Source organism: Streptomyces sp. ITFR-21 (genome assembly GCF_031844685.1).
Classification (GTDB): Bacteria; Actinomycetota; Actinomycetes; order Streptomycetales; family Streptomycetaceae; genus Actinacidiphila.
The window spans coordinates 4,589,734-4,809,660 of the sequence record NZ_CP134605.1; the positions used below are offsets into that span (position 1 = coordinate 4,589,734).

260 protein-coding genes and 1 pseudogene (2 of these 261 cut by a window edge) are annotated in these 219,927 nt (G+C 68.4%); 121 read left to right on the plus strand and 140 right to left on the minus strand.

Annotation, left to right across the window (positions count from 1 at the left end; all coding sequences use genetic code 11):
* A protein-coding gene (locus RLT57_RS20375) for an ATP-binding protein (RefSeq protein WP_311298840.1) crosses the window boundary here: on the minus strand, window positions 1–252 show its 5' portion. 147 nt of this gene lie to the left of the window's left edge; the window shows 252 of its 399 coding nt (coding positions 1–252); its start codon is at window positions 250–252; the stop codon falls past the left edge of the window.
* A gap of 205 nt (window positions 253–457) precedes the next feature.
* On the opposite strand from RLT57_RS20375, the gene RLT57_RS20380 reads away from it, so the two are divergent.
* Together RLT57_RS20380 and RLT57_RS20385 are read left to right on the plus strand one after the other, a co-directional pair.
* Window positions 458–1,354, plus strand: coding sequence for a DUF5753 domain-containing protein (locus tag RLT57_RS20380; protein WP_311298841.1), 897 nt, complete (start codon window positions 458–460; stop codon window positions 1,352–1,354).
* Entirely contained in the window at window positions 1,344–1,574 is a 231-nt protein-coding gene (locus tag RLT57_RS20385) for a DUF397 domain-containing protein (RefSeq protein WP_311298842.1), read from the plus strand. Before RLT57_RS20380 ends, RLT57_RS20385 begins: the two co-directional genes overlap by 11 nt.
* Window positions 1,575–1,636: 62 nt before the next feature.
* Here RLT57_RS20385 and RLT57_RS20390 read toward each other — a convergent pair whose 3' ends face one another.
* The 6 genes from RLT57_RS20390 to RLT57_RS20415 form a co-directional block, all read right to left on the minus strand.
* Window positions 1,637–1,939 carry a hypothetical protein gene (locus RLT57_RS20390; protein WP_311298843.1) on the minus strand — a complete coding sequence of 101 codons (303 nt, stop codon included), beginning with the start codon at window positions 1,937–1,939 and terminating at the stop codon, window positions 1,637–1,639.
* Window positions 1,940–2,068: 129 nt separating this feature from the next.
* Window positions 2,069–2,398, minus strand: coding sequence for a hypothetical protein (locus tag RLT57_RS20395; RefSeq protein WP_311298844.1), 330 nt, complete (start codon window positions 2,396–2,398; stop codon window positions 2,069–2,071).
* A complete protein-coding gene (locus RLT57_RS20400) occupies window positions 2,388–2,558 on the minus strand; it encodes a hypothetical protein (RefSeq protein ID WP_311298845.1) in 171 nt (56 codons plus the stop codon). Before RLT57_RS20400 ends, RLT57_RS20395 begins: the two co-directional genes overlap by 11 nt.
* A 147-nt stretch (window positions 2,559–2,705) precedes the next feature.
* Window positions 2,706–3,119 carry a hypothetical protein gene (locus RLT57_RS20405; RefSeq protein ID WP_311298846.1) on the minus strand — a complete coding sequence of 138 codons (414 nt, stop codon included), beginning with the start codon at window positions 3,117–3,119 and terminating at the stop codon, window positions 2,706–2,708.
* Window positions 3,112–3,360 carry a hypothetical protein gene (locus RLT57_RS20410; protein WP_311298847.1) on the minus strand — a complete coding sequence of 83 codons (249 nt, stop codon included), beginning with the start codon at window positions 3,358–3,360 and terminating at the stop codon, window positions 3,112–3,114. Before RLT57_RS20410 ends, RLT57_RS20405 begins: the two co-directional genes overlap by 8 nt.
* A gap of 180 nt (window positions 3,361–3,540) precedes the next feature.
* Entirely contained in the window at window positions 3,541–4,023 is a 483-nt protein-coding gene (locus RLT57_RS20415; protein WP_311298848.1) for a hypothetical protein, read from the minus strand.
* 30 nt (window positions 4,024–4,053) lie between these two features.
* Between RLT57_RS20415 and RLT57_RS20420 the strand changes: the two genes are divergently transcribed.
* Window positions 4,054–4,404 carry a hypothetical protein gene (locus RLT57_RS20420; RefSeq protein WP_311298849.1) on the plus strand — a complete coding sequence of 117 codons (351 nt, stop codon included), beginning with the start codon at window positions 4,054–4,056 and terminating at the stop codon, window positions 4,402–4,404.
* Window positions 4,405–4,685: 281 nt separating this feature from the next.
* Here the strand turns inward: RLT57_RS20420 and RLT57_RS20425 are convergent, their stop codons facing one another.
* From RLT57_RS20425 to RLT57_RS20435, 3 genes are read right to left on the minus strand one after another with little or no spacing between them, the layout of a single operon-like run.
* A complete protein-coding gene (locus tag RLT57_RS20425) occupies window positions 4,686–5,030 on the minus strand; it encodes a hypothetical protein (RefSeq protein WP_311298850.1) in 345 nt (114 codons plus the stop codon).
* 7 nt (window positions 5,031–5,037) lie between these two features.
* Complete coding sequence (locus RLT57_RS20430; RefSeq protein WP_311298851.1) at window positions 5,038–5,307, minus strand: hypothetical protein; 270 nt, start codon at window positions 5,305–5,307, stop codon at window positions 5,038–5,040.
* On the minus strand, window positions 5,304–5,744 hold the full coding sequence (locus RLT57_RS20435) for a hypothetical protein (RefSeq protein WP_311298852.1): 441 nt from the start codon (window positions 5,742–5,744) through the stop codon (window positions 5,304–5,306). The genes RLT57_RS20430 and RLT57_RS20435 overlap by 4 nt, the downstream gene beginning before the upstream one ends.
* 625 nt (window positions 5,745–6,369) lie before the next feature.
* Here RLT57_RS20435 and RLT57_RS20440 point away from each other — a divergent pair.
* Window positions 6,370–7,107, plus strand: coding sequence for a hypothetical protein (locus RLT57_RS20440; protein ID WP_311298853.1), 738 nt, complete (start codon window positions 6,370–6,372; stop codon window positions 7,105–7,107).
* Between the two features lie 649 nt (window positions 7,108–7,756).
* On the opposite strand, the gene RLT57_RS20445 is transcribed toward RLT57_RS20440, so the two are convergent.
* On the minus strand, window positions 7,757–8,794 hold the full coding sequence (locus RLT57_RS20445; RefSeq protein WP_311298854.1) for an endonuclease/exonuclease/phosphatase family protein: 1,038 nt from the start codon (window positions 8,792–8,794) through the stop codon (window positions 7,757–7,759).
* 106 nt (window positions 8,795–8,900) lie between these two features.
* Complete coding sequence (locus RLT57_RS20450) at window positions 8,901–9,338, minus strand: hypothetical protein (RefSeq protein ID WP_311298855.1); 438 nt, start codon at window positions 9,336–9,338, stop codon at window positions 8,901–8,903.
* 200 nt (window positions 9,339–9,538) lie between these two features.
* On the opposite strand from RLT57_RS20450, the gene RLT57_RS20455 reads away from it, so the two are divergent.
* A complete protein-coding gene (locus RLT57_RS20455; RefSeq protein ID WP_311298856.1) occupies window positions 9,539–9,922 on the plus strand; it encodes a hypothetical protein in 384 nt (127 codons plus the stop codon).
* A 178-nt stretch (window positions 9,923–10,100) separates the two neighbouring features.
* Here the strand turns inward: RLT57_RS20455 and RLT57_RS20460 are convergent, their stop codons facing one another.
* Window positions 10,101–10,316, minus strand: a complete 216-nt coding sequence (locus RLT57_RS20460) for a hypothetical protein (RefSeq protein WP_311298857.1) — start codon at window positions 10,314–10,316, stop codon at window positions 10,101–10,103.
* 2,398 nt (window positions 10,317–12,714) lie between these two features.
* Here RLT57_RS20460 and RLT57_RS20465 point away from each other — a divergent pair.
* The 28 genes from RLT57_RS20465 to RLT57_RS20600 all read left to right on the plus strand — a co-directional run bounded on the left by RLT57_RS20465 (window position 12,715) and on the right by RLT57_RS20600 (window position 31,452).
* Window positions 12,715–13,266, plus strand: coding sequence for a hypothetical protein (locus tag RLT57_RS20465; protein ID WP_311298859.1), 552 nt, complete (start codon window positions 12,715–12,717; stop codon window positions 13,264–13,266).
* Window positions 13,267–13,278: 12 nt separating this feature from the next.
* Window positions 13,279–13,689: a hypothetical protein gene (locus RLT57_RS20470; protein ID WP_311298860.1), complete on the plus strand. Its 411-nt coding sequence runs from the start codon at window positions 13,279–13,281 to the stop codon at window positions 13,687–13,689.
* A 53-nt stretch (window positions 13,690–13,742) separates the two neighbouring features.
* Complete coding sequence (locus tag RLT57_RS20475; protein WP_311298861.1) at window positions 13,743–14,336, plus strand: hypothetical protein; 594 nt, start codon at window positions 13,743–13,745, stop codon at window positions 14,334–14,336.
* A gap of 239 nt (window positions 14,337–14,575) precedes the next feature.
* The gene (locus RLT57_RS20480; RefSeq protein ID WP_311298862.1) at window positions 14,576–14,782 is read left to right on the plus strand and encodes a hypothetical protein; all 207 of its coding nucleotides are present in this window, start codon (window positions 14,576–14,578) and stop codon (window positions 14,780–14,782) included.
* 89 nt (window positions 14,783–14,871) lie between these two features.
* Window positions 14,872–15,162, plus strand: coding sequence for a hypothetical protein (locus RLT57_RS20485; RefSeq protein ID WP_311298863.1), 291 nt, complete (start codon window positions 14,872–14,874; stop codon window positions 15,160–15,162).
* A gap of 235 nt (window positions 15,163–15,397) precedes the next feature.
* Window positions 15,398–16,330, plus strand: coding sequence for a hypothetical protein (locus RLT57_RS20490; protein WP_311298864.1), 933 nt, complete (start codon window positions 15,398–15,400; stop codon window positions 16,328–16,330).
* 250 nt (window positions 16,331–16,580) lie between these two features.
* Window positions 16,581–16,904 carry a hypothetical protein gene (locus RLT57_RS20495; RefSeq protein ID WP_311298865.1) on the plus strand — a complete coding sequence of 108 codons (324 nt, stop codon included), beginning with the start codon at window positions 16,581–16,583 and terminating at the stop codon, window positions 16,902–16,904.
* A gap of 149 nt (window positions 16,905–17,053) precedes the next feature.
* Complete coding sequence (locus RLT57_RS20500; protein WP_311298866.1) at window positions 17,054–17,257, plus strand: hypothetical protein; 204 nt, start codon at window positions 17,054–17,056, stop codon at window positions 17,255–17,257.
* 1 nt (window position 17,258) lies between these two features.
* Complete coding sequence (locus RLT57_RS20505; RefSeq protein ID WP_311298867.1) at window positions 17,259–17,840, plus strand: hypothetical protein; 582 nt, start codon at window positions 17,259–17,261, stop codon at window positions 17,838–17,840.
* Window positions 17,840–18,580 carry a hypothetical protein gene (locus RLT57_RS20510; RefSeq protein ID WP_311298868.1) on the plus strand — a complete coding sequence of 247 codons (741 nt, stop codon included), beginning with the start codon at window positions 17,840–17,842 and terminating at the stop codon, window positions 18,578–18,580. The genes RLT57_RS20505 and RLT57_RS20510 overlap by 1 nt, the downstream gene beginning before the upstream one ends.
* Window positions 18,581–18,582: 2 nt before the next feature.
* Entirely contained in the window at window positions 18,583–19,308 is a 726-nt protein-coding gene (locus RLT57_RS20515; protein WP_311298869.1) for a hypothetical protein, read from the plus strand.
* A gap of 75 nt (window positions 19,309–19,383) precedes the next feature.
* Window positions 19,384–20,142, plus strand: coding sequence for a hypothetical protein (locus RLT57_RS20520; RefSeq protein ID WP_311298870.1), 759 nt, complete (start codon window positions 19,384–19,386; stop codon window positions 20,140–20,142).
* A 42-nt stretch (window positions 20,143–20,184) separates the two neighbouring features.
* On the plus strand, window positions 20,185–20,802 hold the full coding sequence (locus tag RLT57_RS20525; protein ID WP_311298871.1) for a hypothetical protein: 618 nt from the start codon (window positions 20,185–20,187) through the stop codon (window positions 20,800–20,802).
* 256 nt (window positions 20,803–21,058) lie between these two features.
* Window positions 21,059–21,943: a hypothetical protein gene (locus tag RLT57_RS20530; protein ID WP_311298872.1), complete on the plus strand. Its 885-nt coding sequence runs from the start codon at window positions 21,059–21,061 to the stop codon at window positions 21,941–21,943.
* An 11-nt stretch (window positions 21,944–21,954) separates the two neighbouring features.
* Entirely contained in the window at window positions 21,955–22,548 is a 594-nt protein-coding gene (locus tag RLT57_RS20535) for a hypothetical protein (protein ID WP_311298873.1), read from the plus strand.
* Complete coding sequence (locus tag RLT57_RS20540) at window positions 22,548–22,817, plus strand: hypothetical protein (RefSeq protein ID WP_311298874.1); 270 nt, start codon at window positions 22,548–22,550, stop codon at window positions 22,815–22,817. Before RLT57_RS20535 ends, RLT57_RS20540 begins: the two co-directional genes overlap by 1 nt.
* 2 nt (window positions 22,818–22,819) lie before the next feature.
* Window positions 22,820–23,506: a hypothetical protein gene (locus tag RLT57_RS20545; RefSeq protein WP_311298875.1), complete on the plus strand. Its 687-nt coding sequence runs from the start codon at window positions 22,820–22,822 to the stop codon at window positions 23,504–23,506.
* A gap of 61 nt (window positions 23,507–23,567) precedes the next feature.
* The gene (locus RLT57_RS20550) at window positions 23,568–24,299 is read left to right on the plus strand and encodes a hypothetical protein (RefSeq protein WP_311298876.1); all 732 of its coding nucleotides are present in this window, start codon (window positions 23,568–23,570) and stop codon (window positions 24,297–24,299) included.
* On the plus strand, window positions 24,296–24,529 hold the full coding sequence (locus RLT57_RS20555; protein WP_311298877.1) for a hypothetical protein: 234 nt from the start codon (window positions 24,296–24,298) through the stop codon (window positions 24,527–24,529). Before RLT57_RS20550 ends, RLT57_RS20555 begins: the two co-directional genes overlap by 4 nt.
* Before the next feature lie 268 nt (window positions 24,530–24,797).
* On the plus strand, window positions 24,798–25,244 hold the full coding sequence (locus tag RLT57_RS20560) for a hypothetical protein (protein ID WP_311298878.1): 447 nt from the start codon (window positions 24,798–24,800) through the stop codon (window positions 25,242–25,244).
* An 87-nt stretch (window positions 25,245–25,331) separates the two neighbouring features.
* On the plus strand, window positions 25,332–25,775 hold the full coding sequence (locus RLT57_RS20565; RefSeq protein WP_311298879.1) for a hypothetical protein: 444 nt from the start codon (window positions 25,332–25,334) through the stop codon (window positions 25,773–25,775).
* Window positions 25,776–25,777: 2 nt separating this feature from the next.
* Window positions 25,778–26,419 (plus strand): hypothetical protein, encoded by a 642-nt coding sequence (locus tag RLT57_RS20570; protein ID WP_311298880.1) that lies wholly within the window; start codon window positions 25,778–25,780, stop codon window positions 26,417–26,419.
* A gap of 91 nt (window positions 26,420–26,510) precedes the next feature.
* Window positions 26,511–27,314, plus strand: a complete 804-nt coding sequence (locus RLT57_RS20575; protein WP_311298881.1) for a DUF6881 domain-containing protein — start codon at window positions 26,511–26,513, stop codon at window positions 27,312–27,314.
* A 249-nt stretch (window positions 27,315–27,563) separates the two neighbouring features.
* A complete protein-coding gene (locus RLT57_RS20580) occupies window positions 27,564–27,860 on the plus strand; it encodes a hypothetical protein (RefSeq protein ID WP_311298882.1) in 297 nt (98 codons plus the stop codon).
* Window positions 27,861–28,382: 522 nt separating this feature from the next.
* Complete coding sequence (locus RLT57_RS20585; protein ID WP_311298883.1) at window positions 28,383–29,075, plus strand: histone-like nucleoid-structuring protein Lsr2; 693 nt, start codon at window positions 28,383–28,385, stop codon at window positions 29,073–29,075.
* Between the two features lie 156 nt (window positions 29,076–29,231).
* Window positions 29,232–30,131 (plus strand): histone-like nucleoid-structuring protein Lsr2, encoded by a 900-nt coding sequence (locus RLT57_RS20590; RefSeq protein WP_311298884.1) that lies wholly within the window; start codon window positions 29,232–29,234, stop codon window positions 30,129–30,131.
* A gap of 191 nt (window positions 30,132–30,322) precedes the next feature.
* The gene (locus RLT57_RS20595; RefSeq protein ID WP_311298885.1) at window positions 30,323–30,754 is read left to right on the plus strand and encodes a hypothetical protein; all 432 of its coding nucleotides are present in this window, start codon (window positions 30,323–30,325) and stop codon (window positions 30,752–30,754) included.
* Window positions 30,754–31,452, plus strand: coding sequence for a hypothetical protein (locus RLT57_RS20600; RefSeq protein WP_311298886.1), 699 nt, complete (start codon window positions 30,754–30,756; stop codon window positions 31,450–31,452). The genes RLT57_RS20595 and RLT57_RS20600 overlap by 1 nt, the downstream gene beginning before the upstream one ends.
* Before the next feature lie 70 nt (window positions 31,453–31,522).
* On the opposite strand, the gene RLT57_RS20605 is transcribed toward RLT57_RS20600, so the two are convergent.
* Window positions 31,523–32,095, minus strand: a complete 573-nt coding sequence (locus RLT57_RS20605) for a YkgJ family cysteine cluster protein (protein WP_311298887.1) — start codon at window positions 32,093–32,095, stop codon at window positions 31,523–31,525.
* Between the two features lie 108 nt (window positions 32,096–32,203).
* On the opposite strand from RLT57_RS20605, the gene RLT57_RS20610 reads away from it, so the two are divergent.
* The 7 genes from RLT57_RS20610 (at window position 32,204) to RLT57_RS20640 (ending at window position 36,997) form a co-directional block, all read left to right on the plus strand.
* A complete protein-coding gene (locus RLT57_RS20610) occupies window positions 32,204–32,464 on the plus strand; it encodes a hypothetical protein (RefSeq protein ID WP_311298888.1) in 261 nt (86 codons plus the stop codon).
* 123 nt (window positions 32,465–32,587) lie between these two features.
* Window positions 32,588–34,315, plus strand: a complete 1,728-nt coding sequence (locus RLT57_RS20615; protein WP_311298748.1) for a recombinase family protein — start codon at window positions 32,588–32,590, stop codon at window positions 34,313–34,315.
* 592 nt (window positions 34,316–34,907) lie between these two features.
* Window positions 34,908–35,195, plus strand: coding sequence for a hypothetical protein (locus RLT57_RS20620; RefSeq protein WP_311298749.1), 288 nt, complete (start codon window positions 34,908–34,910; stop codon window positions 35,193–35,195).
* 57 nt (window positions 35,196–35,252) lie between these two features.
* Complete coding sequence (locus tag RLT57_RS20625; RefSeq protein ID WP_311298750.1) at window positions 35,253–35,504, plus strand: hypothetical protein; 252 nt, start codon at window positions 35,253–35,255, stop codon at window positions 35,502–35,504.
* Between the two features lie 85 nt (window positions 35,505–35,589).
* A complete protein-coding gene (locus tag RLT57_RS20630; RefSeq protein WP_311298751.1) occupies window positions 35,590–35,952 on the plus strand; it encodes a hypothetical protein in 363 nt (120 codons plus the stop codon).
* A gap of 69 nt (window positions 35,953–36,021) precedes the next feature.
* Complete coding sequence (locus RLT57_RS20635) at window positions 36,022–36,228, plus strand: hypothetical protein (RefSeq protein WP_311298752.1); 207 nt, start codon at window positions 36,022–36,024, stop codon at window positions 36,226–36,228.
* A 55-nt stretch (window positions 36,229–36,283) separates the two neighbouring features.
* A complete protein-coding gene (locus tag RLT57_RS20640) occupies window positions 36,284–36,997 on the plus strand; it encodes a hypothetical protein (protein WP_311298753.1) in 714 nt (237 codons plus the stop codon).
* A 52-nt stretch (window positions 36,998–37,049) separates the two neighbouring features.
* Here RLT57_RS20640 and RLT57_RS20645 read toward each other — a convergent pair whose 3' ends face one another.
* The 4 genes from RLT57_RS20645 to RLT57_RS20660 are packed head-to-tail and all read right to left on the minus strand — an operon-like array spanning window position 37,050 to window position 39,446.
* Complete coding sequence (locus RLT57_RS20645) at window positions 37,050–38,531, minus strand: hypothetical protein (protein WP_311298754.1); 1,482 nt, start codon at window positions 38,529–38,531, stop codon at window positions 37,050–37,052.
* Window positions 38,528–38,713 (minus strand): hypothetical protein, encoded by a 186-nt coding sequence (locus tag RLT57_RS20650; protein ID WP_311298755.1) that lies wholly within the window; start codon window positions 38,711–38,713, stop codon window positions 38,528–38,530. Before RLT57_RS20650 ends, RLT57_RS20645 begins: the two co-directional genes overlap by 4 nt.
* On the minus strand, window positions 38,710–38,982 hold the full coding sequence (locus tag RLT57_RS20655; protein WP_311298756.1) for a hypothetical protein: 273 nt from the start codon (window positions 38,980–38,982) through the stop codon (window positions 38,710–38,712). The genes RLT57_RS20650 and RLT57_RS20655 overlap by 4 nt, the downstream gene beginning before the upstream one ends.
* Window positions 38,979–39,446: a hypothetical protein gene (locus tag RLT57_RS20660; protein WP_311298757.1), complete on the minus strand. Its 468-nt coding sequence runs from the start codon at window positions 39,444–39,446 to the stop codon at window positions 38,979–38,981. Before RLT57_RS20660 ends, RLT57_RS20655 begins: the two co-directional genes overlap by 4 nt.
* A gap of 119 nt (window positions 39,447–39,565) precedes the next feature.
* On the opposite strand from RLT57_RS20660, the gene RLT57_RS20665 reads away from it, so the two are divergent.
* Together RLT57_RS20665 and RLT57_RS20670 are read left to right on the plus strand one after the other, a co-directional pair.
* Window positions 39,566–40,066, plus strand: coding sequence for a hypothetical protein (locus RLT57_RS20665; RefSeq protein ID WP_311298758.1), 501 nt, complete (start codon window positions 39,566–39,568; stop codon window positions 40,064–40,066).
* Between the two features lie 106 nt (window positions 40,067–40,172).
* On the plus strand, window positions 40,173–40,922 hold the full coding sequence (locus tag RLT57_RS20670) for a TIGR00730 family Rossman fold protein (protein ID WP_311300787.1): 750 nt from the start codon (window positions 40,173–40,175) through the stop codon (window positions 40,920–40,922).
* Here the strand turns inward: RLT57_RS20670 and RLT57_RS20675 are convergent.
* The 74 genes from RLT57_RS20675 to RLT57_RS21040 all read right to left on the minus strand — a co-directional run bounded on the left by RLT57_RS20675 (window position 40,912) and on the right by RLT57_RS21040 (window position 100,714).
* Window positions 40,912–41,208 carry a hypothetical protein gene (locus tag RLT57_RS20675; RefSeq protein ID WP_311298759.1) on the minus strand — a complete coding sequence of 99 codons (297 nt, stop codon included), beginning with the start codon at window positions 41,206–41,208 and terminating at the stop codon, window positions 40,912–40,914. The genes RLT57_RS20670 and RLT57_RS20675 overlap by 11 nt on opposite strands.
* A gap of 12 nt (window positions 41,209–41,220) precedes the next feature.
* Window positions 41,221–41,709, minus strand: a complete 489-nt coding sequence (locus tag RLT57_RS20680; protein WP_311298760.1) for an HNH endonuclease signature motif containing protein — start codon at window positions 41,707–41,709, stop codon at window positions 41,221–41,223.
* The gene (locus tag RLT57_RS20685; protein ID WP_311298761.1) at window positions 41,706–42,221 is read right to left on the minus strand and encodes a hypothetical protein; all 516 of its coding nucleotides are present in this window, start codon (window positions 42,219–42,221) and stop codon (window positions 41,706–41,708) included. Before RLT57_RS20685 ends, RLT57_RS20680 begins: the two co-directional genes overlap by 4 nt.
* Window positions 42,222–42,230: 9 nt before the next feature.
* The gene (locus RLT57_RS20690; RefSeq protein WP_311298762.1) at window positions 42,231–42,980 is read right to left on the minus strand and encodes a transglycosylase SLT domain-containing protein; all 750 of its coding nucleotides are present in this window, start codon (window positions 42,978–42,980) and stop codon (window positions 42,231–42,233) included.
* Between the two features lie 94 nt (window positions 42,981–43,074).
* Complete coding sequence (locus RLT57_RS20695; RefSeq protein WP_311298763.1) at window positions 43,075–43,380, minus strand: hypothetical protein; 306 nt, start codon at window positions 43,378–43,380, stop codon at window positions 43,075–43,077.
* 2 nt (window positions 43,381–43,382) lie between these two features.
* On the minus strand, window positions 43,383–44,132 hold the full coding sequence (locus RLT57_RS20700) for a peptidoglycan recognition protein family protein (protein ID WP_399129045.1): 750 nt from the start codon (window positions 44,130–44,132) through the stop codon (window positions 43,383–43,385).
* A complete protein-coding gene (locus RLT57_RS20705) occupies window positions 44,133–44,438 on the minus strand; it encodes a hypothetical protein (RefSeq protein WP_311298764.1) in 306 nt (101 codons plus the stop codon).
* 13 nt (window positions 44,439–44,451) lie between these two features.
* On the minus strand, window positions 44,452–46,257 hold the full coding sequence (locus RLT57_RS20710) for a fibronectin type III domain-containing protein (protein ID WP_311298765.1): 1,806 nt from the start codon (window positions 46,255–46,257) through the stop codon (window positions 44,452–44,454).
* Complete coding sequence (locus RLT57_RS20715; protein ID WP_311298766.1) at window positions 46,247–46,426, minus strand: hypothetical protein; 180 nt, start codon at window positions 46,424–46,426, stop codon at window positions 46,247–46,249. Before RLT57_RS20715 ends, RLT57_RS20710 begins: the two co-directional genes overlap by 11 nt.
* Window positions 46,423–46,788, minus strand: a complete 366-nt coding sequence (locus RLT57_RS20720; protein WP_311298767.1) for a hypothetical protein — start codon at window positions 46,786–46,788, stop codon at window positions 46,423–46,425. Before RLT57_RS20720 ends, RLT57_RS20715 begins: the two co-directional genes overlap by 4 nt.
* Before the next feature lie 40 nt (window positions 46,789–46,828).
* Window positions 46,829–47,065, minus strand: a complete 237-nt coding sequence (locus RLT57_RS20725) for a hypothetical protein (protein WP_311298768.1) — start codon at window positions 47,063–47,065, stop codon at window positions 46,829–46,831.
* Between the two features lie 109 nt (window positions 47,066–47,174).
* Window positions 47,175–47,423, minus strand: a complete 249-nt coding sequence (locus RLT57_RS20730; RefSeq protein ID WP_311298769.1) for a hypothetical protein — start codon at window positions 47,421–47,423, stop codon at window positions 47,175–47,177.
* A 1-nt stretch (window position 47,424) separates the two neighbouring features.
* Window positions 47,425–47,718, minus strand: coding sequence for a hypothetical protein (locus RLT57_RS20735; protein ID WP_311298770.1), 294 nt, complete (start codon window positions 47,716–47,718; stop codon window positions 47,425–47,427).
* A 5-nt stretch (window positions 47,719–47,723) separates the two neighbouring features.
* Window positions 47,724–48,293, minus strand: a complete 570-nt coding sequence (locus RLT57_RS20740) for a hypothetical protein (protein WP_311298771.1) — start codon at window positions 48,291–48,293, stop codon at window positions 47,724–47,726.
* Window positions 48,290–48,886, minus strand: a complete 597-nt coding sequence (locus tag RLT57_RS20745; protein WP_311298772.1) for a hypothetical protein — start codon at window positions 48,884–48,886, stop codon at window positions 48,290–48,292. Before RLT57_RS20745 ends, RLT57_RS20740 begins: the two co-directional genes overlap by 4 nt.
* Window positions 48,887–48,890: 4 nt before the next feature.
* A complete protein-coding gene (locus tag RLT57_RS20750) occupies window positions 48,891–49,097 on the minus strand; it encodes a hypothetical protein (RefSeq protein WP_311298773.1) in 207 nt (68 codons plus the stop codon).
* On the minus strand, window positions 49,094–49,354 hold the full coding sequence (locus RLT57_RS20755) for a hypothetical protein (protein WP_311298774.1): 261 nt from the start codon (window positions 49,352–49,354) through the stop codon (window positions 49,094–49,096). The genes RLT57_RS20750 and RLT57_RS20755 overlap by 4 nt, the downstream gene beginning before the upstream one ends.
* Before the next feature lie 3 nt (window positions 49,355–49,357).
* Complete coding sequence (locus RLT57_RS20760; protein ID WP_311298775.1) at window positions 49,358–49,732, minus strand: hypothetical protein; 375 nt, start codon at window positions 49,730–49,732, stop codon at window positions 49,358–49,360.
* A 117-nt stretch (window positions 49,733–49,849) separates the two neighbouring features.
* On the minus strand, window positions 49,850–50,137 hold the full coding sequence (locus tag RLT57_RS20765; RefSeq protein WP_311298776.1) for a stage V sporulation protein S: 288 nt from the start codon (window positions 50,135–50,137) through the stop codon (window positions 49,850–49,852).
* A gap of 62 nt (window positions 50,138–50,199) precedes the next feature.
* Complete coding sequence (locus tag RLT57_RS20770; RefSeq protein WP_311298777.1) at window positions 50,200–50,763, minus strand: crossover junction endodeoxyribonuclease RuvC; 564 nt, start codon at window positions 50,761–50,763, stop codon at window positions 50,200–50,202.
* A complete protein-coding gene (locus tag RLT57_RS20775; protein WP_311298778.1) occupies window positions 50,763–51,236 on the minus strand; it encodes a hypothetical protein in 474 nt (157 codons plus the stop codon). The genes RLT57_RS20770 and RLT57_RS20775 overlap by 1 nt, the downstream gene beginning before the upstream one ends.
* On the minus strand, window positions 51,233–52,141 hold the full coding sequence (locus RLT57_RS20780; protein ID WP_311298779.1) for a hypothetical protein: 909 nt from the start codon (window positions 52,139–52,141) through the stop codon (window positions 51,233–51,235). Before RLT57_RS20780 ends, RLT57_RS20775 begins: the two co-directional genes overlap by 4 nt.
* The gene (locus tag RLT57_RS20785; protein ID WP_311300788.1) at window positions 52,123–52,488 is read right to left on the minus strand and encodes a WhiB family transcriptional regulator; all 366 of its coding nucleotides are present in this window, start codon (window positions 52,486–52,488) and stop codon (window positions 52,123–52,125) included. The genes RLT57_RS20780 and RLT57_RS20785 overlap by 19 nt, the downstream gene beginning before the upstream one ends.
* Window positions 52,488–52,802 carry a hypothetical protein gene (locus RLT57_RS20790; protein WP_311298780.1) on the minus strand — a complete coding sequence of 105 codons (315 nt, stop codon included), beginning with the start codon at window positions 52,800–52,802 and terminating at the stop codon, window positions 52,488–52,490. The genes RLT57_RS20785 and RLT57_RS20790 overlap by 1 nt, the downstream gene beginning before the upstream one ends.
* Window positions 52,802–53,845 (minus strand): hypothetical protein, encoded by a 1,044-nt coding sequence (locus RLT57_RS20795; protein WP_311298781.1) that lies wholly within the window; start codon window positions 53,843–53,845, stop codon window positions 52,802–52,804. Before RLT57_RS20795 ends, RLT57_RS20790 begins: the two co-directional genes overlap by 1 nt.
* Before the next feature lie 66 nt (window positions 53,846–53,911).
* Complete coding sequence (locus RLT57_RS20800; protein ID WP_311298782.1) at window positions 53,912–54,112, minus strand: hypothetical protein; 201 nt, start codon at window positions 54,110–54,112, stop codon at window positions 53,912–53,914.
* A gap of 44 nt (window positions 54,113–54,156) precedes the next feature.
* Window positions 54,157–54,570, minus strand: coding sequence for a hypothetical protein (locus tag RLT57_RS20805; protein WP_311298783.1), 414 nt, complete (start codon window positions 54,568–54,570; stop codon window positions 54,157–54,159).
* On the minus strand, window positions 54,567–54,935 hold the full coding sequence (locus RLT57_RS20810) for a hypothetical protein (protein ID WP_311298784.1): 369 nt from the start codon (window positions 54,933–54,935) through the stop codon (window positions 54,567–54,569). The genes RLT57_RS20805 and RLT57_RS20810 overlap by 4 nt, the downstream gene beginning before the upstream one ends.
* 22 nt (window positions 54,936–54,957) lie before the next feature.
* Window positions 54,958–56,679, minus strand: coding sequence for a DNA polymerase (locus tag RLT57_RS20815; RefSeq protein WP_311298785.1), 1,722 nt, complete (start codon window positions 56,677–56,679; stop codon window positions 54,958–54,960).
* Window positions 56,680–56,921: 242 nt separating this feature from the next.
* On the minus strand, window positions 56,922–57,650 hold the full coding sequence (locus tag RLT57_RS20820) for a hypothetical protein (RefSeq protein ID WP_311298786.1): 729 nt from the start codon (window positions 57,648–57,650) through the stop codon (window positions 56,922–56,924).
* Window positions 57,651–57,652: 2 nt separating this feature from the next.
* Window positions 57,653–58,111 (minus strand): hypothetical protein, encoded by a 459-nt coding sequence (locus tag RLT57_RS20825; RefSeq protein WP_311298787.1) that lies wholly within the window; start codon window positions 58,109–58,111, stop codon window positions 57,653–57,655.
* Entirely contained in the window at window positions 58,108–58,578 is a 471-nt protein-coding gene (locus RLT57_RS20830) for a hypothetical protein (protein WP_311298788.1), read from the minus strand. Before RLT57_RS20830 ends, RLT57_RS20825 begins: the two co-directional genes overlap by 4 nt.
* Window positions 58,579–58,683: 105 nt before the next feature.
* Window positions 58,684–60,270 (minus strand): DEAD/DEAH box helicase, encoded by a 1,587-nt coding sequence (locus RLT57_RS20835; RefSeq protein WP_311298789.1) that lies wholly within the window; start codon window positions 60,268–60,270, stop codon window positions 58,684–58,686.
* Window positions 60,270–61,310: a toprim domain-containing protein gene (locus RLT57_RS20840; RefSeq protein WP_311298790.1), complete on the minus strand. Its 1,041-nt coding sequence runs from the start codon at window positions 61,308–61,310 to the stop codon at window positions 60,270–60,272. Before RLT57_RS20840 ends, RLT57_RS20835 begins: the two co-directional genes overlap by 1 nt.
* Window positions 61,222–62,457, minus strand: a complete 1,236-nt coding sequence (locus RLT57_RS20845) for a DnaB-like helicase C-terminal domain-containing protein (protein ID WP_311298791.1) — start codon at window positions 62,455–62,457, stop codon at window positions 61,222–61,224. The genes RLT57_RS20840 and RLT57_RS20845 overlap by 89 nt, the downstream gene beginning before the upstream one ends.
* Before the next feature lie 151 nt (window positions 62,458–62,608).
* Window positions 62,609–62,887, minus strand: a complete 279-nt coding sequence (locus tag RLT57_RS20850; RefSeq protein WP_311298792.1) for a hypothetical protein — start codon at window positions 62,885–62,887, stop codon at window positions 62,609–62,611.
* The gene (locus RLT57_RS20855) at window positions 62,884–63,717 is read right to left on the minus strand and encodes a phage antirepressor (protein ID WP_311298793.1); all 834 of its coding nucleotides are present in this window, start codon (window positions 63,715–63,717) and stop codon (window positions 62,884–62,886) included. Before RLT57_RS20855 ends, RLT57_RS20850 begins: the two co-directional genes overlap by 4 nt.
* Window positions 63,718–64,170, minus strand: a complete 453-nt coding sequence (locus RLT57_RS20860) for a hypothetical protein (RefSeq protein WP_311298794.1) — start codon at window positions 64,168–64,170, stop codon at window positions 63,718–63,720.
* Window positions 64,167–64,826, minus strand: a complete 660-nt coding sequence (locus RLT57_RS20865) for an ATP-binding protein (RefSeq protein ID WP_311298795.1) — start codon at window positions 64,824–64,826, stop codon at window positions 64,167–64,169. The genes RLT57_RS20860 and RLT57_RS20865 overlap by 4 nt, the downstream gene beginning before the upstream one ends.
* Entirely contained in the window at window positions 64,823–65,359 is a 537-nt protein-coding gene (locus RLT57_RS20870; protein ID WP_311298796.1) for a hypothetical protein, read from the minus strand. The genes RLT57_RS20865 and RLT57_RS20870 overlap by 4 nt, the downstream gene beginning before the upstream one ends.
* 172 nt (window positions 65,360–65,531) lie before the next feature.
* Window positions 65,532–65,975 (minus strand): hypothetical protein, encoded by a 444-nt coding sequence (locus RLT57_RS20875; protein ID WP_311298797.1) that lies wholly within the window; start codon window positions 65,973–65,975, stop codon window positions 65,532–65,534.
* Window positions 65,976–66,066: 91 nt separating this feature from the next.
* Complete coding sequence (locus RLT57_RS20880; RefSeq protein WP_311298798.1) at window positions 66,067–66,942, minus strand: hypothetical protein; 876 nt, start codon at window positions 66,940–66,942, stop codon at window positions 66,067–66,069.
* A 467-nt stretch (window positions 66,943–67,409) separates the two neighbouring features.
* Complete coding sequence (locus RLT57_RS20885; RefSeq protein ID WP_311298799.1) at window positions 67,410–69,488, minus strand: hypothetical protein; 2,079 nt, start codon at window positions 69,486–69,488, stop codon at window positions 67,410–67,412.
* On the minus strand, window positions 69,485–72,397 hold the full coding sequence (locus tag RLT57_RS20890) for a hypothetical protein (protein WP_311298800.1): 2,913 nt from the start codon (window positions 72,395–72,397) through the stop codon (window positions 69,485–69,487). The genes RLT57_RS20885 and RLT57_RS20890 overlap by 4 nt, the downstream gene beginning before the upstream one ends.
* 12 nt (window positions 72,398–72,409) lie before the next feature.
* Window positions 72,410–73,195: a hypothetical protein gene (locus RLT57_RS20895; protein ID WP_311298801.1), complete on the minus strand. Its 786-nt coding sequence runs from the start codon at window positions 73,193–73,195 to the stop codon at window positions 72,410–72,412.
* A 10-nt stretch (window positions 73,196–73,205) separates the two neighbouring features.
* Window positions 73,206–74,729, minus strand: coding sequence for a baseplate J/gp47 family protein (locus RLT57_RS20900; RefSeq protein ID WP_311298802.1), 1,524 nt, complete (start codon window positions 74,727–74,729; stop codon window positions 73,206–73,208).
* 99 nt (window positions 74,730–74,828) lie between these two features.
* Window positions 74,829–75,923: a poly-gamma-glutamate hydrolase family protein gene (locus tag RLT57_RS20905; RefSeq protein WP_311298803.1), complete on the minus strand. Its 1,095-nt coding sequence runs from the start codon at window positions 75,921–75,923 to the stop codon at window positions 74,829–74,831.
* Between the two features lie 10 nt (window positions 75,924–75,933).
* Complete coding sequence (locus RLT57_RS20910; RefSeq protein ID WP_311298804.1) at window positions 75,934–76,908, minus strand: phage baseplate assembly protein V; 975 nt, start codon at window positions 76,906–76,908, stop codon at window positions 75,934–75,936.
* On the minus strand, window positions 76,905–78,104 hold the full coding sequence (locus RLT57_RS20915) for a contractile injection system protein, VgrG/Pvc8 family (protein WP_311298805.1): 1,200 nt from the start codon (window positions 78,102–78,104) through the stop codon (window positions 76,905–76,907). Before RLT57_RS20915 ends, RLT57_RS20910 begins: the two co-directional genes overlap by 4 nt.
* A 280-nt stretch (window positions 78,105–78,384) precedes the next feature.
* Window positions 78,385–79,101 carry a hypothetical protein gene (locus tag RLT57_RS20920; RefSeq protein ID WP_311298806.1) on the minus strand — a complete coding sequence of 239 codons (717 nt, stop codon included), beginning with the start codon at window positions 79,099–79,101 and terminating at the stop codon, window positions 78,385–78,387.
* Window positions 79,101–82,061, minus strand: a complete 2,961-nt coding sequence (locus RLT57_RS20925) for a C40 family peptidase (protein ID WP_311298807.1) — start codon at window positions 82,059–82,061, stop codon at window positions 79,101–79,103. The genes RLT57_RS20920 and RLT57_RS20925 overlap by 1 nt, the downstream gene beginning before the upstream one ends.
* 142 nt (window positions 82,062–82,203) lie before the next feature.
* A complete protein-coding gene (locus tag RLT57_RS20930; RefSeq protein ID WP_311298808.1) occupies window positions 82,204–83,061 on the minus strand; it encodes a hypothetical protein in 858 nt (285 codons plus the stop codon).
* 29 nt (window positions 83,062–83,090) lie between these two features.
* Window positions 83,091–83,675, minus strand: coding sequence for a phage tail protein (locus RLT57_RS20935; RefSeq protein ID WP_311298809.1), 585 nt, complete (start codon window positions 83,673–83,675; stop codon window positions 83,091–83,093).
* Window positions 83,676–83,752: 77 nt separating this feature from the next.
* A complete protein-coding gene (locus RLT57_RS20940) occupies window positions 83,753–85,747 on the minus strand; it encodes a fibronectin type III domain-containing protein (RefSeq protein ID WP_311298810.1) in 1,995 nt (664 codons plus the stop codon).
* Window positions 85,747–86,703, minus strand: coding sequence for an Ig domain-containing protein (locus RLT57_RS20945; protein ID WP_311298811.1), 957 nt, complete (start codon window positions 86,701–86,703; stop codon window positions 85,747–85,749). Before RLT57_RS20945 ends, RLT57_RS20940 begins: the two co-directional genes overlap by 1 nt.
* 88 nt (window positions 86,704–86,791) lie before the next feature.
* The gene (locus tag RLT57_RS20950) at window positions 86,792–86,926 is read right to left on the minus strand and encodes a hypothetical protein (protein ID WP_311298812.1); all 135 of its coding nucleotides are present in this window, start codon (window positions 86,924–86,926) and stop codon (window positions 86,792–86,794) included.
* Between the two features lie 6 nt (window positions 86,927–86,932).
* Window positions 86,933–87,163 (minus strand): hypothetical protein, encoded by a 231-nt coding sequence (locus tag RLT57_RS20955; RefSeq protein WP_311298813.1) that lies wholly within the window; start codon window positions 87,161–87,163, stop codon window positions 86,933–86,935.
* An 83-nt stretch (window positions 87,164–87,246) separates the two neighbouring features.
* Window positions 87,247–87,954: a hypothetical protein gene (locus RLT57_RS20960; protein WP_311298814.1), complete on the minus strand. Its 708-nt coding sequence runs from the start codon at window positions 87,952–87,954 to the stop codon at window positions 87,247–87,249.
* Between the two features lie 71 nt (window positions 87,955–88,025).
* Window positions 88,026–89,318: a hypothetical protein gene (locus RLT57_RS20965; protein WP_311298815.1), complete on the minus strand. Its 1,293-nt coding sequence runs from the start codon at window positions 89,316–89,318 to the stop codon at window positions 88,026–88,028.
* Window positions 89,319–89,322: 4 nt separating this feature from the next.
* The gene (locus RLT57_RS20970) at window positions 89,323–89,499 is read right to left on the minus strand and encodes a hypothetical protein (protein ID WP_311298816.1); all 177 of its coding nucleotides are present in this window, start codon (window positions 89,497–89,499) and stop codon (window positions 89,323–89,325) included.
* 35 nt (window positions 89,500–89,534) lie between these two features.
* Window positions 89,535–90,647, minus strand: a complete 1,113-nt coding sequence (locus tag RLT57_RS20975; protein ID WP_311298817.1) for a hypothetical protein — start codon at window positions 90,645–90,647, stop codon at window positions 89,535–89,537.
* A gap of 9 nt (window positions 90,648–90,656) precedes the next feature.
* Complete coding sequence (locus RLT57_RS20980) at window positions 90,657–91,340, minus strand: hypothetical protein (protein WP_311298818.1); 684 nt, start codon at window positions 91,338–91,340, stop codon at window positions 90,657–90,659.
* Window positions 91,324–91,902: a hypothetical protein gene (locus RLT57_RS20985; protein WP_311298819.1), complete on the minus strand. Its 579-nt coding sequence runs from the start codon at window positions 91,900–91,902 to the stop codon at window positions 91,324–91,326. Before RLT57_RS20985 ends, RLT57_RS20980 begins: the two co-directional genes overlap by 17 nt.
* Window positions 91,903–91,907: 5 nt before the next feature.
* The gene (locus RLT57_RS20990; RefSeq protein WP_311298820.1) at window positions 91,908–92,750 is read right to left on the minus strand and encodes a hypothetical protein; all 843 of its coding nucleotides are present in this window, start codon (window positions 92,748–92,750) and stop codon (window positions 91,908–91,910) included.
* 2 nt (window positions 92,751–92,752) lie between these two features.
* Window positions 92,753–93,244, minus strand: coding sequence for a phage tail fiber protein (locus tag RLT57_RS20995; protein WP_311298821.1), 492 nt, complete (start codon window positions 93,242–93,244; stop codon window positions 92,753–92,755).
* Complete coding sequence (locus tag RLT57_RS21000) at window positions 93,244–93,528, minus strand: hypothetical protein (RefSeq protein ID WP_311298822.1); 285 nt, start codon at window positions 93,526–93,528, stop codon at window positions 93,244–93,246. The genes RLT57_RS20995 and RLT57_RS21000 overlap by 1 nt, the downstream gene beginning before the upstream one ends.
* 112 nt (window positions 93,529–93,640) lie before the next feature.
* The gene (locus tag RLT57_RS21005) at window positions 93,641–94,033 is read right to left on the minus strand and encodes a hypothetical protein (protein ID WP_311298823.1); all 393 of its coding nucleotides are present in this window, start codon (window positions 94,031–94,033) and stop codon (window positions 93,641–93,643) included.
* 72 nt (window positions 94,034–94,105) lie between these two features.
* Window positions 94,106–95,248, minus strand: a complete 1,143-nt coding sequence (locus RLT57_RS21010) for a N4-gp56 family major capsid protein (protein ID WP_311298824.1) — start codon at window positions 95,246–95,248, stop codon at window positions 94,106–94,108.
* 82 nt (window positions 95,249–95,330) lie between these two features.
* Window positions 95,331–96,158 carry a hypothetical protein gene (locus tag RLT57_RS21015; RefSeq protein ID WP_311298825.1) on the minus strand — a complete coding sequence of 276 codons (828 nt, stop codon included), beginning with the start codon at window positions 96,156–96,158 and terminating at the stop codon, window positions 95,331–95,333.
* Between the two features lie 59 nt (window positions 96,159–96,217).
* A complete protein-coding gene (locus tag RLT57_RS21020) occupies window positions 96,218–97,423 on the minus strand; it encodes a phage portal protein (RefSeq protein ID WP_311298826.1) in 1,206 nt (401 codons plus the stop codon).
* On the minus strand, window positions 97,389–97,811 hold the full coding sequence (locus RLT57_RS21025) for a hypothetical protein (RefSeq protein ID WP_311298827.1): 423 nt from the start codon (window positions 97,809–97,811) through the stop codon (window positions 97,389–97,391). The genes RLT57_RS21020 and RLT57_RS21025 overlap by 35 nt, the downstream gene beginning before the upstream one ends.
* 178 nt (window positions 97,812–97,989) lie before the next feature.
* A complete protein-coding gene (locus tag RLT57_RS21030) occupies window positions 97,990–98,697 on the minus strand; it encodes a hypothetical protein (protein WP_311298828.1) in 708 nt (235 codons plus the stop codon).
* Window positions 98,697–99,092, minus strand: coding sequence for a hypothetical protein (locus tag RLT57_RS21035; RefSeq protein WP_311298829.1), 396 nt, complete (start codon window positions 99,090–99,092; stop codon window positions 98,697–98,699). The genes RLT57_RS21030 and RLT57_RS21035 overlap by 1 nt, the downstream gene beginning before the upstream one ends.
* 68 nt (window positions 99,093–99,160) lie before the next feature.
* Window positions 99,161–100,714, minus strand: a complete 1,554-nt coding sequence (locus RLT57_RS21040; RefSeq protein WP_311298830.1) for a terminase large subunit domain-containing protein — start codon at window positions 100,712–100,714, stop codon at window positions 99,161–99,163.
* Between the two features lie 103 nt (window positions 100,715–100,817).
* Here RLT57_RS21040 and RLT57_RS21045 point away from each other — a divergent pair, with 103 nt between their 5' ends.
* The 4 genes from RLT57_RS21045 (at window position 100,818) to RLT57_RS21060 (ending at window position 102,918) form a co-directional block, all read left to right on the plus strand.
* The gene (locus tag RLT57_RS21045) at window positions 100,818–101,837 is read left to right on the plus strand and encodes a tyrosine-type recombinase/integrase (RefSeq protein ID WP_311298831.1); all 1,020 of its coding nucleotides are present in this window, start codon (window positions 100,818–100,820) and stop codon (window positions 101,835–101,837) included.
* A gap of 63 nt (window positions 101,838–101,900) precedes the next feature.
* Window positions 101,901–102,428: a KTSC domain-containing protein gene (locus RLT57_RS21050; RefSeq protein ID WP_311298832.1), complete on the plus strand. Its 528-nt coding sequence runs from the start codon at window positions 101,901–101,903 to the stop codon at window positions 102,426–102,428.
* Window positions 102,429–102,692: a hypothetical protein gene (locus tag RLT57_RS21055; RefSeq protein WP_311298833.1), complete on the plus strand. Its 264-nt coding sequence runs from the start codon at window positions 102,429–102,431 to the stop codon at window positions 102,690–102,692. It abuts the gene before it with no gap.
* Between the two features lies 1 nt (window position 102,693).
* On the plus strand, window positions 102,694–102,918 hold the full coding sequence (locus tag RLT57_RS21060; RefSeq protein ID WP_311298834.1) for a hypothetical protein: 225 nt from the start codon (window positions 102,694–102,696) through the stop codon (window positions 102,916–102,918).
* Here the strand turns inward: RLT57_RS21060 and fxlM are convergent.
* The 6 genes from fxlM to RLT57_RS21090 form a co-directional block, all read right to left on the minus strand.
* A complete protein-coding gene (gene fxlM / locus RLT57_RS21065; protein ID WP_311298835.1) occupies window positions 102,915–104,111 on the minus strand; it encodes a methyltransferase, FxLD system in 1,197 nt (398 codons plus the stop codon). The genes RLT57_RS21060 and fxlM overlap by 4 nt on opposite strands.
* A gap of 10 nt (window positions 104,112–104,121) precedes the next feature.
* On the minus strand, window positions 104,122–105,261 hold the full coding sequence (locus RLT57_RS21070) for a lanthionine synthetase C family protein (RefSeq protein WP_311298836.1): 1,140 nt from the start codon (window positions 105,259–105,261) through the stop codon (window positions 104,122–104,124).
* A complete protein-coding gene (locus tag RLT57_RS21075) occupies window positions 105,254–108,232 on the minus strand; it encodes a lantibiotic dehydratase (protein ID WP_311298837.1) in 2,979 nt (992 codons plus the stop codon). The genes RLT57_RS21070 and RLT57_RS21075 overlap by 8 nt, the downstream gene beginning before the upstream one ends.
* A 110-nt stretch (window positions 108,233–108,342) precedes the next feature.
* The gene (locus RLT57_RS21080) at window positions 108,343–108,516 is read right to left on the minus strand and encodes an FxLD family lanthipeptide (RefSeq protein ID WP_311298838.1); all 174 of its coding nucleotides are present in this window, start codon (window positions 108,514–108,516) and stop codon (window positions 108,343–108,345) included.
* Window positions 108,517–109,106: 590 nt separating this feature from the next.
* The gene (locus RLT57_RS21085; RefSeq protein WP_311298839.1) at window positions 109,107–109,466 is read right to left on the minus strand and encodes a hypothetical protein; all 360 of its coding nucleotides are present in this window, start codon (window positions 109,464–109,466) and stop codon (window positions 109,107–109,109) included.
* A gap of 58 nt (window positions 109,467–109,524) precedes the next feature.
* Window positions 109,525–109,923, minus strand: a complete 399-nt coding sequence (locus tag RLT57_RS21090; protein ID WP_311298840.1) for an ATP-binding protein — start codon at window positions 109,921–109,923, stop codon at window positions 109,525–109,527.
* Window positions 109,924–110,128: 205 nt separating this feature from the next.
* On the opposite strand from RLT57_RS21090, the gene RLT57_RS21095 reads away from it, so the two are divergent.
* Both RLT57_RS21095 and RLT57_RS21100 read left to right on the plus strand, forming a co-directional pair.
* Window positions 110,129–111,025 (plus strand): DUF5753 domain-containing protein, encoded by an 897-nt coding sequence (locus RLT57_RS21095; RefSeq protein WP_311298841.1) that lies wholly within the window; start codon window positions 110,129–110,131, stop codon window positions 111,023–111,025.
* Entirely contained in the window at window positions 111,015–111,245 is a 231-nt protein-coding gene (locus RLT57_RS21100; RefSeq protein WP_311298842.1) for a DUF397 domain-containing protein, read from the plus strand. The genes RLT57_RS21095 and RLT57_RS21100 overlap by 11 nt, the downstream gene beginning before the upstream one ends.
* 62 nt (window positions 111,246–111,307) lie before the next feature.
* Here RLT57_RS21100 and RLT57_RS21105 read toward each other — a convergent pair whose 3' ends face one another.
* The 6 genes from RLT57_RS21105 to RLT57_RS21130 all read right to left on the minus strand — a co-directional run bounded on the left by RLT57_RS21105 (window position 111,308) and on the right by RLT57_RS21130 (window position 113,694).
* The gene (locus RLT57_RS21105) at window positions 111,308–111,610 is read right to left on the minus strand and encodes a hypothetical protein (protein ID WP_311298843.1); all 303 of its coding nucleotides are present in this window, start codon (window positions 111,608–111,610) and stop codon (window positions 111,308–111,310) included.
* Between the two features lie 129 nt (window positions 111,611–111,739).
* Window positions 111,740–112,069 (minus strand): hypothetical protein, encoded by a 330-nt coding sequence (locus RLT57_RS21110; protein ID WP_311298844.1) that lies wholly within the window; start codon window positions 112,067–112,069, stop codon window positions 111,740–111,742.
* The gene (locus tag RLT57_RS21115; RefSeq protein WP_311298845.1) at window positions 112,059–112,229 is read right to left on the minus strand and encodes a hypothetical protein; all 171 of its coding nucleotides are present in this window, start codon (window positions 112,227–112,229) and stop codon (window positions 112,059–112,061) included. The genes RLT57_RS21110 and RLT57_RS21115 overlap by 11 nt, the downstream gene beginning before the upstream one ends.
* A 147-nt stretch (window positions 112,230–112,376) precedes the next feature.
* Window positions 112,377–112,790 (minus strand): hypothetical protein, encoded by a 414-nt coding sequence (locus tag RLT57_RS21120; protein ID WP_311298846.1) that lies wholly within the window; start codon window positions 112,788–112,790, stop codon window positions 112,377–112,379.
* Window positions 112,783–113,031 (minus strand): hypothetical protein, encoded by a 249-nt coding sequence (locus tag RLT57_RS21125; RefSeq protein WP_311298847.1) that lies wholly within the window; start codon window positions 113,029–113,031, stop codon window positions 112,783–112,785. The genes RLT57_RS21120 and RLT57_RS21125 overlap by 8 nt, the downstream gene beginning before the upstream one ends.
* Before the next feature lie 180 nt (window positions 113,032–113,211).
* Window positions 113,212–113,694, minus strand: a complete 483-nt coding sequence (locus RLT57_RS21130; RefSeq protein WP_311298848.1) for a hypothetical protein — start codon at window positions 113,692–113,694, stop codon at window positions 113,212–113,214.
* Between the two features lie 30 nt (window positions 113,695–113,724).
* Between RLT57_RS21130 and RLT57_RS21135 the strand changes: the two genes are divergently transcribed.
* The gene (locus RLT57_RS21135; protein WP_311298849.1) at window positions 113,725–114,075 is read left to right on the plus strand and encodes a hypothetical protein; all 351 of its coding nucleotides are present in this window, start codon (window positions 113,725–113,727) and stop codon (window positions 114,073–114,075) included.
* A 281-nt stretch (window positions 114,076–114,356) separates the two neighbouring features.
* On the opposite strand, the gene RLT57_RS21140 is transcribed toward RLT57_RS21135, so the two are convergent.
* The 3 genes from RLT57_RS21140 to RLT57_RS21150 are packed head-to-tail and all read right to left on the minus strand — an operon-like array spanning window position 114,357 to window position 115,415.
* A complete protein-coding gene (locus RLT57_RS21140) occupies window positions 114,357–114,701 on the minus strand; it encodes a hypothetical protein (RefSeq protein ID WP_311298850.1) in 345 nt (114 codons plus the stop codon).
* Between the two features lie 7 nt (window positions 114,702–114,708).
* On the minus strand, window positions 114,709–114,978 hold the full coding sequence (locus tag RLT57_RS21145; RefSeq protein WP_311298851.1) for a hypothetical protein: 270 nt from the start codon (window positions 114,976–114,978) through the stop codon (window positions 114,709–114,711).
* Window positions 114,975–115,415, minus strand: a complete 441-nt coding sequence (locus tag RLT57_RS21150) for a hypothetical protein (RefSeq protein WP_311298852.1) — start codon at window positions 115,413–115,415, stop codon at window positions 114,975–114,977. The genes RLT57_RS21145 and RLT57_RS21150 overlap by 4 nt, the downstream gene beginning before the upstream one ends.
* 625 nt (window positions 115,416–116,040) lie before the next feature.
* Here RLT57_RS21150 and RLT57_RS21155 point away from each other — a divergent pair.
* Window positions 116,041–116,778: a hypothetical protein gene (locus RLT57_RS21155; RefSeq protein WP_311298853.1), complete on the plus strand. Its 738-nt coding sequence runs from the start codon at window positions 116,041–116,043 to the stop codon at window positions 116,776–116,778.
* A gap of 649 nt (window positions 116,779–117,427) precedes the next feature.
* On the opposite strand, the gene RLT57_RS21160 is transcribed toward RLT57_RS21155, so the two are convergent.
* Both RLT57_RS21160 and RLT57_RS21165 read right to left on the minus strand, forming a co-directional pair.
* Window positions 117,428–118,465, minus strand: coding sequence for an endonuclease/exonuclease/phosphatase family protein (locus RLT57_RS21160; protein ID WP_311298854.1), 1,038 nt, complete (start codon window positions 118,463–118,465; stop codon window positions 117,428–117,430).
* Between the two features lie 106 nt (window positions 118,466–118,571).
* Window positions 118,572–119,009 carry a hypothetical protein gene (locus tag RLT57_RS21165; RefSeq protein ID WP_311298855.1) on the minus strand — a complete coding sequence of 146 codons (438 nt, stop codon included), beginning with the start codon at window positions 119,007–119,009 and terminating at the stop codon, window positions 118,572–118,574.
* 200 nt (window positions 119,010–119,209) lie between these two features.
* Between RLT57_RS21165 and RLT57_RS21170 the strand changes: the two genes are divergently transcribed.
* The gene (locus tag RLT57_RS21170) at window positions 119,210–119,593 is read left to right on the plus strand and encodes a hypothetical protein (RefSeq protein ID WP_311298856.1); all 384 of its coding nucleotides are present in this window, start codon (window positions 119,210–119,212) and stop codon (window positions 119,591–119,593) included.
* Between the two features lie 178 nt (window positions 119,594–119,771).
* Here the strand turns inward: RLT57_RS21170 and RLT57_RS21175 are convergent, their stop codons facing one another.
* On the minus strand, window positions 119,772–119,987 hold the full coding sequence (locus tag RLT57_RS21175) for a hypothetical protein (protein WP_311298857.1): 216 nt from the start codon (window positions 119,985–119,987) through the stop codon (window positions 119,772–119,774).
* 2,398 nt (window positions 119,988–122,385) lie between these two features.
* On the opposite strand from RLT57_RS21175, the gene RLT57_RS21180 reads away from it, so the two are divergent.
* The 28 genes from RLT57_RS21180 to RLT57_RS21315 all read left to right on the plus strand — a co-directional run bounded on the left by RLT57_RS21180 (window position 122,386) and on the right by RLT57_RS21315 (window position 141,123).
* Entirely contained in the window at window positions 122,386–122,937 is a 552-nt protein-coding gene (locus RLT57_RS21180) for a hypothetical protein (RefSeq protein ID WP_311298859.1), read from the plus strand.
* A 12-nt stretch (window positions 122,938–122,949) separates the two neighbouring features.
* Window positions 122,950–123,360 (plus strand): hypothetical protein, encoded by a 411-nt coding sequence (locus RLT57_RS21185; protein WP_311298860.1) that lies wholly within the window; start codon window positions 122,950–122,952, stop codon window positions 123,358–123,360.
* Window positions 123,361–123,413: 53 nt separating this feature from the next.
* Window positions 123,414–124,007 carry a hypothetical protein gene (locus RLT57_RS21190; protein ID WP_311298861.1) on the plus strand — a complete coding sequence of 198 codons (594 nt, stop codon included), beginning with the start codon at window positions 123,414–123,416 and terminating at the stop codon, window positions 124,005–124,007.
* A 239-nt stretch (window positions 124,008–124,246) separates the two neighbouring features.
* A complete protein-coding gene (locus tag RLT57_RS21195) occupies window positions 124,247–124,453 on the plus strand; it encodes a hypothetical protein (protein WP_311298862.1) in 207 nt (68 codons plus the stop codon).
* 89 nt (window positions 124,454–124,542) lie between these two features.
* Window positions 124,543–124,833, plus strand: coding sequence for a hypothetical protein (locus RLT57_RS21200; protein ID WP_311298863.1), 291 nt, complete (start codon window positions 124,543–124,545; stop codon window positions 124,831–124,833).
* 235 nt (window positions 124,834–125,068) lie between these two features.
* Window positions 125,069–126,001 carry a hypothetical protein gene (locus RLT57_RS21205; RefSeq protein ID WP_311298864.1) on the plus strand — a complete coding sequence of 311 codons (933 nt, stop codon included), beginning with the start codon at window positions 125,069–125,071 and terminating at the stop codon, window positions 125,999–126,001.
* 250 nt (window positions 126,002–126,251) lie between these two features.
* Window positions 126,252–126,575: a hypothetical protein gene (locus RLT57_RS21210; RefSeq protein WP_311298865.1), complete on the plus strand. Its 324-nt coding sequence runs from the start codon at window positions 126,252–126,254 to the stop codon at window positions 126,573–126,575.
* A 149-nt stretch (window positions 126,576–126,724) separates the two neighbouring features.
* On the plus strand, window positions 126,725–126,928 hold the full coding sequence (locus tag RLT57_RS21215; protein WP_311298866.1) for a hypothetical protein: 204 nt from the start codon (window positions 126,725–126,727) through the stop codon (window positions 126,926–126,928).
* A gap of 1 nt (window position 126,929) precedes the next feature.
* Window positions 126,930–127,511: a hypothetical protein gene (locus RLT57_RS21220; RefSeq protein WP_311298867.1), complete on the plus strand. Its 582-nt coding sequence runs from the start codon at window positions 126,930–126,932 to the stop codon at window positions 127,509–127,511.
* Window positions 127,511–128,251, plus strand: a complete 741-nt coding sequence (locus tag RLT57_RS21225) for a hypothetical protein (RefSeq protein WP_311298868.1) — start codon at window positions 127,511–127,513, stop codon at window positions 128,249–128,251. Before RLT57_RS21220 ends, RLT57_RS21225 begins: the two co-directional genes overlap by 1 nt.
* Before the next feature lie 2 nt (window positions 128,252–128,253).
* Complete coding sequence (locus RLT57_RS21230) at window positions 128,254–128,979, plus strand: hypothetical protein (protein ID WP_311298869.1); 726 nt, start codon at window positions 128,254–128,256, stop codon at window positions 128,977–128,979.
* Between the two features lie 75 nt (window positions 128,980–129,054).
* Window positions 129,055–129,813: a hypothetical protein gene (locus RLT57_RS21235; RefSeq protein ID WP_311298870.1), complete on the plus strand. Its 759-nt coding sequence runs from the start codon at window positions 129,055–129,057 to the stop codon at window positions 129,811–129,813.
* Between the two features lie 42 nt (window positions 129,814–129,855).
* Window positions 129,856–130,473: a hypothetical protein gene (locus tag RLT57_RS21240; RefSeq protein WP_311298871.1), complete on the plus strand. Its 618-nt coding sequence runs from the start codon at window positions 129,856–129,858 to the stop codon at window positions 130,471–130,473.
* 256 nt (window positions 130,474–130,729) lie between these two features.
* A complete protein-coding gene (locus tag RLT57_RS21245) occupies window positions 130,730–131,614 on the plus strand; it encodes a hypothetical protein (RefSeq protein WP_311298872.1) in 885 nt (294 codons plus the stop codon).
* 11 nt (window positions 131,615–131,625) lie between these two features.
* Window positions 131,626–132,219 carry a hypothetical protein gene (locus RLT57_RS21250; protein ID WP_311298873.1) on the plus strand — a complete coding sequence of 198 codons (594 nt, stop codon included), beginning with the start codon at window positions 131,626–131,628 and terminating at the stop codon, window positions 132,217–132,219.
* Window positions 132,219–132,488 (plus strand): hypothetical protein, encoded by a 270-nt coding sequence (locus RLT57_RS21255; protein ID WP_311298874.1) that lies wholly within the window; start codon window positions 132,219–132,221, stop codon window positions 132,486–132,488. The genes RLT57_RS21250 and RLT57_RS21255 overlap by 1 nt, the downstream gene beginning before the upstream one ends.
* Window positions 132,489–132,490: 2 nt before the next feature.
* Window positions 132,491–133,177, plus strand: a complete 687-nt coding sequence (locus RLT57_RS21260) for a hypothetical protein (protein WP_311298875.1) — start codon at window positions 132,491–132,493, stop codon at window positions 133,175–133,177.
* 61 nt (window positions 133,178–133,238) lie between these two features.
* A complete protein-coding gene (locus RLT57_RS21265) occupies window positions 133,239–133,970 on the plus strand; it encodes a hypothetical protein (protein ID WP_311298876.1) in 732 nt (243 codons plus the stop codon).
* Entirely contained in the window at window positions 133,967–134,200 is a 234-nt protein-coding gene (locus tag RLT57_RS21270) for a hypothetical protein (protein WP_311298877.1), read from the plus strand. Before RLT57_RS21265 ends, RLT57_RS21270 begins: the two co-directional genes overlap by 4 nt.
* 268 nt (window positions 134,201–134,468) lie before the next feature.
* Window positions 134,469–134,915 carry a hypothetical protein gene (locus RLT57_RS21275; protein WP_311298878.1) on the plus strand — a complete coding sequence of 149 codons (447 nt, stop codon included), beginning with the start codon at window positions 134,469–134,471 and terminating at the stop codon, window positions 134,913–134,915.
* An 87-nt stretch (window positions 134,916–135,002) separates the two neighbouring features.
* Window positions 135,003–135,446, plus strand: a complete 444-nt coding sequence (locus RLT57_RS21280) for a hypothetical protein (RefSeq protein WP_311298879.1) — start codon at window positions 135,003–135,005, stop codon at window positions 135,444–135,446.
* Window positions 135,447–135,448: 2 nt separating this feature from the next.
* Entirely contained in the window at window positions 135,449–136,090 is a 642-nt protein-coding gene (locus RLT57_RS21285) for a hypothetical protein (protein WP_311298880.1), read from the plus strand.
* Between the two features lie 91 nt (window positions 136,091–136,181).
* Entirely contained in the window at window positions 136,182–136,985 is an 804-nt protein-coding gene (locus tag RLT57_RS21290; protein WP_311298881.1) for a DUF6881 domain-containing protein, read from the plus strand.
* 249 nt (window positions 136,986–137,234) lie between these two features.
* Window positions 137,235–137,531 (plus strand): hypothetical protein, encoded by a 297-nt coding sequence (locus RLT57_RS21295; protein ID WP_311298882.1) that lies wholly within the window; start codon window positions 137,235–137,237, stop codon window positions 137,529–137,531.
* Between the two features lie 522 nt (window positions 137,532–138,053).
* On the plus strand, window positions 138,054–138,746 hold the full coding sequence (locus RLT57_RS21300) for a histone-like nucleoid-structuring protein Lsr2 (protein ID WP_311298883.1): 693 nt from the start codon (window positions 138,054–138,056) through the stop codon (window positions 138,744–138,746).
* A gap of 156 nt (window positions 138,747–138,902) precedes the next feature.
* Window positions 138,903–139,802 carry a histone-like nucleoid-structuring protein Lsr2 gene (locus tag RLT57_RS21305; protein WP_311298884.1) on the plus strand — a complete coding sequence of 300 codons (900 nt, stop codon included), beginning with the start codon at window positions 138,903–138,905 and terminating at the stop codon, window positions 139,800–139,802.
* A 191-nt stretch (window positions 139,803–139,993) separates the two neighbouring features.
* Window positions 139,994–140,425 (plus strand): hypothetical protein, encoded by a 432-nt coding sequence (locus tag RLT57_RS21310; protein WP_311298885.1) that lies wholly within the window; start codon window positions 139,994–139,996, stop codon window positions 140,423–140,425.
* Window positions 140,425–141,123: a hypothetical protein gene (locus RLT57_RS21315; protein ID WP_311298886.1), complete on the plus strand. Its 699-nt coding sequence runs from the start codon at window positions 140,425–140,427 to the stop codon at window positions 141,121–141,123. The genes RLT57_RS21310 and RLT57_RS21315 overlap by 1 nt, the downstream gene beginning before the upstream one ends.
* Before the next feature lie 70 nt (window positions 141,124–141,193).
* Here RLT57_RS21315 and RLT57_RS21320 read toward each other — a convergent pair whose 3' ends face one another.
* Window positions 141,194–141,766, minus strand: a complete 573-nt coding sequence (locus RLT57_RS21320) for a YkgJ family cysteine cluster protein (protein ID WP_311298887.1) — start codon at window positions 141,764–141,766, stop codon at window positions 141,194–141,196.
* A gap of 108 nt (window positions 141,767–141,874) precedes the next feature.
* On the opposite strand from RLT57_RS21320, the gene RLT57_RS21325 reads away from it, so the two are divergent.
* Both RLT57_RS21325 and RLT57_RS21330 read left to right on the plus strand, forming a co-directional pair.
* Window positions 141,875–142,135 (plus strand): hypothetical protein, encoded by a 261-nt coding sequence (locus RLT57_RS21325; protein ID WP_311298888.1) that lies wholly within the window; start codon window positions 141,875–141,877, stop codon window positions 142,133–142,135.
* A pseudogene (locus tag RLT57_RS21330) lies at window positions 142,125–142,430 on the plus strand (LOG family protein); the annotation flags it as partial. The gene RLT57_RS21325 and the pseudogene RLT57_RS21330, both read left to right, overlap by 11 nt.
* A 121-nt stretch (window positions 142,431–142,551) precedes the next feature.
* On the opposite strand, the gene folP reads toward RLT57_RS21330, so the two are convergent.
* A complete protein-coding gene (folP, locus tag RLT57_RS21335) occupies window positions 142,552–143,364 on the minus strand; it encodes a dihydropteroate synthase (RefSeq protein WP_311300789.1) in 813 nt (270 codons plus the stop codon).
* Window positions 143,365–143,522: 158 nt separating this feature from the next.
* On the opposite strand from folP, the gene RLT57_RS21340 reads away from it, so the two are divergent.
* Entirely contained in the window at window positions 143,523–143,957 is a 435-nt protein-coding gene (locus tag RLT57_RS21340; protein ID WP_311300790.1) for a DivIVA domain-containing protein, read from the plus strand.
* Window positions 143,950–144,540 carry a DNA-3-methyladenine glycosylase I gene (locus tag RLT57_RS21345; RefSeq protein ID WP_311298889.1) on the plus strand — a complete coding sequence of 197 codons (591 nt, stop codon included), beginning with the start codon at window positions 143,950–143,952 and terminating at the stop codon, window positions 144,538–144,540. The genes RLT57_RS21340 and RLT57_RS21345 overlap by 8 nt, the downstream gene beginning before the upstream one ends.
* A 78-nt stretch (window positions 144,541–144,618) precedes the next feature.
* Here the strand turns inward: RLT57_RS21345 and RLT57_RS21350 are convergent, their stop codons facing one another.
* The 11 genes from RLT57_RS21350 to RLT57_RS21400 all read right to left on the minus strand — a co-directional run bounded on the left by RLT57_RS21350 (window position 144,619) and on the right by RLT57_RS21400 (window position 155,872).
* Window positions 144,619–145,401, minus strand: a complete 783-nt coding sequence (locus RLT57_RS21350; protein ID WP_311298890.1) for an enoyl-CoA hydratase/isomerase family protein — start codon at window positions 145,399–145,401, stop codon at window positions 144,619–144,621.
* Window positions 145,402–145,485: 84 nt separating this feature from the next.
* Window positions 145,486–146,733: an XdhC/CoxI family protein gene (locus tag RLT57_RS21355; protein WP_311298891.1), complete on the minus strand. Its 1,248-nt coding sequence runs from the start codon at window positions 146,731–146,733 to the stop codon at window positions 145,486–145,488.
* 216 nt (window positions 146,734–146,949) lie between these two features.
* Window positions 146,950–149,259, minus strand: a complete 2,310-nt coding sequence (locus RLT57_RS21360) for a xanthine dehydrogenase family protein molybdopterin-binding subunit (protein ID WP_311298892.1) — start codon at window positions 149,257–149,259, stop codon at window positions 146,950–146,952.
* Between the two features lie 124 nt (window positions 149,260–149,383).
* Entirely contained in the window at window positions 149,384–149,956 is a 573-nt protein-coding gene (locus RLT57_RS21365) for a (2Fe-2S)-binding protein (RefSeq protein WP_311298893.1), read from the minus strand.
* Window positions 149,953–150,858 (minus strand): FAD binding domain-containing protein, encoded by a 906-nt coding sequence (locus RLT57_RS21370; protein ID WP_311298894.1) that lies wholly within the window; start codon window positions 150,856–150,858, stop codon window positions 149,953–149,955. The genes RLT57_RS21365 and RLT57_RS21370 overlap by 4 nt, the downstream gene beginning before the upstream one ends.
* Window positions 150,859–150,869: 11 nt before the next feature.
* On the minus strand, window positions 150,870–151,340 hold the full coding sequence (locus tag RLT57_RS21375) for an ester cyclase (protein WP_311298895.1): 471 nt from the start codon (window positions 151,338–151,340) through the stop codon (window positions 150,870–150,872).
* A gap of 79 nt (window positions 151,341–151,419) precedes the next feature.
* Window positions 151,420–152,913, minus strand: coding sequence for an MFS transporter (locus tag RLT57_RS21380; RefSeq protein ID WP_311298896.1), 1,494 nt, complete (start codon window positions 152,911–152,913; stop codon window positions 151,420–151,422).
* Window positions 152,914–153,038: 125 nt separating this feature from the next.
* Window positions 153,039–153,755, minus strand: a complete 717-nt coding sequence (locus RLT57_RS21385) for an AAA family ATPase (RefSeq protein WP_311298897.1) — start codon at window positions 153,753–153,755, stop codon at window positions 153,039–153,041.
* A 26-nt stretch (window positions 153,756–153,781) separates the two neighbouring features.
* Window positions 153,782–154,846, minus strand: coding sequence for an AvrD family protein (locus tag RLT57_RS21390; protein ID WP_311298898.1), 1,065 nt, complete (start codon window positions 154,844–154,846; stop codon window positions 153,782–153,784).
* Window position 154,847: 1 nt separating this feature from the next.
* Window positions 154,848–155,120, minus strand: coding sequence for an acyl carrier protein (locus RLT57_RS21395; protein WP_311298899.1), 273 nt, complete (start codon window positions 155,118–155,120; stop codon window positions 154,848–154,850).
* The gene (locus RLT57_RS21400) at window positions 155,114–155,872 is read right to left on the minus strand and encodes an SDR family NAD(P)-dependent oxidoreductase (RefSeq protein WP_311298900.1); all 759 of its coding nucleotides are present in this window, start codon (window positions 155,870–155,872) and stop codon (window positions 155,114–155,116) included. Before RLT57_RS21400 ends, RLT57_RS21395 begins: the two co-directional genes overlap by 7 nt.
* A 397-nt stretch (window positions 155,873–156,269) precedes the next feature.
* Between RLT57_RS21400 and RLT57_RS21405 the strand changes: the two genes are divergently transcribed.
* From RLT57_RS21405 to RLT57_RS21425, 5 genes are all read left to right on the plus strand, one after another.
* Entirely contained in the window at window positions 156,270–156,608 is a 339-nt protein-coding gene (locus RLT57_RS21405; protein ID WP_311298902.1) for an ArsR/SmtB family transcription factor, read from the plus strand.
* Between the two features lie 283 nt (window positions 156,609–156,891).
* Complete coding sequence (locus RLT57_RS21410; RefSeq protein WP_311298903.1) at window positions 156,892–158,247, plus strand: class I adenylate-forming enzyme family protein; 1,356 nt, start codon at window positions 156,892–156,894, stop codon at window positions 158,245–158,247.
* Window positions 158,244–159,188 carry a thioesterase II family protein gene (locus RLT57_RS21415; RefSeq protein WP_311298904.1) on the plus strand — a complete coding sequence of 315 codons (945 nt, stop codon included), beginning with the start codon at window positions 158,244–158,246 and terminating at the stop codon, window positions 159,186–159,188. Before RLT57_RS21410 ends, RLT57_RS21415 begins: the two co-directional genes overlap by 4 nt.
* Before the next feature lie 1,415 nt (window positions 159,189–160,603).
* Window positions 160,604–161,155, plus strand: coding sequence for a MerR family transcriptional regulator (locus tag RLT57_RS21420; protein WP_311298905.1), 552 nt, complete (start codon window positions 160,604–160,606; stop codon window positions 161,153–161,155).
* A 275-nt stretch (window positions 161,156–161,430) separates the two neighbouring features.
* Entirely contained in the window at window positions 161,431–161,598 is a 168-nt protein-coding gene (locus RLT57_RS21425) for a DUF3117 domain-containing protein (RefSeq protein WP_073493047.1), read from the plus strand.
* A 114-nt stretch (window positions 161,599–161,712) separates the two neighbouring features.
* Here RLT57_RS21425 and RLT57_RS21430 read toward each other — a convergent pair whose 3' ends face one another.
* The gene (locus tag RLT57_RS21430; RefSeq protein WP_311300791.1) at window positions 161,713–162,348 is read right to left on the minus strand and encodes an O-methyltransferase; all 636 of its coding nucleotides are present in this window, start codon (window positions 162,346–162,348) and stop codon (window positions 161,713–161,715) included.
* 209 nt (window positions 162,349–162,557) lie between these two features.
* On the opposite strand from RLT57_RS21430, the gene sigE reads away from it, so the two are divergent.
* The 4 genes from sigE to RLT57_RS21450 all read left to right on the plus strand — a co-directional run bounded on the left by sigE (window position 162,558) and on the right by RLT57_RS21450 (window position 165,753).
* Entirely contained in the window at window positions 162,558–163,340 is a 783-nt protein-coding gene (gene sigE / locus RLT57_RS21435; RefSeq protein WP_311300792.1) for an RNA polymerase sigma factor SigE, read from the plus strand.
* Window positions 163,337–164,251 (plus strand): anti-sigma factor family protein, encoded by a 915-nt coding sequence (locus RLT57_RS21440; protein ID WP_311298906.1) that lies wholly within the window; start codon window positions 163,337–163,339, stop codon window positions 164,249–164,251. The genes sigE and RLT57_RS21440 overlap by 4 nt, the downstream gene beginning before the upstream one ends.
* A gap of 168 nt (window positions 164,252–164,419) precedes the next feature.
* On the plus strand, window positions 164,420–164,911 hold the full coding sequence (locus RLT57_RS21445; RefSeq protein ID WP_311298907.1) for a sec-independent translocase: 492 nt from the start codon (window positions 164,420–164,422) through the stop codon (window positions 164,909–164,911).
* Between the two features lie 227 nt (window positions 164,912–165,138).
* On the plus strand, window positions 165,139–165,753 hold the full coding sequence (locus tag RLT57_RS21450) for a hypothetical protein (protein ID WP_311298908.1): 615 nt from the start codon (window positions 165,139–165,141) through the stop codon (window positions 165,751–165,753).
* Between the two features lie 145 nt (window positions 165,754–165,898).
* Here RLT57_RS21450 and RLT57_RS21455 read toward each other — a convergent pair whose 3' ends face one another.
* Genes RLT57_RS21455 through RLT57_RS21465 form a run of 3 tightly spaced genes read right to left on the minus strand, consistent with a single transcriptional unit; the run spans window position 165,899 to window position 169,073 of the window.
* Window positions 165,899–167,056 carry an Mrp/NBP35 family ATP-binding protein gene (locus RLT57_RS21455; RefSeq protein WP_311298909.1) on the minus strand — a complete coding sequence of 386 codons (1,158 nt, stop codon included), beginning with the start codon at window positions 167,054–167,056 and terminating at the stop codon, window positions 165,899–165,901.
* A 33-nt stretch (window positions 167,057–167,089) separates the two neighbouring features.
* A complete protein-coding gene (locus tag RLT57_RS21460) occupies window positions 167,090–167,719 on the minus strand; it encodes a DUF1003 domain-containing protein (RefSeq protein WP_311298910.1) in 630 nt (209 codons plus the stop codon).
* Window positions 167,709–169,073, minus strand: a complete 1,365-nt coding sequence (locus tag RLT57_RS21465; RefSeq protein WP_311298911.1) for a magnesium transporter MgtE N-terminal domain-containing protein — start codon at window positions 169,071–169,073, stop codon at window positions 167,709–167,711. The genes RLT57_RS21460 and RLT57_RS21465 overlap by 11 nt, the downstream gene beginning before the upstream one ends.
* A gap of 157 nt (window positions 169,074–169,230) precedes the next feature.
* Here RLT57_RS21465 and RLT57_RS21470 point away from each other — a divergent pair, with 157 nt between their 5' ends.
* Window positions 169,231–169,992: a hypothetical protein gene (locus tag RLT57_RS21470; protein ID WP_311298912.1), complete on the plus strand. Its 762-nt coding sequence runs from the start codon at window positions 169,231–169,233 to the stop codon at window positions 169,990–169,992.
* Window positions 169,993–170,255: 263 nt separating this feature from the next.
* On the opposite strand, the gene RLT57_RS21475 is transcribed toward RLT57_RS21470, so the two are convergent.
* Entirely contained in the window at window positions 170,256–170,777 is a 522-nt protein-coding gene (locus tag RLT57_RS21475) for a hypothetical protein (RefSeq protein ID WP_311298913.1), read from the minus strand.
* Between the two features lie 270 nt (window positions 170,778–171,047).
* Here RLT57_RS21475 and RLT57_RS21480 point away from each other — a divergent pair, with 270 nt between their 5' ends.
* The gene (locus RLT57_RS21480; RefSeq protein ID WP_399129094.1) at window positions 171,048–171,995 is read left to right on the plus strand and encodes a DMT family transporter; all 948 of its coding nucleotides are present in this window, start codon (window positions 171,048–171,050) and stop codon (window positions 171,993–171,995) included.
* Between the two features lie 30 nt (window positions 171,996–172,025).
* Here the strand turns inward: RLT57_RS21480 and RLT57_RS21485 are convergent, their stop codons facing one another.
* Complete coding sequence (locus RLT57_RS21485) at window positions 172,026–173,162, minus strand: magnesium and cobalt transport protein CorA (protein WP_311298914.1); 1,137 nt, start codon at window positions 173,160–173,162, stop codon at window positions 172,026–172,028.
* Window positions 173,163–173,519: 357 nt separating this feature from the next.
* Here RLT57_RS21485 and RLT57_RS21490 point away from each other — a divergent pair, with 357 nt between their 5' ends.
* From RLT57_RS21490 to RLT57_RS21500, 3 genes are all read left to right on the plus strand, one after another.
* Window positions 173,520–174,107, plus strand: a complete 588-nt coding sequence (locus RLT57_RS21490; protein WP_311298915.1) for a suppressor of fused domain protein — start codon at window positions 173,520–173,522, stop codon at window positions 174,105–174,107.
* 43 nt (window positions 174,108–174,150) lie between these two features.
* Window positions 174,151–174,789, plus strand: a complete 639-nt coding sequence (locus RLT57_RS21495; protein ID WP_311298916.1) for a DUF6758 family protein — start codon at window positions 174,151–174,153, stop codon at window positions 174,787–174,789.
* A 136-nt stretch (window positions 174,790–174,925) separates the two neighbouring features.
* On the plus strand, window positions 174,926–175,789 hold the full coding sequence (locus RLT57_RS21500; protein ID WP_311300794.1) for a PHP domain-containing protein: 864 nt from the start codon (window positions 174,926–174,928) through the stop codon (window positions 175,787–175,789).
* 155 nt (window positions 175,790–175,944) lie between these two features.
* On the opposite strand, the gene RLT57_RS21505 is transcribed toward RLT57_RS21500, so the two are convergent.
* The 3 genes from RLT57_RS21505 to RLT57_RS21515 form a co-directional block, all read right to left on the minus strand.
* Window positions 175,945–176,085, minus strand: coding sequence for a hypothetical protein (locus RLT57_RS21505; RefSeq protein WP_311298917.1), 141 nt, complete (start codon window positions 176,083–176,085; stop codon window positions 175,945–175,947).
* A gap of 93 nt (window positions 176,086–176,178) precedes the next feature.
* A complete protein-coding gene (locus RLT57_RS21510) occupies window positions 176,179–177,102 on the minus strand; it encodes an alpha/beta fold hydrolase (protein WP_311298918.1) in 924 nt (307 codons plus the stop codon).
* 124 nt (window positions 177,103–177,226) lie between these two features.
* Window positions 177,227–179,308: a DEAD/DEAH box helicase gene (locus RLT57_RS21515; protein WP_311298919.1), complete on the minus strand. Its 2,082-nt coding sequence runs from the start codon at window positions 179,306–179,308 to the stop codon at window positions 177,227–177,229.
* 414 nt (window positions 179,309–179,722) lie between these two features.
* Between RLT57_RS21515 and RLT57_RS21520 the strand changes: the two genes are divergently transcribed.
* Complete coding sequence (locus RLT57_RS21520) at window positions 179,723–180,469, plus strand: ferritin-like fold-containing protein (RefSeq protein ID WP_311298920.1); 747 nt, start codon at window positions 179,723–179,725, stop codon at window positions 180,467–180,469.
* A gap of 78 nt (window positions 180,470–180,547) precedes the next feature.
* On the opposite strand, the gene RLT57_RS21525 is transcribed toward RLT57_RS21520, so the two are convergent.
* The 4 genes from RLT57_RS21525 to RLT57_RS21540 form a co-directional block, all read right to left on the minus strand.
* On the minus strand, window positions 180,548–180,805 hold the full coding sequence (locus RLT57_RS21525) for a hypothetical protein (RefSeq protein WP_311298921.1): 258 nt from the start codon (window positions 180,803–180,805) through the stop codon (window positions 180,548–180,550).
* A gap of 134 nt (window positions 180,806–180,939) precedes the next feature.
* The gene (locus RLT57_RS21530) at window positions 180,940–181,170 is read right to left on the minus strand and encodes a DUF3107 domain-containing protein (protein ID WP_311298922.1); all 231 of its coding nucleotides are present in this window, start codon (window positions 181,168–181,170) and stop codon (window positions 180,940–180,942) included.
* A gap of 132 nt (window positions 181,171–181,302) precedes the next feature.
* Complete coding sequence (locus RLT57_RS21535; protein ID WP_311298923.1) at window positions 181,303–181,944, minus strand: TetR/AcrR family transcriptional regulator; 642 nt, start codon at window positions 181,942–181,944, stop codon at window positions 181,303–181,305.
* Between the two features lie 184 nt (window positions 181,945–182,128).
* Window positions 182,129–182,422 carry a hypothetical protein gene (locus RLT57_RS21540; protein WP_311298924.1) on the minus strand — a complete coding sequence of 98 codons (294 nt, stop codon included), beginning with the start codon at window positions 182,420–182,422 and terminating at the stop codon, window positions 182,129–182,131.
* 135 nt (window positions 182,423–182,557) lie between these two features.
* On the opposite strand from RLT57_RS21540, the gene RLT57_RS21545 reads away from it, so the two are divergent.
* The 11 genes from RLT57_RS21545 to moeZ all read left to right on the plus strand — a co-directional run bounded on the left by RLT57_RS21545 (window position 182,558) and on the right by moeZ (window position 197,802).
* Window positions 182,558–183,676 (plus strand): alpha/beta fold hydrolase, encoded by a 1,119-nt coding sequence (locus tag RLT57_RS21545; protein ID WP_311298925.1) that lies wholly within the window; start codon window positions 182,558–182,560, stop codon window positions 183,674–183,676.
* An 8-nt stretch (window positions 183,677–183,684) separates the two neighbouring features.
* Window positions 183,685–185,118 (plus strand): DUF3152 domain-containing protein, encoded by a 1,434-nt coding sequence (locus RLT57_RS21550; RefSeq protein WP_311298926.1) that lies wholly within the window; start codon window positions 183,685–183,687, stop codon window positions 185,116–185,118.
* Window positions 185,119–185,463: 345 nt separating this feature from the next.
* Window positions 185,464–187,176 (plus strand): ABC transporter substrate-binding protein, encoded by a 1,713-nt coding sequence (locus RLT57_RS21555; protein WP_311298927.1) that lies wholly within the window; start codon window positions 185,464–185,466, stop codon window positions 187,174–187,176.
* 4 nt (window positions 187,177–187,180) lie between these two features.
* Window positions 187,181–188,293 (plus strand): ABC transporter permease, encoded by a 1,113-nt coding sequence (locus RLT57_RS21560; protein ID WP_311298928.1) that lies wholly within the window; start codon window positions 187,181–187,183, stop codon window positions 188,291–188,293.
* Complete coding sequence (locus RLT57_RS21565; protein WP_311298929.1) at window positions 188,290–189,279, plus strand: ABC transporter permease; 990 nt, start codon at window positions 188,290–188,292, stop codon at window positions 189,277–189,279. The genes RLT57_RS21560 and RLT57_RS21565 overlap by 4 nt, the downstream gene beginning before the upstream one ends.
* The gene (locus tag RLT57_RS21570; RefSeq protein WP_311298930.1) at window positions 189,276–191,156 is read left to right on the plus strand and encodes an ABC transporter ATP-binding protein; all 1,881 of its coding nucleotides are present in this window, start codon (window positions 189,276–189,278) and stop codon (window positions 191,154–191,156) included. Before RLT57_RS21565 ends, RLT57_RS21570 begins: the two co-directional genes overlap by 4 nt.
* Before the next feature lie 208 nt (window positions 191,157–191,364).
* A complete protein-coding gene (locus RLT57_RS21575) occupies window positions 191,365–193,047 on the plus strand; it encodes a DUF3492 domain-containing protein (protein ID WP_311298931.1) in 1,683 nt (560 codons plus the stop codon).
* 311 nt (window positions 193,048–193,358) lie between these two features.
* Window positions 193,359–194,228 (plus strand): hypothetical protein, encoded by an 870-nt coding sequence (locus RLT57_RS21580; RefSeq protein WP_311298932.1) that lies wholly within the window; start codon window positions 193,359–193,361, stop codon window positions 194,226–194,228.
* 142 nt (window positions 194,229–194,370) lie between these two features.
* Window positions 194,371–195,285 (plus strand): NAD-dependent epimerase/dehydratase family protein, encoded by a 915-nt coding sequence (locus tag RLT57_RS21585; RefSeq protein WP_311298933.1) that lies wholly within the window; start codon window positions 194,371–194,373, stop codon window positions 195,283–195,285.
* Between the two features lie 251 nt (window positions 195,286–195,536).
* Window positions 195,537–196,433 (plus strand): spherulation-specific family 4 protein, encoded by an 897-nt coding sequence (locus RLT57_RS21590; RefSeq protein WP_311298934.1) that lies wholly within the window; start codon window positions 195,537–195,539, stop codon window positions 196,431–196,433.
* A 190-nt stretch (window positions 196,434–196,623) separates the two neighbouring features.
* Entirely contained in the window at window positions 196,624–197,802 is a 1,179-nt protein-coding gene (gene moeZ, locus RLT57_RS21595) for an adenylyltransferase/sulfurtransferase MoeZ (RefSeq protein WP_311298935.1), read from the plus strand.
* 86 nt (window positions 197,803–197,888) lie between these two features.
* Here the strand turns inward: moeZ and RLT57_RS21600 are convergent, their stop codons facing one another.
* Entirely contained in the window at window positions 197,889–200,948 is a 3,060-nt protein-coding gene (locus tag RLT57_RS21600) for a flippase-like domain-containing protein (protein WP_399129103.1), read from the minus strand.
* An 89-nt stretch (window positions 200,949–201,037) separates the two neighbouring features.
* On the opposite strand from RLT57_RS21600, the gene RLT57_RS21605 reads away from it, so the two are divergent.
* The 5 genes from RLT57_RS21605 to nudC all read left to right on the plus strand — a co-directional run bounded on the left by RLT57_RS21605 (window position 201,038) and on the right by nudC (window position 211,354).
* A complete protein-coding gene (locus RLT57_RS21605; RefSeq protein ID WP_399129105.1) occupies window positions 201,038–201,406 on the plus strand; it encodes an MGMT family protein in 369 nt (122 codons plus the stop codon).
* 216 nt (window positions 201,407–201,622) lie between these two features.
* Window positions 201,623–204,979, plus strand: a complete 3,357-nt coding sequence (locus RLT57_RS21610) for an ATP-dependent helicase (RefSeq protein WP_311300796.1) — start codon at window positions 201,623–201,625, stop codon at window positions 204,977–204,979.
* 190 nt (window positions 204,980–205,169) lie between these two features.
* Window positions 205,170–208,622, plus strand: coding sequence for an ATP-dependent DNA helicase (locus tag RLT57_RS21615; RefSeq protein ID WP_311298937.1), 3,453 nt, complete (start codon window positions 205,170–205,172; stop codon window positions 208,620–208,622).
* A 145-nt stretch (window positions 208,623–208,767) separates the two neighbouring features.
* Window positions 208,768–210,240, plus strand: a complete 1,473-nt coding sequence (locus RLT57_RS21620) for a M20/M25/M40 family metallo-hydrolase (protein ID WP_311298938.1) — start codon at window positions 208,768–208,770, stop codon at window positions 210,238–210,240.
* 166 nt (window positions 210,241–210,406) lie between these two features.
* Window positions 210,407–211,354 (plus strand): NAD(+) diphosphatase, encoded by a 948-nt coding sequence (gene nudC / locus RLT57_RS21625; protein ID WP_311298939.1) that lies wholly within the window; start codon window positions 210,407–210,409, stop codon window positions 211,352–211,354.
* A gap of 106 nt (window positions 211,355–211,460) precedes the next feature.
* On the opposite strand, the gene RLT57_RS21630 is transcribed toward nudC, so the two are convergent.
* Window positions 211,461–211,715 carry a glutaredoxin domain-containing protein gene (locus tag RLT57_RS21630; RefSeq protein WP_311298940.1) on the minus strand — a complete coding sequence of 85 codons (255 nt, stop codon included), beginning with the start codon at window positions 211,713–211,715 and terminating at the stop codon, window positions 211,461–211,463.
* Window positions 211,716–212,015: 300 nt separating this feature from the next.
* Here RLT57_RS21630 and RLT57_RS21635 point away from each other — a divergent pair, with 300 nt between their 5' ends.
* The 5 genes from RLT57_RS21635 (at window position 212,016) to RLT57_RS21655 (ending at window position 216,029) form a co-directional block, all read left to right on the plus strand.
* Window positions 212,016–214,292: an ATP-dependent DNA helicase UvrD2 gene (locus RLT57_RS21635; protein WP_399129108.1), complete on the plus strand. Its 2,277-nt coding sequence runs from the start codon at window positions 212,016–212,018 to the stop codon at window positions 214,290–214,292.
* A gap of 137 nt (window positions 214,293–214,429) precedes the next feature.
* On the plus strand, window positions 214,430–214,792 hold the full coding sequence (locus tag RLT57_RS21640) for a hypothetical protein (RefSeq protein WP_311298941.1): 363 nt from the start codon (window positions 214,430–214,432) through the stop codon (window positions 214,790–214,792).
* Window positions 214,793–214,986: 194 nt separating this feature from the next.
* A complete protein-coding gene (locus RLT57_RS21645) occupies window positions 214,987–215,307 on the plus strand; it encodes a WhiB family transcriptional regulator (protein ID WP_399129898.1) in 321 nt (106 codons plus the stop codon).
* Window positions 215,304–215,639 carry a hypothetical protein gene (locus RLT57_RS21650; protein ID WP_311298943.1) on the plus strand — a complete coding sequence of 112 codons (336 nt, stop codon included), beginning with the start codon at window positions 215,304–215,306 and terminating at the stop codon, window positions 215,637–215,639. The genes RLT57_RS21645 and RLT57_RS21650 overlap by 4 nt, the downstream gene beginning before the upstream one ends.
* 189 nt (window positions 215,640–215,828) lie before the next feature.
* Window positions 215,829–216,029: a hypothetical protein gene (locus RLT57_RS21655; protein WP_311298944.1), complete on the plus strand. Its 201-nt coding sequence runs from the start codon at window positions 215,829–215,831 to the stop codon at window positions 216,027–216,029.
* Between the two features lie 37 nt (window positions 216,030–216,066).
* Here RLT57_RS21655 and RLT57_RS21660 read toward each other — a convergent pair whose 3' ends face one another.
* Together RLT57_RS21660 and RLT57_RS21665 are read right to left on the minus strand one after the other, a co-directional pair.
* Window positions 216,067–217,413 (minus strand): ABC1 kinase family protein, encoded by a 1,347-nt coding sequence (locus tag RLT57_RS21660; protein WP_311298945.1) that lies wholly within the window; start codon window positions 217,411–217,413, stop codon window positions 216,067–216,069.
* 8 nt (window positions 217,414–217,421) lie between these two features.
* Window positions 217,422–218,579: a TOMM precursor leader peptide-binding protein gene (locus RLT57_RS21665; protein ID WP_311298946.1), complete on the minus strand. Its 1,158-nt coding sequence runs from the start codon at window positions 218,577–218,579 to the stop codon at window positions 217,422–217,424.
* Window positions 218,580–218,809: 230 nt separating this feature from the next.
* Between RLT57_RS21665 and RLT57_RS21670 the strand changes: the two genes are divergently transcribed.
* Complete coding sequence (locus tag RLT57_RS21670; protein ID WP_311298947.1) at window positions 218,810–219,406, plus strand: M48 metallopeptidase family protein; 597 nt, start codon at window positions 218,810–218,812, stop codon at window positions 219,404–219,406.
* A gap of 230 nt (window positions 219,407–219,636) precedes the next feature.
* Window positions 219,637–219,927, plus strand: the 5' portion of a protein-coding gene (locus tag RLT57_RS21675) for a TerD family protein (protein ID WP_311298948.1). Its footprint extends 1,308 nt past the window's final position; 291 of the gene's 1,599 nt are visible here — the first part of the coding sequence; its start codon is at window positions 219,637–219,639; its stop codon lies beyond the right edge, outside the window.

Consider the following 219,927-nt stretch of genomic DNA (forward strand, 5'->3'; position numbering starts at 1 on the left):
CGGCGACGCGTCCCAGATCTCGATTCGAAGATCGGGATGCACCGTGACCCGGTACTCGTCGCCGGCGCCGTGCACCACAGCGTTGGTTGCCACCTCACTCACCAGCAGTTCGCAGAGGTCGCGTAAGAGGCCGCCGAAAGCCGCGTAGACTTCCACGGCCCACTCTCGGGCAGCCGCGACGGTCTCCGGTCGGCGGGCGAAGGTGGTCGAAACCACCTCTTCTCGATCTGCTCCGTGCTGATCTGTGTGCATGGCAGCCTCCAACAACGTGGTTGTGGGCCAACCACGTAGATGAGCACGCATCGCTACGTATCCCGCTCGGTGCGTGATGCCGAGTGTGGTGCGATCGCAGGTGCGATCGCAAGCCCCTCGGCTGAAATACCCTCAGAAGTGCCGCAGGGCAGGCCCGCGCGCTACGCTGCGCAGTGTCCAGACCGGTGGCGAAGGGAGCCGAGACATGTCGGTCAACACGGCTGCCATGGTCGCCAGGGAGCGGTTCGCGGAAGCGCTGAAAGCCGCGCGGATCGCTGCTCGAACGCCCCAGGGTGAGTCGGTCAAGCAGATCGACGTCGCGAGAGCCATGGGCCGCGAAACGGTCGACCGCTACTCACGGTTGGAGCGGGCAACCGCGTGGCCTGATGACGCTGAGTGGTCGATCATTCTTCGTGCCCTGCATGTCGACTTGGAGACCTCCGTCCGTCTGGACACGATGCGTCGTGAGGGCATGGCTATCGGGCAGGGGCGCTACGCCGAATTCGACGATGAGTTCCCCGAGTCGCTGTTGCAGTTCGTGGCATGGGAGGACGCCGCCCGTCTGGTCAAGACGTGCAGCGCGAACACATTTCCTGCACTCATCCAGTGCGAGAGGTACGCGGAAGCGCTCACCCTCGCCCAGACTGGAAGCCCACGGGGCGACTACAGCGTGACGCGATCCGTCGAGCTACGCATGAAGCGCCGCGAGATCTTCGAAAAGAGCCAACCGCCCTCTGTCGAGGCGCTGTTCAGTGAGGGTGCCCTGCACCAGCTCGTTGGCGGCGCCGAGGTCATGGCGGCGCAGCTCGACTCGTTGATCGTGGACGCAAAACGGGGCGTTTCCATGCGGATAGTGCCATTTGGTGCGAGCGCCACTCCGGTCTACATGTTTCACATTCTTGAGTTCAACGGAGCTGACGAGAAACCGATTGCGGCCGTTGACTCGATGACGGGTATGACATTCAGGAAGGTCCCGAAGGACGCCCGCGAGGTACGCGAGTTCCGGCGCACCTACGATGTTCTTCGGTCCAACGCACTATCCCCTGAAGAGTCGCTGGAAATGATCATAACGCGAAGGAAAGAGCTAACCCGTGCAGCGTGACAAGAGCAACCTCATGGCGCAGGAGATTCCCGAGGACGCCTGGGTGAAGTCGTCGTTCTCGGGCAACGGCAGCGGCTCCGATTGCGTCGAAATCGGTAAGCTCGCTGGAGGCAGGGCGATCCGAGACTCCAAGAACCCGGCTGGCGGAGACCTCCGCTTCACCGAAGATCAGATGACTGCGTTCCTTCTGGACGTGAAGGCCGGCAAGTTCGACATCTGACCGGCCCGGAGATGACGAAGGCCCGCTCCCACTGTTCAGGCCGGTGGAGCGGGCCTTCGTCGTCAGTACGTGGGCATCGAGAAGACGCTGCTGCGGCCGTTGGTGGTCGACGGGGCGCCAGTGGGTGCGGTGCCGAGGCCGAGCTGCGCTCGGGTGGGCCGTCCACGGACGGGCGACGTGCCGGGCTGGGCGCTCAGGCGCGGGAGCGAGGCGGCTTCGAGAGCCGGTGTGGCGCCAGGGCGGGGGTCGGGCAGCTCCGTGGGCCAGCCGGCCGCGAGCGAGCTTCGAGGGCCGCCGGTGGGAGTGCCGGGAAGCAGCTCCTGGTATGCCTGCCAGGCGGGATTGGGCCTCCGGACGAGGGGCATGACGGGACCTCCTCTCGGTAGGACGTAGTCCACGGTGGCCGGAAGGAAATTGTTGGCGGTAATCGCAGGTATGGGGAGGCCCACGTCCTGGCTCGGGATTGCAGGACGTGGGCCTCTGTCGACGGTTGGTCAGGGGTTACCGAATTCTGGCTTCGCGTACGTCATCTTGGGGATCAGCAGGTTCAGTGCTTCGATGCGGAGGTACTTCTCCGCCGTGTTGTGGCCGTCCCAGGCGTAGCCGTCAACCATCGGCACGTTCAACCCATCGAAGACGTCTTTGTCGTCGGGGTGGATGTGCCAGGAGAGCTGGCCTTTCGGCGACTCGATGTAAAGCACTGGCCAGTTCGGAGTCTTGCGGTCGTTGAAGGCGAAAACGCCGCCGAACATCCCCACATAGCCGCCCAGCAGGTAGGCGCGCTCTCGGTAGACGGTGAGGCCGCCGTCCTGGTCACTGGGCACGGCGCACCGCCATCAGCGGAACGGGGAGCACCAGGCCGCCTGGGGTCGCCTCCCAGCCCATGCGCAGCACGAGTTCGACGTCGCGCGTGGTGCCGAGAAGGAGGCCGGCCACAACGGTTCTCGTCGGGCCGGCCACCGGTACGGGCGTCAAGTCATTCATTAGGGTGGCCCCTTTCTGATCGGCGTTGACGCCTATACTCGCTACCGGCGTGAAAGGGCGGACCGCGACACGTGTGGGCGACCGAGTGAATTGTCAGAGGCTTCTACAGAACTGTTATGCCACCACTCGAACGGCGTAGTTGTTTAGCTATAGCGCACGAGGAGCGAAGACCAGCACGGCCGAGATCCCGAGCTGCACGGCGAGGTCCAGGCGGTTCGTCTCGCTCAAGCGGGTCCGTTCTTCGAGGGTCTTGGTGAGGGAGCGGTGGAGATCCTGGCGAATGCCGAGCTGCTCGCCTGGCGCGTAGACGTGGCTGGCTCGCTGTTCGGCCTCGGTCGCCGCCAGGTGGAGCAGCGGAACGTCGGCACCGGCCGGCAGGCCGGCCGCGAGGTCGGCGTGCTCGCATTCCGGGCAGCAGCACACCAGGGAACGGAATCGGTCCACCTGGTCACAGCGGCTGTGGTTGCCCGAGGCGCACGCGGGCGACAGGTAGAGCACTTCCATCAGTCCCCGGAGCAGCTCTACGGCCTGGGGGATGGGCAGGCTGAGGTCGTCAGACACGGTTAGTCTCCTGCCCGGTCGGGCTGCTACCCCAGGCGTTGACGTGGTCGCGGCCGGCTTCGGTGATGGTGTATCGGGCGTGTCCGTCTCTCGGTGCGCTGACCGCGTGCTGGTCGCGAAGGAGGGCTTGGAGCGCGGCGAAGGCGCGGCCAGACGGGATGTCAGTGGCGTCCACGATTTCGAGGACGGTGCACTCTCCGGCGTCGAAAAGAGCGCGGAGTGCTCGCATTTTCTCGGTCATGACACCTCAGTCGCTCGTGGCTGGACAGAAAAACCAAGAGCCCTCCGCCGGCAGGGTCAGCGGAGGGCTCTTGTGCGCGGTTTCCCTGGCGGGGGATGGCGCCGACCGACGAGGAGATTTCGAGAGTCGGGAACCCCAGGAGCACCGTACAGAGACGCAAACGCCGTACGCTCTATTTTGTCACGGATCTGTGGGGTGCTCACTCGAATGGCAGAGCTTCGCGCAGAGATCCGAAAGCATTGGCGTGACGATGTCACGCAGTCGTACCGGGCCGTCGACCGGGTGGTTCGTGTAGGCCCAGGAGGTAAGGAGCATGCGGGATACCTCCATGGCGACATGCCGCGATCGCAGAACAGGGCACATCGCGACGCCCTGGGCCTGGCGCCGGTAGCGGCACCGTCGGAACCACGCTGCGCCGAAGTCGGGATTGCGCCGACGGAGGTCGTCGACAACCTGATAGGAGCAGAGCGGCTCTACCCCGAAGACTGCTGGGAAGAAGACCTCCTCGGTGACCGCGAACGCGAACCGGCCCATGCTTGCGGAAAGGTCGTGAGGGTGCCTTTCAAGGAGGCGTTGGTTGCGGTGGTCTCGGGCGACGAAGAACTTGACGTAGGCGCATCCCAGGAGACGCCAGTCAGTTCCGACACTCAGTGCTTCCGTCATGCTGCGCATCGTAGCCATTACTCTCGCCCTATGAATTCCCAACTCGTTCCGCGGGGCCAATGCCCGGAGTGCAACAACGAAATCGAAGCCACCCAAATGGAGTACGGTTTCTGCGGTGTTTGCCGCGACTTCTTCCCGGCGCAGGAGGACTTCACTCCCGAGCGATACACGCCGCCCCAGATCAAGGGCGGTGGGTGGATGCGGTGTTGCGGCGCTTCGTTGCGCGGGTGGGCCGTGTACCACCCCGTCGACACCTGGTCGGTAGGGCAGTCGGTCCGCTGCGTCTACCAGCTCGGCGACGACACGCATGTGATGCGCCTGTGCCCGTGCGGCTATTGGCACTGGACCCGGGCCATGTGCGACGAGAGGCCGGCGCCGTGACGTTGCCAACGGCGTGCGGCTGCATCGTCGAGGCGCTGGCCGAACTCGCCTCGGCCCCCGTCATCGACCCCGGCCGGTGCTGCGTCTGTACATCCCACACGCAGGTGATCGTTTGGGACGGAGCCCGCTGGCGGTGGAGCAACCAACACGCCGATGTCGAAATGGTCATGCGGACTGCGGATGCGTAAGGTCCCAGGAACTCCGGCGTGGACGCGAGAGTCCGGGAAGCCCGCGCACGACAACGCGCCGCACTCCAGAGCCCGGGGTGCGGCGCCCGCCTATCATGAGAACGAGTTTTCGCCCGGGAAGATCTCGACCTCCCACGGGCCGCTCGGCAGGCGCTCGAAGAGGGCGGTACAGGGGAAGACCTCGCCGTGGCCGAGGACAGCCAGTGCGTGATCATCCACCTCCAGCGCCCACGGCAAGAATTCCTGTGGGAGGCGCCATGTCCCGTTGTGCGTCTCGATCCAGGCCAGCCGCGATGCTGCGTCAGCATGCACGGCCTTGAGCTGTGTCCGCCGACGGGTGTAGCCGTCGTCGATGCTGAACACGCGCAGGCTCCGAACGTCGTTCAGCAGCCGCGTGAGGTTCGTACCGGTGAGAGGCGTCTGCACCTTCAGCTCCAATTACCGTTCAAGACCGGGAGATTATGTCGGCTGCCATCGTTTCGCCCACCAGTCGGAAGGCGAAGACAGCCGGCATGCGCAGCTCGCGCCGCTTAGTCTGCGCGTCGACTTCCATCGCCCACGGCCACAGCTTGGCCGGCAGGCAGAAGGCGTCGCCCCGCGTCGTGAGGAGCCACCACCGGCGGCTCTGCGGTTCCGGAGCCACCCCGTTTACCTCAAGGACCAGCCCCTGATCGTCATCCTCGACTGCCGGCACGAAAAGCACGGGGAACGTCATGATTCCGGCCCTGCCCAGGACAGCCGCCCCGCCCACCGAGGCTCCGCATCAGCCTCGTTGAGGCCAACCGCAATCATGGACATGGCTTCCTTGTGCTCGCGCACGGCTTCGTCCGGATCGCTATACGTGCAGAGCACCTCCAGGAGCGCGTTCTGCGGTGCCGGCGTGTAGAGGGCAGTCCCCCAGACCGGAGGACGGTAGCCCTCCGCCACCACCATCTCGGTCGCCGCGTCCGGGTCGAAGACGAGCCCGAGGGTGCGGACGGTGACCCACTCGCCCGTGGCGAGCCGCAGGCTGGAGCTGTACAGAGTGCGCCGCTCGACGCCGGCCATGAGCCATGTTGCTTCTCGGAGTGTCACCGGCTGTCCATCGAGGCCGTAGGTGCACGGCACTCCCGAGGGGCCCAGTGAGACAACGCAGAGAGGGTCGACTGCCACTTCGGAGACTCCCTTCAACATGAAGGGCCCGGTGCAGAAGCAGGCGCTCGCAAGGGGGGGTTTGCGACGCCGCTTCTGCACCGAGCCGGTCCGGGATGCGGCGTGGACGACGAAGCCCCGGGAGTTTTAGAAGAGGCCCGGGACTCCGCCGTGTGCACCGCGAATCCATCAACACACAATCGCCGCCGGGAGTCACGGAGGATTCACAAAATTGTCAGTGCATCACTCGAATGGGTGACACATCCCCTATGATCCCTCGGGATCACGCTCCGAGCAGGTACCCGCCGGTGGCCATGTCCAAGATGGGGCGTCTTGTCTGCTCCGATCGCGAGACAAGCGGTGCATGAGAACACGGTGCGTGTCCGCGACCTCATGCTCGCCCCCCGGCTGGACTGGCGCCGTGCACGCCATGAGGAACTGCGAGCCTGTCCCTGGTCGGACGGCAATCCCAACGGTGGCCGGAGCGGTGCCGCTCGCACTCGAAGGGAACGCTCCCCGTTTGGAGCAAGTCCCCCCAGAAGACCGGCCTCCTCACCAGCAATAAGAGAAAAAACTGTCACGTGATCACCCGAACGGCCCCCCATCAAATTGCGCGAGACCTCGACCACTGCATAACGTCCCACCCATGACGACGCGACTGAGCCAGGTCGTCGCAGTGGAGAAGACCCGGAAAACTGAGGCGTACGGCGCTCTTACGGCCGCCCACCACCAGGTCCAGAAACCACCACTGCTGGCCGGCATTACCCGCACCTATCGCCCTCGCGACGAAGAGGGCGAAATCCTCCCTGCCGAATCCACTCGGGTGCAGTTCCGAGCCGACGACGCAATCGACCAGGCCCTCACCGGTCTCAGGCCGTTCTACGACGTGACGGCCACCAAGGACTGGGCCAACTGTGAGGCTCGTGCAGACATCCGCATCGGCGACCAGGTGCTCCTCGCAGCCGTACCCGTGACATACCTGCTCTTCCTGGAAAAGCAGCTCACTAGCCTGCACACCTTCGTCGACAAACTGCCCGTCCTCGACCCGTCCGAACAGTGGCAGTGGGACGAGCAGGCCGGCGTCTGGCGAACCGCCGCGTACGAGACGGTGCGCTCCAAGAAGGTGCCCCGCAACCACGTCAAGGCGCCGGCCACCGACAAGCACCCGGCGCAGGTCGAGGTCTACTACGAGGACGTACCCGTGGGCACCTGGACCACGGTGAAGTTCTCCGGAGCCCTGCCTGCCACCCGCCGCCAAGAACTCCTCAACCGCCTCGCAGTCGTCCGCGACGCGATCAAGTACGCCCGCGAAGAAGCGAACGCCACGGTCGTCACGAACCAGAGGCCCGGTGCGACGCTGCTGAACTACCTCTTCGCCGCGTAACCCACAGACCCCCGTCGCCGGCGTGCGGCGGGTGCGCAGGAGCGCAAACTGAAACTCACCGCCTGAAATTGAGCACACGGGTTGGTCCCAGTGGAGGTTCGAGTCCTTCGTCCGGCACACATGCCGGAGTAGCCCAACAGGTAGAGGCAAACCAACCCTGAAAACTGAATTTCTCGCTCCAGTTTCAAGCACGCCACCAAGCGCCGGATCGACCGGCCCGAGCGACATCATCGAGATGAGGGTTCGAATCCCTTCCCTGGCGCTTCATGCCGGGGTGGTCCAATGGCAGGGCGCGGCGATTTCAATAGGACTCGGAGCCTTAAATGTGCCGGCGTGAGCTGATGGGTGGACAACCCTTCTTAGGGCTCGTTTTAGGAACGAGTAACCTCCCCAGGGGGGTCGGGACTGGCTACGTCCCGGCCCTCCGCCAGCATGAACGAGCAACGCGAAGGGCCCGCCTCGGGAGGCGGGCCCTCGCGCTCATGCCCGCACTGACGGGTTCAAACGGCGTCCAGTCTCCACACGATCAGTCCCCGTCTCGCGAGGACCAGCAACCACGGCGGCCTGCATCCGTCTGACCGCGCGGCGAGTTCACGAAGGAGCTGTCGGCGGAGCCTGCTCCAGCAGGCGACGCGACGCAAAAATCCGGCTAGACCGCCAGATCCAGCAACCACGGCTTGAGCGGCTCACGCTGCCGGCGGAGGCATTCGACGGCCTTCCGACGCGACAGAATCACCTCTACGCCGTGGTGGTCGCTGACGCCCGTAGTGTCGAAGATGTTGACTTCGATGACGGCCTGGACCAGCCACGGGTCCATGTACCCCCGGTCGATGCGCCGGCCGCCGCCCTGACCGTCCGAAGCGTGGCCGGCCGTCGCCTTCAGGGCTTCGATCTGACCGAGCTGGTGCGCGGCGAACCGAGCGGGATCGTGCATCCCGCAGTCCAGCATCATCTCGTCGAGGTACGTGCAGCTCCGCCACGTCCCGTCAGCCTGCTTCCGGGCACGGTGTCGGCGGTGTACGAGGTCCCGGATGTCGGGAGAGGTCCAGTCGATCTCAGGCACCGTCTCGCCAGCCGGCACGGGGTACTCGTTGCAGTCGCCGAACCCCCAGAACGCCGCCCAGTTGTGCTCCGGATCATCGAGGTACTTGGCCTGGACCTTGTCGACCAAGGACGACAGCTCCTCGGCCTCGTCCTCTCGGCCGTTCGGCGAGCAGAAGCTGTTGTGCCACGCGACCGTCACGATCGGCACCTCGGGCACCTCCGCCAGCGTCATCACGACATTGGTCGGCGGCGTCCGCCAGATCTTGAGCTGCTGGTGCCGCGCCTGGAACGTGAACGTCGACTCCCGCAGGAACAACCCCGTGGGATTCCTGCCCTGTCCGGTGGGCGAGCGGAACCCGCGCATTCCCAGCACGTCTTGAGCCGCCCGGAAGCGCGAGTCGGCGGCCCTCTGCGCGTCTGCGGCGACGACCTTCTCCTCCTCGGTCGCGTCCGGGTCGACCGGCTTCGTCTGAGAGAACGTCATCTCCCCGCGCCCCAGCCAGTCGAACTCTCTCGGCACCAAGATCTCCTCATGGGCCTTGACCCACTTCGCCGGCAGTACTCCCGGCTCCTCGTCGGGGCCGCCGTCGTGCTCCAAGTTCAAGAACCCCAGGCGAACAACGGGCTCACCGTACGTCTTCATCGTGCTCCTCTCGGTGACGGACGACGGGCACGATGGCCAATGCCGATATACGGCCGATAAACGCCCTGCGTGCGCACTTGCGATCGCATCTGCGTTCGCACACGGCTCACGCGTCGAACCCGCGAACCTTCAAGAAGCGCCGATGCGCCTCGATGCCTCGCCGTGCTGCCACGACGTACGCCCCCGCCGATCGGAACGCGCTGCGCAGCCGCGCAAGCTGCGTGGCGTCCTCCTCGTACACCCTGGGGTAGAACGGATTCAGAAGTTCCGCCGCCGCCGAGAGCAGGGCGTCAACGGCCGCTGCGCTCGACCGCTCGCCGGAATCCGCCGGCAGCTCCTGCCGCAAGTTGCTCCAGTCGAAAGCTGTCCGCCGCAGCCGTAGTTCGAGGCACCGCACCCACATCTCCTGCAAGGGCGCGTCCCACGTACCAGGCGGAAAGCCGCCCACTTTGATCTGCGCGACAAGCCCGCCAAAGTACCCGTGGCGCGTGGCCTCAATGGCGAGCGGATCATCCTCCACGATCAGGGAGCCCTCGACGGTCATCAGGAGCAACCCGAGGGCCTGAGCACGTGACATGTCATGGTCTTCCGGGACTTTTGCCCCCAATGCACGTAAAGCGGAGCATACTTCCTCCGTTGAGGGATCGCCCTTGCTCTCAGATGAAGTCGAAGTCATAGGGGCAATTTAGCTGATGCGATCGCAACTACGCTCGCAGATGCGTTCGCATAGCTACTCTGCTGGGCATGACTCAACCGACCGTGCGCATCGACGAGTTGTTGACGAAGTGGGGCGAGGCGTACCGCGCCTCGCTTCCCCAGCGGACGCCCGAGGAAGTGGAAGCGGACTGGCAGGAGTTCGACGACCGCTTCTACGGCAGGGTCCAGGAACGTCTCGACGCAGCCGGCGTCGTCATCTGCTGCCTCTGCCACAGAGAGCGCCCCCGAAGCTCCCCTGACGAGCCCTACTGGTACCCCGCTGAAGAGTGCGAGAACGTTCGCAAGCCCTGGCACTACCACCGCAACTTCCAGTCCAGGAAGGCGGACGCCCGCGAGGCACGCAGGCACAAGCGCCGGCTCCGCAGAGGCCGCGTCCGTCGGCAGGAGGCGCCTGGCCCGGCACACGAGTGAACCCCAACGCGAGCGATTTTCCCCTCGAAATCACACGGCTGTAGCGTTGACCCTCAAAGCCCCGGTGGACCGCTGGTCATCGACCAGGTCGCCGGGGCTACGTGCTACCCCGCGCACTGCCGCCGGCCTACAGGTTGTGGACGCACGAGGCACTCGTCCGGGTGTCCTCGGGCCAGCTTTAGTGCAGTGGCCAACGTTGGCCGGCGTAGAGGCGCAGCTTTGATTTCGCCCTGGAAATAATCACTCTGGCTGTGTCTGGGCGGATGTCCAACTTGCTGGCAGCCTCTTCGATGCTTAGGCGCTCCTCGCCGTCGATCACGAGCCATGACAGGAGAGCGGCTTCGCGCGGCGTAAGCAGCAGTCCCTCGTCTGGGAGAGCGTCTTCGGTGGCCATGTCGTCAATCTTGCTAGAGTCGTCGGCCCGGGGCCACTGCCGGCTGCGAGGACACTGCCCGTGGGCTCGGGTCGGATTTCCATTTGGAGGCCCAGGGCCCCTTTTGTGAGAATTGTCCGTTTAATGGTGGGGGGTGCTTAATGTCTGCAAAGACACAATGGAGCATAATAGGCTTCTTTCCCACTCTCGCCCCGATGTGCACGCATTACAAACTATGCCTAACTTCGTCACGGTAAAGCCGCTTAGTCTTTTCTGCCACGATTAGGCGCTATGCCCCTTATAACGCACGGTAGTCCTAGCTACCTTGCGTAATACTAGGCGGAGCGTGAGCAGCCGTTCACGGGGTGCGACTAAAGCGGAGCGTCATTTCCGCTTTGCTCAGCAAATACGGACTTAACGCGAATATGTAATACATGCGGGCAAGCGCGAATTATTGCGGCGAATACCAAGACACTGCTCAAAAACCTCATATGGTGAAACAAGCGGCGTCCCTGGCATTAGCCATATCTCACGCGCATGGGAGTTACCCGCACAGAGCACCGCATGAGCCGTGCAAGCCCATGAGCCAGGCATGTGCCGCGTAGCCGGGCAACCGTGCGTACTCTCTCCTACCTCCTATATGTGCCCTATACGTCACCACGGGCGTATGCCTTAGATCCCCCGAATTTTCGCGTCCCGATATTTTCTGGTGCGTGTCCGTCATGCCCACTTTGTGGGGGCGGGCCGCTGTGCGCCCGTGTGAGCCGTCGACCGGCCCCGGGGGACCGTCGGGCGCCCGTGCCGAGACAGGCTCTCACGCGTGCGCGTAGGGCATGGCGCGGCCCCGTTCCGGGGGGAGCGGCCCCGGGTTGCTGGCACCGTGCGGCACCGTGACCGGACGCGTACGGGCCCCGGGGGGAGTGGCCGGAGCGACGGGCCCCGGGGGGTGCCGGAAGCCGTAGGCAGGCGCACAGCCAATCGCGGGAATTTTCCGGGGCATTCCCGGACATAGCGAGGCCGCCGACCACTTCAGCGGGACCTGACGCCACGTCATTTCTGCCATGACATGCACCGCTAGAGACGCATTCGTAAGGAACTAAGCGGCATGGCATGTCTTGTGACATTTTTACTGGGCATTTTGGACACCAAGATTGTCCGTATGTTGAGATTTCCCCCCTGTTTTCAAGATTCTTTTTGCCCACTTTCTAGGGTCTGACCTGCTTGTATCACTCTCGGTCTATCTATCGTCACGCTAAAAGTGTTCCCCCCGCCGGGGGGAACACCTAATGTCATCCATGTCGCCACAACGGGACGGCAAGAAAACCCCCCCGGTGAAACCGGCCGGGCGGGGAGGGGACACCCAAAGCGTGAATTCTGCGCTGCGGGTGAATGCAAGCCGGTGACTTTCCGTAGCGCGCCGTTTCGGCCGTAGCGCGGGGAGGTGACGGGGAAGCGTCCCCGACTTTTGAGAACTCAATAGGGTGCCGTGTTGTGTGGGAGTCGTCTGTCTGGATTCCCGCGAATTACCTAGGGAGAGCTATGTCTCTCACCCGGCCAACCTTGCGCACGCTTTCAGCGCAAGTGATCACGCGTGAGGTATGCGCGTGTGCGGGCCCCCATGGCGTTTACCGCCTAAAAATCCACGCTTCGGGCGTTATCAAAAAACCGCGTATTGGTCATGCGCGGGCGGTTGCTGGTGACAACCCACAGTTTCTAGGTATCGCGGGCAGGCATTCCCCGTGCCGTTCCTCGCAAGGGAACGGACGTAAGTAGTGCGCGGAAGGTACGTAGTCGCGTACCCGTGTGATTTCTGCACGGGTTTGCCAATTGACCGGTGAACTCTGCCGGTCGACCGAGACTGATACCCGAAAAGAGCGCGCGTGTGCTGAAGCAGGTTGTATATGGGCACGCGCAAACCTAGTACGGAGGAACTGACTACCGGGACCATGCCCGGTATTTGAAGCGCGCGAAAGCAACACCTATGGATTTCTTTCCGGGGGTGAACTCTGCCCTCGTGCGGACGGTTTTATACTCCGCACCCATAGCCACATGACGGATACGGCAGTGTGGGACGACTGTCACAGGAAGTCCCCAAATGGGTTCTCATTCCCCGCGCAATCGCTCACAACGGGAGCGCGGGAAGGGTCGCAACGCTTAGCGAAGCGACCAAATCAAGGGCCCGCAGCGTGTGAAGTCCGCGCGCTGCGGGCCCGCTCATATCAACTACTCAGCAACACCTAAGCCTACGAACGCACCCCATAGGCGCGGAATGTCTCACCTAACAGGCAATCGCGGCCGCAACGGCGCACAACTCACGTAGCCAAATCAGAGCATCAAACCGCCGGGGTCAAGGGCAAGGGGGTTCGAATCCCCCCGTGGGCACGCAACCTTTCCCAATAGTCACGGAAGGATTCTGACTATGTCCAAAGCCAAAAAGCTCGCACGCGCTACGGCGCGACCGTTGACCGTTTCGCGAATGGAAGGACGCACCGCGCGCCCGGAAATCGCTAAGCGTCTCAAGTCCGAACAGCAGAACGGTACCAACGTGCCCGCGCGTGTGGTTGAGCGCATGGGCGGCGGAACAACGGGCGTACGGATCACGGACGGGGAAAGCGTCGCAAGAATCCGGCCTAAGCGTAAGGCCCGGAGTTTGGGAAGTGAGGCCACGGCGGCCGGAATCGTTGGACGCGGATACGGGTCCAAGGGTGACGGAATCAAGCGGCTCACTGACGCACAGATCAGGGGAAACCGTGACGCATATTTCGCGTCTGCTGCGTCCAACCGGAAAGCGCAGAAAGCCACCCCGGCCGCACCGGACGCTTCTGACGTTGGCCGTATTGCTGGTGCCCGTGCTGACTATGAGCACGCTATCGGCCAGTCCCGCGCCTGCGCCGCTGTCGGTGACGACTCCGGAGCGGAAGCGTGGATGAAAAAGGCCCGCGAGTGCCGCCGAATTTTCCGTAACAAGTAGGGAGGTCCCGCAATGACGAACGTGATCACGCATTCTTCCCCGCTCACCTCACACGAGGCCCTGCCGCTCAAGCACGCGGCGATCGGTGCCGCACGGGTGGCGAATGAGGCGGGGGACGCCGACTTGGGTGCCCGGCTGATGGTGCACGCACGCCACTTGAACCGCGTCGTCAGACGAGGCAACAGGTCGGACACGCCCGCGCTCGCCGTACCGGCGGTCAAGGACATGCAGACCGTGAAGGCGTCGGAGTTGCAGGAACACGTGAAGCTGACCACGCGTGAGATGGCGCGTATGAATCTGCTCACGGAGTGGACCATCATCGGAGAGGCGAATTCCGAGAACGAGGACTTTCGGCCTCTCTGTGCGCGGAAGGTCGGCAATTCCGTCCGCTACATGGAACTGAAGTCGTCCACCAAGAAATAGGCCGATAGAAGCGCGGTCTGCTGAAACGTCCAGCGGGGGCCATAGACAAGCACATGACCCTCATCCTCGTATATTCGGGAGCAGCCATGGAGACCGTCATTCCGGCGTCGGAACTGAACGTCGAAGTCCGCGAGGCGGCAGCCCGCATTCTCCGTCGCGTGGGAACGACGACCGCGCCGCGCTTGGTCGCCACGGTCAACCGTGAGGACGGGCGGCACATGATCTACGCCCGCAAGCAGGGTGCGGTCGTGCGCTACTCGAAGACGGTATTCGAGCCGGTGAACCAGTGCTACGGGGACACCAAGTGCACGGCCCCCGCGATCGCGGTCGACATGCGAGACAAGGACGAGACGGAATCGGTCCGCGTCAAGGTCTGCGGTCCCCACGCCCGAGAGGCCATGCGGCTCGGATTCCGCACGGACGCCCTGTGGGGCGTCATGAACGTCCGGGGCCTTCTGCCGGACGTCGACACCTACGCGGCCGGCCTGGCGACCCTGTCGCGGGTGACCTGGACCGAGATCCAGGAGGCACCGCGCGACTGGTGCGACACCGGATGCAAGGTCTACGCGAAGCGTCATGACGAGGGCGACGGAGTGTGCATCTGGCTCCGGCACAGCCGGGTGTACGGCTGCCCGGTCGGGCGCTGATTCCAGACAATCGGTTGGGGCACGGGATTCGATTCCGTGCCCCTTTCCCATATGGGAGAAGAGAACGACATGCCCACGTGCACCACCGTTCCGCTTGCTGTGCATATCCCGGGACAGACCCGGGAGCGGCTGAATCTCCTGTGCCCGCTCTATGGCAAAACGAGGCGCGGTCGGAAGCGCGCTGACTTCACGCGGACGGCAAAGCTGTCCATCCGGATGATCGACAGGAAGGAATCCGAGTGAGCAAGATTTTCAACTGCACTGAGGCGGCCCGCAAGCCGTGCGTGAAGGTGACCATTCGCCACCAGGACCAGTACGGGCGCCCGACGCACATCACGGTTCACCCCAACCTGCTGTCGCCCGAGTGGTGGGGTTACGGCCGATACAGCACCGCGTCGCCCGTGCTTCCCGGGATCTTCCTGAACGAAACCGGTGCGACGAAGTGACGGGCTCCGACCGCCGAAAGATGAATCGGCGACGTCCACAGCCCAGGCCGGTACGGCAGCCGGTCAACATCGGTGATCGAGTGCTTGCCATGCCCACCTTCCGCAGCCTCACTGCTGCGGTGGTGGTGTCTGTCGACTGGAATCCCAAGCCGGTCAAGCCGGTGTCCTGGGAACGAGATTGGCAGTGGCGAGTCATCGTGCAGTTTCCCGATGGCTCGCAGCGCCGAGGGCAGTGGAACCCCGAGTGGGTGGTTCCGCACGACGAAGGCCATTACGTGCTGGGCTGCCGCCTCGCGGAATATGACGTGGGAACGCAGGTCCGCTTCTATGAAGCGTGGCAGGAGATCGAAGACACGCTTATCGCCGATTCCATCGCGTAGGTGGCTTCGGCCGGCCTCGGTATGCGGGAGGTACCGAGGCCGGCCGTGGCTGTGCGCGCCGCGTATCAGTCGCGCCGAAAGTCCGGCCAACGTCGCGTAGGCAAGGACGCAGCAGAAATTCGGCGCCAACCATGAGAGGGGAAATTCATTGAAGGAAGACATCTCACAGGTCGCTTCGGCGCTCCGTAGTTTGAACGCTCGCGGCCTCAAGCGTTTCAGCATCGAGGACCATGCCGTGTGCTCACCTCCCCAGTTTCGTGGGGAGCTGTCCGACGAGGAGTACCGGCCCTACCTGGCGGCTGCTGACCTGAAGCACGACACGTACATGCGCTGGGCCCGCGAACCGATGCCCCCCGGCGCTCTCCACGCGACCGTCGTCGTCAATCAGACGGCCGTCGCGTGGATTCAGTACGACGGTGTGGCCCGGGTGATCGAGCGCACGTTCCCGGACCCGACGATGAACACCGTGCGTGATCTGGCCCGGCAGCACCTGGGAGCCGATCCGCTGGTCCAGCAGCACCTCGCCGACAAGCGGGCGGACATCGAGAAGATGGGTGCCGACACGTTCCCGCGAGTCATCGGTAATTTCCTCGGATACGCCGCTCCCGGGAGTCGGTTCAACGATTTCCCGACCGGCATTTCCGTACGGGAGTGGTCCAACGCTCGGCGGGCGGAGGCCCGGATCACCACCGGCAAGGAGTACCCGCACGTCCCCCACCCCACCCGGGAGTTGACCGATGACGAACGGCGCCCGTGGGCGGACAAGGCTGCGGAGTACGCGGCAGCGTTCGAGCGTCGGTTCCCGGCGGAGTTCAAGGCGTGGGAGTTCCGGAACTGGTGGGACGCGACCCGCGACGACCGGTACCACGGTGGTTCGCTGAATCTCCGGGCCGAGGACCGGGTTCTCGTGGAGCTTTCGGGCGTCCTGACGCCCGGAGTCGTCCTGTGGAAGATGAAGACCGAACTCGACGGTACCGAGATCGTGGACCTGCTCGTCGAGCCGGACAGCCACCGCGAGGACGACGGGCACCGCCACTGGATCAAGCTCTACTCCGGCTACACGATGCGGTACGAGGACGTGCCGGCCGAGGCCCGGGAGATGTGGGCGCAGTCCTGGTCGGCGCTCGCGGAGCGTGCCAAGAAGTTCCGTACCGACATCGAGGGCTAGGACGCCGGTACGACAACTGAATCATCGGAGTGATTGGGAGCCCCGGCATGAGCGTGTGATGCCGGTCGGCTCCCTTTTTGCTGCGCGAATAGAGAACTGTAAGGCGCCCAGCCAAATGGCCTAGGAGGAAATAGTGGCGGATGAGCCGCTGGCGTGCGGGCACATCGCCAATTGGCGGGGTCCGGAGAAGTGTCAGGAGACGGGCAAGGAGATCTGCGGCAACTGTTACGACGCGCAACATTATGCGCGAGTGCGTACGCAGTACGCGGAGTTGGAAGCCAAGGGCACAGCAGAGGGCTGGACGTACGAGTACATCGAGACGTCGTACGACACCCATCTCCGCAGCCGGGAACTGGTCGGCAAGCTGGTCTGCCGGGCGTACTGGCGCAGTCAGGACTCGCCGTACTGGGGCATCGTGCAGCCCGCACACATGTACCGGTTCGCTTTTAAGCGACTCAAGGCGGTTGTGCCGAACAGCCCCGTCACGGGGTTCGCCCTCGAATTCGAGGACGGCACTCGCGATTCGCTCTGTTACGACAAGGTCTGCGTGATCACCAGCGAGCCGGCCGAGTAACAGGGCTGACAAATTTCCGAGCGACTGAGCTAACGGAAGTCCTGGACGCAGCCGCAACGCCGCGCCCCGGGCTTTCGACTGTCAGCAGCTATCAGGGAGGGTGAGTGGAACAGCAGCGAATTGACCTGGAAATCGGCGACCACGTTTTCATGACCATGCCGTGGTCCGAAGTGTGCATGCACTTGCGGGTCTCCGACCAGGTCATGGAAGTCGAGTTGCGCGAGCACGGCGCGCAGCTCATCAAGGAGGGTCGGGTGTTCTCCTCACCGATCACATGGGGCGAGGCCGGGATCTACACCGACTCCACCACGGGCAAGCCCTACGCCTACAACGCCGAGAAGGTGGCTGCCTAATATGGGCATCGACCTGCGCATCGAGGCTGACGGCGTAATCGGCCAGTGGTCGGACTGGCTGGAGGACAAGACCGAGGAATTCGATCGGCTCGACGTCCTCTACGAGAAGTGGTTCTCCAAGTACGCGACGTCTCGTGACTACCCGTACGGTGCGATCGAGTTCCTAGGCTGGCTCAAGAAGCGCGGCCTGAAGGTCGACGGCCCGCACTGGAGCGGCAAGGTGGAGACGGAGCACACGTCGAATTTCGTCTCTTGGATCGACGAGGCGCTCCATTTCACGATGTTCAAGCTCGGAGAACAGCACTTCGTCGCGGTCTCCGGGCCGAGTCACGTGAAAGAGCCGAATTTTTACCGGCTCACATGTGCCGAGCCGGATGAATTTCGGGGATTCGCCAGTGCGTGGATGGAGTGCGACGGCGGCCACGCGTACGAGACGCAGGACACCGAGCGCTGGCAGTTCTACATCGAGGGCGTGGGCCCGCGCGGGCCCAAGATCCGGCTCTACGACCTGAACAAGGACGACGACGGCGACCTGCTGTGCCCGAAGTGCACGAACAAGATCCGGAAGGCGGGGGCGTACTGATGACGAACGAACCGAAGGGCACGGCCGCTCCACGTCCGCGCTGGGTGAGGAGCAAAGACCCGCACACCCCGGGCGCCTTTCTGAAGCTGAGCGGCAAGCAGATCGGTCGGGTTCTCTACTCCGACTTCACGCGCAACTACTCGTGCTTTGTCGGGGAGCCGAGCAGCGAACGATGGCTCGGCTGCGCGGACGACATCAACGCGGCGAAGGACAAGGTCGACCGTGCCCTCAAGGCCGACGCCGAGCGCAAGGAACCGGCGGTGTGGACCTTCTACAGCACCGGCGAGGCGTACGGCGCCTGCCAGTGCCGGGAGGACATCCGCGACGGTGACGTGCTCGTGATCGAGCGGGAGAAGGTCGTCGGCATCGCGGAGACGTGGCCGTTCGCTCTGACGGCCCGCTTCGGGGACTTGCACCTGACCACCGCCGACCCGGTCACCTACGGCGGCGGCAAGTACGCGGCGAGCATTCCGGTTGCCGAGCGTGAAGCCGCGCGTATGGGCGTGGCCCTCGTCCCGCGTATGACCGAGGAACTCGTTCCGATCCTGACCAGCCGCAACGCGAAGTTCGGGGAGCTGCTCGGCGCCAAGCTCGTCGTCCGCGAGATCGAGGGCGAGCGTGAGCACGCCGGCTGGGTCCTCGCCGGCACCGGCGGCTGGATCGAGACCGACATCCAACTTGAGGTCACCGGCACTGGCGCCTGGGGCCCCATCACGCAGACCGCCTCCCGGGAGTACTGACCATGATCGGTGGAGTAGTCGGCTACACCTACCAGGCCGAGAACCTGTGCCCGAGCTGCACGCTGAAAGCGATGCGAGCGAACGGCATCACGGTGCAGAAGGGCAAGTCCCACGAGGACGCGATTCGGCGCGCGGCGCAGAAGCTCGACGTCGACTTCGACGACGAGAGTTCCTACGACTCCGGTGACTTCCCGAAGGCCGTCACTGAGCAGATGTGCGAGACCGAGCTGAATGAGGTGCCGAACGGCGAGCAGGGCGTGAGGCACGCCATCTCGGACGAGCGGTGCACCGGCGACAAGTGCGGCAAGTGGCTGGTGCTCGGGGAAAAGTCGCCGACCGAGGCCGGACTGACCCGGTGGGTGCGCGATGAGTACGAGCTGCCCCAGGCCCTGGCCCGCGCGGTCGCCGGGAAGCTGCGCGAGTGGGGGCTGTCGCACTCGGAGTTCATCAGCGAGGACAACGTCCGCCAGGCGGCTGCGGAGTTCCCTCACGACTACGCCACCGTGCACGCCGTGGGGAATCCGCAGCGAGTCGAGCTGCTGCTGACGCCGGAAACCGACGACGACACCTGCTTCCACTGCGGGCAGCCCTGGGAGGGTCACGCCTTCATCTGCAACACCTGTCAGACGGAGGTGCCGGCGGTGAGCCTGCACCGGCATCCGATTGTCGCGAAGGGACAGCGCAAGCTCCCCCTGGCGGCGGCCCGATCGGATCGGTCGAGCAGATAAGCCCTGCCATATTCGTGGGCCTAGCCCGCCTCGGGCACTGATTTCTCAAATCAACGTGGTGGAAGGAGCTTTGGCATGCCCAGCATGCAGATCCGTGTCATTCAGCAGAGCGACCCGGACCCGGCCGATGAAAAGACCGGCTGGTACATGGTTGACGATTTCGACGAGAAGGACGCAGCAGCAATTCGCGTGGGCGAGCTGGAGCGGTACACGGTCGAGGTGATCAGCACCGACGACCAGGGCGTGGTAACCGTTCGCGGGGACTCCCTAAATCACGTCGCCATCCCCGGCTTGGCCGGGGTGTACACGCACCCGTGCTGCATCCACTACTCGGCGACCGAGATGATCCGGGCCGCCAAGGACGAGCTGACGGGTGCGGCCGGCCTGGAAGTCGGTGACCACGTCGTCCGTCCGGGCCAGCGACCCGGCGGCGCCGGCCGGCTCTTCGAGGTGCTCGCGGTCCCCAAGGACGACGAGGGATTCGGCCTCGGAACGGTCACCGTGCGCCAGCTCGACGCCATCGAAGGTACGGGTGAGCGCGAGTTGCTGGTGAGCGTCGTGTCCAAGGACATCCCGCCGCGTGTGCCGATCGAGGGCCGAGACCGTGGCGGGATCGGCGAGAGCTTCCGCAGGCGCGAGGGCGGCGGATTCCTGGTCTTCCACGGCGACTTCGCCGACCAGGTCGTCATGTCCCCGACCGCCCTCGGCGGTGCCCTGTGGGGCTGCCGGTCCATCGACGAGTTCGGCGACGACGCCTGGGAGTACGGCAGCAACCGGGACGACGCAGTCCGTGCCCACGGCCGGAAGTACCCGAACAGGGGCCTGACCAACTGACACACAGGCTGGCCATCGGGGTCAGCAGAAGAGGGGTATGGCATGAGCGAAACCGTCGGAGCTGAGGGATGGACGATCGTCCACCAGGCCCGCCAGAAGCACTACGACGACCGCTTCTACGGTCAGTTCCTCGGCACTCGCGAGGGTCGAATCGGCGGCGCCGAATGGGTCGTTGGCCGCCTCTACAACGGCAAGAGCGCGGACGACGGCTTCCGGGATGGGGAGTGGGCGTACTCCAGGCGCTTCCAGTCCCCGAACTCCACGGACAGCGCGGACGCCGCGCTGAAGGCATACGTCGAGATGTCGTACGACACCTTCGTGTGGGACCGCATCTTCGAGCAGCGGGCCGGCGAGGCGATCGACCGGCACCTGGCCGGCCCCGAGGTCGATGGTGCGCCGAAGCTGTCGGCCGGCTGGAGCGAGAGCGACGCCGGCCACCGCGTGCCGGCGGCCGGGTCCACCATCTCTCTCCCGTTCCACGAGGCGAAGTACTACCTGCTGCAATTCCTCCGCAGCACCGAGCTGGGCGCGAAGGCGCACCTAACACGTGGCATCACCCTCGACCGACACCAAGCCGTCGACCTGGTCACCAAGGCGACCGGCCCGGTGCGCTTCGAGTACGGCTACAACACCTACTGGCTCGCGGCCGAGGAGTCATGACCCGCAGCGTCTACGTCGGTCCCGAGTGGCCGGACGGCGGGCCCGAGCCGGAAGCGCAGAGTCATTTCTACTGCGCCAACGACGAATGCCCCAGCGCATACGGCAATGGACATGGACCTGTTCCCAACACCCGGAAATACAGGGTACCTGGCGGGTTCATCTGCGAGCTGTGCGCGGAAGCGCATGACAGCGAAATAGCCACCGAGGATGCAACCGCAACTCCCGCCGCATCCACGGAATTTCCTTAAGGAGCGCCATGCGCTGTTCCACTATCCAATCCACCATCGTCCCGGGCGACGAGCCGTGCGAGGGCACCGCAACGCACTTGCTGCTCGGCTCCCTCCGAAACGACGAGGGGGTCCGGGAGCCGTTCCGCGACCCGGTGTGCAAGCCCTGCGGCGAGTCCTTCGTACGTCGCCCCGCGCTCAAAGCCCGACTAGTTCCCCTGCACGTCCACGAGCCGGCGCAGAAGTTCCTCATCATCGAAGGTCACCGCCTGGTCGAGGACTCCGAGCACGGCCAGCGCTGCCACGACTGCGGGCGCACCGGAAGCATCGAACAGTTCAAGCTCTCGCTACTGCACGGCTGCCCGGCCCGGCCGGAGTCCGTCGACCACCTCGCGCTCACCGGCGACATCACCCGGGCGGAGAGGAACCAGCGGGCCTCGGAGTCGGCACGTCTCTGGTACCACGAGGCCGCCTATGTCCTCGGCATGGGGATCGAGGACTGGCGAGTGGTGCACAACCACCCGGTAACTGCGGCCCACTTCACCTTCCGCGACCGCGAGTACCGGCTGAAGTTCGACCTGGCGGGTTACCGGATGTTCGCGGAGAAGCTGGAGAACCGGGGCCGCCCCGCACCGGAACGGATCAACCCCGAACACCGCGAGGACTACACGCAGGTCGTTTTCCACTTCCACGACCTGATCAACAAGTACGAGAGCACGTACTTCGCCACCTACACCCCCGGCCGCGAGGACGTCATTCTCCACGCTCCCGAAGGTGCAATCAGCGCGGTGCTCCGCATAGAGCTGGACGGCACCGGCACACGTGAATGGCGTCTGGGCGTCGTGACCGACGCCGTATGCGACACCTTCGGCTCCATCGCCGACCTCACCTTCCAGACCCGCATCTACGAGTAGGAGAACAAGGGATGCAACCGCAATTCGAGTTCGAGCCCACCGACCCGGCCGACGAGACGTGCCACAAGTTCCGCGTCTCCCTCAAGAGCACCGGCGAAGTGCTCGGCGTCACCTACCTGACCAAGGGAGCGGGCTGGGTCACGGAGCACGCCGGCCTCACCGGCAAGCAGGGCGCGGTCCACGGCTTCAAGACCCGATTGGTCGCCGCCGAGTTCCTGTACTGGTTCAAGGCGCCCGAGCAGTCCGACCGGACCAACCCCCGCGACGTCCTCCGGCCGCTCAGCCCCGACGTCCTGCCGAGGTACGGGGTGCTGCTCGCCCTCGTCCCCGTCGGCGACGGTGACTTCCTGGTCGACGCCAACACCCGTGGGGCCGGGACCGGCCTCGGGTACCTCCAGCGTCTCGACAACGGCGAGTACGACGTCCGGCTGGGAGCCATCAGCGTCGGCCGCGCCAAGACCCCGTGGGCCGGACTCCACGCGGTCGCGGCACTCCACACCACGGACGAGCGGTTCGTCCCCCTCCTCAAGGGGTTCACGCCCTGCGAGGACGACCGCCCCGTCACCCACCCCACCGTCCGCGCGCTGCTCCCCGAGCAGGACTGATGGCGAGCCGGCTGCGGAGGGCGCCGTACATCCACACGTGGACGGAAGAGGACGGCACCCGGCGCCAGCTCAAGATCCACTGGACGCGGGACGGCCGCACCGTGCAGTGGGACCCGCGCTTCCTCGGCGATCCCGAGCCGTGGTTCGACGGCAACCACGAGCTGAAAGACCCGGCCGGCTACGTCGGTGACGACGAACTGGTAACCCTCGGCGACCCGAACGACCCCGAATTCGGTCTGGTCGACCCCGATTTCGAGACGGACTACTGACCATGCTGCTGTCCCCGCCCGAGCGCACGATCCACCCGCGCTACGAAATCCGCACGCTGAAGCACGGGGACGACACCCCCCGCGAGATCGGCGTGTACGACGACAACCGTCAGACCTACGTCCGCACGATGCCGCTCGGCACGCCGGACCACGAGGTCCGCGACGTGGTCGCGGAGTTGGAGCGCACCCGTCGGCCCGCCACCGTCGTCTACTTCGCCCGACGCGCCACCAAGAAGGGCTGCGTGCTCCGCGAGATGGCTGTTGTCCAGGGCGACGTGATCGAGTTGAAGTACGGGTACCGCGTCGTCTTGGACAACGGGACGAACGAGCGCGTCATCCGGAGCCAGGAGCACGTGCATACCTTCTGGGGTACCACGGTGACGCACTTCGACCGGCGCTTCCACGATGCCGAGGGCGGCGCCATCACCCAGCAACGGGTGGATATCCAGGGCTGGACCGAGCCCCGGCATCAAGAGCTGTACTACCTGGTCCACAACGGCAGCACCGCGCCGTGGTTCGCCGATTTCGCCTTGCGCTACGGGCTGGCCGGCAAGCACTGGCAGTGGGACGAGACGGTCAAGGCCGGCAACGACTTCCGCCCCCTCAACGGGAACGGCGCGGCGCACTGGCTGCTCAAGCACTGGGACCGCGAGCACCCCGCGTTCGCCCGGTCGCTGTACGGCATCTAGAACTCGGATTCCGCAGGGAATTCTCATCTCATATATGTCGATAAGTCGAGGAGGAACCGAAGTGAGCCTGTCGGCATTCCGGCGCCGCATCAAGGTGGGCCAGCGTGTGACCGTGGTCAACAACCTGCACCCGAGGCTGTCGGGCGAGCGCACCGTGCACGCGGTGCAGACCCGGGGGATCAAGACCACGGCCGAAGGCGCCACGGACCCGTGGTTCGCGCGGTGGCCCAGCAAGGGGGAGTGGCGGATCGAGGGCGACACCCTGCACTACGTCAGCCCCAAGGACCCGGACAAGATCGACTTCTCTTACACCTTTGCCTTCGACGCCGAAGAGCAGGTAGAACCCGAAGCGACGGCTGACGCCGACTCCGAGCGCGAGCCGGAGAGCATCGTGACCAGCTACCGCGTCACCTGGGCGCAGAAGGGGAGCGACAAATCCCGCACTGAGGAGTGCGTCGTCGACTCCAACGACATGACCCGCTTCGGCGACCTGGAGCAGCGCAACGGCCTGCTGCGCAGGATGCTCGCCATCCGCCGCCTGCCTATCGGCCAGGCCGTGCCGGACGACATCGTCCTCCAGGACGTGATCCCGATCTGCAACTGCGGGCCCTACCCGGGCGAGGACTGCGCCTTCGCCGAGCACCGTGGTCAGCGGTTCTCCCTGCGCACGTCCAGCGACGCCGGGTTCGAGATCATCCACGACCAGCATGACGACACGACGCTTGGCGTCGTGCACAACACCCTCAGCGTCGACTTCCTGACCCTGGTCCGCGAGAAGTACGGGCACCAGTGACCAGCTCCGTCGAGTACGGGATCTTCACCCCCGAGGGCTGCATCGAAGCCTCGATGTGGTCCCCGGAGGAGGCCGAGAGGAGAGCGGGCGAGTACCGCGCCGAAGCAGTGGCCGAGGACGTCGAGGAGACGTACACGGTCCACGAGATGTGCGAGGACCACCGCGACGCAGAGCAGCCCAAGAACGGCTGCGAGGAGTGCGCGATGGAACTCGCCGCCGACGGCGATTAGTCCGGGACGCAGCAGAAACGGCGGCCTTCTTCGGGAGGTCGAAGGTGGCGGCCACCGGCGGTCGAAGGGATGACCGCGTGCGGTTTCAATGAAAGCCAGGTTCCGTGAATTCGGCGGCGCCTGGCTTTTGTTGTGCCCGTGCTCCCTACGCAAAGAACTGTTATGCCACCACCCGAATGGGTGACCTGTCCAAGTCGCGATCCACTCGTTGGGCACAGCACAGGAGTGCCACGAGACAGGCCCTCGCGCATTCAAGGAGGAGAAACAAGTGAGTGGACTGCTCAAGTGCGCGGGATGCAACTACCGCTGCATCGAACCCGGTGATGACGACAAGGGAGAGGACGGCTACTCCAGCCGGTATTGCGGCGACTGCATCGTGGACAAGGGCCTCCCGAGTCCCGAGGAGCAGAACTTCCTCACCCTCGTCGCCGGCTGGGAGACCGTCGCGGACGACGAGGGCTCCACGATCAGCACTGACTTGCTGCCCGTGGTCATCACCGTGGAGGCCACCACCGTCGCCGACGCCATCGAGATGGCCTCCGACCGGCTCCAGGCCCACTTCGGTACCAGCGTCGAGCAGCTCTACGCCGATGACATCGAGCGTGACGACTGGTTCGGCCTGAACGAGCGCGACGCATACCTCCGGCTGTGCGCCGTCTTCAAGGGCGCTCCGAGGCTGGTCAACGACGAGCAGCTCTTCACCGTCATCCGCTGAGCCGACCGCTTCCGTCCGCCCCTGCGGGGGCGTGGCGGTGGCCGGCCGGAACACAAACGCAACCCTCGCTGAAATGGGGAAACCGTCATGAAGAGCATCACCGAAGGCCGCAGCAGCGGGTGGCTCGTCGATCTGAGCCCGAAGGAATGCCAGGGCCTGATCGGCGCGACCGTCACCCTGTTCTGGAACCTCAAGGCGGCCACCGGCCTGCTGATCAAGGTCGAGGACGGCATCGCGCACCTCTTCCGGCCTGACGAGGGGACGGCGATCTCGTTCGAGGTCGCCGGCACCCGCTTCGAGCGCACCCCCGGCACCCCGCTGCGGCCGGCGCTGGCCCGCGCCGTCGTGCTCGACCGGGAGTGGTCCGAGACCGACGCGGCCCTCCGAGGCGACCACGACGTCATCACCGACCAGGAGACCTGGGACAGCGAGCGCGACGACTACGTGGAGCGCCTGCCGGACATCCACGGCGAGCTGCTCTGGGAGCTGCTCCGGCTGACCTTCCCGACCCCCAGAAAGGAAACGGTCTGACCATGTCCGACACCGAACCGACCCCGGCGCCGACTCCCGAGGGGGGAGCCGCGTCCAGACCGAAGAATCCGAGCCAGTACCACGGTCACCCGTATGTGTGGGCCTGGCTCGTCACCCTCGGAGCGACGGACCCCGGATACCTGGAGTCGACCTGCCGCCAGGCCGAGGAGGACGACGCCCCGAGCGACGCCGTCTACAAGTACCGCGAGACCTGGATCACCTTGGGCCAGGTGAGCAAGGCGGAGGACCGGGACCGCGTCCGCGCCTACGGCAACGCCCTGCTCGCGCAGGCCGCCAAGGCGACGCGGAGACGTGACGAGCAGCCCGAGACGGCCGCGCAGAAGGAGGCCGAAGAGTTCGAGTACGCGGTCACCTTCGAGGCCCGCTTCACCGGCGTGGTGAAGGCGAAGAGCATGCTGGAGGCGGCGCAGAAGCTCACTCCGGGAGAACACGCAGGACCCTCCGGGTACGTGGTCCTCGAACTCCAGGGGGAGCACGGCGTCGTGTGGCACGCGGCATTCGACGGCACCCGAGGCAAGGTCGTGACCACGACTGACCCCCGACTGGAGCGGCCGGCCTCGCCCCCGACTCCGACCGGCCCCGTCGTCGAGCAGCCTGTCCAATCCGCCGAGCCGCCCGAGTAAGAGCACGACCACCACCGCAGGAGCCCGGCTCCTGCGCCGGAGCCGGGCTCTTTCTATCCCCGCTGTCACAACCCGATGGAAAGATGCCCACATGACCGAGACCACCGAAAACGACCGCGTTCCGTTCCTGCCGGAAGTCAATCCGCAGTTCCCGTTGCTGTACGTCGTCATCGCGGCGCACCTGGGGATCTACCGGTTCAAGGAGAGGGACCGTGCCGAGAACCTGCGCCGGGTGAAGAAGGTTTTCCAGACGTACGGCGACCTCGGCATCCCGCTGCTGACCAAGAACGGCGGCGAACCCTTCACGGCCGAGGACATCACGGACGAGATGATCGCCCGGCATGACGGACTGGTCACCGGCGAGCAGGAGTGGGATGTCGAGACGTTCGAAGACCACCTGCTGAACATCGTCTCCAACCACACCGGCGTGCCGCGCATCAGTTACCTGCGGATCATCCGGCAGGGTCCGATCAATCTCGGCCGGCCGAGCGAGATCCACCAGGAGGTCAACGACCGCCACAGGTCCGAGGTGCGCCGCGTCGAGGTCTACGCCGACGGGCGGCATCTGTGGCGCCAGGACGGCGAGTTCGGGGAGGGCACGGCCGAGGAGGAGTTCACGGAATCCGAGACCGTCTGGCCGCTGTCCGTCCTCAACCAGCGTGACGGCCAGAGCGCGGAGACGACCACGGCCGATGAGTTCGAACGGCTGTGGGAACGGGCCACCAGCGAGGAGTGCGGCTGGCCGCAGAAGTTCAAGGCCGAGCCCGTAGTGACCGACCTGGAGGACGCGGAGGTCGTCACCTGCTCCCGCACGAAGGAAGAGGGTTCGGCGTTCTGTGCGGAGCACGGGGAGATGGCCCGGCGCGTCTTCCCGGCGCTCTTCCCCACTGCCTGAACCGCCCAGCCGGCCACGGACACCACCGCAACGTGAACAGCGCACCCAGGTCGCGAGACACTGGGGGCACACGTCGAGCGGACACCGTGGCCGGCTGACGCTTCTGCTGCCTCCTTCGCCGGCCCATCCGTCCTACGGTGGCGGGTGGGCCGGAGTGGGATGCTGCCGAAAGTGCGGTAACCGGCCGATGCCGACGAAACGACCCCAACGACATAGGAGAGCGAAGTGGCTCCCGGCTCGGGCTACCGCATGAAGTACGTCGATGCCGACATGAAAGAACAGGCGATCAGAGAGCGGTCAATCAGTCGGCTTGCGCATGTCGAAGAACATGCTGGCGAGGATGGCCTGGGCCGCTTCGAGATCCGCAAGGCCACCGGCGAACTGTGGGACGCCCACGAGGTTCGAGCACTCCAGGAGCGGGGCCTGTGGGACGTCGAGTGGCTCGAAGCCGAGGACGAAAAACACGAAGGCGGCTGGCGGATTCTCGGCCTGACAGAGGTCGGACGCAACGTGCTGAAGAAATGGCGAGACCGCGAGACCGCGTGAAAATATATGTGTGAAACGGTCTAAAAAATCGGCATCGCTACGAAAAAAGCGAGCAGCACGAACGCCTGTCGGTGCCGCCACCGGGAGCTGCGATCGGAGCTGGCCGTGTGCCCTCCCGGCGATGCCGGGCCCGTTGCGGTGGGGCGCGTACGGAGCCACGGGGGGCAGGGTCAGACTCGCTGCCTCCTCGTACGGCACTTGCATGATCGTTTAGGATCGACCTCGTGCGGTCACGCAACCCCCAAGGCTTTGACGTCGAAAAAATGGTTATGCCGTCGCCCGAATGGGTGACGGAGGCAACCTAAGACGCTTGGATGCACTCCGCGTTTCACATAAAAGCGACCATCGGTGTGAGACGGCGCACGCCCCTGGGGGCATATGCGCGCTCGTGCGCCCAGCGAGTGTTTAACGCCTGATTGCCACATACCAGAGAAAATACCGGCCAACGCAGGGATTCTCTCAGCCTTGGCCGCTACAGTGCGGCCCCGGGTAGTAATTTCGCAACGCCTTGGAGGACAAGACATGGCGCAGAAGGTCCGGGTCCGACTCGTCGACGATCTGGATGGGAGCGAAGCCCACGAGACGGTGACCTTCGCGCTCGACGGCAAGCCGAGGGAAATCGAACTCTCTCACGAAAACGCAGCCAGGTTTCGTCGCCTCCTCGACCCATTCATGGAGGCAAGCCGTCCCGCCAAGTCCACGAACCTCGCAGCCAAGGGAACGCCTCCAGTCACCCAGGCCGCGCTCCGCGAGGAGGGCATCCGCATCCGAGAATGGGCAGATCGGCACCACCTACCCATCAACCCTCTCGGACGCATCCCTCAAAAGACCCGCAAAGCCTGGGAGCAGCACGTCAAGCACGGCGACCGGAGTCTGCTCGACTCGCTGCTTGAACGGGCCGGCATCGACCCAAACGCTGCCTCTACGACCGAACCACGCAAAGTCGTCAGCATCCGGCAAGGCACAGCCACAACCGAAGACCACCTCGAACGCCAAGCCCGCGCCGTCGGCAAACTGTCGGAACCCCAGTGCAAGCGCCTGCGAGAGACCTGCGCCGGGGACGGAACAGCAACTGCCGCCGACCCCACAGACCGGAGCAGCTACGAAGCACTCCGCCGCCGTGGCTGCATGGATCTAACGGCCGAAGGCACCTACGTCGTCACAGACGTGGGACGAACCTGGCTCCGCCTCAACAAAGAGCCTCTATCAGCCTGACGCGTCGCCCTCGGTCTCGCAGCCCGCCCCTGCTGCGAGGCTCTGCCCACCTCCCAAACCAACCCACCCGCTGGAGCAAGACCAACAGCGGACGCACACAGGGCCCCGCCAACCAAGCGGGGCCTTTTGCATGCCCACACATAGAAAGAGCCCGCCATGAAGAAGACCGTCATCACCCTCGTCGACGACCTCGACCCCACCGGCCAGACCGAAGCCGTCGAGACCGTGCAATTCGCCCTGGACGGAGTCACCTACGAGATCGACCTCAGCGCCGACAACGCCCACGTGCTCCGCGCCCGACTCAAGGAGTTCCGCCAAGCCGCCCGCGTCACGGCCAAGACGCGGACCACCAGGCCCCGCCCCATGGAAACCGACGCCGGCCCCGGGGCCACCCTCAGCCGCCACCAGAACGGTGTCGACCCCGCCGAGGCACGAGCCTGGGCCATCTCGCACGGCCTCATTCCCGAGAACCAGCGCGGAGTACTGGCCAAGAAATACAAGGACGCCTACAGCGCCTTCCAGCGCGGTGACGGCGGCCCGCTCAACGAACTCCTCCGCATCCCGCACCAGAGCGAAGAGGGCGACAAGGACTGGGACCCGGACGGCGACACGCCCGTCAAGCAGCTCGACCACTCCAAGGCCGTGAACGCCGCCACGCGCTCCGAGACCAAGGCCGCCGAGACGGCCGGAGAGACCGACGCCGCCGAGGCCGAAGCCCGCAGGCACTACCGGCCGATCACCCCCAGCGCCCGCATGGCCGACCCGAAGAAGTGGCAGCGCCGCACCGGGTACGGCAACACCCGTACCGACAAGATCGCCGAGTGGACGCTGACGGAACGCATCGCGGCCCTCAGCGACCAGAACCTCGGAATTCTCGGCCAGCTCGCTGGCGTGCTGCCCCTGGCCCGAGGGAACAAGGTCAGCTACCTCAAGACCAGCGACACCCGCCTGGAGAACATGGAGTTCATCGAGCAGGACCCCAACAGCCCGCACGGCTGGACCATCACGCCCTTCGGCCGCCACGCCTACGCGGTGCGGACCAGCAAGGCCGCATGACCGTCGTTCTCACCGGACAGTATGAACGTGTGGTGAAGCCCGTAGCGAGCAACGCTGCGGGCCACCCACCAAGCCCGTGATATTCACCCATTCGAGTGGCAGCTAAACATTTCTCACAGGTGCGTTCCAGCCAGGCAACTTTGGCCGCTAGTTTAGCCAGAACGAAATTGGATCGCCCCTAGGAGTGACCGGTGCAAGACAAGCTCGTCACCGACGAAGAGGTCTACACATTCGTCGAGACGATCCCGCGCACACTCGCAGACTGCCTCAGCAAGGGCCACCACTGGGTGGCCTACGACTGGCACGGATGGAACGCCAAGGGCCACGAAGTCCGCAACCCCCGCAACGCCGTGGCCATCGACAAGACCCAGCGATGCGACCGATGCGACATGCTCCGCCACACCACCCTCACAGTGGGCAGGCGAGGCCCCATCGACCGTACAGAATTCACCTACTCTCACCGCCACCCCGCGCTCGTCAGCCCCGTCGGCGTCAGCCAGACCGGAATCAGCGTCCGCCGCGAAGTCGGCATGAACCAGCTCTGGGGAGAAATCGTCGACGCGCCCACCCCCCTCCGCAGCAGTCAGGAGACCAAGGAAAAGTCGGCCCGGGGCGCCGCCTGATGGCCCGAGAACTCATCAACGTCACGAGCTGCGACTGGCACGCAGCTCTCCCCGACGCGGAAACGCCCACACCGGCCGGCCACGAGAGAACGCTGGAAAACGGAAAACAAGTCGACCTCTGCGGCTTCTGCGCCTGGCTGTTCGACTTCTACTACCCCCGTAGGGAGAGCGTCCTCGCGCTGCTTCAACCGGGTGTCCTCGACAGCTTCTTCCGCGCCGCCCGGGACACGAGTCCCCCACGTCGAGTGCCCGCACAGCTTGCCCTCCCCCCAGCCGGAAGACCCGCACTGGAGCCCGCACCCCTGACGGAACCCGAGGCAATCACCAGCATCCGAAACAAGCCCAGCAACGGAGACTGGAAAGACGACGTCGTACAGGTCAAGTGCCCCCTCCCGCACCGCGCCGACAAGCCCACTGGCTACTGGGTAGACATCCGGAACCGCACCGGCCACGCCCACAGCCACAAGAAGCCCGACGGCAGCCGCTACGAAGGCCCCGACATCGCCTTCGAACTCCAGCCAGAAGAGCGGTTCACTCACTACTGCACCCTGCACCAGACGTGCGCAGAGCACGGCGGGTACGGCTTCCTCAGCGAAGCCTCCCGCGCCTCCCACATCCACAAAGCAGGCGCCTGGCAACCCTCCAGCCAGGAAGCCAAGGACGCAGCAGAAACCCGCCTCCACGCACACAGCGCATAACCTCAGCGACAGGAAGAAGCCCCCGCTCGGCGTAGCCACGCGCCCCGGGGGCTTCCCGGCGTTACAGGCTCTAACTGGTACGACGCCCTGATCCCAGCGTCGCGGGAATAATCACTGCATCCTCACGAACCGGACGGTGCCGACGGACGTTCTCCAGGAGTGCACTCACCACCCGCGAATCGCCCACAGCAGCCTCGAACACCTCCGGCTCCAATGCTTCCGGAGCCCCTCCGTGCCACAGCGCCAGGTTCAACCGCCGCATTGCCTCAAGGTCATCGAGGTGTCCGCCCTCGGGCTCGCACCCCCATGGGCAAGCCAAGGCCGCGAAGACACCCCAAAGACGGCAGATCATCGGCCGCCCCTGATATACGCGGCAGCGGTGCGTCGTCAGGTCCAGAGCGGCACAGACCGTCGCCAGCGTCGGCTGGAGATTTCGGCCGGCCAAGTCGTAGCCAGCCTTCCGGGCCCGCTCCATTTCGACCGGGCTCGCAGGAAGTTTGCCACCGCAAGCAGACCAGCATTTTCCCTGGCATTGCAGCGCGGGAAGTTCGGCGTACACCCTCTCCAGGGCCGCCAGATTGGGCTTCCTGACCGGGGTATTCGCCAGCCGGAGCACCGCACCCAACAGTTCCTCACCGTCCATGCTCAGCACCCTAGGTGAGCGTCTGTCAGGGTGGTGCCAAGCTCACCCGTTCGGGTGGTGGTGTCCACATCTGCGAGGCTATGATCACGACGCATGACGCACCTGAAGGTGGTACCAAGACAACACGCTCACCTCGCCGCTGACCACATGTCGGCGGACGACATCCTGCGCTATCAGATGACGGCCCGACAGGTCGAGCGGATGCTTCCCTCGGGGTCGGTGACGACCACTCTCACCCCCGCGCAGCTCGACTACCTCGCGGCCAAGCTCGGCGACGACGAGAGCCCCGTCGCGAGGGGTCTACGAGCGCTCCTGGACCTCGACGAGCGCCTCGACACGGCAAACCCGCAGGTCAGCGCCTCATCGTGATACTCGTGTTGACGAGCACTCCATGTTCGTGGATTGTTGGTCAACACGAGTATCGAGATACCCCTCCAGAGGACCCCCACCTGCAAGACTGGGAACCGAGGGGGGCTGACCAACGGAGGCTTGATGCAGCTCCTCGAAAAGCTTCGGAAAATCCCCGGATTCGAAGTCCTCATCGCGATCATCTACTTGCGGATCTCGACCGACCGGGAAGAGCAGTTCAGCCTCACGGAACAGCTCATGGTCACCACAGAGTTCTGCGACAAGTGGGGCATTGGCGTATACGCCGTTATCGAAGACCGGGGCGAATCCGGTGGCACCTTCGAGAAACGCAAGATGGCCACCGTCTTCAACCACGTACGGCAGGGCGACGCCAATATCGTCCTGACTGCCGACCGCAGCCGGTTTGGTCGAGGTGGGATCACCCTCAACCAGGCTTGGGAAAAGCAACTCAACGAGGTCGGCGGCTATCTCATCGCCGCGAAAAACCCTACCGACATCACCACTTCGGAGGGACGCACTCAGCGCGACACCGACGACTTCGTTGCACATATTCAGCGCAACCACATCGGCGACCACTGGATTCGGACGCACGCGCGCCGCCGCAAAGAAGGTAAGCCTCATACGGGGGCGCCTCGTATGGGCTACATGATCTGCCCAGAGTGCACCCTGACCGAAGAGACTCTCTCGAACGGGAAGATAAGGCGCCGGGTCACCAAGCAGTGCGGCGAGTGCAATGGGCTCCATCAGATCGACAAGTTCCGAGCAGATGCCCTCGCGGAATTCATGGAACGCTGGACTGACGGAAACGAGCCCGCCCGTCGTCTGGTCATCGAGATGCGGAAGCGGGGTGTCACCTCTGTTCGCAACAACCCGATGACTGAAGCCCAGTGGTTTGCCGCGCTGGATACGGGTTTCGGCGCAGGGTGGCTTCGCAGGCGAACGATCCCGGCAACAGGGCGTGGACTGACGCGCAAGTACACCAGCAATCGTCCCGACACCTACGACGTCTGGGAGCTGGGTAAGCACAAGCCCTGCATCACCAAGCCGGGACTCTGGGAACGCTATAAGGCCAAGCGGGGAACGCCGGCAGAAGAGGCGGCCTTCTCCTCTAAGGTTAAGCACCCGTTCAGCCCGTTTCTGCGCTGCGGTCGGCCGAAAGATCCCGAGCGCGTACCGGTGACAACTCCCGGAGAGCTGTGCCGGAGTCGTATGACGGCAGGCAAGTCGAGAACAGGTCCCAAGGGCGCGAAGACCTATGTCGGCACGTACGGTTGCCGGGCAGTTCGAGAGAAGCTGTGTAGCGGGATCACCATCAGTCGGCATCTGGCAGACAAGTGCGTGTTGGACTGGTTGTCAGAGCAAGCCTCGGATGAGGAAAAAGGACGCGAGGCTGTCGCGAAGGCGGCGGTGAAGAAGGCGGAAGTCGAGAAGAAGAAATCCGCACTTCAGGAGCTTGAGACGAAGATCGCGGTTCTGGAGCGCAAGCTTTCCAGGCTTACGGACTTGCAGCTTGACGAAGAGGCTGCCCTGCACCCGACGGCCTTCCGCATCAAACAGGCCGAGATCACCGCAGAACTCGATCCCCTCACCGCGATGCGGGATCAAATGAAAAAGAAGGCTTCAGCTCGGGTATCGAAGCCGCCGTCGCCCGCTGAGTTCCGCAGCCTGGCTGATACGTGGCCGCTGATGAACGACGACGAGAAGCGCATGTGCCTCGAACCGCTGGTCGACCACATGCTAGTGGTCAAGCAGCCCGGGAAGAAGAACAATCGCTTGGTGATTGTCCCGCACTGGGAAGTTCCTGCGGAAGAGGAATCTTCTCAAGACGACCATCTAGCCGCATGCGGCTGAGGATGGTCCCGTAGGCGCCCCAGAACCGATCCATGCACTGATCGCGGTGCGCGGCCTGGTCCGGGGTAAGCCCAGCGCCCGGGGAGCGGTCATTCGTCGACATGGCAATGACCTTCCCCGGGTGCTGGCGTTTTGTCAGCGGCCATTGGGGTGAATGAATTACAGTTAGAAAATACCAAGAGAGCGAGGTTCGGTGGCCAGGCATACCGTTCGGCTGCGGGGCGAGGGCCGGTTCCAGTGCACGGGCTGTCGGGCCGCTTTTGCCTCCAAGGAGCGGGCGGGGCAGGCGGAGTTCGAGTGCCCGGAGGTCCCTCTACCCCACGGATTCAGGCGGGAGCACATCGTGTATCCCACCTGGGGGCGCGACCGATCCTGCGAGGACTGGAATTGCGATGAGCCGGACCCGACACATCTGCACGGGCCCGAGCCATATTGCGATGACACGGGTTGCCCCTGTATGACGCACACCTGCGACTGCGATGTGTGCGAAGGCAGGGTTCAAGCCCCGGGACTGAACGTCCTGCGGGATAATCACGAGGGCGACGAAGCCGAGAAGCTGAGTCGTCGAGACAAGGTGGGGTGAAAGGACGACATGAGTTACGTCGTGGCGAAGTTGAAGCTGGAGGCCGGCGGAGACGACCTGGTGGTCACCGACGAGATCAAGGTGGCCACCAAGGTCGAGGACGCGGTCAACCGGATCGGTGGCTGGAACGGTGACGTCTTCGCGGTGTGGGACGTCGATGGCCGGCCGAACCCGGCCGAGGCCGAAGGCATCGCACAGAGCCAGCTCCCGGAGTCCCTGTGGGTCATCGCGGGGGAGATGCCGTTCCAGATCGAGGACCGGTACATCGAGACGGTACGGCAGGACAGCCGTGGCTGAGCCAGCCCGACAGCCGTCCGAGGCACCTGGAGAGGCCACGGCGGAGGTGAATCTCCGATGATGGGGTTCTACGTCGACAAGCGGGCGCCGGGGATCGCCGTCGTGTGGGAGGGCGGCACAGGATTCCAGCTCCGCAGGTTCCGTGCCGATCCGGACTACGGGGAGGTCACCATCCTCGGCGGGGCGGCGACGGACGAGAACTTGAACATGCGGCGCAAGGCCACGCCCGACAACGTCCAGGCGCACATCGGCGCTATCTTCGACCGGCTGGAAAAGGAAGAGATCACGCTCAAAGAACCGGCCGAATAAGCGCCATCTCATCCACGAAGCCCCTCGTCTCCTTCGGGAGCCGGGGGGCTTCTGTCATGTCCAGACACATTTCGAGGAGGAGTCGATGGATGACTCGCGGATAACGCCTTCGCTGCTCGGGTTCGTCACGTGCGTACCGAATGAGCGGATGGAGACCGACGAGTTCTGGGAGCGCGTGGGGCACGCCCTGGTTGGGCTGGTGCCGCTGCGCATCTGGGAGCTGCGGGACGCGAGCGAGCTGGAGATCGGCGTGTTGGCGAAGGAGTGCTCGGCGCTGATCGCGTCCGGGGCGGACGCCTTCATGTTCCAGAAGCAGCAGCAGAAGCCGACTGGGGTCCTGGCGGCCCTGGCGACGGCGTTCGCGGTCCTGGCACGAGTCGAGGGCGGGATCACGCACCTGGGCGTGCACGCGTGCTTGGAGCCGCATGCGGGGTGCCCGAGGGAGTAGGCCGACGCCGTAGGTCGGTCAGCCCCCGCTTCGGTCCGGAGCGGGGGCTTCGTCATGTCTGGAGGTCTCGTGTCTTTCCTCTTCTCGGTTCTGGAGTTGATCTTCTACAGCCCCTGGACGGCGGTGGCCACCTTGGGCGTCCTTGTTGTGGGGGGCTTTTCCCTTGTACTGCTGGCGGACTCTGACTGGCGGCCGAAGCTGCCGACGATGCCGAAGCCGAGGATGCCGAAGCTGAGGAGGCGGAGGAAGCCGAAGAGACGGCACCGGAAGAGGTGAAAAATCCCGTACTGGCGGTGGCGGATGGTAGACAGGCGCTGTGAAGGAGAGGCGTATGGACAACCGACTGGAGACTCGTCTGGCGGCCGTGATCGCGACGGTGTCGGCCCTGGAATCGGGTCTCAAAGACCCCGAACTCCTCAGCGTGGGTGTGGCGATCCGCAAGACGGCGGAGAAGCTGGGGGTCAACGACACTACGACGCGGGCGGACGTCTTGATGCTGCTGGCGGAGGGGCGGCTTGTGCAGGTCTCACATGTCGGCCGGCGCCTGCTCTTCCCGTGGCCGGCGCAGGATGAGGAGGCGCCGACGCCGTGGGTGAACGGCGCGGTTAAGCGTGGCTGGTACGAGATCACCGATCACCGGCAGCCCGGCCCGGCGATGGCGAAGGTCCGATTCCTCTTCACGCCGGAGCGTCTGGCAGCCGTGATGAAGCGCCTTCGCGAGGCAGACGCCTCCGAGAAGGCCGAGGTGCAGGAGCGCGAGCAACGCCGCCGTGAGGCGTACGCGGCGGAGAGTGCGGCGAGGGACGCGGAAGAGAAGGCGGCCTTCAGGGAGCATTACCCGGTCTTGGCCGACTTGCTGGAGCGGCTCCACGCACAGGTGCACGTGCCGGGGCGCTCGGCGATGGGAGTGCGGGTGGACGTGCAGGAGAACCGAAGCCTCGGTGCGTTGGGACGGGTGTCCATCGAGGTGACCGACGAGAGGTTCGGCGCCTTGGAGGCGATCTTGCGGGACGGCCTGGGTGAGCGGGGCGAGGAGCTGCCGTAGGAGCGGGTTCCGGTCGGGAAGTACGCGGAAGGGGTTACTCCCTTGGCGTGGGTTACTCGACGATCTCGGCGTCCATGATGCCCATCTGGCCGAGGGCGTCTTCGGCTGACACTGTTCCGGCGGGGGACAGCGCGGGGGGCCCGTCGCTCTTTGGCCCGAAGAGTCGGCTGATCAAGCCGACCTCCGCGTTGTCCTTGCTCTGCATCTTCATCGAGAAGGTGAATCCGGCCTCTTCGATGTCGGACTTGAGCTTGACGAATCTCGCGAGGCGATCCATCTCCTGGGAGAGATTTGGGTCGGCGTACCCGCCTTCTACCTCCTCTGACATGCGCATAGAGAAGACGCGCATGGCCTGCATGCTGATCATGCTGTCAAGGAGCGCGATGTACTGCTCCTTGGTGCGGACGCGGACGGGCAGCTCGTACGCGCAGGATTCCCCGGGCTGGTACTCGGGGCACTTTTGGGCCAGGAAGCACCCGTCACAGACGCGGACGCCGGGGTCGACGGCGTTGATGCGGTGCTCGGTGCGGGTGCGGCGTTCACCCGTGTCGGGGTCGGTGTAGCGGTGAAGGAACTCCTCGGTCTCGATGCCGGGTAGCAGTTTCCTCACTCGTTTGGCAGACGGCTCAGTTACCCCCTCGTGCCCGGCCTTCTCGGGCGTCGCCGTAACTGTGGGGGCACTGCTTTCCGCGTTGTCTGGTGTGGGGGGTAGGGGCGTTGTAGTTACTGTCTTGCCATGGCGCTGCGAGATGTGGTCGATCTGATGGCGCCACGACCACAGGGACAGCCGGAGGTTCTCGCTCGCGTCGTCGTTGTCGATGAGGTCTGCGTCGAAGCCGGCGCCGGTGATGAGGGTGCGGTGGCGCTTGCGTGCCTGCCCCTTGTATCTGGCGGGGTACCGCTTCATCTCGTTGCCGGTCCAGACGAACGTCTCGCCGTGTTGGGCGGCGCTCAGCCAGGTGGTGGAGGAGACGGAGTACCAGTCGGCGGAGAGCATGAGTGGCGGGGATGAGAACCCCATCCCGTGGAGCTTGATCTGGCGGGAGAGGCTGCGGAGTACGGGGATGATGTCCCGGTCGCCGCAGGTGCCCTGACCGACGGCGATGTAGGGGTATTGGTCGGCCATGCGCTTGAGGGCGTCGAGGCCCCATTCCTCGTGCCAGACGACGATGGACTTTTCGGGGTCGAGGTGCTGCCGGCGGGCCTCGATCCAGTCGCGGCCCATGGGCAGTGCGTCGAACTCCGTGTACGCCTGGACGCGGTCCAGGTTCTGTTCGGCGAACTCGTCGTAGTGGTCGGCTATCTCCTGGATCTCCTCGGGGGTGACCTCGACGCCGGCCCGGTTGAGCGTGTGACAGCCACTGTCCAGGAAGACGGACTGCTCGGGGGAGTAGTGCTCAGCGATCGACCAGGGCTTGGTGAACTTCACCCGGCGCCGCAACCCCATGTAGGACATGCCGACGTGGGGGACGCTTTCGGCCGCGCACAGGGTTCTGTGGGAGGGGATTTCTGTGCCGGCGAAGTAGAAGATCACGATGTCTCCGGGCGGGCTGCGTCGTAGAACTGCTGGCGGCGGAAGTGGTGGTTGTCCTCTGCGCAGATTCCGGCGACGTCCTGGGTGACTCGGTCGAGCGCATTCGCGGCCTCGGGATAGCACTCGTGTGCGTGGCGGAGGATCTCGGCCAAGGCGCGGTAGTGCTTGCGGGACATGCTCATGCGGCGCCTGCTTCGCGGGTGTCGATCAGGGTGACCACGGTGGCGCCGTTGTGGCCATGAATCTCCACGACGTCGTTGATGGAGTCGTAGACGGCGGTGGAGGCGATGTGCGTGTTCCAGCGCATGGCTACGGTGCCGTCGGGAAAGATCACGCCTCCCGCCACGGTCCCGGTGCCGGAAATTCCGGTGACGTCCTCGGCGCGGTCGAGGTGGAACCGCACGAGATCGGTGTCTCGGCGGTGGGCCGTGGTGGTGTGCTTGGCGCTCATGGCTGCTCCGTGCTGTGGGGGAAGAGGCGGAGATCGTGCTGGCGCTCGACGGCACCGGCGAGGTCGGTCCAGGGGCGGACTTCCTGGGGGCTGGGGGTGGGCTGCTGGGGCCCTTGGAAGGCGGGGGTGACGAGCGCGGTGTTCCAGCCGGCCGAGGTCTCGGCTGTGGCGCAGGCGGGGTCGGACTCGATGACGAGGGCGCCGATGCGCCAAGCGCGGACGCGCTGGAGTACTTCGAGGCGGCCGGCCGGTCCGGGCTCGGGGGCGTGGAGGTAGGACTGGTGGCCGGTCAGGTGCCGCTTGGTGAGCCACAGAGCGATGTCTTGCTCGGTCCACGTGTGGGAGAGCAGGTGCAGGCGCGAGTTCTTGACGAGGGCCTGGTACAGGCCCCATCCGGTGTCGTAGTGGCCTTCGGTGCCGGGTATGCGGAGGACGCCTTCGACGACCAGCACGGCTGTCAGCACGTTGATCAGCTCCGTATGCCTGATAAGTGCAGAAAGCGTATTAATGCTGGATTTTGGAACGGTAATGATTGGCACCCGCGACTGCGGCGTTAGGGTGCGAGCAGAAGGGGGAGAAGCCGGTGACGATTGAGGAGTTGCTTCTTGCGGAGATGCGGGCGCAGGTCTCCAGGACGCCGAAGACGGGCCGCAGGGCCGCGTGGGCTTTCGGGTCGCTCGCGGATCTTCTGCTGGAGCACGGCAGGCTCTTCACGCCGGCGTCCTTGCCGGCGTCGGTGCATCGGCTCAGCCCGAGGCAGTGCTACGCGAACGCATTCGCCCTGGCGACCGTCCGGCCCGAGTTGGTCTACGCCGAGGGGTACGCGGTGTGCGACTACGACGGAGATCTGATCCATTACCAGCACGCCTGGTGCGTTGCCGAGGACGGGACTGTCGTAGATCCGACATGGCTGACGCCGGGCGACGCCTACCTGGGTCTGCCTATCGGCCCTCGGGTCGGAGCCCCACGGTTCGGACCGGGGCTGATCCACGAAATGAGCCAGCTCGCACCGGTGTTGGAGTTCGGCTTGTCCGATGACGCCCTGGTGGCCGTCGGCCGTCCGGCAGTATCCCTGAGCGGTTGAGCAGGGTGGCCATGCTGACATCCCCCGTCGGTAACCCTCGCGGATCTACCCTGGCCCGGAATGACGCATAGCAGTGAAGGAGCACATTGTGGCTAGTCCCGAGGAAATGCAGGCCCCTGAAGAGCAACGGCAGGGGCCGGTGATCCGCCGACGCGAGCAGGTGCAGCCGGGCACCACTGATCAGCGCCTGCTGGACAGCCACGGCCCCACCGACTGGGTGCACAGCGATCCGTGGCGGGTGCTGCGTATCCAGTCGGAGTTCGTCGAGGGCTTCGGCGCGCTGGCAGAACTCGGTCCCGCTATCAGCGTCTTCGGCTCCGCCCGGACGCCGCGCGACTCCCGCGAGTACGAGGCCGGCGTGCGGATCGGCCACGCCTTGACCGAGGCGGGCTTCGCCGTCATCACCGGCGGCGGCCCCGGCGCGATGGAGGCCGCCAACAAGGGCGCCCTCGAAGCGGGCGGCGTCTCCGTCGGCCTCGGCATCGAGCTGCCCTTCGAGCAGGGCCTCAACCAGTACGTGTCCCTGGGGCTCAATTTCCGCTATTTCTTTGTAAGAAAAATGATGTTCGTTAAGTACGGCCAAGGGTTTGTTGTGCTGCCGGGGGGACTGGGAACCCTTGACGAACTCTTCGAGGCGCTGACCCTTGTTCAGACGAAGAAGGTCACGCGCTTCCCGATCGTGCTCTTCGGCACCGAGTACTGGGGTGGCCTGGTCGACTGGCTCAGGAACACGCTGGTTGCACAAGGAAAGGCGTCTGAGAAAGACCTCATGCTCTTCCACGTTACGGACGACGTGGAAGAGGCCGTTGCCCTGGTCTCGAAGGAAGTCGGCCAGCACGGCTCCATCACAGCTTGAGGCTGTCGGCGAGGGACCTGGTCTGTGCGGCCTGCTGCATCTGTGCCGTCATCGCCATGAGCTGGTGCGCGGTGATGGCGGCCTGCTTGGACGCCTCGATGTCCGAGACGACCTCGGAGCAGCCGAACTTCATCTCGATGACAGAGGTGGGGTGTTCGGCTGTGACGGACTTCGAGAGGTCGCTGATGGCCTCCCACTCTCCGTTTTCGTGCTGGACGACCATGAATGCGGTGCGGACATTGAGGCTTCCGCCGAAGTTCGAGGACTCTACTGTGTCGAGCGGCATGAGGTTGTTCTCCTAGTCGATGTCATGTGCGTAGAGGTCTTCTTTTTCCTCGCGTGCTGCCTTCCGGCGAGCGCGGTCGCGAGTACGGATGCAGGTGATGCACTCGCGTCGGCCGGAGTGCCAGCGGGTGTTTTCATCCGTGTATTCGTGACCCTTGGGACAGTGGGTCTTGCGCGCGTTCTTCGCGGAGAAGGACTCTCCCCGGGCCACGTTTTCCGTGGCCGGCACGGGCTCCAGGTGTTCAGGGTTGCAGCAGGAGCGAATGCGGCAGCGGTGGTCGACGTGCCAACCCGGGGGAACCGTCTTCTGGTTGGCCAGTTCCCAAGCGATGATGTGGGTGCCCTTGACGTGACCGGTGGGCAGCCGGAACTTGCCGTATCCGTAGTCGTCGCGGGCTCCCTGCCATATGTGGCAGTCGTCGAATTCGGTGCCAGGGTCGACCTTGTCGAAGAAGCGCCTCTCCCAGCCGCCTTTTGGGGCGAGGTGGTTGCCGGCGGTCATTCGTAGAGCCCGAGCTTTGCGCGCATCTTCTGCTCGTTGACGCTGCGGATGGGGCAGTAGTCGCAGAGATACCTCTGTCCCGCAGGGTTCGCCTTGTTCCACTTGGGCAGACCTTCGGCCCTGCGGTCGGCAGCGGTCGGCGGGATGAGGATCTTCTTGTCCGAGTGGAAATCGGAGCAGGTCTCCGGCCGGCCCCGGCCGCGCCAGCACTGCATGGCGTCCGCCTTGAGGGTGTCCACGGCCTGATAGACCCACGGTTCCAGCCCGGTGGCGCCCTCTTCCTGCCAGACGCGCTTGAGGATTTCTTCGCGAGCGGCGCTGTCGGAATGCCAACGGTCCTCGTCTACGCCTTCGATCGGGTAGAGCCGGCCGAGGTGTCGCTCACCGTTGGGATACTGGTGCTTCGCGACGGCGTATTCGAGGACCATGTCTCCGCGCGGATCACCTTCGTAGTGCGGGAGCACTTCGGTGGAGTGGCAGTCCTTGCAAAGAAGCAGGCGGATCTTCGTCATGCGTTGACGCTAATACCACCCATTTTTCTGCCAGAAATTCCAGGCTCCGCACGGAGTTCCGTAGTTGTTCTCCATGTAGGAGAGCCCCCACTTGATCTGGGTACGGGGATTGGTGCGCCAGTCGGAGCCGGCGGAGGCCATTTTTGATCCCGGGAGGGCCTGCATGAGGCCGTACGCACCCGAGCTGGGATTGGTGGCGAAGAGGTTCCAGCCGCTCTCGTGGTCGACCACGTTGTCCAGGCAGGTGTACTGCGAGGAGGACAACTGGGCGCGGGCGAAGTTCTTGGCGCCGGCCACGGTCGGGGCCTGGCCGGAGAGGGACACTCGGGCAGCCGAGCGGGACGAGCGCGAGGCGGTGCGCTGTTCGACGGCTTGGCGCTCTGCGGCGGCGTCGGCGGCGGCCTGGCGCTCCGCTGCGGCTTGTGCCCGACGCTGGGCGGCGACGCGGCGTTCTGCGGCTTCGGCTGCGGCCCGGCGCCGTGCTGCGGCTTCGGCCTGGACGCGGCGGTAGTTGGCGGCTTGCGCGGAAGCCTGCTGCTGGAGGGCGCTGACGGCCTCCAGGTGGCTGCTGGCCGGAACGAGGTCGAGGGGAATCATCGACGGCGTGAGCACGGCGGGCGGAGGCGGGCTCTGGGGTGGCTTGGCGTCGGCTGGCTGGACCAGGTAGAGGGTCGTCAGCAGGACGGCGGCTGCGGCGGAGATCAGGCGGCACGTGTGCCAGGAGATGTTCGGGAGCTTGGAGAACTTCGGGCGGGACACCGGGTGTCCTTTCTACGACGACAGGACCCCGGCCATCCCGTGGGCGTTCCGGCGTCTGTCACCGTAGGGCCTCAAAAAATGAGGCGGGTAGCCGCTAAACGGGCGGCTGACCGTACGGAGTGTTGGGAGTCACGGCGGCGGTTGCCGGCACGACGGCGTCCTTCGTGGAGTAGGACGGAGGGCGGGCCAGGCCGAGGAACCAGCCGAACTTGGGGTTCACGCGCGCTTCCAGGAGCCGGAAGAGCCCGTAGTAGACGGTGATGAATCCGGCCATCAGCGCAGTGGCGAGGGCCTGCTGATTGATGGTGATGTATACGTGCGCGAGCGCCGTTGCCGCGAACCCCACGAGGGTGGGGATGACGGTGCGCCACAGCGACACGAGCCAGTCGTACACGGTCATGTCTAGGCTGCTTTCTTTTCCAGCGCCGCGAGGCGCTTTTCGTAGTCGAGTGCCTTCTTCTCAAGAGCAGCCACCCGGGACTCGATGGTGGGCGTCGGGGTGGTGGGCGGGGTGGTCCCCGGGCTCCAATTCGAGGCGTGCTTGAGACGCTCGGCGACACGAGCGCGCATGGAGACCATCGTGAAACCCTTGGGGTCGGACTTCCAATCGCTCCATTCCAGGTGCCCGATTACCGACTTGTCGCCCCACCCGTGGGCGCGACAAATGGCTGCCGATACCCGGGTGATGGCTTCGAGTTGCGCAGCCGGCCAGGGGTCCTTTCCGTCGCCGAGATTTTCGCACTCGAAACCGTAAAAACGGGCGTTGCCGTCTACGGCGCCGGCACTGCCTTCGTGCTGGTGAGTGGCGGGGGGTGTGCTGGTGTAGCTTTCAGCGATGACGGCGTTCAGCACATTTGCATCTCCGCCGCCCGCATGGTTCGCCCGTCCGTATCCGACGAGATAGACGGTGCCGTTCTTGGCAATCATTCCGTGGCACAGCGGGCCGGGCAGCTCCGAGTCGCCGTCCTTGACGTACTGGACCGTGTTGGTTGTGCCTTGGGTGACGGTGTGGTGGATGACCACACCATGGACGGGTCCCCATGCGCCCTTGGCGTTGCGGTTGTGGGTCGCCCAGGAGCCGACTTCGACGACGGTGACTCCCTCGGCGCGCAGGGCCGAGATGAACGATGCGGAAGTGAGCGGGGTGGCCATTTACTTCACCTCCGGCCAGGCCCAGTGGCCCGGGTCGGTGCCCTGGGTGCGCGAGGTTGCCCAGTAGTGGTCGTTGCCGTCGAGCGCGACCTGGAGGTTGACCGCGTCGGAGGGCTCGAAGATTCGGACGACCTGAGCCGGACAGACCTGTCCTTCGGCGGCAGGATTGCCGTGATGGACGATGACGCCCGTGCGCTCGGCGCCGGGGTTGGCGTCCTGGGCGTCCTTGCGCCTGCGGTTGATGTCGCTGGCGTCCTGGTCGGAGAGTCGGTAGAGGACTATCCGGCCGAGAGTGGGAGTTGGCACTGTCTCGGCCTCCTTACGAAGCGGGGGTGGTGCCCGTGACGGACGGGCTGGACTTGGCGCCCTCGCCGACGCTGTTCACGGCGGCCACGGTGATCGAGTACGCAGTGGAGGGCGTGTAGCCGGTGAGGGTGGTGGAGTTGGTGCCGGCCGGGACCGTGGCCTTGAGCGTCGAGCCGTCATAGACCCGGTGAGCGGTGACGGCCGGCTGGGCACCGGTCGGCGGAGTCCAGGCAACGTCCATGCCGGTGGCGGTCACGTTGGTCACGCCGACGGACGTGGGGGCACCGGGCACGGCGTTGGTCTTGCCCGTGATCGCGGTGGACTTCACCGACTCGCCGACGGAGTTCGTGGCGGTCACGGTGATGGAGTAGCTCTGGCCGGCGGTGTAACCGGTGACGGTGCCGCTGGCGTTGGGCGCGTTGACGTCGCCCTTGTTGGTGCTGCCCTGGTAGAGCGTGTACTTGGTGACCGGCGGGTCCATCGTGATCGCGTTCCACTGGACGGGGACGCTGGTCGTGGAGGGGCTGCCGCTGAGTGCGAGGCCGGTGGGGGCAGCAGGCGCGGCGGGGGTGGGAACGGTGCCGGTCAGTGCGGTGGAGGCCGGCCCCACACCGAGGCTGTTGCCGGCGACGACGGTGAAGCTGTACGCCTGGCCGGCCTTGTAGGACAGCGTGATGTGCGGCGCGGTGCCGAGCGGGGCGTCGACCGTGGCGACCTTGCGGACGCCGTCGTAGACCGCGTAGTACGTCGGGCTGCCGTTGGTGGGTCCGATGGATGGTGCGGCGAGGGTGAGCTTGACCTGGCCGCCGACGACCGGGGACTCCGTGAGGGTCGGCGTCCCTGCCTTGCCGGGGACAGCCGTGGCCGGAGGAATCTGGCTGCGCAACACGATGGAGAACGGCCCCGTGGAGGTGCCGTTGGCATCGGTGCGGACGGCGCGGACCTTGAGGGCCAGGAGTTGGTCAGGCACGGTGAAGTTCGGAGTGGTGTACGTGACGGTCTGCGCGCTGCCACTGGGCTGGTTGATCTCGCCGAGCTTGACGTCGCCGAGTTCGAGGCCGATGCGGGCGGGGTCCATGGGGACGTCCGTCTCGCGAGAGGGGTTGGTGTAGACCTCGTACTTGGTGACGTTGAGCTGCTTCTGCCAGCGCAGGGAGATGGGGCCGCCGCCGCTGGAGGTGATGACCGGCAGAGGTCCCGCGAACTGAAGGTCGTTGACCGGTCCGGGCGGCAGGGTGTTGTGCTGCTGGTCGTAGCCGACGGCCGGCGTGGTGATGGTCAGCGGGTCGCTCGCCGCGCCGTAGACGTCGTCGTGGTTGTAGGCCGCGACGGTGACGGTGTAGGAGGTCTCCGGCTGGATACGGACCCACTGCGGGTGGACGGGGTCGGTCCGGTCCCAGTAGCCGGTGATCAGGGCGTCGGTGTCGCCTCCGGGCACTGTGACGTCGCCCTCGCCGACGATGGTGACGCGGTGGCCGGCAATGTAGATGTGGTCCAGCCCCCGGCTGCCGAGGCTGTAGCCGCCCTGATCGGGCAGCGGCGGCAGCGGCGGCATCTTGGAGTGCGCCGCGATTTCACCGATGTTCGAGTGCCAGTAGAGCTGGACTTCGTGGGGCTGGACGCGGCCGGCGCCGGTGGGCTGGCCGTCGGCGGTCTTGTACCAGGTGGGCTTCGGGGGAACGACGCTGTCGCCGTAATCGACGGGCCGTTCCGCGACACGCTCTTCGGCGGTCAGGGGCTCCTCGACGAGGCCGACCGCTGACCCCGGCTCTGCCGTCAGCGCCGTATTCGTCTCAAGGTGCCACTTCTCATTCGCCATCAGCAGGGCCTTTCTCGGCAGTTGGTTCAATCTCCGCGTCGTGGTCCGGTCGACGCGGGACCGGCGGAGGATCTTCGGGGATGTACCTGGCGATCAGCCGGAAAATGACGAGCCCGATGGCGCTGACCAGAATGGACACCATCTGAGCCGCCACGTCGCTCATGTTCATGGCCGCTCCCGCATGTGGCGCAGCCACGCCGAAAAGGCCGCGAGGGAAACACCGGCGAAAGCAGCCACATTGGCGAACTGCATCCAGAGATTGGCCGGGGAGTTGATCAGCGAAATCGACGCGAACGCGAGCAGATAAGCGCCCAGGTATCCCATGAGGCGAAGACTCGACGTCTTCAGCGAATAGACCGTCGAGACCACCCCGAGGGCGACGCCGAAGGTGGTGTACACCAGCGCGATGCAGTAAGCGACGCTGTCATTCGACGCGTCCACGACAGAGAAGGGCGTGGACCCGAGAGCCTTCTGAAGGGCGGCGGCTGCCGTGAAGACGCTCAGCCCCGCGCCGAGGATCTTCTTGGTCACCGCTGGCGGGTAGAGGTACCCGCTGCACTCTCGCTTCACGTCACATCCCGAGGTCGAGGTGGGGTGCCGGGGTCGGCACAAAGTTCGGAGTGGAGACCGGCCGGCCGTCGGGGAGGTGCTTCACCGGGGCCTCGTGGATGCCGTGCCATCGGTCGTCCAGGTCGCGGCGGACGGCGTACGTGGCCGCCTCGACGACGCCGCCACGATCGGTGACGACCTTCTTGTAGGCGCCGTCAGTGAGACCCTCTTCGAGGTCTCCGGAAAGGGAACGCGGCATCGCGTAGCTCACTTCGGACCACCCGCCTTCTTCTTCGCGATCGTCTTCATCAGGAACCGCGCCTTTTCCTTGCAGCGCAGCCAGATGCTGTAGAGGTTCGGCAGGCGCATCAGCCGTCACCGAGCTTTCGGACAGCGGGAGCCGCGCGCTTCTTGGACGATCCGGAGGCGATGCCGGCGCCCATCGGGCGGCCCACGGAAACCCCGGCAGCGAACTCGGACGTGGTCGAGGGGGCCTTTGGGGCGTAAGCGCCCTTGGTGCGCTGGTCCTGGAGATTCGACTTGCCGTGGGTTACTCCAGTGACGTTGTCGCCCCGGCCGGTCCGGCGGCGGTCAGTGGTACGGGTTGCCTTGGGCATTTCAGATCACTCCCAGAGCGGGGTACGAGGTCGCGGAATACCCGGACTGGCGCTGGCTGTAGTCGACGCGACTGCCCGGGTAGACCTCGTCCAGTCGGGCGATATCGGAAATTCCGAGAATGTGCTGCCGATACCCGAACCTCGGAGGAGTTCGACCAATGTTCGGGATGGGCGGCTTGATGCGTCGCACGGCATCCGGGGGCATGTCGGTCCACTCGCGCAGGTAGTTGGTGACCTGCTGCTCCTGGAGTGACGACCAGGGGCGGTGCGCGTACATGGAATCCTGGGAGAGCACCGCCATCACCTCCAGGCCGGCTTGAAACGCATGAGCTGCGCGCGACGCTGCTCGTTGACAGCCGTGAAAGGCGGAGTGATTTCCTGGGTGTACACCCGCTGAGCAGTGGCGAATCGAGCCTCCGTGGAGACGAGAGTCTCCGACTTGCCGTCATTTACGAGCGGCGAGCCGATGAAGCTGCCTCGCTGTGTCCACCGCTCGCCGCGCGCCTGGGCTTCGAGAGCTGCCGTCGGATTGACGTCGTCGGTCCAGTAGTAATCCACCGGGTCTACGCGCTCCCCCTTGTGCACGCCGCGCTGGTAGCTGCGCTGAGTGGCCCGGTTCCCGATGGAATTGAGAAGCCGGTCCTGGCGGCGGGTTCCGGCGCCGATCGTCCCGAGATACCCATCCGGGTATTCGGCACTGGGGACATGCCCGGTCTCCATCAGCCGGCGGGCGTCGAGAATGTCTCGGGCGCCGGTCATGAGGAATCCGCCCGAGCCTCCGGTGTACGTCACCGCGCCGCTGACCGGTGCCTGGTACGGCGGGTTGTACGAGAGGTTGGCGTTGGCGCCTGCACGCTGGGGGTAGCTCATGCCTTGTTCCACCCCCGACTGGTCTTGAAGAGGGGATTGCCGGAGCGGGCCGGGTCGGTCGCGGCACGATTCACCGAGGTGACGGCGCGAGCGCCCAGCCCGACGGCCAGGCCGCCCATACGCCCTGCTCGTCCCACCCATGCCGGCGCCTGGGGCCGTACGGGGGGTGTGCTGGCTGGCACGGGGCCCGGCTGTGCAGGGGCCGGTGCCAGGGGCGCGGGACGGCTGTACGTGGAGGACCGGTTGGGGTCGGGTGCCGGACCGAAGCGCTGGCCGGCTGCCTGGTAGGCGGAACGGTTGATCGTCACGGCGGGCCGGTCGGGAGCGGGCGCCGCAGAGGGCGCGGCGGCCGGGGCCGGCCAGTGAGTGGGAGCAGGGCCTGCGGCCGAGGGGGAAGCGGGGCCGCTCGGGGTCGGACCGAGCATGCTGATCTCCGGCTGCGTCCAGGTCGGGCTGGAGGAGGCAGCCGGTGCCGGGTCGGAGGGAGGCGGCGGGGGTGTGACGCGCTGGCTGGCCATGGACCGTGTGCTCATGCCGGGGAGGGCGTGCTGAGCGGTGTGGAACTGCTGGCCGTTGAAGTTGGCGAGTCCCATGAGGTCACCTCCCGGTTGATGCGGCGCCGTGTGCGAATTCCTGGAGCGTCGGGCCCCGTTCGAGCCCGGCGTTGAAACCGAATGAGGAGTCGGCCTGCTGGTCCATGTCGGAGCGGCTCGGGGCGACGGCCAGGGAGCCGGTGGTCGCGGAGCCGGTCAAGGGCAGGGAGGCGGTGCGAGGGCTGCTGGGGGAAGTGACGCCAGTGCTCATGAACGGGCCCACCCCATGTCGTCTGCGGGGCCGGGAGCCGAGGCCGGCCCGGAGTTTCCGCCGCCGCCCTGCATGGCGTGAGCCGCCGACGAGCCGAACTGCATGGCGGACAGCACCCGGCTGCCGCTGCCGGCCGACCTGGTCCCGGCGCTGATTGCACCCGAGCGTGCAGCGGCGGTGACGGCGGTGCCAGCCGCTTCCCGGGCCCCGACGGACAGGGCGGCGCGGCCGAGCATGCCGGCGAGGAGAGGCCACATGGGTCAGCCCGCCTTGTAGCCGGTGGACCCGCCCGCGCGGAAGTTGTCCTGCTCGCCGAACGCGCTGCGGACCTTGCGGGAGCTGGTGGTCGCGCAGCACGGGCAGCCGGGGCCGTGGTAAGAGCGGGCGACGGAGACGACACCGGCCGGGCCGTAGGTCTCGGCGGCCGACGTGGTCCGCTGGCTGCGGTGGGCGGCGTCCTTCACGGTCGGGTCCTGGTCCTTGGACAGCCCGGAGCGCGAGCGGGAGATGCCGTTGGTGGGTCGGACCCAGGTCACGCGGTGGGAATCGTCGCCCATGGTCGGGAACTCACCGGTGCTCAGGGAGTTGACGGTGCTCGTCCTGCCCTTGTTGGGCGGGGTCCAGTGCTGGCTCATGTTCTCCTCCGCGTGGCGGTCGGGGCCCTGGAGATGCTGAACACGAGTGATGTATGAGTTAGTGACGACTGGGCCTGCTGTCGGGAGTTTAGGTCTGCGCAGTTTTCGGCGAATATTTCACGAGCCCATGACCCGGATCGCGATGCCGAGGATGTCGCCTTGAGGTGACTTGCTGCGGAAGAAGGAAATCTCCTCCGTCAGGCGAGTTCCGAACGAGCTTACGAAGGACTGAGCGATGGGGATTGCCTTGACCGACTGATTGACTGCGCCTGCACCAACGGGCTTCAGTACGACGACGTGGCCGGCGTTGATGGCATGGGCAATCGCAGATCCGAGTTCGGGCGCCGGAGTCGTCGACTTGACCCGGAACTCCTTCTCGGAGACCGCGTCCGATTGAGTCTGCACGATGAATACTCCCTGCATCTTTTGCTGATGCAGGGAGCGTAGGCGTCGGCAATTAATTCTCGTTATGCCGCCTTTTTGGTGGGCGGCTTCGGGTTACGGATCGCGTCGATAACGTCCTGCTGGAACTTCAGTTCCAGCGGCTTCTCTGTCTCCAGGTCGGCCGCAATGCGTGCCAGGGAGTAGGCGTCGGCGGCGTCGTGGCTGGAGGACTCGTGCTGCCAGCGCATGTAGACGGCCAGCATCATTTTGTCCTTGTCCGCCCGGCCCGAGCCCGTGACGTACTTCTTCACCGTGGTCGGGGCCACGGCGTGGAGCAGGTGCGGAGGGAAAACCTGCACGAGGGCCAGGCGCATGACGCCGCCCAGTTCTCCCAGCTCCTCGCGGCGGAACTTGCTGCCGTAGGCGTAGCCCTCGAAGCAGACCTGGCTCACGGTGCCCTGCTGGCGCAGGTTCACGAAGAGCTGGCGCAGAGTGTGGTGGACGTAGGCCAAGCGCTGCGGACCGACGCCGGCCTTGGACGGGGAGAAGTCGTAGACGTGCTCAGTGGCGGTCTTGGTGGCCGGGGTGAAGGCCACGATCGCGCAGCCGGAGTAGGACTGGTCGATGCCGATGTAGGAGCGGGGCATCAGACCCCCCAGCGGGAGGCGCGGGACTCTGTGTCGCGGCTGTTCTGCCGGCGGCTGAGATCACGAGAGCAGAACTGGGCACGGGCCTCGGAGTTGGCGTGCACCATGTCCAGCGCCTCGCACAAGCTCAGCGCGGCGACGTGCTTCTCCTCGTCAGCCTGCACCTGGGAATCGGCAGCAGCAGCGGCCTTGCGGCCGGCCACCGTCTTCTCCATCGACGCGTTCAGGGACGCGGTGGCGATGGAGTGGTTCAGGTTCTGCTTCGCGGCCTTCTCGTTGGCGCGGGCCTCGACCAGACGCATCGCCGCGTACGCGGTCCAGGAGACGAAGGTGCCGTAGAGGACCATCAGGTCTTGGTCGGTGAGTTCGGTGATGTCGCGGGGTAGTCCTGGCAGGTAACCGTCGGGCCGTTCTTCCTTTTCGAAGCCCAGTTTTTCGAGTTCGTCCCAGAGGCGATCTGCGGCAGTGCTCACTTCTGCTCCTTGAATTCGATGCACGAGGGGCAGCCCGAACGTCCATTGATGTTGCAGCGGGGCGCGGTGTCGGATTTCACGCAGTCGACGATCGCGGCGGCGGCTTCGATGAGTGGCTCCGAGAACCCCTCGTCGTAGGTGACGGTGAAGCTCTTCGTCTCCTGCGTCGACTTGAAGTCATAGAAGAAGACCGTTCGATCCACTTCGAGATCTTCAAAGTGCACGCAGAGATACATGTAGAGCTGTGTTTGACGCACGGCCGAAGGAAGTGGCCGGCGAAAGTCCCGCCACAGGCGCGTGAGGTCGGGTAGCTTGCCGAACTCCTCCGTCTCGACCATGTAGCGCTCAAGGAACTCAGGGCGTTCGTACCGCAGAGAACCGAGGCCGAGCGTCTTGATTTCGATGAGTGCGCTGTCCTGCGGGCTGTATCCGTCCGCCTTTCCGCCTATGCGGAGCGGGTCGGCGTTGAGGGGAACTTCGGCGTACTCGACACAGCGGCGGGATGCGGAGCAGACCCGGCAGCAGGTCGGGGTCTGGTCGTCCCAGAAGATCTGGTCGCAGGCCCGGCAGTGCCAGTCGCCGGCCAGGCGGCCCATCTCGGTGAACCAGCGCTGCCATTTCGAGTGGGTCTCGTGCCCTTCCTGGAAGATGTTCTCCCGAGTGAAGGTCGTCCTCCGCTTCTCCGCAGGCTCGGCTTGACGGCGCAGTCGGTGGAACGCCGCGAGGTGGCACCAGTCGGCCTTCACCATCTCGCTGGGGTGAAGGACGTCCTGACGCCGGCCGGAAGGCCGCATCGCCTTCTCCAGCACGTGCTTCTGCACGTCGCCGTAGAGCGGTTCTGCGGACTTGGTGGCGTTCAGGTACTCGGTAAGGGCCGGACCCCCCTTTACGACGCGGCTGGCCACTGACTCTCCTCATTGGTCGGGGGTTCGGTGTTTCCAGGGGGATGCCAGATCCAGCGTTCCGGCATCCCGGGGTAGCGCATTCGCATTTCCAGCCGGTCCCGCGCGGTCATTCCGCCCCAGACGCCGAAGTTCTCCTTGTTGAACATGGCTGTTCGCAGGCATTCGGTACGGCGAGGGCAGACCCGGTCGTCATAGGTGCCGTTGCATACGTCGAGTGCGAGGGTTTCGTCCTCGAAGAAGACATCGCGGTTGCGCGTGGGAATGAAGCTGTTGTCGCGGCATTTGGCCTCGCCCCGGTGGTGGATTCCGGACCAGTCGGGTGCGTTGACGAGAGCGCGAATTCCCATCACGTGTCCTCCTCGCGTTCGATGAGGCGAAGAAATGTTTCTTTGGAGAGAACGACCCACGTCCGGCCCTGCATGTCGACGGCGAAGGCCATGTCCCGCAGGTCGAGGAGGGCGTTTCTCTCGGCGTTGATCAGGTCTTTGTGGGTGAGGGAGAACCGCGCGGCGGAGGTGGTCTTGCACTCGATAGACCACGCCTGGTTCCTCACGTCGTTCTTGACAGCCCAGCCGTTTCCGGACCCGGCCGTCGTGGTGCCGCCGATCTCTCTGGCGAGACGTTTCTCCTGGTCGCGGGAGGCTTTGATACGCCGGTCCATCAGTCCTCGCCCAAGCGGATCGCATCCAAGACGTCAGCGCTCAACTGCTCCTGAAGATCGACGTCTTCCCGCATGGCGGCGGTCATCTTCTTGTCCCCGTGCCACTGATATTCGCGGTACTTGTACCAGGAGCCGTCGAGGCTGATGAGACCGAGAAGGATGCCCTGCGTGACGAGCTGGGATGCCAGATCGTATTCGCCGGCCAGGAAACCGGCTGAACTGTTGGCGAAGTAGAAGCGCAGGGAGGCGACTTGTTGAGGAGCCGCTGACTTCGACTTGAGAGTCTTGAGCTTGATGACCTGGCCGACTCGTACGGACCCACCGGTGCGTTTCTCGTCAATCCATTCGGTTCGACTGACCTCGACCCTCGTGTAATAGGCGTAGTTCTTGGCCTTGCCACCTGGGGAGGTCTTGGGTGTGGCGCCCGCCGGTGCCCATCCGCCGATCTGGTCCCGAAATTGGTTCACGATCAGGGCGAGCAACGGGCGCTCCTGCTCGACGAGCGAGCGGCGCGTGGCCTGGCCGACCTTGCGGAAGAACTTCCCGGTGACCCGGGCCCCGCTTGCCATCGTGGCCTGGTCCATGTCCTTCTCGGACTCGTCGTCGGCTACCAGGGCCGGGTAGCTGTCGAGCACGATCGCATCCACTGCGCGGGACTCTGCCGCACGGATCATCTCCGTATAGGCGTCCTCCATGGCGTTCGTCTCGAACACGATGACGCGGTCCACGTCCACGCCGAGCTTGGCTGCCCATTCGTGGTCGTAGCCTTCGGCCGCCACCCAGAACGTCGTGAAGTCGCGGTCCTGTTGCTGATTGGCTGCGATGGTCTTGTGCACGACGGTGGTCTTGCCCGAGGATTCGGCGCCGAGGATCTCATTCCACTGATTACCGGGCCACCCTCCCCCGAGCATCACGTCGAGGGAGAGCGATCCAGAGGTGAAACGGGGGACGGCAGGCATCCGCGATGCGAGAACTACCGATCCTGCGCCGTACTTTCTGTTGATCCGCGCCATGAGGGCCCGGGTCTCATCACTGAGCGGCATTCCCAAACCGTATGGAACGAAAAAAATACCGCACAGAGCCATATGGGTGAGCTATTTTCAGTTGTTTTAGCACCAGCTCGGATCGTCGTCAGTGCCCAGGCACACGTGCGTCCAGGCCGGCTCAGCGTCATTCGGGCCGATGCTCATGGCTGGTGTCGGTCGAGGTGATCGTGCGGGTGAGGTGTCGATGTCTTGCGCCGTGAGGACGAGAAACCCTCCGGCGGAGATGAGTGCGACGGCGGTGGCGATCACGAAGGCGCGCAGCATGAGGTCTCCCTGTATGAATGGATTCCGAGTGGAAGAACGTGCCGTCAGAGGCGGCCGATGATGGTCTGCGGGTTGTAGCCGGCGCCCTTGGCCTGATGAAGCGAGACCTTCTGAGGGGCCGAGGAGTTGTTGGCGATGGCGACGCCCTGGGTGCTGTTCTGGACGGGCCAGCCGCAGTCGAAGCACTGCGCCATTGCGTTGGGGGTGGGGCGCCAGTAGTGCTCACCCGTGCACGAGGGGCAGCGCTCGGCCTGCTGAGCGGACTGGGCGCGGTCGGTCTGGTATGCCCGCTGGAGTTGCTCGGGGGACGCCTGCGGCGCGGCCGGCGGGGTCTCGGGGCGGGTGTACGTGGGGTGCGCCCACCACGGGGTCCCGGAAGCGGTGAGGCCGGCCTGCGGGCGGGGGGAGGGCTGGCCGCCTTGGGCCTCGCGGAACTTGTTCAGCCAGAAGTCGCTCATGCCTTGTCTCCGATTTCCAGGATTCCCTTTTGCAGAAGGTGCGAAATCACGGCGGTGCATGCGGTGCGGGTGACGAAATGGAACATCGTCTGGGAGCGCTCGTCGCCGTCCTCCTCGTGCTCGCCCATTCGCGTCAGTCGGTAAAGAAGGTTGGCCGCGACGTCTGCGTGCGAGAGGGCGTCGGCGGCAACGGGAATGAAGTCCGCGATCCGGGCGTGGGACTGGTAGTGCTCGATCTCGTCCACGTCGGGCCCGGCCGGGACGAGCCCGAGAAGACGGCACACCTCGGCGTAGTCACTGCATGCGACTACGTCTCGGAGCATTCCCCGGAAGATGGCAGGTGCTTCGGCTTCGATATCGGGCATGGTTCCAGCCTAGGTCGGGTGATTATTTCGCTTCAGACCAGCGGTCGCAGATTTTTACGTCTGTGGTAACCGGGACGGAAAGGAGCTGCATTTCCGCGCCGGCCATCGCCTCGTGGAGGATCGTTGCGCCTTCCTCGGCGATGTCCGCCGGGCACATGGCCGCGATCTCGTCGTGGACGGTCAAGAGGATCTGCATATCGGGCAGGAGGCTCTTGTGCAGACGGACCAGGGCGCGCTTCGTCATGTCCGCGTTCGAGCCCTGGATGTGGGAATTGACGACCTGGCGTTCGGCCTTGGCGCGGCGGCCGTGGTCGTGCGACAGCAGGTCGGGCAGGCGGCGCTTGCGGCCAAGCAGGGTACGCAGGTACGGCTCCGGCCGGCGGGACCGGACGGTGCGCAACAGCTTCGCCTTGTACCGATAGACCTCGGGGAATTGCTTTTCGTGTGTGGCGAGGATCTGCTTGGCCCGGCGCAGCGTCGTGTGCGACATGTCGGCGACTTTCTGTGCGCCGGCGCCGTAGTTGATAGCGAAGGCGATGGCCTTGGCTACTTGCCTCATTTCCTTGGTGACATCCTCGGGAGCGACACCGAAGACGGCGCTCGCGGTGGCCGTATGGGCGTCGATGCCGTCATGGAAGCCCTGCCACAGCGCGCCTTTGCCGGCGAAGTGCGCGAGGATTCTCTGCTCGATCTGCGCGTAGTCAGCGACAAGGAGTTTGAACCCCGGGATGGGGTCTACCAGGTCCCGAATTGCTTTGCCCCAAACGGTGTCTGCCCTGGGCCAGTTCTGGACGTTCGGGGTCGAGCACGAGAACCGTCCGGTGACCGTTCCATACTGTTTGAGCATTGGGTGGATGCGGCCGTTGAAGATCTGTGTCGGCTTGTCCTCGGCTGGATTTCCGAGATACCCCTCCACGTAGGTGGAAAGGATCTTGCTGACGTCCTGGTAGCCGAGGAGCGCGCTGACGAACTGGTTGCGTCCCTTGTACGGTTCCAGGGCTTCGGCGTCTGTGCTGGGGGCGCCTTTTTTCGTCAACTTCCTCGGCTTCAGGCCCTGTTCCTCGTAGAGGATCTTCTGCTTCTGCGGGACGCTGCCGATGTTGAAGACGTGGCCGGCGGCGCGGTACACCTCGGCTTCGGCGTTCTCCATCTCTCCGCGCAGCCTGGTGCGCAGTTCCCTGAGAGCGGCGATGTCGATGGGGACGCCCTTGCCCATGTGGAGGAGGCAGTGCAGGACGTCCATCTCCAGGGCCCACACGTCCTCCAGGCCCTCGGCCGTGATCTTCGGCCGCATGTCCTTCCACTGGAGCCATGTGGTGCGGCCGTCGAGCCAGGCGTAGTCCTGGACCTGGCCGAAGGCGTGCTTCTCGACGCACTTGCCGGTGTCGTCGTGGTCGTAGTCGAGGTGGTACCGCTCACGGTCGAGGGCCTTCAGGCCGATGAGACGGTTTTCGTTGAGCATCCACGCGGCGACGATGGTGTCCCCGTACGGCGGGGGTGGAAAGCCCCGGCCCGGGAAGTACTTGGCGACGCTCAGCAGGTCGAATGGCGCGTTGTGGGCGACCTTGATGCGGTCGGAGAAGAAGAGGTGCTCCAGGGCGCCGAACACCTGCGAGGGGCGGAGCTGTTTGGGTGGCTCGTCGAAGAGCGCTGGGAGGTGCTCCCATTCCCCGGTCTGCTTGTTTTTTCGGCGGGTTGCCTTGCGCACCAGGTTGTACCCGTTGGGGTGGCCGAGAGGAATCACCGAGCACGCGCCGTCGGTGGACAGAGAGAGCCAGGTGACCTCGTTGACGGCCGGCACCCCACGATGGGGGCCCGTAGTCTCGACGTCGAAAGCGAAACCGTCGCGCGCCTCGAAGTACTCGATGACGTCATGGAGTTGGTCGACTGTGGTGACGAGCTGGTGCACGGAACGTCCCTCTGGTCGAGAAACAGCCCGCCCCGGGGTGTGGGTCGGCACCCGGGGCGGGCGGTCGGCGGGGTCGGTCAGCTCTCCATCACCAGGTCGACCACTTCGGACATCGCCTCTTCGTCGAGCTTTTCCTTGACGACATCGCCCCACTGGTGGCCTTCGGCCAGGAACGCCGCCAGGGCCTCTTCAGTGAGGGGCTCGACGTCGTACTCCTCGTAGAGATCGCGCTCCTTGACGCGCTCCAGGGTGTACTCGACGCTCTTCTTCTTCGTCTCTTTCTTGATCGTGAAGTAGAGGTCCACCCTGTTCAGCGGGCCGCGCTTGGGGTCGGTGGCGATGTCCTTGAGTTGGCGGGCCACCTTGATGCCGGCCTCCCAGACCTTCAGCGCGGGCGTGTCCGGGTCTTCCAGCGAGATCACGTCGAAGCAGGCGCTGAAACGTTTCGCCTTGTCACCGATCTGGCAGAGCGGGCAGTCCGGGGTGCCCCAGCAGCGCACGCTCTTGGAGCCGTCCTCGATCTCGTCGATCCAGTGCGAGTTGTAGACGTCGAAGGGGCCGTCGCCAAGGATCTTGATGACGGTGGCCTCCTCCGTCACCTTCAGGTACATGTCGGAGCCGGACGCGGAGGCGGCCTTGTCCATGGCGTCCCAGCCGGCCATCTGGGTCGGACCTCCGGCTCCAGTGGCGACGACGCGACCCGTTACTGCCTCGCGCTTCCCGACTTCGAAGCCGGCTTGTTCGGTCTGAGACGTCGTTCCGGGCAGTTCGCGCCGGCGGCGGCCGTAGGTGCGGGTCTCGGGCATGTTCAGCTCCAGTCCTGGACGGGGTCGGGGAGGGCAGCACGTGTCGCGACAAACAGCTCGCGGCATCTTTCGGGGAATTGGGTCTGGGATATGAAGCGCTGGGTGCCCGAAAGGATGCCTTCCTCATAGGCGATGAGGACGACTCCCTCGATCTGGCGCCTGGTATAAAGGCGTCGGCGACCGTTCTTGGATTCGCTGTTGTAGATCCAAGTCGCGCCGGGAAAGAGACCGCTGGATTCCCACTTGTAGATAGTTTTCGGTGCGCGCCCGAGCGCGTTCGCGAGGTGCGAGATGGCGAAGAACTCGCGGTAGAAACCGGAGATCTTCTTGTAGACGGGGTCTTCGTCCCAGTGAGGGGAATCGGCGGCTTGGACGCTCTGTGTGGGATGGGCAAGCCCGACGGGTCGGTGAGTCCCGGGGTAGACGTCCAAGGGCCGTCGGGGTGGGCCGATGCCGGTCATGTCGTGAGCCCCCGGAAAGCCCAGGACTCCTTCTGGACCATGATCTGATCCATGTCCTCCTCGGTGAGCGCGCCTTCCTGGAGGAGGACGTACAGCTCGTCCGCGTCGAGCGTGGGTACCGGCGGGAAGGCGCGGTGGTAGACGGTTTCGCCACGTGCCTTGGTAATCCGCTCGGCCGCTTCGAGGTCGGCCACGATTGAGACGCGGCGCTCGCGCTTGATGCGGACATATTCGGTATCGCCGACTGGGATGGGGAAAGGGAGGTCGATGTACTGCGACCCCTTGTGGTCGGCGTATCCCCGAGCCTGGACGGCGGAGGCCACGGAGTCGCGGAGCTTGTTCATCCGCGTAGTGAGTTCTGTCTGCTGAGCCTTGAGGATCGCCCATTCCCGAAAGGTCGGGATGACCGGGTCGAACGGGAGAGGCCGGGTTTCTGGTGCCGTGCTGTCGAGATGCTCTTCGGGCACGTATTGCTCCCAGGGTGGTGCTTGCGGGAAGGAGCTACTCGCAATGCTCCGGTCCGAAAACCCTATGAGCCCGAAAAATCGCAGCCAATCGGCCAAACGAGTGGCTTACTGAACATTTTCGATGTGCTCGGAGAGCGACTCGACGTCCATGTCCAGGGCGCCGGTGCCAGTGCCGTCGACAACTGCTTCGGACAGGCGTCGGCGCAGAAGAAGGGTTGCCTGGACGCGTTCTTCGACGGTGTCTTCGACCACGAGGCTGGTGACGTGGACACGCTCGAATTGAGACGAGGCGCGTACATGGCGCGTGTTCCTCTGTGACAGAACACCGTTGGAGTACGGCAGATCGTAATTCACGAGATATTGGGCCTCGGGGAGATCAAGACCGTACCCGCCGGCGTTCGTGGAGATGAAGAGGCGGCATTCCGGATCGGTCTTGAACCGAGCGAGGACGCCCGCCTTCTCGTCCGAGGTAAGCCCGCCGTGGAAGAGCGCCAGGTCGCCGTACTTCTCCAGACGCTCGGACAGGTACGGCAGCATCTTGCGATAGTCCGTGAAGATCGCCGCCTTGGTGCCGGGCTCGGCAAGCATGGTGCCCACCAGCTCGTCCAAGAGGGTCAGCTTCGGCGAGCTGTACAGGTCAGGCAGGTCATACCGCCGGGCGGCGAACTCGGCAGCGTACTGGGAACCCCCGGTGCCTTCGTGGTACGCCACGGCTGAGTCCATCAGGAGCTGCGGGTGGTCGAGCAAGAGGCGTGCGGCCTGGAGGCGAGCCATGAGCTTGCCCTGGGGGCCGAACCCCGCCCCGGACTTGAGGCCGGCGTAGTAGGCCGCGATATCGAACTCTCCGCCGGCTTCGGCCAACTCATCCATGGCGGCCTGGAGGTCGGCGAGGATGGCCTTGTAGATCGACCTGGTCGTCTTGTCGAGCTGTACGTATCGGGTGGTCTCGGCGACCTCCGGCAGGTACTTGGCGACCTCGGGGTCCAGACGGGATTTCCGGATCATCGCCCGGGAGAGGTTCTTGTGGAGCAATCCGAGATTCTTGTAACTGGAGACTCCGCCGAAGAAGTTCCTGTTGATGTAGGACTTCTCAAAGAGGTCCCAGCGGCCCAAAATTTTTGCGTTGACCCACTCCATGATGCTGAATACTTCTTCTGGACGGTTTTCAACGGGCGTGCCCGTAAGGGCGATGCGAACCGGTGGCCGGAGTTTCTTGACGCGCTTCGTCGTCTGTGCCGAGAAGTTCTTGATGGCGCTCGCCTCATCGAGAACCAATGCATCGCCGGGCAGGGCGCACAACTCTTTCCAGTCGTGCAACACAGCTCCGTAGGAGACGATCACGTAATCGGCGTGCTGCGCAGTTTCCCATTGAGCGCGACGCTGCTTCGGGGTGCCGTTGACGACGGTACACACGTCCTCGGCGGGCACGACGAGATCCATTCCACGCAACGTGACGGTGCGCGTGGGTGTATCAGTGAACTGCGCGATGGCCTGGGCCCACTGCCATTTCAGGCTGGAGGGCACCATGATGACGCAGCAGCGGATCTCACCCTGGCCGAAGAGATCCTCCAGTGCTGCGAGAGTGAGAACGGTTTTTCCGGTACCCATGGAGTAGGCGACCAGGATACGCCGATCAGAAAGGATTCGGTCGACCGCTTCGTGCTGGTAGGGGAAGAGGGTGCCGGTGAACATCAACGCCTCCTACGCCATGGGTGGTGCGCGTTCCCGTACGCGGAGAGCGCGTCGGTGTCGCTCATGTCGCCCAGGTCTTTCGCCGTGGTGTGGCTGTATTCGAGGTATTTCATCGGAAGTCCGCGAGGCCGCCAGCGGTCATGGATCTTGTCCCGCGACGTGCGGCCGGCAGAGTCGTTGTCGAGGCCGAGAATCAGGTTCCGGCACCGGGACTTGAGAAGGCGCATCTGAGCCTCCGAGACATGCGCGCCGAAACTGGAGAAGGCACCAGGTATCCCCAGGGTGTACGCGCGCACGACGTCTAGAGGAGACTCCAGCAGCAGTGCGCTGTCTCCGCTCCAGGTGAGGTCGCCGAAGAGAGTGAGCGATTTGCGGATTCCTGTTGGGTAGTTGAGAAAGAACTTTCGTCCCTTCTCCTGCCAGCCCCACAGCTCTCCGGTGAGCGGGTCTCTGATCGGCAGAATCCAGTGGCGTGTCTCGGTGTTCCACAGGACACCGAAGTGCTGGCACGCCTCCGGGCTGACCCTGCGCCGTTCGCATGCCCTCTGCGGCGGCGGCGTGAAGAGCGCCAGCGACGCCTCGGTGACGCGGACAGCGTCGTCGACGGCCGGGGTCGGCCCGGTGTCCTCGACGGTGCGGTAGACCCCCAGCCGGGCGATCCATTGGAACGCCTCGATGCGGTTGAACCCGAGCCCGTCTTCGACGAGTTGGATGAACGGGCCTGCGTAGCCGCAGGAGAAGCAGTGGAACAGGCCGGTGGAGCTGTTCACGGAGAAGCTGGGTCGGCGGTCCCGCTTTCCCGTGAGGGACAGGTGGGCCGGGCACCTGGCGAGGTACTCGGTTGAGTCGGGTTTGCTCAGCTCTCGCAGTAGGTCGATACCCAGGGCTCGCATCGCGGCGGGAAGGTCGTGAGGGACGGGATTGGCGAAGGCAGCCAGGCTGTCCCAGAAGTCAGTAGGGGAGGTCGGACTCAATTTCCGCCTCCTCGAACTGCGGCGGCTCCCACGAGATGGAGATGAGATGCTCCTGGGGTGGCGCATTCCGGCTGGCGAGGACTTTCATCCGGTAGAAGAAGTCCTCGTCGGTGGCCTCCATTCCGACGACCAGGTCAGCGTCCTGCACCCAGGCACTGGTGTATCCAAGACTTGATGCTGTGAGTCCCTTCGCTCCCACTTTGTGGGCCAGGGACTGTGTGGTGACCACCACAGGAAGGTCGTTGTTCAACGCGAGCTTCTTCAGACCCCTGGAGATATTCGTAAGCGCGAGGGGAGTCTGGGACTCGCGGCTGATCTCGTCGAAGAGGAAGTACGCCCCGTCGATGAAGACGACCGAGGGGGAGAGCTGGTCGATTTTCGTTTGAATGCCGGCGATGGTCATGGCGCCGGCCCTGTCTTCGGTGACGATGTACGGCTGTTCGCCGAGGGGGCTGCTCAGCGCCGCTTCCAGGACACGCCATTCCTTGGCCGTGAGCTGCCCTGTCTGGAGCTTCTTCGGATTTACCTTGGCCAGGAAGCCGTCCAGTCTCCTGGAGATTTCCGCATACGGCATCTCGAAGCTGACGAGAAGCGGCTTGGCCCCGTAGTCGTACGCAGAGCGCGTCATGCCGAGCATGACGGTGGTCTTGCAGCTCTTGGCGAGGCCGGTGAGGACGATCATCTGCTGGGGCTGGATTCCAAGCGTGACCTGGTCGAGGAACCGGAATCCGGTGGGGATGCCCAGCAGTTCGCCCGGGTTGTCGCGCGCTTGTCGGTAGAGGTCCAGCCGCTGGGCTCCGGTGGCGGCGTAGTTGATTTCGCGCGACCCGGCCGTGGCGGTGGTTGCTTGGGCGAGCATGATGCGGAGAAGGGGGAGCGCGGCTTCGCTGCCGCCCTTGTCCAGGGCCTCGCCGACGGCGCCCATACCCAGGTCGATGATCGTGCGGCGTCGGCTCTCGTGCAGTTCGCGCAGCAGGTAGTCGATGGGGCCCGAGCTGTCCTCGGTGAAGGGAAAGGTCGGGTGGTCGCGGTGGATCACTTCGGGTGTCGGGGACTCGCCGAAGTCGGCCTTGAAGGCAAGGATGCTCTGGAAGACCTTGCGTGTGGCGGGGTCCAGGAAGTGCTCGGGGGTGACGCCGGCCTGACCGACGACCGTGTCCAGGTCGCCGGTCAGGGCGATGTACGAGATCACCTCCTCCTCGATGGTGCTCATGTCACGTCCCGGTCTGCGGGCGGCAGTTGTCGATCGGCGGCGGGCTGGCGGCACTGGTCTGGGTAGTCGCAGAGGCAGTCGCCCTCCGACCAGAGGCAGCAGGGTGTGCGTTCCTGACAGGTGTCCGGGTCGGGGCAGTAGTGCCGGTGGCTCACTCGACCTCCAGCAGCGTGAGGGGCCCCACTTCGAGTTCGAGGTCGCCCAGCGCGATTGGGCCGTGGCACCTGTCGTCCACGACCGGTTCCAGGGTCTGGATCGGCGGGGCGCCCGATTGGAGGGTGATGACCACGGCCCAGGCGACCAGGGGCATTTCCTCGTAGCCGTCCAGGCCGATCTCGGACCGGAACCGGACGAACTTGTTGGTGTCGTCCGGGATGATCTGGGTGGTGATTCGGCGGTTGTCGCAGGCGTCGGGCCGGTAGTCGATCACGGGCGGCCACCACCCTGGGTGAGGGGGCGGGCAGTCCGTGTGGGGAGCCCGTGCCGGACCGCAGGAACGTTTCTCCTGTCGGCGAGATCACGAATGATCTTCCGGATGACTTCCATGCCCTTGGGGGTGATGTAGACCGTGTACGTGGTCCGCGCACCGCCGTCGTCCTGCATGCGGCTGTAGACCCTGGTGGCGAACAGGCCGGCGTCTGCGTAGCGAGCGGCTACGTCGTAGTAGCTGTCGCCGTATGCGTTTCGATGCCGGAAAATGAAGCCCTTCTCCAGCAGCAGCGTTCGCAGCCCCTTCTCCCTGAGCCCGAGGAGCTTGGCGGCCTCGCGGACGAGGAGGTACTTCTCCGACGCGAAGTAGGCGTCTGCCGCTTCCACTTTCGGTGCGGCGGCTTCGAGCTGCTTTTTCGTCGCCTCAAGTTCTTCCCACTGCGCTGCGGCGAGCAGGAGTGCGTCGCCAAAAGTTCGCGGGGTGTCGAAGGCGGCCTTGTCGGCTCCGTAGCCGCCGGTCCGGCGAATTTCCGGCAGAACCTCTCCGGTGATCCACTTCTTGAACGCCCTGGCCTCGGCCTTCCGGCTGCGCAGGATCATCGAGTACAGGCCCGACTCATTGATGACGGACATACGCTGGTCACCGCCGGGGGTGCTCACAGTGTGAGCCCCCTTCTCGTCGTCATCGAGGCCACGCAGTGCGGCGTCGGGCCGCTCCATTTCGAGCACGCTGCACACGTCGCGGGCGACCCACCAGGGGGCGCCGTTGATCATGAGCACCCGCACGCACTTATTCGTCTCGGGAAATACCAGGGGGATGACGTCGGCCATTTACAGCACCTCTCGGATCAGCTCTGGGGACTGCGGGGGGACGAGAAAGCCCTTGGGGCCGTACAGGAAGGCGTGTGCTGGGACGCTGTGGACGATCCGGGCGACGTCGGCCAGCAGCGCGATGGTGCGGCTCATGTGCACGGGCTGGTCGACGAGGAACCGGGCGTGGGGTACGCACTCGCGCTCCAGGCGGCGAGGCAGGTGAGCGGCGACGTCCCGGGGCAGGTAGGTGACGACGGTGACGGGCCGGTCGTCCTCCCACAGGCCCCACAGCGCCTGGACGGCCTTGGGGTTGGTCTCGTACAGCCCCAAGGCGGCGGCCGGCCGGTGCCAGCGCTGCCGGCGGGCGAACCGCTGCGGTGTGTACCGACCGCCGGGGACGCCGAGCAGCTCTTCCCAGACGACGTAGACCCCGGGGGGCACCGGTGCGTCGTCGAGGTCACCGCCGATCACTGGTCGCCCCGGCGGTAGCTTTCGCCGGTGAAAATCTCGCGGCGGGTGCACTGGTCCATGAAGCTGCGTAGCGCCTTGGAATAGCGGGCGGCCCAGTCGTCGCCGGACAGGTTCGTCGTGATGAGGGTCGGCCGGCCCTCGTCGTAGCGCTGGCGCAGGAGCTTCTCCAAGGTGTCCTCGGCGAACTTGCTGTCGGTGCTGTGCTCGTGTCCGACGTCGTCGAGGAGGACCACGTCGGCCCACTGGACGCGCTCGACGGCGTACTGCCAGCGCGAGACGCGCTCGGGATCGACGGATTGATCCGCACGCAGAAGGCTTCGCTCGCGCTCGATGTGCTCGCTGTACCGGGAGGCGTAGACGCTCACGCCCCACCGGCGGCGCAGTTCGCAAAGGACGGCGGCGGCAAGGGTGGTCTTGCCGGTGCCAGGGTGGCCGGCGAAGAGCAAGCCGCGCCCGAAGGCGTTGCTGGTGGGCAGGCCCCTCCAGTTCTTGGACTGCTGGGCGCGGTAGCCCTCGACGTAGATCCGGGCCTTCTTGATCGAGCTGGTGTCGCCGCTCATCTCTTCGACGTCGTTGAGGGTCAGGCCGCGAAGGCGCAGCGGGATTCCCGTTCCGACCCAGCGCGCCTTTTCGGGGTCCATCTGGGTGGTGATCATGTGCTGGACCCCCAGGAGGCGGTGAAGTTGTCGTCAGTGGGGGCGTCGGACCTGGGAGCTTCCTGCCAGGTGCTGTACTCCTCGGCGGTGACCGTGAGTCCCGTGCTGCGCAGGTCGCGCAGCAGTTGAAAGCGGCGCCACTTGAAGTCCCACACGTAGGGCCTGGCGGGGGCCTTGCCGGCGAGACGAGTGACGTACAGGTCGACCAGGGCGCGGCAGTCGTCCGGGCTCAGGCCGGACTCGCGCCGCAGCTCCGAGAACACGGCGACCAGGGCCTGGCGGTTGCCGATCTCCAGACCGCCGGCCCAGCTCAGCGGCGGGCAGGAGTTGGTGAAGTAGTCGGCGAGGCCGGGGAGGCTGTCGGGGCCGTACGGACGCCCCTTGGAGCGCCGTTCACGGCGTTGTCCGGTCTCCGGCGGGGTCCAGCGAGGTTGGGCTGGCGCGGAGGGCTCCGGCTCCCCCTGGAGCATGTTCCGGACGATGGCCGTGGCGTCGAGTTCAGCGTCGGGGTCGTGGATGCTTTTGCGGGCCATGTACTTCTCCTGGCTGTGTGGCGGGCCAGAACTGCCCCGAACGAACGTTCGTGGGCAGCTAATAGAAACCGTAGGTTTCTATTTGCCTAGCTATTTCTTGAGCTAGGGCTTGTGCTTCAGCGCGTATGCACGCGCTCGACGTGTCAGTTGCTGCGTCACCGGAGTTACTCCGTCAGACACTGGAAGCCAGTGCCTCCAACTCCCGATTGGTGGCGACGAGTTGGGAGATGGCCTTGTCGATGAGCTGTTGCTTCGAGCTGCCGGCGAGGGCTGCCTGCACCGGGCCGAAGGGCGATGAGATGTCGACGGACGCGATCCGGACTTGCGTTTCAGTTCGGGCCCCTGGCCAAGACAAGACGCGCACTAGCCCGATGTCGCGCAGGTCCCGTACGGCGCGAGTTGCAGTGCGTAGGCACACGTACATCTCGTCGGCGAGGGCCTGTTGCGTGATGTACGCGCAGGACCAGCCGGTCTCCGCGTCGTAGCGGGAATCGGCGTTGGTTACGAGGCTTGTATAAGCGAGCCGGGCGCGCTCGGGAGCGCGGCCGAGGATGTCCTCCACCGAGACGGGAAGTTCGGGCCCATTTTCGCCGCCGTCGCAAAACGAGGGGTGCATGCTATTCTCCCTGTGAATGCAGATGTACTGGCGTGGCGGCCAAATTCGATATGGCCCCGGCGGACCCCCCTCCGCCGGGGCCATTCGCGTGCTACGCGGGAACTCGGCGCTTCTGGACGCCCTTCGGCGGCCGACCTCGGCCGGCCGGGACCCAGGCGTTCTTCTCGGGGTCGAAGATCTCCAGTCGGGTCTTCTTGGGCTCCCCGTCCTCGGCGGGAGCCTCGGGCTTCGGGGCCAGGAGGGAGCGGCCGTGGATCAGGGACTCACGCGTGTCGGCGATTCGGGCCAGGAGGCCCTCACCGATGCTGTCCAGAAGCTCTTCCGCCTGAGTGAAGGCGTCGACCACCACGGCGATCTCCTGGGCACTGAGAACGACGTCGGGCCCGTCGGGCACGATGGCGAGGGCCGTCTGTCCGTCGTTCTCGTCTTCGAGGGCTGAGGCGCCGGGGGGCTCGTGGTCGGGAAGGTGGCGCCAGGTCACCTCCAGCAGCGCGCGAGCCAAGTCGTACGCCGGCAGCCCGGCACGTAGTGCGGCTGCGGCGACCTGCGCGGTGGCCTCGTCGAAGGTCTCGTTCTCGCTGATCACGAGGAGCATGCCGTGCTCGCTCTTGACGAGCTGGTCGACGAGCGCAGCGCCCACGTCGTCCACGATGTCGATGTCCTCGGGCCGGTCGACGTGGCCCAGGACATCCACGGTGCGGTCATTGCCGGTCTCGTCCCAGAGGACCCGATACGGCAGCTCGCAGCGCACGGCCCACTCCCAGACGGAGTGGACGCCCTTGGAGGTGATCGAGCCGCCGGCCGGCAGGAGCACAGCCAGGTCGTACTCCTCGGAAGGGGCGAAGTACCCTTCGCTGTCCTCGGGGCCGAACGCGAACTGGTCGTTCAGGGAGTCGCAGACCAGTGCCGGAGACGCCTCTCCGGAACCGAAGATGCCCAGCGTCACCGGACGCTTTCCACTAGCCATATTTTCCTCACATGTGTTGATGTGCTGGACGGAAGAGATAGTGCCTTCCAGGTCCGACGGAAAATAGGGGTGTCGTGACCGATTCTGATGAATCCACTCTGTCGGCGCAAAGGAACTCGAAAGGGTGAGACACCCCGCCTGACCTCTAAGGACCCGGCATTGGCATCCCCCGTCTGGCTCTGCCTCGGACGAGAGCGGAAATGTTTTGTGTCTCACTCCAACGGCGCAGCATGGAGAGTGCGCCAGACAGGGAAACCGCAGCTACCGGTAGAAGGAAGGTTCGGTCCACCCAGTGGTCTAGCGCCAGGGCGGCGCCCAGCGCGGTCGCGGACTTGACGTAGCCAGCGAGGGCGTCTGGCAGGCGCAACAGCATGCACGCCGGTCGTACAACGGGAAGCAGGAGGCATTCCCAGGCGAAAAACGTGGCCAGTGCGAGCACGATCAGATGTGTCATGAGGGCCCCTGTGTCAGGGGGCGCTCGCGTACACGATCCGGTACGAGGCGCCCACGCCCAATTGGCGCTGAATGATCTGGTCGAGACGGTACTGATTGACTCTTTTTCCCCGGTAATAGTGCGAGCGCGAGTTCCCTGGATCGCCCTCCCACAGGTAGTCACCGCTTGGCTGGCTTCCGTCGAAGTACGGGGCCACTTTGTCGGCTTCCTCCAGAAGGAATTGATCGAGCAGGAAGGTCAACGGGCCCACATTCGGGAAAGGCCCGTGCTTCACCCGTGCCTGATAGACGGCGCCGTTGTAGGCGACCCGGTTTCCAACCTCGTACGTGGCTGTCTGGGTCCAGCCCGGGTAGCCGGCCGGGTCGACATCGAGAGGCGTCCACACGGCGCCGTTGCTGTCGGGGATGACGGCCTGATAGACCGACGCCACGTCGTCCGCCGCGTAGCCGACGCTGACCATCCCGGACCCGCCGAAGGTGGGGCTGGTCTTGAAGGTCACTGCCAGACGGAACCAGCTCTGGTTCAGCCAGGGGTCGAAGAGTGGGCTGCTGGTGCCTCGCACGAGCTGGGCGCCGTTGTTGGCCCAGATCGTGATCGGAACCGGGCACAGCGTCGGCTTCACGTACAGGCTGGCCGTGTAGACCGTTGAGGGCTTCAGGCGGCTGATGAGTGCGTTCTGCCCGGTCACCGTCGTGATGCCGGTGCGGGGTGATGTTCCGCTGATCAGGGTGGCGGTCGGCGCGGTGTCGATGTTGAACTGTGCGGCGTTGCCGACGATCCCGGCGCCGGTCGACAGCGTGAACGCCGCCGTGATGCTGGGGTCCTTCACCAGGTTCCAGCCCGAGACACCGTTCTGAAAACTCGGGTTGGTGACGTAGTTCACGCGGGTTGCTCGGAGTTTGAGGATGAGTTGCCGAGGCGGTTGCCAGGCGCGTGCAGGACTGGCGCCCGCCTTCTTCGTCGACAACGTCGAGGGAATCCAGATGCGGTGCTCGTCGGCGTAGAAAACGAAGCGGGAGGCACCACCCGAGGTGATGCGTGGGACGACGGCCGCCCAGGCTGCGTTGTCCTCCATCAGGAGTTGGGACGTGGCCTGTTGCCACTTGAAGCCGCCTGCCGTGGTCACGCCGGCTCCTGACGCCTGGGTCCCGATCAGGTTGAAGGAGGCGTCGTAGCGGAGGATGGCGCACTGGAAAACCTGGCCGGCGACCTCGGTCGCGGCCGAGATCTGTGCTTGGTAGACGACGCCGGGCTCTACCCGTACGAGGGCGGCCTGGAGGGGCCGCAGAGTCAGGGTGGCCGGGGCGGGGACGGGGGTGCCCCCCACATCCGTGCTCGGAGTAGTACCGGGCAAGGCGTCGTCAGTGCTGAAGGCTCGGTACTTCACATCGGCGTAGGTCTGCCGCCGGTTGCTGAGGTTGGGATAGGTGCCGAAGTTCGCGACCGCCGTGTACGAGTTGGCCGGCGGGGGAGACTGATAGACGAATTTCCCGGCGTAAGTGCCACAGGATGCCCGTTCGGTACTGCGGCTGTATGACATGTAGTCGGTTTCGCCGGTTGCTGCCACCGGCTCGTAGAGCATCCGGCCCTCGTAGCTCGCCTGCTCCAAGCTGAACAGGTTGGAACCGAACTGATTGCTGTCCGCGTCCAGGCCGGGCGGCGTCTTCTCGAACTGCACATAGGCCAGTTGCTGAGTTTCGTTCAAGGCCATGTTGGTGGACGTGATGCCAAGCCTTGCCAACTCGAAGACACCATAGATACGCCCCAGAGGCCCCGGTACGTATTCACTATTGGGCACAGTGATCGAGAGCGAGAGCCGCTTCCACTGACCCACCGTGTCTCCTGTACCCCCGGGGCGGTAAACACCGGAGGTCACGTGGGTGAAGGCCGGGTCCGCGTAGACGACAGGGCCATAGGGGACGAGGGCGAAGTCGGCGAATGCGCCAGGTACGCTGGACTGGCTCACCGTGCAGGCGCCGTTCCCTGCACTTGCACCGGCGAGCGATATTTGTGTGATGAGGCGCAGAGCGGGATCGAAAGCGCCCCTGCTGGTGCTCGTCCCGGAGAAGGTGACGGGAATGGGCATGGTCATGAGCGCAGCCTTTCCAGCAAACCCCATCCAAGGGCGGAATTGTTCCGGGTATCGCTGACAGTGGCGAGAGTGCGCCAACTTTGTCCCGGGATACGGGACTCCACCAGGATGTCCGCTGCGCGATTCCTGACCCTGAATCGCTCGCCTGACTGGACCGGAGTCCACGTCGCAACCTCAGTGACCGTAACTCCGGTGACGGCCCCGGAAGTGAAGGTCAGTTGGGTGTAGGTGAGCCGATCCCGAGAGGCAAGCCAATAGTTGGTGGCGTTGTAGCGGAAGACAACACCGTGCTCCATCAGGCCGGCGCTGTTGTCAGGTGCGGACATGAACGTGACGTAAAGCTGTTCGCCTTGATGGCCGGACGGCGGGTCGTACACCCAGTTGCGGTAGAACCAGAGAATCCGCCCGGCCTTCTTTTCGTTGTCTGACGTCGAGTTCCAGGCCGTGGGACGCACAACGCCGCGCCCGTTGCTCCACGTTCCGTAAGAGACGTTCCATGGAATAGGAACGCCCTGCTGGCCCGCGGCTGGCTTGACGTAGCCCGCGGGGGCATTTCCCGTGGACTGCGGGTACGCGAAGTTGTGCAACTCAAATCGGTCGTAGAGGAGTTGGGCATCGGAGCCAAGAAAACCGGTTCCACCGAAGACGCCGTAGGAGTTGTAGAAATTGATGAATATGCGTACGTCCTCGCCCGAAGCAGTCGCGGTGCGGTTGTGGTAGAGACTGACCGTGTATCGCTGGGAGTTGAGGCCGCACCAGCGCCACCACTGATTATCAGTGTTGTACCCAGTGGGGAATATGCCGAGAGAGGGCAGGGCGGCTTCGTATAGGTGTCCGCGCCAGGCAATACGGTCACCCTGCCTATACGATCGCGTGGCCGACCAGGAGATCACCTTCGGCGTGTAGATGGAATCCGTGATGATGCGGCTGATCTCGGGCGACGTGTTGGCGCTGTACGGAGTGAAAGCCCACTTGTCGGGATTGAGATCCGGCTGGCGACCGACAGATTGCGCCTTGGCCATATAGACCGGCGGCTTGCTCCAGCCCAGCGGATTCCAAACCACGGCCTGGCCCGCGAAGTACGTGTTTGTGGGGTCCCAGGCGGGAGCCTTGACCGGGCCGGACAGGAAGACTTCACGGGTGCCGGCAGCGGTCTTGGCCGTGTAGTTGAGCGCGTTGCCCGTGCCCGGACTGCTGGTGCCAGAACGTGCGCCTTGCGGCGAGATCCACCAGTCGGGGCTCAGACCCGAAGACACGTCGGGGTTGGTGGCCCCGCCGGAGATCGAGAGGTTCCAGCTCCCGTAGCCCCCGGTGAGAGGGTTCTGCTCGGTGAGAGTGTCCTGGAGCGAGTTCGGCGTCAGAGCCTGCCAGTAGGTGGCTGACAAGGGGTCGCCGGTCGGGGGGACGTTCAGGTTGATCCCGCCGCCCTGGATCATCCAGTAAGACGCTGTGATCCCGTATCCGGTCGAGAGGGCGTTCTTTCCGGTCACGGTGAGTTTCAAGGTGTTGCCCGTTGGCGTCAGGCTGTAATTCCCGATCAAGCTGATCGGGATGAGCTGGCGCGAGGGGCTGTAGAGGTCGAGGGGCGGCATGGTGACGGCGGCACCGTTCACCGTGGCGGTCACGATGCCTCCGGCGGGGTCGCCCACGGCGACCAGGAGGACGTTGTAGGAGCCGGCGCCGCCGCTCGCGGCATTGAACGTGAAGGTCATTGTGTCCCCGGGAGCCGCGCCGTCCAGGTGGACGTAGCCGGGGTACGGATCGGCGACTTGGTCGGGGTCGCGCACGATGGTGCCCGCCCCGGTCCTGACGGGATTCGACCCGGTGTAGGACAGGTACGCCGACTCCCGCCTGGGGGTGCCGATGGCCGCGTACAGCTCGCCGCCGTACTGGACGATGTCGCTGTAGAGCTGGCTGCCGGCAGTCGTCGAGTACACCGTGTCGCGCGCCCAGGCTGGGAACTGGGGGCTGGCGAAACTGGCCTCGTCGAGGTCGTGCAATTCGTTGTAGCCAATGGACACGTCGGCATCCCAGCCGGTAATGGCTCTGACAAGCGCTGCGGTTGAAGCGGTGCTGCCCCGGTCGCGCTGAATGAGCGCGGCGTCACGCACGTAAGTCCTGCGCAGCTCGGGCAGCGTCGGGAGCCTGTCGGCGATTCCCATCTGCTGTGCGAGCAGGGTGACTTGCCGGTCCGTGCACTGCAACACGTCGTTGAGGCGCAGTAGCTGGTCGTGCTCACACTTCATTACGTCGAAGAAATAGCCGAACAGCGAGCAGAAGCGGGCGAGTTGCTCATTCACGGGAATGCTCGACGCGGTTGATTCGACGGTCTCGACCTTGTACGGACGCGGAATGTTGTCATACAGAAGCAGGCTGTTCCCAAATTCCGCGACTGCCAGGCCGACTCCACCACCGCAGCGCACCCACTGCTCACTGATTCCCGAAAGAGTCCAGTAGGTCGGATTCAGGTCGGGAGGAGCGCCGGGGCCGGCCTTTATGCTGATGTAGACACCAGAGTTGTAGGTGACCAAGTCTCCGGGGTAGTAGGTGATGGTGTAGTCCCACGTGTCCGGTGCCGTCGATACAAATACGCCGTAGTAGTACACCCGCCCGGGGACCACGGTGTCGTCGAGGAATGTTCCGGTGTCCGTTCCGGCCGAGGTCTCCAGAACCACCCAACCGTCGTCTTCTGTATCCGGGACGCCGTAGGAGTTCCGAATGAGTCGCAGCTTCGTCCACGCCTTGACCCCGGCCAGGATCTGAGAGGCAGCGGCCTGCACCGGGGCGCCCCATGTGACCTCCAACGCACCGAAGCCTCGTTGCTCGACGAACACGGTGGAGTCGAAAGCCACGAAGGCAGGTGCGCCGTAGAGGGTTTTCGAGTAGATATCGAGTTCGTAGACGCCCACAGTTAGCTCACCTCACGTCAGGTCGCGCACGAAGGAGAAGCTGACGGTGGCGTTCGCACTCACGGAGGCGGAGACGAGGCCGTGCTGGGAGATCTGCACCTGCATGGTCGTGCCGGCGTTCCACCGCCCCTGCCAGGCCATGTTGATTCGATGCCTGATCCAAGTGCGCGTTTCAACGATCGAGTCCTGACCGGCGACTTCCTCAGATCCGCGCATGAGTCGCACATGCACGAAATGGAAGTCGTTCGCGTGTTGCGTCGTGGAGTCGGCCCAGACGTTTACCGTCACTTCCCAGAAGCCCGATACGGGGCAGGCGATGGTGGAACCGCCGTGGTACATCTTGTTCGGGTCGTAGTCGGCCGCGCCCCATTTGAAGGGTGTCCAGGACTCTTCCCCGGTGGGTACGTGCATTCCCGGGGCACGGATTACTGCGGCGGCGGGCTTGCTGGGCTTTGTGCCGGACTGACCAACAAGGAGTTGGGTCATCAGAGTCAGCCAGGTCGTCTGCTGCTGGATCGTCTTGATCCTGTCTGAGACGTCGGTGAAGGTCTTGGCAGCTCCGAAATTCGCCACGGGAGCCGGTGTTTTGAGTGTCATGGACCCGGGAGGCGGCGGCCAGATTCTCGGCTGAATGGTGCTCGGAGACCAGCCGACCCAGGTATGCGGGTTCGCGCCGACGGTGCGCTCGACGGCCGCCAACTCGTTCTGCAAGTCGTTGACGTGAGCGGCCCAGATCGTGTCGACCTGGTCGACCTTCGGGGTCCAGGACTTCACCGACATCGGGTAGACAGCAGGCATAGCGTCGCTCCTATACTCCGCCGCTGGCGGTGACGCTGATACTTCCGACGATGGGAATTTCGCTTTCGCGGCAGATGACGTCGGCTGTACCGCTCTGCGGTAGATCGGAGCGAGCCATGAGCTGAATGACGACCCAGTCCACGCCGGGGACTTCCTGTACCGCGTGGTAGAGGTGGGAGATCGAGATCCGCGAGGCGAATGTGGTTTCCGGAGGTGTGAAGACCTCCTGGATCGCCTGCTGAACCGCGAGTTTCACTGTGTCGCGTCGATAGCGGGGCAGGACCGACAGCAGCACTGGGAGGGAACCGGAGCCGATATTGACGGGGATCAGACTGCCGTTGACGACGTTGACCACGACGCCGGACAGGGCCCGCTCCTGTACGTACTGCGCGACGGAGTCCCGCTGCCCCTCGCTGCTGGGAATGTTGTTCGGGCCGATGACGTAGATGGTCACCGCGCCGGCTGAGCGGACCACGGCGCGGGCGTCGGCGACACCGGCGACTGCCAGGGCGAGATCGGCGTAGTCCTGGGCGGAGACCGCGCGGCCCTGTGTGCGGAAGAGCCTGGGGGCGTTCTCGCGGATCTGGTCGGTCGGCTCTTCGTCGGCGCCGCCGGCCATCGGGGCGGAGCCGACCACGACGACGCCGGGCAGGGCGTCGGCGAGGTCCACGATTGAGCCCTGGGGGACGTTGCCGTACGCGCCGCCGCCGGTGCGGTAGGCCGCAGCGAGCTTGATGCCGGTGGCCGGCAGGGCACCGGTGGTGCCGTCGCCGAATGCGACGTGGGTGATGCCCTGGTCGTCGGTCTCGGCGGTGAAGACGAGGTCACTGTCTCGGACGAGGAGAAAGTCCCTCACGCGGGTCCACTCGGTGCCCCCCACTCCGTCGTCGAGGAAGATCCGCACGGTGTCCAGGAGGACGGGCGACTGCGCCAGCGTGAAGGTCTGGGACTTCGTGCCGTCGCTGGTCCCGATGTCTTCGACCCGGACCGTGGTTCCGGGGTCGCCGGACGTCGAGGGATAGAGCACGAGGTTCCGGTCGCCTTGCGTGCTGCCTTCGACGACAAGACCCACGACCTGCGGCACGGGAGTCGTGTAGGCCGGCACGATGACGGGAGACGCCAGCTCGTAGGTGATGGGTCGGTCCAGGCTCGGGATGTACTCCGTGATGACCTGCGTGCCGGTGTCCAGGATCAGGGGCGAGACCAAGCCGGGTGCCGGTGAGAAAGCCACCTGTCCGGCGGCCGGGATTGCGGGCTGCGGTTGGTAGCCGAGCTGCTGTGCGATCGCGACGACAGAAGATCGCTGAGTGGCGGTCGCGAGAAATGATTCGTTGGCGATACGATCTTGGTAGAACGAGATGATGTCGCCTACGTACGCGAAAAGCTCGATCATTACCACGCCAAAATCGGCGGGGGACCGAGAGGTCCATTCCGGTAGTGCCTGCGTCGCGTACTGGAGCAGCGAATCCCGGTATCCGGTGAAATCACGCGAGGTGTAGTCGATCTGCGCGACGGCTCCGCTGTCGACAGCCACGGGACACACTTCCCTTCCGGTACCTCCAGCGGAACCGAATGAGAAACGAGTGCTGGCCTGATAGTGGGATTCTACGGATGAGAGGGACTGCCCCGTTAATTACTGCGGGGTGGAAACCACCGTGCCGCCGACCAGCACGCCTACAGTGCGGGTATTGTCGCGCTCAGCTCCGGGGACGTCAGCGCGGCCTACCTGGACGTTGATGTTGACGGCACCGAGGGCTTCGTTTACATCGGCCACGATGGCGGACACAACGGCGGACGGCTCGAACTCGGCGACGGCGTCAAGGACGGCGCGCTGAAGCTGGTCGTTGGCGACATCGGCGTTGACTGCGAAGAGCGCCGTCGAGGTGGGGACGCCGTAGGTCGCGCGCATCACGCGTTCGCCGGGCAGTGTGCCGACCAAGGCGTGGACGCGGTCAAGGAGCTGCTCCCGCGCGTCGGTGGTTGCTGCGACCCCACCGGAGTGGTCGATGGCGAAGGGGACGCGCATGGCGGTGCTGACGGCCTGGTCGACGGGCGTGTAGGGCTGGACTGCGACCGAAGCGACGTCGTCGGTGATCGAGTCGACCGGCATCAGCGCACAGGCTCTGCGGACGGCATCCCCGAAGGCGAAGAAGGCCGGCTGTCGGTTGTCGGGCTGGCTGACGGCGCTAGACGAGAGGTCGCCGCCCGCGTAGAAGGATTTGCGCAGGCTCAGCGAGAGGTCGAGCTGAACGCCCGCCCTTGCCTTGTTGCGGTTGCAGATGTTCTGCACGTCGTCGCCGGCGAAGCTGATCGGAGCCCGGTCGGTCTGGAAGCCGGCGGCCTCCAGCTCCTGAACGATCAAGGAGATCAGGACCGAGTCGAGACCACTGATGTAGGCGACTTGCTCCGATTCGCGCTGGTCGTCCACACCGTGCCAGACCACGGTGCGGCTGGAGTTTCCGGTGTTCACGACGCAGAACGGCTCGTCGAACCCGGTGGAAGGCAGCGCGAGGGAAGGGGCTGTGAGGTCGCTACGTGCTTCGAAGGAGTACCACGCTCCCTCGTCGCCGGCGGCGTATGCGGCGAGCTGAGAAGTGGGGGCCTCGATCCCGCCCCCGTGGATGGCCGCGTGCAGGAGATAGACACGTGTGCCATAGCGGTTCTTGATGTCGTAGTCGATGCCGAGCGTGTTGGCGGCAGCTAGGGCACGGAAATTGGGGTAGGCCACTGTCTTCTCCTCACAGGATGCGGGCGCGAATTCCAGTCAGTGACATGTCGTATGCGGGGGCTGCGCCGCCGGGAAAAAGTGCTTGGAGATCACCGTTGGTTTCCATGGTGATGCGGGCTGCCGGAGTGTCGTGAGGGCCGACCGGTATGACGACGATCCACTTATTGTCGAAAGCGGCCGAGGAGCTTGCGCCTTCGGTGCGGTAGAGGGCGGTCACGGTGTACGTCGTCCCTGGCGTCATTCCCGTGATCTGCCTGGAGTTCGAGGCGGAGACGTTATCGGGGCCCTGGCTTTCCGCTGAGCGGTTGTCGTCTCCGTCGGCGAGGATGGTCGCCCCTTGGAGGACACGAACACCCATCAGACAGCGGCCGGCGTCGGTCGTGTTCTGCATGAAGGCGCCGAACACCACGACGGCTTGGCCCGAGGCCGGGGCGATGAAGCTGACGCTCGGACCGTTGGCGTCGGTCACGTAGGTGGCGCTTGTGGTTGTCGTCGTAGTCCGGTACTCGCCGTAGGTGGTCTTGGAGTTGTAGGCCGTCCTGTACGTCGTGGCGGTGGTGGCTCGGTGGCGCTCGACGGGCCGGGCGGTCGCCGGAAGGCTTGCGAATTTCACAACCACACCGAGTCCGATGGCTGTAGAGGTCTCCACCGAGCCGGACAGCTCAACCATGCCGTCCTGCGTGGTCCGGTAGACCGGTGAGCCGGCGGAAGAGGCAACCCACCCGGGTTCCAGAGCAAGCGGTGTCCAGACCCCGGGAGCTGCCGAACGCATACGCGGCCAGTAGAGGGGGTGGCTTCGGTCTCCGCCGTCGAAGGTGACGAAAACCTGGTCACCCGGGAGGGCCGAGCCGATGCTGGCCGGCTCAGCCCAGCCGCTTACGGCCGTGCCCATGATCTGGGGGATCTGGAGCCGCACCCGCCCCCGGTTCTGGGGGTCCTGGGCGGAGACCACGATGGCGCTGTAGGTGCCGTACAGGGGATTCACGACAGACCTCCCGAATACGCGGCACGCCAGCGTCCGTTGACGAGCACGGTGGGTGCGGCCTTCACCGGTGGCTGCTGCACCTTGAGGTCGAGTCTTCGGGAGTCATTGCGGCCGAGCACGAGAGTGCTGGTGTACGTGGTCTTCTGCGGGTAGAGCAGGTTGACGCTGATCTTGTGGACGGCGGATCGGACCATCCACAGGCCCAGATTGCTCTCCCCGATCGCGTCGCCCTGGAGGTCGACGGTGGAGCCCGGCCGCAGGCGTGGGTCGCCGTCGGTGACGGCTCGGGCCTCTACCCACAGCCAGTCCGATTCCGCCGCAAGCAGGCGGCCTGCCTGGTTGTAGGACGCGGCCGGCCGGTCCCCGTACTGCCGGTCCAGGACGGCAGCCACCTGCTGGCCGTGCAGAGTCGTCCGGCTCTGGGAGTACGACGCCGGTGTCAAGACGCTGCTGGTCCGGTTGTAGGCCACTGTCTGATACCGGGCCCGGACGCCTCCAGCGGGGTCGGTGTCCCCTAGGACGGCGGAGAACTCGCGCAGACTGTCGATGGCTCCAGGTGTCTTGGTCGACCGGAAGGAAGGCACGCTCCCGTCGGATGCCGGCATGACCGTCTCGCGGTCGACGAACCAGAGCACCGTGCCGTCCACGTAGACCCGGTAGCCGATCTGGTCCGAGACGTCGCACAGGAACTGCCAGTCCGACATCGACTGCATCTGCTGGGTGAGGACGGCGCTGGAGCCGTCGACTCGCGGCTGGAGGTTGTATTCAGCGGACACGGTCCGGGCGATGGCGGACGCAGAGGTGTCACGCCAGGTTCGATTGCGGCGGGTCTGCATCAGCATGCTGGTGCCGGTGAGGGTGTAGACCACGGGAATCTGCACCGCGTGCCCGTATCGGGGATCGGTTTCTGACGCGAGCACCCTGGACGACGCGACGTAGCCGTACCAGTCAGCGGAGTCATCGGCCCACCAGCCGAATTGCAGACGCACGGGTGTGTTCTCCGCCCACACGGACCCTGCGGGCGTACGCCACTGCTGAGACGGCAGGGTCGGGTTGTACGTGTGCATCACCGTCAGTTCGGCAACTTGGTGAGCCTGCTCGGCCTGGTACAAGTCGATGCTGCTGATCCACGCCCCCTGCTCCAGAACAGGTTGGGTGGCCGTGAGGTGCGGGCGGTAGAGATTACGCCAGGCCACGGGGCACCATGATCTGGAGGCCGGCCACCGGCTGTGTCCAGTCCAGTACGCGAGGGTTCGCCTCCGCGAACATCCACCACGATGACTCGCTGCTGTAGTACTGGGCCGCTACTGAGTCGACGCGCTCATTCGCACGCCACCGGTAATCAGAGACACGCAGTGACTGGTCAGCGGGCGGGCGAGGCATAATCGCAAGCTGGAGCTGGCCGTTGCGATCCGGGACCAGCGCAGTCTCGTGCCGCTGGTAGCGCGAGGTCCGCGAGATGGCCATGGTTCCTCCTCACACCCACCCGTACGACGACATGAGCGTCATGCTGATATCGACAGCACACCGCACCGGAGTCATACGCTGAGAGAAATGCGTGTAGGTAATTCCGATGTTGTTGACGTAGCCGAAGTACTCCATGCGTGAGAGACTCGGAAGCTTGTCCTTGAAGGAATGGCGGGCCTGACCGAAGCGGCACCAGACGGGGCTCATCTGCATGATTCCGAGAACGTTTCCCGAGGTTGCCTTGTCCGAGCTGTCCGTGGACTGCGCTTGCTGCGGCGTGTTGATCCCGACCAGGTTGTACAGAACGTGAATGTCGGCCATCACGCCATACGTGCCCTCGATCGTGTTGAACTTCGTTGTGTCGGACATTTCATAGGTGCGGTCGAAGAGCAGCGCGAAAGAAAGCGTTCCGCCGGCTGCGACCAGAGGGACGCCAGTGTCCAGATCAGACCGCGTGTAAGCCGGCATGACCTGGTTCGCCGCGTCGGTGCTGTGGCTCACGCTGACTTCGGATGGGTTGTATAGGAAGTTCAGCATGTAGAACCGGTTCGTCTTGGCTGTGCTGCTCTTCGGGAAGGCGGACACCATGTAGCCCCGCATGAGCCCGAAGCTCGACCCCTTTTCCCCGGGGAGATAGGAAGGAATGCTCTGAATCCTGGGGTCGAATTCGTTCTCCCAGATACCGCTCGCCGGCAGATTGACCGGGCCGTCGGACTTTCCTGTCATCACCAACCCCCCATCAGTGACTTGATCCGGTCGTCGGCGGCCACGTAGCTGACGAAGGAAGTCGCGGCGGACTTCGCGCCTTCCGCCGTGGCGGACGGCATCTGCACCACGACTGAGCCCGCGCCGAATGAGAGGGTCACTGCTCCGCCGCCGGCTGAGGTTCCTTGGTTCGAGCTAGGGTTGAGGCCCTGATTGAGGAGGGCCTGGCGCACCGTGTGGGCGGCATTCGCTTCGAGGACCATCTCGCCGCCGTGCAGCCGGGCATCGACTCCCTCGCCCCGCTGGCCGGGCACCTCCCAGGCACCGTCCTTGTACCAGTGCGGATTGTGCGAATTCCAGAACGACAGCGCCTTCGACGGGCTTCCGTAGCGGCCCTTGATGTATTTCAGACCCCACGCGATCTGTAGAGAGGCCGAGTTGCGCCACGCGGAAGTCGCCGTCTCCTTGTGGATATTGGACATGGCCTGCGGAATTCCGTAGGCGTCCGAACTAGGGTTGTCCGCGTGGGTGTTCCAACCGGACTCGCCCATCCACAGCTTGTACAGATCGTCAAATTCGCCTGCGGTCCAGCCGTATTTGGCGGCCATGGTTCGGCCGAGCTTCACGTTCGCGCGGGTGTCGCTGACCGTGTCCTTGCCGCCCGAGCCGGTGGAGGCTTCCTCGTTCTGCGAAGCACTCGGAGTACGGCTGACGCTTTGAAGGCTTCCTCCGCCACCTCCGCCACCTCCGCCGCTCCCGGCCAGGGCAGCCGCCAGGGCGTCGACTTCTTCGACAGATCCGTAGGCTCCCGCGTACGAGGGGCCGCTGCCGCCGCTCTGGCTGGCCGTGGGGTCGTCCTGGGCACCGGACAGACTTGGAGTGGCTTCCATCCCTCCGGACAGCACGCGCCGTGCCCGCTTGAACTTCGAGTACATCGGGCCCTCAACGACGCCCCGGCCGGGGTTGGCGGCCTCGATGACTCGGCCGTTACCGGCGTACATGCCGACATGGGAGAGGTCTTTGTAAAAGACGAGGTCGCCCGGCTTGACGTCGTCGATCGGGACTTCGACGCCCTTTTTGATCTGGTCATAGGTGACGCGCGGCAGACTCACGCCGACCGACCGGTACGCGGCTTGCATCAAGCTTGAGCAGTCCCAGGCGTTCGGCCCGGTGGCGCCCATGACGTACTTGTCACCGACCTGGGCTCGGGCGAAGCTGATGGCGGCAGCGACGCCGCCCCCGGTGACGCCGGCACCGTCGGACTTCTTGGCGCCCGCGCCCCCCTGCTTGGACTCCGGTGTGCCGGAGTCGCCGCCGAAGAGGCCGCCGACCCAGTTCCACGCGTCCTTGGCGTAGGAGGACTGGTCGGTGCCTGCCCCCGAGTCGCCGAAGATGACGTTGGGGCCCATATTCCAGCCCTTGATGAACCCGCTCGTGGCGCCTTTCCCGGAGTCCTTCAGCCGGGACACGGTGCCGCCCACCGGGCCGCCGGCCTTGTACGCGCCGGTCAGCCCGCCGAGCCAGTTCGCGAAGGGCCCCATGGCTTTCTGGAGCAGGGTCTTGATGTCCGCGAGGGTGTCGGCGCTCGCGCGGGCTGCGTCGAGGAAGGATGCGCTGGCAGGCAGGTGCCCTTCCCGGCTCAGGCCCTGGAGGTAGCGCTGCGAGTCCTGGTAGCTACCGCCGATGCTGGGGGCGTAATCCTTGATCGTGTCGCGGGCTTTGTCGCCTGCGCCGGTGCGCTTGCCGGCGTCGTCGATGAGCTGGAGGGCTTTGTCGGAGGAGAGCCCCTTGAGGCCCTGCTTCTCCGGGTTCATCAAGTCGCGTAGCAACTCTGTCTGGTTGCGCATCGCCTCAAGGGATTGGCCCGAAAGCCCGGCGGCTTGGCTCCAGTTCGCCATCGACATCGAAAGCGACCCGCCCTGCATAAGCTGGTCGTGCAGTTGTTTCGATGACAGGGAGCCAAAGCCGCCTGAGTTCACCCGCTGGGCCAGGCTGAGGGCCATGGATGCGGGGGAGTTCTGCACGCCGCCCGCGAAGCGAGTCGGGGCCAGACCGAACATCTGGCTGGCGTAGAACGCCTGGCCGGTGCCGAGTTCCTGCTGCATCTGGGCGGCGCCCTGCATACCGAGACCAGGGGTGATGTAGGCGGCGGAGGAAGCGCGGCTGAGCTGGTTCTGTACCTGGGACGAGGCGCTTTGCAGCGTGATGTCGGTCGAGCCCCCGTAGAGATCCTCATTGGAGGAGGCCCACATGATGGCGCCGCTGGACTTCAGGTTGCGGCCCATGGACTGCGCCCGCCTGCCAGCGGTTCCACTCCAGTTCGGTGCGGCCAGGTCCATGCGGCGCTCGAATTGGCCGAGTTGTTCTTCGAAACCCCCGCTGTAGTACGACCTCGCAGCCCCGACCACGGCGCCGGTGACCTGGCCGGCGAAGGCGACGCGGTTCATCGTCGTCTGCTGTGCTGACTGTCGGCGCAGCCGCTGCATGTCGGCGGTCATCTGTGCCTGGGAGGCGGTGAACTGGGAGTCCCGCAGGTTCCAGTTGTCGCGGGTCTGGCGTTGGGAGCTGACGAAAGAGTCGGCATTGATGTCGAGCTGCATCTGGGATTCGTCGCGGAACCACTGCGGCCTGCGCATGTCGTTGACCTGGCGCGTGCCCACGGCGCGTTGGCGGTCCCAGACGAGCTGCTGCCGGTCCAGGTCGTCTTGCATCCGCTGGCGCGCGACCTGGTGCGCGCTTTGCCCCTGGACGTACTGCTGCTGGAGGCGGCCGAGTTGGTTGTCCTGCCGCGTCTGGCCGCCCATGGGTCCGTAGGCGGTCATGCCGAGGGTGCCGAGGCCGGCCTGGCTGGCGAAGCGGTTCGTGAACGTGGTGAAGGCCCGTGTCAGCGCGTCGAGCTGCTGGCCAAGGTTGTTGGTGCCGAGGAGCCGGCCGGTGCCGGGATTGGGGGGCGGGGTTCCCGGTGGTGTCGGAGTGGCCACTTACGCCCTCCTTTCTACGTCCCAGGCGGCTCGGCGAATCCAGTGGCGCCGCTCACGAATGGATAGCTTCTTCAGTTCCGACAAGGGCCAGTACGGATGGATCTGGGAGAGGATCTCGATCTCGTGGAATGCGCGGGCGTAGTCACATTCCGCGAAATAGGACGGCCAGTGAGATTGGCAGAGGGACCTCCGTTCCGCACGTGTCGTGCACGAAGGAGAAATCTCCGTATCGGGGGCCAGGCTGAGTTTTGGCCAGGAACTTCAAGATGGTCTGCCGGTCGTCCATGAAGAGACTGGTTGCCGGGGGGCGTCGAGTCGACGAACCGTCGGCGTGCTGGATACGCAGCACGCAGCGGCCGAGGATCTCACTGTCCTGCTTGGCTTCGTTACCGTCCTTTACTGCGAACACGGCGGCCTGGTCGTCGCCGTTGGGAAGCCGCACAACAGCCGTGGCCCCTCGGCGCAGGGGTACCTCGAACTCGGTCCGTTCCGGATCGGCGAGGTGGGTGAAGGGGATCGCGTTCAGGGGCACCGTGAGGTCGATGAGTTCCTTGCAGTAGGGACAGGGGAGTTCTTCGAATACGAGGTCGTTTCCGAAGGTGGCTCGCCGGACCGCCATCACGAGGAACTCCCTGTCCCCGATGAGGAGTTCAGCGGCCAGCTTGCGGCTCATGGATTCATCGCCGACGGTTCGTACGCCGCGCAGCAGCAGCGTCTCGAAGACCTTGTAAGAGCTGCTGCCGGCAGCGGCGATGGCTTCCTCGTCGGCCCCAGTGAGTTCCTTGACCTCGGCTTCGCGGTACCAGGAGCCTTCTCGGCAGATTCCGCGCTCCAGGGTGACGCGGTTGTTTCCGGGATCGTCGATGACGGGTTCTCCGGAGTTGCGGTCGTCCCGAAGGACTGCCTGAGTGGCGGCTGTAGCTTCCTCTGGCGTCTCCAGGCCCTTGAGGGTCTCGTCGCCGAAAGAGTCGAAGTCGGGGAGCACAATGGGTTCGGGCATGATCGTGTCTTCCTTTGATTCGTCCCGGATTAAGGCAGGGAAATTCCGCTGCCAGGTCCGTACTTGTTTGCGATCTTGAAGTCCCAGCCTTCGTGGGCAAGGGTGATTTGCTGCAATTCCACACCATTTGCCCCGCTGTCCAGATCGCCGAATGCGATGCTGGTCGGCCAGCAGTTGTAGACGCGCCAGCCAGCCTTGTACGTGACGTTCTGAGTCGTCACCGGATGGTCGAGCAGGAAAATGTCCATGGTCGCGCGGAAGTTGTACGACCCGTCGTTTCCTCCGGTGCCCTGCATGACGCGGAAAAGCTTGGTCAGCCATGCGTAGATGTCGCTGTCGCCGCAGATCAGTCCTCGGGAAAGCGTGATGGGTGCGAAGTCGGACTGACCCGGCATCTTCTGGGTCGTCGTGTTCATCCCGCCCTGCCGATAAACCACTACGTCAGTGGTGATCGACAGGCCGGAGACGCTCATGAACCCGAGCTGGTTGGTACGCTTCGAAGAGTCCAGCGTGGAACCCGCGAGGTGAATCATCACCTGGAACTTGAAATTCCTGAGCGGGTCCGTCTGGAGCTGCGCGAGCGACGGCTTCTGGGTGGTGGTTGTGGCTCCCACGAGTCACCTCTCATTCCCGGTCTGATAGCCGCCGAGATGAATGGGAACGAGAGGCGGTAGGGCTGACATGGCCTCGATCAGGCCGTGCCCTCCACGGACGTGGTCGTGGTCGAGATGCCGCCCTGGTACTGCGAGATCTCGATGACGATGAACTCAGCAGGCGACGCGAGAGCGACACCGACCTGGATGTGGATTTCACCATTCGATACGGTCTGTGGAGTGTTATTGGTCTCGTCGCACACCACGAAGAAAGCCTGATCTGGGACGCTTGACTGAAGCTGATCCGCTTGCGTGAGCGTCATGAGCTGCTGCGTGACGAGAGCATTGAGGGTCTGCCACAGTTCTGGCCCGTTCGGTTCGAAAACCGCGAAACGTGTGACTTCCTCCAGCAGGTTTTCCAGGTACGTGAGCATCCGGCGAACGGAGATGTACCTGTCGGGCATTCCCTGCTTGAGTGTGCGGGCGCCCATAATGCAGTAACCGGCTTGTGGCACTGGGCGGATGACGTTGCACCCGATCTGATTGAGCGCGTCGAGCTGATCGAGAGTGAATGTGTTCTCCACGCCGACCGTGCCTACCAGACCGTAGGCGACGCCTGCCGGGCTGCGATTCGGCCCGACCGCTGCGTCTGCCTGCGCGAACTGCCCCATCACCGCTCCCGCAGGCGGCAACATCCGCGTGGAGGAGACCGAGGCGCCGGCAGGGTCCGCCACCTGAATCCACGGGCCGTAGAAGGCGGCGTACGAGGACTGAGGCGAATACCCGCCGATCGTCGAGGAGTACTTGTTGGCGGCCACGTCGGGTGCGGTGGGCGCCGGCTGGCGGGGCGCGTCGAGGATGAGGAATGCTCCTCGGCGCTGTTCGACCCAGGACAGGACGCTGTTGATCTGCGTCTGCGGGGGGATGTGGTCGGTCAGCGATGTGTTCCCGCACAGGTTGAGCAGCAGCACGTCGGAGATGCTCCCGAACTGTGCCGCTAGCTGTTCGGCAAGGTTGACCGCCAGGACGCCGTCGGCTCCGTTCTCCAGGGGAGCGTCAGAGACGTAGTCCGGCTGCCAGCTCGCATCCGGAACCGGGCTCGTTCCCGGCGTTGTGGACGTCGGGGGGAGCATGTTCTCCACGCTGATGTACGTCGATCCGCCGAAGGCGGAGTTGACCAGGCCGACGATGTAGCGCGGGTCGCCCGGGTTGAGTGAGACGTCCTGCCAAGTCTCGACAAGGGAGGACTGAGCGGTGGAGCCGTACTTGACGAAGAGGTGGAACCGGCCAGTGGTCCAGGAGGACACGGTGCTGATGAAGACCTGGTTGCCGTAGGCACCCCGCCCTCGCGCAGTGATCTGGAGTGCGTCCACGGCGGTGTAGCCGGCCGCCGTGTCGAAAGTCGCGGCCGTCGTCATCGGGTCGCCGGCGGTAGCCCCCTTGTACGGGGTGATCTGCACCGAGTACGTGGTGTCCGGGGCCAGTTCGGTGAACGCGGCGGTGGGCTTGCCGCCGCTCGGCTGCGCCACCCATACCGTCTGGGAAAAGCCCCCGTCGTCCGGTCGCGTGACGACGACCTGGTAGGCGTCCACCGAGGCCGCCGGCGTGATGGCGTCCCACTCGATCTGGAAGGCGGTCTGCTCGGGGTTGGCGGTGACTGCTCCCGAAGGCGCCGAGAGGGTCACGTTCGTCACCTTCGACGACGGCTTGGTGCCGGAGCCGCTGGGCGCGGTTCCGTCGGGCGTCGCGACGATGGTCTCCGGAGGGGGCAGAGGCTGGTTCTTGATCACCAGACGCGCGGAGACGGAGTCCGTCGGAGTGGCACGGAGAATCCATGCCTGCTGACCGCCGTTGGCGAAGTACTCGAATACCTGGAAGGGCAGGTAGTTCAGCCCGTTGCCGAATCCTCCGTACAGGCTCCGGAACTGCTCCCACGAGGTGACCTTCACCGGGTTGGACGGGCCCGCGTCGTGAGTGCCCACGAACGTGGCCACGGCGAGCCCCGGGGGCGTGATCGGCTGCGGCAGGGGGTTGAGCGACTCGGAGATGTACACACCCGGGCGCTTGTAGGGGAAGGTCGTGGGGGTGGTCATCAGCAGCTCCCAGGAGGTGCGGGCGAGACAGTGAGCGTCAGAGCGGCCGTGGTGACCTGCGGGGAGTCGTCGGAATCGCTTGCGGCGACGAGGAACTCCCCCGGTTCTCCGGCAGTGGGTGTGTGCGGGGTGCCGAACAGGGCGCCGCTGTGGGAGAGCGCGAGGCCGGCGGGGAGGCGAGAGCCCTCGGGGAGGGACCAGCGCGTCTCGCCGTAGCCACCAGCGGCGACCAGCTCCTGGCGGTAGGGCCGGCCGGCAGTCGCATTCGGCAGCGCCGTGGTGGTGATGGACAGCGCGGTCTTCGTGACGGCGTAGGTAGGGTCGAGGGGGTGGTCGGTGCCCGCGTCCCACGCCTGCTTGTCGAGGAAGTCGATGAGTACGCGCTGAGCCGGTGTCAGTTCGCGGATCTCGCTGAGGAAGATCTCGCTGGAGACGCGCAGTGCCCAGCTCGCGCAGAAGAGGCGTTTTCCTTGCTCGTCCTTGGACTCGCTGTAATCCGGGCCGCCCAGCAGGTCGAGCCGCCGCACAGTGCCGTCTTCTCCGACGGGTAGATATCCGAATCGGGCCGGTAGGAAATCGAACTGCATGAGGCTGCCGGTCAGCTCGATGATGTGTAGCTCTTTGCGCGCGTACACGTCGAGCTGGTAGTCGATGTTCAGCGGGACAGGCATCTGCGCGATGTACGGCGACTGCGTCGGGTCCGACATGTCAGCCCACGGGGCGTAGCCCTCGGGGGCGTAGTGCAGGTTGACCGTGCCCCGGCTCTCGCGCTCCTCGTCCCGTGAAATGCGGGTATGGGAGATCAACGCCAATGGGTAGGTGGCGTCGGCGAGTTCGTACTCAGGATTGCGGTATCGGACGGTTATACGGCGCCCCGGACCGGAGGTGGAGTCATGCACCATCAGGCCCTGGAACTTCAGCTTCAGGGCCTTGTCTTCGTTCAGAAGAAAGGGCACGGATCACTCCGGTATGGGCGTTTGTGGATCGCCCCACCAGAATGCTTGCGGCTATTTGGGAGCCGTTAATTCAGAACTGTGCCCCAGGTCAGAAGATGCCGGTGATCTTCAGGACGATGATGATGAGGAGCACGACCAGTACGAGGCCGAAGATCTGCGCGACAGTCATGGCGCTTTCCCTTCCTGACGGATGGGCCTGCCGGCGATGGAGCGACAGGCCCATGCGGTGTTACTGCTCGGCCGGGCCGTCCTGGTGGTCATCTCCGCGCGACTCCTGGCCCATCTCCGGGGCGAATGCGCCGTCGGCGGCGTAGTAGTAGCCAGCGGCTCGCGCGTCCGCCTCCAGCATGAGGTGGGTGCCTTCCTGGACTGTCTGCTGCGACGGGTCGTCCAGTTCGAAAGGGCCGGCCTTGATTGCCTTGTCGTACGACTCGTCGGAGACGGTGACGTAGGTAGCCATGGGGATTTTCCTCCTGGGGGCAGGGGTGCGTGCGGTGAATCTGGGCCTGAGCGTGGCACGCGTTTTTTGTCCCGGGTTAATCGCTAGAACACCCCGGTCCAGACATTGTTGGCGTCGGGTGTGTATCCCGAGAGCGTGATGCTGGTCGGAAGAGAGGTGTTACCGGCGGCGGCGCTTCGGCAGAACCTGTAGTTGCTTGCAGTCAGGTTGGCGTTTCCGGGAGTGAAGTTCGCGCCGTACGTGGACCCGCATGCGAAGGTGGGCGGGGTCGTTCCGTTCACGACCAGGGCGACGAAGTATTTGCCGGCGGCAGCCGAAAATGCAGAGGAGAGGGACATGGCCTTCTGGCCGGCACTTGCCCAGGCGGTCGATTGGTCCGCTGTGAGTGCGAGGCGGGTACCTGTCGAGCTGTACAGACCAGCCAGGCACTGGTTTGCCGTGAGTGTGGCGCCGGCAGTTCCGAGCACGACGGAAATCTTGCTGATGGTCGCCGGGTTGCGGAGGAGGATCTGCACCAGGTAGATGTAGCCGGCTGTCAAAGAAGTGCCAGCACTACTACAGCAGGCCGGGTCGAAAGCCCATGATATGAGGCCGTGGTCGACGGCCGTCCACGCGTTTCCAAATGCGGTGACGGTGGTGTACGAGGAACTGAGGTCCGGAATCTGGCTGGCGGGTACCTTTCCGCCGGAGTCCAGGCCAGCCACTCCGTTCGCAGCTCCGACGGCGGACGTGGTGACGACATTCCCGCCGCTCGTGGGCACTGTCTGCTGGGCAAGCTGCCGGCCGGCCATCAGACGGCTTCTTCAGGGGTGAGGAGCATTTCCGGGCCTTTCTTGCCGTGAGCACGCCGGCGGTTCGTGGTTCAGAACCAGGCAGTCTCGGACCACGCCTTGACGGTTTTTGCAGTCCAGGTGGTTCCGTTCCAGACCTTCAAGGTCTTCGGCGCCCACGCCGTTCCGTTCCACACCCTGACCACGGTGGTCGGAATCGTGTTGACGTTGTCCACCTCCGCAGGAGTGGTGTTACTGCCGGTGTCGGCGTACCCCTCGAAATTCGTGCGTAGATTTCCGAATTTCAGCCACTGCGGGGTAGCTGCACTACGCCGGGTGGTCCAGGACTTGGCGTCTGGGCTGGTCTCCCAAAAGAAGGTGCCGCTTGCCTCGCGGAAACGTACCCACCGGTGAGCCGTGGAGTCATAGGTGAGAATGGTGGGCGTTGAAACGTCAGCGGCACCGACGCAGTTCTCGAAAATGAGGCTCGCCGTGTCGAGGCTGTAGCGAATACGGACAAAGGTGCCGTTGTCCGTCGGTCCGAGAACAAGTGCCGAGAAACCCGTGTTAGTGCCGCCCGTCGGCATCACGACCAGCTCAGCAAAATGTGCTGAACCGGTGATCTCGTAGCCGGTGTCCGCTGTCGCCATCAGCCCCGGGTACTGGTCGTTCGCGGGGATGGTGGCGCGGTTGGCTGCCTGATCCCAGGAGGTCCCGCCCCAGTAGACGAATCGGGACCCGATGCCGCTGGTGAACTTGTCGACGATGTCGGCAGTGGGCGCGCTGAACAGGGCGTCGGCACCGGAGAACTCGACCCATCCTGGATTCGACGCCACTGCCGTATTTCCGGTGACCAGGTCGGTGACGCCAGCGCCGCCGTAATAGAGGATGCCGGTCTCCGACGTCGCGGAGGTGTTCTGTGCCTGGTAGCCGAACTCGACCACGATCCGATCTCCGGCCTGGACGTTGACGCTGGTGATCGCCGTCCCTGCGGTCCCGCCGCCGGCGGCCGTCGTGGGGAATGGGGTCGAGCCGGTGTAGTTGCTCAGGAGCGTGCCGCGCACGGTGTCGGTGTCTCCGGCCGTCACGAACATGTGAGCGCGAACGACCATGGCCGCGTTGGAGTCCGACTGCGAGCGGCCGGTGATCCAGGCGACGGTGCCGGAGAGCGTTCCGGCTTTCCGGGCCGCCGGGCTGATCCACCGGCCGAGCAGGACGTTGGTCGTCGTCGCCGAGGTCTCCGCCATGCCGACGCTGGTGGAGGCGCCTGCGGGCTGGCGCGCGAGGAGGCCGGCGGTGGTCGAGGAGCTGTCGGTCCAGGTGCCCCGTCGGGTGGCCGGCGTGTACGGGGCGGTGGAGGGCGTCAGCCAGAAGCGCGTCGCCATGGCGTCAGTTCGTGTCGATCCACACGTCACCCAGAGAGGGCGATGTGGGAGCGGTCGTGCCGACGGTGATCTTCGGGGTGGGGATCTGCGCCTGGGGGACTCTCCCGCCAGCGTCCAGGCCGGCCACGCCGTTTGCTGTACCGATCGCGCTGGTGGTCACCAGGTTGCTGTTCGTGCTCACGGGTACTGTCTGCGGCGCGAGCTGCCGGCCGGCCATCAGCCCACCACCGTGATGCGGAAGGTGTCAGCCGCGTAGCTGGCCGCTGTCGTCACGCTGACGGTGTTGGCGTCGACCACGACGAACCGTGCCGCGACCAGCTCGCCGCTGCTGATCTCGCGCAGGGACGGTTCGAGGATGTCCAGAGTGTTGAGGTTGTGGGCGATGTTCAGCGAGGTACCGCCCGTGAGGGCACCGACGTTCGCCGTGTACTTCCCGACCGTGCCGAGCGCGGATCGGGCGCCGGCCGCCGTGGTTGCGCCGGTGCCGCCCTTCGCGACCGAGACGAGACCGACGGTCAGGCCGGTCGCGCTCTTCGAGAGCGTGGCGTCGGCCAGCTCCAAGGAGAACACCGTGCCGGACAGCTCGATGCCGTTGCCGTCGGCGGTGTACGTCTGACCGCCGGTGGAGAACTTGACCCAGGTCTGTGTCCAGGCGCCGGGAGCACCGGAGGGGGTGGCGGTCTGGATGTACTGGCTGCCGGCGTCCGTGCCTTCGGCCACTGCCACCATCGTGCCGTCGAGGATTTCTCCCGTGGCGTCGGCGTCCACCCGGCGAGTGGCGGCCCCACCGGTGGCGCTGTAGGTGTAGATGCCGTTCTGGGTGCCGGTGGTCTGTGAAGCGGCCAGGAAGGAGTCGCCGTTGGCCAGGGTGATGCCGCTCATGGCAGCCGGCAGCGACGAGAGGTTCACGTTCGCGGTCGACACCACGCGGACGGGGTCCTTCACACCGGCGATTCCGGCCCTGGCGTTGTCGACGTACTGCTTGGTGGCCAGGTCCGAGGCCGCTGTCGGGTCGGCGCCATTCGTGGCGCGCTGCCCGTTAAGAGAGATCGCAGCATTCGGTGCGGCAAACTCGTCGAGCCGGTATCCCTTCACCGTGGGCGCAAGGTCCGAGATGGTGCTGGCCGGCTGCGTGCCGGTGTGGTCCGCCCGGTCAAGTGCGTTCTTCCAGGCCGTCACATTCCAGAACCGCACGACGTGGTTGACGGAGTCCGTCCAAAGCTGCCCTTCGACCGGCGCAGCGGGTGGCGACGAGGAAGTCTCCGGGACGAGTCCGCGAACGGGCAATTTGTTCAGCTTCAGGGAATCGCGGAAATCAGTAACTGCCATCGGGTACTCCTAGCTCAGAATCGCCGATCCGGTCTCCGCGAAGGCGAATTGGACGGTCACGGTGGTGGGAGAGGGGGTGTCGACGAGACCGCCGATTTCCCGGCCGCTGGTGTCGTAGGTCCGCACGGCCGGTGGATAGGGAAAGGTGTGCGGGATCGTCCACAGGGCGCTGGCGGCGCTCTGCGTCCAAGCGATCGGCCGGGGCGCCACCCGCTCCTCCAGGGCCTCCAGTTCGGCTCGGGAGACCTCGCCCGGCAGGCCGGGGGGCCCCTGTGCGCCCGTTGGGCCGACGACGGGCAGATAGCGGCCGGTGTAGGGCGAGACAGGCGCGAGGTCTGCCAGGTCGACAGGACCGCCGCCGGGGCGCTCGGGCAGCATGATGTGGTACTGCCTGATCTGCGCGCCCTTGAGCTTCTCAGTCACCAGGTAGGTCCAGCCCCGGGGCGATATGCCGGGGGCGTCCGTCGCGATCAGGTTCACCTCGAAGCAGCCCTGGTCGGACTTCGCGATCTCCACCGAGGCCACTGTGTTCGCGATCGTGTCGGCGTCCGGCATCGTCAGGACCGAGGGAGGGGCGAAGGTGAGGGTGCCGGTGAGGGGGGTTCCGTCGGGGGCGATGAAGCGTCCGGTGAGATGCACGGACGGGACTCCGGCCGGCAGATCGTAGACGAGTGATTCAGGCGTAAGGGTCATCGGAGCCGCCCTCCTCTGGCATTTGCGGTTCCGGGTTGCGGCTGAAGTCCCGCAGATACGGGGAGAATTGCGGGTCATTGACCAGTTCGTCGTCGCGGATCTGCTCGGCGTCGATGCTGACGATGATGTCCCGCCGACGGATCTGACCTCGGATATCGACGTGCTTTACCGAGAACAGGATGTTGTCGTAGGCGATCCGGTCGCGCTGGTACGCCCCGTGCCGAATATTGATGTCGGTCAGGCCGGTCTTGGCGAGCTGGTCGAACTCGGCAGTCACATGCAGCGAATCGACGATGTAGAGGCCACTGTCGCGAGGCTCGGTATTCCCGGTCTCCGAGTGGTCAACGTGAAGGGCCGGAAGCTGCCACAGCCCGTAGAACCGCTTGCCGCTGCCGGTCGCCTCGTCGTAAACCGGGTGTATCTCCGAGTCGCCGTACTGCCACCGGAAATAGGTGATCGAATCACCTGTGGTCCGCTGCCACCCTCGGAGTCCTCGGTGAATCAGGGACGTCTCGGTGTTGACATTCCACCGGCCCTTTTTCCAGTCCAGTCGTCCGCGCATTCCAGTCACCCCCACAGCCCGGGGTAGGTGGGGGACGGCACGCCCGACTCGTCCTCGTACTCCTCGCCGTCGATGGGCGGAAGCAGCCGCTGAGGCATGGAGTTGTCGTCGTACTCACGCTCGACGAAAATCGGTACCAGGCGGTTCGTGGTCCGGGAGACCCGGCGTGCGGTGAACATCTCGATCCGGCCCAGGCCGACGTTGAGCTGCTGGGCGAGCTGGTTGTACCGGCCCTGGAGCCCGGAGCTGGCGTCACCGATGTGCTGCATGAGCTGCCGGTAGCGCTGGGTGCGCGGGACGAAGGTTCCCTCGGCCGTCGAGATGTCGATGTCCGTGGCGGCGTCGGTGGCTAGGGTCCACAAGCATTGGATTGCCGCCAGGTAGGCGACCAGCGGCTCCTCGACGGCCGGCAGATTATCCAGCGTGACCGGCTCGTGGTCGTAGCGGATGAAGCCGTGCGCATCCCGGTATCGGGTCGTCAGGCTGCGGCCGTAGGCGTGCTGTTGCATCGCGTCGCTGACGTACGTCTCCAGGTCCGCGTCGCTGAAGAGTCCACCGGCCGTGCCCCGGACGATCAGCGTCTGGCCGTGGTGGAGAGGGGAGTAGACCGGGTTGATCAGGATGATGCGGCCCTCGTTGGGATCGAGGACGTAGTCGCTGTCCGCGATCAAGTCGACCGTGGCCGGCGGGGAGACAGTGCTGATCTTCGCCGTGACCTCGTTGAGCCCGGTCTCGGAAAGGTCGTAGGACGCCAGCTCTTCGGCGCCCAGGAACGTGTCGAGAAAGGGGCTCTCGAAGTCGCCGATCTCGTTCCGGATGCGCCGGATGATCCCCGCCGTGTCGGCCATGGTCAGCTCACCGCCAGCGTCATCGACAGAGATCCGGCCGCGAGCTGGAGGGCTTGGTTCTGGGAGGTGGTGATGGGTGTGGCGAGGTTCCAGGCCATCAGGCACAGCCCGCTGGGCTGGCCGGCCGAGCTGGTCATTCGGGTCACCAGCGCCGCGCCGGTCACCGGGGCCGCGAGCCCGGTGGGGTCGGAGAAAGGACCGAACTGCACCAGGTCCGACGTCGTCGCCGTCCGGTTGCCGGTCGCCGCAGCCGACCACGGAATGGGCTGCCGGGCATACCCGGTGCCGGCCGCTTCGATGCCGAGCAGGGTGGCCATGTCCGTCTGGGTGTCGGTGACGGCCTGCGTCAGGAGCATCAGGTAGGTGGCCTTCGGCAGAGGATCTCCGGCCTGCGTCTTGGCCAGCCACTCCGCTTCCAGCGCCGTCGACCGGCCGGCGAGATGGTCCAGGGCGGAGATAGCCCCTTGCGCAGCGATAAATCCCGAGGCGGCCATCAGCCCGCCCCGCCCGCCTGCTGAGCCAGAAGGTCCGCGTACTCGGGCGGCTCCTCGCCCTCGGCGACCAACTCGACGAACTGGCTCATGGGGAAGGAGATGTGGTGGACCGCGAGCCGCCCCGGCAGAGCGCTGTCCAGCCACATGCACAGCACCGATTCCTCGGAGCTGTAGCCGACGCCGTAGGTCGCTGGCTCGACGACCTCCAGGACGTAGAGCTGCCGAGGATTGTCGCGATGCTCGGCGCCGGACGGACTGACGTAGTGGAAACTCTTCGTCAGCATTCCGACTCCGTCGCCGTGGTCGGAAAGCAGGCAGTACCACGCTCCTTTCTCAGGGGAGGTACCGGTTTCCTTGAGACTGCTGGGCGCCGCCATCAGGAGCACTCCTCTTCCGTCAGAGCCACTGCCACACGTAGCCGAGCCGGTCCAGGTGCTGCGCCACGTGCAGTGGCACTGTGTACACCTGGCCCTCCTTGAAATCGAAGTCCGTTCCCTGTCCGATCGTGACCTTTTCGAGGTCGCAGGCAATTCGGATATTCACGGTCGTTGGAGGAATATCTACAGGGCCCTCCTCCGCGGCCTCCTCAGAGACGGTCTGGATTGTGCGGCCCTTCTCGTCGAGGGCAATCGGCTCGTCGAGGCCAGCCTTCTGCTGCGCCTGGAACATGGCGATCTCGTCCTTGCGCTTCGCCAGCTCCTCAGCGTGCAGTTCGGCCAGAATTGTCTTCTGGTTCCCGGTGTGGTCACGGGGGTTTCGCTTCGTGCGCGGATTTGTGGGCACGATCATTCTCCTAGCGAATCGAGTACTGAGTTCGGGACGGCGACGGACGTGATGCCACCGCCCCCTTACGCGAGTGGATCAGTTCGTGGCGCACTGGACGACGGCGTAGTCCGTGATGAGTCCGAGTCCCCAAATCGAGTACCAGGCCAGTGCGTGCTCACGGCCGAAGTCCAGAACACCGCCGTCGCGCAGCTCCACCGGCAGAGAGATTGCGTGGCCAGCCGCGTTGTCCCCGATGACCAGGGCACGGTAGATGGGATTCGACGGGGCGTTCGGATTCGACGGCTGGGCATTCACGGCCGGAATGGCGGGCGTTGATCCGGATGCGCTCCGGGCGGGCTGACCGCCCCAGCTCTGGGCGGTTCCCTGCGGGATGTTCGTCCCGAGCTGCGGAGTCGCGGGCGGCGTGGTGTTGCCCTGGAATACCTGTGTGGTCTCCACGAAGACCACGTCATTGAGGCGCCCGATTTCCCCCAGCATGAAATTTCCGGGCGCCGCGTACTGGGTGACGTGGATGAATTCGGGGTCGTCACGCAGTCGCCGGGACTGATGAGGATGGATGAATGCCACGTACGTTTCGCCGAGACGTGGGACATTGCGGCTGCTGAGCGTCTCGACTGCGTCTTTCACGAGCGCAGCCGTGAAGTAGAAACCCCCGTTGGTGGTCAGGGTTGCTTCGGAATCCGCGAACATCCCCCGGTCGTAGGGAGAAAGCGGAGTGCGCGGTGCGCCGGCCGACCAGGTGGCCATCTTGTCGTATCCGTAGAGGACCGACGGGGCGCCGAGAAGGGTATCGCGGCACATGGAGTCGAGGTATGTCGCCATGTTGCGTCCGAGAAGACGGGCGCCGCTCGCCATGACGTCATCGAAAGACGCGTTGAGCAAAAGCTCCGTGACCGCGATGGCGAATCCGTGTTCCGCGACGGTGATGGTGATCTGCTCAGCGGAAAGCGCGTGCGTCTCCATGCGGACGCCTTCTACGAGCTGCTGGGCGCCGTCGAGGCTGCGGTATCGCATGAACGATACGGAAAGGCCCGGAGCGGTCCCAAGCTCTGTTTTCTTCACAAAAAACTGTTCGAAGCGAAGCACCGGCATCGCCTGAAACAGAATTTCCTTCGACCAGACATGCTGAATTGCTGGTGTGAGCATGCTGGAGTTCGCCGCCTGATAGGCGGTCGGGGTGGGGGAGAGAACCGGAGTTCCCGTGATTCCGCTTGCCACGATGTACCTCTCATCCCGTCAGGGCCCCGCCGAGATGAGTGGGAATGAGAGGCGGTCTGTCTGGTTTTCTTGGTGGTCGCGGTCAGTCGAACATGCCGCGATTGTTGCTCTGGTTGGCCGCTGCTCCGAGAAGCTGCGACCGGTACTTCGCGAATTCGCTCATCGGCATGTTCTTGATGTCCTCGGCCGAAAGAGTCCGCGTGCCGGCCTCACCATCGGTGGGACCGTTGCCGGTGTAGCCAGTGGCGGCCACGCCCCGCATCTGCGACCGGGCGGCCTCCTGTGCCGACTGGACCGACTGGAAGATCTGGGAGGTCTTGTTCTTGAGCAGCTCGATCGACGCGTCCACCTCCTCCTGCGAGTTGCCGGCGATGAGGTCGACGAGTTCGGGAGCGATGTGGTCGCGTTCGGCGCCCGCCCGCTCCTGAATGTAGGCACGGAGAGCGTTGTACTCCGACTCCTTCGCGAGGGCCGCCCGCTCCTGCTCGCGCTCCTTCTGGAGTTCCGCGAACTTGCGCTCCCACTCTGAAGACCGCTCCTCCAGAAGGCGCTTCGCACTCATCTCGGATTCGGCCTTGGTCTTGGCCGCGTCCTGTTCGGCCTGCTGGCGCTGGGCCTCTTCGGCTTCCCGGGCCTGGCGGTCCTCGCGGAGCCGCTTCAGCTCCGCCTCCAGGGCCTCGCTGCGCTCGTCGACCTTGGTCAGGCGCGAGTACAGCTTGTCCTTCTCCTCCTGGCGGACGCGCTCCAGGTCGGCTGCTGTGAAGCGGGTTTCCTGCCCGGCGGACTGCGGCTTGGCCGGCTCCTGGACGGTAACCGTCCCCTCGGGGGTGACGGCGGTACCTGTCGCGGGGCCGCCCGGCGTGCCGGGGGTCGTCTCCTGCGGACCGTTGGGTGCGGGGTTTGGTGCCACGGTGGTTCACTCCAGGCTGGTGAAGCCGCCTGAACGAGTAGGAATGATTGGCGGGCAGTTCAGTCGTTTTCCGGGTTCCGTCGCTGGGCCAATTTGGTGCCCTTCGACAGCGTCACGAGTTCACTCAAAACCGATTCGGTGTCCTTGCCTTGACCCACTCCCGGTACTCCGGGAAGCGGGCCAGCGCTTGTCGCTCCTGCGTTTCCGGACCCCGAGGAGCCAGAAGCGGCAGGTGCAGGAGGCGGGCTTTCCACACCTTCCGGCGGCAATCCCGTCTTGCGCAAGATAGCTGAGGCGATTTGCGCCTTGATATATTCGAGCGCGCCGTCTTCCTTAGCCTCGGTCAGCCGCTCGTCGAAGATCTCCTGCATCTTTTCGCCGGGGAAGGTCTCCCCGAGGTCTCGTAGTGCACCGCGCTTCGATTCCAGACCCAATGCGAGCTTGGCTTGGACCTCATTGAGCTTGACCAGAACATCGACTGGGAGCGGAGGCGGCCAGTCGACTGTGGTGTTGTAGACCCCGAGGTCGCGGGGGTCGATCACGAGCGGCTGGTCGTCGGACACGCGGATGCCCTGGGTGTTCGGGTCGTAGACACGGCACTCGGGCTCGTACAGGAAGAGAGTGCGCAGGACGAGTTCGTTAATACGGCGCAGCCCGTGGGTGTAATTCGTCTGCTTGAGGCTGTAGCGCTGCATAAGCGGGAAGAACTGAATACTCAGGGCCACCCCGCTCGTGTTCGAGATCGCCTGGGCCTGGCCGAGTGCGGTCTCGGGAACACCAGTCAACTCGTGCATGGCCCGCTTGATCAGCTCCAGGTAAGCGAGAGGGCCGTTCAGGTCGACCCCGTTTTCCAGGTTGAAAACGTTCGCGTCCTTGGGCAACCCACCCCAAATTTTGCGGGCACCCTTTTCCAGATGGCTTGCCTTCGCACCGGTGATGATGGTGACGGGAGCCGCGTGGTAGTTGACGATGTCGCTGATCTCCGTGCACTTCTCGTTGTACTCACGATTCAGCGGGATCAGGTCAACGATGTCTGAGAGGCCCCACGGCGAACCGGATATCTCGATGTTCCTGATATGCACGATGGGGATGGTGCCGAGCGGATTCTCCCTGGCGTCGAGAAGCTCGTCGTTTACGTACTCCTCGATGTATTCATCCGTGATGATCTCGGTGTACGTGTAGACGGCGCGCGTGCCCTCCAGGGAAGTACCCCAAAACTTGTATTTGATCTTAAACCGGAGGAGTCGATAATCGGTCCCGGTCATGTGGGTGATATTCCGGAAAACACTGTGCAGCGTTTAGCGGAAGAATCCTCACGCGACCGGGATGCTCGTTTCCTGCCGAGTCGTACCAAGCGGGTTCGTATGCGACTTTGACGAAGCAGTCTCCTGCGACGGAGCCGTTCTCCCCCATCTGCCAGAGCGTGGACTTCTTGTCGTTGTCCACGGTCCATACCCGGTCCAGCAGGGCCGGGACGATGTGCTCGTAACGCTTCTCCGACTGGAAGTGGACGCCCCTGCCGAAGGTGAAGTTCGTGATGTACCGGCTCAACGCGCCCGTGTAGTTGATAGTGATGTTGGGCTCGCCGGCTTCGCGCTTGTACGCCCAGTGGTAGCCGAGGTACCAAGCCCAGTGATTCGAGTACCGCGTCAAGCGGGGGCCGTGGACGTCATAATTCGAACTCCTCGTCCGCCAACTCGACGAGGCCGAGCGGAGAGACACTGATGGAGAGGTCGCTGGCTGCGGCTCGCATGCTGGGGGATGCAAAGGCGATCGACATGGGCATCACCTCCTTTCCGAATGTGCGATGGACGCTCTGCGTTGTCCGGGATCAGATAAGTGCCAGTTGAGGCACCGTGGGCCCGGTCCAGGGCAGAGCCATCAGGTACATGCGCGGACTGAGTTCCTGTGTCTGGATCGCCTTCGAGGACGCGGCGGCGCCGTAGATATCGAGGGAGATTCCGACCCGCACGCTCTTGCCAGCCTCGACGGTCTCGATGAAATGGAGGTGCATGGTCTGGTCGGTTCCGTTGGCGATGAACTGATTGCGGTCCACGTAGGTGGTGGCGCCGTCGGCACGGAGCTGAATACGGGCGCGCACTGCGGCGGCGGTGGTGTCCGTCCAGCCGACCGAGATGGTGGAGTGCGCGATCAGAAGCCTTCGCTCCGTGAAGGTGGGCACCTGGTACGAGTGGACGAGCGTCGGCGTCTTGACGTTGCCGGCCAGGGAGAAGAGGGCCGTCCGCGACGTCGCCACAGCCCACGGGGCGGCGCTGAGAGCCGTGATCTGCCCCTGCATCGTGGTGATCGCGGACTGCTGTGAGGACTGGGTGCTGTTCAGCGATCCAATGGAAGCCGACGCCTCGATCAGGGAGGGGCTGAGCGGCCCCGTGGGCGCCGTAGCCCCACCGATCACGTTCTTGAGAAGCGTGTCGATGGGGTCGGCGACAGCCGCCAGGTCCACCGGGATATCCGGCGTCTTGCCCTCGGTGGGAATGGGGATCTTCCCCCATGGCGTGCTCTGGCCGGGATTTGTCATCAGTCGACCCGAGCGTAATTCCGACGCTGGCTGTGGCCTTCGCCACGGTTCACCTGCGAGTAGGACTGGGCGGGCTCGGAAGCGCCCTGCGCCATTTCCTGGATGAAGGTCGGGGCCTCCGGCCAGCTCGCGGACCCGACGTGCGCACGCTCGCGCATCGTCTCCTCCGGCGACTTCTCGAAAACGTTCATGTTGTGATTCATTCGGCCGGCGGGGGTCTGGTACCCCTGCATGACTCCCTTGCCGAACTCGTTCGGGATATCCGTGTCGGTCGAAACCCCTTCCTGGAAACGGAGGGGGCCGCGCCGCGCGGTGTTCTCTGCGTGCTTCGTCTCGTAGAAGCGGTCTGCGGACTCCTGGAATGCGGGGTCCGGGGCAAGCGGGCTGTTCGCCATGGTGTGCCTCCCGGCGATGAGACGTCTCACCAGGACGCTACGGGCGTGTTTTTGTGACCCGATAATTGCTACCAGGGGGCGTTGTGCATTTCGACCTCGGGCATGGTGAGGTCCGCCGTCAAGTACAGGGCGTTGGAGAGTGAGTCAACGTAGTCGTCGTGGGCTGCATCCACTTCGGGGGCGGCGACGATGATGTGGGGCCCCTGATAGTTCAACTCGGCGTCTTCCATCTGCTGCCTGAAATTGCGCCAGTTCTTGGTGGCCCGTGTCTTGGCGTGTGCCGGCCACACGACCAAGCCCTTGGACATGAGGTCCATCATGTGAGCCCAGCGCCTGGTCTGACTGGTTCTGTCGCTCTTGAGGTCCAGGATCTGGGCGTATGGCATCAGGACGCGCAGCCGGCTCGCAACGACGTCACCGAGACCGCCGGAGTCGATCCCGATAGCGAATACGCTGTAGTGATTCAGGAACTCCACGATCCTGTAGTACTGGGTCTCCCAGTCCATGCCCTGAAGGTCCAGCCAGTTCAGCACGCGGTGCTCGAAGTTCCCGTACTCGTCCGGGTAATCCCAGTTGACCCAGCAGACCGTGACAATGGTGGAGTCCGTTTTCCGGGCAGGGTCGATGCCGACAACGACAGGGGAGCGATGCCATTCCTGGACCGCACGCATGGACGTGTCACCGAGGGCGTCGAAACGGTCGCTCGTGACGAGCATGCCCTTGTCAAGGAGCCAGACCAGCCGGTAAGAAAGTTTGAATTCGTCGGACTCTTCGCCGAGCCGGTCCATCTCGCTCTGCACGAACTTCTTGTAACGCGGGACATGCTTCGCAACCGTCTTCCAGTCGACCTGGAAGTGATCCTGTCTGCGGCCCTTCCTGGTGGCATTCCGGCGGTTCTTCTGGATCTGCTCGTAGAACCCCGACTTCGTGTAGGTGGGGGTCCCCGTCATCACCATCAGGCCGGCGGTGCTGGCAAGCATCGGTCCGATGCTTTTGTTGAGCACCTTTTCGTCGGCGGCCTGGGCTTCATCAATGACGACGAGGTGGTATGTCTGGCCCTCGATCATGGCCTTCGGGTGTGCCGTTTGTTTCCGGATCAGGCTGCCGCAGCGCTTGAGGTGCAGAACCTTTCCGCGCGCCACCAGCTTCTCGTCGATCTCTGGATCGGCGAGTATGTCTGCCGCTCTTTCGGAGGTCAGCCGGCCGACGATACGAGAGAAGAGCGTCTCGCTCATTTCGTCGGTGGGAGCAAAGACGCCGACCCACAGTCCCTCGCGGAATTTTCCCAACAGGTCGGGAAAGACCTGCGCAAGCCTCGGCAGCATGATGGCCGCACCGGAAATGACGTCCGCGACGGTTTCCGACTTCCCGCTCTGGCGTGACCACAGCGCGGTCAGCTTCGCGGAGTCCTCAAGGATCAAGGACTCCAAGATGCGTCGGGCGAAAGGGAGTTGGTACGGCCGCAGGGGGTGCCCGCTCAGCTCGTCGATGACGATGATGATCTTGTCGATGATGTCCGAGACGAGCGCCGCGTCGGTGGTGGCGCTATCCGGCACGGCCTCTGGCTCCTCGGGCAGGCCAAGGGTCAGCTCGTGCTCGGTAGCGTCCAGCGGCGTCCCCATCCGCTGAAACTAAAGTCGGACAATATGGGACGAATAATCCTGATCACGCAACAATGCAAGGTAGCTCACTGCTACCTGTGCGTTGTCACGCTAGGGTGCCCTCATGTCTACGATGCCGACCTGGGCCGACCGCGCCCGCCGCGCCAGCACGACTGAGATCGACCTCGCGACCTTCGACGAGCGCTGGGCGAAGACTCACAGCAGCGGCGAGACCTTCCGGAAGTACCGGGGCTACGCCGACCTCTTCATGGAGTGGGCCACCCGCTACACCGACTACTCCGGCATCGACATCCTCAAGGAGGCCGGCCTGCCCGAGCTGGAGGACTACTTCGACTACCTCACCTCGGAGCACTGGGACGGCCACCCCGGGCCATGCGTCAGTGAATGTGGCTCCCTGCCGTACGAAGTGCCGAGCCTCAAGGCGAAGTACGACGCGCTCAGCAGCTATTTCGGGTACGCCATCACCCACCAGCTCCGGGGCACCAACCCCGTCAAGGGCATCAAGCTCGACCCCCGTGCCCGCAAGAAGAGGATGATCCTGCTGCCGTGGGAGATCCACGACATCGTCGCGGCGGCCCGTGAGGAGTCCATCCGGGCGGCGGTCACGACCGGGTTCTTCTTCGGTCCTGGCGTGCGCTGCGAAGAAGTCGAGCGGATCGACGTCGAGAACTTCTACCAGGTCCCCCGGGGGCGCATGCTGCGGTTCCGCCGCAAGGGCAAGAACCGCTGGCAGGACATCGACGTCCCCCGCCCACTGAACCCGCTGATCGACGAACTCCTCGGCGGACGCACCAGCGGCCCCCTCATCATGTCCACGGGTCGGCGCACGCGGAACAAGGACACTGGCGCGCTGGAGCACACCCGCCTGGATTCCTCCGGTCTGTGGCGGATGGTCAAAAAGGCCGGCGAGCGCTGCGGCCTGAATGTCTCGCCCCACGACGGCCGCGCCACGTCTATCACCCTGTCCCTGGTGGACCCTGCGCAGCCGTCCGTCGACCGCGTCATGACCTTCTACGACCACCACGACCTGGCCGTGACCCTCGGCTACCGAAATGCCGCTCGGCTGCCGTCCGGCTTCCACCGGAATCCGTACGGCATCGACTGGAGGACACAGGCGCCGTAACTGAATATCACCGAGAAACCCTCCCTGCATACGGTCTTCGTACCGAGCAGAGGAGGGTTTGCCATGCCGCCCAGGAGAAGGCGAATCGGGCCCCGGAACCCCCGAGCCGCGCGGAACCGTCCCACGAATTCAGGTGCCACCCCGTACGGAACAATCCGCGAGCAGGAGTTCTACGGAGCCGGCCAGCAGCCGCGCACTCCGGATGTAGATTCGCGTCCTGGGTATTCACGCGCGCAGATCAACCAGGCGATCGACGACGCATCCCGGAATCTCAGCCCCGAGAAGCGCGAGGCGCTGCGGAGGGCGCAGTGGCTGTGGGACGACGAGCAGCTTCTGACGACCCGGCCGACCAACACGAGCCATCCTCCGCGACCTCGAACCCTGGCGGCCGGCTACGACGACGAGAGCCAGACGCTCTTCGTACGTTTCCGAGGCCGCAGGACCGGTCCGGAGGAGTACGCGGACGGCGTCGGCTACGAGTACTACAACGTCAGCCCGCAGGAGTGGGCGACGTTCCGGGACAACTGGTCGCCGGGCCGCTACATCAACTCAAGCCTGAACGGAAAGCCGTACACCCCTGCGAGTTGGTAAATGCTGATCACCCTCACCCACTGCCGGCGCGAGTGGCCCCGCCGCTACCGCGCGTACTACCAGGAGACCATCCCGCCTTACCGGCGTGCCGAGCCAGTCACCGTCTACCGGCTCGGCACACGCGGCTTCGTCGTCGGCCGCTGGACCTCGCGCGCCGACGACGAGCACCAGGCCCTCACGGACGCTCTGGGCGCCCGTCCTACTGCTGTTCTCAGTTCCGAGGGCCGTCTTCTGTCCAACTACTTTGACTCGTCGGAGAGTTGATGTGTTCAAGACCCGCCGAGAGCCCGAGAACCCCTACCTGGACGAAGCCCGCCGACGGATCGGCAAGATGACCCTCGACGCGGCCCGCGAGTACAGCATCAGCATCTGGGCCTACGGCATGCGGGTGGCCGAGAACCCGACCGAGTACCTCGACGACGACCTGGGGGAGTGGGATATGGCTCTCGCCACTCTCCAGGCCATCAGGGAGAGGATGGCCGGCGCCTAGTAGCCCAGCACGAGAACGCTGGTGTTCTTCTCGATGACATGCCCCTCGGCGAGGCTGTCCAGCGCAGTGTCGCCAGGGTAGATCGTCATGGTCGGCACGGCTTCGCGTTCGGCGCCCCAGGCGTCGATGTGGGCCACCAACTTGCGCGCCAGGCTGGCCGCGTCCGGCCCGTAGCCGGCGGCACCGAGACGCCAGGGCCTGTCCGGATGCGCGTCCTCCCTGTGAAGGATCATGTAGGCGAGGGAGTCGCCCACCACGAGGGCGGGACTCAGTGATGGGATCGCCGGCCGGCGCACTCCTGCGCTGAGGGCCTCCTTGGTGACCTCCAGGCGGCACACGGTGTTGTCCGAGACGGTGGCGCGCAGCCAGATCCCGTCGAACGGCTCCTCGCGGCCGACGCGGGCATCCGCCCACATTTCCGTGAGACGCCCGGAGAACGCGTCGGCGAGGAGGGCCCGGTCGACCGCCTGGTCCTGGTCGTGGTGGAGGCGGATTGTCCCGTCGGCGAGTTCGGCGACGCGCTCGCCGTCCTGGCCGATGATGGGTACGAAGCCGCACAGTTCCATGCCGTCGGAGATGAGGGTGTCGCCGTGGCGGGTGAGGGCGACGGATCGGGTCTGGCCGCGCCAGCGGAACGGCACCACGAGGTGGCCGCCGTCGGCGAGCTGCTCCCGCCAGGCGTCGGGGATGTCCCAGAGGCCGACGGTGGCAATCATCCGGTCGTACGGCGCGTTCTCGGAGGCTCCCTTGAGACCGTCGCGCTCGATCACCGTGACGCGCTCGTATCCGGTCGCGTTGAGCGCGTTCCGGGCGTGCACGGCAACGTCCGGCTCGATGTCCACGGTGGTGACTTCACCGTGTGCGCCGACGATCTCGGCCAGGAGCGCGGCGTTGTAGCCGGTCCCCGCGCCGATCTCCAGAACGTGGTCGCCGGGCTGCGCGTCGAGCTGCTTGAGCATCATCGCGACGATGGACGGTACCGAGGCCAGCGACAGCGGCAGCGGACCGCCGGGGTTGTCCTTGATACTCACGGCCTCGTCGGTGTACGCGTTTTCGGGGTCGAGGCCCGGGAGGTGCTTGTCACGCGCGACGGTGCGCATGGCCAATTCGACGGCGGCCGGCAGGGGACGGGCGGCCACGATTTCGTCAACGAGTTGATTGCGGGCATCGTTGATTGCGGACGTGCTGTTCACAGGTTCCCTTTCAATTGAGGAGAAGGCAGGTCTCCCACCCTGATGCAACGGGGCGGGGAGGTGTGAGGGTGTGGATCGTGAGCCGTACGCCGTCAGAGCCGGTGAGCAGCCCCGTGCCCTCGGGCATCGGAACCTGCTCCAGGCGGGCGGCGAGGCTGGGCAGCGTACGGCGGAGCGGGCTGTCGGCATCTGCGTCAGCGGCAGCCAGGTCGGCTGCGAGGCTGAGCCCGGCCCAGCCATGGCAGACAGAGGAGTCGGTAACGCGTGCGAGCTGGTCGGAATCACGCAGGCACGCGTCCAGCAGGGCCTCGGCCCGGCGCCGCGTGCCGTCCAGGCCGCAGGCGAGCGCGGCCAGTTGGAGCGCTCGGGCGATGCCCGGCGTGCCGTAGCACCATGAGGGCCGGCCCGCGCGGAACCGGGGCTCCGGTCCGGTCAACCACGTTTCGCGGTCGACGACTTCGGGCCAGGCCGCGCCGCCGCCCGGCACGGGCTGCGCCCACTTCTCCAAGAGCCGGCACGATGCCGCCAGAGCTTCGAACTGTCCGCGTACGGTGTGCCCGGCTCGGCCGGCCAGGGCCAGAAGCGCAATAGGACCGGCGATGCCATGAGCCATACCGAAGTTCCCATGTCCGGCCGGCACGGCGTCTTCGGGCCGGGTGGTGGGGCTGTCCGAGGTCCACCAGCCCGGTAGCAAGTGACCGTCGACATTGAGCGGGTGCTGGAGAAGCCGTACGAGGTAGCGCAGCACGCCGTGAAGCGACTCGGGGCTCGACCCCCGGTGCAGAAAATACGCCCCCAACCCGGTCAGGCCGCTGATCAAGTCGTATTCCCGCATGCGGGCCGGCCGGCCGGTCTCCATCCGCTGATCGGCGGCCGACAGCCGTGCGGCCACCAAATCGGTCAGCGCCTCGTCGAGATGACCGAGCGCGGACTGGTACGCCGGATGCCCGGCGGTATGCAGAGCGAACGCAACCGCCGGGGCTCCGTAGAACAGCCCAGCGCTCTCGTGACGGCCAGCGGCCGGCTGGGAAGCCACCGTGCGTGCCGCGCGGTGCGCGGCGTCCCACCGACCGCTGACCCGGGCGAGCGCAGCTTCATACACGACGGACCCGGGCAAGCCCCGCCCTAAGTCGTGCGTGACGTCACTCATCGGCAGCCCCCCGCGCGACGACAGACCGGCACGCCTGCCGGGCCGCGTGCCGGCAAGCCGCCTCCGCCTCCCGATCTGGACCCATAAGCCGGTTGTGGTGCATGTGCAGAAGGGACTCCAGCACCGGACCGACGGGCCGGCCGTCGAGCTGCGCGCGGTACGCGGCAAGGGCGGCGCGACGTCGCTGCAACGCGGCGTTGATCCGGTCCGGCCACCCAGAGCGTGGACCGAGGCCATGGACGCGGACCTCGTCCAGTACCGTCCGCGTGACTTCCTGCCGGCCGGCCGCGTCGGCGGCACTGGTGGCCAGCCAGCGGGCACCTTCCATGTCCCCCAACAGCCCTCTCGCCACGTCGATCATGCCGAGGGCCACCAGGACCCGGCGGTCGACCTTGGGCAGATCGGCGAGCAGGTACCGGGTGACCTCGCTGTCCGCGACGAACACTTCCTCGGCAGTTCCGAGCGCGTCCCCGGTGCCGTAGCGGCCGAACTCGGGGCGGTAGCCGTCGAGAACGAGCCGGGAGGCGAGCGCGCTGCGCTGGAGCCCCCCGGCCCAGTCCGCCAGGGCCTCGACGATCGCGGCGTGGGCGTCAGGTTCAGGCAGAGCAATCCGCAGCCGCAGATGGTCGTCCTCTTGCGATGTGCGGTAGCGGATGAACCAGGACGCCGGCCCGCCCAACGAGTCGAGCAGTTCCGGGAGCCGACGGGTGAGGATCTGATCCATCACGCTCGGGTGCGTGAAGATCTTGGCCTGCGCCCACCGCTGCTCGGCAGCCGCCGGCGGCGCCAGCATCTGGTTGCGGACCACCGGGGCGGCCTCGACGTCGGGGTGCGGTAACGGCGAGCGCGTAGACGTCATGGGCAGTGTGAGTTCGTGTGCATGCCCGATCCAACCTAGTTCCTGATCAGGTGGAGTCTCCACCAGCTCGGCGCTCCCCTGGCGCCGGAGGTGGGCGTGCAGCAGATGCGCGTGTACCGGTTCGGTCAGATCAAGCCGCAGGTAGCGGTCGTCGGAATACAACTCCACGCGGGAGGGGCACTTCCACGTCCGGGCCCATTCGGACAGGGTCTCGTGCCAGGCAGGCCCGAATCCAGCGGAGGGCAGGTCGTTTACCCCCAGGTGCCACCGGGCGGGCGACAGGATGGACCGGCCGTAGCGGACCCGGGGGAGATACGGCATACCGACGGTCAGCGGTCCCCAGTCGAAGCGTGTCCAGGCGCCGGCGAAGCTGCGCGCGACCAGGGCGAGGAACCGGGCGACGGGCGGGGCCTGCTTCTCCAGGGCCAGCGGGTGCAGCACGACGGGCTCAACCACACGGCGGCGCGACATGCTCACCAGCAGCATCCGCGTGCCGGTGGACATCACAGCGAGATCGTCGAGCGGGATCACGTTGTCGGCCGGCTCCCGGTGCTCGCCGACGGGGATCACGTAGGGGAGGAACGCGGGAATGCGCCCGATGTTCTCGGCGTGCGGGTGCGGCGGGGTGAAGGAGAGCTGGGCGGCGAGCGCGCCGTCGACCAGCGTCGGCAGCTTCCCGTAGGCAGCCCCGATGCTGTCGCCGTCCAGCGTGACGGCGAAACGGCCTGAGAGAGTCCCGGTGCTCCACGCAGGGCGAACGGCGAGGGTGAAGTCTCCCTGGTCGACTGCGGCCGGCGATTCCGCGAGTACGCGCATCCCCATTTCCATGTGCGGCACGATCGGCAGCTCGTCGAGGTCTGCGGTGCACAGTTCGTCGATATCGGCGTCTGTGAGCAGGACTTCCTCGGCCCCGTGCATGACGGCCTGCCACGCTCTGCGCAGGAGCTGTTCATCGCGCGGCAGCGCTCGTACAGGGGGCTCAGCCAGCGGCGACATGGGAAAGTCCGCCGGCAGACCTGCTCCGGCGGCCAGGTCGACAGCATCGCGGACCGGCACGAGACTGCCGGCGCCGTACCGCTCCCAGAAGACCTCGTGGTAGCTGGACCACATCGGCTGCTCCCGCAGATTCCTGGTCAGGCGGAGAAGTGCCTCCCCGGCGCGCTCAGCCTCCTCCAGGACGACCTGGGGAACGCGGACGGTGGCGTTCAGCCGTAGGTCGAGACTGAGCCGCGTACGGCCCTCGTCGCAGATACCGGTCATCTTGGCGGCTGCCATCTCCCGCAGCTTCCTCGCCGCCACAGGGGACTGGGCGGAGTTGTGGAGTACGAACAAGCGCTGCACGAGGCTCAGTTCGTCGAGCAGGGCCACCGTGTCCGGTTTCAGGTCCGCCGACGCCGGCGTGAGCACATGAAGCATGTGCCCGAGAGGATCGGTGTCGGTCATGGGCGCAGACAGGTCGCTCGTCAGCGCGCCTACTTCCAGCGCATCGGTGAGGAGCTTCGCCGCTTGAGCGGGGGTGCCCCCTAACGCCGACAGTCGGTCGAGGATTTCGCTCCCGATCACCGGGCTTGTGGCGAGGTCCAAGAGCGCGGCCATGGGTCGGAGAACTCGCGTGCTTGCAAGCCGGCCGCCGGACAGCGGCATGTCGAGGACATCGCCGCGCCGCACGGCCAAGTCGCTCACGCAGAAGCGCAGATGAGGCACCACGTCTGGCCGAGACACAAGCCCACGGCGAACGTGGTCCAGCCACAGAGTGTCTGGCCGGGCGAGGGGCTTGTGCACCGCGCCGATTATGCCCTCGCACGGTCCGCAGACTGCCGTGGCCACACCGGCGAACAACCCGAACGGAGTGGGCCGGCCGGCTGCCCGCAGGAAGTACCTGGCGGTGGCGTGCACCATCTTGCGGAGCTGCTTGGCCGAGACTTCCTCGCCCCGCAGCACGCCGTCCACGGCTTGGGCGAGCCGAGGGGTGGCGGATCGAACGGCCTCCGAGAAGGGCGGAACGGCCCAGACCTCCTCCAGCCAACGCCGGCAGTCCGCCTGGTCGTTCTCGGCCGGCCAGCGGATGCTCTGGGCGTCCAGCGGCAGCACGGCGGCCCGAACGAGGAGCACGTCGCCCCTTCGGATGAATCTGGCCCGAGACATCGAGGTTCCCTTCTGCCCTGCCCGTGCGGGGCGGTTCCCCGCCCCGCACGGACTTCAGCCTTCGCTCGGCTCAGGTGTCAGCTCGCGCACGCCGAGGCGCACGTGCTGCCGCACCCGTCACCGGTGCCGCAGTCGGTGGGAACGACGGTGGGCGAGTCCGTGATGGCGATGTCGAGCTGCCACTCGTCCGGGGGGGTAGTCGTGCTGTTGATCGTGGTGCTGACCGGCTTGGTCTCGGTCGCAGTGGACAAGGCGATACCTCCGATGTAGCGACTGATCGTTTAGCGAGGGGAAATGTATTCCTGCTCGCCTGGGAAAAAACTAGTACCCCGACTCGGCCATGGGAAGAGGGAATTGAGCCTGCATCAAAATTGGCATATGTACATGCTGTTGAAATGCTTTAGGCATGCCAATAGCTGGACTGACCTGCGACGTGAAGAGTCGCGCGAATGAGGTCAGTCCAGACAACATAGCTGCAATATCGCTACTTCCCGCTCTCGGGGGCATCCTCTCTTAGAATCGACATCGCTGAGCGTCTGAAATATTTCGCGGGAGACGTCGAGAGGCTCAGGAGAAGGGCCCGGTCGGCACGGCGCAAAACACCGACCGGGCCCATCGCGGCAGAAGGGGACTTTCCTACGCGCACTTCCTGGAAAGTCAAAGTGAAACGCTCCTGTCGCGTCCCACCCCTTCCGCCGCAGTCTTCGGTCACCCCCGCCGAGCCGGTTGCACGGCGAGGGTGATGTGCACGGCCCGGCCCGGGGGCGTTTGGACTAGCCGGGCCATGCACGCTGCGAACGCCACCCCCCACGGGCCACGCGTTCGCAGCAACCTCGACGGATCAGGGCCCACCTGATGCCGTCGAGGAGTCTCTTGTCGGCCTTGCGGCGGGTGCCCACGTACGCAGTCCGCCCACGACACGTTCCAGCAGGGCCTCGGTAGGGGGCGCCGCGTCTGGAGAGGCCATCTCCTGCAAGGCGGCCGTCCCCTCGGCTACGAGCGAGGAGTCCTCTTCGGCCCGACGACGGGCCTTTTGGATGAGCGAGTACTGGAGTGCACGAACCTGCTGTGTCAGGTCGGTGAACGACGCGGTGTCCAGGTAGACCTTGAAGTCGGCTATCTCGACACCGTCGACCGGTTCGAGCAGCCGGCCTCGCACATCGAGGCGAACGGACAGCCCGGCAAGTTCACTTCCAGCCACGTCGGAGTCATCGAGTACGGAGAGGCGCAGACCGGACTCTGCGAGGAGGGCCATCGGTTCACCACCCCTTCGGCTCGAAGCAGACGGACTTTCCGCCCAGCTCTTCGTCGGCGCACACCGTGTAGCCCGGCGCCCATGCGGCAAGCATTTCCAGTCCCCTGCCACCGATTGAGGTCTCGGTGGAGTGCCGCCTGCGGGGCTTCGCCGGCGACGCGTCCCAGATCTCGATTCGAAGATCGGGATGCACCGTGACCCGGTACTCGTCGCCGGCGCCGTGCACCACAGCGTTGGTTGCCACCTCACTCACCAGCAGTTCGCAGAGGTCGCGTAAGAGGCCGCCGAAAGCCGCGTAGACTTCCACGGCCCACTCTCGGGCAGCCGCGACGGTCTCCGGTCGGCGGGCGAAGGTGGTCGAAACCACCTCTTCTCGATCTGCTCCGTGCTGATCTGTGTGCATGGCAGCCTCCAACAACGTGGTTGTGGGCCAACCACGTAGATGAGCACGCATCGCTACGTATCCCGCTCGGTGCGTGATGCCGAGTGTGGTGCGATCGCAGGTGCGATCGCAAGCCCCTCGGCTGAAATACCCTCAGAAGTGCCGCAGGGCAGGCCCGCGCGCTACGCTGCGCAGTGTCCAGACCGGTGGCGAAGGGAGCCGAGACATGTCGGTCAACACGGCTGCCATGGTCGCCAGGGAGCGGTTCGCGGAAGCGCTGAAAGCCGCGCGGATCGCTGCTCGAACGCCCCAGGGTGAGTCGGTCAAGCAGATCGACGTCGCGAGAGCCATGGGCCGCGAAACGGTCGACCGCTACTCACGGTTGGAGCGGGCAACCGCGTGGCCTGATGACGCTGAGTGGTCGATCATTCTTCGTGCCCTGCATGTCGACTTGGAGACCTCCGTCCGTCTGGACACGATGCGTCGTGAGGGCATGGCTATCGGGCAGGGGCGCTACGCCGAATTCGACGATGAGTTCCCCGAGTCGCTGTTGCAGTTCGTGGCATGGGAGGACGCCGCCCGTCTGGTCAAGACGTGCAGCGCGAACACATTTCCTGCACTCATCCAGTGCGAGAGGTACGCGGAAGCGCTCACCCTCGCCCAGACTGGAAGCCCACGGGGCGACTACAGCGTGACGCGATCCGTCGAGCTACGCATGAAGCGCCGCGAGATCTTCGAAAAGAGCCAACCGCCCTCTGTCGAGGCGCTGTTCAGTGAGGGTGCCCTGCACCAGCTCGTTGGCGGCGCCGAGGTCATGGCGGCGCAGCTCGACTCGTTGATCGTGGACGCAAAACGGGGCGTTTCCATGCGGATAGTGCCATTTGGTGCGAGCGCCACTCCGGTCTACATGTTTCACATTCTTGAGTTCAACGGAGCTGACGAGAAACCGATTGCGGCCGTTGACTCGATGACGGGTATGACATTCAGGAAGGTCCCGAAGGACGCCCGCGAGGTACGCGAGTTCCGGCGCACCTACGATGTTCTTCGGTCCAACGCACTATCCCCTGAAGAGTCGCTGGAAATGATCATAACGCGAAGGAAAGAGCTAACCCGTGCAGCGTGACAAGAGCAACCTCATGGCGCAGGAGATTCCCGAGGACGCCTGGGTGAAGTCGTCGTTCTCGGGCAACGGCAGCGGCTCCGATTGCGTCGAAATCGGTAAGCTCGCTGGAGGCAGGGCGATCCGAGACTCCAAGAACCCGGCTGGCGGAGACCTCCGCTTCACCGAAGATCAGATGACTGCGTTCCTTCTGGACGTGAAGGCCGGCAAGTTCGACATCTGACCGGCCCGGAGATGACGAAGGCCCGCTCCCACTGTTCAGGCCGGTGGAGCGGGCCTTCGTCGTCAGTACGTGGGCATCGAGAAGACGCTGCTGCGGCCGTTGGTGGTCGACGGGGCGCCAGTGGGTGCGGTGCCGAGGCCGAGCTGCGCTCGGGTGGGCCGTCCACGGACGGGCGACGTGCCGGGCTGGGCGCTCAGGCGCGGGAGCGAGGCGGCTTCGAGAGCCGGTGTGGCGCCAGGGCGGGGGTCGGGCAGCTCCGTGGGCCAGCCGGCCGCGAGCGAGCTTCGAGGGCCGCCGGTGGGAGTGCCGGGAAGCAGCTCCTGGTATGCCTGCCAGGCGGGATTGGGCCTCCGGACGAGGGGCATGACGGGACCTCCTCTCGGTAGGACGTAGTCCACGGTGGCCGGAAGGAAATTGTTGGCGGTAATCGCAGGTATGGGGAGGCCCACGTCCTGGCTCGGGATTGCAGGACGTGGGCCTCTGTCGACGGTTGGTCAGGGGTTACCGAATTCTGGCTTCGCGTACGTCATCTTGGGGATCAGCAGGTTCAGTGCTTCGATGCGGAGGTACTTCTCCGCCGTGTTGTGGCCGTCCCAGGCGTAGCCGTCAACCATCGGCACGTTCAACCCATCGAAGACGTCTTTGTCGTCGGGGTGGATGTGCCAGGAGAGCTGGCCTTTCGGCGACTCGATGTAAAGCACTGGCCAGTTCGGAGTCTTGCGGTCGTTGAAGGCGAAAACGCCGCCGAACATCCCCACATAGCCGCCCAGCAGGTAGGCGCGCTCTCGGTAGACGGTGAGGCCGCCGTCCTGGTCACTGGGCACGGCGCACCGCCATCAGCGGAACGGGGAGCACCAGGCCGCCTGGGGTCGCCTCCCAGCCCATGCGCAGCACGAGTTCGACGTCGCGCGTGGTGCCGAGAAGGAGGCCGGCCACAACGGTTCTCGTCGGGCCGGCCACCGGTACGGGCGTCAAGTCATTCATTAGGGTGGCCCCTTTCTGATCGGCGTTGACGCCTATACTCGCTACCGGCGTGAAAGGGCGGACCGCGACACGTGTGGGCGACCGAGTGAATTGTCAGAGGCTTCTACAGAACTGTTATGCCACCACTCGAACGGCGTAGTTGTTTAGCTATAGCGCACGAGGAGCGAAGACCAGCACGGCCGAGATCCCGAGCTGCACGGCGAGGTCCAGGCGGTTCGTCTCGCTCAAGCGGGTCCGTTCTTCGAGGGTCTTGGTGAGGGAGCGGTGGAGATCCTGGCGAATGCCGAGCTGCTCGCCTGGCGCGTAGACGTGGCTGGCTCGCTGTTCGGCCTCGGTCGCCGCCAGGTGGAGCAGCGGAACGTCGGCACCGGCCGGCAGGCCGGCCGCGAGGTCGGCGTGCTCGCATTCCGGGCAGCAGCACACCAGGGAACGGAATCGGTCCACCTGGTCACAGCGGCTGTGGTTGCCCGAGGCGCACGCGGGCGACAGGTAGAGCACTTCCATCAGTCCCCGGAGCAGCTCTACGGCCTGGGGGATGGGCAGGCTGAGGTCGTCAGACACGGTTAGTCTCCTGCCCGGTCGGGCTGCTACCCCAGGCGTTGACGTGGTCGCGGCCGGCTTCGGTGATGGTGTATCGGGCGTGTCCGTCTCTCGGTGCGCTGACCGCGTGCTGGTCGCGAAGGAGGGCTTGGAGCGCGGCGAAGGCGCGGCCAGACGGGATGTCAGTGGCGTCCACGATTTCGAGGACGGTGCACTCTCCGGCGTCGAAAAGAGCGCGGAGTGCTCGCATTTTCTCGGTCATGACACCTCAGTCGCTCGTGGCTGGACAGAAAAACCAAGAGCCCTCCGCCGGCAGGGTCAGCGGAGGGCTCTTGTGCGCGGTTTCCCTGGCGGGGGATGGCGCCGACCGACGAGGAGATTTCGAGAGTCGGGAACCCCAGGAGCACCGTACAGAGACGCAAACGCCGTACGCTCTATTTTGTCACGGATCTGTGGGGTGCTCACTCGAATGGCAGAGCTTCGCGCAGAGATCCGAAAGCATTGGCGTGACGATGTCACGCAGTCGTACCGGGCCGTCGACCGGGTGGTTCGTGTAGGCCCAGGAGGTAAGGAGCATGCGGGATACCTCCATGGCGACATGCCGCGATCGCAGAACAGGGCACATCGCGACGCCCTGGGCCTGGCGCCGGTAGCGGCACCGTCGGAACCACGCTGCGCCGAAGTCGGGATTGCGCCGACGGAGGTCGTCGACAACCTGATAGGAGCAGAGCGGCTCTACCCCGAAGACTGCTGGGAAGAAGACCTCCTCGGTGACCGCGAACGCGAACCGGCCCATGCTTGCGGAAAGGTCGTGAGGGTGCCTTTCAAGGAGGCGTTGGTTGCGGTGGTCTCGGGCGACGAAGAACTTGACGTAGGCGCATCCCAGGAGACGCCAGTCAGTTCCGACACTCAGTGCTTCCGTCATGCTGCGCATCGTAGCCATTACTCTCGCCCTATGAATTCCCAACTCGTTCCGCGGGGCCAATGCCCGGAGTGCAACAACGAAATCGAAGCCACCCAAATGGAGTACGGTTTCTGCGGTGTTTGCCGCGACTTCTTCCCGGCGCAGGAGGACTTCACTCCCGAGCGATACACGCCGCCCCAGATCAAGGGCGGTGGGTGGATGCGGTGTTGCGGCGCTTCGTTGCGCGGGTGGGCCGTGTACCACCCCGTCGACACCTGGTCGGTAGGGCAGTCGGTCCGCTGCGTCTACCAGCTCGGCGACGACACGCATGTGATGCGCCTGTGCCCGTGCGGCTATTGGCACTGGACCCGGGCCATGTGCGACGAGAGGCCGGCGCCGTGACGTTGCCAACGGCGTGCGGCTGCATCGTCGAGGCGCTGGCCGAACTCGCCTCGGCCCCCGTCATCGACCCCGGCCGGTGCTGCGTCTGTACATCCCACACGCAGGTGATCGTTTGGGACGGAGCCCGCTGGCGGTGGAGCAACCAACACGCCGATGTCGAAATGGTCATGCGGACTGCGGATGCGTAAGGTCCCAGGAACTCCGGCGTGGACGCGAGAGTCCGGGAAGCCCGCGCACGACAACGCGCCGCACTCCAGAGCCCGGGGTGCGGCGCCCGCCTATCATGAGAACGAGTTTTCGCCCGGGAAGATCTCGACCTCCCACGGGCCGCTCGGCAGGCGCTCGAAGAGGGCGGTACAGGGGAAGACCTCGCCGTGGCCGAGGACAGCCAGTGCGTGATCATCCACCTCCAGCGCCCACGGCAAGAATTCCTGTGGGAGGCGCCATGTCCCGTTGTGCGTCTCGATCCAGGCCAGCCGCGATGCTGCGTCAGCATGCACGGCCTTGAGCTGTGTCCGCCGACGGGTGTAGCCGTCGTCGATGCTGAACACGCGCAGGCTCCGAACGTCGTTCAGCAGCCGCGTGAGGTTCGTACCGGTGAGAGGCGTCTGCACCTTCAGCTCCAATTACCGTTCAAGACCGGGAGATTATGTCGGCTGCCATCGTTTCGCCCACCAGTCGGAAGGCGAAGACAGCCGGCATGCGCAGCTCGCGCCGCTTAGTCTGCGCGTCGACTTCCATCGCCCACGGCCACAGCTTGGCCGGCAGGCAGAAGGCGTCGCCCCGCGTCGTGAGGAGCCACCACCGGCGGCTCTGCGGTTCCGGAGCCACCCCGTTTACCTCAAGGACCAGCCCCTGATCGTCATCCTCGACTGCCGGCACGAAAAGCACGGGGAACGTCATGATTCCGGCCCTGCCCAGGACAGCCGCCCCGCCCACCGAGGCTCCGCATCAGCCTCGTTGAGGCCAACCGCAATCATGGACATGGCTTCCTTGTGCTCGCGCACGGCTTCGTCCGGATCGCTATACGTGCAGAGCACCTCCAGGAGCGCGTTCTGCGGTGCCGGCGTGTAGAGGGCAGTCCCCCAGACCGGAGGACGGTAGCCCTCCGCCACCACCATCTCGGTCGCCGCGTCCGGGTCGAAGACGAGCCCGAGGGTGCGGACGGTGACCCACTCGCCCGTGGCGAGCCGCAGGCTGGAGCTGTACAGAGTGCGCCGCTCGACGCCGGCCATGAGCCATGTTGCTTCTCGGAGTGTCACCGGCTGTCCATCGAGGCCGTAGGTGCACGGCACTCCCGAGGGGCCCAGTGAGACAACGCAGAGAGGGTCGACTGCCACTTCGGAGACTCCCTTCAACATGAAGGGCCCGGTGCAGAAGCAGGCGCTCGCAAGGGGGGGTTTGCGACGCCGCTTCTGCACCGAGCCGGTCCGGGATGCGGCGTGGACGACGAAGCCCCGGGAGTTTTAGAAGAGGCCCGGGACTCCGCCGTGTGCACCGCGAATCCATCAACACACAATCGCCGCCGGGAGTCACGGAGGATTCACAAAATTGTCAGTGCATCACTCGAATGGGTGACACATCCCCTATGATCCCTCGGGATCACGCTCCGAGCAGGTACCCGCCGGTGGCCATGTCCAAGATGGGGCGTCTTGTCTGCTCCGATCGCGAGACAAGCGGTGCATGAGAACACGGTGCGTGTCCGCGACCTCATGCTCGCCCCCCGGCTGGACTGGCGCCGTGCACGCCATGAGGAACTGCGAGCCTGTCCCTGGTCGGACGGCAATCCCAACGGTGGCCGGAGCGGTGCCGCTCGCACTCGAAGGGAACGCTCCCCGTTTGGAGCAAGTCCCCCCAGAAGACCGGCCTCCTCACCAGCAATAAGAGAAAAAACTGTCACGTGATCACCCGAACGGCCCCCCATCAAATTGCGCGAGACCTCGACCACTGCATAACGTCCCACCCATGACGACGCGACTGAGCCAGGTCGTCGCAGTGGAGAAGACCCGGAAAACTGAGGCGTACGGCGCTCTTACGGCCGCCCACCACCAGGTCCAGAAACCACCACTGCTGGCCGGCATTACCCGCACCTATCGCCCTCGCGACGAAGAGGGCGAAATCCTCCCTGCCGAATCCACTCGGGTGCAGTTCCGAGCCGACGACGCAATCGACCAGGCCCTCACCGGTCTCAGGCCGTTCTACGACGTGACGGCCACCAAGGACTGGGCCAACTGTGAGGCTCGTGCAGACATCCGCATCGGCGACCAGGTGCTCCTCGCAGCCGTACCCGTGACATACCTGCTCTTCCTGGAAAAGCAGCTCACTAGCCTGCACACCTTCGTCGACAAACTGCCCGTCCTCGACCCGTCCGAACAGTGGCAGTGGGACGAGCAGGCCGGCGTCTGGCGAACCGCCGCGTACGAGACGGTGCGCTCCAAGAAGGTGCCCCGCAACCACGTCAAGGCGCCGGCCACCGACAAGCACCCGGCGCAGGTCGAGGTCTACTACGAGGACGTACCCGTGGGCACCTGGACCACGGTGAAGTTCTCCGGAGCCCTGCCTGCCACCCGCCGCCAAGAACTCCTCAACCGCCTCGCAGTCGTCCGCGACGCGATCAAGTACGCCCGCGAAGAAGCGAACGCCACGGTCGTCACGAACCAGAGGCCCGGTGCGACGCTGCTGAACTACCTCTTCGCCGCGTAACCCACAGACCCCCGTCGCCGGCGTGCGGCGGGTGCGCAGGAGCGCAAACTGAAACTCACCGCCTGAAATTGAGCACACGGGTTGGTCCCAGTGGAGGTTCGAGTCCTTCGTCCGGCACACATGCCGGAGTAGCCCAACAGGTAGAGGCAAACCAACCCTGAAAACTGAATTTCTCGCTCCAGTTTCAAGCACGCCACCAAGCGCCGGATCGACCGGCCCGAGCGACATCATCGAGATGAGGGTTCGAATCCCTTCCCTGGCGCTTCATGCCGGGGTGGTCCAATGGCAGGGCGCGGCGATTTCAATAGGACTCGGAGCCTTAAATGTGCCGGCGTGAGCTGATGGGTGGACAACCCTTCTTAGGGCTCGTTTTAGGAACGAGTAACCTCCCCAGGGGGGTCGGGACTGGCTACGTCCCGGCCCTCCGCCAGCATGAACGAGCAACGCGAAGGGCCCGCCTCGGGAGGCGGGCCCTCGCGCTCATGCCCGCACTGACGGGTTCAAACGGCGTCCAGTCTCCACACGATCAGTCCCCGTCTCGCGAGGACCAGCAACCACGGCGGCCTGCATCCGTCTGACCGCGCGGCGAGTTCACGAAGGAGCTGTCGGCGGAGCCTGCTCCAGCAGGCGACGCGACGCAAAAATCCGGCTAGACCGCCAGATCCAGCAACCACGGCTTGAGCGGCTCACGCTGCCGGCGGAGGCATTCGACGGCCTTCCGACGCGACAGAATCACCTCTACGCCGTGGTGGTCGCTGACGCCCGTAGTGTCGAAGATGTTGACTTCGATGACGGCCTGGACCAGCCACGGGTCCATGTACCCCCGGTCGATGCGCCGGCCGCCGCCCTGACCGTCCGAAGCGTGGCCGGCCGTCGCCTTCAGGGCTTCGATCTGACCGAGCTGGTGCGCGGCGAACCGAGCGGGATCGTGCATCCCGCAGTCCAGCATCATCTCGTCGAGGTACGTGCAGCTCCGCCACGTCCCGTCAGCCTGCTTCCGGGCACGGTGTCGGCGGTGTACGAGGTCCCGGATGTCGGGAGAGGTCCAGTCGATCTCAGGCACCGTCTCGCCAGCCGGCACGGGGTACTCGTTGCAGTCGCCGAACCCCCAGAACGCCGCCCAGTTGTGCTCCGGATCATCGAGGTACTTGGCCTGGACCTTGTCGACCAAGGACGACAGCTCCTCGGCCTCGTCCTCTCGGCCGTTCGGCGAGCAGAAGCTGTTGTGCCACGCGACCGTCACGATCGGCACCTCGGGCACCTCCGCCAGCGTCATCACGACATTGGTCGGCGGCGTCCGCCAGATCTTGAGCTGCTGGTGCCGCGCCTGGAACGTGAACGTCGACTCCCGCAGGAACAACCCCGTGGGATTCCTGCCCTGTCCGGTGGGCGAGCGGAACCCGCGCATTCCCAGCACGTCTTGAGCCGCCCGGAAGCGCGAGTCGGCGGCCCTCTGCGCGTCTGCGGCGACGACCTTCTCCTCCTCGGTCGCGTCCGGGTCGACCGGCTTCGTCTGAGAGAACGTCATCTCCCCGCGCCCCAGCCAGTCGAACTCTCTCGGCACCAAGATCTCCTCATGGGCCTTGACCCACTTCGCCGGCAGTACTCCCGGCTCCTCGTCGGGGCCGCCGTCGTGCTCCAAGTTCAAGAACCCCAGGCGAACAACGGGCTCACCGTACGTCTTCATCGTGCTCCTCTCGGTGACGGACGACGGGCACGATGGCCAATGCCGATATACGGCCGATAAACGCCCTGCGTGCGCACTTGCGATCGCATCTGCGTTCGCACACGGCTCACGCGTCGAACCCGCGAACCTTCAAGAAGCGCCGATGCGCCTCGATGCCTCGCCGTGCTGCCACGACGTACGCCCCCGCCGATCGGAACGCGCTGCGCAGCCGCGCAAGCTGCGTGGCGTCCTCCTCGTACACCCTGGGGTAGAACGGATTCAGAAGTTCCGCCGCCGCCGAGAGCAGGGCGTCAACGGCCGCTGCGCTCGACCGCTCGCCGGAATCCGCCGGCAGCTCCTGCCGCAAGTTGCTCCAGTCGAAAGCTGTCCGCCGCAGCCGTAGTTCGAGGCACCGCACCCACATCTCCTGCAAGGGCGCGTCCCACGTACCAGGCGGAAAGCCGCCCACTTTGATCTGCGCGACAAGCCCGCCAAAGTACCCGTGGCGCGTGGCCTCAATGGCGAGCGGATCATCCTCCACGATCAGGGAGCCCTCGACGGTCATCAGGAGCAACCCGAGGGCCTGAGCACGTGACATGTCATGGTCTTCCGGGACTTTTGCCCCCAATGCACGTAAAGCGGAGCATACTTCCTCCGTTGAGGGATCGCCCTTGCTCTCAGATGAAGTCGAAGTCATAGGGGCAATTTAGCTGATGCGATCGCAACTACGCTCGCAGATGCGTTCGCATAGCTACTCTGCTGGGCATGACTCAACCGACCGTGCGCATCGACGAGTTGTTGACGAAGTGGGGCGAGGCGTACCGCGCCTCGCTTCCCCAGCGGACGCCCGAGGAAGTGGAAGCGGACTGGCAGGAGTTCGACGACCGCTTCTACGGCAGGGTCCAGGAACGTCTCGACGCAGCCGGCGTCGTCATCTGCTGCCTCTGCCACAGAGAGCGCCCCCGAAGCTCCCCTGACGAGCCCTACTGGTACCCCGCTGAAGAGTGCGAGAACGTTCGCAAGCCCTGGCACTACCACCGCAACTTCCAGTCCAGGAAGGCGGACGCCCGCGAGGCACGCAGGCACAAGCGCCGGCTCCGCAGAGGCCGCGTCCGTCGGCAGGAGGCGCCTGGCCCGGCACACGAGTGAACCCCAACGCGAGCGATTTTCCCCTCGAAATCACACGGCTGTAGCGTTGACCCTCAAAGCCCCGGTGGACCGCTGGTCATCGACCAGGTCGCCGGGGCTACGTGCTACCCCGCGCACTGCCGCCGGCCTACAGGTTGTGGACGCACGAGGCACTCGTCCGGGTGTCCTCGGGCCAGCTTTAGTGCAGTGGCCAACGTTGGCCGGCGTAGAGGCGCAGCTTTGATTTCGCCCTGGAAATAATCACTCTGGCTGTGTCTGGGCGGATGTCCAACTTGCTGGCAGCCTCTTCGATGCTTAGGCGCTCCTCGCCGTCGATCACGAGCCATGACAGGAGAGCGGCTTCGCGCGGCGTAAGCAGCAGTCCCTCGTCTGGGAGAGCGTCTTCGGTGGCCATGTCGTCAATCTTGCTAGAGTCGTCGGCCCGGGGCCACTGCCGGCTGCGAGGACACTGCCCGTGGGCTCGGGTCGGATTTCCATTTGGAGGCCCAGGGCCCCTTTTGTGAGAATTGTCCGTTTAATGGTGGGGGGTGCTTAATGTCTGCAAAGACACAATGGAGCATAATAGGCTTCTTTCCCACTCTCGCCCCGATGTGCACGCATTACAAACTATGCCTAACTTCGTCACGGTAAAGCCGCTTAGTCTTTTCTGCCACGATTAGGCGCTATGCCCCTTATAACGCACGGTAGTCCTAGCTACCTTGCGTAATACTAGGCGGAGCGTGAGCAGCCGTTCACGGGGTGCGACTAAAGCGGAGCGTCATTTCCGCTTTGCTCAGCAAATACGGACTTAACGCGAATATGTAATACATGCGGGCAAGCGCGAATTATTGCGGCGAATACCAAGACACTGCTCAAAAACCTCATATGGTGAAACAAGCGGCGTCCCTGGCATTAGCCATATCTCACGCGCATGGGAGTTACCCGCACAGAGCACCGCATGAGCCGTGCAAGCCCATGAGCCAGGCATGTGCCGCGTAGCCGGGCAACCGTGCGTACTCTCTCCTACCTCCTATATGTGCCCTATACGTCACCACGGGCGTATGCCTTAGATCCCCCGAATTTTCGCGTCCCGATATTTTCTGGTGCGTGTCCGTCATGCCCACTTTGTGGGGGCGGGCCGCTGTGCGCCCGTGTGAGCCGTCGACCGGCCCCGGGGGACCGTCGGGCGCCCGTGCCGAGACAGGCTCTCACGCGTGCGCGTAGGGCATGGCGCGGCCCCGTTCCGGGGGGAGCGGCCCCGGGTTGCTGGCACCGTGCGGCACCGTGACCGGACGCGTACGGGCCCCGGGGGGAGTGGCCGGAGCGACGGGCCCCGGGGGGTGCCGGAAGCCGTAGGCAGGCGCACAGCCAATCGCGGGAATTTTCCGGGGCATTCCCGGACATAGCGAGGCCGCCGACCACTTCAGCGGGACCTGACGCCACGTCATTTCTGCCATGACATGCACCGCTAGAGACGCATTCGTAAGGAACTAAGCGGCATGGCATGTCTTGTGACATTTTTACTGGGCATTTTGGACACCAAGATTGTCCGTATGTTGAGATTTCCCCCCTGTTTTCAAGATTCTTTTTGCCCACTTTCTAGGGTCTGACCTGCTTGTATCACTCTCGGTCTATCTATCGTCACGCTAAAAGTGTTCCCCCCGCCGGGGGGAACACCTAATGTCATCCATGTCGCCACAACGGGACGGCAAGAAAACCCCCCCGGTGAAACCGGCCGGGCGGGGAGGGGACACCCAAAGCGTGAATTCTGCGCTGCGGGTGAATGCAAGCCGGTGACTTTCCGTAGCGCGCCGTTTCGGCCGTAGCGCGGGGAGGTGACGGGGAAGCGTCCCCGACTTTTGAGAACTCAATAGGGTGCCGTGTTGTGTGGGAGTCGTCTGTCTGGATTCCCGCGAATTACCTAGGGAGAGCTATGTCTCTCACCCGGCCAACCTTGCGCACGCTTTCAGCGCAAGTGATCACGCGTGAGGTATGCGCGTGTGCGGGCCCCCATGGCGTTTACCGCCTAAAAATCCACGCTTCGGGCGTTATCAAAAAACCGCGTATTGGTCATGCGCGGGCGGTTGCTGGTGACAACCCACAGTTTCTAGGTATCGCGGGCAGGCATTCCCCGTGCCGTTCCTCGCAAGGGAACGGACGTAAGTAGTGCGCGGAAGGTACGTAGTCGCGTACCCGTGTGATTTCTGCACGGGTTTGCCAATTGACCGGTGAACTCTGCCGGTCGACCGAGACTGATACCCGAAAAGAGCGCGCGTGTGCTGAAGCAGGTTGTATATGGGCACGCGCAAACCTAGTACGGAGGAACTGACTACCGGGACCATGCCCGGTATTTGAAGCGCGCGAAAGCAACACCTATGGATTTCTTTCCGGGGGTGAACTCTGCCCTCGTGCGGACGGTTTTATACTCCGCACCCATAGCCACATGACGGATACGGCAGTGTGGGACGACTGTCACAGGAAGTCCCCAAATGGGTTCTCATTCCCCGCGCAATCGCTCACAACGGGAGCGCGGGAAGGGTCGCAACGCTTAGCGAAGCGACCAAATCAAGGGCCCGCAGCGTGTGAAGTCCGCGCGCTGCGGGCCCGCTCATATCAACTACTCAGCAACACCTAAGCCTACGAACGCACCCCATAGGCGCGGAATGTCTCACCTAACAGGCAATCGCGGCCGCAACGGCGCACAACTCACGTAGCCAAATCAGAGCATCAAACCGCCGGGGTCAAGGGCAAGGGGGTTCGAATCCCCCCGTGGGCACGCAACCTTTCCCAATAGTCACGGAAGGATTCTGACTATGTCCAAAGCCAAAAAGCTCGCACGCGCTACGGCGCGACCGTTGACCGTTTCGCGAATGGAAGGACGCACCGCGCGCCCGGAAATCGCTAAGCGTCTCAAGTCCGAACAGCAGAACGGTACCAACGTGCCCGCGCGTGTGGTTGAGCGCATGGGCGGCGGAACAACGGGCGTACGGATCACGGACGGGGAAAGCGTCGCAAGAATCCGGCCTAAGCGTAAGGCCCGGAGTTTGGGAAGTGAGGCCACGGCGGCCGGAATCGTTGGACGCGGATACGGGTCCAAGGGTGACGGAATCAAGCGGCTCACTGACGCACAGATCAGGGGAAACCGTGACGCATATTTCGCGTCTGCTGCGTCCAACCGGAAAGCGCAGAAAGCCACCCCGGCCGCACCGGACGCTTCTGACGTTGGCCGTATTGCTGGTGCCCGTGCTGACTATGAGCACGCTATCGGCCAGTCCCGCGCCTGCGCCGCTGTCGGTGACGACTCCGGAGCGGAAGCGTGGATGAAAAAGGCCCGCGAGTGCCGCCGAATTTTCCGTAACAAGTAGGGAGGTCCCGCAATGACGAACGTGATCACGCATTCTTCCCCGCTCACCTCACACGAGGCCCTGCCGCTCAAGCACGCGGCGATCGGTGCCGCACGGGTGGCGAATGAGGCGGGGGACGCCGACTTGGGTGCCCGGCTGATGGTGCACGCACGCCACTTGAACCGCGTCGTCAGACGAGGCAACAGGTCGGACACGCCCGCGCTCGCCGTACCGGCGGTCAAGGACATGCAGACCGTGAAGGCGTCGGAGTTGCAGGAACACGTGAAGCTGACCACGCGTGAGATGGCGCGTATGAATCTGCTCACGGAGTGGACCATCATCGGAGAGGCGAATTCCGAGAACGAGGACTTTCGGCCTCTCTGTGCGCGGAAGGTCGGCAATTCCGTCCGCTACATGGAACTGAAGTCGTCCACCAAGAAATAGGCCGATAGAAGCGCGGTCTGCTGAAACGTCCAGCGGGGGCCATAGACAAGCACATGACCCTCATCCTCGTATATTCGGGAGCAGCCATGGAGACCGTCATTCCGGCGTCGGAACTGAACGTCGAAGTCCGCGAGGCGGCAGCCCGCATTCTCCGTCGCGTGGGAACGACGACCGCGCCGCGCTTGGTCGCCACGGTCAACCGTGAGGACGGGCGGCACATGATCTACGCCCGCAAGCAGGGTGCGGTCGTGCGCTACTCGAAGACGGTATTCGAGCCGGTGAACCAGTGCTACGGGGACACCAAGTGCACGGCCCCCGCGATCGCGGTCGACATGCGAGACAAGGACGAGACGGAATCGGTCCGCGTCAAGGTCTGCGGTCCCCACGCCCGAGAGGCCATGCGGCTCGGATTCCGCACGGACGCCCTGTGGGGCGTCATGAACGTCCGGGGCCTTCTGCCGGACGTCGACACCTACGCGGCCGGCCTGGCGACCCTGTCGCGGGTGACCTGGACCGAGATCCAGGAGGCACCGCGCGACTGGTGCGACACCGGATGCAAGGTCTACGCGAAGCGTCATGACGAGGGCGACGGAGTGTGCATCTGGCTCCGGCACAGCCGGGTGTACGGCTGCCCGGTCGGGCGCTGATTCCAGACAATCGGTTGGGGCACGGGATTCGATTCCGTGCCCCTTTCCCATATGGGAGAAGAGAACGACATGCCCACGTGCACCACCGTTCCGCTTGCTGTGCATATCCCGGGACAGACCCGGGAGCGGCTGAATCTCCTGTGCCCGCTCTATGGCAAAACGAGGCGCGGTCGGAAGCGCGCTGACTTCACGCGGACGGCAAAGCTGTCCATCCGGATGATCGACAGGAAGGAATCCGAGTGAGCAAGATTTTCAACTGCACTGAGGCGGCCCGCAAGCCGTGCGTGAAGGTGACCATTCGCCACCAGGACCAGTACGGGCGCCCGACGCACATCACGGTTCACCCCAACCTGCTGTCGCCCGAGTGGTGGGGTTACGGCCGATACAGCACCGCGTCGCCCGTGCTTCCCGGGATCTTCCTGAACGAAACCGGTGCGACGAAGTGACGGGCTCCGACCGCCGAAAGATGAATCGGCGACGTCCACAGCCCAGGCCGGTACGGCAGCCGGTCAACATCGGTGATCGAGTGCTTGCCATGCCCACCTTCCGCAGCCTCACTGCTGCGGTGGTGGTGTCTGTCGACTGGAATCCCAAGCCGGTCAAGCCGGTGTCCTGGGAACGAGATTGGCAGTGGCGAGTCATCGTGCAGTTTCCCGATGGCTCGCAGCGCCGAGGGCAGTGGAACCCCGAGTGGGTGGTTCCGCACGACGAAGGCCATTACGTGCTGGGCTGCCGCCTCGCGGAATATGACGTGGGAACGCAGGTCCGCTTCTATGAAGCGTGGCAGGAGATCGAAGACACGCTTATCGCCGATTCCATCGCGTAGGTGGCTTCGGCCGGCCTCGGTATGCGGGAGGTACCGAGGCCGGCCGTGGCTGTGCGCGCCGCGTATCAGTCGCGCCGAAAGTCCGGCCAACGTCGCGTAGGCAAGGACGCAGCAGAAATTCGGCGCCAACCATGAGAGGGGAAATTCATTGAAGGAAGACATCTCACAGGTCGCTTCGGCGCTCCGTAGTTTGAACGCTCGCGGCCTCAAGCGTTTCAGCATCGAGGACCATGCCGTGTGCTCACCTCCCCAGTTTCGTGGGGAGCTGTCCGACGAGGAGTACCGGCCCTACCTGGCGGCTGCTGACCTGAAGCACGACACGTACATGCGCTGGGCCCGCGAACCGATGCCCCCCGGCGCTCTCCACGCGACCGTCGTCGTCAATCAGACGGCCGTCGCGTGGATTCAGTACGACGGTGTGGCCCGGGTGATCGAGCGCACGTTCCCGGACCCGACGATGAACACCGTGCGTGATCTGGCCCGGCAGCACCTGGGAGCCGATCCGCTGGTCCAGCAGCACCTCGCCGACAAGCGGGCGGACATCGAGAAGATGGGTGCCGACACGTTCCCGCGAGTCATCGGTAATTTCCTCGGATACGCCGCTCCCGGGAGTCGGTTCAACGATTTCCCGACCGGCATTTCCGTACGGGAGTGGTCCAACGCTCGGCGGGCGGAGGCCCGGATCACCACCGGCAAGGAGTACCCGCACGTCCCCCACCCCACCCGGGAGTTGACCGATGACGAACGGCGCCCGTGGGCGGACAAGGCTGCGGAGTACGCGGCAGCGTTCGAGCGTCGGTTCCCGGCGGAGTTCAAGGCGTGGGAGTTCCGGAACTGGTGGGACGCGACCCGCGACGACCGGTACCACGGTGGTTCGCTGAATCTCCGGGCCGAGGACCGGGTTCTCGTGGAGCTTTCGGGCGTCCTGACGCCCGGAGTCGTCCTGTGGAAGATGAAGACCGAACTCGACGGTACCGAGATCGTGGACCTGCTCGTCGAGCCGGACAGCCACCGCGAGGACGACGGGCACCGCCACTGGATCAAGCTCTACTCCGGCTACACGATGCGGTACGAGGACGTGCCGGCCGAGGCCCGGGAGATGTGGGCGCAGTCCTGGTCGGCGCTCGCGGAGCGTGCCAAGAAGTTCCGTACCGACATCGAGGGCTAGGACGCCGGTACGACAACTGAATCATCGGAGTGATTGGGAGCCCCGGCATGAGCGTGTGATGCCGGTCGGCTCCCTTTTTGCTGCGCGAATAGAGAACTGTAAGGCGCCCAGCCAAATGGCCTAGGAGGAAATAGTGGCGGATGAGCCGCTGGCGTGCGGGCACATCGCCAATTGGCGGGGTCCGGAGAAGTGTCAGGAGACGGGCAAGGAGATCTGCGGCAACTGTTACGACGCGCAACATTATGCGCGAGTGCGTACGCAGTACGCGGAGTTGGAAGCCAAGGGCACAGCAGAGGGCTGGACGTACGAGTACATCGAGACGTCGTACGACACCCATCTCCGCAGCCGGGAACTGGTCGGCAAGCTGGTCTGCCGGGCGTACTGGCGCAGTCAGGACTCGCCGTACTGGGGCATCGTGCAGCCCGCACACATGTACCGGTTCGCTTTTAAGCGACTCAAGGCGGTTGTGCCGAACAGCCCCGTCACGGGGTTCGCCCTCGAATTCGAGGACGGCACTCGCGATTCGCTCTGTTACGACAAGGTCTGCGTGATCACCAGCGAGCCGGCCGAGTAACAGGGCTGACAAATTTCCGAGCGACTGAGCTAACGGAAGTCCTGGACGCAGCCGCAACGCCGCGCCCCGGGCTTTCGACTGTCAGCAGCTATCAGGGAGGGTGAGTGGAACAGCAGCGAATTGACCTGGAAATCGGCGACCACGTTTTCATGACCATGCCGTGGTCCGAAGTGTGCATGCACTTGCGGGTCTCCGACCAGGTCATGGAAGTCGAGTTGCGCGAGCACGGCGCGCAGCTCATCAAGGAGGGTCGGGTGTTCTCCTCACCGATCACATGGGGCGAGGCCGGGATCTACACCGACTCCACCACGGGCAAGCCCTACGCCTACAACGCCGAGAAGGTGGCTGCCTAATATGGGCATCGACCTGCGCATCGAGGCTGACGGCGTAATCGGCCAGTGGTCGGACTGGCTGGAGGACAAGACCGAGGAATTCGATCGGCTCGACGTCCTCTACGAGAAGTGGTTCTCCAAGTACGCGACGTCTCGTGACTACCCGTACGGTGCGATCGAGTTCCTAGGCTGGCTCAAGAAGCGCGGCCTGAAGGTCGACGGCCCGCACTGGAGCGGCAAGGTGGAGACGGAGCACACGTCGAATTTCGTCTCTTGGATCGACGAGGCGCTCCATTTCACGATGTTCAAGCTCGGAGAACAGCACTTCGTCGCGGTCTCCGGGCCGAGTCACGTGAAAGAGCCGAATTTTTACCGGCTCACATGTGCCGAGCCGGATGAATTTCGGGGATTCGCCAGTGCGTGGATGGAGTGCGACGGCGGCCACGCGTACGAGACGCAGGACACCGAGCGCTGGCAGTTCTACATCGAGGGCGTGGGCCCGCGCGGGCCCAAGATCCGGCTCTACGACCTGAACAAGGACGACGACGGCGACCTGCTGTGCCCGAAGTGCACGAACAAGATCCGGAAGGCGGGGGCGTACTGATGACGAACGAACCGAAGGGCACGGCCGCTCCACGTCCGCGCTGGGTGAGGAGCAAAGACCCGCACACCCCGGGCGCCTTTCTGAAGCTGAGCGGCAAGCAGATCGGTCGGGTTCTCTACTCCGACTTCACGCGCAACTACTCGTGCTTTGTCGGGGAGCCGAGCAGCGAACGATGGCTCGGCTGCGCGGACGACATCAACGCGGCGAAGGACAAGGTCGACCGTGCCCTCAAGGCCGACGCCGAGCGCAAGGAACCGGCGGTGTGGACCTTCTACAGCACCGGCGAGGCGTACGGCGCCTGCCAGTGCCGGGAGGACATCCGCGACGGTGACGTGCTCGTGATCGAGCGGGAGAAGGTCGTCGGCATCGCGGAGACGTGGCCGTTCGCTCTGACGGCCCGCTTCGGGGACTTGCACCTGACCACCGCCGACCCGGTCACCTACGGCGGCGGCAAGTACGCGGCGAGCATTCCGGTTGCCGAGCGTGAAGCCGCGCGTATGGGCGTGGCCCTCGTCCCGCGTATGACCGAGGAACTCGTTCCGATCCTGACCAGCCGCAACGCGAAGTTCGGGGAGCTGCTCGGCGCCAAGCTCGTCGTCCGCGAGATCGAGGGCGAGCGTGAGCACGCCGGCTGGGTCCTCGCCGGCACCGGCGGCTGGATCGAGACCGACATCCAACTTGAGGTCACCGGCACTGGCGCCTGGGGCCCCATCACGCAGACCGCCTCCCGGGAGTACTGACCATGATCGGTGGAGTAGTCGGCTACACCTACCAGGCCGAGAACCTGTGCCCGAGCTGCACGCTGAAAGCGATGCGAGCGAACGGCATCACGGTGCAGAAGGGCAAGTCCCACGAGGACGCGATTCGGCGCGCGGCGCAGAAGCTCGACGTCGACTTCGACGACGAGAGTTCCTACGACTCCGGTGACTTCCCGAAGGCCGTCACTGAGCAGATGTGCGAGACCGAGCTGAATGAGGTGCCGAACGGCGAGCAGGGCGTGAGGCACGCCATCTCGGACGAGCGGTGCACCGGCGACAAGTGCGGCAAGTGGCTGGTGCTCGGGGAAAAGTCGCCGACCGAGGCCGGACTGACCCGGTGGGTGCGCGATGAGTACGAGCTGCCCCAGGCCCTGGCCCGCGCGGTCGCCGGGAAGCTGCGCGAGTGGGGGCTGTCGCACTCGGAGTTCATCAGCGAGGACAACGTCCGCCAGGCGGCTGCGGAGTTCCCTCACGACTACGCCACCGTGCACGCCGTGGGGAATCCGCAGCGAGTCGAGCTGCTGCTGACGCCGGAAACCGACGACGACACCTGCTTCCACTGCGGGCAGCCCTGGGAGGGTCACGCCTTCATCTGCAACACCTGTCAGACGGAGGTGCCGGCGGTGAGCCTGCACCGGCATCCGATTGTCGCGAAGGGACAGCGCAAGCTCCCCCTGGCGGCGGCCCGATCGGATCGGTCGAGCAGATAAGCCCTGCCATATTCGTGGGCCTAGCCCGCCTCGGGCACTGATTTCTCAAATCAACGTGGTGGAAGGAGCTTTGGCATGCCCAGCATGCAGATCCGTGTCATTCAGCAGAGCGACCCGGACCCGGCCGATGAAAAGACCGGCTGGTACATGGTTGACGATTTCGACGAGAAGGACGCAGCAGCAATTCGCGTGGGCGAGCTGGAGCGGTACACGGTCGAGGTGATCAGCACCGACGACCAGGGCGTGGTAACCGTTCGCGGGGACTCCCTAAATCACGTCGCCATCCCCGGCTTGGCCGGGGTGTACACGCACCCGTGCTGCATCCACTACTCGGCGACCGAGATGATCCGGGCCGCCAAGGACGAGCTGACGGGTGCGGCCGGCCTGGAAGTCGGTGACCACGTCGTCCGTCCGGGCCAGCGACCCGGCGGCGCCGGCCGGCTCTTCGAGGTGCTCGCGGTCCCCAAGGACGACGAGGGATTCGGCCTCGGAACGGTCACCGTGCGCCAGCTCGACGCCATCGAAGGTACGGGTGAGCGCGAGTTGCTGGTGAGCGTCGTGTCCAAGGACATCCCGCCGCGTGTGCCGATCGAGGGCCGAGACCGTGGCGGGATCGGCGAGAGCTTCCGCAGGCGCGAGGGCGGCGGATTCCTGGTCTTCCACGGCGACTTCGCCGACCAGGTCGTCATGTCCCCGACCGCCCTCGGCGGTGCCCTGTGGGGCTGCCGGTCCATCGACGAGTTCGGCGACGACGCCTGGGAGTACGGCAGCAACCGGGACGACGCAGTCCGTGCCCACGGCCGGAAGTACCCGAACAGGGGCCTGACCAACTGACACACAGGCTGGCCATCGGGGTCAGCAGAAGAGGGGTATGGCATGAGCGAAACCGTCGGAGCTGAGGGATGGACGATCGTCCACCAGGCCCGCCAGAAGCACTACGACGACCGCTTCTACGGTCAGTTCCTCGGCACTCGCGAGGGTCGAATCGGCGGCGCCGAATGGGTCGTTGGCCGCCTCTACAACGGCAAGAGCGCGGACGACGGCTTCCGGGATGGGGAGTGGGCGTACTCCAGGCGCTTCCAGTCCCCGAACTCCACGGACAGCGCGGACGCCGCGCTGAAGGCATACGTCGAGATGTCGTACGACACCTTCGTGTGGGACCGCATCTTCGAGCAGCGGGCCGGCGAGGCGATCGACCGGCACCTGGCCGGCCCCGAGGTCGATGGTGCGCCGAAGCTGTCGGCCGGCTGGAGCGAGAGCGACGCCGGCCACCGCGTGCCGGCGGCCGGGTCCACCATCTCTCTCCCGTTCCACGAGGCGAAGTACTACCTGCTGCAATTCCTCCGCAGCACCGAGCTGGGCGCGAAGGCGCACCTAACACGTGGCATCACCCTCGACCGACACCAAGCCGTCGACCTGGTCACCAAGGCGACCGGCCCGGTGCGCTTCGAGTACGGCTACAACACCTACTGGCTCGCGGCCGAGGAGTCATGACCCGCAGCGTCTACGTCGGTCCCGAGTGGCCGGACGGCGGGCCCGAGCCGGAAGCGCAGAGTCATTTCTACTGCGCCAACGACGAATGCCCCAGCGCATACGGCAATGGACATGGACCTGTTCCCAACACCCGGAAATACAGGGTACCTGGCGGGTTCATCTGCGAGCTGTGCGCGGAAGCGCATGACAGCGAAATAGCCACCGAGGATGCAACCGCAACTCCCGCCGCATCCACGGAATTTCCTTAAGGAGCGCCATGCGCTGTTCCACTATCCAATCCACCATCGTCCCGGGCGACGAGCCGTGCGAGGGCACCGCAACGCACTTGCTGCTCGGCTCCCTCCGAAACGACGAGGGGGTCCGGGAGCCGTTCCGCGACCCGGTGTGCAAGCCCTGCGGCGAGTCCTTCGTACGTCGCCCCGCGCTCAAAGCCCGACTAGTTCCCCTGCACGTCCACGAGCCGGCGCAGAAGTTCCTCATCATCGAAGGTCACCGCCTGGTCGAGGACTCCGAGCACGGCCAGCGCTGCCACGACTGCGGGCGCACCGGAAGCATCGAACAGTTCAAGCTCTCGCTACTGCACGGCTGCCCGGCCCGGCCGGAGTCCGTCGACCACCTCGCGCTCACCGGCGACATCACCCGGGCGGAGAGGAACCAGCGGGCCTCGGAGTCGGCACGTCTCTGGTACCACGAGGCCGCCTATGTCCTCGGCATGGGGATCGAGGACTGGCGAGTGGTGCACAACCACCCGGTAACTGCGGCCCACTTCACCTTCCGCGACCGCGAGTACCGGCTGAAGTTCGACCTGGCGGGTTACCGGATGTTCGCGGAGAAGCTGGAGAACCGGGGCCGCCCCGCACCGGAACGGATCAACCCCGAACACCGCGAGGACTACACGCAGGTCGTTTTCCACTTCCACGACCTGATCAACAAGTACGAGAGCACGTACTTCGCCACCTACACCCCCGGCCGCGAGGACGTCATTCTCCACGCTCCCGAAGGTGCAATCAGCGCGGTGCTCCGCATAGAGCTGGACGGCACCGGCACACGTGAATGGCGTCTGGGCGTCGTGACCGACGCCGTATGCGACACCTTCGGCTCCATCGCCGACCTCACCTTCCAGACCCGCATCTACGAGTAGGAGAACAAGGGATGCAACCGCAATTCGAGTTCGAGCCCACCGACCCGGCCGACGAGACGTGCCACAAGTTCCGCGTCTCCCTCAAGAGCACCGGCGAAGTGCTCGGCGTCACCTACCTGACCAAGGGAGCGGGCTGGGTCACGGAGCACGCCGGCCTCACCGGCAAGCAGGGCGCGGTCCACGGCTTCAAGACCCGATTGGTCGCCGCCGAGTTCCTGTACTGGTTCAAGGCGCCCGAGCAGTCCGACCGGACCAACCCCCGCGACGTCCTCCGGCCGCTCAGCCCCGACGTCCTGCCGAGGTACGGGGTGCTGCTCGCCCTCGTCCCCGTCGGCGACGGTGACTTCCTGGTCGACGCCAACACCCGTGGGGCCGGGACCGGCCTCGGGTACCTCCAGCGTCTCGACAACGGCGAGTACGACGTCCGGCTGGGAGCCATCAGCGTCGGCCGCGCCAAGACCCCGTGGGCCGGACTCCACGCGGTCGCGGCACTCCACACCACGGACGAGCGGTTCGTCCCCCTCCTCAAGGGGTTCACGCCCTGCGAGGACGACCGCCCCGTCACCCACCCCACCGTCCGCGCGCTGCTCCCCGAGCAGGACTGATGGCGAGCCGGCTGCGGAGGGCGCCGTACATCCACACGTGGACGGAAGAGGACGGCACCCGGCGCCAGCTCAAGATCCACTGGACGCGGGACGGCCGCACCGTGCAGTGGGACCCGCGCTTCCTCGGCGATCCCGAGCCGTGGTTCGACGGCAACCACGAGCTGAAAGACCCGGCCGGCTACGTCGGTGACGACGAACTGGTAACCCTCGGCGACCCGAACGACCCCGAATTCGGTCTGGTCGACCCCGATTTCGAGACGGACTACTGACCATGCTGCTGTCCCCGCCCGAGCGCACGATCCACCCGCGCTACGAAATCCGCACGCTGAAGCACGGGGACGACACCCCCCGCGAGATCGGCGTGTACGACGACAACCGTCAGACCTACGTCCGCACGATGCCGCTCGGCACGCCGGACCACGAGGTCCGCGACGTGGTCGCGGAGTTGGAGCGCACCCGTCGGCCCGCCACCGTCGTCTACTTCGCCCGACGCGCCACCAAGAAGGGCTGCGTGCTCCGCGAGATGGCTGTTGTCCAGGGCGACGTGATCGAGTTGAAGTACGGGTACCGCGTCGTCTTGGACAACGGGACGAACGAGCGCGTCATCCGGAGCCAGGAGCACGTGCATACCTTCTGGGGTACCACGGTGACGCACTTCGACCGGCGCTTCCACGATGCCGAGGGCGGCGCCATCACCCAGCAACGGGTGGATATCCAGGGCTGGACCGAGCCCCGGCATCAAGAGCTGTACTACCTGGTCCACAACGGCAGCACCGCGCCGTGGTTCGCCGATTTCGCCTTGCGCTACGGGCTGGCCGGCAAGCACTGGCAGTGGGACGAGACGGTCAAGGCCGGCAACGACTTCCGCCCCCTCAACGGGAACGGCGCGGCGCACTGGCTGCTCAAGCACTGGGACCGCGAGCACCCCGCGTTCGCCCGGTCGCTGTACGGCATCTAGAACTCGGATTCCGCAGGGAATTCTCATCTCATATATGTCGATAAGTCGAGGAGGAACCGAAGTGAGCCTGTCGGCATTCCGGCGCCGCATCAAGGTGGGCCAGCGTGTGACCGTGGTCAACAACCTGCACCCGAGGCTGTCGGGCGAGCGCACCGTGCACGCGGTGCAGACCCGGGGGATCAAGACCACGGCCGAAGGCGCCACGGACCCGTGGTTCGCGCGGTGGCCCAGCAAGGGGGAGTGGCGGATCGAGGGCGACACCCTGCACTACGTCAGCCCCAAGGACCCGGACAAGATCGACTTCTCTTACACCTTTGCCTTCGACGCCGAAGAGCAGGTAGAACCCGAAGCGACGGCTGACGCCGACTCCGAGCGCGAGCCGGAGAGCATCGTGACCAGCTACCGCGTCACCTGGGCGCAGAAGGGGAGCGACAAATCCCGCACTGAGGAGTGCGTCGTCGACTCCAACGACATGACCCGCTTCGGCGACCTGGAGCAGCGCAACGGCCTGCTGCGCAGGATGCTCGCCATCCGCCGCCTGCCTATCGGCCAGGCCGTGCCGGACGACATCGTCCTCCAGGACGTGATCCCGATCTGCAACTGCGGGCCCTACCCGGGCGAGGACTGCGCCTTCGCCGAGCACCGTGGTCAGCGGTTCTCCCTGCGCACGTCCAGCGACGCCGGGTTCGAGATCATCCACGACCAGCATGACGACACGACGCTTGGCGTCGTGCACAACACCCTCAGCGTCGACTTCCTGACCCTGGTCCGCGAGAAGTACGGGCACCAGTGACCAGCTCCGTCGAGTACGGGATCTTCACCCCCGAGGGCTGCATCGAAGCCTCGATGTGGTCCCCGGAGGAGGCCGAGAGGAGAGCGGGCGAGTACCGCGCCGAAGCAGTGGCCGAGGACGTCGAGGAGACGTACACGGTCCACGAGATGTGCGAGGACCACCGCGACGCAGAGCAGCCCAAGAACGGCTGCGAGGAGTGCGCGATGGAACTCGCCGCCGACGGCGATTAGTCCGGGACGCAGCAGAAACGGCGGCCTTCTTCGGGAGGTCGAAGGTGGCGGCCACCGGCGGTCGAAGGGATGACCGCGTGCGGTTTCAATGAAAGCCAGGTTCCGTGAATTCGGCGGCGCCTGGCTTTTGTTGTGCCCGTGCTCCCTACGCAAAGAACTGTTATGCCACCACCCGAATGGGTGACCTGTCCAAGTCGCGATCCACTCGTTGGGCACAGCACAGGAGTGCCACGAGACAGGCCCTCGCGCATTCAAGGAGGAGAAACAAGTGAGTGGACTGCTCAAGTGCGCGGGATGCAACTACCGCTGCATCGAACCCGGTGATGACGACAAGGGAGAGGACGGCTACTCCAGCCGGTATTGCGGCGACTGCATCGTGGACAAGGGCCTCCCGAGTCCCGAGGAGCAGAACTTCCTCACCCTCGTCGCCGGCTGGGAGACCGTCGCGGACGACGAGGGCTCCACGATCAGCACTGACTTGCTGCCCGTGGTCATCACCGTGGAGGCCACCACCGTCGCCGACGCCATCGAGATGGCCTCCGACCGGCTCCAGGCCCACTTCGGTACCAGCGTCGAGCAGCTCTACGCCGATGACATCGAGCGTGACGACTGGTTCGGCCTGAACGAGCGCGACGCATACCTCCGGCTGTGCGCCGTCTTCAAGGGCGCTCCGAGGCTGGTCAACGACGAGCAGCTCTTCACCGTCATCCGCTGAGCCGACCGCTTCCGTCCGCCCCTGCGGGGGCGTGGCGGTGGCCGGCCGGAACACAAACGCAACCCTCGCTGAAATGGGGAAACCGTCATGAAGAGCATCACCGAAGGCCGCAGCAGCGGGTGGCTCGTCGATCTGAGCCCGAAGGAATGCCAGGGCCTGATCGGCGCGACCGTCACCCTGTTCTGGAACCTCAAGGCGGCCACCGGCCTGCTGATCAAGGTCGAGGACGGCATCGCGCACCTCTTCCGGCCTGACGAGGGGACGGCGATCTCGTTCGAGGTCGCCGGCACCCGCTTCGAGCGCACCCCCGGCACCCCGCTGCGGCCGGCGCTGGCCCGCGCCGTCGTGCTCGACCGGGAGTGGTCCGAGACCGACGCGGCCCTCCGAGGCGACCACGACGTCATCACCGACCAGGAGACCTGGGACAGCGAGCGCGACGACTACGTGGAGCGCCTGCCGGACATCCACGGCGAGCTGCTCTGGGAGCTGCTCCGGCTGACCTTCCCGACCCCCAGAAAGGAAACGGTCTGACCATGTCCGACACCGAACCGACCCCGGCGCCGACTCCCGAGGGGGGAGCCGCGTCCAGACCGAAGAATCCGAGCCAGTACCACGGTCACCCGTATGTGTGGGCCTGGCTCGTCACCCTCGGAGCGACGGACCCCGGATACCTGGAGTCGACCTGCCGCCAGGCCGAGGAGGACGACGCCCCGAGCGACGCCGTCTACAAGTACCGCGAGACCTGGATCACCTTGGGCCAGGTGAGCAAGGCGGAGGACCGGGACCGCGTCCGCGCCTACGGCAACGCCCTGCTCGCGCAGGCCGCCAAGGCGACGCGGAGACGTGACGAGCAGCCCGAGACGGCCGCGCAGAAGGAGGCCGAAGAGTTCGAGTACGCGGTCACCTTCGAGGCCCGCTTCACCGGCGTGGTGAAGGCGAAGAGCATGCTGGAGGCGGCGCAGAAGCTCACTCCGGGAGAACACGCAGGACCCTCCGGGTACGTGGTCCTCGAACTCCAGGGGGAGCACGGCGTCGTGTGGCACGCGGCATTCGACGGCACCCGAGGCAAGGTCGTGACCACGACTGACCCCCGACTGGAGCGGCCGGCCTCGCCCCCGACTCCGACCGGCCCCGTCGTCGAGCAGCCTGTCCAATCCGCCGAGCCGCCCGAGTAAGAGCACGACCACCACCGCAGGAGCCCGGCTCCTGCGCCGGAGCCGGGCTCTTTCTATCCCCGCTGTCACAACCCGATGGAAAGATGCCCACATGACCGAGACCACCGAAAACGACCGCGTTCCGTTCCTGCCGGAAGTCAATCCGCAGTTCCCGTTGCTGTACGTCGTCATCGCGGCGCACCTGGGGATCTACCGGTTCAAGGAGAGGGACCGTGCCGAGAACCTGCGCCGGGTGAAGAAGGTTTTCCAGACGTACGGCGACCTCGGCATCCCGCTGCTGACCAAGAACGGCGGCGAACCCTTCACGGCCGAGGACATCACGGACGAGATGATCGCCCGGCATGACGGACTGGTCACCGGCGAGCAGGAGTGGGATGTCGAGACGTTCGAAGACCACCTGCTGAACATCGTCTCCAACCACACCGGCGTGCCGCGCATCAGTTACCTGCGGATCATCCGGCAGGGTCCGATCAATCTCGGCCGGCCGAGCGAGATCCACCAGGAGGTCAACGACCGCCACAGGTCCGAGGTGCGCCGCGTCGAGGTCTACGCCGACGGGCGGCATCTGTGGCGCCAGGACGGCGAGTTCGGGGAGGGCACGGCCGAGGAGGAGTTCACGGAATCCGAGACCGTCTGGCCGCTGTCCGTCCTCAACCAGCGTGACGGCCAGAGCGCGGAGACGACCACGGCCGATGAGTTCGAACGGCTGTGGGAACGGGCCACCAGCGAGGAGTGCGGCTGGCCGCAGAAGTTCAAGGCCGAGCCCGTAGTGACCGACCTGGAGGACGCGGAGGTCGTCACCTGCTCCCGCACGAAGGAAGAGGGTTCGGCGTTCTGTGCGGAGCACGGGGAGATGGCCCGGCGCGTCTTCCCGGCGCTCTTCCCCACTGCCTGAACCGCCCAGCCGGCCACGGACACCACCGCAACGTGAACAGCGCACCCAGGTCGCGAGACACTGGGGGCACACGTCGAGCGGACACCGTGGCCGGCTGACGCTTCTGCTGCCTCCTTCGCCGGCCCATCCGTCCTACGGTGGCGGGTGGGCCGGAGTGGGATGCTGCCGAAAGTGCGGTAACCGGCCGATGCCGACGAAACGACCCCAACGACATAGGAGAGCGAAGTGGCTCCCGGCTCGGGCTACCGCATGAAGTACGTCGATGCCGACATGAAAGAACAGGCGATCAGAGAGCGGTCAATCAGTCGGCTTGCGCATGTCGAAGAACATGCTGGCGAGGATGGCCTGGGCCGCTTCGAGATCCGCAAGGCCACCGGCGAACTGTGGGACGCCCACGAGGTTCGAGCACTCCAGGAGCGGGGCCTGTGGGACGTCGAGTGGCTCGAAGCCGAGGACGAAAAACACGAAGGCGGCTGGCGGATTCTCGGCCTGACAGAGGTCGGACGCAACGTGCTGAAGAAATGGCGAGACCGCGAGACCGCGTGAAAATATATGTGTGAAACGGTCTAAAAAATCGGCATCGCTACGAAAAAAGCGAGCAGCACGAACGCCTGTCGGTGCCGCCACCGGGAGCTGCGATCGGAGCTGGCCGTGTGCCCTCCCGGCGATGCCGGGCCCGTTGCGGTGGGGCGCGTACGGAGCCACGGGGGGCAGGGTCAGACTCGCTGCCTCCTCGTACGGCACTTGCATGATCGTTTAGGATCGACCTCGTGCGGTCACGCAACCCCCAAGGCTTTGACGTCGAAAAAATGGTTATGCCGTCGCCCGAATGGGTGACGGAGGCAACCTAAGACGCTTGGATGCACTCCGCGTTTCACATAAAAGCGACCATCGGTGTGAGACGGCGCACGCCCCTGGGGGCATATGCGCGCTCGTGCGCCCAGCGAGTGTTTAACGCCTGATTGCCACATACCAGAGAAAATACCGGCCAACGCAGGGATTCTCTCAGCCTTGGCCGCTACAGTGCGGCCCCGGGTAGTAATTTCGCAACGCCTTGGAGGACAAGACATGGCGCAGAAGGTCCGGGTCCGACTCGTCGACGATCTGGATGGGAGCGAAGCCCACGAGACGGTGACCTTCGCGCTCGACGGCAAGCCGAGGGAAATCGAACTCTCTCACGAAAACGCAGCCAGGTTTCGTCGCCTCCTCGACCCATTCATGGAGGCAAGCCGTCCCGCCAAGTCCACGAACCTCGCAGCCAAGGGAACGCCTCCAGTCACCCAGGCCGCGCTCCGCGAGGAGGGCATCCGCATCCGAGAATGGGCAGATCGGCACCACCTACCCATCAACCCTCTCGGACGCATCCCTCAAAAGACCCGCAAAGCCTGGGAGCAGCACGTCAAGCACGGCGACCGGAGTCTGCTCGACTCGCTGCTTGAACGGGCCGGCATCGACCCAAACGCTGCCTCTACGACCGAACCACGCAAAGTCGTCAGCATCCGGCAAGGCACAGCCACAACCGAAGACCACCTCGAACGCCAAGCCCGCGCCGTCGGCAAACTGTCGGAACCCCAGTGCAAGCGCCTGCGAGAGACCTGCGCCGGGGACGGAACAGCAACTGCCGCCGACCCCACAGACCGGAGCAGCTACGAAGCACTCCGCCGCCGTGGCTGCATGGATCTAACGGCCGAAGGCACCTACGTCGTCACAGACGTGGGACGAACCTGGCTCCGCCTCAACAAAGAGCCTCTATCAGCCTGACGCGTCGCCCTCGGTCTCGCAGCCCGCCCCTGCTGCGAGGCTCTGCCCACCTCCCAAACCAACCCACCCGCTGGAGCAAGACCAACAGCGGACGCACACAGGGCCCCGCCAACCAAGCGGGGCCTTTTGCATGCCCACACATAGAAAGAGCCCGCCATGAAGAAGACCGTCATCACCCTCGTCGACGACCTCGACCCCACCGGCCAGACCGAAGCCGTCGAGACCGTGCAATTCGCCCTGGACGGAGTCACCTACGAGATCGACCTCAGCGCCGACAACGCCCACGTGCTCCGCGCCCGACTCAAGGAGTTCCGCCAAGCCGCCCGCGTCACGGCCAAGACGCGGACCACCAGGCCCCGCCCCATGGAAACCGACGCCGGCCCCGGGGCCACCCTCAGCCGCCACCAGAACGGTGTCGACCCCGCCGAGGCACGAGCCTGGGCCATCTCGCACGGCCTCATTCCCGAGAACCAGCGCGGAGTACTGGCCAAGAAATACAAGGACGCCTACAGCGCCTTCCAGCGCGGTGACGGCGGCCCGCTCAACGAACTCCTCCGCATCCCGCACCAGAGCGAAGAGGGCGACAAGGACTGGGACCCGGACGGCGACACGCCCGTCAAGCAGCTCGACCACTCCAAGGCCGTGAACGCCGCCACGCGCTCCGAGACCAAGGCCGCCGAGACGGCCGGAGAGACCGACGCCGCCGAGGCCGAAGCCCGCAGGCACTACCGGCCGATCACCCCCAGCGCCCGCATGGCCGACCCGAAGAAGTGGCAGCGCCGCACCGGGTACGGCAACACCCGTACCGACAAGATCGCCGAGTGGACGCTGACGGAACGCATCGCGGCCCTCAGCGACCAGAACCTCGGAATTCTCGGCCAGCTCGCTGGCGTGCTGCCCCTGGCCCGAGGGAACAAGGTCAGCTACCTCAAGACCAGCGACACCCGCCTGGAGAACATGGAGTTCATCGAGCAGGACCCCAACAGCCCGCACGGCTGGACCATCACGCCCTTCGGCCGCCACGCCTACGCGGTGCGGACCAGCAAGGCCGCATGACCGTCGTTCTCACCGGACAGTATGAACGTGTGGTGAAGCCCGTAGCGAGCAACGCTGCGGGCCACCCACCAAGCCCGTGATATTCACCCATTCGAGTGGCAGCTAAACATTTCTCACAGGTGCGTTCCAGCCAGGCAACTTTGGCCGCTAGTTTAGCCAGAACGAAATTGGATCGCCCCTAGGAGTGACCGGTGCAAGACAAGCTCGTCACCGACGAAGAGGTCTACACATTCGTCGAGACGATCCCGCGCACACTCGCAGACTGCCTCAGCAAGGGCCACCACTGGGTGGCCTACGACTGGCACGGATGGAACGCCAAGGGCCACGAAGTCCGCAACCCCCGCAACGCCGTGGCCATCGACAAGACCCAGCGATGCGACCGATGCGACATGCTCCGCCACACCACCCTCACAGTGGGCAGGCGAGGCCCCATCGACCGTACAGAATTCACCTACTCTCACCGCCACCCCGCGCTCGTCAGCCCCGTCGGCGTCAGCCAGACCGGAATCAGCGTCCGCCGCGAAGTCGGCATGAACCAGCTCTGGGGAGAAATCGTCGACGCGCCCACCCCCCTCCGCAGCAGTCAGGAGACCAAGGAAAAGTCGGCCCGGGGCGCCGCCTGATGGCCCGAGAACTCATCAACGTCACGAGCTGCGACTGGCACGCAGCTCTCCCCGACGCGGAAACGCCCACACCGGCCGGCCACGAGAGAACGCTGGAAAACGGAAAACAAGTCGACCTCTGCGGCTTCTGCGCCTGGCTGTTCGACTTCTACTACCCCCGTAGGGAGAGCGTCCTCGCGCTGCTTCAACCGGGTGTCCTCGACAGCTTCTTCCGCGCCGCCCGGGACACGAGTCCCCCACGTCGAGTGCCCGCACAGCTTGCCCTCCCCCCAGCCGGAAGACCCGCACTGGAGCCCGCACCCCTGACGGAACCCGAGGCAATCACCAGCATCCGAAACAAGCCCAGCAACGGAGACTGGAAAGACGACGTCGTACAGGTCAAGTGCCCCCTCCCGCACCGCGCCGACAAGCCCACTGGCTACTGGGTAGACATCCGGAACCGCACCGGCCACGCCCACAGCCACAAGAAGCCCGACGGCAGCCGCTACGAAGGCCCCGACATCGCCTTCGAACTCCAGCCAGAAGAGCGGTTCACTCACTACTGCACCCTGCACCAGACGTGCGCAGAGCACGGCGGGTACGGCTTCCTCAGCGAAGCCTCCCGCGCCTCCCACATCCACAAAGCAGGCGCCTGGCAACCCTCCAGCCAGGAAGCCAAGGACGCAGCAGAAACCCGCCTCCACGCACACAGCGCATAACCTCAGCGACAGGAAGAAGCCCCCGCTCGGCGTAGCCACGCGCCCCGGGGGCTTCCCGGCGTTACAGGCTCTAACTGGTACGACGCCCTGATCCCAGCGTCGCGGGAATAATCACTGCATCCTCACGAACCGGACGGTGCCGACGGACGTTCTCCAGGAGTGCACTCACCACCCGCGAATCGCCCACAGCAGCCTCGAACACCTCCGGCTCCAATGCTTCCGGAGCCCCTCCGTGCCACAGCGCCAGGTTCAACCGCCGCATTGCCTCAAGGTCATCGAGGTGTCCGCCCTCGGGCTCGCACCCCCATGGGCAAGCCAAGGCCGCGAAGACACCCCAAAGACGGCAGATCATCGGCCGCCCCTGATATACGCGGCAGCGGTGCGTCGTCAGGTCCAGAGCGGCACAGACCGTCGCCAGCGTCGGCTGGAGATTTCGGCCGGCCAAGTCGTAGCCAGCCTTCCGGGCCCGCTCCATTTCGACCGGGCTCGCAGGAAGTTTGCCACCGCAAGCAGACCAGCATTTTCCCTGGCATTGCAGCGCGGGAAGTTCGGCGTACACCCTCTCCAGGGCCGCCAGATTGGGCTTCCTGACCGGGGTATTCGCCAGCCGGAGCACCGCACCCAACAGTTCCTCACCGTCCATGCTCAGCACCCTAGGTGAGCGTCTGTCAGGGTGGTGCCAAGCTCACCCGTTCGGGTGGTGGTGTCCACATCTGCGAGGCTATGATCACGACGCATGACGCACCTGAAGGTGGTACCAAGACAACACGCTCACCTCGCCGCTGACCACATGTCGGCGGACGACATCCTGCGCTATCAGATGACGGCCCGACAGGTCGAGCGGATGCTTCCCTCGGGGTCGGTGACGACCACTCTCACCCCCGCGCAGCTCGACTACCTCGCGGCCAAGCTCGGCGACGACGAGAGCCCCGTCGCGAGGGGTCTACGAGCGCTCCTGGACCTCGACGAGCGCCTCGACACGGCAAACCCGCAGGTCAGCGCCTCATCGTGATACTCGTGTTGACGAGCACTCCATGTTCGTCAAGTACGCGCGCGGTTTCGTCGTGCTGCCCGGCGGCTTCGGCACTCTCGACGAGCTCTTCGAGGCGCTCACCCTCGTCCAGACGAAGAAGGTCACCCGCTTCCCGATCGTGCTGTTCGGCACCGGGTACTGGGGCGGCCTGGCCTCCTGGATCCGCTCCACCCTCGTCGCCGAGGGCAAGGCGTCCGCCGCCGACCTGGAGCTCTTCCACATCACCGACGACGTGGACGAGGCGGTGGCCCTGGTGACGAAGGAGACCGCCTAGGCGGGCACGGCGGGCGGCGCCGCCCGCCCCCGGACGCCGCCGCCTCCTCCTCCCTCTCCGGCCTCGCAGCCGCACGCACCGGACCCCGCTCCTCGACCCGCGCGGCTCCACGCGGCGGGCCCTAGGCCAGGCCGCGGCGGGCGACCGCCGGCGGGCGGTCGCCCGCGATGGACGCCACCATGTCCAGCACCTGGCGGGTCTCGGCGACCTCGTGCACGCGGTAGACCCGCGCCCCCAGCCACGCCGAGACCGCCGTCGCGGCGAGCGTCCCGACCAGCCGTTCCTTGACCGGCCGGTCGAGCGTCTCGCCCACGAAGTCCTTGTTGGACAGCGACACCAGCACCGGCCACCCGGTCGCGGTCATCTCCGGCAGCCGCCGGGTCGCCTCCAGGGAGTGCCGGGTGTTCTTGCCGAAGTCGTGCCCGGGGTCGATCAGCACCGCGTCCCTGCGCACCCCGAGCCGCACCGCCCGCTCGGCGAGGGCGCAGGTGGCCCGCACGATGTCGGCCATCACGTCGGCGTACGCCACCCGGTGCGGCCGGGTCCGCGGCCGGGCGCCGCCGGTGTGCGTGCACACCAGGCCCACCCCGTGCCGGGCGGCGGTCTCCGCGAGCCGGGGGTCCACCCCGCCCCACGCGTCGTTCAGCAGGTCCGCGCCCGCCTCGCAGACCGCCTCGCCGACCTCATGCCGCCAGGTGTCCACGCTGATCACCACGCCGGGGTGGCGGCGCCGCACCTCGGCGACGAAGGCGGCCGTCCGGCGGATCTCCTCGGCCGCCGAGACCTCCGCGCCGGGACCGGCCTTCACCCCGCCGACGTCGATGATCGCGGCGCCCTCGGCGACCGCGTGCGCGACGCGTTCCAGCGCCGGTTCGTCGGTGAACGTGGCCCCTTGGTCGTAGAACGAGTCCGGGGTACGGTTGACGATCGCCATGATCACCGGCTCCCGCTCGCCGAATTCCCGGGTGCCCAACCGAAGTGCCACTGCCGCTCCTCATCTCAGACTCATGCGATCGTGGCACGATCGTGCCTGACACGGAGGACCGGCCCCACGCGCGGCGGGTCCTGAGGCCGCACTCACGGGAGATCGACTTGTTCTGGTTCATGCTCATCGCGCTCGTCGTGGTGGTCGCCGCGGTGGCAATGGCCGTACTCGGCGACGGCGGTGCGCTTAAGGACGCCGATCCCGACCGGCTGCAGGACCGGCTGCCGCCGGACCGGCCGCTGCTGCGCTCGGACATCGACGCGGTACGGCTGCCGGTCGCGGTCCGCGGCTACCGGATGCTCGACGTCGACGAGGTGCTGGACCGGCTCGGCGCGGAACTGGCCGAGCGGGACGCCAGGATCGCCGAGCTGGAGACCTCGCTGGCCGGGGTGCAGGCCGTCGGGCAGGCGCACGGCGCCACCCTGCTCAAGGAGGACCCGGCGCCCGCGCCGAGCGCGCCCGCCGACCCCGACCGCGCCGACCGCGCCGACGGGTACGGTCCGGCCGGCCTCGACGACCGCGACGGCACCGCCGGTGAGTGAGCCGGGCGGGATCGTCGTCGGCGAGGACGGCCTGCCGCGCTGCCCCTGGGGGCTGTCCACGCCCGACTACGTGGCCTACCACGACCAGGAGTGGGGCCGCCCGGTGCACGGCGACGACGCGCTCTTCGAACGGGTCTGCCTGGAGGCGTTCCAGTCCGGCCTGTCCTGGATCACCATCCTGCGCCGCCGGGAGGGCTTCCGGGCCGCCTTCGACGACTTCCGGATCGACGCGGTGGCCGCCTTCACCGGCGCGGACCAGGCCCGGCTGCTCGCCGACGCCGGCATCATCCGCAACCGTGCGAAGATCGCGGCGGCGATCGACAACGCGATCGCCGCCCGGGAGGTCCGCGAGTCCTACGAGGGCGGTCTCGACGGCCTGATCTGGTCCTACGCGCCGGACCCGGCCACCCGCCCGGCACCGGTGACCGCCGCCGAGGTGCCCGCCACCACCGCGGAGTCGCTGGCGCTGGCCAAGGACCTCAAGAAGCGCGGCTTCCGGTTCGTCGGCCCCACCACGGCCTACGCGCTGATGCAGGCGTGCGGCCTGGTCAACGACCACCTGGCGGGTTGCAGCAATCGGTAGCGCGTCCGCGCGGGCACCCCGCGGCGCGGAGCCGGCCGCCGGGGCGCCGCCGGCCGGATCCCGGCCGGCGGCGTTCCGTCAGCGGCCCTCGAAGACCGGATCCTGTTTGGCCACGAACGCGGACACCGCCGCGCGGTGGTCCCGGGAGGCGCCCGCGCGGGCCTGGAGGGCGTCCTCCTTGGCCAGCGACTCCGGCAGCGAGTGGTCCGCGCCGAAGGCCAGCGCCTCCTTGAGGGCCGCGTAGGCGACGGTCGGCCCCGCGGCCAGTTGCCGGGCCACCGCGAGCGCCTCGGCGGGCAGGTCGGCGGCCGGCACCACCCGGTGCACCAGGCCGATCGCCAGCGCCTCGGCGGCGGGCACCGAGCGCGGGAAGAGCAGCAGGTCCGCCGCCCGGCCGTGCCCGACGAGCCGGGGGAGCGTCCAGGACATGCCGGAGTCGGCGCCGAGGGCGACCCCGGCGAAGGCGGTGGTGAAGGACGCGGTGTCGGCCGCCACCCGGTAGTCCGCCGCGAAGGCGAAGCCCGCGCCGGCGCCCGCGGCCACCCCGTTGACCCCGGCCACCACCGGCTTCGGCATGGTGGCGATGGCGGTCGCGATCGGGTTGTAGTGCTCGGCGACCGTCGTCAGCCCGCCGCCCGCGGCCAGGGTCCCCACGTGCTCCTTGAGGTCCTGCCCGACGCAGAAGGCGCGCCCGGCGGCGGTCAGCAGCACCGCCCGGACGGCCTGGTCCGCCCTCGCCGCGAGCAGGGCGTCCCGCAACGCGTTCTTGGTGTGCGTGTCAAGCGCGTTCATCGCCTCCGGACGGTTCAGCGTGACGGTCGCCAGTCCGTCACCCACCTCGTACAGCACGCTGTCGGCCATGCCAGAACCCCTTCGCCGCGGCAAGTGTCCCGGCCAGGATGCCGGAACCGGCCGCCGTCGCACACGCGGCGAACCGCAGAAGCGTCAGCCGGCGATCCGCTCGGCCGGCAGGCCGGGGACGACGGCCGGTATCCGCAGCGTCCTGGCACCCGCCGCTGCGGCGGGCCGCAGCGGGCGGGCCACCGGGCCGAGGTCGTGGTGGATGGGGCCGCCGCCGGCCGACAGGGGCAGGCCGCTGCCGCCGCGCCGGAACGCGATGATCTCCGCCGCCACCGCGACCGCCGTCTCCTCGGGTGTGCGGGCGCCCAGATCCAGGCCGATCGGGGAGCGCAGCCGGGCCAGTTCGGCCGTGCTGAGGCCGATCTCGCGGAGCCGGGCGAGCCGGTCGTGGTGGGTGCGGCGCGAGCCCATGGCGCCGACGTAGCCCGGCACCGTGCGCAGCGCCCGCTCCAGCAGCGGGACGTCGAACTTGGCGTCGTGGGTGAGGACGCAGACGACCGTACGGCTGTCGAGGTCGGCGGCCTGCGACTCCAGGTAGCGGTGCGGCCAGTCGACCACCACCTCGTCCGCGTCGGGGAAGCGCCGGGCGGTGGCGAAGACCGGCCGGGCGTCGCACACCGTCACCCGGTAGCCGAGGAACCGGCCGATCCGGGTCACCGCGGCGGCGAAATCGATGGCGCCGAAAACCAGCATCCGCGGCGGGGGCGCGTACGACTCGACGAAGACGCCGATCGCCGCCGGCCCCTCCGGTGGGCAGGGCCGGCCGTCGGGGGCGAAGGTGACGGTCCCGGTCCTGCCCAGTTCCAGCAGCGCGCGGGTTTCCGCGACGACCGCCCGCTCCAGGGCGCCGGGCACCGCGCCGGGCCCGGCGGGCGCCGGCAGCGTACCGGTGTGGGTGCCGGCGGTCACGGCGAGGACGCTGCCGAGCAGTGCGGCCGGGCCGGAGACGACCCGGGCCAGGGCGACCGGCCGGCCGGCGGACATCAGGGACAGCCCCTCGTCCCAGCCGGGGTCCTGCCCCGGCCGCACCGGCTGGACCAGCACGTCCAGCGTGCCGCCGCAGCTCAGGCCGACCGCGAAGGCGTCCTCGTCGCTGTAGCCGAACTGTTCGACGACCGGCCGGCCCGAGGAGATCGCCTCCTGGCACAGCTCGTAGACGGCCCCTTCGACGCAGCCGCCGGAGACGCTGCCCAGGGCTTCCCCGTCGGTGTCCACGGCCAGGGCCGCGCCGGGGTCGCGGGGCGCGCTCCCGGCGACGCGGATGACGGTGGCGACGGCGTACGGGCGGCCGGTCGCGTGGATCCCGGCCAACTGCGAGGCGATGTCGAGCACGGCGTTGCGTCCCCTTCCTCTTCCTCGGGTTCCTGGGGTTCCTGGGGTTCTGCGGGTCCTCGGGTGCCGCGGTGTCCACGTGTTCGGGGCGTGTTCTTCCTCTTGGCGATTGTCCTCGCGCCGGTCCTCGTCCGGGCGGTCCCGGTGTTCCCGGTGTTCCCGGTGTTCCCGGTGGTCCGGGTGCTCCCGGTGTCCGGCAGTGTCCGGCCCGGCGGGTCAGACGTGCCGGGGGGCGTCGCGCAGCAGGCCGAGCACCCGCTCCGGGTGCAGCGGCAGCGAGCCCACGTGGCCGCGCAGCTGGAGGGCGTCGCGGACCGCGTTGGCGATCGCGGCACCCACTCCCGCGGTGCCGCCCTCGCCGGCGCCGCGCACCCCGAGCGGGTTGCCAGGGGCGGGCGAGTCCTCGTAGACCGCCACCTGGATGTCCGGCAGGTCGGACAGCCGCGGCCACCGGTACTCGTTGAACGTGGTCGACAGCGGGATGCCGCGCTCGTCGTAGCGGAACTCCTCCAGCAGCGCCCCCCCGATGCCCTGCACCGCGCCGCCGTAGATCTGGCCGTGCACCATGCGGGGGTTGACGGCCTTGCCGATCTCGTAGCTGACGGCGTAGCGCAGCAGCCGGACCCGGCCGGTTTGCGGGTCCACCTCGGTGAGCGCGTAGTGCGCGCCGTACGGGTAGGTCATCGCGTCGGCGACATAGGTGCCGCGGCCGACCAGTCCCGGCTCCTCGCCGGTGCGTACGAACTGGGGGGTGAAGCAGACGGTGGCGATCCTCCCCAGCGGCACCCGCTGTTCCGGGTTCGCCGCGACGACCATCTCGCCGCCGCGGACCACCAGCTCGCCCGGCTCGACGCCGAGCAGGACCGCCGCGACCCGGCGCGCCTTGGCGATGACCGCCTCGGCGGCGAACTTGGCGGCGGTGCCGCCCACCACGGTGGTACGGCTGGCGAAGCTGCCCGCTCCGTCGGGGAGGATGTCGGTGTCGGACAGCACCACCTTGACGGTGTCCGGCGCGATGTCGAACTCCGCCGCGACGATCTGCGCCATCACCGTCTCCACGCCCTGGCCGGAGCCGGAGCCGCCCATCGCCACCCGGACCGCGCCGGTGACGCCGACGTCGACCACCGCGCTGTCGTGGCCGAGCCCGGCCTTCTCCAGGATGACCGCGCAGCCGGCGCCCACCAGCCGCCCGCTCTCCCGCGCGGCCCGCGCCTGCGCCCGCCACCGCTCGTACCCGAACTCCTCGCGGGACGTGTCGAAGTGGCCGAGGTGGTCGGAGCCGTCCAGCAGCATGGGCGCGCCGAAGATCTGCATGGGGCGCCGGAACGGCAGTTCGGTGTGGTCCAGCAGGTTGCGCCGACGCAGCTCGACCGGGTCGGCGCCGAGCCGGTCCGCCGCCACGTCCAGGACGTGTTCGCGGACGAAGTTGTGCTGGAAGCGGCCGGGGGCGCGGTAGGTGCCGATCGGCGTCTTGTTGGTGGTGACGATGTGGATCCGGCTGCGGCAGGCGGGCAGCCGGTACGGGCCGGAGATCATCGCCGCGGTGAGCGCGGCGACCACCGCGCCGTGGGTCCGCACGTACCCGCCGTTGTCGAGCCAGCCCTCGTCCCGCATGGCGAGCAGCCGGTGGTCCTCGTCGAACGCGAGCTCGAAGTGGTGCTGCTGCTCGCGGGCGTGGTTGGCGGCGATCATGTGCTCGGTCCGGTCCTCCGACCACTTCACCGGCCGCCGGGTGCGCAGTGCCAGCATCGGCACCAGCAGGTCCTCGGGGTAGAACTCGCCGCGGACCCCGAAGGAGCCGCCGGCGTCCGACTCCAGCATGTGGATGCGGTGCTCGGGCAGGTCGAGCATGCCCGCCAGCACCCGGCGGTTGAAGTAGGGGACCTTGGAGGCGCCCCACACCGTCAGCCGCTCGGTGCGGTCGTCGTACTCGGCCACCAGGCCGCGCGGCTCCAGCGGGGTGCCGCTGTGCCGGCCGACGGACAGGTCGGCGGACACGACGTGCGCCGCGGTGTCGAACAGCGCGTCCACGTCGCCGTAGCCGAACTCCACCACGCCCACCTCGGCCGGCGTGTCGGGCCGGCTGGCCAGCCGGGAGCCGGCCGCGGCGCGGGCGTCGAGCACCACCGGCAGCTCGTCGAACTCCAGGACCACCAGGTCCGCCGCGTCCTCGGCCAGGTACGGGTCCTCGGCGAGCACGGCGGCGACCGGCTCGCCCGCGTACCGGACGAAGCCGGTGGCCAGCGGGGGCTGGAGGTAGGGGGTGAAATCGATGCCGGGGTGCGGCTGCCGGACCGGGATGAGCGCGCGGCCGGGCAGGTCGGCGGCGGTGACGACGGCGACCACGCCCGGCAGCTGCTCGGCGGCCGAGGTGTCCACGTTCACGATCCGCGCGTGGGCGACCGGGGAGCGCACCACGCGGAGCCAGAGCTGGCCGGGCCGCACGGTGTCGTCGTGGAACCTGCCGCGTCCGCGCAGCAGCCGTTCGTCCTCCAGGCGGAGGACCGAGGTACCGATGGCGGTCATGGCGCGAGCGTCCCTTCTGCGGCCGATCTCGGTCGGGTGGCGGCGGTGCTGCCGCGGCGGGCGGGGGCGGCGGGCCGGTCCGGCTCGCGCCGGGGGCTTCGGTGCCCGGAGCGGTCCGGCGGGTTCACGCGCGCTCCCCGTCGGGCCCGTCCGACGGCACGGCGGCCGGCTCGGCCGCGGTGTCCCGGCGCGAGGCGGTGGCGTAGCGGCGCAGGCCGGCCGAGGTGGCGGCGGCGACCGCCTCGACCATCCCGCCGTAGCCCGTGCAGCGGCACAGGTTGGCCGACAGGCACTCGCGGATCTGCCGCTCGTCCGCCTCGGGTTCGCGGCGCAGCAGTTCGGTGCCGAGCATCAGGAACCCGGGGGTGCAGAAGCCGCACTGCAGGGCGCCGTGCTCGCGGAACGCCTGCTGGAGGACGTTCAGCTTGCCGTCGGGGGCCAGCGACTCCACGGTCTCCACCGTGCTGTTGTCGGCCTGTACGGCGAGCATCACGCAGGAGCGGACGGGGTCGCCGTCCACCAGCACCGTGCAGCTGCCGCAGGTGCCCAGGCCGCAGCCGACGGTGGTGCCGGTCAGGTTCAGCGAGCGGCGGAGCACGTCGGCCAGGCTCTGCCAGGGGGCGGCGTCGACGCTGTGCTGCTCGCCGTTGACGGTCAGCTGTAGGGGGACGGTCTCGGTTTCCGGTTGGGTGCTCATCGGGATGCCTCCTGAGAGGTCGTTCTCGCCAGGGCTGAGGTGGTGGCACGGCTGACGGAGTCGCGCAGTGACCTGAGCAGTACGGCGGCGGCCAGCTCCCGCCGGTACGCGCCGCTCGCCCAGGCGTCCGACGGCGGGTCGAGGGTGTCGGCGAGGCCGCGGGCGGCCGCGGCGAGCGGCTGTTCGCCGGACCCGCCGCCGACCAGGACCCGCTCCGCCTCGGCGAGCAGTACCGGCCGGTCGGCCACTCCGGACAGCGCGGCCCTGACCGCGGTGACGGAGCCGTCGGGCGCCAGCTCCACCTCGGTCGCGGCGGCGACCACCGGCAGGCTGCCGTCCTGCCAGCCGAACTCGGCCAGCGCGGCGCTCGGCGCGGGCCGCGGCAGCCGCACCCCGACGAGAATCTCGTCCCAGCCCAGGGCGGTCCGCCCGTCGCCGAGCAGGAAGTCGCCGATCGGGACGCCGCGCACGCCGTCCGGGCCGAGCGCGGTGATCTCCGCGCCGAGCAGGGTCGCCAGCAGACACCACTCGGCGCGGGGGTCGGCGTTGGCCAGGCTGCCGCCGAAGGTGCCCCTGACCCGCACCGGCAGGTGCGCGATCTGCCGGGCCGCCTCCGGCAGCACCTCGAATCCGCGCAGGTCGGGCCCGGTCGCCGTCTCGATCGCCCGGTGGGTGGTCGTCGCGCCGATGTGCAGGGCGTCACCGTCCCGGCGCAGCGACCGCAGTCCGTCCACCGAGCCGAGGTCCACCAGCGCGGTGGGCCGCTCCCGCCGCTGGTACATCAGCGGGAGCAGGCTCTGGCCGCCGGCGACCACGCGGGCCAGGGGGCCGTGCCGCCGCAGTTCCGCGACGGCCTCCTCGGCGGTGCGCGGCCGGGCGTACGCGAAGCGAACGGGCCTCATCGCTGCTCCCCTCAGGGCTTGTTGACCGGTTCGACGTGCAGGTCGGTGTGGCCGAGCTGCCGCATCAGGTCGACGATGTCGAAGTGGGCGGCCCGCTCGATCACCTGGTCGCCGCGGAACCGGTCGATGCCGATCGCGGTGAACGTCGCCTTGCGCCCGCTCGGCGGCAGGCCGCGGAACGGGCCCAGCTGGGTGCCGACGCACTCCACCCGGGTCACCACCAGGTCGCCCTCCGCGGTCTGCTCCTGGACCAGGTCGCTCATGTCCGGGAACGCGGCGCGGAAGGCCCGGACCCAGGTGCGCACCCCTTCCGGCCCGCGCAGGTCGAACTGCGGCCAGTAGAAGTCCGGGGCGAAGATCTCGTCGGCCAGCTCCAGCCGGTTGTTGGTGATGATCTCCTCGAACAGCAGCGCGATGCGCTGCTTGCGGACCTCCGGTGAACTGCCGGTCGGCACGACGATCCGGGTGTCTGCGGTGCTCATGGCACTCCTTGTGTGGGTCGGGGCCCGCACAGGCGGTGCCTGTGCGGGGAGCGGGGCTCGGTCCCGGCGGGTGCGTACCTCAGGCGGCCCGCAGCCGGCGGGCGAGCAGGGCGCTGGCGCCGCAGGACAGCAGGGCCAGTGCCAGGTCGACCGAGGCGACCCAGGCCAGGGCGGAGGCGTAGTGGGCCACGCCGTGCCCGGCGCCCAGGGCGGCGAAGAAGACGGTTCCGATGCCGGCGACCCCGGCGGCACTGGAGAACTGCTGGGTGGTGGTGAACACCCCGGCCGCGGCGCCGGCGTTGGCGACCTTCGCGCCGGCCAGCACCACGCCGGTGAGCGCGGGCACGGCCAAACCGTTGCCGGCGCCGATCACGATCATGGGGCCGATCAGCCGGGCGACGCTGGTGCCGCCGCCGGACAGCTTGACGTCGATCAGCAGCGCCAGCATGCCGATCGCGGCGACGGCGGTGCCGGTGGTCACCAGCCGGGCGCCGAAGCGGCCGACGATCCGCGGCGAGGTGATCGCGGCGACGGCGAAGGCCACGCCGAGCGGGGCGAAGGTGAAGCCGGCCTTGAGCGGGGAGAGCCCGAGGCCCGACTGCAGGACCAGGGTGAGGGCGAACACCAGGCTGAAGAAGGAGCAGAAGGTGCCCAGGCACACCAGCAGGCCGCGGACGAAGACGGTGTTGCGGAACAGCGTGAGGTCCAGCATCGGCTGACCGCCGCGCCGGGTCAGCGCACCCTCGTAGCGCAGCACCAGCACCAGCACCGGGACCGAGGCGATCATGCAGACCCAGGACCACACCGGCCAGTGCTCGCTGCGGCCCACCACCAGCGGTCCCAGGACCAGGGCGAGGGCGGCGGAGACGCCGATCGCGCCGACCGGGTCCAGCCGGGGGCGTACGGCCGAGGCCCGGTGCGGCAGCAGGCGCAGCGCGAAGACCACCGCCACCAGGGCGATGGGCACGTTGACCAGGAAGATGACCCGCCAGCCCAGACCGAGCACGTTTACCTGGAGCAGGACGCCGCCGAGCACCTGGCCGGCCACCGCACCGACACCGATGACCACACCGAACCAGCCCAGCGCGCGGGCCCGCTCGGTCGGCGGGAAGACCGCCGTGATCATGGCGAGCACCTGCGGGACCATGGCCGCGCCGGTGAGCCCCTGGAGCAGTCGGGCGACGACCAGTTCGGTGGGGTTCTGGGCGAGCCCGCACAGCAGCGAGGCGATGGCGAACGCCAGCGTGCCGTACAGGAACATCCGGCGGGAGCCGAACAGGTCGCCCAGCCGGCCGCCGGTGATCAGGCCGCTGGCGAAGGTGAAGCCGTAGCCGGCGACGATGAGTTCCAGCGCGGCCTGACCGGCGTGGATGTCGTGTTCGAGGGAGGGCGCGGCGACGTTCACGACGTAGAGGTCGAACTGCGCCATGAACATCGCGGCGAGCAGCACCGGCAGCATGAGCCAGCGCTTCTCGTAGGGCGCGGGCGGACTGTCGGCCGCGGGCGCCGCGGTCGGCGGCGGCGACGCGACCCGCGAGGAGTCCGCCGACTCGGTCTTTTCTGGCGTGGACATGGGAGAACACCGCTTTCTGCCGGGTGCCCGGCCGGGGTGACAGGTGTTTGATTGGAATCAAACACCGAGTGTACGCGTTACGTCGAACACTTCAAGCCCCGGCCGGGCGCGCCGCGGACCGGCCGTCAGGCGGCCGCGGCCGAGGCGGCGCTTTGCTGCCGCACCTTCTCCAGCCGCCAGTCGACCTTGGCGTAGTCGGCCTCGGCGAGGCCGATCGCCTCGTCGATGGAGCGCACCACCGGCAGTTCGAACCGCTCGACGATCGCCACCAGCCGGTCGGGCACCGAGCCGCCGATCTCGGCGAAGGGGATGCCCAGTTCGTTCAGGGCCTCCAGCAGCATGTCGTCGCACGCGGTGCGGAAGGCCTCGTTCATCGGGCGGTGGCCGTCCGCGCCCAGCGCGAACTCGTTGCGCAGGTGCACGAAACCGTCGAACGACTCCTTCACGTGCTGCCGGAAGGCGTGGCCGAGCTGCCCGACGACCTCCTCGAAGAAGGCCATCTCGGGGGTCGGCTCCGGCGGCGGCCCGTCGGTGTGCGCGCCCGGGTCCATGCCGAACTGCACCCGGGCCGCGGCGTAGGTCCACTCCTGGAGCGAGGAGCCGTCGGCGATGAAACTGTCGCCGAGCAGGGCCTCGTTGACCGCGCGGCCGACGTGCCGGCGCACCGCGAGCTGGACGTACTCGGCCGGCGTCACCTCGGTCAGCGACTTGCCGGGGACCGCGTCCGGCATGATCTCCCGGATGGTCTTGGCGGGGGACCGGGGAATGCCGGTGTAGTGCGACAGGGCCATCGTGGTGAAGGTCTTGCCTGCGGAGTAGGTGCCGGAGATGGAAATACGCATGAGTCGCCTCCTGGGTGTGGTGTGTCTCAAGCGGACCGACGAGCGGCCGCCGCCGCGTCCTCGGGCAGTTCATGGGCGAAGGCCGCGCGCATCGAGATGTCCGCGAGCCCGCCGCGCAGGTCCACGCTGCGCCACGCACCGCCGCGCAGCGGCAGCAGCCGGTGCCCGGTGATGCCGGTCCTGGTGGGCAGCGACTCCTCGGGCCGCGGCAGCGCGCGGTGGCCGTAGGGCGCCTCCAGCACCGTCTGCATCATCCACAAGGTGTTGCTGCTCTCCCGGGTGAGCGAGTCCAGCTCGTACATCAGCACCTGGGCCAGCTGGAGGTTGACCACGAACGCGTCGACCGCGGAGACCGCCGGCTGGACGAGACCCTCGATGCCCTCGGCGGGCACCGGCTTCCCGGCGTCGTCGGCGAACCGGGCGTCGGCCTCCGCCGTCAGCGTGTCCACGTCCACCCGGACGTTGTGGATGCTGTGCCGGCGGCGCTGGAAGCCCTCGCCGTAGAAGCGGGACTCGGCCGCGCCGAGCACGTCCGCCAGCGAGTCGTGCCGCCGGGTGGCGGGCCCGGTGTCCGCCGCGCCGCCGCGGGCCGTCGGGTGCTCAATCTCGCAGCGCACCCGCAGCCCGCCGACCGTGCAGTCGTACACCGACCGGTTGCCGCCCTCCGCGAGCGCGTCCGCCCCGCTGCGCACCAGCGCGGCGCTCAGCGGCAGGTCGGCCAGCTCCTCCTGCGGGGCGTTGCCGGCCCGCAGGGCGACCTTCCGCAGCCGCACCGCGCGCCGGTCGGCGCCGGCCAGCCGGTGCGCGTGCACCAGGTGGGACTCGGCCAGCTGGACCCCGAGCACCAGGGCGTCCACGGTGCTCAGGTGCGGCGGCAGGTCCACGCTGGCGCGCTTGCGCGACCAGTCCGCCGGGTAGCTGATGTCGGCGGTCGCGGTGACGCAGATTCCCTCGGCCAGCGCCGGCCGCACCCGCACGTCCCGTACGTCGTACCGGGCGCGCTGGTAGCCGCGGGAGAAGAACCGGGTCTCGCCCGGCCCCAGGTACTCGTCGATGGTGTCCAGCCGCAGCTGCCTGCCGGTGGTCGTCATCTCAGGCCGCCGCCTCGGCGGTGAGCGCGCGCTCGTAGGCGTTCGCCAGGTCCGCGATCGAACGGATGTCGGCGATCGAGACGTCCTCCCCGAACGGGTCCACGCCCAGCGTCTCCTCCAGCTGGATCAGCAGCTGGGCGAGCATCAGCGAGTTCAGCCCGACCGAGGCCAGCGTGTCCTCCGGCGCGAGGCTGGCCGACTCGCCCTCCTGGTCGAGCAGCAGCGACCTGATCTCACGGACGATCAGGTCGGGGATGTCCTTGTCCGTCAGCATGTGATTCCTCCGTCGATGACCAGTGACTGCCCGGTGATGAAACCGCCACGGGAAGAAGCGAGGAAAAGGACGGCGTCGGCGATCTCCTCTGCGGTGCCCAGCCGGTCCAGCGGGGTCCGGTGCTGGATCCTCTCCCGGTTCGACGCGGTGACGTTCGCTGTCATGTCGCTCTCGAAGAAGCCGGGGACGACCGAGTTGACCCTGATGTTGAAGGCGCCCAGCTCCCGGGCCAGGCTGCGGCTGAAGCCGTCCAGACCGGCCTTGGCCGCCGCGTAGGCGGCCACGCCCCGGTAGCCGCGGATGGCGTTGATGGACGAGATGTTCACCACCGCGCCCCCGCCGCCACGGACCATCAGCCGGGCGCACGCCTGGGTCAGCAGGATGGGCGCGAGCAGGTTGGTGTCGATCAGCGTCTCGATCCGCTGCGCCGTGGTGGTCAGCAGCAGCTCCTGGTGCAGCACTCCGGCGTTGTTGACCAGCAGGTCCACTCGCCCGAAGCGCCGGGCGACGGAGCGGGTGAAGGCCCGCAGCCGCTCGGGGTCGGCCAGGTCGACGGCCTCCCAGTGGAAGGTGTCGGGGTTCTTCTCCGCCGTCTGCTCGACGAACTCGTTGGCCGTTCGGCTGAAGGTGGCCACCCGCCAGCCGTCGGCGAGCAGCCGCTCCACCAGAACCCGGCCGAGGCTTCGGCTCCCGCCGCTGACCACGGCGACGCCGAGGCCCGCTCGGGACTCATCGGCCCTGTCTTCGGTCATATCGACTTCCCGGTTCTTTCCGGTATCGGTTACGGGCTCGAGCGGTGTTTCCTCAATTCCTTCGGACCGATGTCCCAGAGGAGATCGGTAAAGCTTCAAAGCGTCATTCGGCCGGCACTCGCATGAGGTTAGTCAGTTGAAGTGCACCTGAAGCAAGAGGGTGTCCGAATTCTCCTTCATCTCCGGTATCCTCCGCCGATCCGCGCGCAATTCCCGTCCCGGTGCGCCGCCCGGCCGTCGCCCGGTGGCCGGACCCCGCCGTCGGGGCGGGCGGCCCGGCGCGTTCCGCGGGGTTCCCTGTTATGTTCGATGGAAGGTGAACAGCACCGGTACAGCCGGCCCACCGCACCGGTACGACACGCACCCCTTGGGCCACGACGGAACGCCGGGAGGACAGATGACGAAAGCCCGAACCAACCCGGGGCGCCCCCCCGCCGCGCATGTGCACCCTCGGGACGTGCGGCTGATCACCGCCCTCACCGCGCTGGCGGACCCCGTGCGCCTGGTCATCGTGCGGGAACTGGCCAGCAGTACGGACTGGGACCGTACCTGCGGTTCCTTCGACGTGCCGGTGGGCAAGGCGGCCCTCAGCCACCACTTCACCGTGCTGCGGGAGGCCGGACTGATCGAGCAGCGCGACGAGGGGGCCCGGCGGGTCAACCGGCTGCGCCGCGAGGAGTTCGGCGACCGCTTCCCCGGCCTGCTGGACTTCGTCCTGAGCGAGGAGCGGGTGTAGCAGCCCGGCCGCCCGCGCGACCGGTCCGGCGGCGGGCCGCCTCCCGGCGCCGCGCCCGGCGCCGTCCCCCGGTCCCGCCGCCCCGGCCGGCGTCCCCGTACCCGGCAACCCTGCGCCAAGGTGATTCAGATCACCTTGGCGCAGTGCTGTTTGGTTCATGCCAACTTGAACCGGCTAGCTTGTCAATTGTTTGTGGGCTGTGCGACAGGCCCGGTTCCATGTCGGCCGGAGCGGCATCCGGGACGGACGTGCGAGCGCGATGATCAGGATGATCGGAGGAGCAATGAGCATTTCTTTCCTCGACCGTCTTCATTCATTCGGGGACACCGAGGCCATCGTTTTCAACGGAATCAAGTACCCATATGCTCAGCTGGCGGCGGATGTCGCGGAATGGCGCGAGTTCCTCGACCGCGAGTCCGTGGCCCGCGGCGAGGTGGTGACCCTGGAGGGGCCCAGCTCACCGATGGCCTGCGCCGGCCTGCTGGCGCTGGTCGACCGGGGCGCCGTCGTCGTACCGCTGTCGGCGCTGCCGGCGCCCAAGCGCGCCGAGTTCCACGAGATCGCCGAGGCGGAGGTGGTGATCACCCTCGGCGCGGACGGCGGGGGCCGCACCGCCGAGCGCACCGGCCGCACCGCGGGGCACGAGCTCTACCGGCGGCTGCGCGAGGCCGGCTCGCCGGGCCTGGTGCTGTTCAGCTCCGGCACCACCGGCCGCAGCAAGGCCACCGTGCTGGACTTCGACCGCGTACTGGCCCGCTACGGGGAGCCGACGCGCCCCCGGCGCACCCTGGCGTTCCTCAACCTGGACCACATCGGCGGAATCAACACCCTGCTGCACACGCTGAGCCAGGGCGGCACGCTGGTGACCGTCCCCGAGCGCACCCCGAGCAGCGTGTGCCAGGCCGTCGCCGACCACCGGGTCGAGGTGCTGCCGACCACGCCGACGTTCCTGAACATGCTGCTCATCTCCCGGGTGTACGAGCGGTACGACCTCAGCAGCCTCCAGCTGGTCACCTACGGCACGGAACCGATGCCGCTGGGCACCCTCCGGCGGATCGGGCAGGCGCTGCCGGGCGCCCGTCTGAAGCAGACCTACGGACTGTCCGAGCTGGGCATCCTGCCGACCCGCTCCAAGGGCGACGACACCTTGTGGGTCAAGCTGGGCGGCCCCGGGTTCGAGTACGAGATCCGGGACGACATCCTGTGGATCCGCTCCGAGATGGCGATGCTGGGCTACCTCAACGCCCCCGCGCCCTTCGACGACAAGGGGTTCTTCAACACCCAGGACGTGGTGGAGACCGACGGCGACTACGTCCGGATCCTCGGCCGGTCCTCGGAGATCATCAACGTCGCCGGGGAGAAGGTCTACCCCAGCGAGGTGGAGAACGTCCTGCTGGAGTTCCCGGCCATCGCCGACGCCACCGTCAGCGGCCGGCCCAGCCATGTCACCGGCATGGTGGTCAAGGCGGTGATCAAGGTGCGTGACGAGATCGCGGCGGCGGACCGGGCCGGGTTCGTCAGCGAGGTGCGCGCGCACTGCCGTCGGCGGCTGGAGGCGTACAAGGTGCCCGCCCTGATCGAGATCTCCGACTCCGACCACCACAACGACCGGTTCAAGAAGTCGCGGAGCCTGGTGTGAGCCCCGTCGCCGAGCGGGAGGCCGCACCGGGCGCGCTCGTCGCGTCGCCGGCCGCCCCCGCCGGGGCGGCGCCCGCGTCCCTCGCGGCGGCGGGCGCGGCGGCGGGCGCCGCCGCGCCGGCGCAGGGCCGGGAGGGGGCCGGCCGGTCGGCCGGGCCCTGGACGCCGTACGGTGACGGCGCCGGCGGACCGGATGATCCGGCCGGCCGCCGGGTGCGCGTCTACTGCCTCCCGCACGCGGGCGGCGCGGCCCGGACCTACCTGCCCTGGCGGGAGCCGGCGGCGGCGAACGGTCTTGAGATCGTGCCGGTGGAGCTGCCCGGACACGGCACCCGCCACCACGAACCACCGCTCACCCGGATGCGGGACGCGGTGGACGGCGTCCTCGGCTGCCTCCCGCCCGCCGGACCGTTCGTGCTCCTCGGCCACAGCATGGGCGCGCGCGTCGCGTACGAGACCGCGCTGCGGCTGCTGCGGGACGGGGGGCCGCGGCCGTTGGCCCTGGTCGTCTCCGGCAGCAGCCCGGCCGGGTCCGGCGGTCCGGCCGGTGCGGGCGGTCCGGCCGCCCGCACCGACGAGGAACTGCTGGCCTGGCTGCGCGCGCTGGGCGGCACCCCGGCCACCGCGCTGGGGCACAAGGCGGTGGCGCGCGCGGTGGCGCGGACCCTGCGCGCGGACCTCGGGCTGCTCGCCCGGTCCGGCCCCCGGGCGCGCCCGGCGCTGCCGTACCCGATCCTCGCGCTGGCCGGCGCGCAGGACCATGTGGCGCCGGCGCAGGCCGTCGCCGAGTGGCGCGCGCTGACCGGCGCGGACTTCCGCTACCGGGTGCTGCCCGGCGGGCACTTCTTCCCGCACCGGCAGCCGGAGCGGATCCTCGCGGCCGTCGCGGAGATCCTGGAGCCGGCCGGCGGCGCCGGGCACCGCCGGCCGGCGGTGCGGTAGGAAACCGGCCAGCAGCGGTGGGGCCTGCCGCGGGTCGGACGGGAACGGTGGGAGAGCAGTACGACCGGCAGGACAGTGCGTCCGCGGCGGCTCGCGCCGCCCGCGGGGACGGTGCCCCGACGACGGCGTCCGGTACCGCGACGTGATCCGCACCCGCCCCGGCCGCCCTTCGGTGTCCGGGCCCGCACCACGCCTTCCCCGGGCGCCGGGGCCGCCGACGGCCGGTCCGTATCGGCCTCGGCGCCGGAGTGCGCGGCGCCGCGCGACGGGGTGTTTCAACCGCCCGTGTGTTCGGTGATCTGGAACTTTACATTCCCTTGGTAAGTCGGCGAAGTCCGTGTCTGTGCGTCCGCAGTGCGATGACGTGCCCTGTCACCGCGATGGGCGCGCGAATATCCGCTATTCAATGTTGACTTGTCATTGTGCGGCGGACCGCCAAAAGCATATGATTGCGCGGTCGGCGGTCCGTCCCCGGTCGTCCCCGCACGGAAGGATTGACGTGAAAGCGTTGATGTCCTCTATTCCGGCACGGTCGTGCGGCACCTGTGCGCGTGCCAAAGCACCGGCCGCGGGATGACACGGGTGCCAAGGATGGCACCCTGCCGGGTGGACTTCCCCGGACGTCCGGGGTCCGAGCGTGTTCGGCTGACGAAATGGGGTGTATGACGGTGCGCTACGGGGGTTGGGCACGGGAAGGTCGCGGCCTTCGGTGATCATGTGATTTCCGATATCTCGTGATGTGAAGGATCGTGCCCGATGGCATATTCCCTGGCCGGGGCCGTCATCCGCGACGCCGCGGTCGCGCCGTGCCCCGAGAGTCCCGACCGCGCGGCGGGCCCGCCCGCGCCGCCGGTGGCTTACGGCCGCCGTGCCCGTTCTCCCGGGCGCCGTCCCACCGGCCCCCTGTCCCCACCGGCCCGATCCGCCGGCGGACGTACCGCGGTACGTCCAAGGTGGGACGAACGCGTGAGGATTCTGCCCCTATCTCCCGACATCACATCTGATTTTCGGCTTCTCGCACACCGGTAGCTCCATAAACAGCGGGTTGGAAGGAGTTGGAAGGAGATGGCCGGATAAAAGGGTCCATGGGAAAGGGGTACTCCGCTGAGATCGCGGAGTGAATGCGACGAACCCGGCCTGTTCCGTCGCGCCGCCGCCGATCCGGTGGGCGCGGAGTGGCCGGGCGGTTTCCGGTGCGGCGGTCGACGCGGTCCGTCTCCCGGCTGACACCGAAAAGCTTCCGACGGCCCCGCTTCGTAACGGGACGATCCCCGCCCACGGCCTCGGAAGGGGCCGGCGCACCCCGTGATACCACCTGCGGTCGAACCGCGATGAACAGGTTCCTTGAGTGCTACTGCCGATTCGGCACTTCGACACCGCCCAAGACCCTGTAACACGAGGGAAGGTCACCCAAGATGTTAGACAAGCGGTCCACCGACCACAGAAAGATCTATACGATCACCGAAATGGAGCAGATCAGCGGGCTGGCCGCACACACCCTGCGCTGGTACGAGCAGCTGGGCCTGATCCACGACGTCAGCCGCGGCCCCGGCGGCCACCGCCGGTACAGCTCCGACCACCTGAGCTGGCTGGAACTGATCGGTGTGATGCGGGCGGCCGGGCTGAGCGTGGACGACATGATCCGCTTCGCCGCGCTCATCCGGCAGGGCGACGAGACCCTGCCCGCCCGGTTCGGCATCGTGCAGCAGTACCGCGACGACTTCCGCCAGGAGGTGGCACAGCGCGACGAGGCGCTGCGCCGGCTGGAGTCCCTCGTGCAGATCCTGGATTCACCCGCGCTGGACGAGGCCGACGACGAGTTAGCGGAGGATCTCGTCGTCGGCGGCGCCAAAGGAGCGCGGGAAAGGGTCCGCAAAGGAGTCCGCGAAGGAGTGACGGAACGCAGGGTGACGTACGCCGTCGGCGCACCGGTCCTGGCCGAAGGGACGACGCGGGGTGGACGGTGAGCACGCCGCCCGGCTGAACCGGCCCGCCGGCTCGCCCCGCCGGCGCACTCCGGCGGACGCCGGACGGGGCAGAATCCGGCCCGCGTCCGGCCCGCCGTCACGCACCGCAGCCGCCCGCCCTGGCCGCCTGCCGTGGCCGCTCGCTTCCACGACGTGCATCCGCGCAGGTCAGAACATTGCCTTGGACGATGTTGGTCATCGGGTCCCGCGATGCGGGATAATGGCCGAGAACCAATGTGTTCGAGTCCGAGCTGGTTTCAGGAAGGGGAACGAGCATGGCGGCCATGAAGCCGCGGACGGGTGACGGCCCGCTCGAGGTGACCAAGGAGGGGCGGAGCATTATTATGCGCGTTCCGCTTGAGGGCGGCGGGCGGCTTGTCGTCGAGCTGACCCCGGACGAGGCGGACGCCCTGGGCGATGCGCTGAAGAAGGCCATCGTCTGAGACCAGCGGTCCCCGGTTTTCGCCGCGGCCACACGCCCGAGGGTGTGTGGCCGCGCCTCATCGACGGCGCCCCGCCGCCCGCTCCCCCGCGGTCCCCGCCCGGCGTGTCCCGTGTCACTTCCCGCGTACCGCGCACAGCAGGCCGTCGTCGGTCGGCAGCAGCACCGCCGCCAGCTCGGGGTTGTCGCGGACCTCGCGGAGCAGCTCGCGCAGCGACTGCGACTCCGGATCCTGGTGCGCGGCGTCCAGCGCGCGGCCGCGGCTGAAGACGCCCTCGAAGCACACCAGGCCGCCGGGCCGCAGCAGCCGTAGCGAGGCGTCCAGGTAGTGCAGGTACTCCAGCCGGTCGGCGTCGCAGAAGATCAGGTCGTAGCCGCCGTCGGTGAGGCGGGGCAGCACCTCCAGGGCCGGGCCGCAGATGAAGCGGGACCGGTTGGCGGCGAACCCCGCGTCCCGGTACGCCTCCCGCGCCAGCTGCTGGCGGTCCGGTTCGGTGTCCACGGTGGTCAGCACCCCGTCCGCCCGCATCCCGCGCATCAGGTGGATGCCGGAGACGCCGGTGCCGGTACCGATCTCCACCACCGATTTCGCGTCACCGGTCGCCGCCAGCATCCGCAGCGTCGCCCCGGTACCGGGTGAGACCGGCCGCAGCCCGGCGCGGTGGGAATGGGCGCGGGCGCGTATGAGGGCCTCGTCCTCGGCGACGAACGCGTCCGCGAACGCCCAGCTCGCCTGCCGGTTGCCGGTAATGGCCCTCTCCCTGTCACCACGGTTGTCCGCCTTGCGTTCGCCTGGCCGCGAGGCCCCTCGGCGACTGTATCCGTTGGGGCCGGGAACCAGCGGATGGGACCGTGCGTTAGGCAGGCAGAACACAAGGGGGCGAGAGCCGCGAGCGGTCCTGGCGCAGCTCTTACGCCCCGGGCAAGCGCACTTATCCGGAGCTAACGGGCGAGGTGGCTATGGTAGGGGCTCTACTGGACACCACCAGAGCCGACAGGGGAGGTGCGGCTGCGGCCGGTGACCGGAGAGTGCGGTCGCACTTTCACAGGTCCGCCGGACAGCCCAAATCCGTGACCAACACCGCTGATGATCCTTCACGCGAGAACGAAACCGCCGCCGCGAGCTCCGTCACCACCGCGACCTTCGCAACCGACGGGGACACTCCGACGTGGACCCCTCCCACCTGGGAGGAGATCGTCAGTACGCACAGTGCCCGGGTGTACCGGCTGGCCTACCGGCTGACCGGCAACCAGCACGACGCGGAGGACCTCACCCAAGAGGTCTTCGTGCGGGTCTTCCGCTCCCTGTCCACCTACACACCCGGCACCTTCGAGGGCTGGCTGCACCGCATCACCACGAACCTCTTCCTGGACATGGTGCGGCGCCGGCAGCGGATCCGGTTCGATGCACTCGGCGACGACGCGGCGGAGCGGCTCCCCAGCCGTGAGCCGTCCCCGGCACAGCACTTCAACGACACGCACTTCGACGCGGACGTCCAGCAGGCGCTGGACACCCTCGCGCCGGAGTTCCGCGCCGCCGTGGTGCTCTGCGACATCGAGGGGCTGTCGTACGAGGAGATCGCCGCGACGCTGGGCGTGAAGCTGGGCACGGTACGGAGCAGGATCCACCGCGGCCGCTCCCACCTGCGCAAGGCTCTGGAACACCGGGCGCCCGGCGTGCGCCCGGCCCCCGCGCTTGCTGCCACCGCACCGAAACCTGGCCTGGAGGGCGGGAGAACGTGAGCAGCAGCGGTTCAGGCGAGCATCGTCCCCACCGTCCCGGACCTGCCGAGCAGCACCTCGGCGACCGCCTCGCGGCGTTCGTCGACGGGGAGCTGACCGACGACAGCCGGGATCGCGTACTCGCCCATCTCGCGACGTGTACACAGTGCAAAGCGGCCGCCGCCGAACAGCGGCGGCTCAAGAGCGTGGTCGCGGCCTCCGAGCTGCCGGCCATATCGGCCGGGCTGCTGGCCAGGCTGCAGGGCCTGCCCGGCATGGGCACGGCCGAGAACCCCGGACGCGGCGGCCCCTGGGACCCGCCCGCCGGCCCCGGGAACCACGACACGTCCGCGCGCCTTCCCGGCCCGGCGCTGGGCGAGGAGCCCGCCGGGCCCTTCGACGGCGGCCTGCTGGGCTCGGGGCCGCTGGGCTCCGGACCGCTCGGCTCGGGCCGGTTCTCCTACCTCGGCCCGGCCCGCGACCTGCTGGCCCCGGCCGGCTCCCGGTCGCGCGGCTTCCGTATCCACCAGCCGGCCGCGGAACCGCACCCGGCCGCCGACCCGGTGGCCGTCGCGCCGCGGCACCGCAGCCGCAGGTTCGCCTTCGCGGCGGCCGGCGCCTTCTCGATGGCGGCCATCGCGATCGGCGGCGCCCTCCCGATGGAGGCCGCGGTCGACGGCGGCGCCCGTCCCGACGACGGCCCCGCGGTGAGCCCGCTGACCGCGGGTTCGGTCTCCGACACCCGCGGAGTCACCCCCCGCGGCGTGCTGGGCGCCGTGGACGAGCGGCTGACCCGCGCCCCGGCCGCCGCCCGGTCCGTCACCTCGGCCGCCTCGGTGTCCCTGACCAGACCGCTGCTGCCGCCCGGCGCCGTACCGCTGGTGACGGCCGTGGCGGCCGAGCCGCCGCGCTCCTCCGTGGTGCTGCGCTGAGCCCCGCCGGGCCGCGCTGAGCCCGGCCACCACTCGTACGGGGGTCTCCCTTCACCCCCCGGCGACGTAGTGTTGGCCGGGCCACTCCCGCATCCACGGCGGCGACGGGTACCGTAATGTCCGCCGGACCCTGCCCAGCAGGTTGTGGACGTCCCAAGGAGCTGCAAGGTGTTCTTCGACATAGGCCCGCTGGAGCTGGTCGCCCTCGTCGTCCTTGCCGTGCTCGTCTTCGGCCCGGACAAGCTGCCGAAGGTCATCCAGGACACCATGCGGTTCATCCGCAAGGTGCGGGAGTTCTCCGACAGCGCCAAGGAGGACATCCGCCGCGAGCTGGGCCCCGAGTTCAAGGACTTCGAGTTCGAGGACCTCAACCCCAAGACGTTCATCCGGAAGAACCTGATGAACGGCGAGGAGGATGAGTACGGCCTCAAGGAGCTCAAGGATCTGCGCAGCAGCTTCGATCTCCGCAAGGAGATGGCGGAGGTCACCGACGCGGTGAACGGCGTAGAGCCGGCCGCCAAGGCCGCTTCCACCGGTACCGCCGCGGCTCCGGCCGCCTCCGCCGGGACCGGCCAGGGCGCCGCCGCGCCCGACCGGCTGCGCAAGCCCGACCGGCTCGCCCCGGACGAAGCGCCGCCGTTCGACTCCGACGCGACCTGAGCGGCCCGCACGGCCGGCGGTGACACCGGCCGGCACCTGGATGCGCCCCGGCCCGTCGCCCGCCCCGGACGGCCGCCGCGGTCAACCCGGTGCGGGTGTTTCACCCGCTTGGTGGACCGATGTCCGTGTGTTCGCCGTCACCCCACGCCGTTTCGGCCGCCGAACCCACCCAGGGTCGGGCAAGATGGCAAGTCGCCCAGAAGGGCACTGGAGGAGGCGCGACCCATATGGAGACGAAGACCGGCACGGCGCGGGGGGCGGTCGACGGCTACTTGATGGCCGACTTCCCGTGGTACGGGCTGGACCAGGCGTTCACCGGGCCCCGCTGGCTCGGCACGGTCGGTGTCAGCGCGGACGGCACGGTCGAGCACGGCTCGATAGGGCACGGTGACGAGCCCTCCCTGAAGGCGGAGGCGGCCGACCCCGAGGGGCTGCGGTTCGCCGTGGCCGTCACGGTGGCCCGGCGCCCGGGGCGGCGCAGCGCGGACGGGACCGGCGTCCTGGAGGCCACCTCGGTCTCGTCGGCGGCCTGGCTGGCCGGCTCGGGACTGCTGTCGTGCACCTGGCCCACGCACATGGAGCGGTCCCTGCGGCAGGACTGGCTCGACCAGCAGACCGCGGCGGCCTGGGAGCTGGCGGACGACCTGGACGGGCCCGGCTGGTCCACGCTCACTCTTCCGGTGGACGGGGAGCCGACGCCCTTCCACTACCGCGAGTCGGAGTACGGCTGGGTGATGGCCGGCGCGGCCCGCGGGGTGCACCTGGGCGCCTACGGGCGCGGCATGAGCGCCTACGGCCTCGGCCTGTCCGTGGTGCGCGACCTGACCACCTACGAGGGCTGAGACCCGCCCCCACCGCAGGACGGGCCGGCCACCGGGCCCGACGGCACGTTCCGCGCCGAAGGCGCCGGGACCGGCCGGCGATCGGCCGGTCCCGGCGCCGGGGGTCACCGGCCGGTCCCGGCGTTTCCACGGTGCCGCGGACGCCCTAGAACTTGTTGCGCGGGGTGATCCCCAGCGACATGCCCGCCAGGCCCCGGGCCCGCCCGCCCAGCTTGCCGGCGATGCCGCGCAGCGCGGCCCCCGCGGGGGAGTCCGGGTGGGACAGGGCGACCGGGCGGCCGTCGTCGCCGCCCTCGCGCAGCCGCACGTCGATCGGGATCCGGCCGAGGACGGGCACGTTGGTACCGGTGGTGCGGGACAGGCCCTCGGCGACCCGGTCGCCGCCGCCGGAACCGAAGACCTCCACGATCTCGTCGCAGTGCGGACACGGCATGCCCGCCATGTTCTCCACCACGCCCACGATCTTCTGGTGGGTCTGGACGGCGATCGACCCGGCCCGCTCGGCGACCTCGGCGGCGGCCTGCTGCGGGGTGGTCACCACCAGGATCTCCGCGTTGGGAACCAGCTGGGCCACCGAGATGGCGATGTCGCCGGTGCCGGGCGGCAGGTCCAGCAGCAGGACGTCGAGGTCGCCCCAGTACACGTCGGCCAGGAACTGCTGCAGGGCCCGGTGCAGCATCGGCCCGCGCCAGACGACGGGGGCGTTGCCGGGGGTGAACATGCCGATCGAGATGACCTTCACCCCGTTCGCGGACGGCGGCATGATCATGTTCTCGACCTGGGTGGGCCGGCCGTCGACACCGAGCATGCGCGGCACGCTGTGGCCGTAGATGTCCGCGTCCACCACTCCGACCTTGAGGCCGTCGGCGGCCATGGACGCCGCCAGGTTCACCGTCACCGACGACTTGCCGACGCCGCCCTTGCCGGAGGCGACCGCGTAGACCCGGGTCAGCGATCCCGGCCGGGCGAACGGGATCTCCCGCTCGGCCTGGCCGCCGCGCAGCGAGGACGCCAGCTCCCGGCGCTGCTCGTCGCTCATCACGTCCAGCCCGACCCGCACCGAGGTGACCCCGGCGACGGCCCGGACGGCCGCCGTGACCGAGCTGGTGATGGTGTCGCGCATCGGGCAGCCGGAGACCGTCAGGTAGACGGTGACGGCCACCGCGCCGTCCGACCCGATGTCCACGGACTTCACCATGCCGAGGTCGGTGATCGGTTTGTGGATCTCCGGGTCGTTCACGGTCGCGAGCGCGGCACGGACGGCCTCGTCGGTCGGCGTGGTGCTGTACGTGGTGGTAGCCATACGCACGATGGTACGGCGGCGGAGGGGTCCGGTTCAGCGACCCCGGCCGTCGGCTTCGTCACCGCGGGCCGCGCCCGGTCCGGCGCCCGGCGCCGCGCCCGGCCCGGTGGGCGGCCGACCTGCCGGCCGGGGCCGCCGGACCGCGCCCTTGGCCTGCCGGTCCTCGAACTCCCTGAGCAGGTCCTGGAGTTCGGAGCGGATCCAGTCCCGGGTGGCGACCTCGCCCAGGTTCACCCGCAGCGCCGCCACCTCCCGGGTCAGGTACTCGGTGTCGGCGATGGAGCGTTCGTTCTGCTTGCGGTCCTGTTCGAGGTTGACCCGGTCCCGGTCGTCCTGCCGGTTCTGCGCCAGCAGGATCAGCGGCGCCGCGTAGGACGCCTGGAGCGACAGCATCAGGGTCAGGAAGATGAACGGGTACGGGTCGAACCGCATGGCCCGCGGCGCGAAGATGTTCCAGAGCACCCACAGGATGATCAGGACCGTCATCCAGACGATGAACCGCCCGGTGCCCAGGAAGCGGGCGATCCGCTCGGAGAACTTGCCGAACGCCTCCGGGTCGTACGCGGGCAGCAGGCTGCGCCGGCCGGTGACCCGCGGCTGGTCCAGCCGGACCCGCTGCCGCGCGGGCAGCCCCTGGCGCTGGTCCCGCTCGTCAGCGGCCATCGGGAGCCTTCCGGGCCGCCCCGGGCACGTCGGCGGGGTCGTAGGGCGCCCGCTCCGGGTCGTCGTCCTCGTCCGCGCCGCCCGCCGGGCCGGGCGGATCGGTCTCCCGCCAGTCCTCCGGCAGCAGGTGGTCCAGCACGTCGTCCACCGTCACCGCCCCCAGCAGCGCGCCGCTGTCGTCCACCACCGGCGCCGAGATCATGTTGTACGTGGCCAGGAAGCTGGTCACCGACGGCAGCGCGGTGTCCGGCTGGAGCGGCTGGAGGTCGGTGTCCACGATCGAGCCCAGCAGCGTGAACGGCGGATCGCGCAGCAGCCGCTGGAAGTGCACCAGGCCCAGGTACCGGCCGGTGGGCGTCTCGTCCGGCGGCCGGCACACGTACACCTGCGCGGCCAGCGCCGGCGACAGGTCGGGGTTGCGGATCCGGGCCAGCGCGTCGGCGACCGTGGCGTCCGGGCGCAGCACGATCGGCTCGGTGGTCATCAGCCCGCCCGCGGTCCGCTCCTCGTACGACAGCAGCCGCCGTACGCCCGCGGCCTCCTGCGGCCCCATCAGCGCCAGCAGCCGCTCCTGCTCCTCCGCGGGCAGCTCGGCCAGCAGGTCGGCGGCGTCGTCGGGGTCCATCGCCTCCAGCACGTCCGCGGCCCGCTCGCTCTTGAGCTTGCCGAGGATCTCCACCTGGTCGTCGTCCGGCAGCTCCTCCAGTACGTCCGCCAGCCGGTCGTCGTCCAGCGCCGCGGCGACCTCGCCGCGGCGCTTGGGCGACAGGTGGTGCAGTACGTTCGCCAGGTCCGCTGGGCGCAACCGCTCGAAGGTGGCCAGCAGGTTCTCCGCGCCCTGGCCCTCCTCGGCCAGCCGGAAGCCGGTGACCGCCGACCAGTCGACCGTCAGCGTCTCCCCCTTGCGGCGCAGCGCGCCGGGCCTGCCGCGGCGGACGAAGACCTTGTCGATCTCCCAGTCGCGGCGGGCCGGCAGCTGCGCCACGGACACGTCCAGCACGGTGACCTCCTCGCCGTCCCCCGGCGCCCCCACCGTCGGGACCAGCCGTACCCGGCGGTCCAGCAGCTCGCCCAGCACCAGCGTCTCGGTCGGCCGCTGCTCGAAGCGGCGCGTGTTCAGCACGCCCGTGGTGATCACCTGTCCCGACTCCACGCCGGTCACCCTGGTCATCGGCAGGAAGGTGCGCCGCCGGCTGACCACCTCGACCACCAGGCCGAGCACCCGCGGCGGCCGGCCGCCGACCCGCAGCATCACCACCACGTCACGGACCCGGCCCACCTGGTCCCCGGTCGGGTCGAAGACCGCGATCCCGGCCAGGTGCGAGACGAAGACCCGGGGGGCGCCTGCGGCCATACGGGGCCTCCTCGTCCGTTCGTCGTCCGCGGCCAGGCTACTCCGGCACGATCTTGTCCGCCGGGCGAACCGGCCCACGCCCCGGGGGTACGCTGCGGCGACCGCTGCGGTAGCTTCTGGACCGCCCGCAGCGCCGCCCGCAGGAGGACGAGATCCCGTGTATTCCGGTCGCCGGACCGCCGCCGCCCTCGCAGCGCTCTGCGCGGCACCGCTGCTGACCGGCTGCCTGGGCCTGGGCGGCGGCGACCCCGACGCCGGCACCAACGGAGTCGCCAAGCTGCCGCCGCGGACGATAGAGCAGCAGGCCGAGTCCGCCGCCGAGGCCGCCCCCACCGTCCGGCTGGCCGGCACCGTGCTCAGCGACGGCAGGTCCTACCGGCTGGACATGCGGCTGCGCGGCAACGGCGGCGTCGGTGAGGTCACCACCGCCGGCGGCACCTTCCAGCTGCTGCGGGTCGGCGCCGACCTCTACCTCAAGGCGGGCGCCGACTTCTACGGCGACGGGGGCGCCGACAAGGACAGCCGGGCCGCCGCTGCCAAGCTCAACGGCAAGTACGTCAAGGTGCCGCCCACCGATCCCGCCTACCGGCAGTTCAGCGGCTTCACCGACAAGAAGGTCCTGCTGGCCGACCTCTTCACCCTCGGCGGCACCCCCGAGGTCGGCGACCACCGCCGGGTCGGCCGCACCAGGACCATCGCCGTCAACGGCTCCCAGGGCGGCTCCCTGGACGTCTCCCTGATCGGCAGCCCCTACCCGCTGCGCTACCAGCGCGCCGGCAACGCGGGCACCCTCACCCTCAGCGACTGGGGCCAGGACTTCACGCTGGTCGCGCCCGGCAAGGACGCGGTGGTCGACTACGGCACGTCGCTGGGCGTGTCACCGACCGGGAAGCCGGCCCCGAAGCCGTCGTCGTCCTGATGACCGCCTGAGCGCGGCGACGTCCGCCGGCCCGGTGAACTCCTTGAGCCCGGGGGATCCACGGGCCCGGGGAGCCCGGGAGCCCGGGGAACCGACGACCCCGGCCGCCCCGGGCGCCCGGAGACCCGTGCCGCGCAGACCCGGACCGCGCGTCCGCCGCGCTCCCGCCGGCCGGCGGCACACCGCGTCGCCTCCCTCCGCGGCCTCGCACGCGCACGCACCGGACCCCGCTACCCGACCCCCGCGGATCCGAACGACACGCCCTAGCGCTGGGAGCGGCGGCGGGTCAGCAGGCGGGGCAGGGCGGCCGGGGCGGGGTGCCGGGTGGTCGCGGGGGTCGGGACCGGGGCGGCGGCGCCGGAGGCGGTCGGGACGGCGCCCGGGTGCTCGGACGGCGGGCCGGCGGCGGTGAGGCGGAAGACCCGGCACTCCCGGGCCCAGCGGCCGGCCAGCCCCTCGCCGTCGGGGGAGTTGAGGCGCTTGGACTTCAGCTCGGCGGTGGCGGCCGACCAGGACGCGGACCCCGGGGCCAGCAGAGCGACCCCGGCCGGCCAGGTGACCAGGCGACCGCCCTTGTCCTTGCTGCGCGCGGTGACCGTCACGGAGCCGCCGTCGGTGACGCCGGGCGGCAGCCGCTGTTCGCCGGGGCCGCCGACCAGGCACAGGGCGCCGTCGGCCCAGGCGTGCCAGAGCGCCTGGCCGTCGACCCAGACCAGACCGGACTTCTTCGCGGCCTCCTCGACGAGGGCGGCCAGCAGGGCGGCGGAGGCGGTCTCGGTCGTCATGGGCACCACCCTAGGGTCTGGCCGGCCGGACGGGACGCCCTGGGGGACACCCCGCCGCGGCGCCGGCCCCCGTCCTCCCCGCCCACGGGACCGGCCCCGCCCCGGCCCGGCCGCCTTGGGGCCCGCTGCCTCGGGTCCCCGCCCGGTCCCGTGTCCCGGGCGTCCCCGCCCTTCCCTGGCGCGGAAGCGACAGGTGCTCAGGTCGGGGACGGGCCTTACGCTGAGGGGCGGCCGACCGCCGCGACCCGCGAACCGCCCCCGAGGAGCCCCGTGACCACCCCGCAGAGCACCGTCGCCGCCGGCGCGGACCCGGTGGCCGCCGAGGGCGCCGCTCCGGGCCGGCGGCCGGACCTCACGCTGCTCGCCGTGGCCATCGCCGGCGTCTCGATGTCCGCCCCGCTGATAGCCGCCACCGCCGCCCCGGCGCTCGCCATCGCCTTCTGGCGCAACGCGCTGGCCGTCGGCGTACTCAGCCCGGTCGCGCTGTGGCGGCACCGGAGCGAACTGCGGCACATGGGCGGCCGGGCGCTGGCGTTGTCCGCCGCGGCCGGCGTGGTGCTGGCCCTGCACTTCGGCCTGTGGCTGCCGAGCCTGAACATGACGTCGGTGGCCACCTCGACCGCGCTGTGCACCACCACCCCGATCTGGACCACCCTCATCATGCGGGCGCGCGGTCACCACCCGCCAGGACTGGTCTGGGCGGGCACCGCGCTCGCGGTGACCGGGGTGGTCGTCCTCACCGGCATCGACCTGTCCACCGACACCCGGGCGCTGGCCGGCGACGCGCTGGCCCTCGGCGCGGGCATGGCGGCGGCCGGATACGTCCTGCTGGGCGCGGAGGTGCGGCGTACCGCGAGCACCACCGCGTACACGTACCTCTGCTACGGGACCACGGCGCTGGTGCTGCTCGGCGCCTGCCTGGTGTCCGGGTCGGCGCTCGGCGGCTACGACGGGAGGACCTGGCTGAAGATCGCCGCGCTGACGGTCGCCGCCCAACTGCTCGGGCACTCGCTGCTCAACCGGGTGGTGCACGGCCTCGGCCCGGCCACCACGTCGACCGCGATCCTGCTGGAGACGCCGGGCGCCGCGCTGATCGCCGCGCTGTGGCTGGGCCAGACACCGCCGGCCGCCGCCTACCCGGCACTCGGCGTGATCCTCGCGGGCCTGGCCCTGGTGATCCTCGCCGACCGCCGCAGGAGCACCGTACCGGCGGCCTGACACCGGTCCGCCCGGCCGGAGCTCCGCCGGCTACAGCCAGCCGTTGCGGCGGAACCCGCGGTGGATCGCGTAGCAGATCGCCACGATCGCGACGAGCACCGCCGGGTAGCCGAACCGCCAGCGCAGCTCCGGCATCGTGTCGAAGTTCATCCCGTACACGCCGGTGATCATCGTCGGCACCGCCAGGATCGCCGCCCACGCGGTGATCTTGCGCATGTCCTCGTTCTGCACGACGGTGGCCTGCGCCAGGTTGGCCTGCAGGATCGAGTTCAGCAGGTCGTCGAAGCCGATGACCTGCTCGTGCACCCGGGCCACGTGGTCGGCCACGTCGCGGAAGTACTTCTGGATGTCCGGGTCGATCAGCCGCATCGGCCGCTCGCCGAGCATCTGCATCGGCCGCAGCAGCGGGGAGACCGCCCGCTTGAACTCCAGCACCTCCCGCTTGAGCTGGTAGATCCGGCCCGCGTCGCCGCCGCGCGGCGCCTTGCCGGTGCTCGCCGAGAACACGTCGATCTCGACCTCGTCGATGTCGTCCTGCACCGCCTCGGTGACGGCCAGGTAGTCGTCCACCACCCGGTCGGCGATGGCGTGCAGCACCGCGGACGGGCCCTTGGACAGCAGCTCCGGGTCCTCCTCCAGCCGGTGCCGCAGCGACCGCAGCGAGCCGTGGCCGCCGTGCCGGACGGTGATCACGAAATACCGGCCGGTGAAGACCATGATCTCGCCGCTCTCCACCACCTCGCTGGTGGCGGTCAGCTCGGCGTGCTCGACGTAGCGGATCGTCTTGAAGACGGTGAACAGCGAGTTGTCGTACCGCTCCAGCTTGGGCCGCTGGTGGGCGTGCACCGCGTCCTCGACCGCCAGCGGGTGCAGCGCGAACTCCTCGGCGATCCCGGCGAACTCCTGCTCGGTCGGCTCGTGCAGCCCGATCCAGACGAAGCCGTCGCTGCCGTCGCACTGCTCGGCGCTGCGGTCGGCCCTGACCATCCGCAGCGCGTCCTTCAGGCCGACGCTGTCGCTGCACCTGACCCCGCCCCGGTAGACCGCGCAGTCCACCACCGCGCTGCCGGCGGTGGAGGAGTCGTGGGCCGGGCCGTAGTCGTAGGACTCGCCGGTCTTGCGCAGGGTGGGGCGTACGACGGCGCGCAGATCACGGATCATCGACATGGCAAGCTCCTTCACGGACTGGCCTACGGCATGGCGCCGCACTGAATTGCTGATCAGGACGGGTTGATCACAGGCAGTTCAGGGCGCTCTTCCAGCGCGGAAACGCTCCGCGGGCAAGCCGGTTCAACGCGCGTTTCGGGTCCGGGAGGCCGGGTAGAGAACGCGGGGGCTCAGCGCGCGGGGCGACACATGGAAGAGCTGCCGGTACTGCACGGTCGACTGGGATCCATGTCAGTCCCACCTCCTCCGGCCAATCCCCGCTGGGGGATGAGGTACGCGCGAACGCCCCACTTTAGCAAGCCCGCAAGCGCTCTCCGCCGCGCTTCGCGCTGTGCATACGCGCTCTATGCTCGCCGTATGTCAGATGTCACGCCCTTGGTCGAGGCCAGACTGCGGGCCGCGTTCGGCGTGCCGGACGCCCGCGCGGCGGTCACCTTCCTGGGGGCCGAGCGTATCGAAGTGCTCCGCTACGTGGATGCTGGCCTGCGACGATACGTCACTCTTGGCATGTCCGCGCAGCCCATGGGGGACCCGTTGGCGACGGTCGCGGATCCGGTCCGCGGTCCGCGCGCCGAACTGCTGCTGACGGTCCGCGCCGGACGTGCCGAAACAGACAAGGTCCTGCGGCCGCTCGCGGTCCTGGCCGCGTCCCCGCAAGTCGAGGGCGTCGTGGTCGCCCCGGGCAGCTCGCTGGAGGTCGGCGAGCCGCTGTGGCCGGGGGCGCCCTTCTCCGCGGTGCTGGTCGCCGAGGGCGGTGGCCTGGTCGCGGACCTCGCCCTGGACGGGCCCATGGAGCCGGTGCGGTTCCTGCCGCTGCTGCCGATGACCCCGAACGAGGCAGCCTGGAAGCGGGTGCACGGCGCCGCGGCCCTCCAGGAGCGGTGGCTCGCGCACGGTACGGACCTGCGGGACCCGGCGCGCGGGCCGGTGCGTCTGGACGGGTGATCGTCCTTGACGCGGGCACGGTCCGGGAGGACCGTGGTGGTTTATGAGGGGTGAACCCAGTTGCCCGAAGTGCGGTGGCAGGGTCCGGGCGCCCGGTCTCTTCGCCGACTCCTGGCAGTGCGACGCCCACGGGAGCGTTCAGCCGCTGCAACCCGTCGTCCCGCCCAGCGTCGAGGCGCTCGGCGTGGTGGTGCACCGCTCCCACGTCCCGGTCTGGATGCCCTGGCCGCTGCCCGTCGGCTGGCTCTTCTCCGGGGTGGCGAGCGCCGGTGACGACCGCAGCGGCGGCCGGGCCACCGCGCTGACCTGCTCCGGCCCCGGCCCCCTCGGCGGCCCCGGCGAGCTGATGCTGATCGCGGAGGAACTGGGCGTCGGGCTCGGCGCGCGGTACGCGGGCATTCCCGGGCCCGATCCCGGCCCGGACATGTGCCTGAACCGGCCGGCCCACGCCAAGGTGCTCGCGGCCGGCCGCCCGACCGCCCTGTGGCACGTCGTCAGCACTCCCGAGGACCGCGCGGTCTTCGTCGGCGAGGCGCTCGGGCTGTGGCTGTGGGCGATCGTCTGGCCCGAGGAGACCGGGCTGCTGATGTACGACGAGCTGGTGCTGACGGATCTGCGGGACGCCGGGGCGGAAGTGGACCTGCTGCCGTGCGGGGCGCTGTCGTCGCGCCTGCTGGGCTGAGGCCGCGGGTCGGCCGACGGCGTGGCCGACGGTGTGGCCGGGCGGTCCGCGGGCGGCGCACTCCGTGCGCGGTCGGGGTGGGCGCTGACGCTATCCTTGCGCTCCCATGACCCGACCCGCCTCCGGGAGTCCTGCCGTGCGCATCGACCTGCACACCCACTCCACGGCCTCCGACGGTACGGACACCCCCGGCGAGCTGGTACGCAACGCCGCCGCCGCGGGGCTCGACGTGGTGGCGCTGACCGACCACGACACGGTGGGCGGCCATGCGGCGGCTCGGACCGCCCTGCGCGAACTGGGCGCCGGTGCCGGCCTGACGCTGGTCACCGGGGCGGAGCTGTCCTGCCGGGTGCGCGGCATCAGCATGCACATGCTGGCCTACCTGTTCGACCCCGCCGAACCCGAACTGGACCGGGAGCGGGAGCTGGTGCGCGACGACCGGGTGCCCCGGGCCCGCGGCATGGTCGCCAGGCTTCAGGAACTGGGCGTCCCGGTGACCTGGGAGCAGGTCGCCGCGATCGCCGGGGACGGCTCGGTGGGCCGGCCGCACATCGCCACTGCGATGGTGGACGCGGGGGTCATCGGCAGCGTCTCGGAAGCGTTCACCGCGCAGTGGCTCGCCAACGACGGGCGGGCGTACGTGGCGAAGCACGAGTTGGACCCCTTCAAGGCGATCCGGCTGGTAAAGGGCGCGGGCGGGGTGACGGTGTTCGCGCACCCGGGCGCGCACAAGCGCGGTGAGACGGTTCCGGACGAGGTGATCGCCGAGCTCGCCGCCGCGGGCCTCGACGGTGTCGAGGTCGACCACGTGGACCACGACGGCCCGACCCGGGCCCGGCTGCGCGGACTGGCGGCCGAACTCGGCCTGCTCACCACGGGTTCCAGCGACTACCACGGCAGCCGCAAGACGGTGGTCCTCGGCGAGTGCGTCACCGACCCGGAGGTCTACCGGGAGATCGCCCGCCGGGCCACGGGCGCGGCGCCGGTCGGCGCGGTCTAGGGCCCGACCCGCGTCCCGACGCCGCCCTGTCCGGGTTGCGCCGACCCGGTCCGGACCGGCGTGGTCCGGTCCGGGCAGGCGAAAGCGCCCCGTACTATTGCTACGGGGCGCCGTTGCGTCGAGCCTGGTGAAGCCTTTGAGCCGGGTGAAGCCGTTCAGTCCGCGGGGCGGATGTAGATGCGTTGGCCGATGGCCGCCGCCTGCTGCACGATCTTGTTCACGGCGGAGGCTTCCACGACGGTGCTCTCCACTGCGGTGCCGGTCCGGTCATCGAGTCGCATGATCTCGAAGCGCATGGGGCTTCTCCCTTCGTCGCTCGTTACATGTGTGGTCAACGAACACCCCCTTCGAAACATTCCCTACGCTAATGAAACCCTTGCCAACCTTCACTACTCACCGGTGAGGGAGCGGGCGCCGCCACGGGCGGCCCGGCTCCAGAACGCCGTCAGCGCGATCGAGGTCTCCGCCGGCCGCTCCGCGTTGGGGGAGTGCTCGGCGCCCTTGATCACCACGCGCTCGGCGTCCAGTCGTTCGGCCATCGCGTCCAGCGACGGCACCGGCCAGGCGTAGTCCACCTCGCCGGACAGGACGAGCTTGGGCAGCGGGACGGCGGCCAGTTCGGCCACCCGGTCCGGCTCGGTCATCAACTGCTTCGCGGTGGCTATCAGTTGCTCAGGGACGGTGGTCACCCACCGGCGGTGCAGGAACTCCTCCAGCCAGTCCGGCGTACCGTCGTCCGCGGCCGCGTCACCCGGGCCGTTCTCCCCGTCCATCGCCCGCATGGTCTGCCAGGCCGTCTCCATGTCCATGCTGGGCAGGTAGTCCACCAGCAGCCGGGTACGGATCTGCTGCTCCGCGGTGATCTCCGCGGCTCCCGAACTCATCAGCGTCAACGAGGTCCACTGCGCCGGCCCGGCCGCCAGTACGGCGGCGCGGGCGATGTGGCCGCCGAGCGAGTGCCCCAGCAGATGCAGCGGGCCGCCGCCGGGTCCGGCCGCGAGGGCCGCGCTCTGCGCGACCACGTCGGCCGCCAACTCCGCCTGCGCGTACGCGGACTCCTCCCGCGGGCCGCCCGACTCGTGCTGGCCGCGGCCGTCCACCGCCACCGCTCGGAAGCCCGCCCCGGTCAGCGGCGGCAGCAGGTCGAGGAAGTCCTCCTTGCTGCCGGTGAAGCCCGGTACGAGCAGTGCGGTGCCCAGCGGCGGCGCGTCCGGGCCGGGGGCGGCGTCCAGTACCGCGAAGGAACCACGGGACGTCTCCAGCCGACGGGCGGACACGTTCTCCGGCAGATCGAGGGCAGAGGGTCGGCTCATGGACTGAGATTACGCGCAGCGTATGTCCGAGAGGTTGCTTACCGGCTCTTCCACGGCCGCCGCCGCACAAGAACGCCCCCGGCCGCGAGGCCGGGGGCGTCCACCGTACGGGTCCGGTCGCGGATCAGCCCGCGTCCGCCTCCACCGCGGCGGCCTTGCGGGTGCGGCGGCGGGGGGCGGCCTTGGCGGTCTCCTCGGCGTCGGGCGCGGTGGCCGGCGGGGGTACTTCGGCGGTGGCCTTGCGGGTCCGGCGGCGCGGTGCCTTCGGGGCCTCCTCGGCGGCGGACCCGACCGTCGCGACCGCGGCCACCGGCTCGGCGGCGACCGCCTCGGCGGCGACCGGCTCGGCCACGGCCTTGCGGGTGCGGCGGCGGGGGGCGGCCTTGGCGGTCTCCTCGGCGTCGGGCGCGGTGGCCGGCGCGGGTACTTCGGCGGTGGCCTTGCGGGTCCGGCGGCGGGGCGCCCTCGGGGCCTCCGCCTCGGTCACCCCGGTCGGCGGGACCGGCGTCACCGGCGCCGGGGTGACCGGCGCCGGGGTGACCGCTTCGACGGGAGCGGCCGGCTCGGCGGGAGCGGCCGGCTCGGCGGCGACGGCGGGCTGCGCGGCGACGGCCGCTTCCCCCTGGGCCGGGCCCGAGCGGGTACGGCGCCGGCGGCGCGGGGCCGGCCGCACCGCGTCGGCGGTCTCCGGCGCGGAGACCGCCGCGGCGGCTTCGGCCGAGGTCCCGGCGACGGGCGTCACCGGGCCGGCGGCCTCGCCACCGCGGGTGCGGCGGCGCTGCCGCGGGGTGCGGGTGCGGGCCGGGCGGTCCTCGACCGGCGCGGCCTGGTGGCCGCCGGGGCGCCGGCCGCCGCGGGCCGCGCCGCCACCGCGGCCGCCGGTCTCACCGAGGTCCTCGACCGCCTCGGCGTCCAGACCGGCCCGGGTCCGCTCGGCGCGGGGCAGCACACCCTTGGTGCCGGCCGGGATGCCCAGCAGTTCGTACAGGTGGGGGGACGTGGAGTACGTCTCCTCCGGGTCGTTGAACGGCAGGTCGAGCGCCTTGTTGATCAGCTGCCAGCGCGGGATGTCGTCCCAATCGACTAGCGTGATCGCCGTACCGTACGCGCCCGCCCGGCCGGTGCGGCCGATGCGGTGCAGGTAGGTCTTCTCGTCCTCGGGCGTCTGGTAGTTGATCACATGGGTGACGCCCTCGACGTCGATACCGCGGGCCGCCACGTCGGTGCAGACCAGCACGTCCACCTTGCCGTTACGGAACGCCCGCAGCGCCTGCTCGCGGGCGCCCTGGCCGAGGTCGCCGTGCACCGCGCCGGAGGCGAAGCCGCGCTTTTCCAGCTGCTCGGCCACGTCGGCGGCGGTGCGCTTGGTGCGGCAGAAGATCATCGCGAGCCCGCGGCCGTCGGCCTGGAGGATGCGCGAGACCAGCTCGGGCTTGTCCATGGAGTGGGCGCGGAAGATGTGCTGGGTGGTGTTCGCCACCGTGGCGCCCAGGTCGTCGGGCGAGGAGGCGCTGATGTGGGTCGGCTGCGACATGTAGCGGCGGGCCAGACCGATCACCGCGCCGGGCATCGTCGCGGAGAACAGCATCGTCTGCCGCTTCACCGGGAGCATGGCCATGATCTTCTCGACGTCGGGCAGGAAGCCCAGGTCGAGCATCTCGTCGGCCTCGTCCAGCACCAGCGCGCGGACCCGCTTGAGGTTGAGTTTTTTCTGCCCGGCCAGGTCCAGCAGCCGGCCCGGGGTGCCGACGACCACGTCGACGCCCTTCTTCAGCTGCTCGACCTGCGGCTCGTAGGCCCGGCCGCCGTAGATCGCGGCGACCCGGACGTTGCGCACCTTGCCCGCGGTGAGAAGGTCGTTGGTGACCTGCTGGCACAGCTCGCGGGTGGGGACGACGACGAGGGCCTGCGGCGCGTCGGTGAGCTGGTCCGCGCTCGCCCGGCCGGCGTCCACGTCGGCGGCGACGACGACCCGCTCCAGCAGCGGCAGGCCGAAACCGAGCGTCTTGCCGGTGCCGGTCTTCGCCTGGCCGATGACGTCGTTGCCCGCGAGGGCGACCGGGAGCGTCATCTCCTGGATCGGGAAAGGAGTGATGATGCCGACGGCCTCGAGGGCCTCGGCGGTCTCGGGGAGGATCCCGAGGCTGCGGAAAGTCGTGGTGGTCAGGATGTTGCCTCTTCTGTGAGACGCGGCACTGTGCGGCAAGGGGGGTCGAGCAGCCGGGGCGCCGTGTCGAGAACGGCGTCGGATGCTGACCGCGCAGAGGTGTCGTACAGCCGTGAAGGCTGTGGAGCGCGGGACCGCTGCCCTCGCTCATGCCGCGAGCGGGCCCCTCCCGATGGCGGGAAGGCGGTCGGTTCGGAGCCGATCGGGCCACCGACCGGGCATCCTGGTGTTGCACACGTCGCCCGCCGGACGATCGGAAGTGAACCGACTACCGACGGGTGCAATACCACTCTACCCCGGAAACACGTAGCTGCACCCGATCAAATGTTTCGTTAGGGACGTCATCACGATCGCGTACGGGCCCACGGCTGATCGGCGGCGCCCACCGGCCGGCTTCCGGCCGGTCCCGCGGCGGGTCCTACGACCGCCCGGGACTTGGCTATTGTGCGCAGCATGGAGACGCCTGACGAGACCACCACGTCCGACCCCGCCACCGCGCCGGCCCCCGGCATCGCCGCCCAGACCTGGGACACCGCGGCGGCCGACCCGCGCTACCGGGCCGCCGTCGTCGACCTGCTGGGGGCGCTGGCGTACGGCGAGCTGGCCGCGTTCGAACGGCTCGCGGAGGACGCCAAACTGGCGCCGACGCTGGAGGACAAGGCGGAGCTGGCGGCGATGGCGGCGGCGGAGTTCCATCACTTCGAGCGGTTGCGGGACCGGCTGACGGAGGTCGGCGAGACGGCGAACCTGGCGATGGAGCCCTTCGGCGCGGCGCTGGACGGGTTCCACCGGCTGACCGCGCCGTCGGACTGGCTGGAGGGCCTGGTCAAGGCGTACGTCGGCGACTCGATCGCCTCCGACTTCTACCGCGAGGTCGCGGTCCGGCTGGACTCCGACACCCGCACCCTGGTGCTGGCCGTGCTGGACGACACCGGGCACGCCGGCTTCGCGATCGGCAAGGTGCGCGCCGCCATCGAGGCCGAGCCGCGGGTCGGCGGCCGGCTGGCGCTGTGGGCCCGGCGGCTGATGGGCGAGGCGCTGTCCCAGGCCCAGCGGGTGGTGGCGGACCGGGACGCGCTGTCCACGATGCTGGTCGGCGGTGTCGCCGACGGCTTCGACCTGGCCGAGGTGGGCCGGATGTTCTCCCGGATCACCGAGGCGCACACCAAGCGGATGGCGGCGCTGGGGCTGGCCGCGTGACGCCGCACCCGCTCCCCTCGCCGGGCGACGTCCCCTCGGCGCCGCCTGCCCTCCCGGGCGGCGCCCCGCCCCGCGCGGTCAGGCCGCCGGGGTCGGGCGGTCCGGCCGCGCCAGCAGGCTGAGCAGGGCCGCGGCCACCACCAGCGCGACCGGGATGGTCATCTCCGGCCGGCCGGCGCCGAAGATGGTGCGCGCCACCAGGCCGCCCGTGAGCGCCGCCACCGGGCCGGTGGCGAGGACGAGCGGGGTGCGGGGCAGTCGTGCGGGCAGCAGGCCGGTGGCCGCCAGGGCGGCGGCGAGCCCGAGGACGGCGAAAGCGAGGGCTTCCCACAACATCCCTGTCCCCCTCCAGTCGGTGTCCCTGGGCAGGGACCGCTGTGCACAGGGGGTCATACCCCCCGGGGGCGCGCGACGAAACGGAGGGGCGGCAACCGGTTACAGCCGGTCGCCGCCCCTCCGTGGGATTCCGGTCAGAGCGAGGCGCCGAACCCGACCCGGCGGGTGGCCGGCTCACCGATCTCCACGTAGGCGAGGCGGTCGGCGGGGATCAGGACCTTGCGCCCGTGCTCGTCCACCAGGGTCAGCAGCTTGGAGCTGCCGCTCAGCGCGTCGCCGACGGCCTTCTCCACCTCGGCGGCCGACTGCGAGCTCTCGATGTTGATCTCGCGCGGCGCGTGCTGCACGCCGATCTTGACCTCCACGGCTTGATTACCTCCGACTGGTCTGGCGGTGTGCGCGGTGAATCGCGCCGTACGCAGCACAGACTAGCCCGGCCGAACGGGCCGGAATCCGTGGATCGCCCACGCCGTGAGCGAACACCGCCCGGAAGTGTCTCAGTGGTGGCCCTCGGTGCCGTGCAGCGGGAAACCGGCGATGCCGCGCCAGGCCAGCGAGGTCAGCAGCTGCACCGCGGTGTCGCGGGGGACCTCGCTGCGGGTGGCCAGCCAGTAGCGGGCCACCACCTGGGAGACGCCGCCGAGGCCGACGGCCAGCAGCATGGCGTCCTCCCGGGCCAGCCCGGTGTCCTCCGCGATGACCTCGCTGATCGCCTCCGCGCACTCCAGCGAGACCTTGTCGACCCGCTCGCGGACGGTCGGCTCGTTGGTCAGGTCCGACTCGAAGACCAGCCGGAACGCGCCGCCCTCGTCCTCGACGTAGGCGAAGTACGCGTCCATGGTCGCCTCGACGCGCTTCTTGTTGTCCGAGGTGGACGCCAGCGCGGTCCGCACCGAGTGCAGCAGCGACTCGCAGTGCTGGTCGAGCAGGGCGAGGTAGAGCTCCAGCTTCCCGGGGAAGTGCTGGTACAGCACCGGCTTGCTGACCCCGGCCCGCTCGGCGATGTCGTCCATCGCGGCGGCGTGGTACCCCTGCGCGACGAAGACCTCCTGCGCCGCTCCCAGCAGCTGTTCGCGTCGGGCCCGGCGGGGCAGGCGGGTGCCGCGCGGGCGCGCCTGAGTCTGCTCGATGGCTGTCACGCCGCCTCCCAAATCTGGTGTCGGAACGGATGGAACGGGTTGACCCGGTGACCGCCATCGTACTTTTGAGTAACGACACTGTGGGCCGCGCGGCCGGACATTCTCAGTTCGTGGAACCTCCCGGCGGCGGCCTGCCGGGAGGTTCCACCCGGGATTTACCGGTATCAACGGCCTCGGCGGCGCCTCAGCGGCGCTCGTCCTCGTCCAGTGCGACCACCTGCCGCTGCTCGGCCGCGTCCGCCGGATCAACCTCCAGCACCGGGTCGGCGGGGGGCTCCGCGGCACCCTCGGCGTCCTCCGCGTCGTCCCCGTCGTCGAGCAGGGCGGCGCGCTGCTCGGCGGCGTCGGCCTCGGGCGTCTCCACGTCGAGCCCGTCGGCCGGGTGGGCCGCGGGCGCGGTCCGTACGGCGTCGTCGAACAGGTCGGCATCGCGTCCGAAACCGGCGATGTCGGCGATGTCCTCGATGTCCCTGGACATGGCGCCTCCTTTCCCCTGGCTCTTCCATCGTCGTCCGCCGGCGGGCTTCCTGCCCGCCGGCACCACAGGGGCTTCTCACCACATGGTGGCGGTGAACACACAATCGCACGTGTGATCGTCTCGTAACATTGAGCCATGTCCACGACCGACTCTCCTCAAGAGGCCGTCGCCCCCGCGGCCGTACCCCCGGCGGGACCGGCGCCGGCGACCGGGGAATCGGCCCGCACCGTGGTGCTGCCCGGGTTCAGCCTGGTGGTGCGCCGGCACGAGGACCGCGGCGGGCCCGCCGGCCGCGAACCGGCGTTCTTCGTCCACGGCCTCGGCGGTTCCTCGCAGAACTGGTCGCTGCTGATGGGCCGGCTCGCCGACCGGGTGGCCGGGGAAGCCCTCGACCTGCCCGGCTTCGGCCACTCGCCGCCGCCGGACGACGGCGACTACTCGATCGCCGGGCACGCCAGGGCGGTGATCAGGCTGCTGGACCACGAACCCCGCGGCCCGGTGCACCTGTTCGGCAACTCGATGGGCGGCGCGGTGGCGGTGAAGGTCGCCGCCGCCCGGCCGGACCTGGTGCGCACCCTGACCCTGGTCTCCCCCGCGCTCCCCGAGGTGCCGCCGCAGCGCACCGCCTGGCCGACCGCGCTGGCCTCGGTGCCGGGACTGCCCGCGCTGTACGTACGGGCCACCCGCCGCTGGACCGTCGAGCGGCGCACCGAGGCGCTGCTGGCCCTGTGCTACGGGGACCCGTCGACGGTGCCGGGGCCGGTCCGCGAGGAGGCGGCCCGGGAGTACCGGCGGCGGGTCGAACTGCCCTACTTCTGGGACGCGATGATCCGCTCCACCCGCGGCCTGGTGAACGCCTACACGCTCGGCGGCCAGCACGCCTTGTGGCGGCAGGCCGAGCGGGTGCTCGCGCCCACACTGCTGGTCTACGGCGGGCGGGACAAGCTGGTGTCGCCGCGGATGGCCCCCAGGGCGGCGCGCGCCTTCCGGGACGCGCGGCTGCTGCTGATCCCGGAGAGCGGGCACGTGGCGATGATGGAGCACCCGGAGCTGGTGTCGCGGGCGTTCCGCGACCTGCTGGACGAAGTCGACGCCGCCGGCGCCGCGGACGCGGACCGTACGCCGCCCGCGGACACCGAAGCCCCCGCGCCCGCCGCGGACCGTAGGCTGACGGAAGGTGCCGTGGACCGTACGCTTCCGGGTGCCGCCGGAGGTCCGGCGAACAGTCCGACGACCGACGCGACCGGGAGCTGATCGAGAGCGTGGGCAAGCACAGCGCGACGGACGGCCAGGACGGCCAGGACGGTCCGACGAGCGGCCCGGCCGGCGGCGGCGCGTACCGCCCGCCCGCCCCGCCGTTCCGCCCGGCCGGGCCGGGCCTGCCAGGTGCTCCAGGTGCGCCCGGTGTCCCCGGCAGCCCCGGCGTTCCCGGGTCCGGCCGGCGGCGGCGGGCCGACTCGCCGGAGGACACCGGCGGCTTCGCGGTGCTCGGACCGCACGAGCTGAACGTGCCGCCGCAGGCCCACCCCGAGCACCGCGAGCACACCGGCTGGGGCGCACCGGGCGGCTGGACCGCCCCGGGCCCCGGCCGCGGCGGCAGGCCCTCCGACGACGAGCTCGTCCTCGACGCGATGGACTGGCCGCCGTACGAGACGGGCGACGGGCTGACCGTCCTGGGGCTGCCGGGACACCCGCACGCCGCCGGGCCGGCCGTGCCGCAGCCCCGCCAGGAGTACGTGGACGCCTTCGACGGCCCGCCGGGACCGCGCCCGCCCGCCGCCGGTCAGCGCTCCGCGCCGCAGTCGGCGGCGGAGCCCGCGCCCGGGCCCGCCCCGGCCGGCGGGGACGACGGCGGGAGCCGGGACAAGAGCGCCGGCAAGGCCGGCGGGAGGGGCCGCGCGCTCAGCGGCATCGCCGCCGCCGCGGTCGTCACGGTGCTGGCCGTGGTGGTCGGCGCGCGGTTCGTCGGGGGTGACGAAGACCACACCGGCGCCGCGGGCAAGGGCGCCGGGCCCCGGTCCGCCCCGGACCGCCCGCCGTCCCCGGCGCCGCCCACCACGACCTCCGCGCCGGCGCCCGCGGCCACCGCCGCGCCGCTCGGCTACGACCGGCAGATGGCCGTGCAGTACCCGCTGGACCCGCGGCTGGCGCTGTCCGGCGCCTTCACCACCGTGCCGGGCCGGCAGGCCGCGCCGGGCCGCGGCCGGACCATGCGGTTCAGGGTGGAAGTGGAGAAGGGACTGCCGCTGGACGCCGACCTGTTCGCCCGCGCCGTCTTCACGACGCTGAACGATCCCCGCAGCTGGGGGCACGGCGGCACGATGACCTTCGAACGGGTGTCAACCGGCCCGGCCGACATCGTCGTCACCCTCGCCAGCCCCGGCACCACCGCCGAGTGGTGCGAGAAGTCGGGTCTGGACACCACGGTCGACAACGTGTCATGTGACGCGGCGTCGACCCCGCGCACGATGATCAACGCCTACCGGTGGGCGATGGGGGCCGACACCTTCGGCCCGGAACGGATGCACCAGTACCGGCAGATGCTGATCAACCACGAGGTCGGGCACCGCCTCGGCCACGGTCATGTGGGCTGTCCCACGGAGGGCGCGCCGGCGCCGGTGATGATGCAGCAGACCAAGTTCCTCTCGCTCGACGGCGGGCCGACCTGCAAGCCGAACGCCTGGCCCTTCCCGTAGCGGATCACGGGATCCGGCGCCCGGATCCACAAGAGCGCCTCGGGAACTGTCTTTACGCCCCTTTGACACCAGGGGACGTTCCCCTGCACGCTGGCCCCATGCCGCACCGCCGCGTACGTCCCGCCCTGCACACCCGTACCGAGCCGGCGCGCATCGGCGCGGCCGTCCGACGCGCCGCCGGCGTGCGCTGTCGCTGATCCGGCCACCCGCCCCGCGGGCAGCCCACGGGGGCGGCGGCCGGCCGCGGCGGCCCCCGGGCCGCCCCCGCTCGCCCGGAACATCCCCCGCCGGCCGGCTCGCCGCTCCGCTTCCCCTGTCCTCTCCGCGTCTGCGAAAGGTCACCTCATGCGTCGTCAGCCGTTCACGTCCCGCCGGATCGGCGTGATAGCCGTCGGACTGGCCCTGGCCGGCGGGGCCGTCGCCTGCGGCCCGAAGAGCGGCGACGCCAAGGCCGACGACGGCAGACCCCAGCGGGGCGGCACCCTCTACGTGCTCAACAACCAGGCCCAGGAGGACTTCGACCCGGCCCGCCTCTACACTTCCGGCGGCGGCAACGTCCCTTCCCTGGTCTACCGCACCCTCACCACCCGCAACCGCGCGAACGGCGCGGCCGGCGCCAAGGTCGTCCCCGACCTCGCCACCGACACCGGCGAGCCCAGCCGGAACGCGACCGTGTGGACGTACCACCTGAAAGACGGGCTGACGTACGAGGACGGCACGCCCATCACCACCGCCGACATCAAGTACGACATCGAGCGGTCCTTTGCCCCCGAACTCTCCGGCGGCGCCCCCTATCTGCGCGACTGGCTGGTCGGCGCGGCCGACTACCAGGGCCCGTACAAGGACCCGAAGGGCCTGACCGCGATCGAGACGCCTGACGCGAAGACCATCGTCTTCCACCTGGACAAGCCCGAGGGCGAGTTCCCGCTGCTGGCCACCCAGACCGCCTTCGCGCCCGTGCCCAAGGCCAGGGACACCGGCACCCGGTACGCCGAACACCCGGTGTCCTCCGGCCCGTACAAGGTGGTCAGCAACGAGAACAACGGCGAGCACCTGGTCCTCAAGCGCAACCCCAACTGGTCGCCGGCCACCGACGACCAGCGCAAGGCGTACCCCGACACCATCGACGTGCGGTCCGGGCTCGACCAGGCCGTCATCAACCAGCGGCTGGCCGCCGGCGTCGGCAAGGACGCGGACGCGGTCACCACCGACACCAACCTCGGCCCGGCGGAACTCGCCAGGATCACCGGCGACAAGAACCTGGCCTCGCGGGTCGGCACCGGCCACTTCGGCTACACCGACTACATCGCCTTCAACCCGAAGGTGAAGCCGTTCGACGACATCAGGGTGCGCGAGGCCATCGCCTACGCGGTCAACCGCACCACGGTCATCAACGCGCAGGGCGGCTCCTCCCTCAACGACCCCGCCACCACCTTCCTGCCCGCGCAGGCGTCCTTCGGCTACACGCCCTACGACCCCTTCCCGGCGGGCGCCACCGGCGATCCCGCCAAGGCCAGGGAACTGCTGGCGCAGGCCGGTCACCCGAACGGGCTGACCGTCACCCTCACCCACGAGACCACCAAGGGCGACGAACAGGGACCCGAGGTCGCCACCGCCGTGCAGGAGGCGCTCAAGCTCGCCGGGATCACCGTCAAGCTCGACGGCGAGGAGCACAACGCCTACGGCGACAAGATCCGCGACGTCACGACCGAACCCGGCTTCTTCCTGACCGGCTGGGGCGCCGACTGGCCGTCCGGCGGTCCGTTCCTCGGCCCGATCTTCGACGGCCGGCAGATCGTCAAGGACGGCGACAACTTCAACAACGCCCAGCTGAACGACCCTTCGGTCAACAACGAGATCGACGCCATCAACAAGATCACCGACCTGAAGGCCGCGGCCGCCCGCTGGGGCGCCCTCGACAAGAGGATCGGCGGGCAGGCGCTGACCGTGCCGCTCTACCACCCGGTCTACAAGCGGCTGTTCGGCAAGAACATCAGGAACGTGGTGATCAGCGACTGGACCGGAGTGCTGGACATCTCGCAGGCCGCGGTGAAGTGACCCCGTGACCGTCGACGTCATCACGGCCGCCGAGGCGGGGGCGGGCGCCACCGCGACCGCCCCCGCCGTCGGGGCCCGGCAGGTCTGGCGGCGGCTGCGCACCCGGCGCGCGGCCCTCGCCGGCGGCGCGGTCATCGCCCTGCTCGTCCTGGTCGCGCTCGCCGCCCCGCTGCTCACCGCCGTCGAGGGCCAGGACACCACGACGTACCACGCCGACCTGCTGAACTCCGCGGCCGGCACGGTGCCGCGCGGCGCCTTCGGCGGGATCAGCGCCGACCACTGGCTCGGCGTCGAACCCCGCACCGGCCGTGACCTGTTCGCCCGGCTCGTCTACGGCGCGCGGGTCTCGCTGTTCGTCGCGATCGGCGCCACCGTGCTCCAGGTGCTGCTGGGCCTGGCCCTCGGCCTGGCCGCCGGACTCGGCAACCGCTTCGTCGACGGCCTGCTGAGCCGAGTCGCGGACGTCTTCGTCACCATGCCGGCGCTGATCTTCGCCATCGCGCTGATCGCGGTGGTGCCCGGCGGCTTCCCCCGGCCGGTGCTGCTGATGCTGGTCCTGGGACTGCTCGCCTGGGGTGGCACCGCGAAGATCGTCCGGGCGCAGGTGCTCGCGCAGAAGTCCCTCGACTACGTGGCCGCCTCCCGACTGGCCGGGTCCGGCCCCTGGCGGACCGCCCGCCGTGAACTGCTGCCCGCGCTGGTCGCGCCCGTGCTGACCTACGCGGCGATCCTGCTGCCGGGCAACATCGTCTCCGAGGCGGGCCTGTCCTTCCTCGGCATCGGCGTCACCCCGCCCACGTCTTCCTGGGGACAGCTGCTGTCCAGCGCGACCACCTGGTACCAGGCCGATCCGGCGTACGTGATCCTGCCGGCCGCGCTGCTGTTCGTGATGGTGCTGGCGTTCACCGTCTTCGCCGACGGGGTGCGCGCCGCCCTCGACCCGCGGGCCGCCGGCCGGCTGCGGGTCGGCACCGGCCGGGCCGGTCGCGACGAGACGGGCGCGAGGGACGAGCCGGACAGGGCGGACGCCGTGGGTGAGGGGCGCGAGGCGGCCGGGGCGGGCGCGAGGGACACGGCGGGCGGGGTGGCAGGACCGGACGGGGCGACGGCGCGGTGACCCGCTTCCTCGCCCGGCGGCTGTTCCAGGCCGCCATGGTGCTGCTGGTGCTGGCCGCGGTGCTCTACGCGGTCTTCTACCTCGCGCCCGGCGACGCCGCCCGGCTCGCCTGCGGACCCAAGTGCTCCACCGCCCAGGTCGACCAGATCCGCGGCCAGATGGGTTTGGACGATCCCGTGTACGTCCAGTTCCTGCGCTTCCTGCGAGGCATCGCCGCCGGACACGACTACAGCACCGGCGCCGGAACGCTGCGCTGCCCGGCGCCGTGCCTGGGCCAGTCCTACCGCACCGGCGAACTCGTCACCCACATCGTCGCGGTGAAGCTGCCCGCGACCGCCTCGCTTGCCTGCGGCGCGATGGTGCTGTGGCTGGTCATCGGGGTCGGGACCGGGCTGCTGTCGGCGCTGCGCCGCGGCACCCTGGTGGAGCGGCTGCTCACCGGGTTCACCCTGGCCGGCACCGCCGTCCCGGTGTTCATCACCGGCATCCTGCTGCTGCTCGTCTTCTGCTCCTGGCTGCAGTGGCTGCCCTTCCCGACCTACGTGCCGCTCACCGACGACCCCCGGCAGTGGGCGTGGAACCTGCTGCTGCCGTGGCTGGCGCTGGCCCTGGTCGAAGCGGCCAAGTACGCGCGGCTCACCCGCAGTTCGATGCTGGAGACACTCGCGGAGGACCACATCCGCACCTTCCGGGCGTACGGCGTCGGCGAGTGGGCGGTCATCCGCCGGCACGCGCTGCGCGGGGCGCTGACCCCGGTGATCGCGCTGTCCGCGCTGGACCTCGGCACGATGTTCGGCGGAGCGCTGCTCACCGAGACGCTGTTCGGCATTCCGGGACTCGGCCAACAGCTGGTGCAGTCGGTGCAAATGAAGGACCTGCCGGTGGTGGTCGGCATCGTGCTGGTGATGGGGCTCGCCGTGGTGGCGGCCAACGCGGTCGCCGACGTGCTGTACGCGGTCGCGGACCGAAGGGTGGTGCTGGCGTGACCGCGCATCCCGACGCCCTGGTCGACGTGGCGGACCTGCGGATCGAGTTCCCCACCGGCGGCGGGCCGGTGCGGGCCGTGGACGGCCTGAGCTTCACGCTGGCCGCGGGCGGCGCGCTCGGCCTGGTCGGCGAGTCCGGATCCGGCAAGAGCGCCACCGCGTACGCGCTGCTCGGGCTGCACCGGGGGACCGGGGCCCGGGTCGCCGGCACCGTACGGGTGGCCGGCACGGACCTGCGGACCGCGTCCGACGCGCAGGTGCGGCGGCTGCGGGGCGCGGTGGCCGCGATGGTCTTCCAGGACCCGCTGTCCTCGCTCGACCCGTACTACGCCGTGGGCGACCAGATCGCCGAGGTCCACCGGGTGCACCACCGGGTGTCCCGGGCCGCCGCACGGGCCCGCGCGGTGCAGGTGCTGGACCGCGTCGGCATCCCCGACGCCCGGCGCCGGTCCCGTTCCCGCCCGCACGAGTTCAGCGGCGGCATGCGGCAACGCGTCCTGATCGCCATGGCGTTGGCGTGCGAGCCGCGGCTGCTGATCGCCGACGAGCCCACGACGGCGCTCGACGTCACCGTGCAGGCGCAGATCCTCGACCTGCTGCACGACCTGCGGGCCGAGACCGGGATGGGGCTGCTCCTGGTCACCCACGACCTCGGAGTGGTGGCCGGCAGCGTCGACGAACTCCTCGTCGTGCGGGGCGGGCGGGCGGTGGAGCGCGGCGCCGTCGCGGACGTGCTGCGCGCGCCCCGCGACCCCTACACCCGAGCCCTGCTGACCGCGGTGCCGCGGCTGCGCCCCGAACCCGCTCTGCCGTCCGCGGCGCGGTTGCGTTCTGAACCCGCTCTGCCGTCCGAAGCCCGGCCGCGCCCTGAACCCGGGCCGCGTCCTGAGCCCGCGGCGCTCCCCGGGACCGGGACTGGGGCCGGGACCGGGCCGGCCGGCGGCCCGCCGGAACCCGCCGTGCCGCGGCAGCCGGCCGCGGCGGCCACCGCGGCCACCCCCGCGCCCACCGCGCGGCCCACCGCAGGGGATGCCGCACCGGACGCCGACGTGCTGCTCGAAGCCCGCGGCCTGCGGCGGGAGTTCGGACGCGGGCGGGGCGCGTTCGCGGCCGTGGACGGGGTGTCGCTCGCCGTACGGGCGGGCGAGACGCTCGGGATCGTCGGGGAGAGCGGCAGCGGGAAGACCACCCTCGGACGGATGCTGGTGCGGCTGCTGGACCCGACCGCGGGCGCGATCACCTACCGGGGACGGGAGATCGGCTCGCTGGGGGACAGGGCGCTGCGACCGCTGCGCCGCGAACTGCAGATGGTCTTCCAGGACCCCGTGTCGTCACTCAACCCGCGCCGCAGCATCGGCGAGTCGATCGCCGATCCGCTGCGGGCGGCCCGGGAGCTGGACGACAAGGCGGTGGTGCGCCGGGTGAAGGAGCTGCTGGAGCGGGTCGGGCTCGACCCGGCCGGGTACCACAGGTATCCGCACGAGTTCAGCGGCGGTCAGCGGCAACGGGTCGGCATCGCACGGGCGTTGGCCCCGGAACCGAGGCTGGTGGTCTGCGACGAGCCGGTGTCCGCACTGGACGTCACGACGCAGGCGCAAGTCGTCGGCCTGCTCGCGGAGTTGCAGCGCGACCTCGGCCTGTCGCTGGTGTTCATCGCACACGACCTCGCCGTCGTCCGGCAGGTGAGCGACCGGGTCGCGGTGATGCGCGGCGGCCGGATCGTGGAGAGCGGCACCGTCGACGAGGTGTACGACGCGCCCCAGGACCCGTACACCAAGGGGCTGCTGGCGGCCGTGCCGGTGCTGGACCCGGTGGAGTCGGTGGCCCGCCGGGCGGACCGCAAAGCCCTGCGGAGCGCGATGACCACCGCGCCATAGGCGCATCAACGCCCGGCCGTGGGAGAAGTCACGTCGCTTCACCTCTTTTGGTGGTGCGGCGGACAACCGTCCGCCAGACCGCCCCCCTCCCGGCATAACGTCTTCGCGCCGGGACGAAGCGGCCGCCGCACGGCCCCCACGCCCGCGGCGCCCGCCCGAACCGGCGGCAGACCGACAGCGAGCCGGTACGGCGGGAGGAGGCGGACACGTGCGGATCGCGTTGCTCACCGAGGGTGGCTACCCGTATGCGCGAGGTGAGGAAGTCGCGTGGTGCGACCGGCTGGTGCGCGGCCTCGGACACCACGACGTCGACGTGTACGCGTTGAGCCGGTCCTCCTGGACCGAGGCGGGCGGCCGGCTCGCACCGCCCCCGGAGGTGCGGCGGGTGCTGACCGAACGCCTCTGGGGCGAGCCGCCCGGCCCGGGGCGCACCCCGCCGCGGACGGCCCGCCGCGCCCGCCGGGCCACCTTCCGCTGGCACTACGCCGACCTGGCCGCCGCGCTGGCCGGGGGCCGCGCGCTCAGCGCCGCGGACCGGGCGGAGCGGTTCGCCGCCGGGCTCTACGGATTGGCCGAGGCCGCCGCGGAACACGGCGGGCTGGCCGGGCTGCTGCGCGGCGAGGACGCGCTCGCCGCACTGGAGAACGCCTGCCGGGCCACCGGTGTACGCCCGCTGCTCGGCGACATCGTGGTCACCGAACTGCGCACCGCCGCCGCGCTGTTGGAGCAGCAGCTGCGGCCGCTTTCGGCGCCCTGGTACGGGCCCGGCGAGCTGGGGGCCGCCGACCTGTGTCACGCGGCGTCCGGCGGTCCCGCCGCACTGCCGGGCCTGCTGGCCAAACGGTTCTGCGGCACCCCGCTGATCGTCTCCGAGCACACCGTCCGGGTCCGGTCCGCGCTGCTCGCCCACCGCGCCGCGGGACTCCCCCCGGCCGTACGGGCGCTGCTCGGCGACTACCACCGCCTGCTGGCCGCCGAGACCTACCGCCGGGCGGCCCTGACCACCGCCGGCTCCGGCCACGTACGGCGCTGGCAGGAGCGGTGCGGGGCGCCGCGCGGGCGGCTGCGCACGGTGTACCCCGGGATCGACGCCGCCCGGTTCGCCCACGCGGGCGAGGCGGCCGGAGCGCGGGCGGCGGCGCCCGCCGACCCCACCCTGGCCTGGGTCGGCCGGCCCGACCCGGCCAAGGACCTGGTCGCCCTCCTGTACGCCTTCCACGCGATACGCCGGGAGGAGCCGCGCGCCCGGCTGCGGATCTTCCATCCGCGCACCGCGGACGAACGGGCCGCCGGATACCTGCGCCACTGCCGGAACCTCGCCGCACAGCTCTTCCCCGACCGGGCGACCGGCCCGCACCCGGTCGGCGGGAGTCCGGTCAGCTTCGAGGAGATCGGTTCACCGGGCGCGCCCGGACCGGCGGAGGTGTACGCGGCGGGCGATGTCGTCGTGCTGTCCAGCGGCGCGGAGGGGTTCCCGCTCAGCCTCGTCGAGGCGATGCTCTGCGGGCGGCCGACGGTGTCCACGGACGTAGGCGCGGTCCGCGAGGTGCTCGGCGGCACCGGGCTGGTCGTGCCGCCGCGCGACCCCGGGGCACTCGCCGACGCTGCCCTCGAACTGCTGCGCGGTCCGGCCCGCGCCGCCCGGCTCGGCGCCGCCGCCCGCGAACGCGCGCTCGCCCTCTTCACCGCGAGCCGCTGCGTGGACGCCTTCCGCGAGAGCTACCGCGAAGTCGTCGCCCACCACCCGGTCCGCCGCGACCCGCTCCGGGGCACCGCCGGCGACCCCCGCCCGTCCACCGCCGCGTCCCTCCCGCCTGCCCCCCTCGCCCCCGCCCCGCCCCCGACCACCCGCGCCCCGGCCGCCGCGGCCCCCGGAGGATCACCCCGATGAGCGCCACCGACCCCCCACCGCTCCCCCCTCCCGACGCCCCCACCGCTTCCGTCCCGCCCCTGTCCCCACCGGCTGCTCCCCCCGCCCCGAACGGTTCGGCGGGCTCGGATCCCGGACCCGTGCCGCGTCCGGTGGGGTCGTACGCCGCTGGTCCGGTGGGGTGGCGCCCGTCCGGCTCCCCGGCCCCCGGCGGACGGGCTCCCTGGACGCCGCCCGGCACCGCCCCGCCCGCCGGTCAGCGGGGTGAGCCCGCGGGGACGCCGCGAGGGGACGGCGTGGCGCGGCGCCGGTCGGCCGATCCCGTGCGGAGCGTGATGCACGGACACCGGGACGTTCTCGGCGGCGCCGTGGACGCCTGGGAGATCGCCGCCGGGCTGGAGGCGCGCGGGTTCACGGACACCGACGCGCGCCGGCTGCGGCACCGCGATGTCTTCGGGCTCGCCGAGGAGATCCACGCCCGGCTGCCGCGGGCTGCGCGGGTGACCGACCGGAGCGCCGGCACCCTGGAGCGGCCTTGGCCCGCGGCCGGCACCGGCGGGCTGTACCTGCTGCCCGGCGTGTTGTGCGCGTCGGCCGCCGCGGCGCACCTGGCCCTGCCGGGCGCGGTACTCGCGGTGGCCACCGCGTGGGCGATCCTGCGGCATACCGCACGCGGCCCCGGCGCCCTGGGCGCGGGCGGGCTGCTCGCCTTCGCGCTGTACGCGCCGGCGGAGGGCGCCACCACCGCTTTCGCCGCCCTGCTGCTCAGCCTCGCCCCCGCCGCGTACAGCACCCACTGGTTCGCGGTGCGGGCCCGCGCCCAACTCGCCCCCAGCCACGGTCTGGCGGACTTCGCCGACGCGGTACGGCCCCGGCTCGCCGCCGCGCTGGCCGGTTACGGACTCGCGCTGTTCCTCCTGCTCACCGCGGCCGCCGCGGTCGCCGGGCCGGCCCCCGTCGCGGGTCCGCTCGCGCTCGGGCTGCTGCTCTTCACCGCCCGGCTGCTCGCCCTGCACGGCTGCGCGCGCGGCGCCGCCGCCGGGCTCGCCCGGACCTGCGCCGCCGAAGTCCTGACGCTCGGCGCGGCCCCGCTCCACCTCCACCTCGCCGGCGCCACCGCCGAAGCGCTGATCTGCTGCCCCGCCGCCCTCGCACTGGCCGTACAGGCGTTCCGGACACTGCCCCGCGCCTCGGCCCACTGACTTCCGTTCCACCGAACCAGGAGACCCTCGTGACCACTCACCGACCACACCCCCACCTCCCTCCCCTTCTTCCTCTCCTCCCACCCCCGCCTCCGCGCCCCGCCCCAAGTCGGAGCCCGCGCGCCGGCAGGGGAGGCGCGCGATGAGAGTGCTGTTGCTGGGAGCCGACGGATTCCTGGGCCGGCACGTCGCCGAACGGCTGCTGGCCGACCCGGCCGTACAGCTCACCGCGCTGGGACGCAGCGACGAGTCCGACGTGCGGTTCGACCTGTCCACCGGCGCGCCGGGAGTGCTGGCCCGCTTCCTGGACGCCGTGCACCCCGGCGTACTGATCAACTGCGCCGGCGCCACCCGCGGCAACGCCCGGGATCTGACCCGGCAGAACACGGTGGCCGTGGCCACCGTCTGCGAGGCGCTGCGCCGCAGCTCGGTCGCCGCCCGCCTGGTGCAGGTGGGGTGCGCCTCGGAGTACGGGCCCTCGCCGGTCGGCTCGTCCACCGGTGAGGACGCGAGCCCGCGGCCCGGCGGCCCGTACGGCGTCAGTAAGCTCGCCGCCACCGAACTGGTCCTCGGCTCCGGCCTGGACGCGGTGGTGCTGCGCGTCTTCAGCCCGGTCGGTCCGGGCACCCCGACCGGCTCCCCGCTCGGCCGGATCGCCGAGGCGCTGCGGCGCGCCATGCAGAACGGCGACCCGGAGCTGAAACTCGGCGGCCTCCAGGTCCAGCGCGACTTCGTCGACGCGCGGGACGTGGCCCGCGCGGTGCACGCCGCCTCGCTGTCCGCCGCGCAGGGTGTGGTGAACATCGGCAGCGGCCGGGCGGTACGGCTGCGGGACATGGCCGCGGCGCTCGCGCACGTCGCGGGGTACGAAGGTGTGCTGCACGAGGTGGACGAGCCCTCGCACGGCCCGGCCCAGCCGCCCCCGTACCCCGACGGCTGCGGACCCTGGCAGCAGGCGGACGTCAGGACCGCCCGCGACCGCCTCGGCTGGCGGCCCCGGATCGGCCTGGAGGAATCGCTGGCCGACGTCTGGATGGAGGCGGCATGCCGCGTCTGACCCCCTCCCACCCCCCTGCGGTCCCGGCGGACCCTGTGGCCGCTGCGGGCGCCGAGCAGCACGGGCCCGGGGAGCACGCCGCGGACCGCCCCTCCGCCGGCGGTACGACCCGCAAGGGTGCCGTGCCGCCCGCTGAGGGCGCCGGGCCGGGCACCGGGACCCCTGTCCCGGCTGGCACGGGTGCCGCGTCGGGCGCCGGTCCGGGTAGGCCGGACGGCAAAGGCAAGGGCAAAGGCAAGGGCAAAGGTGCCGTGTCCGGTGTCGGTACGCCCGGCCGTCCGGACCTGCCGCGGCGGCCCGTTCGGCAGCGCCGCCCCGATCGTACGGACGCCGGGGTGCCGGCGGCGGGCCGGATCGGCATCGGCGTGCCCGCCTTCGGGCATCCGCTGGTCGCGCCCGCCGAGTGGGCCGAGCTGGCCCGGCCCGGGGCACCGCTGGACTGGGTGGCCTTCGACGTGGCCCGCGGCCCCGGCATCCGGGCCGATCCGCTGTGCGCCGAAGCCGGTGCCCGCGTCCGTGAGAACGGCGTCCCACTGCTCGGACTGCTGGACGCCGTCCACGGCACCCGGCCGTTCGGCGAGCTGGTCACCGACGCCTCGAACTACCTGGACTGGTACCGGGTGGACGGCTTCTACCTCGGCCGGGCCCCCACCCTGGGATCCGGAGCCGCCGCGTGCCTGCGGCTGGTGACGACGCTGCGGGCGCTGCTCGACAGCGGAGCGGACGGGAGCGGCGGGGCGGACCGGGGCGGCGCGGAGAAGCCGGACCGGGGAGGCGGCGCAGGCGCGGGAGGTTCGGCCCCGGCCCGCGGCCTGCCGCCGAATCCCGTCGTCCTGGCCCCCGGCTCCCACCCCAGCCCCGCCTACGCGGACTTCGCCGACCAGCTCGTCACCTTCGACGGCCCCTGGACCCGTTACCGCTGGTCGGAGGCGCCGCGGTGGACGGCCGCCCACCCGCCGTCCCGGTTCGCCCACCTCGTCCACGGCCTGCCCGCCACCCACCTTGACACCGCGCTGCGGATCGCCCGCTGGCAGGGCGCCGGCACCGTGTGCCTGACCGACCGCACCGACCGGGAGGGTGTCGACCCCTGGGCCGGGCTGCCCGGCTACTGGCCCGACGCGGTCCGCAAGGTACGCCGCCAGGGGTAGCCGCGCCGCCGGCGCCGGGGTGCGCCGGCGCCGACCACCATGTGGCCGGAATCCGTCTCGGTCCTCGGACCAGGTGTCTTGGAATGAAGTAGGGCGTGGCAGTGTTACAGGGACAGCGTGCTCGGGTGATGGACATGCCCGTGCCCGCGTGTCCGTCTGATGACCGACCAACTGTATTGCTGAGGTCTCTGTGTCGCTGCCACCCCTGGTCGAGCCGGCCGCCGAGCTCACCGTTGACGAGGTCCGCAGGTATTCGCGCCACCTGATCATTCCCGACGTGGGCATGGACGGGCAGAAGCGGCTGAAGAACGCGAGGGTGCTGTGCGTCGGTGCCGGCGGCCTCGGCTCGCCCGCCCTGATGTACCTGGCCGCGGCCGGTGTCGGCACGCTCGGCATCGTCGAGTTCGACGAGGTCGACGAGTCCAACCTGCAGCGCCAGATCATCCACAGCCAGGCCGACGTCGGCCGTTCCAAGGCCGAGTCCGCCCGGGACACCGTGGTGGGCATCAACCCCTATGTGAACGTGATCCTGCACGAAGAGCGGCTCGAAGCCGACAACGTGATGGAGATCTTCGCCCAGTACGACCTGATCGTCGACGGCACCGACAACTTCGCGACCCGCTACCTGGTCAACGACGCCGCCGTGCTGCTGAACAAGCCGTACGTCTGGGGCTCGATCTACCGGTTCGACGGCCAGGCGTCGGTCTTCTGGTCCGAGCACGGGCCCTGCTACCGCTGCCTCTACCCGGAGCCCCCGCCCCCCGGTATGGTCCCCTCCTGCGCCGAGGGCGGCGTCCTCGGCGTGCTGTGCGCGTCGGTCGGCTCGGTCCAGGTCACCGAGGCCATCAAGCTGCTCACCGGCATCGGCGAGCCGCTGGTCGGCCGGCTGATGATCTACGACGCCCTGGAGATGCAGTACCGCCAGGTCAAGGTGCGCAAGGACCCCGACTGCGCGGTCTGCGGCACGAACCCCACGGTCACCGAGCTCATCGACTACGAGGCGTTCTGCGGCGTCGTCTCCGAGGAGGCCCAGGAGGCCGCGCTCGGCTCCACGATCACTCCCAAGCAGCTCAAGGAGTGGATCGACGACGACGAGAACATCGAGATCATCGACGTCCGTGAGCCGAACGAGTACGAGATCGTGTCCATCCCGGGCGCCAAGCTCATCCCGAAGAACGAGTTCCTGATGGGCACCGCCCTCGAACACCTCCCGCAGGACCGGCGCATCGTGCTGCACTGCAAGACCGGTGTCCGCAGCGCGGAGGTCCTCGCCGTCCTGAAGTCCGCGGGCTTCGCCGACGCGGTCCACGTCGGCGGCGGCGTCATCGGCTGGGTCAACACGATTGAGCCCGACAAACCGGTCTACTAGCGGCCGCGTTCGTCCGCCAGGTCCCGCGCGTTCCGCGTAAGGGGTGGCACCCCGTGGGTGCCACCCCTTACGGGTGCCCGTGTGTCCTAGAGCGCGCCCTTGCGGGTGAGGTGACTGAAGGACACCCAGCCCGGCAGGACCGGGAGCCAGAAGGTCAGCAGCCGGAAGAACAGGACCGCCGGGGTGGCGACCTCCTTGGGGAGGCCGGCCGCGATGAGGCCGCCGGTGAGGGCCAGTTCGACCGCGCCGACGCCGCCGGGGGTCGGGGCGGCGGAGCCGAGGGCGTTGCCGGCCAGGAACACCACCGCGATGGCGGCGTAGCTGAGGTGGCCGCCGAAGGCGCGGACGCAGCCGTCCAGGCAGATCACGAAGCAGACCGTCAGCATCAACGTGCCGCCGATGCCGGTGAGCAGCTTGGCGGGCCGCTGGAGCACGTCCAGCATGCGCGGCACCACCCCGGCGAACAGCGCCCGCACCCGGGTGGACACGAACTTTCGCAGCACCGGCACCGCGGTGACGACCAGCACCAGCACACCCGCGGTGAGCAGACCCGCCATGACGGTCCGGGACGGCGACAGCGAGGGCGTCTTCTCGGTGCCGGTGATGAAGCCGAACGTCATCAGCAGCACCACGTGCGAGCCGAGCCCCACCAGCTGCGAGGCGCCGACGCTGGCCACCGCCAGCCCCGGCCGGACGCCCGCCTTCTGCAGGTAGCGGGTGTTGAGCGCCACCCCGCCGACCGCGGCCGGCGCCACCAGCTTCACGAACGACCCGGCGACCTGCGCCTGCACCGTACGCAGCAGGGACAGCCGCTCCGGTACGAAACCGGACAGCGCACCCGCCGCGGCCACGTAACTGGCCGCCGAGCCGAGGACCGCGATGACCGCCCAGCGCCAGTCCGCGTTGAGGACGGCGTCGCCGATCGGCACCGAGCTGAGCTGCGACAGCAGGAAGTACGCGGCGAAGGCGCCCGCGATCACCGTGATCAGCGTGCGCGGCTTGATGCGCTCCAGGCGGACCGGCTCGACCGGGGCCTGCGGGCGGATCAGCAGGACCTGCTGGCGGATGCGCGACAGCAGGTCCTCCTCGCGGGCCTCCTCCAGCGCGTCCTCCAGGGCCCGTTTCTCGGCCTTGTCCGCGGCCTTCCGCTGCGCCTTGGACACCGACCTGACCAGGCTGGGGTCCTCGGCGTCCTGGGTCCCCTGGGCGTGCTTGTGCTCGCGCGCCTCGCGGCCGGCGGCCGTCGCGGCCAGTACCGCGTCCCGTTCGCGCTGGGCCCGCGCCCTGGCCAGCTCCTTCAGCCGGCCGCGGGTGGCCCGGCTCAGCGCGATCGGCTGGAGCAGCGGCAGGGACGCCGCCACCGCGTCCGGGCCGAGCACCGCCAGCGCCGAGGCCACCGCCCGCTCCGGGCCCACCCGCAGCGCGAGCGTGGTCAGCAGCTGGGCGATGTCCATCCGCAGCACGATGTCGCCGGCCGCGATCTCCCCGCCGCGCAGATCGGTCAGGAAGACCCGGTCGTTGCGGTCCACCAGCAGTGACTCGCCGACCAGCCGCCGGTGGGCGATCCGCCGCGACTGCAGGGCCCGCACCTGCGTCCAGGTCTCGCGCAGCAGCTCGTCGGTCACCTCCTGGTCGGCCACCGCGTCCAGCCGCCGGCCGCCGATGTGCTCGTAGACGAGCATCACCGCGTCCGGGCCCAGCTCCGAGGTCGCGATCAGCTTGGGCGCGTTGGCACCGGCCGCGATGGCCGCGTACGCCAGCAGCGCCTCCTGTTCGAGGGCCTGGCGCAGCGACAGCAGGCTGCGGCGCTGGGTGATGCCGCCGACCAGGGACAGCCGCCGCCAGATCCGGTAGAAGAAGCCGTGCGCCTGCTGTTCCCGGTCCACCACGGTGACGTCCAGCGGCGGCCCGTCCTCCAAGGTGACCAGGTACGCCCGGCCGCGGTCGGAGTCGGCGTTCTCCGGGCTGTTCTCCAGCACCCGGCGGGCGGTCAGCGGCGCGAACCCGACCCGGCGCAGGCCCGCCAGCAGGTTCTGCCCGGTGGGCCGGACGTTCGGCGAGCCGACCGCGTACACCGTGCCGTAGGCGACCGTCCAGCCGATCAGCACGGTCAGCGCGATCGAGAACGGGGTGGTGTAGCCGCCGACCAGCACCGCGAAGGCGTCCAGCAGCAGCACGAACCACAGCGCCACCCGCCAGCGCGGGCGCCGCGCCATCCCGACCGCGGTGACGTAGGCGATGACCGGGGCCAGGTAGCCGTGTACGGGGTCGGTCATGCCGATGCCGGACGGCGCGCTGTGCGACAGCGCCTCGCGGATCGCGTGCGGTGCGGAGTCGCTCACCCACAGGTCGGTGGCCAGGGCCGCGCCGTGCGCCAGTACGGCCGCCAGCACGCCGTCGGCGATCCGCAGCCCGTCGCGTTTGATCAGCCGCTCGACGGCAAAGGCGACCGGGACGATCAGTACGGCGATGCTCGCGGTCAGGCCGGCGAAGGAGGCCAGCGCGTCGGGCGCGTGGCTGGCGCCCTTGGAGATGTCGGTCTCCAGGCCGGTGGTGGTGGCGTGCGCGAACCCGGCGACGGCCAGCACCAGGGCGAGGCCGAGCAGGCCGGAGATGAAGCGGACCAGGTCGGCGGGGCGGTGCACGCGGGCGGCGAGCAGCGGCTCGTCGCCGGACACGGCCAGCCGGGTGGCGCCGGCCTCGACCGCCGCCTCCTTGCACGCCTCGCTGTCGGCGTCGTGGCTCCCGCCGGCGCCCTCAGGACGCCCGGACGTCCCGGGCCCCCCGGGCTGTCTGGACATCCCGGAGTCCTCGCCGGGGTCCTTGCGGGCGTCCTCGCCCCGGTCCCTCAGCGCGCCCGCGCCGGCGTCCTTGGCCGGGGCGCCGCCCTCGCGGGCACCCGTGCCGGCGTCCTTCGTCGCGGAGCTCTTCGCGCCGGAGTTCTTGCGGCGGCCGGCCGGGCCGAGCGGCGCCCGGTGGGAGCCGGTACCGGGCCCGGCGCCCTTGGCCGCGCCGCCGCCGTTGCTGCCGCCCTTGGGCCCGCCGGGCCCGCCGGACGCGGGCAGCGGCGCCTGGGCGCGGGGGGCCTCTCCGGCCTCCTCAGCGCCCTGCCTGTCCCCCGTGGTTTCCTCTTGATCTCGTATCACCAGTCACCGCCCGGACGATGGTGGCACGACGGCCGGGCGATCGGTACCGTAACCCCCCGCTGTCGGCGGTCTGCGGCAGGATGGGCGGGATGAGCGACGAGTACGATTCCGGGACGCCCGGCGAGTACGCGGAACGGGTGCTCGACACGGCCGACCTGATCCCGCCCGGCAAGGTCATGACCTACGGCGACGTGGCGGAATGGGTCGGCCGGGGCGGCCCCCGGCAGGTGGGCCGGGTGCTGGCCCTGTATGGCGGCGGCGTGCCGTGGTGGCGGGTCGTGCGGGCCGACGGCGTACTGCTGCCGGGCCACGAACTGCGCGCCCTGGACGCGTACCGGGCCGAGGGGACGCCGCTGCGGGAGTCCGGCCCGGCCGCCGAGGGACACCTGCCGCGGGTCGACATGCGCCGGGCCCGCTGGGACGGCGGGAGCCCGCCAAACGGCGGCGGTGGCGGGTGACGGCCGGAAGGTCATGTCATCCAGCTTCCGCCGTCCGGGGCCCGATCATGCCCGCGCCCGCCCGTCCGGAGTACCCGAACACACCGCCCGACCACCACGAAACCGGCTGCACACGTGAATCCCTCTTCTCCGTCGACCGCCGCGGCGGCAGGCGCCGTCCTCGACCCGCCGGGCACGCCGTACGCGACGACCCCGGGCGTCGGAGGCTACCGGCTGGTGCGCACGCCGGTGCTGCTCGCCGCGCCCCCTGTGCTGGACGCGTCCCAGCGGGCAGTGGTTGAGCACCCGTGGGGACCGCTGCTGGTCCTGGGCGGACCCGGTACCGGCAAGACGGCGACACTCGTCGAGGCGGTGGCCGCGCGGGTGCGGGCCGGCACCCCGCCCGAGCGGATCCTCGTGCTGACCTTCGACCACCGGGCGGCGCTCGCGCTGCGGGAGCGGATGGCCGCGCGGCTCGGCACCCAAGGGCCCCAGGCGACCACCTTCCCCGCCTTCAGCTACGGCCTGCTGCGGGCCCACCAGCCCGCCGACCGCTACGCCGAACCGCTGCGGCTGCTGTCCGGCCCCGAGCAGGACCTGCTGGTCCGCGAACTGCTCGCCGGACAGGCCGGGCAGGCCCGCGACGGGCGGGCCCACGTGCGCTGGCCGGACGACCTGCGGGCCGCCCTGACCACCCGGGGCTTCGCCGACGAGGTCCGCGCGGTGCTGGCCCGCAGCCGCGAACTCGGCCTCGCGCCGGACGCGCTGCGCGCCTTCGCCGACCGCGCCGGGCGCCCCGACTGGCGGGCGGCGGCGGACTTCCTCGCCGAGTACCTCGACGTCACCGACCTGCAGGGCGTCCTGGACTACACCGAACTGGCGCACCGGGCGGTCCGGCTGCTCCGCCGCCCCGAGGTGCACGCCGAGCAGGCCGCCCGCTACGACGCGGTGTACGTGGACGAGTACCAGGACACCGACCCGGCCCAGGTCCGGCTGCTGCTGGCGCTCGCCGGCGGCGGCCGCACCCTCGTCGCCTTCGGCGACCCCGACCAGTCCGTCTACGCGTTCCGGGGCGCCGACGTCAACGGCATCCTCGACTTCCCCGGGCGGTTCCCGCAGGCCGGCGGCCGGCCCGCGCCCGTCCGGGTGCTCACCGCCGCCCGCCGGGCCGCCCCGCTGCTAGCCGCCGCCCGCCACCTCACCGACCGCATGCCGCCGCCCCGGCTGCCGGCCGCCGCCGCCCGCCCGCACCGGGCGCCCCGGGCGCGGCTCGACGCCCCGGGCGCGGTGGCGGTCCGCACCTATCCGACCCCCGGTGCCGAGATCGACTCCATCGCGGACATTCTGCGCCGCGCCCACCTCGAAGACGGCTTCGCCTGGCGCGACATGGCCGTCCTGGTCCGCTCCGGCACCCCCCTGCCCGCGCTGCGCCGCGCCCTCGCCGCCGCGGGCGTCCCGGTCGACCTCCAGGCCACCGACGCCCCGCTGCACGCCGAGCCCGCCGTCGCCCCCGTGCTGCTGGCGCTGCGGGTCGCGGCGCAGTCGGCGCTGGCCGAACCGCCGGGACCCGCCCGCGCGGCGGCGGCCGACCCGGCGCCGGACGGCACCCCGACGACGGCGGACGGGCCGGGAAAGGCCGCGGGTGGGGGCGCCCGGAGCGCCGACCCGGCGCCCCCGCAGGGGCCCGGAAACGGGCGCGAGGAAGAGCCCCCCGCCCTGAAGCTGACCGTCGAGGACGCCCTGACCCTGCTGGCCTCCCCGCTCGGCGGAATGGACGCCGCAGACCTCAGGCGGCTCGGCCGGGCGCTGCGGGAGGAGGAACGCACCGCGGGGCGGGCCGTGCCGCGCCCCTCCGACGTGCTGATCGCCGAGGCGGTGGCGCGGCCGGAGCTGCTGACCGCGCACGACCCGGCGTACGCCCGCGGCGCCCAGCGGCTGGGCCGGCTGCTGAAGGAGGCACACCGGACGCTGGCGGCCGGCGGCACTGCGGAGGAGGCGCTGTGGGGCCTGTGGACGGGCTCGCCGTGGAGCGCCCGGCTGGAGCGCTCGGCGGTGCGCGGTGGCCCGGCCGGCCGCAACGCCGACCGCGACCTGGACGCGGTGGTCGCGCTGTTCGAGACCGCGGCCCGCGCCGAGGAGCGCACCGGCGGCCGGGGCGCGCTGAACCTGATCGAGGAGCTGTCCGCATTCGACATCGCCGCCGACACCCGGACCGGCGCGGTCGTACGGCCCGGCGCCGTACGGCTGACCACCGCGCACCGCGCCAAGGGCCAGGAATGGCGCCTGGTGGTGGTGGCCGGCGTCCAGGAGGGCGTCTGGCCCGACCTGCGCCGCCGCGGCTCCCTGCTGGAGGCGGACCGGATCGGGACCGACGGCCTCGCGCCGCCGCTCACCCAGGGCGCGCTGCTGGCCGAGGAGCGCAGGCTGTTCTACGTGGCCGCCACCCGGGCCCGCGAACGCCTCCTGGTCACCGCGGTGAAGGCCGCCGCGGACGACGGCGACCAGCCCTCCCGCTTCCTGGCCGAACTCGGCGTCCAGCCGCAGGACATCGCCCACCGCCCGCGCCGCCCGCTGGCCGTGGCCGCGCTGGTGGCCGAACTGCGCGCCACCACCGTGGACCCCGAGTCCTCCCCGGCGCTGCGGGAGGCCGCGGCCCGGCGGCTGGCCCGGCTGGCGGCGCTGACCGACGACGGCCACGCCCTGGTCCCGGCCGCCCACCCGGACCGCTGGTGGGGCCTGTACGAGCCGACCCGCTCCGAGGTGCCGCTGCGCGACCGGGAGCAGCCGGTGGCGCTGTCCGGCAGCGCCCTGGACCAGCTCGCCAACACCTGCTCCCTCCAGTGGTTCCTGGGCCGCGAGGTCAAGGCGGAACCGCCCGCGACCACCGCACAGGGCTTCGGCAACGTCGTGCACGTCCTGGCCGACGAGGTGGCCTCCGGCCGTACCCCCGCCGACCTGGACGTGCTGATGACCCGGTTGGACTCCGTCTGGGACGCGCTCGCCTTCGACGCGCCCTGGAAGTCCCTCCAGGAGAAGGACAACGCCCGCGCCGCCCTGGAGCGCTTCCTGCGCTGGCACGTGATGGAACGCGGCCGGACCGCCGTCGGCACCGAGCACGACTTCGACGTCACCCTCGGCGCGGGCGGGGCCCGTGTGCGTATCCGCGGCAGCATGGACCGGGTGGAGACCGACGCCGGGGGCCAGGCGTACGTCGTGGACTTCAAGACCGGCCGGGCCAGGCCGACCGCCGCCGAGGTCGCCCGCCACCCGCAGCTCGCCGTCTACCAGCTGGCCGTACGGGAAGGGGCCGTCGACTCGCTCTTCGGCGGTGAGCGCCCGCCGGCGGGCGGCGCCGAACTCGTCCAACTGCGGCTCGGGGCCGCCAAGCGGGACGGCGGGGACGCGCTGCCGGTCGTACAGCGGCAGGCGCCCCTGGAGGGCCCGGACGGAAGGTGGGCCGAGGAACTGCTGGCGAAGGCGGCCGGGCGGGTACTGGACGAGCGCTTCACCCCGGCGGCCGGCCAGCACTGCGCGCACTGCGCCTTCCGGGCCAGCTGCACGGCCCGGCCGGAGGGGCGGCACGTCGTGGAGTAGCGCGCGGGGCCGGGCGAACGGCCCGGTCAGCCGCGGGCCGGCCCCGGCCGCCGGCCCGGTCGGCGGGGGCGCGGACCCGGCCGCCCGGCCGGTCCACCGGGCGCGGGGCCCGCCGGTCCGGCGTCCGCGTCCGGCCGGCGCAACCTGGCCCCGCCGCCTGTTGTCGGCCGGGCCGGATAGCCTCACCAGGGTGGCAACCCGCATCACCCGACCCGGGCAGCTGAAAGAGCTGCTGGGGATCCCGTTCACCCCGGAGCAGCTGGCGTGCATCACCGCGCCGCCCGCGCCGGGCGTGATCGTGGCCGGCGCGGGCTCGGGGAAGACCACCGTCATGGCCGCGCGCGTGGTGTGGCTGGCCGGCACCGGGCAGGTGGCGCCCGAGCAGGTACTGGGTCTGACCTTCACCAACAAGGCGGCCGGCGAGCTGTCCGAGCGGGTCCGCAGAGCGCTGGTCCAAGCCGGCGTCACCGACCCCGATCCGCTGCCGCCGGGCCCCGGCGAGGCCGAGCAGCCGCCCGGCGAGGCGCTGATCTCCACCTACCACGCCTTCGCCGGCCGGCTGCTGAAGGACCACGGCATGCGGATCGGCCTGGAACCCACCGCCCGGCTGCTCGCCGACGCCACCCGCTACCAACTCGCCGCCAGGGTGCTCCGCTCGGCGCCCGGCCCCTACCCGGCGCTCACCAAGGGGCTGCCCGCCCTTGTCGCCGACCTGCTCGCGCTGTCCGGCGAACTGTCCGAGCACCTGGTGCCCGCCGAGCGCCTAAGGGCGTACGACACCGGGCTCGCCGCGGAACTGGCCGCCTTCGACCCGGCCGACCGCGGCTTCGCCTGGGTGCGGGACGTGCAGCAGGCGGTCGCCGGCCGCCGCGACCTCGCGGAACTCGCCGCGGCCTACCGGCAGGAGAAGCAGCGCCGGGAACTCCTCGACTTCGGCGACCAGATCGCGCTGTCCGCGGCCCTGGCGCAGGAGCGGCCGGAGGTCGGGGCGATCCTGCGCGAGCAGTACCGGGTGGTCCTGCTCGACGAGTACCAGGACACCTCGGTGGCCCAGCGGCTGCTGCTGGCCGGGCTGTTCGGCGGCGGCACCGGCCACCCGGTCACCGCCGTCGGCGACCCCTGCCAGGCGATCTACGGCTGGCGGGGCGCCTCGGTCGCCAACCTCGACGAGTTCCCGCGGCACTTCCCGTACGCCGACGGGCGCCCGGCCGACCGGTACGCGCTCCAGGAGAACCGGCGCTCCGGCGGCCGGCTGCTGGACCTCGCCAACACCCTGGCCGCCGAGCTGCGGGCCCGGCACGAAGGAGTGCGGGCGCTGCGTCCCGCGCCCGGCGCCGAACGCGAGGGCCAGGTGCGCTGCGCCCTGCTGACCACCCAGGAGGAGGAGACGCGCTGGCTCGCCGACTCCGTCGCCCACCTGGTGGCCACCGGCACGCCGCCCGGCGAGATCGCCGTGCTGTGCCGTACGGCCGGCCGGTTCGCGGAGATCCACGCCGCGCTCGTCGCCCGGGACGTGCCGGTGGAGGTGGTGGGCCTGTCCGGGCTGCTGCACCTGCCCGAGGTCGCCGACCTCGTCGCCACCTGCGAGGTGCTGCACGACCCGACGGCCAACGCCTCGCTGGTCCGGCTGCTGACCGGCCCCCGCTGGCGGATCGGCCCCCGGGACCTGGCCCTGCTCGGCCGCCGCGCCCGGCAGCTCGTGCGGTCGGGGGGCGGCGCGTCCGGGAACGCGGATCCGCTGGCGGCGGCCGTCGAGGGCACCGACCCGGCCGAGGTGGTCTCGCTGGCCGACGCGCTGGAGACGTTCCTCGACGCCGAGCCGGGGGACGAGCTGCCGTTCTCCGCCGAGGCCCGGGTCCGGTTCGCCCGGCTGGCCGCCGAGACCAGGGAGCTGCGGCGGGCGCTCGCCGACCCGCTGATGGACGTCCTGCACCGGGTGCTGGCCGCCACCGGTCTCGACGTGGAGCTGTCCGCGTCCCCGCACGCGCTGGCTGCCCGGCGCCGGGAGACCCTGCACTCCTTCCTCGACGTCGCCGCCGGATTCGCCGCCCTGGACGGCGAGGCGACCCTGCTGGCCTTCCTCGGCTTCCTGCACACCGCGGTGCAGTACGAGAAGGGCCTGGACAGCTCGCTGCCGGGCGGCGAGAACACCGTCAAGGTGCTCACCGCCCACAAGTCCAAGGGCCTGGAGTGGGACGTCGTGGTCGTGCCCGGCCTGGTCGCCAAGGGCTTCCCGAGCGAGCGGGGCCGCGAACTGTGGCCGGTCAACGCCAAGGTGCTGCCGCACGGCCTGCGCGGCGACGCGGCCACCCTCCCCGACGTACCCGAGTGGACCAAGGCGGGGCTCGACGCCTTCCGCGCCGCCATGAAGGAGCACCAGCGCATCGAGGAGCTCCGCCTCGGCTATGTCACCTTCACCCGGCCGCGCTCCCTGCTGCTGGGCTCGGGCCACTGGTGGGGGCCCACCCAGAAGGCGCGCTTCGGCCCCTCGGCCTTCCTGGAGGCGCTGCGCGAGCACTGCGAGGCGGGCAACGGGGAGATCGACCACTGGGCACCGGAACCGGGCGAGGAGGAGGCGAACCCCGCCCTGGACGCCGTCGCCGAGCGGCCCTGGCCGCTCCCGCTGGACCCGGAGGCTCTGGGCATGCGGCGCCGGGCCGCGAAGTCGGTGCTGGCGCACCTGGACGGACTGCGGGACGCGGGGGTGCCGGGCCCGCGGAGGGCGCGGGATGCACGGGAGACGCAGGAGGCGGCCGGGCCGGCCGGCGGGGAAGCGGGTGCGGTGGGTTCCGCCCCGGCCGCCGGGTCCGCCCCGCAGGAGGGCGAGGGGGCGGCCGCGGCCGCCACTGAGGGCGCGCGGACGGCCGACGGCGCTGCCGGCCGGCAGACCGCGGACGGGACCGCCGGGGTTGACGACGAGGGGGCGGAAGGGCTCGTTCCGGAGGAGGCGCGGCTCGTCGCCGCCTGGGACCGCGACCTGGACGCCCTCGCCGGGGAGCTGCGGCGGGCGCGGGCCACCGTGCGGGACGTACCGCTGCCCGCCTCGCTGACCGCCACCCAGCTGATGCGGCTGGCCGCCGACCCCGACGGCCTGGCCCGCGAGCTGGCCCGGCCGCTGCCGCGCCCGCCGACGCCCGCGATCCGCCGCGGCACCCGCTTCCACGCCTGGGTCGAGTCCCGCTTCGACACCCGCCCGCTCTTCGGCCCCGAGGACCTCCCCGGCGTCGAGCCCGGCGACGACATCGCCGACGAGCACGACCTCACCGCCCTCAAGGACGCCTTCCTCCGCACGCCCTATGCCGACCGGCCCCCGTACCGGGTGGAGGAGCCTTTCCACATCACCCTGGCCGGGCGCCTCATCAGGGGCCGTATCGACGCCGTCTACCGCGACGGCGACGGCTACGACCTGCTGGACTGGAAGACCGGCCGCGACCCGGCGACCGCCGACCCGCTGCAACTCGCCGTCTACCGCCTCGCCTGGGCCGAGCAGCAGGGCGTCCCGCTGGACCGGGTGGGAGCGGCGTTCCTCCACATCCGCACCGGCGAGGTGGTCCGCCCCTCCGGCCTCCCGGACCGGGCCGCCCTGGAACGGCTGCTCGACGGCCCCGGCGTGCGCGACGGCCCCGGCGCCCCGCCGACGTGACGGACGCCCCAGGACGCCGGGCAGGCGTCCCGGGACAGCGCGCGAGGAGGCGGCGCGTCGGGGCCGTCGCGCGGCGTGGCCGGGCCGCCTCCCGCGCCACAGGGCGCCGGTCGGCCGCCCCCGGCGGGCGGTTAGGCTCGTACCCATGAGCCCGACCCCGGACAACGACGTCCCGGACCCCGCGGTGCGGGCGTATCTCGACGCCCACCGCACGGACTTCCTGGACGACCTCGCGGAGTGGCTCCGCATCCCCTCCGTCTCCGCGGACCCCGAACGGGCCGGCGACCTGCTCCGCAGCGCGCAGTGGCTGGCCGCCGCGCTCCGCCGCACCGGCTTCCCGGTCGCCGAGGTCTGGCCGACCTCCGGCGCCCCCGCGGTGTTCGCGCAGTGGCCCAGCGGCGAGCCGGACGCGCCCACCGTCCTGGTCTACGGCCACCACGACGTCCAGCCCGCCGCCCGGTCCGACGGCTGGCGGCACGACCCCTTCGAGCCGGTGGCCAGGGACGGCCGGCTCTACGCCCGCGGCGCCGCCGACGACAAGGGCCAGGTCCTGCTGCACACCCTGGCCCTGCGCGCGCACCTGGCCGCGACCGGTCGCACGGCGCCCGCCGTCAACGTGAAACTGCTCGTCGAAGGCGAGGAGGAGTCCGGCTCGCCGCACTTCACCGAGCTGGTCGGCGCCCGCGCCGAGCGACTGGCCTGCGACACGGTGGTCGTCTCGGACACCGGCATGTGGTCGGAGGACACCCCGACCGTCTGCACCGGGATGCGCGGGCTGGTCGACGGCCGGCTCCTGCTGTACGGGCCCGACCAGGACATCCACTCCGGCTCCTTCGGCGGCGGCGTGCCCAACCCCGCGACCGAGGCGGCCCGGCTGGTCGCGGCCCTGCACGACGAGGACCGCCGGGTCGCCGTCCCCGGCTTCTACGACGGCGTGGTGGAGCTGACCGACCGGGAGCGGGAGCTGTTCGCCGAGCTGCCCTTCGACGAGGCCGCCTGGCTGCGTGCCGCGGCGTCCCACGCCGTCCTCGGCGAGCGCGGCCACACCACCCTGGAACGCGTCTGGGCCCGGCCCACCGCGGAGGTCAACGGCATCCACAGCGGCTACGGCGGCCCCGGCGGCAAGACCGTCATCCCGGCCACCGCCGAGGTGGCGTTCTCCTTCCGGCTGGTGGCGGGCCAGGACACCGCCCGGATCCGGCGGCTCTTCACGGACTGGGTGGCCGAGCGGCTGCCCGCCGGCATCCGGCACCGGCTCGACTTCTGGGGCGGCGGCACCCGGCCGTGCCTGACGCCGCTCGACCATCCCGCGCTGCGCTCGCTGGTACGGGCGATGAGCCGCGCCTTCGGGCAGCCGGTCCGCTTCACCCGGGAGGGCGGCTCGGGGCCGGCCGCGGACCTCCAGGACGTTTTGGGCGCTCCCGTGCTCTTCCTGGGAATTTCCGTGCCGTCCGACGGTTGGCATTCGGTGGACGAGAAGGTGGAGCTGGACCTGCTCTTCAAAGGAGCGGAGACGGCCGCCTATCTGTGGGCGGAGCTGGCCGTGGGCCGGGGTCCGGGTCCGGGTCCGGAGACGGGCGGCGCTTCGGAGCCGGCCGCGGATCCGGAGACGGCGTGAGCGCGGGCGGCGCGAAGCCCGCGGTCCCCGCGGAAGCCGCGCGGTCCGGGGCCGCCGCGCAGGCCGCGGGGTCTGCGGGGTCTGCGCGGCCTGCGGAGACCCCGGAGCCCGGGAAGCTCATGAAGTCCGACAATTCCATGATTTCGACGAGGAGCAGGAAGCAGCCTTGACCGGACGTCTCGACACGACAGCCCAGCCGCTGGCCCTCACCCATGTGGGTGTGGACCGCGCCGCGCACCACCGCCTCGACGAGGCGTGGCTGGCGGCGGCCTGGAGCCACCCCACGACCCGGGTGTTCGTGGTCTCCGGCGGACAGGTGCTGGTCCAGGACAGCGACGACGGCCGCACCGAACTCGTCATGACCCCGGCCTTCGACGCCCCCGAGACCGAGATGCACCGCTACTTCCTGGGCATCGACCGGACCGACGGCGTGCGCTACTTCGCCCTCCAGAAGGACGCGCTGCCCGGCCGGATGGACGAGGAGGCCCGCCCGGCGGGCCTGCGCGAGATCGGCGGCCTCCTCTCGCCCCTCCAGTCCGGCCTGATGGTGCACGCGGTGGCCCTGGAGAACTGGCAGCGCCTGCACCGCTTCTGCTCCCGCTGCGGCGAACGCACCGTCATCGCCGCCGCGGGCCACATCCGCCGCTGCCCGGCCTGCGGCGCCGAGCACTACCCGCGCACCGACCCCGCGGTGATCATGCTGGTCACCGACGAGGAGGACCGCGCGCTGCTCGGCCGGCAGGTCCACTGGCCGGAGGGCCGCTTCTCCACCCTGGCCGGCTTCGTCGAGCCCGGTGAGTCCATCGAGGCCGCGGTACGCCGGGAGGTCCTGGAGGAGGCGGGCATCGTGGTCGGCGAGGTGGAGTACGTCGCCAGCCAGCCCTGGCCGTTCCCGTCCAGCCTGATGCTCGGCTTCATGGCCCGCGCCACCACCTCCGAGATCGACGTCGACGGCGAGGAGATCCACGAGGCCCGCTGGTTCTCCCGCGAGGACCTGCGCGCCGCTTTCGACTCCGGCGAGGTCCTGCCGCCGTTCGGCATCTCCATCGCGGCCCGGCTGATCGAGCTCTGGTACGGCAAGCCGCTGCCCCGGCAGGGCGGCACGCCGCGCTGACCGCGCACGACCAGGCCCCCCGCCCGTGCGGGCGGGGGGCCTGGTGACGCCGCGCCGCGCGGCACGGAGCGCGCTGTACCGGGGGTCCGGCGGCCGGGAAGCGGGGTCAGGCGGCGAGCGCCTGCTTGACCTGGGCGACCGAAGGGTTGGTGAGAGTCGTGGACGTGCCGGCGGGCGACGAGATCAGCAGCGTGGGCACGGTCTGGTTCCCGTCGTTGGCCTCCTCCACGATCTTCGCGGACGCCGGGTCCTCCTCGATGTTGATCTCGGTGTACGCGATGCCCTCGCGGTCCAGCTGGGTCTTGAGCCGACGGCAGAAGCCGCACCAGGAGGTGCTGTACATGGTCACGTTGCCCGACATCGGTGTTCACTCCTCGTTCCGGGAATCTGCTACTGCGTGAACGCGCGGGGCGGTCGGCGCATTCCGGGGTTCGCCGCGGGCGTCGCGCGCAGGGGCCCGTGGCGGGACGCGGGCCGCGGGCCGGCGGCGCGGGGTGCGCCGGGGTGCCGGGGAGCGCGCCGGGTGTGCCGCGCCTGGGTGCGCCGGGGGTGCGCCGGGGCGGCCCCCGGGGCTCCGGACGGGGTCCCTGCCGGAGCCCCGCCGGGAAGCGGCTGTGGACAACTTCTCCGGGCTGTCGGCGCGACCTGGCAGAGTGGCGGGGTGACTGCGACAACCCACCACTCGCTCTTCCCCGCGATGCCCGACTCCGCGGACGCGGTGCTCGACGGCCTGGACCCCGAGCAGCGCGCCGTCGCCACGGCCCTGCACGGGCCGGTGTGCGTGCTGGCCGGGGCCGGTACCGGCAAGACCCGGGCGATCACCCACCGGATCGCCTACGGGGTGCGCGCGGGGATACTGCAACCCTCCACCGTGCTCGCGGTGACCTTCACCGCGCGGGCGGCCGGGGAGATGCGCGGGCGGCTGCGGCAGCTCGGGGCGGGCGGGGTGCAGGCCCGCACCTTCCACTCCGCGGCGCTGCGCCAGCTCCAGTACTTCTGGCCGCGCGCCGTCGGCGGCGAGCTGCCCCGGCTGGTGGAGCGCAAGGTGCAGCTCGTCGCGGAGGCCGGGGCGCGCTGCCGGATCCGCCTGGACCGCAACGAACTCCGGGACGTCACCGGCGAGATCGAGTGGTGCAAGGTCACCCAGACCGTCCCCGAGGAGTACCCGGCCGCCGCCGCGAAGACCGGCCGGGACGTGCCCCGCGACCCCGCCGAGGTGGCCCGTATCTACACCACCTACGAGCAGCTCAAGCGCGACCGCGGGGTGATCGACTTCGAGGACGTGCTGCTGCTCACCGTCGGCGTGCTCCAGGACCGCCCCGACGTGGCCGACGCCGTCCGCTCCCAGTACCAGCACTTCGTGGTGGACGAGTACCAGGACGTCAGCCCGCTCCAGCAGCGGCTGCTGGACCTGTGGCTCGGCGGCCGCAACAACCTCTGCGTGGTCGGCGACGCCTCCCAGACCATCTACTCCTTCACCGGCGCCACCCCCGACTTCCTGCTCGGCTTCCGCGGCCGTCACCCGGACGCCACCGTCGTCAAGCTCGTCCGGGACTACCGCTCCACCCCCCAGGTGGTGGGCCTCGCCAACGGCCTGCTCGGCAAGGCCCGCGGCCAGGCCGCCGCCCACCGGCTCGAACTCGTCTCGCAGCGGGAGAGCGGACCCGAGCCCGCCTACACCGAGTACGCCGACGAGCCGGCGGAGGCCGAGGGCGCCGCCCGCCGGATCAAGCAGCTCATCGACTCCGGGGTGCGGCCCAGCGAGATCGCCGTCCTGTACCGGATCAACGCCCAGTCCGAGGTGTACGAGCAGGCGCTGGCCGACGCCGGGGTCCCCTACCAGCTGCGCGGCGCCGAGCGGTTCTTCGAACGGCCGGAGGTACGGGAGGCGGGCATGCTGCTGCGCGGCGCCGCCCGCGCCTCCGCCGACCCCGACGACGCCGGCCAGACCGTCCCGCAGCAGGTGCGGGACGTGCTCAGCTCGCGCGGCTGGGCCTCGGAACCGCCGGCCGGCTCCGGCGCGGTACGCGACCGGTGGGAATCGCTGGCCGCCCTGGTCCGGCTCTCGGAGGACTTCGCCGCCGCCCGGCCCGCCGCCACGCTCGCGGACTTCGTCGGCGAACTCGACGAGCGCGCCAACGCCCAGCACGCCCCGACCGTCGAAGGCGTCACCCTGGCATCGCTGCACGCCGCCAAGGGCCTGGAGTGGGACGCCGTCTTTCTCGTCGGCCTCACCGAGGGCACCTTGCCCATCACCTACGCCAAGACCGACGAGCAGGTCGAGGAGGAGCGCCGGCTGCTCTATGTGGGCGTCACCCGGGCCCGCTTCCACCTGACCCTGTCCTGGGCGCTGTCCCGCTCTCCCGGCGGGCGCGGCGGCAGGCGCCCCTCCCGCTTCCTGGACGGGCTGCGGCCCGGTTCGGCGCCCCGCGGCGCCCGCGGCACCGCGGCGGGCGGCAGCGGCGGTGCGGAGCGCGGCCAGGGCGGCGGCCGTAAGCGGCGCGGCCCGGTGCAGTGCCGCGTGTGCGGGCGCACGCTGTCGGAGGCCGGCGAGATCAAGCTGATGCGCTGCGAGGACTGCCCCTCCGACCTGGACGAGGGTCTTTACGAACGGCTGCGGGTCTGGCGGGGCGAACAGGCCAAACTGCTCGGGCAGCCCGCCTACTGCGTGTTCACCGACAAGACGCTGCTGGCCATCGCCGAGGTGCAGCCGTCGGACCAAGCGGAACTGACCTCCATCGCCGGTGTCGGCGCCCGCAAGCTCGACAAGTTCGGGGCGGACGTGCTGGCCCTGGTCGCGGGCGCCGAACCCGGCGCCGCTGCGGCCTCCGGAGCATCGGGTGAAGCGGAAGACGCGCAGGCCGGGCCCCCGGCGGAGCCCGCCGCGGCGGGTCTCGCGGCGCCCGCCGGATCCTCCGAAGAAGAAGCCGAAAAATAGTTTGCGCATCCCGCGGAAGTCCCCATAGCCTTCCTGAGCACGAACGGGAACGGCCCTTCCAAGAGTCCGCCCGAGCGTGATGTACTAACCGAGTACGGTTCACCGCCCTTACGAGACGCCGAGAGGAGGCGACCCCGATGATCAGCCTGATGACCACCGCCAAAATGACCGATCGTTCGGTCATCGCCGCCTGCCCGCTCGGCATGTCGCTGCGGGACACCGGTCTGTCCGCCACCTCCCTGGTCATGCCGGCACTGCCCGTGCGTGACCGGAGCGAGCGACCGATCCAGGCGTCCGCGGTAGCGGCGGCAGCGGCACAGGCGTCGGCCTATGCCTTTGCGGCGGCGGCCAACGGCGCCGGCGCCGGTACCGCCAAGGGCGCGAACGCCGCCAATGGACAGGCGCTCAACGGACACGCGTTCACCGAACAGCAGAAGACGCAGCAGCACGGTACGAAGTGGGCCTTCCGCGGGCTCGAACCCTGGAGTGATCCAGCCTGACAGCGCATCAGGTCGGCACCTCAGGGCCGCGGAATCCCAGACCGGGATCCGCGGCCCTTCTGTTTTCTCCAGCCGGCTTCCCGTCCCGCCCGGACAGGAAGCACCGAAGCCCGGCCGACCGGCCGGACCGACAGACGAGGAACGAACCAACCGTGCACATCACCCAGCACGAAACGTCCGGACCCAACCCCGACCTGAGCCACCCTCCCGCCCAGCCTCCCTCGGAGACCACCTTGCTGCCCCTCACCGAACTCGACGACGAGATCGAGCGACTCGGCGTGCCCGTCCCGTGCCGGACCTACGACCCCGAGGTCTTCTTCGCGGAGTCCCCGGCCGACGTCGAGTACGCCAAGTCCCTTTGTCAGACCTGCCCGGTCCGCGAAGCCTGTCTCGCCGGTGCCAAGGACCGCCGCGAACCCTGGGGTGTCTGGGGCGGCGAGCTGTTCATCCAGGGTGTGGTCGTACCCCGCAAGCGGCCCCGCGGTCGCCCGCGCAAGAACGCGGTCGCGGCATGAACACCAGGAAGACCCGGACCCCCGGCACGATCGACCGCCCGCTGACCCACGATCCCAAGAACCACGACCCGAAGAATCAGGCCCCCATGACTCCCACTCCCGGCGACCTCCCCGTCCGCCCCTCCGACACCCTGGCCTCCCAGCAGAACAGGAACCTCGAAATGCAACTCATGCCAGAAGCCCTGGCACGTGCCCGAATGCAACAGCGCCTGCAGGAGGCGGAGAGTGAACGCAGGGCGCTCCACCTGCTCGCCGCCCGCAGACTCCAGCGCCGCGCCGAACGCGCCTCGCTGCGCGCCCGCCGGGCGCTGGCCATGGCCGTCATGCAGTAACGTCCCCGCCGCGGCCCGCCGGATGGAACGCACGGCCGTAACCAGGACGCAGTAAGCCCTCCCCGGCAGTAGCCGGAGCGCTCATACCGCCGCTGACCTCCTACGATCCCCCGGGACCGGTCGAAACCGACCGGTCCCGGGAGTGCGATGCGGTGACATGCCCGGTATGCGCGGAGGTATCGTCGCCCAGTGGATCAGCAGACTTCTCAGACCACGCCCACGACCGCGCCGCCCACGACCACGTGCGCCCGGTGCGGCCACACCGCCGACGGCCTGCCCGTGACCTGGACCTGCTCCGTGGAGAACGGCGGCCGCGTCTACTTCTGTGTCGACTGCGCCCGCCGGCATCTGCGCAGCATCGAGGGGCGGCTCGACTCCGCCTGGTGGTAGCGCACCCCGGCTCGCCCGCGCACCCCGGCTCGCCCGCTCAGCCGGATTTCCCGGCGCCTCCCGCGAAACCGGGCAGCCACTCGCCCAGCTCCTCCCGCAGCCGGACCGTCGCGCCCAGCTGGCACAGCACCCCGATGGTGCTCAGCGTCACCCGGTGGATGAGCAGATACGACGGCGGCAAGTTCAGCTGCTTGCCCAACTGGTGGGCGGGCGAGCGCGGGTCCGCGATCCTGGCCGCCTGCGCCCGCATCCACGCCCGTTCGAAGGTGAACTCCTCGCGCCCGGCCGGCTCGATGATCGGCTGCAGATAGTCCAGCACCGCGTCCGCGTCCAGCACGATGGCCGGCTTCACGAAGCCCTCCTCGCGGAGCAGCGTGTACACCTGCTCCGCGTCCCCGGCCAGCGCCAGCCGCAGTGTCGTGCCGATGGGCAGCGGCAGTCCCTCCGGCAACCGGTCCACCGTGCCGAAGTCCAGCACTCCCAGCCGCCAGCCCGAGGCCGGCCCGTCGTCGGTCAGCAGCCGGAAGTTGCCCGGGTGCGGGTCGGCGTGCAGCAGCCCGGTGCGGGCCGGCCCGGCGAACAGGAAGTGCGCCAGCAGCTGCCCCGCCCGGTCCCGCATCTCCTTGCTGCCGCCCGAGATCACCTCGGACAGCGGCACTCCGTCCATCCACTCGGTGACCAGCACCTGGTCCGCCTGGTGCACCACGTCCGGCACCTCGATGTCCGGGTCGTCGGCGAACTCCGCCGCGTGCGTGTGCTGGGCCTCGGCCTCCAGGCCGTAGTCCAGCTCCTCCGCGACCCGCTCCCGCAACTCCGCCAGCAGCGGCTTGACGTCCATCCCGGGAACGAGCGGGCCGAACAGCCGCGCCACCCGGCCGAGCTGCGCCAGGTCCGACAGCAGCGCAGCCCCGGCCCCCGGGTACTGGACCTTCACCGCCACCCGTCGCCCGTCGCTCCACACCGCCCGGTGCACCTGCCCGATCGACGCGGCCGCCGCCGGGGCGTCCTCGAACTCGGTGAACAGCGAACGCCAGTCCGTGCCCAGCCGCTCCGCCAGCACCTTGTGCACCGAACGGGCCGGCAGCGGCGGCGCCGCCTCCTGCAGCTTGGTCAGCGCCGCCCGGTACGGGCTCGCGACATCCTCCGGCAGCGCCGCCTCGAAGACCGACAGGGCCTGCCCGAACTTCATCGCACCGCCCTTGAGCTCACCGAGCACCTTGAAGAGCTGCTCGGCGGTGCGTTCCTGGAGCTCGGTGGCGACCTCGTCGGCGGGCCGGCCGCCCAGGCGCTTGCCGAGCCCGAGCGTGGCCCGCCCGGCGAATCCCAGAGGGAGCGCCGCAAGCTTCGCGGTGCGGGTCACCGCCTTGCGCGGAAGATCAGACATGCGCCCCCTCATTTCCCATCGGTCACGTGGCCATTGTGCCTCTCCCCGGCTCCGCAGCCGCAGCGCGCGTCCGCCGGCAGGGGACGTACCCGCGACGACAGCCGCCCCAGGGACAGCTCGACCCGCGCTCCCGCGCTCGGCGGCACCCGCCCGTCCAGATACGCCAGTACGTGTGACGCCGCCAGGCCCGCCACCGTCGTGGCCAGCGCGATGTCGCAGGCCGGCACCCCCGGCGGCCGCCCCGATCGGAGCTGCGCCAGCATCCGCGGCCACGCCGGATCCTCCGCCGCCAGCCGCAGCCCCAGGCACTCACCGCACCCGGTCCGCCCCGGCAGCACCAGCGGGCCCACCATGCCCGTGCCCTCCAGCACGCCCGCGTAGAGGTGCGGCACCCCCGCCACCACCAGTCGGCGGGCCTCACCCACCTCGGGCGCGTAGGCGTCGATGCCGTCCCGCGGGGCCAGGACGGTGACGGTCGCGCCCGGCGGTTCCGCCGCGCACGGCCGTCGCGGCTCCGGCGCCCGCGGCCTCCCACCCGCCGTGCGCGGCACCCCCTTCGGTGTCCCGCGCGGCTCCGGCGCCGCCCGGCGGATCGCGCCGCGGCCGGCGGCGTCCCGGCGGTCGCCGATGTGGTCGGCCGGGATGCCGCAGGGGGTGGCGTCCCAGGGCTCCACCCGGCCGGTGTCGATCAGGTCCACCGCACCCACGCCGGCCGCCGACAGCACGGCGGCCAGGGCGGACCCCACCCGTCCGGCGCCGTGGACGCGCACCCGGGACGCCCGCCGGTGCCGTATCCGGGCGGCGGCGCCACCCGGGCCGGGATGGACGACGGAAAGAGCGGCGAGGTCGGGCCGGAGCCGGTCCAGCGCCGGGGCGCGGTGCCGCATGGCGGCGGCCAGCCCCGCGTGACTGCTCGCGTCGTCCAGCACACCGCCGTCCGCGAGCAGGCCGAGCAGCCGCCTGACCCCGTCCGGCCCGATACCGAGGGCGCCCGCGTCCCGGGTCAGGGCGACCGCGCCGCGGGTGCCGTCGAGCAGGTCGAGGAAACCGGCCGCGGCGCCGTCCACCGGTTCCAGCACGACCGCGTGCGCGGGGTCCATTCCGAACTGCACGCTTTCGCGGTCCCGCCAGCACCGCCGCAGCGCGCTCTTCAACATCGGACGCATGATCATTCTCCGTTCCCGGCGACTTCATCGGACCGGCCGCCCGATGGGAAAGCAGCACTCACGCTCCGTGAGCGCGCAATGCCAGAATGCCGAAGTGCGCACGATCCGCCGCGGGGTTATCCACAGACTGTGAGCAATAGTCGTTCAATATGCGTACGAACCGAGGTGATTTCCGGATCAACCGGCCTGGGGGCGGGACTTCCGCCGCGCCCAGCGGGTAACGTCGAGACGTGTCCGCCGATCCAGCGCCCGACCTCGCCAGTCAGCCCACCCGCGGCCTCCGGAGGAGTGGCGCCGGAGCCGTGGAGGTGCGCCGCAGCGCCCGTCGGCGCCGTACGGTCTCCGCCTACCGGGACGGCGACCGCACGGTCGTACTGATCCCGGCGCGGATGTCCGCAGCCGAGGAGCAGCGCTGGGTGGCGGTGATGCTGGAGAAGCTCGCCGCCCAGGAGAGCCGCCGGATGCCCGGCGACGACGAGCTGGCCGCGCGCGCCGAACGCCTGTCCGAGCAGTATCTGCACGGCCGGGCCGTCCCCGACACGGTGCGCTGGGTGACCAACCAGAACTCCCGCTGGGGCTCCTGCACCCCCGCCGAGGCCAGCATCCGCCTGTCGCACCGGCTGCGCGGCATGCCCGAATACGTCATCGACTACGTCCTCCTGCACGAGCTCGCCCACCTGCTGGTACCCGGCCACGGCCCGCTGTTCTGGAAGCTGCTGGAGAGCTATCCGCGCACCGAGCGGGCCCGCGGGTATCTGGAGGGCGTGGACGCGGTGGACCGGCTGCCCGATCCGCAGCGGGACCTGGACGGCACCCGGGGCGAATGACGGCACCGGGGCAATAGCGTGAGGGAATAGCCGCTGCCGGTCCGACCGGTTAGCCTGACGCCACACACCAGGAGCGCGTACCGGCAGTTGTCACCGGCAGTACGCGCGAACGGCCGGCACACATCGCGGACATCGGCACCACGCACACACGACATCGCAAAGCACCACCGCGCACGGCGAACAACGCACAACGCACAAGCGGCATTGAGGGGATGGGGGACGGTCGCACCATGGCCAGGGAATTCCAGCGTGGCCACAAGGCCAAGATCAGCGATCTCACGTCGGGCACGGACCTTTACATCGGCGTGCAGATCGCCGGCCCCGGTCTGACCTTCGACATCAGCTGCTTCGGACTCGACGCCGACGAAAAGCTCTCCGACGACCGGTACTTCATCTTCTTCAACCAGCCGAAGTCGCCGGAGGAGTCCATCCAGCTGCTCGGCGCGCAGTCCGGCGACACCGAGTCCTTCCGGGTCACCCTCGACCGCATCCCGCCCGCCGTGCGGCGGCTGTCGTTCACC

Coding starts and splice junctions, on each gene's coding strand:
- RLT57_RS20410 (WP_311298847.1), bottom strand. CDS start 3,360: ATGACCGAGAAAATGCGAGCACTCCGCGCTCTTTTCGACGCCGGAGAG.
- RLT57_RS20630 (WP_311298751.1), top strand. CDS start 35,590: ATGGATGACTCGCGGATAACGCCTTCGCTGCTCGGGTTCGTCACGTGC.
- RLT57_RS21235 (WP_311298870.1), top strand. CDS start 129,055: ATGCCCAGCATGCAGATCCGTGTCATTCAGCAGAGCGACCCGGACCCG.
- RLT57_RS21520 (WP_311298920.1), top strand. CDS start 179,723: ATGGAGACGCCTGACGAGACCACCACGTCCGACCCCGCCACCGCGCCG.
- RLT57_RS20670 (WP_311300787.1), top strand. CDS start 40,173: ATGCAGGCCCCTGAAGAGCAACGGCAGGGGCCGGTGATCCGCCGACGC.
- RLT57_RS20965 (WP_311298815.1), bottom strand. CDS start 89,318: ATGGCGACGCGCTTCTGGCTGACGCCCTCCACCGCCCCGTACACGCCG.
- RLT57_RS21135 (WP_311298849.1), top strand. CDS start 113,725: ATGAATTCCCAACTCGTTCCGCGGGGCCAATGCCCGGAGTGCAACAAC.
- RLT57_RS21130 (WP_311298848.1), bottom strand. CDS start 113,694: ATGACGGAAGCACTGAGTGTCGGAACTGACTGGCGTCTCCTGGGATGC.
- RLT57_RS20745 (WP_311298772.1), bottom strand. CDS start 48,886: ATGGGACTCGCCAACTTCAACGGCCAGCAGTTCCACACCGCTCAGCAC.
- RLT57_RS21045 (WP_311298831.1), top strand. CDS start 100,818: ATGTCTACGATGCCGACCTGGGCCGACCGCGCCCGCCGCGCCAGCACG.
- RLT57_RS21360 (WP_311298892.1), bottom strand. CDS start 149,259: ATGACCGCCATCGGTACCTCGGTCCTCCGCCTGGAGGACGAACGGCTG.
- RLT57_RS21300 (WP_311298883.1), top strand. CDS start 138,054: ATGGCGCAGAAGGTCCGGGTCCGACTCGTCGACGATCTGGATGGGAGC.
- RLT57_RS21105 (WP_311298843.1), bottom strand. CDS start 111,610: ATGCCCCTCGTCCGGAGGCCCAATCCCGCCTGGCAGGCATACCAGGAG.
- RLT57_RS21475 (WP_311298913.1), bottom strand. CDS start 170,777: ATGACGACCGAGACCGCCTCCGCCGCCCTGCTGGCCGCCCTCGTCGAG.
- RLT57_RS20580 (WP_311298882.1), top strand. CDS start 27,564: ATGAAGTACGTCGATGCCGACATGAAAGAACAGGCGATCAGAGAGCGG.
- RLT57_RS21585 (WP_311298933.1), top strand. CDS start 194,371: ATGAGAGTGCTGTTGCTGGGAGCCGACGGATTCCTGGGCCGGCACGTC.
- RLT57_RS21215 (WP_311298866.1), top strand. CDS start 126,725: ATGACCATGCCGTGGTCCGAAGTGTGCATGCACTTGCGGGTCTCCGAC.
- RLT57_RS20430 (WP_311298851.1), bottom strand. CDS start 5,307: ATGACGTTCCCCGTGCTTTTCGTGCCGGCAGTCGAGGATGACGATCAG.
- RLT57_RS21505 (WP_311298917.1), bottom strand. CDS start 176,085: ATGCGCTTCGAGATCATGCGACTCGATGACCGGACCGGCACCGCAGTG.
- RLT57_RS20800 (WP_311298782.1), bottom strand. CDS start 54,112: ATGCTGCGCGCCTTCGTGATCGCCACCGCCGTCGCACTCATCTCCGCC.
- RLT57_RS20715 (WP_311298766.1), bottom strand. CDS start 46,426: ATGAACATGAGCGACGTGGCGGCTCAGATGGTGTCCATTCTGGTCAGC.
- RLT57_RS21020 (WP_311298826.1), bottom strand. CDS start 97,423: ATGACCGGGACCGATTATCGACTCCTCCGGTTTAAGATCAAATACAAG.
- RLT57_RS21055 (WP_311298833.1), top strand. CDS start 102,429: ATGCTGATCACCCTCACCCACTGCCGGCGCGAGTGGCCCCGCCGCTAC.
- RLT57_RS20420 (WP_311298849.1), top strand. CDS start 4,054: ATGAATTCCCAACTCGTTCCGCGGGGCCAATGCCCGGAGTGCAACAAC.
- RLT57_RS21465 (WP_311298911.1), bottom strand. CDS start 169,073: ATGGCCGCAGGCGCCCCCCGGGTCTTCGTCTCGCACCTGGCCGGGATC.
- RLT57_RS20450 (WP_311298855.1), bottom strand. CDS start 9,338: ATGACCGTCGAGGGCTCCCTGATCGTGGAGGATGATCCGCTCGCCATT.
- RLT57_RS20415 (WP_311298848.1), bottom strand. CDS start 4,023: ATGACGGAAGCACTGAGTGTCGGAACTGACTGGCGTCTCCTGGGATGC.
- RLT57_RS20810 (WP_311298784.1), bottom strand. CDS start 54,935: ATGCCCGATATCGAAGCCGAAGCACCTGCCATCTTCCGGGGAATGCTC.
- RLT57_RS20485 (WP_311298863.1), top strand. CDS start 14,872: ATGCCCACCTTCCGCAGCCTCACTGCTGCGGTGGTGGTGTCTGTCGAC.
- RLT57_RS20710 (WP_311298765.1), bottom strand. CDS start 46,257: ATGGCGAATGAGAAGTGGCACCTTGAGACGAATACGGCGCTGACGGCA.
- RLT57_RS20885 (WP_311298799.1), bottom strand. CDS start 69,488: ATGACCATGCCCATTCCCGTCACCTTCTCCGGGACGAGCACCAGCAGG.
- RLT57_RS20825 (WP_311298787.1), bottom strand. CDS start 58,111: ATGACCGGCATCGGCCCACCCCGACGGCCCTTGGACGTCTACCCCGGG.
- RLT57_RS21225 (WP_311298868.1), top strand. CDS start 127,511: ATGACGAACGAACCGAAGGGCACGGCCGCTCCACGTCCGCGCTGGGTG.
- RLT57_RS20845 (WP_311298791.1), bottom strand. CDS start 62,457: ATGAGCACCATCGAGGAGGAGGTGATCTCGTACATCGCCCTGACCGGC.
- RLT57_RS21305 (WP_311298884.1), top strand. CDS start 138,903: ATGAAGAAGACCGTCATCACCCTCGTCGACGACCTCGACCCCACCGGC.
- RLT57_RS21115 (WP_311298845.1), bottom strand. CDS start 112,229: ATGAATGACTTGACGCCCGTACCGGTGGCCGGCCCGACGAGAACCGTT.
- RLT57_RS20950 (WP_311298812.1), bottom strand. CDS start 86,926: ATGGGCCTGTCGCTCCATCGCCGGCAGGCCCATCCGTCAGGAAGGGAA.
- RLT57_RS21250 (WP_311298873.1), top strand. CDS start 131,626: ATGCAACCGCAATTCGAGTTCGAGCCCACCGACCCGGCCGACGAGACG.
- RLT57_RS20790 (WP_311298780.1), bottom strand. CDS start 52,802: ATGGACCGGCGTATCAAAGCCTCCCGCGACCAGGAGAAACGTCTCGCC.
- RLT57_RS20955 (WP_311298813.1), bottom strand. CDS start 87,163: ATGGCTACCTACGTCACCGTCTCCGACGAGTCGTACGACAAGGCAATC.
- RLT57_RS21540 (WP_311298924.1), bottom strand. CDS start 182,422: ATGTCCAGGGACATCGAGGACATCGCCGACATCGCCGGTTTCGGACGC.
- RLT57_RS20470 (WP_311298860.1), top strand. CDS start 13,279: ATGACGAACGTGATCACGCATTCTTCCCCGCTCACCTCACACGAGGCC.
- RLT57_RS21545 (WP_311298925.1), top strand. CDS start 182,558: ATGTCCACGACCGACTCTCCTCAAGAGGCCGTCGCCCCCGCGGCCGTA.
- RLT57_RS20920 (WP_311298806.1), bottom strand. CDS start 79,101: ATGACAGGAAAGTCCGACGGCCCGGTCAATCTGCCGGCGAGCGGTATC.
- sigE (WP_311300792.1), top strand. CDS start 162,558: ATGGTAGGGGCTCTACTGGACACCACCAGAGCCGACAGGGGAGGTGCG.
- folP (WP_311300789.1), bottom strand. CDS start 143,364: ATGGCGATCGTCAACCGTACCCCGGACTCGTTCTACGACCAAGGGGCC.
- RLT57_RS20530 (WP_311298872.1), top strand. CDS start 21,059: ATGCGCTGTTCCACTATCCAATCCACCATCGTCCCGGGCGACGAGCCG.
- RLT57_RS21200 (WP_311298863.1), top strand. CDS start 124,543: ATGCCCACCTTCCGCAGCCTCACTGCTGCGGTGGTGGTGTCTGTCGAC.
- RLT57_RS20500 (WP_311298866.1), top strand. CDS start 17,054: ATGACCATGCCGTGGTCCGAAGTGTGCATGCACTTGCGGGTCTCCGAC.
- RLT57_RS21320 (WP_311298887.1), bottom strand. CDS start 141,766: ATGGACGGTGAGGAACTGTTGGGTGCGGTGCTCCGGCTGGCGAATACC.
- RLT57_RS20620 (WP_311298749.1), top strand. CDS start 34,908: ATGAGTTACGTCGTGGCGAAGTTGAAGCTGGAGGCCGGCGGAGACGAC.
- RLT57_RS21485 (WP_311298914.1), bottom strand. CDS start 173,162: ATGTCGATGATCCGTGATCTGCGCGCCGTCGTACGCCCCACCCTGCGC.
- RLT57_RS20475 (WP_311298861.1), top strand. CDS start 13,743: ATGACCCTCATCCTCGTATATTCGGGAGCAGCCATGGAGACCGTCATT.
- RLT57_RS20725 (WP_311298768.1), bottom strand. CDS start 47,065: ATGCCGCGTTCCCTTTCCGGAGACCTCGAAGAGGGTCTCACTGACGGC.
- RLT57_RS21525 (WP_311298921.1), bottom strand. CDS start 180,805: ATGTTGTGGGAAGCCCTCGCTTTCGCCGTCCTCGGGCTCGCCGCCGCC.
- RLT57_RS20615 (WP_311298748.1), top strand. CDS start 32,588: ATGCAGCTCCTCGAAAAGCTTCGGAAAATCCCCGGATTCGAAGTCCTC.
- RLT57_RS21155 (WP_311298853.1), top strand. CDS start 116,041: ATGACGACGCGACTGAGCCAGGTCGTCGCAGTGGAGAAGACCCGGAAA.
- RLT57_RS21405 (WP_311298902.1), top strand. CDS start 156,270: ATGACGAAAGCCCGAACCAACCCGGGGCGCCCCCCCGCCGCGCATGTG.
- RLT57_RS21220 (WP_311298867.1), top strand. CDS start 126,930: ATGGGCATCGACCTGCGCATCGAGGCTGACGGCGTAATCGGCCAGTGG.
- RLT57_RS21395 (WP_311298899.1), bottom strand. CDS start 155,120: ATGCTGACGGACAAGGACATCCCCGACCTGATCGTCCGTGAGATCAGG.
- RLT57_RS20655 (WP_311298756.1), bottom strand. CDS start 38,982: ATGAGCGCCAAGCACACCACCACGGCCCACCGCCGAGACACCGATCTC.
- RLT57_RS20930 (WP_311298808.1), bottom strand. CDS start 83,061: ATGCCCGAACCCATTGTGCTCCCCGACTTCGACTCTTTCGGCGACGAG.
- RLT57_RS21620 (WP_311298938.1), top strand. CDS start 208,768: ATGAGCCCGACCCCGGACAACGACGTCCCGGACCCCGCGGTGCGGGCG.
- RLT57_RS21230 (WP_311298869.1), top strand. CDS start 128,254: ATGATCGGTGGAGTAGTCGGCTACACCTACCAGGCCGAGAACCTGTGC.
- RLT57_RS20975 (WP_311298817.1), bottom strand. CDS start 90,647: ATGGCAGTTACTGATTTCCGCGATTCCCTGAAGCTGAACAAATTGCCC.
- RLT57_RS21605 (WP_399129105.1), top strand. CDS start 201,038: ATGAGCGACGAGTACGATTCCGGGACGCCCGGCGAGTACGCGGAACGG.
- RLT57_RS20840 (WP_311298790.1), bottom strand. CDS start 61,310: ATGCGCCACCCCAGGAGCATCTCATCTCCATCTCGTGGGAGCCGCCGC.
- RLT57_RS20400 (WP_311298845.1), bottom strand. CDS start 2,558: ATGAATGACTTGACGCCCGTACCGGTGGCCGGCCCGACGAGAACCGTT.
- RLT57_RS20515 (WP_311298869.1), top strand. CDS start 18,583: ATGATCGGTGGAGTAGTCGGCTACACCTACCAGGCCGAGAACCTGTGC.
- RLT57_RS20605 (WP_311298887.1), bottom strand. CDS start 32,095: ATGGACGGTGAGGAACTGTTGGGTGCGGTGCTCCGGCTGGCGAATACC.
- RLT57_RS21380 (WP_311298896.1), bottom strand. CDS start 152,913: ATGTCCACGCCAGAAAAGACCGAGTCGGCGGACTCCTCGCGGGTCGCG.
- RLT57_RS20390 (WP_311298843.1), bottom strand. CDS start 1,939: ATGCCCCTCGTCCGGAGGCCCAATCCCGCCTGGCAGGCATACCAGGAG.
- RLT57_RS21350 (WP_311298890.1), bottom strand. CDS start 145,401: ATGGCCGACAGCGTGCTGTACGAGGTGGGTGACGGACTGGCGACCGTC.
- RLT57_RS21245 (WP_311298872.1), top strand. CDS start 130,730: ATGCGCTGTTCCACTATCCAATCCACCATCGTCCCGGGCGACGAGCCG.
- RLT57_RS20740 (WP_311298771.1), bottom strand. CDS start 48,293: ATGAGCTACCCCCAGCGTGCAGGCGCCAACGCCAACCTCTCGTACAAC.
- RLT57_RS21630 (WP_311298940.1), bottom strand. CDS start 211,715: ATGTCGGGCAACGTGACCATGTACAGCACCTCCTGGTGCGGCTTCTGC.
- RLT57_RS21555 (WP_311298927.1), top strand. CDS start 185,464: ATGCGTCGTCAGCCGTTCACGTCCCGCCGGATCGGCGTGATAGCCGTC.
- RLT57_RS21095 (WP_311298841.1), top strand. CDS start 110,129: ATGTCGGTCAACACGGCTGCCATGGTCGCCAGGGAGCGGTTCGCGGAA.
- RLT57_RS20460 (WP_311298857.1), bottom strand. CDS start 10,316: ATGGCCACCGAAGACGCTCTCCCAGACGAGGGACTGCTGCTTACGCCG.
- RLT57_RS21240 (WP_311298871.1), top strand. CDS start 129,856: ATGAGCGAAACCGTCGGAGCTGAGGGATGGACGATCGTCCACCAGGCC.
- RLT57_RS21290 (WP_311298881.1), top strand. CDS start 136,182: ATGACCGAGACCACCGAAAACGACCGCGTTCCGTTCCTGCCGGAAGTC.
- RLT57_RS21660 (WP_311298945.1), bottom strand. CDS start 217,413: ATGTCTGATCTTCCGCGCAAGGCGGTGACCCGCACCGCGAAGCTTGCG.
- RLT57_RS20505 (WP_311298867.1), top strand. CDS start 17,259: ATGGGCATCGACCTGCGCATCGAGGCTGACGGCGTAATCGGCCAGTGG.
- RLT57_RS21255 (WP_311298874.1), top strand. CDS start 132,219: ATGGCGAGCCGGCTGCGGAGGGCGCCGTACATCCACACGTGGACGGAA.
- RLT57_RS21005 (WP_311298823.1), bottom strand. CDS start 94,033: ATGATCGTGCCCACAAATCCGCGCACGAAGCGAAACCCCCGTGACCAC.
- RLT57_RS20535 (WP_311298873.1), top strand. CDS start 21,955: ATGCAACCGCAATTCGAGTTCGAGCCCACCGACCCGGCCGACGAGACG.
- RLT57_RS20880 (WP_311298798.1), bottom strand. CDS start 66,942: ATGGCTAGTGGAAAGCGTCCGGTGACGCTGGGCATCTTCGGTTCCGGA.
- RLT57_RS21000 (WP_311298822.1), bottom strand. CDS start 93,528: ATGCTGACGAAGAGTTTCCACTACGTCAGTCCGTCCGGCGCCGAGCAT.
- RLT57_RS21190 (WP_311298861.1), top strand. CDS start 123,414: ATGACCCTCATCCTCGTATATTCGGGAGCAGCCATGGAGACCGTCATT.
- RLT57_RS21425 (WP_073493047.1), top strand. CDS start 161,431: ATGGCGGCCATGAAGCCGCGGACGGGTGACGGCCCGCTCGAGGTGACC.
- RLT57_RS20835 (WP_311298789.1), bottom strand. CDS start 60,270: ATGTTCACCGGCACCCTCTTCCCCTACCAGCACGAAGCGGTCGACCGA.
- RLT57_RS21050 (WP_311298832.1), top strand. CDS start 101,901: ATGCCGCCCAGGAGAAGGCGAATCGGGCCCCGGAACCCCCGAGCCGCG.
- RLT57_RS20755 (WP_311298774.1), bottom strand. CDS start 49,354: ATGTGGCCTCTCCTCGCCGGCATGCTCGGCCGCGCCGCCCTGTCCGTC.
- RLT57_RS21385 (WP_311298897.1), bottom strand. CDS start 153,755: ATGCGTATTTCCATCTCCGGCACCTACTCCGCAGGCAAGACCTTCACC.
- RLT57_RS20855 (WP_311298793.1), bottom strand. CDS start 63,717: ATGGCCGACGTCATCCCCCTGGTATTTCCCGAGACGAATAAGTGCGTG.
- RLT57_RS21180 (WP_311298859.1), top strand. CDS start 122,386: ATGTCCAAAGCCAAAAAGCTCGCACGCGCTACGGCGCGACCGTTGACC.
- RLT57_RS21160 (WP_311298854.1), bottom strand. CDS start 118,465: ATGAAGACGTACGGTGAGCCCGTTGTTCGCCTGGGGTTCTTGAACTTG.
- RLT57_RS21030 (WP_311298828.1), bottom strand. CDS start 98,697: ATGACAAATCCCGGCCAGAGCACGCCATGGGGGAAGATCCCCATTCCC.
- RLT57_RS21650 (WP_311298943.1), top strand. CDS start 215,304: ATGAACACCAGGAAGACCCGGACCCCCGGCACGATCGACCGCCCGCTG.
- RLT57_RS20695 (WP_311298763.1), bottom strand. CDS start 43,380: ATGACCGTGTACGACTGGCTCGTGTCGCTGTGGCGCACCGTCATCCCC.
- RLT57_RS21145 (WP_311298851.1), bottom strand. CDS start 114,978: ATGACGTTCCCCGTGCTTTTCGTGCCGGCAGTCGAGGATGACGATCAG.
- RLT57_RS20465 (WP_311298859.1), top strand. CDS start 12,715: ATGTCCAAAGCCAAAAAGCTCGCACGCGCTACGGCGCGACCGTTGACC.
- RLT57_RS21510 (WP_311298918.1), bottom strand. CDS start 177,102: ATGAGCCGACCCTCTGCCCTCGATCTGCCGGAGAACGTGTCCGCCCGT.
- RLT57_RS20680 (WP_311298760.1), bottom strand. CDS start 41,709: ATGACCGCCGGCAACCACCTCGCCCCAAAAGGCGGCTGGGAGAGGCGC.
- RLT57_RS20985 (WP_311298819.1), bottom strand. CDS start 91,902: ATGCGCGGACGACTGGACTGGAAAAAGGGCCGGTGGAATGTCAACACC.
- RLT57_RS20940 (WP_311298810.1), bottom strand. CDS start 85,747: ATGACCACCCCCACGACCTTCCCCTACAAGCGCCCGGGTGTGTACATC.
- RLT57_RS20865 (WP_311298795.1), bottom strand. CDS start 64,826: ATGATCACCACCCAGATGGACCCCGAAAAGGCGCGCTGGGTCGGAACG.
- RLT57_RS20960 (WP_311298814.1), bottom strand. CDS start 87,954: ATGGCCGGCCGGCAGCTTGCCCAGCAGACAGTGCCCACGAGCGGCGGG.
- RLT57_RS20440 (WP_311298853.1), top strand. CDS start 6,370: ATGACGACGCGACTGAGCCAGGTCGTCGCAGTGGAGAAGACCCGGAAA.
- RLT57_RS20510 (WP_311298868.1), top strand. CDS start 17,840: ATGACGAACGAACCGAAGGGCACGGCCGCTCCACGTCCGCGCTGGGTG.
- RLT57_RS20520 (WP_311298870.1), top strand. CDS start 19,384: ATGCCCAGCATGCAGATCCGTGTCATTCAGCAGAGCGACCCGGACCCG.
- RLT57_RS21070 (WP_311298836.1), bottom strand. CDS start 105,261: ATGAGTGACGTCACGCACGACTTAGGGCGGGGCTTGCCCGGGTCCGTC.
- RLT57_RS20545 (WP_311298875.1), top strand. CDS start 22,820: ATGCTGCTGTCCCCGCCCGAGCGCACGATCCACCCGCGCTACGAAATC.
- RLT57_RS20995 (WP_311298821.1), bottom strand. CDS start 93,244: ATGGCCGCCTCGGGATTTATCGCTGCGCAAGGGGCTATCTCCGCCCTG.
- RLT57_RS20895 (WP_311298801.1), bottom strand. CDS start 73,195: ATGCCTGCTGTCTACCCGATGTCGGTGAAGTCCTGGACCCCGAAGGTC.
- RLT57_RS21285 (WP_311298880.1), top strand. CDS start 135,449: ATGTCCGACACCGAACCGACCCCGGCGCCGACTCCCGAGGGGGGAGCC.
- RLT57_RS20380 (WP_311298841.1), top strand. CDS start 458: ATGTCGGTCAACACGGCTGCCATGGTCGCCAGGGAGCGGTTCGCGGAA.
- RLT57_RS21370 (WP_311298894.1), bottom strand. CDS start 150,858: ATGAGGCCCGTTCGCTTCGCGTACGCCCGGCCGCGCACCGCCGAGGAG.
- RLT57_RS21035 (WP_311298829.1), bottom strand. CDS start 99,092: ATGGCGAACAGCCCGCTTGCCCCGGACCCCGCATTCCAGGAGTCCGCA.
- RLT57_RS20640 (WP_311298753.1), top strand. CDS start 36,284: ATGGACAACCGACTGGAGACTCGTCTGGCGGCCGTGATCGCGACGGTG.
- RLT57_RS21175 (WP_311298857.1), bottom strand. CDS start 119,987: ATGGCCACCGAAGACGCTCTCCCAGACGAGGGACTGCTGCTTACGCCG.
- RLT57_RS21365 (WP_311298893.1), bottom strand. CDS start 149,956: ATGAGCACCCAACCGGAAACCGAGACCGTCCCCCTACAGCTGACCGTC.
- RLT57_RS20685 (WP_311298761.1), bottom strand. CDS start 42,221: ATGACGAAGATCCGCCTGCTTCTTTGCAAGGACTGCCACTCCACCGAA.
- RLT57_RS20675 (WP_311298759.1), bottom strand. CDS start 41,208: ATGCCGCTCGACACAGTAGAGTCCTCGAACTTCGGCGGAAGCCTCAAT.
- RLT57_RS20585 (WP_311298883.1), top strand. CDS start 28,383: ATGGCGCAGAAGGTCCGGGTCCGACTCGTCGACGATCTGGATGGGAGC.
- RLT57_RS21090 (WP_311298840.1), bottom strand. CDS start 109,923: ATGCACACAGATCAGCACGGAGCAGATCGAGAAGAGGTGGTTTCGACC.
- RLT57_RS20795 (WP_311298781.1), bottom strand. CDS start 53,845: ATGCCGCTCAGTGATGAGACCCGGGCCCTCATGGCGCGGATCAACAGA.
- RLT57_RS20625 (WP_311298750.1), top strand. CDS start 35,253: ATGATGGGGTTCTACGTCGACAAGCGGGCGCCGGGGATCGCCGTCGTG.
- RLT57_RS20730 (WP_311298769.1), bottom strand. CDS start 47,423: ATGCCCAAGGCAACCCGTACCACTGACCGCCGCCGGACCGGCCGGGGC.
- RLT57_RS21420 (WP_311298905.1), top strand. CDS start 160,604: ATGTTAGACAAGCGGTCCACCGACCACAGAAAGATCTATACGATCACC.
- RLT57_RS20770 (WP_311298777.1), bottom strand. CDS start 50,763: ATGCCCCGCTCCTACATCGGCATCGACCAGTCCTACTCCGGCTGCGCG.
- RLT57_RS21450 (WP_311298908.1), top strand. CDS start 165,139: ATGGAGACGAAGACCGGCACGGCGCGGGGGGCGGTCGACGGCTACTTG.
- RLT57_RS20540 (WP_311298874.1), top strand. CDS start 22,548: ATGGCGAGCCGGCTGCGGAGGGCGCCGTACATCCACACGTGGACGGAA.
- RLT57_RS21640 (WP_311298941.1), top strand. CDS start 214,430: ATGATCAGCCTGATGACCACCGCCAAAATGACCGATCGTTCGGTCATC.
- RLT57_RS21185 (WP_311298860.1), top strand. CDS start 122,950: ATGACGAACGTGATCACGCATTCTTCCCCGCTCACCTCACACGAGGCC.
- RLT57_RS20600 (WP_311298886.1), top strand. CDS start 30,754: ATGGCCCGAGAACTCATCAACGTCACGAGCTGCGACTGGCACGCAGCT.
- RLT57_RS20870 (WP_311298796.1), bottom strand. CDS start 65,359: ATGGCCCGCAAAAGCATCCACGACCCCGACGCTGAACTCGACGCCACG.
- RLT57_RS20990 (WP_311298820.1), bottom strand. CDS start 92,750: ATGGCCGACACGGCGGGGATCATCCGGCGCATCCGGAACGAGATCGGC.
- RLT57_RS20820 (WP_311298786.1), bottom strand. CDS start 57,650: ATGCCCGAGACCCGCACCTACGGCCGCCGCCGGCGCGAACTGCCCGGA.
- RLT57_RS21170 (WP_311298856.1), top strand. CDS start 119,210: ATGACTCAACCGACCGTGCGCATCGACGAGTTGTTGACGAAGTGGGGC.
- RLT57_RS20750 (WP_311298773.1), bottom strand. CDS start 49,097: ATGAGCACTGGCGTCACTTCCCCCAGCAGCCCTCGCACCGCCTCCCTG.
- RLT57_RS20570 (WP_311298880.1), top strand. CDS start 25,778: ATGTCCGACACCGAACCGACCCCGGCGCCGACTCCCGAGGGGGGAGCC.
- RLT57_RS20455 (WP_311298856.1), top strand. CDS start 9,539: ATGACTCAACCGACCGTGCGCATCGACGAGTTGTTGACGAAGTGGGGC.
- RLT57_RS20760 (WP_311298775.1), bottom strand. CDS start 49,732: ATGAGCCAGCACTGGACCCCGCCCAACAAGGGCAGGACGAGCACCGTC.
- RLT57_RS21490 (WP_311298915.1), top strand. CDS start 173,520: ATGTCAGATGTCACGCCCTTGGTCGAGGCCAGACTGCGGGCCGCGTTC.
- RLT57_RS21400 (WP_311298900.1), bottom strand. CDS start 155,872: ATGACCGAAGACAGGGCCGATGAGTCCCGAGCGGGCCTCGGCGTCGCC.
- RLT57_RS20805 (WP_311298783.1), bottom strand. CDS start 54,570: ATGAGCGACTTCTGGCTGAACAAGTTCCGCGAGGCCCAAGGCGGCCAG.
- RLT57_RS21260 (WP_311298875.1), top strand. CDS start 132,491: ATGCTGCTGTCCCCGCCCGAGCGCACGATCCACCCGCGCTACGAAATC.
- RLT57_RS21165 (WP_311298855.1), bottom strand. CDS start 119,009: ATGACCGTCGAGGGCTCCCTGATCGTGGAGGATGATCCGCTCGCCATT.
- RLT57_RS21495 (WP_311298916.1), top strand. CDS start 174,151: ATGAGGGGTGAACCCAGTTGCCCGAAGTGCGGTGGCAGGGTCCGGGCG.
- RLT57_RS20575 (WP_311298881.1), top strand. CDS start 26,511: ATGACCGAGACCACCGAAAACGACCGCGTTCCGTTCCTGCCGGAAGTC.
- RLT57_RS20565 (WP_311298879.1), top strand. CDS start 25,332: ATGAAGAGCATCACCGAAGGCCGCAGCAGCGGGTGGCTCGTCGATCTG.
- RLT57_RS21375 (WP_311298895.1), bottom strand. CDS start 151,340: ATGAGCACCGCAGACACCCGGATCGTCGTGCCGACCGGCAGTTCACCG.
- RLT57_RS21390 (WP_311298898.1), bottom strand. CDS start 154,846: ATGACGACCACCGGCAGGCAGCTGCGGCTGGACACCATCGACGAGTAC.
- RLT57_RS20445 (WP_311298854.1), bottom strand. CDS start 8,794: ATGAAGACGTACGGTGAGCCCGTTGTTCGCCTGGGGTTCTTGAACTTG.
- RLT57_RS20650 (WP_311298755.1), bottom strand. CDS start 38,713: ATGAGCATGTCCCGCAAGCACTACCGCGCCTTGGCCGAGATCCTCCGC.
- RLT57_RS21315 (WP_311298886.1), top strand. CDS start 140,425: ATGGCCCGAGAACTCATCAACGTCACGAGCTGCGACTGGCACGCAGCT.
- RLT57_RS20590 (WP_311298884.1), top strand. CDS start 29,232: ATGAAGAAGACCGTCATCACCCTCGTCGACGACCTCGACCCCACCGGC.
- RLT57_RS21455 (WP_311298909.1), bottom strand. CDS start 167,056: ATGGCTACCACCACGTACAGCACCACGCCGACCGACGAGGCCGTCCGT.
- RLT57_RS21295 (WP_311298882.1), top strand. CDS start 137,235: ATGAAGTACGTCGATGCCGACATGAAAGAACAGGCGATCAGAGAGCGG.
- RLT57_RS21125 (WP_311298847.1), bottom strand. CDS start 113,031: ATGACCGAGAAAATGCGAGCACTCCGCGCTCTTTTCGACGCCGGAGAG.
- RLT57_RS20980 (WP_311298818.1), bottom strand. CDS start 91,340: ATGACCCTTACGCCTGAATCACTCGTCTACGATCTGCCGGCCGGAGTC.
- RLT57_RS21410 (WP_311298903.1), top strand. CDS start 156,892: ATGAGCATTTCTTTCCTCGACCGTCTTCATTCATTCGGGGACACCGAG.
- RLT57_RS21665 (WP_311298946.1), bottom strand. CDS start 218,579: ATGCGTCCGATGTTGAAGAGCGCGCTGCGGCGGTGCTGGCGGGACCGC.
- RLT57_RS20700 (WP_399129045.1), bottom strand. CDS start 44,132: ATGGCCACCCCGCTCACTTCCGCATCGTTCATCTCGGCCCTGCGCGCC.
- RLT57_RS20525 (WP_311298871.1), top strand. CDS start 20,185: ATGAGCGAAACCGTCGGAGCTGAGGGATGGACGATCGTCCACCAGGCC.
- RLT57_RS21460 (WP_311298910.1), bottom strand. CDS start 167,719: ATGGCCGCTGACGAGCGGGACCAGCGCCAGGGGCTGCCCGCGCGGCAG.
- RLT57_RS20875 (WP_311298797.1), bottom strand. CDS start 65,975: ATGCACCCCTCGTTTTGCGACGGCGGCGAAAATGGGCCCGAACTTCCC.
- RLT57_RS21280 (WP_311298879.1), top strand. CDS start 135,003: ATGAAGAGCATCACCGAAGGCCGCAGCAGCGGGTGGCTCGTCGATCTG.
- RLT57_RS20785 (WP_311300788.1), bottom strand. CDS start 52,488: ATGGGAATTCGCGCTCTCGTCAACGCACCCGACTGGTCCGGAATCCAC.
- RLT57_RS21040 (WP_311298830.1), bottom strand. CDS start 100,714: ATGGGGACGCCGCTGGACGCTACCGAGCACGAGCTGACCCTTGGCCTG.